This is a genomic window from Alteromonas sp. ABH4_457, from assembly GCF_056160625.1.
The window spans coordinates 172,781-403,466 of sequence record NZ_JBSWXN010000005.1; the positions used below are offsets into that span (position 1 = coordinate 172,781).

The 230,686-nt window shown below is 48.8% G+C and carries 203 protein-coding genes, 5 tRNA genes, 1 other RNA gene, 1 pseudogene and 2 riboswitches (2 of these 212 cut by a window edge); of the genes and pseudogenes, 159 read left to right on the forward strand and 51 right to left on the reverse strand.

Annotated elements, in window-relative coordinates:
- The 9 genes from bamA to tilS all read left to right on the forward strand — a co-directional run.
- On the forward strand, window positions 1-2,348 hold the 3' portion of the coding sequence (gene bamA, locus ACXAGR_RS13540; protein WP_474844608.1) for an outer membrane protein assembly factor BamA. Its footprint begins 130 nt before the window's first position; only the last 2,348 of its 2,478 coding nucleotides appear in the window; the start codon falls outside the window, past its left edge; the stop codon is at window positions 2,346-2,348.
- A 48-nt stretch (window positions 2,349-2,396) separates the two neighbouring features.
- On the forward strand, window positions 2,397-2,912 hold the full coding sequence (locus tag ACXAGR_RS13545) for an OmpH/Skp family outer membrane protein (protein WP_119500493.1): 516 nt from the start codon (window positions 2,397-2,399) through the stop codon (window positions 2,910-2,912).
- Between the two features lie 186 nt (window positions 2,913-3,098).
- On the forward strand, window positions 3,099-3,548 hold the full coding sequence (fabZ, locus tag ACXAGR_RS13550; RefSeq protein ID WP_303574431.1) for a 3-hydroxyacyl-ACP dehydratase FabZ: 450 nt from the start codon (window positions 3,099-3,101) through the stop codon (window positions 3,546-3,548).
- Between the two features lies 1 nt (window position 3,549).
- On the forward strand, window positions 3,550-4,320 hold the full coding sequence (gene lpxA, locus ACXAGR_RS13555) for an acyl-ACP--UDP-N-acetylglucosamine O-acyltransferase (RefSeq protein WP_474844609.1): 771 nt from the start codon (window positions 3,550-3,552) through the stop codon (window positions 4,318-4,320).
- The gene (lpxB, locus tag ACXAGR_RS13560; RefSeq protein ID WP_474844610.1) at window positions 4,321-5,475 is read left to right on the forward strand and encodes a lipid-A-disaccharide synthase; all 1,155 of its coding nucleotides are present in this window, start codon (window positions 4,321-4,323) and stop codon (window positions 5,473-5,475) included.
- Window positions 5,468-6,043, forward strand: coding sequence for a ribonuclease HII (gene rnhB, locus ACXAGR_RS13565; RefSeq protein ID WP_474844611.1), 576 nt, complete (start codon window positions 5,468-5,470; stop codon window positions 6,041-6,043). The genes lpxB and rnhB overlap by 8 nt, the downstream gene beginning before the upstream one ends.
- Before the next feature lie 11 nt (window positions 6,044-6,054).
- Window positions 6,055-9,537, forward strand: a complete 3,483-nt coding sequence (dnaE, locus tag ACXAGR_RS13570; RefSeq protein WP_474844612.1) for a DNA polymerase III subunit alpha — start codon at window positions 6,055-6,057, stop codon at window positions 9,535-9,537.
- Between the two features lie 33 nt (window positions 9,538-9,570).
- Complete coding sequence (gene accA, locus ACXAGR_RS13575) at window positions 9,571-10,527, forward strand: acetyl-CoA carboxylase carboxyl transferase subunit alpha (RefSeq protein WP_119500499.1); 957 nt, start codon at window positions 9,571-9,573, stop codon at window positions 10,525-10,527.
- 16 nt (window positions 10,528-10,543) lie between these two features.
- Window positions 10,544-11,896: a tRNA lysidine(34) synthetase TilS gene (tilS, locus tag ACXAGR_RS13580; RefSeq protein ID WP_474844613.1), complete on the forward strand. Its 1,353-nt coding sequence runs from the start codon at window positions 10,544-10,546 to the stop codon at window positions 11,894-11,896.
- 62 nt (window positions 11,897-11,958) lie between these two features.
- On the opposite strand, the gene ACXAGR_RS13585 is transcribed toward tilS, so the two are convergent.
- Window positions 11,959-12,864: a GGDEF domain-containing protein gene (locus ACXAGR_RS13585; RefSeq protein WP_474844614.1), complete on the reverse strand. Its 906-nt coding sequence runs from the start codon at window positions 12,862-12,864 to the stop codon at window positions 11,959-11,961.
- Window positions 12,865-13,038: 174 nt separating this feature from the next.
- Here ACXAGR_RS13585 and ACXAGR_RS13590 point away from each other — a divergent pair, with 174 nt between their 5' ends.
- Entirely contained in the window at window positions 13,039-14,976 is a 1,938-nt protein-coding gene (locus ACXAGR_RS13590; RefSeq protein ID WP_474844844.1) for a cation:proton antiporter domain-containing protein, read from the forward strand.
- 8 nt (window positions 14,977-14,984) lie between these two features.
- Here the strand turns inward: ACXAGR_RS13590 and ACXAGR_RS13595 are convergent, their stop codons facing one another.
- Window positions 14,985-15,218 (reverse strand): hypothetical protein, encoded by a 234-nt coding sequence (locus ACXAGR_RS13595; RefSeq protein WP_119500502.1) that lies wholly within the window; start codon window positions 15,216-15,218, stop codon window positions 14,985-14,987.
- A 295-nt stretch (window positions 15,219-15,513) separates the two neighbouring features.
- Here ACXAGR_RS13595 and tadA point away from each other — a divergent pair, with 295 nt between their 5' ends.
- Window positions 15,514-16,050: a tRNA adenosine(34) deaminase TadA gene (gene tadA / locus ACXAGR_RS13600; protein ID WP_474844615.1), complete on the forward strand. Its 537-nt coding sequence runs from the start codon at window positions 15,514-15,516 to the stop codon at window positions 16,048-16,050.
- Between the two features lie 275 nt (window positions 16,051-16,325).
- On the opposite strand, the gene ACXAGR_RS13605 is transcribed toward tadA, so the two are convergent.
- On the reverse strand, window positions 16,326-17,279 hold the full coding sequence (locus tag ACXAGR_RS13605; RefSeq protein ID WP_474844616.1) for a membrane-bound lytic murein transglycosylase MltF: 954 nt from the start codon (window positions 17,277-17,279) through the stop codon (window positions 16,326-16,328).
- A gap of 214 nt (window positions 17,280-17,493) precedes the next feature.
- Here ACXAGR_RS13605 and purL point away from each other — a divergent pair, with 214 nt between their 5' ends.
- Window positions 17,494-21,390, forward strand: coding sequence for a phosphoribosylformylglycinamidine synthase (purL, locus tag ACXAGR_RS13610; RefSeq protein WP_474850998.1), 3,897 nt, complete (start codon window positions 17,494-17,496; stop codon window positions 21,388-21,390).
- A 1,018-nt stretch (window positions 21,391-22,408) separates the two neighbouring features.
- Here purL and smrA read toward each other — a convergent pair.
- The 3 genes from smrA to ACXAGR_RS13625 form a co-directional block, all read right to left on the reverse strand.
- Window positions 22,409-22,996, reverse strand: a complete 588-nt coding sequence (gene smrA / locus ACXAGR_RS13615; RefSeq protein WP_474844618.1) for a DNA endonuclease SmrA — start codon at window positions 22,994-22,996, stop codon at window positions 22,409-22,411.
- Between the two features lie 39 nt (window positions 22,997-23,035).
- A tRNA-Arg gene (locus tag ACXAGR_RS13620) sits at window positions 23,036-23,110 on the reverse strand.
- An 85-nt stretch (window positions 23,111-23,195) separates the two neighbouring features.
- The gene (locus ACXAGR_RS13625) at window positions 23,196-24,371 is read right to left on the reverse strand and encodes a flagellar assembly protein T N-terminal domain-containing protein (RefSeq protein ID WP_474851000.1); all 1,176 of its coding nucleotides are present in this window, start codon (window positions 24,369-24,371) and stop codon (window positions 23,196-23,198) included.
- 234 nt (window positions 24,372-24,605) lie between these two features.
- Between ACXAGR_RS13625 and ACXAGR_RS13630 the strand changes: the two genes are divergently transcribed.
- On the forward strand, window positions 24,606-25,082 hold the full coding sequence (locus ACXAGR_RS13630; protein ID WP_119500508.1) for an LPP20 family lipoprotein: 477 nt from the start codon (window positions 24,606-24,608) through the stop codon (window positions 25,080-25,082).
- 78 nt (window positions 25,083-25,160) lie between these two features.
- Here the strand turns inward: ACXAGR_RS13630 and flgN are convergent, their stop codons facing one another.
- From flgN to flgA, 3 genes are all read right to left on the reverse strand, one after another.
- On the reverse strand, window positions 25,161-25,592 hold the full coding sequence (flgN, locus tag ACXAGR_RS13635; protein ID WP_474851002.1) for a flagellar export chaperone FlgN: 432 nt from the start codon (window positions 25,590-25,592) through the stop codon (window positions 25,161-25,163).
- A 10-nt stretch (window positions 25,593-25,602) separates the two neighbouring features.
- Window positions 25,603-25,938, reverse strand: coding sequence for a flagellar biosynthesis anti-sigma factor FlgM (flgM, locus tag ACXAGR_RS13640; protein ID WP_119500510.1), 336 nt, complete (start codon window positions 25,936-25,938; stop codon window positions 25,603-25,605).
- A 93-nt stretch (window positions 25,939-26,031) separates the two neighbouring features.
- Window positions 26,032-26,766 (reverse strand): flagellar basal body P-ring formation chaperone FlgA, encoded by a 735-nt coding sequence (gene flgA, locus ACXAGR_RS13645; RefSeq protein WP_474851004.1) that lies wholly within the window; start codon window positions 26,764-26,766, stop codon window positions 26,032-26,034.
- A gap of 165 nt (window positions 26,767-26,931) precedes the next feature.
- On the opposite strand from flgA, the gene ACXAGR_RS13650 reads away from it, so the two are divergent.
- From ACXAGR_RS13650 to flgL, 13 genes are all read left to right on the forward strand, one after another.
- Window positions 26,932-27,852 (forward strand): chemotaxis protein CheV, encoded by a 921-nt coding sequence (locus ACXAGR_RS13650; RefSeq protein WP_474844621.1) that lies wholly within the window; start codon window positions 26,932-26,934, stop codon window positions 27,850-27,852.
- Between the two features lie 19 nt (window positions 27,853-27,871).
- Window positions 27,872-28,705 carry a CheR family methyltransferase gene (locus ACXAGR_RS13655; protein ID WP_474851006.1) on the forward strand — a complete coding sequence of 278 codons (834 nt, stop codon included), beginning with the start codon at window positions 27,872-27,874 and terminating at the stop codon, window positions 28,703-28,705.
- Window positions 28,706-28,847: 142 nt separating this feature from the next.
- On the forward strand, window positions 28,848-29,255 hold the full coding sequence (gene flgB, locus ACXAGR_RS13660) for a flagellar basal body rod protein FlgB (RefSeq protein WP_119500514.1): 408 nt from the start codon (window positions 28,848-28,850) through the stop codon (window positions 29,253-29,255).
- A complete protein-coding gene (gene flgC, locus ACXAGR_RS13665) occupies window positions 29,255-29,677 on the forward strand; it encodes a flagellar basal body rod protein FlgC (RefSeq protein ID WP_474851008.1) in 423 nt (140 codons plus the stop codon). Before flgB ends, flgC begins: the two co-directional genes overlap by 1 nt.
- A gap of 24 nt (window positions 29,678-29,701) precedes the next feature.
- Window positions 29,702-30,391, forward strand: a complete 690-nt coding sequence (locus ACXAGR_RS13670) for a flagellar hook assembly protein FlgD (protein ID WP_474851009.1) — start codon at window positions 29,702-29,704, stop codon at window positions 30,389-30,391.
- Window positions 30,392-30,405: 14 nt separating this feature from the next.
- On the forward strand, window positions 30,406-31,791 hold the full coding sequence (gene flgE / locus ACXAGR_RS13675) for a flagellar hook protein FlgE (RefSeq protein WP_474844623.1): 1,386 nt from the start codon (window positions 30,406-30,408) through the stop codon (window positions 31,789-31,791).
- A gap of 228 nt (window positions 31,792-32,019) precedes the next feature.
- Window positions 32,020-32,763, forward strand: a complete 744-nt coding sequence (gene flgF / locus ACXAGR_RS13680; RefSeq protein ID WP_474844624.1) for a flagellar basal-body rod protein FlgF — start codon at window positions 32,020-32,022, stop codon at window positions 32,761-32,763.
- Window positions 32,764-32,810: 47 nt separating this feature from the next.
- Window positions 32,811-33,599: a flagellar basal-body rod protein FlgG gene (flgG, locus tag ACXAGR_RS13685; protein WP_119500519.1), complete on the forward strand. Its 789-nt coding sequence runs from the start codon at window positions 32,811-32,813 to the stop codon at window positions 33,597-33,599.
- Window positions 33,600-33,610: 11 nt separating this feature from the next.
- The gene (gene flgH, locus ACXAGR_RS13690) at window positions 33,611-34,291 is read left to right on the forward strand and encodes a flagellar basal body L-ring protein FlgH (protein WP_474844625.1); all 681 of its coding nucleotides are present in this window, start codon (window positions 33,611-33,613) and stop codon (window positions 34,289-34,291) included.
- Between the two features lie 9 nt (window positions 34,292-34,300).
- A complete protein-coding gene (locus tag ACXAGR_RS13695; RefSeq protein ID WP_474844626.1) occupies window positions 34,301-35,413 on the forward strand; it encodes a flagellar basal body P-ring protein FlgI in 1,113 nt (370 codons plus the stop codon).
- Window positions 35,413-36,366, forward strand: a complete 954-nt coding sequence (gene flgJ, locus ACXAGR_RS13700) for a flagellar assembly peptidoglycan hydrolase FlgJ (protein WP_474851011.1) — start codon at window positions 35,413-35,415, stop codon at window positions 36,364-36,366. The genes ACXAGR_RS13695 and flgJ overlap by 1 nt, the downstream gene beginning before the upstream one ends.
- A gap of 49 nt (window positions 36,367-36,415) precedes the next feature.
- A complete protein-coding gene (flgK, locus tag ACXAGR_RS13705; RefSeq protein WP_474851013.1) occupies window positions 36,416-38,533 on the forward strand; it encodes a flagellar hook-associated protein FlgK in 2,118 nt (705 codons plus the stop codon).
- Between the two features lie 8 nt (window positions 38,534-38,541).
- Window positions 38,542-39,768, forward strand: coding sequence for a flagellar hook-associated protein FlgL (flgL, locus tag ACXAGR_RS13710; protein ID WP_474851014.1), 1,227 nt, complete (start codon window positions 38,542-38,544; stop codon window positions 39,766-39,768).
- On the opposite strand, the gene ACXAGR_RS13715 is transcribed toward flgL, so the two are convergent.
- A complete protein-coding gene (locus ACXAGR_RS13715; protein ID WP_474851015.1) occupies window positions 39,736-40,719 on the reverse strand; it encodes a hypothetical protein in 984 nt (327 codons plus the stop codon). The genes flgL and ACXAGR_RS13715 overlap by 33 nt on opposite strands.
- 226 nt (window positions 40,720-40,945) lie before the next feature.
- On the opposite strand from ACXAGR_RS13715, the gene ACXAGR_RS13720 reads away from it, so the two are divergent.
- The 30 genes from ACXAGR_RS13720 to ACXAGR_RS13865 all read left to right on the forward strand — a co-directional run bounded on the left by ACXAGR_RS13720 (window position 40,946) and on the right by ACXAGR_RS13865 (window position 71,396).
- Window positions 40,946-41,785 carry a flagellin N-terminal helical domain-containing protein gene (locus ACXAGR_RS13720; RefSeq protein ID WP_474844631.1) on the forward strand — a complete coding sequence of 280 codons (840 nt, stop codon included), beginning with the start codon at window positions 40,946-40,948 and terminating at the stop codon, window positions 41,783-41,785.
- Between the two features lie 754 nt (window positions 41,786-42,539).
- Window positions 42,540-43,373 (forward strand): flagellin N-terminal helical domain-containing protein, encoded by an 834-nt coding sequence (locus ACXAGR_RS13725; RefSeq protein ID WP_474844632.1) that lies wholly within the window; start codon window positions 42,540-42,542, stop codon window positions 43,371-43,373.
- 794 nt (window positions 43,374-44,167) lie between these two features.
- The gene (locus tag ACXAGR_RS13730; protein ID WP_474851016.1) at window positions 44,168-44,992 is read left to right on the forward strand and encodes a flagellin N-terminal helical domain-containing protein; all 825 of its coding nucleotides are present in this window, start codon (window positions 44,168-44,170) and stop codon (window positions 44,990-44,992) included.
- 82 nt (window positions 44,993-45,074) lie between these two features.
- Window positions 45,075-45,518, forward strand: a complete 444-nt coding sequence (locus tag ACXAGR_RS13735) for a flagellar protein FlaG (protein ID WP_474844633.1) — start codon at window positions 45,075-45,077, stop codon at window positions 45,516-45,518.
- A 13-nt stretch (window positions 45,519-45,531) separates the two neighbouring features.
- Entirely contained in the window at window positions 45,532-46,974 is a 1,443-nt protein-coding gene (gene fliD / locus ACXAGR_RS13740; RefSeq protein WP_474851017.1) for a flagellar filament capping protein FliD, read from the forward strand.
- Window positions 46,975-46,990: 16 nt separating this feature from the next.
- Window positions 46,991-47,419: a flagellar export chaperone FliS gene (gene fliS / locus ACXAGR_RS13745; protein WP_119500530.1), complete on the forward strand. Its 429-nt coding sequence runs from the start codon at window positions 46,991-46,993 to the stop codon at window positions 47,417-47,419.
- Window positions 47,416-47,727 (forward strand): hypothetical protein, encoded by a 312-nt coding sequence (locus tag ACXAGR_RS13750; protein ID WP_474851018.1) that lies wholly within the window; start codon window positions 47,416-47,418, stop codon window positions 47,725-47,727. Before fliS ends, ACXAGR_RS13750 begins: the two co-directional genes overlap by 4 nt.
- A gap of 68 nt (window positions 47,728-47,795) precedes the next feature.
- A complete protein-coding gene (gene pseB, locus ACXAGR_RS13755; protein ID WP_474851019.1) occupies window positions 47,796-48,794 on the forward strand; it encodes a UDP-N-acetylglucosamine 4,6-dehydratase (inverting) in 999 nt (332 codons plus the stop codon).
- Window positions 48,791-49,936 carry a UDP-4-amino-4,6-dideoxy-N-acetyl-beta-L-altrosamine transaminase gene (gene pseC, locus ACXAGR_RS13760; protein WP_474851020.1) on the forward strand — a complete coding sequence of 382 codons (1,146 nt, stop codon included), beginning with the start codon at window positions 48,791-48,793 and terminating at the stop codon, window positions 49,934-49,936. Before pseB ends, pseC begins: the two co-directional genes overlap by 4 nt.
- Window positions 49,933-50,625 carry a pseudaminic acid cytidylyltransferase gene (gene pseF, locus ACXAGR_RS13765; protein ID WP_474851021.1) on the forward strand — a complete coding sequence of 231 codons (693 nt, stop codon included), beginning with the start codon at window positions 49,933-49,935 and terminating at the stop codon, window positions 50,623-50,625. Before pseC ends, pseF begins: the two co-directional genes overlap by 4 nt.
- Window positions 50,626-50,629: 4 nt before the next feature.
- Window positions 50,630-51,601, forward strand: a complete 972-nt coding sequence (locus ACXAGR_RS13770) for a glycosyltransferase family 9 protein (RefSeq protein WP_474851022.1) — start codon at window positions 50,630-50,632, stop codon at window positions 51,599-51,601.
- Window positions 51,594-52,649, forward strand: coding sequence for a pseudaminic acid synthase (gene pseI, locus ACXAGR_RS13775; RefSeq protein WP_474851023.1), 1,056 nt, complete (start codon window positions 51,594-51,596; stop codon window positions 52,647-52,649). The genes ACXAGR_RS13770 and pseI overlap by 8 nt, the downstream gene beginning before the upstream one ends.
- 24 nt (window positions 52,650-52,673) lie before the next feature.
- Window positions 52,674-53,702, forward strand: a complete 1,029-nt coding sequence (gene pseG, locus ACXAGR_RS13780) for a UDP-2,4-diacetamido-2,4,6-trideoxy-beta-L-altropyranose hydrolase (RefSeq protein WP_474851024.1) — start codon at window positions 52,674-52,676, stop codon at window positions 53,700-53,702.
- A complete protein-coding gene (locus ACXAGR_RS13785; protein ID WP_474844641.1) occupies window positions 53,699-54,274 on the forward strand; it encodes a GNAT family N-acetyltransferase in 576 nt (191 codons plus the stop codon). The genes pseG and ACXAGR_RS13785 overlap by 4 nt, the downstream gene beginning before the upstream one ends.
- 18 nt (window positions 54,275-54,292) lie before the next feature.
- A complete protein-coding gene (locus ACXAGR_RS13790) occupies window positions 54,293-54,532 on the forward strand; it encodes an acyl carrier protein (protein WP_474844642.1) in 240 nt (79 codons plus the stop codon).
- A complete protein-coding gene (locus ACXAGR_RS13795; RefSeq protein WP_474851025.1) occupies window positions 54,516-55,283 on the forward strand; it encodes an SDR family NAD(P)-dependent oxidoreductase in 768 nt (255 codons plus the stop codon). The genes ACXAGR_RS13790 and ACXAGR_RS13795 overlap by 17 nt, the downstream gene beginning before the upstream one ends.
- The gene (locus ACXAGR_RS13800) at window positions 55,280-56,647 is read left to right on the forward strand and encodes an AMP-binding protein (RefSeq protein WP_474851026.1); all 1,368 of its coding nucleotides are present in this window, start codon (window positions 55,280-55,282) and stop codon (window positions 56,645-56,647) included. Before ACXAGR_RS13795 ends, ACXAGR_RS13800 begins: the two co-directional genes overlap by 4 nt.
- A gap of 1 nt (window position 56,648) precedes the next feature.
- Window positions 56,649-57,758, forward strand: a complete 1,110-nt coding sequence (locus ACXAGR_RS13805) for a LuxE/PaaK family acyltransferase (protein ID WP_474851027.1) — start codon at window positions 56,649-56,651, stop codon at window positions 57,756-57,758.
- Window positions 57,755-58,948, forward strand: a complete 1,194-nt coding sequence (locus ACXAGR_RS13810) for an acyl-CoA reductase (RefSeq protein ID WP_474851028.1) — start codon at window positions 57,755-57,757, stop codon at window positions 58,946-58,948. The genes ACXAGR_RS13805 and ACXAGR_RS13810 overlap by 4 nt, the downstream gene beginning before the upstream one ends.
- Entirely contained in the window at window positions 58,945-59,898 is a 954-nt protein-coding gene (locus ACXAGR_RS13815; protein ID WP_474851029.1) for a glycosyltransferase family 2 protein, read from the forward strand. The genes ACXAGR_RS13810 and ACXAGR_RS13815 overlap by 4 nt, the downstream gene beginning before the upstream one ends.
- On the forward strand, window positions 59,895-61,217 hold the full coding sequence (locus ACXAGR_RS13820; protein WP_474851030.1) for a glycosyltransferase family 2 protein: 1,323 nt from the start codon (window positions 59,895-59,897) through the stop codon (window positions 61,215-61,217). The genes ACXAGR_RS13815 and ACXAGR_RS13820 overlap by 4 nt, the downstream gene beginning before the upstream one ends.
- Complete coding sequence (locus ACXAGR_RS13825; RefSeq protein WP_474851031.1) at window positions 61,214-63,562, forward strand: HAD-IA family hydrolase; 2,349 nt, start codon at window positions 61,214-61,216, stop codon at window positions 63,560-63,562. Before ACXAGR_RS13820 ends, ACXAGR_RS13825 begins: the two co-directional genes overlap by 4 nt.
- The gene (locus ACXAGR_RS13830) at window positions 63,559-64,863 is read left to right on the forward strand and encodes a glycosyltransferase family 2 protein (protein WP_474851032.1); all 1,305 of its coding nucleotides are present in this window, start codon (window positions 63,559-63,561) and stop codon (window positions 64,861-64,863) included. Before ACXAGR_RS13825 ends, ACXAGR_RS13830 begins: the two co-directional genes overlap by 4 nt.
- Before the next feature lie 18 nt (window positions 64,864-64,881).
- Window positions 64,882-66,207, forward strand: coding sequence for a glycosyltransferase family 2 protein (locus tag ACXAGR_RS13835; RefSeq protein WP_474851033.1), 1,326 nt, complete (start codon window positions 64,882-64,884; stop codon window positions 66,205-66,207).
- Between the two features lie 163 nt (window positions 66,208-66,370).
- On the forward strand, window positions 66,371-66,730 hold the full coding sequence (locus ACXAGR_RS13840; RefSeq protein WP_474851034.1) for a RapZ C-terminal domain-containing protein: 360 nt from the start codon (window positions 66,371-66,373) through the stop codon (window positions 66,728-66,730).
- Window positions 66,720-67,511 carry a glycosyltransferase family 2 protein gene (locus ACXAGR_RS13845; protein WP_474851035.1) on the forward strand — a complete coding sequence of 264 codons (792 nt, stop codon included), beginning with the start codon at window positions 66,720-66,722 and terminating at the stop codon, window positions 67,509-67,511. Before ACXAGR_RS13840 ends, ACXAGR_RS13845 begins: the two co-directional genes overlap by 11 nt.
- Before the next feature lie 48 nt (window positions 67,512-67,559).
- Window positions 67,560-68,639, forward strand: a complete 1,080-nt coding sequence (locus tag ACXAGR_RS13850) for a hypothetical protein (protein WP_474851036.1) — start codon at window positions 67,560-67,562, stop codon at window positions 68,637-68,639.
- On the forward strand, window positions 68,639-69,568 hold the full coding sequence (locus ACXAGR_RS13855; protein ID WP_474851037.1) for a class I SAM-dependent methyltransferase: 930 nt from the start codon (window positions 68,639-68,641) through the stop codon (window positions 69,566-69,568). The genes ACXAGR_RS13850 and ACXAGR_RS13855 overlap by 1 nt, the downstream gene beginning before the upstream one ends.
- A complete protein-coding gene (locus ACXAGR_RS13860) occupies window positions 69,553-70,515 on the forward strand; it encodes a radical SAM/SPASM domain-containing protein (RefSeq protein ID WP_474851038.1) in 963 nt (320 codons plus the stop codon). The genes ACXAGR_RS13855 and ACXAGR_RS13860 overlap by 16 nt, the downstream gene beginning before the upstream one ends.
- A 98-nt stretch (window positions 70,516-70,613) precedes the next feature.
- Window positions 70,614-71,396 carry a class I SAM-dependent methyltransferase gene (locus ACXAGR_RS13865; RefSeq protein ID WP_474851039.1) on the forward strand — a complete coding sequence of 261 codons (783 nt, stop codon included), beginning with the start codon at window positions 70,614-70,616 and terminating at the stop codon, window positions 71,394-71,396.
- 118 nt (window positions 71,397-71,514) lie between these two features.
- Here the strand turns inward: ACXAGR_RS13865 and ACXAGR_RS13870 are convergent, their stop codons facing one another.
- On the reverse strand, window positions 71,515-75,027 hold the full coding sequence (locus tag ACXAGR_RS13870; protein ID WP_474851040.1) for a motility associated factor glycosyltransferase family protein: 3,513 nt from the start codon (window positions 75,025-75,027) through the stop codon (window positions 71,515-71,517).
- Window positions 75,028-75,288: 261 nt separating this feature from the next.
- Between ACXAGR_RS13870 and ACXAGR_RS13875 the strand changes: the two genes are divergently transcribed.
- The 19 genes from ACXAGR_RS13875 (at window position 75,289) to flhB (ending at window position 93,993) form a co-directional block, all read left to right on the forward strand.
- Window positions 75,289-76,092: a flagellin N-terminal helical domain-containing protein gene (locus ACXAGR_RS13875; protein ID WP_119500559.1), complete on the forward strand. Its 804-nt coding sequence runs from the start codon at window positions 75,289-75,291 to the stop codon at window positions 76,090-76,092.
- Window positions 76,093-76,246: 154 nt separating this feature from the next.
- Entirely contained in the window at window positions 76,247-77,731 is a 1,485-nt protein-coding gene (locus ACXAGR_RS13880; RefSeq protein ID WP_474844659.1) for a sigma-54 dependent transcriptional regulator, read from the forward strand.
- Window positions 77,732-77,848: 117 nt separating this feature from the next.
- Window positions 77,849-78,985 (forward strand): sensor histidine kinase, encoded by a 1,137-nt coding sequence (locus ACXAGR_RS13885; protein WP_474851041.1) that lies wholly within the window; start codon window positions 77,849-77,851, stop codon window positions 78,983-78,985.
- Window positions 78,982-80,328 carry a sigma-54-dependent transcriptional regulator gene (locus ACXAGR_RS13890; protein WP_119500562.1) on the forward strand — a complete coding sequence of 449 codons (1,347 nt, stop codon included), beginning with the start codon at window positions 78,982-78,984 and terminating at the stop codon, window positions 80,326-80,328. The genes ACXAGR_RS13885 and ACXAGR_RS13890 overlap by 4 nt, the downstream gene beginning before the upstream one ends.
- A gap of 236 nt (window positions 80,329-80,564) precedes the next feature.
- Window positions 80,565-80,900 carry a flagellar hook-basal body complex protein FliE gene (gene fliE, locus ACXAGR_RS13895; protein ID WP_119500563.1) on the forward strand — a complete coding sequence of 112 codons (336 nt, stop codon included), beginning with the start codon at window positions 80,565-80,567 and terminating at the stop codon, window positions 80,898-80,900.
- 14 nt (window positions 80,901-80,914) lie between these two features.
- Window positions 80,915-82,618: a flagellar basal-body MS-ring/collar protein FliF gene (gene fliF / locus ACXAGR_RS13900; RefSeq protein WP_474851042.1), complete on the forward strand. Its 1,704-nt coding sequence runs from the start codon at window positions 80,915-80,917 to the stop codon at window positions 82,616-82,618.
- 11 nt (window positions 82,619-82,629) lie between these two features.
- Window positions 82,630-83,667, forward strand: coding sequence for a flagellar motor switch protein FliG (fliG, locus tag ACXAGR_RS13905; protein ID WP_119500565.1), 1,038 nt, complete (start codon window positions 82,630-82,632; stop codon window positions 83,665-83,667).
- A gap of 34 nt (window positions 83,668-83,701) precedes the next feature.
- Window positions 83,702-84,484: a flagellar assembly protein FliH gene (gene fliH / locus ACXAGR_RS13910; protein WP_474851043.1), complete on the forward strand. Its 783-nt coding sequence runs from the start codon at window positions 83,702-83,704 to the stop codon at window positions 84,482-84,484.
- Window positions 84,477-85,811, forward strand: a complete 1,335-nt coding sequence (fliI, locus tag ACXAGR_RS13915) for a flagellar protein export ATPase FliI (protein ID WP_474851044.1) — start codon at window positions 84,477-84,479, stop codon at window positions 85,809-85,811. Before fliH ends, fliI begins: the two co-directional genes overlap by 8 nt.
- Window positions 85,812-85,816: 5 nt before the next feature.
- A complete protein-coding gene (gene fliJ / locus ACXAGR_RS13920; RefSeq protein WP_303574370.1) occupies window positions 85,817-86,266 on the forward strand; it encodes a flagellar export protein FliJ in 450 nt (149 codons plus the stop codon).
- A 182-nt stretch (window positions 86,267-86,448) separates the two neighbouring features.
- Window positions 86,449-88,434 carry a flagellar hook-length control protein FliK gene (locus tag ACXAGR_RS13925; RefSeq protein ID WP_474851045.1) on the forward strand — a complete coding sequence of 662 codons (1,986 nt, stop codon included), beginning with the start codon at window positions 86,449-86,451 and terminating at the stop codon, window positions 88,432-88,434.
- A gap of 85 nt (window positions 88,435-88,519) precedes the next feature.
- Window positions 88,520-89,077 carry a flagellar basal body-associated protein FliL gene (gene fliL, locus ACXAGR_RS13930; protein ID WP_474844665.1) on the forward strand — a complete coding sequence of 186 codons (558 nt, stop codon included), beginning with the start codon at window positions 88,520-88,522 and terminating at the stop codon, window positions 89,075-89,077.
- A 12-nt stretch (window positions 89,078-89,089) separates the two neighbouring features.
- Entirely contained in the window at window positions 89,090-90,148 is a 1,059-nt protein-coding gene (gene fliM, locus ACXAGR_RS13935) for a flagellar motor switch protein FliM (RefSeq protein ID WP_474844666.1), read from the forward strand.
- A gap of 27 nt (window positions 90,149-90,175) precedes the next feature.
- Complete coding sequence (gene fliN / locus ACXAGR_RS13940) at window positions 90,176-90,583, forward strand: flagellar motor switch protein FliN (RefSeq protein WP_119500572.1); 408 nt, start codon at window positions 90,176-90,178, stop codon at window positions 90,581-90,583.
- Between the two features lie 28 nt (window positions 90,584-90,611).
- Window positions 90,612-91,031: a flagellar biosynthetic protein FliO gene (fliO, locus tag ACXAGR_RS13945; RefSeq protein ID WP_474844845.1), complete on the forward strand. Its 420-nt coding sequence runs from the start codon at window positions 90,612-90,614 to the stop codon at window positions 91,029-91,031.
- Entirely contained in the window at window positions 91,018-91,785 is a 768-nt protein-coding gene (fliP, locus tag ACXAGR_RS13950; protein ID WP_303574368.1) for a flagellar type III secretion system pore protein FliP, read from the forward strand. Before fliO ends, fliP begins: the two co-directional genes overlap by 14 nt.
- A gap of 10 nt (window positions 91,786-91,795) precedes the next feature.
- Window positions 91,796-92,065: a flagellar biosynthesis protein FliQ gene (gene fliQ, locus ACXAGR_RS13955; RefSeq protein WP_119500574.1), complete on the forward strand. Its 270-nt coding sequence runs from the start codon at window positions 91,796-91,798 to the stop codon at window positions 92,063-92,065.
- Window positions 92,066-92,077: 12 nt separating this feature from the next.
- Entirely contained in the window at window positions 92,078-92,860 is a 783-nt protein-coding gene (gene fliR / locus ACXAGR_RS13960) for a flagellar biosynthetic protein FliR (RefSeq protein WP_474851046.1), read from the forward strand.
- An 8-nt stretch (window positions 92,861-92,868) separates the two neighbouring features.
- On the forward strand, window positions 92,869-93,993 hold the full coding sequence (gene flhB / locus ACXAGR_RS13965; RefSeq protein ID WP_474851047.1) for a flagellar biosynthesis protein FlhB: 1,125 nt from the start codon (window positions 92,869-92,871) through the stop codon (window positions 93,991-93,993).
- Window positions 93,994-94,006: 13 nt separating this feature from the next.
- Here the strand turns inward: flhB and ACXAGR_RS13970 are convergent, their stop codons facing one another.
- On the reverse strand, window positions 94,007-95,824 hold the full coding sequence (locus ACXAGR_RS13970) for a sensor domain-containing diguanylate cyclase (protein WP_474851048.1): 1,818 nt from the start codon (window positions 95,822-95,824) through the stop codon (window positions 94,007-94,009).
- 238 nt (window positions 95,825-96,062) lie between these two features.
- Here ACXAGR_RS13970 and flhA point away from each other — a divergent pair, with 238 nt between their 5' ends.
- The 16 genes from flhA (at window position 96,063) to ACXAGR_RS14050 (ending at window position 113,828) form a co-directional block, all read left to right on the forward strand.
- Window positions 96,063-98,165, forward strand: coding sequence for a flagellar biosynthesis protein FlhA (gene flhA / locus ACXAGR_RS13975; protein WP_119500578.1), 2,103 nt, complete (start codon window positions 96,063-96,065; stop codon window positions 98,163-98,165).
- A gap of 29 nt (window positions 98,166-98,194) precedes the next feature.
- Window positions 98,195-99,640: a flagellar biosynthesis protein FlhF gene (flhF, locus tag ACXAGR_RS13980; RefSeq protein WP_474851049.1), complete on the forward strand. Its 1,446-nt coding sequence runs from the start codon at window positions 98,195-98,197 to the stop codon at window positions 99,638-99,640.
- Window positions 99,637-100,503, forward strand: a complete 867-nt coding sequence (locus tag ACXAGR_RS13985) for a MinD/ParA family protein (protein WP_119500580.1) — start codon at window positions 99,637-99,639, stop codon at window positions 100,501-100,503. The genes flhF and ACXAGR_RS13985 overlap by 4 nt, the downstream gene beginning before the upstream one ends.
- Window positions 100,500-101,228 carry an RNA polymerase sigma factor FliA gene (locus ACXAGR_RS13990; RefSeq protein ID WP_119500581.1) on the forward strand — a complete coding sequence of 243 codons (729 nt, stop codon included), beginning with the start codon at window positions 100,500-100,502 and terminating at the stop codon, window positions 101,226-101,228. Before ACXAGR_RS13985 ends, ACXAGR_RS13990 begins: the two co-directional genes overlap by 4 nt.
- 47 nt (window positions 101,229-101,275) lie before the next feature.
- Window positions 101,276-101,659: a chemotaxis response regulator CheY gene (gene cheY / locus ACXAGR_RS13995; RefSeq protein ID WP_119500582.1), complete on the forward strand. Its 384-nt coding sequence runs from the start codon at window positions 101,276-101,278 to the stop codon at window positions 101,657-101,659.
- A gap of 34 nt (window positions 101,660-101,693) precedes the next feature.
- Complete coding sequence (locus ACXAGR_RS14000) at window positions 101,694-102,440, forward strand: protein phosphatase CheZ (protein WP_474851050.1); 747 nt, start codon at window positions 101,694-101,696, stop codon at window positions 102,438-102,440.
- 12 nt (window positions 102,441-102,452) lie between these two features.
- The gene (locus tag ACXAGR_RS14005) at window positions 102,453-104,738 is read left to right on the forward strand and encodes a chemotaxis protein CheA (protein ID WP_474851051.1); all 2,286 of its coding nucleotides are present in this window, start codon (window positions 102,453-102,455) and stop codon (window positions 104,736-104,738) included.
- A 25-nt stretch (window positions 104,739-104,763) separates the two neighbouring features.
- On the forward strand, window positions 104,764-105,912 hold the full coding sequence (locus tag ACXAGR_RS14010; protein WP_474844673.1) for a protein-glutamate methylesterase/protein-glutamine glutaminase: 1,149 nt from the start codon (window positions 104,764-104,766) through the stop codon (window positions 105,910-105,912).
- 22 nt (window positions 105,913-105,934) lie between these two features.
- The gene (locus ACXAGR_RS14015; protein ID WP_119500586.1) at window positions 105,935-106,699 is read left to right on the forward strand and encodes a ParA family protein; all 765 of its coding nucleotides are present in this window, start codon (window positions 105,935-105,937) and stop codon (window positions 106,697-106,699) included.
- 7 nt (window positions 106,700-106,706) lie between these two features.
- The gene (locus tag ACXAGR_RS14020) at window positions 106,707-107,438 is read left to right on the forward strand and encodes a chemotaxis protein CheW (protein WP_349585124.1); all 732 of its coding nucleotides are present in this window, start codon (window positions 106,707-106,709) and stop codon (window positions 107,436-107,438) included.
- 17 nt (window positions 107,439-107,455) lie between these two features.
- Window positions 107,456-107,944, forward strand: a complete 489-nt coding sequence (locus tag ACXAGR_RS14025) for a chemotaxis protein CheW (RefSeq protein ID WP_474844674.1) — start codon at window positions 107,456-107,458, stop codon at window positions 107,942-107,944.
- Between the two features lie 87 nt (window positions 107,945-108,031).
- Window positions 108,032-108,451, forward strand: a complete 420-nt coding sequence (locus tag ACXAGR_RS14030) for a DUF2802 domain-containing protein (protein ID WP_474851052.1) — start codon at window positions 108,032-108,034, stop codon at window positions 108,449-108,451.
- Between the two features lie 130 nt (window positions 108,452-108,581).
- A complete protein-coding gene (gene metA, locus ACXAGR_RS14035; protein ID WP_474844676.1) occupies window positions 108,582-109,520 on the forward strand; it encodes a homoserine O-succinyltransferase MetA in 939 nt (312 codons plus the stop codon).
- Window positions 109,521-109,523: 3 nt separating this feature from the next.
- The gene (locus ACXAGR_RS14040) at window positions 109,524-110,579 is read left to right on the forward strand and encodes a homocysteine S-methyltransferase family protein (RefSeq protein ID WP_474851053.1); all 1,056 of its coding nucleotides are present in this window, start codon (window positions 109,524-109,526) and stop codon (window positions 110,577-110,579) included.
- 9 nt (window positions 110,580-110,588) lie between these two features.
- The gene (gene metH / locus ACXAGR_RS14045) at window positions 110,589-113,213 is read left to right on the forward strand and encodes a methionine synthase (RefSeq protein WP_474851054.1); all 2,625 of its coding nucleotides are present in this window, start codon (window positions 110,589-110,591) and stop codon (window positions 113,211-113,213) included.
- A 24-nt stretch (window positions 113,214-113,237) separates the two neighbouring features.
- Window positions 113,238-113,828, forward strand: a complete 591-nt coding sequence (locus ACXAGR_RS14050) for a DUF938 domain-containing protein (protein WP_474851055.1) — start codon at window positions 113,238-113,240, stop codon at window positions 113,826-113,828.
- Between the two features lie 50 nt (window positions 113,829-113,878).
- Here ACXAGR_RS14050 and ACXAGR_RS14055 read toward each other — a convergent pair whose 3' ends face one another.
- The gene (locus ACXAGR_RS14055; protein ID WP_474851056.1) at window positions 113,879-114,334 is read right to left on the reverse strand and encodes a hypothetical protein; all 456 of its coding nucleotides are present in this window, start codon (window positions 114,332-114,334) and stop codon (window positions 113,879-113,881) included.
- 192 nt (window positions 114,335-114,526) lie between these two features.
- Here ACXAGR_RS14055 and ACXAGR_RS14060 point away from each other — a divergent pair, with 192 nt between their 5' ends.
- Window positions 114,527-114,892, forward strand: coding sequence for a hypothetical protein (locus ACXAGR_RS14060; RefSeq protein WP_474844680.1), 366 nt, complete (start codon window positions 114,527-114,529; stop codon window positions 114,890-114,892).
- A 43-nt stretch (window positions 114,893-114,935) separates the two neighbouring features.
- On the opposite strand, the gene ACXAGR_RS14065 is transcribed toward ACXAGR_RS14060, so the two are convergent.
- A complete protein-coding gene (locus ACXAGR_RS14065) occupies window positions 114,936-115,826 on the reverse strand; it encodes a LysR family transcriptional regulator (RefSeq protein ID WP_474844681.1) in 891 nt (296 codons plus the stop codon).
- Between the two features lie 110 nt (window positions 115,827-115,936).
- Entirely contained in the window at window positions 115,937-116,890 is a 954-nt protein-coding gene (locus tag ACXAGR_RS14070; RefSeq protein ID WP_119500596.1) for a hydrogen peroxide-inducible genes activator, read from the reverse strand.
- A gap of 149 nt (window positions 116,891-117,039) precedes the next feature.
- On the opposite strand from ACXAGR_RS14070, the gene ACXAGR_RS14075 reads away from it, so the two are divergent.
- From ACXAGR_RS14075 to ACXAGR_RS14090, 4 genes are all read left to right on the forward strand, one after another.
- The gene (locus ACXAGR_RS14075; RefSeq protein WP_303574352.1) at window positions 117,040-117,687 is read left to right on the forward strand and encodes a carbonic anhydrase; all 648 of its coding nucleotides are present in this window, start codon (window positions 117,040-117,042) and stop codon (window positions 117,685-117,687) included.
- 9 nt (window positions 117,688-117,696) lie between these two features.
- Window positions 117,697-119,238, forward strand: coding sequence for a SulP family inorganic anion transporter (locus tag ACXAGR_RS14080; protein ID WP_474851057.1), 1,542 nt, complete (start codon window positions 117,697-117,699; stop codon window positions 119,236-119,238).
- A 240-nt stretch (window positions 119,239-119,478) separates the two neighbouring features.
- On the forward strand, window positions 119,479-120,138 hold the full coding sequence (locus tag ACXAGR_RS14085; protein ID WP_474844683.1) for a carbonic anhydrase: 660 nt from the start codon (window positions 119,479-119,481) through the stop codon (window positions 120,136-120,138).
- Window positions 120,139-120,141: 3 nt separating this feature from the next.
- Complete coding sequence (locus ACXAGR_RS14090; protein ID WP_474851058.1) at window positions 120,142-121,785, forward strand: SulP family inorganic anion transporter; 1,644 nt, start codon at window positions 120,142-120,144, stop codon at window positions 121,783-121,785.
- Between the two features lie 108 nt (window positions 121,786-121,893).
- On the opposite strand, the gene ACXAGR_RS14095 is transcribed toward ACXAGR_RS14090, so the two are convergent.
- The 4 genes from ACXAGR_RS14095 to ACXAGR_RS14110 all read right to left on the reverse strand — a co-directional run bounded on the left by ACXAGR_RS14095 (window position 121,894) and on the right by ACXAGR_RS14110 (window position 129,715).
- A complete protein-coding gene (locus ACXAGR_RS14095) occupies window positions 121,894-124,602 on the reverse strand; it encodes a TonB-dependent receptor (protein ID WP_474851059.1) in 2,709 nt (902 codons plus the stop codon).
- A gap of 233 nt (window positions 124,603-124,835) precedes the next feature.
- Window positions 124,836-126,200: a glycoside hydrolase family 28 protein gene (locus ACXAGR_RS14100; RefSeq protein WP_474851060.1), complete on the reverse strand. Its 1,365-nt coding sequence runs from the start codon at window positions 126,198-126,200 to the stop codon at window positions 124,836-124,838.
- Between the two features lie 223 nt (window positions 126,201-126,423).
- Window positions 126,424-128,502 (reverse strand): M13 family metallopeptidase, encoded by a 2,079-nt coding sequence (locus tag ACXAGR_RS14105; RefSeq protein WP_474844687.1) that lies wholly within the window; start codon window positions 128,500-128,502, stop codon window positions 126,424-126,426.
- Window positions 128,492-129,715: a GNAT family N-acetyltransferase gene (locus ACXAGR_RS14110; RefSeq protein ID WP_474844688.1), complete on the reverse strand. Its 1,224-nt coding sequence runs from the start codon at window positions 129,713-129,715 to the stop codon at window positions 128,492-128,494. The genes ACXAGR_RS14105 and ACXAGR_RS14110 overlap by 11 nt, the downstream gene beginning before the upstream one ends.
- A 129-nt stretch (window positions 129,716-129,844) precedes the next feature.
- Between ACXAGR_RS14110 and ACXAGR_RS14115 the strand changes: the two genes are divergently transcribed.
- The 9 genes from ACXAGR_RS14115 to ACXAGR_RS14155 all read left to right on the forward strand — a co-directional run bounded on the left by ACXAGR_RS14115 (window position 129,845) and on the right by ACXAGR_RS14155 (window position 137,353).
- On the forward strand, window positions 129,845-130,294 hold the full coding sequence (locus ACXAGR_RS14115) for a regulatory protein RecX (protein ID WP_119500603.1): 450 nt from the start codon (window positions 129,845-129,847) through the stop codon (window positions 130,292-130,294).
- Between the two features lie 179 nt (window positions 130,295-130,473).
- On the forward strand, window positions 130,474-133,071 hold the full coding sequence (gene alaS / locus ACXAGR_RS14120; protein WP_474851061.1) for an alanine--tRNA ligase: 2,598 nt from the start codon (window positions 130,474-130,476) through the stop codon (window positions 133,069-133,071).
- A gap of 136 nt (window positions 133,072-133,207) precedes the next feature.
- Window positions 133,208-133,405 (forward strand): carbon storage regulator CsrA, encoded by a 198-nt coding sequence (gene csrA / locus ACXAGR_RS14125; RefSeq protein ID WP_119500605.1) that lies wholly within the window; start codon window positions 133,208-133,210, stop codon window positions 133,403-133,405.
- Between the two features lie 162 nt (window positions 133,406-133,567).
- Window positions 133,568-133,658: transfer RNA gene (locus ACXAGR_RS14130), tRNA-Ser, on the forward strand.
- Window positions 133,659-133,700: 42 nt separating this feature from the next.
- Window positions 133,701-133,777 (forward strand) — tRNA-Arg (locus tag ACXAGR_RS14135).
- 49 nt (window positions 133,778-133,826) lie between these two features.
- Window positions 133,827-133,903: transfer RNA gene (locus ACXAGR_RS14140), tRNA-Arg, on the forward strand.
- 253 nt (window positions 133,904-134,156) lie between these two features.
- A complete protein-coding gene (locus tag ACXAGR_RS14145) occupies window positions 134,157-134,417 on the forward strand; it encodes an OadG family protein (protein ID WP_474851062.1) in 261 nt (86 codons plus the stop codon).
- An 18-nt stretch (window positions 134,418-134,435) separates the two neighbouring features.
- Window positions 134,436-136,223, forward strand: a complete 1,788-nt coding sequence (gene oadA, locus ACXAGR_RS14150) for a sodium-extruding oxaloacetate decarboxylase subunit alpha (protein ID WP_474851063.1) — start codon at window positions 134,436-134,438, stop codon at window positions 136,221-136,223.
- Window positions 136,223-137,353, forward strand: a complete 1,131-nt coding sequence (locus ACXAGR_RS14155; RefSeq protein WP_119500617.1) for a sodium ion-translocating decarboxylase subunit beta — start codon at window positions 136,223-136,225, stop codon at window positions 137,351-137,353. The genes oadA and ACXAGR_RS14155 overlap by 1 nt, the downstream gene beginning before the upstream one ends.
- 26 nt (window positions 137,354-137,379) lie before the next feature.
- Here ACXAGR_RS14155 and ACXAGR_RS14160 read toward each other — a convergent pair whose 3' ends face one another.
- The 6 genes from ACXAGR_RS14160 to pspF are packed head-to-tail and all read right to left on the reverse strand — an operon-like array spanning window position 137,380 to window position 143,835.
- Window positions 137,380-138,186: an ATP-binding cassette domain-containing protein gene (locus ACXAGR_RS14160; protein WP_474844692.1), complete on the reverse strand. Its 807-nt coding sequence runs from the start codon at window positions 138,184-138,186 to the stop codon at window positions 137,380-137,382.
- Window positions 138,183-139,178 carry a peptide ABC transporter ATP-binding protein gene (locus tag ACXAGR_RS14165; RefSeq protein WP_474851064.1) on the reverse strand — a complete coding sequence of 332 codons (996 nt, stop codon included), beginning with the start codon at window positions 139,176-139,178 and terminating at the stop codon, window positions 138,183-138,185. The genes ACXAGR_RS14160 and ACXAGR_RS14165 overlap by 4 nt, the downstream gene beginning before the upstream one ends.
- Entirely contained in the window at window positions 139,178-140,071 is an 894-nt protein-coding gene (locus tag ACXAGR_RS14170) for an ABC transporter permease subunit (protein ID WP_119500620.1), read from the reverse strand. Before ACXAGR_RS14170 ends, ACXAGR_RS14165 begins: the two co-directional genes overlap by 1 nt.
- Window positions 140,058-141,089 carry an ABC transporter permease gene (locus ACXAGR_RS14175; protein ID WP_119500621.1) on the reverse strand — a complete coding sequence of 344 codons (1,032 nt, stop codon included), beginning with the start codon at window positions 141,087-141,089 and terminating at the stop codon, window positions 140,058-140,060. The genes ACXAGR_RS14170 and ACXAGR_RS14175 overlap by 14 nt, the downstream gene beginning before the upstream one ends.
- Window positions 141,086-142,720 (reverse strand): ABC transporter substrate-binding protein, encoded by a 1,635-nt coding sequence (locus tag ACXAGR_RS14180; RefSeq protein ID WP_474844693.1) that lies wholly within the window; start codon window positions 142,718-142,720, stop codon window positions 141,086-141,088. The genes ACXAGR_RS14175 and ACXAGR_RS14180 overlap by 4 nt, the downstream gene beginning before the upstream one ends.
- 2 nt (window positions 142,721-142,722) lie before the next feature.
- A complete protein-coding gene (gene pspF, locus ACXAGR_RS14185; protein ID WP_474844694.1) occupies window positions 142,723-143,835 on the reverse strand; it encodes a phage shock protein operon transcriptional activator in 1,113 nt (370 codons plus the stop codon).
- A gap of 227 nt (window positions 143,836-144,062) precedes the next feature.
- On the opposite strand from pspF, the gene pspA reads away from it, so the two are divergent.
- The 9 genes from pspA (at window position 144,063) to maiA (ending at window position 152,322) form a co-directional block, all read left to right on the forward strand.
- Window positions 144,063-144,734 (forward strand): phage shock protein PspA, encoded by a 672-nt coding sequence (gene pspA / locus ACXAGR_RS14190; protein ID WP_474851065.1) that lies wholly within the window; start codon window positions 144,063-144,065, stop codon window positions 144,732-144,734.
- Window positions 144,735-144,822: 88 nt separating this feature from the next.
- A complete protein-coding gene (gene pspB / locus ACXAGR_RS14195) occupies window positions 144,823-145,062 on the forward strand; it encodes an envelope stress response membrane protein PspB (protein WP_303575340.1) in 240 nt (79 codons plus the stop codon).
- Window positions 145,059-145,520 (forward strand): envelope stress response membrane protein PspC, encoded by a 462-nt coding sequence (gene pspC / locus ACXAGR_RS14200; RefSeq protein WP_474851066.1) that lies wholly within the window; start codon window positions 145,059-145,061, stop codon window positions 145,518-145,520. The genes pspB and pspC overlap by 4 nt, the downstream gene beginning before the upstream one ends.
- A 221-nt stretch (window positions 145,521-145,741) precedes the next feature.
- Window positions 145,742-146,542, forward strand: coding sequence for a phenylalanine 4-monooxygenase (gene phhA, locus ACXAGR_RS14205; RefSeq protein WP_474851067.1), 801 nt, complete (start codon window positions 145,742-145,744; stop codon window positions 146,540-146,542).
- A 77-nt stretch (window positions 146,543-146,619) separates the two neighbouring features.
- Window positions 146,620-148,176: a transcriptional regulator TyrR gene (gene tyrR / locus ACXAGR_RS14210; protein ID WP_474844698.1), complete on the forward strand. Its 1,557-nt coding sequence runs from the start codon at window positions 146,620-146,622 to the stop codon at window positions 148,174-148,176.
- Between the two features lie 204 nt (window positions 148,177-148,380).
- Window positions 148,381-149,487 carry a 4-hydroxyphenylpyruvate dioxygenase gene (hppD, locus tag ACXAGR_RS14215; RefSeq protein ID WP_474851068.1) on the forward strand — a complete coding sequence of 369 codons (1,107 nt, stop codon included), beginning with the start codon at window positions 148,381-148,383 and terminating at the stop codon, window positions 149,485-149,487.
- Window positions 149,480-150,628 (forward strand): homogentisate 1,2-dioxygenase, encoded by a 1,149-nt coding sequence (locus ACXAGR_RS14220; protein WP_474851069.1) that lies wholly within the window; start codon window positions 149,480-149,482, stop codon window positions 150,626-150,628. Before hppD ends, ACXAGR_RS14220 begins: the two co-directional genes overlap by 8 nt.
- The gene (locus tag ACXAGR_RS14225) at window positions 150,625-151,635 is read left to right on the forward strand and encodes a fumarylacetoacetate hydrolase family protein (protein WP_474844701.1); all 1,011 of its coding nucleotides are present in this window, start codon (window positions 150,625-150,627) and stop codon (window positions 151,633-151,635) included. The genes ACXAGR_RS14220 and ACXAGR_RS14225 overlap by 4 nt, the downstream gene beginning before the upstream one ends.
- 30 nt (window positions 151,636-151,665) lie before the next feature.
- A complete protein-coding gene (gene maiA, locus ACXAGR_RS14230) occupies window positions 151,666-152,322 on the forward strand; it encodes a maleylacetoacetate isomerase (protein ID WP_474844702.1) in 657 nt (218 codons plus the stop codon).
- A gap of 71 nt (window positions 152,323-152,393) precedes the next feature.
- On the opposite strand, the gene ACXAGR_RS14235 is transcribed toward maiA, so the two are convergent.
- Window positions 152,394-152,861 carry an Lrp/AsnC family transcriptional regulator gene (locus ACXAGR_RS14235; RefSeq protein WP_119500633.1) on the reverse strand — a complete coding sequence of 156 codons (468 nt, stop codon included), beginning with the start codon at window positions 152,859-152,861 and terminating at the stop codon, window positions 152,394-152,396.
- 196 nt (window positions 152,862-153,057) lie between these two features.
- Between ACXAGR_RS14235 and ACXAGR_RS14240 the strand changes: the two genes are divergently transcribed.
- Together ACXAGR_RS14240 and ffs are read left to right on the forward strand one after the other, a co-directional pair.
- Entirely contained in the window at window positions 153,058-154,113 is a 1,056-nt protein-coding gene (locus ACXAGR_RS14240) for a Glu/Leu/Phe/Val dehydrogenase dimerization domain-containing protein (protein ID WP_474851070.1), read from the forward strand.
- A 95-nt stretch (window positions 154,114-154,208) separates the two neighbouring features.
- Window positions 154,209-154,305, forward strand: an RNA gene (gene ffs / locus ACXAGR_RS14245) — signal recognition particle sRNA small type.
- Between the two features lie 14 nt (window positions 154,306-154,319).
- Here the strand turns inward: ffs and ACXAGR_RS14250 are convergent.
- The gene (locus tag ACXAGR_RS14250) at window positions 154,320-154,598 is read right to left on the reverse strand and encodes a late competence development ComFB family protein (RefSeq protein ID WP_119500635.1); all 279 of its coding nucleotides are present in this window, start codon (window positions 154,596-154,598) and stop codon (window positions 154,320-154,322) included.
- A 241-nt stretch (window positions 154,599-154,839) separates the two neighbouring features.
- On the opposite strand from ACXAGR_RS14250, the gene ACXAGR_RS14255 reads away from it, so the two are divergent.
- The 3 genes from ACXAGR_RS14255 (at window position 154,840) to ACXAGR_RS14265 (ending at window position 161,104) form a co-directional block, all read left to right on the forward strand.
- A complete protein-coding gene (locus ACXAGR_RS14255) occupies window positions 154,840-155,928 on the forward strand; it encodes a tryptophan 2,3-dioxygenase family protein (RefSeq protein ID WP_474844704.1) in 1,089 nt (362 codons plus the stop codon).
- A 423-nt stretch (window positions 155,929-156,351) separates the two neighbouring features.
- Entirely contained in the window at window positions 156,352-159,186 is a 2,835-nt protein-coding gene (locus ACXAGR_RS14260) for a TonB-dependent receptor domain-containing protein (protein ID WP_474844705.1), read from the forward strand.
- Between the two features lie 184 nt (window positions 159,187-159,370).
- Window positions 159,371-161,104 carry a putative 2OG-Fe(II) oxygenase gene (locus ACXAGR_RS14265; protein ID WP_474851071.1) on the forward strand — a complete coding sequence of 578 codons (1,734 nt, stop codon included), beginning with the start codon at window positions 159,371-159,373 and terminating at the stop codon, window positions 161,102-161,104.
- On the opposite strand, the gene ACXAGR_RS14270 is transcribed toward ACXAGR_RS14265, so the two are convergent.
- Window positions 161,101-162,741 carry a tetratricopeptide repeat-containing sulfotransferase family protein gene (locus ACXAGR_RS14270; RefSeq protein WP_474851072.1) on the reverse strand — a complete coding sequence of 547 codons (1,641 nt, stop codon included), beginning with the start codon at window positions 162,739-162,741 and terminating at the stop codon, window positions 161,101-161,103. The two genes, ACXAGR_RS14265 and ACXAGR_RS14270, sit on opposite strands and share 4 nt — an antisense overlap.
- Window positions 162,742-163,415: 674 nt before the next feature.
- Here ACXAGR_RS14270 and ACXAGR_RS14275 point away from each other — a divergent pair.
- From ACXAGR_RS14275 to ACXAGR_RS14300, 6 genes are read left to right on the forward strand one after another with little or no spacing between them, the layout of a single operon-like run.
- Window positions 163,416-164,180 carry a DUF3450 domain-containing protein gene (locus ACXAGR_RS14275; RefSeq protein ID WP_119503338.1) on the forward strand — a complete coding sequence of 255 codons (765 nt, stop codon included), beginning with the start codon at window positions 163,416-163,418 and terminating at the stop codon, window positions 164,178-164,180.
- 6 nt (window positions 164,181-164,186) lie between these two features.
- Window positions 164,187-165,545: a MotA/TolQ/ExbB proton channel family protein gene (locus ACXAGR_RS14280; protein WP_474844708.1), complete on the forward strand. Its 1,359-nt coding sequence runs from the start codon at window positions 164,187-164,189 to the stop codon at window positions 165,543-165,545.
- A gap of 1 nt (window position 165,546) precedes the next feature.
- Window positions 165,547-166,071 (forward strand): MotA/TolQ/ExbB proton channel family protein, encoded by a 525-nt coding sequence (locus tag ACXAGR_RS14285; protein WP_119500641.1) that lies wholly within the window; start codon window positions 165,547-165,549, stop codon window positions 166,069-166,071.
- A gap of 11 nt (window positions 166,072-166,082) precedes the next feature.
- A complete protein-coding gene (locus ACXAGR_RS14290; protein ID WP_119500642.1) occupies window positions 166,083-166,481 on the forward strand; it encodes an ExbD/TolR family protein in 399 nt (132 codons plus the stop codon).
- A 1-nt stretch (window position 166,482) separates the two neighbouring features.
- The gene (locus tag ACXAGR_RS14295) at window positions 166,483-167,094 is read left to right on the forward strand and encodes an energy transducer TonB (RefSeq protein ID WP_119500643.1); all 612 of its coding nucleotides are present in this window, start codon (window positions 166,483-166,485) and stop codon (window positions 167,092-167,094) included.
- 2 nt (window positions 167,095-167,096) lie between these two features.
- Entirely contained in the window at window positions 167,097-168,395 is a 1,299-nt protein-coding gene (locus ACXAGR_RS14300) for a tetratricopeptide repeat protein (RefSeq protein ID WP_474844709.1), read from the forward strand.
- A 92-nt stretch (window positions 168,396-168,487) separates the two neighbouring features.
- Here the strand turns inward: ACXAGR_RS14300 and ACXAGR_RS14305 are convergent, their stop codons facing one another.
- Window positions 168,488-170,521: a GNAT family N-acetyltransferase gene (locus ACXAGR_RS14305; RefSeq protein WP_474851073.1), complete on the reverse strand. Its 2,034-nt coding sequence runs from the start codon at window positions 170,519-170,521 to the stop codon at window positions 168,488-168,490.
- A gap of 60 nt (window positions 170,522-170,581) precedes the next feature.
- Between ACXAGR_RS14305 and ACXAGR_RS14310 the strand changes: the two genes are divergently transcribed.
- On the forward strand, window positions 170,582-171,001 hold the full coding sequence (locus ACXAGR_RS14310) for an acyl-CoA thioesterase (RefSeq protein ID WP_119500645.1): 420 nt from the start codon (window positions 170,582-170,584) through the stop codon (window positions 170,999-171,001).
- Between the two features lie 59 nt (window positions 171,002-171,060).
- Here ACXAGR_RS14310 and ACXAGR_RS14315 read toward each other — a convergent pair whose 3' ends face one another.
- Window positions 171,061-172,845: a helix-turn-helix domain-containing protein gene (locus tag ACXAGR_RS14315; RefSeq protein ID WP_474851074.1), complete on the reverse strand. Its 1,785-nt coding sequence runs from the start codon at window positions 172,843-172,845 to the stop codon at window positions 171,061-171,063.
- A 187-nt stretch (window positions 172,846-173,032) separates the two neighbouring features.
- Window positions 173,033-173,114: riboswitch (cyclic di-GMP riboswitch) on the forward strand.
- Between the two features lie 45 nt (window positions 173,115-173,159).
- On the opposite strand from ACXAGR_RS14315, the gene ACXAGR_RS14320 reads away from it, so the two are divergent.
- The 11 genes from ACXAGR_RS14320 to argS all read left to right on the forward strand — a co-directional run bounded on the left by ACXAGR_RS14320 (window position 173,160) and on the right by argS (window position 182,937).
- Window positions 173,160-173,840, forward strand: a complete 681-nt coding sequence (locus ACXAGR_RS14320; RefSeq protein ID WP_474851075.1) for a hypothetical protein — start codon at window positions 173,160-173,162, stop codon at window positions 173,838-173,840.
- A gap of 123 nt (window positions 173,841-173,963) precedes the next feature.
- Window positions 173,964-174,066, forward strand: a riboswitch (TPP riboswitch).
- 57 nt (window positions 174,067-174,123) lie between these two features.
- Window positions 174,124-176,178 (forward strand): TonB-dependent receptor, encoded by a 2,055-nt coding sequence (locus tag ACXAGR_RS14325; RefSeq protein ID WP_474851076.1) that lies wholly within the window; start codon window positions 174,124-174,126, stop codon window positions 176,176-176,178.
- A 9-nt stretch (window positions 176,179-176,187) separates the two neighbouring features.
- Window positions 176,188-176,457 carry a hypothetical protein gene (locus ACXAGR_RS14330; protein WP_119500648.1) on the forward strand — a complete coding sequence of 90 codons (270 nt, stop codon included), beginning with the start codon at window positions 176,188-176,190 and terminating at the stop codon, window positions 176,455-176,457.
- Entirely contained in the window at window positions 176,450-177,070 is a 621-nt protein-coding gene (gene pnuC / locus ACXAGR_RS14335; RefSeq protein ID WP_474851077.1) for a nicotinamide riboside transporter PnuC, read from the forward strand. Before ACXAGR_RS14330 ends, pnuC begins: the two co-directional genes overlap by 8 nt.
- Window positions 177,048-177,875, forward strand: a complete 828-nt coding sequence (locus tag ACXAGR_RS14340; RefSeq protein ID WP_474851078.1) for a phosphotransferase — start codon at window positions 177,048-177,050, stop codon at window positions 177,873-177,875. The genes pnuC and ACXAGR_RS14340 overlap by 23 nt, the downstream gene beginning before the upstream one ends.
- A 124-nt stretch (window positions 177,876-177,999) precedes the next feature.
- Window positions 178,000-178,076: transfer RNA gene (locus ACXAGR_RS14345), tRNA-Trp, on the forward strand.
- A 62-nt stretch (window positions 178,077-178,138) separates the two neighbouring features.
- Complete coding sequence (locus ACXAGR_RS14350) at window positions 178,139-178,642, forward strand: hypothetical protein (protein WP_474851079.1); 504 nt, start codon at window positions 178,139-178,141, stop codon at window positions 178,640-178,642.
- Window positions 178,643-178,645: 3 nt separating this feature from the next.
- Entirely contained in the window at window positions 178,646-179,098 is a 453-nt protein-coding gene (gene rimI / locus ACXAGR_RS14355) for a ribosomal protein S18-alanine N-acetyltransferase (protein WP_474851168.1), read from the forward strand.
- 140 nt (window positions 179,099-179,238) lie between these two features.
- Entirely contained in the window at window positions 179,239-179,412 is a 174-nt protein-coding gene (locus tag ACXAGR_RS14360; protein ID WP_474851080.1) for a hypothetical protein, read from the forward strand.
- 186 nt (window positions 179,413-179,598) lie between these two features.
- A complete protein-coding gene (gene prfC, locus ACXAGR_RS14365; RefSeq protein WP_474844718.1) occupies window positions 179,599-181,182 on the forward strand; it encodes a peptide chain release factor 3 in 1,584 nt (527 codons plus the stop codon).
- A gap of 24 nt (window positions 181,183-181,206) precedes the next feature.
- Complete coding sequence (gene argS, locus ACXAGR_RS14370; protein ID WP_474851081.1) at window positions 181,207-182,937, forward strand: arginine--tRNA ligase; 1,731 nt, start codon at window positions 181,207-181,209, stop codon at window positions 182,935-182,937.
- An 89-nt stretch (window positions 182,938-183,026) separates the two neighbouring features.
- On the opposite strand, the gene ACXAGR_RS14375 is transcribed toward argS, so the two are convergent.
- Window positions 183,027-183,914: a LysR family transcriptional regulator gene (locus ACXAGR_RS14375; protein ID WP_474844720.1), complete on the reverse strand. Its 888-nt coding sequence runs from the start codon at window positions 183,912-183,914 to the stop codon at window positions 183,027-183,029.
- Between the two features lie 134 nt (window positions 183,915-184,048).
- Here ACXAGR_RS14375 and ACXAGR_RS14380 point away from each other — a divergent pair, with 134 nt between their 5' ends.
- The 4 genes from ACXAGR_RS14380 to ACXAGR_RS14395 all read left to right on the forward strand — a co-directional run bounded on the left by ACXAGR_RS14380 (window position 184,049) and on the right by ACXAGR_RS14395 (window position 188,652).
- Window positions 184,049-184,804 carry an SDR family NAD(P)-dependent oxidoreductase gene (locus ACXAGR_RS14380; RefSeq protein ID WP_474851082.1) on the forward strand — a complete coding sequence of 252 codons (756 nt, stop codon included), beginning with the start codon at window positions 184,049-184,051 and terminating at the stop codon, window positions 184,802-184,804.
- A 199-nt stretch (window positions 184,805-185,003) separates the two neighbouring features.
- Window positions 185,004-186,102 (forward strand): peptide chain release factor 2 gene (prfB, locus tag ACXAGR_RS14385; protein ID WP_303575307.1). Its coding sequence is split into 2 segments (ribosomal slippage): window positions 185,004-185,078 and window positions 185,080-186,102, totalling 1,098 coding nucleotides; the frame shifts between segments, so codons are not numbered across the junction.
- Window positions 186,103-186,126: 24 nt separating this feature from the next.
- Window positions 186,127-187,668: a lysine--tRNA ligase gene (gene lysS, locus ACXAGR_RS14390; protein WP_474851083.1), complete on the forward strand. Its 1,542-nt coding sequence runs from the start codon at window positions 186,127-186,129 to the stop codon at window positions 187,666-187,668.
- A 141-nt stretch (window positions 187,669-187,809) separates the two neighbouring features.
- A complete protein-coding gene (locus tag ACXAGR_RS14395; protein WP_303575305.1) occupies window positions 187,810-188,652 on the forward strand; it encodes a formate/nitrite transporter family protein in 843 nt (280 codons plus the stop codon).
- On the opposite strand, the gene ACXAGR_RS14400 is transcribed toward ACXAGR_RS14395, so the two are convergent.
- From ACXAGR_RS14400 to ACXAGR_RS14410, 3 genes are read right to left on the reverse strand one after another with little or no spacing between them, the layout of a single operon-like run.
- Window positions 188,649-189,569, reverse strand: a complete 921-nt coding sequence (locus tag ACXAGR_RS14400; RefSeq protein WP_474851084.1) for a ketopantoate reductase family protein — start codon at window positions 189,567-189,569, stop codon at window positions 188,649-188,651. The two genes, ACXAGR_RS14395 and ACXAGR_RS14400, sit on opposite strands and share 4 nt — an antisense overlap.
- Window positions 189,569-190,279 carry a TIGR01621 family pseudouridine synthase gene (locus tag ACXAGR_RS14405; protein ID WP_474851085.1) on the reverse strand — a complete coding sequence of 237 codons (711 nt, stop codon included), beginning with the start codon at window positions 190,277-190,279 and terminating at the stop codon, window positions 189,569-189,571. Before ACXAGR_RS14405 ends, ACXAGR_RS14400 begins: the two co-directional genes overlap by 1 nt.
- Window positions 190,272-190,916, reverse strand: a complete 645-nt coding sequence (locus ACXAGR_RS14410) for an Hpt domain-containing protein (protein WP_474851086.1) — start codon at window positions 190,914-190,916, stop codon at window positions 190,272-190,274. The genes ACXAGR_RS14405 and ACXAGR_RS14410 overlap by 8 nt, the downstream gene beginning before the upstream one ends.
- Before the next feature lie 200 nt (window positions 190,917-191,116).
- Here ACXAGR_RS14410 and ACXAGR_RS14415 point away from each other — a divergent pair, with 200 nt between their 5' ends.
- The 4 genes from ACXAGR_RS14415 (at window position 191,117) to ACXAGR_RS14430 (ending at window position 196,876) form a co-directional block, all read left to right on the forward strand.
- A complete protein-coding gene (locus tag ACXAGR_RS14415; RefSeq protein ID WP_474851169.1) occupies window positions 191,117-193,948 on the forward strand; it encodes a M16 family metallopeptidase in 2,832 nt (943 codons plus the stop codon).
- Window positions 193,949-194,014: 66 nt separating this feature from the next.
- A complete protein-coding gene (gene gshA, locus ACXAGR_RS14420; RefSeq protein ID WP_474851087.1) occupies window positions 194,015-195,613 on the forward strand; it encodes a glutamate--cysteine ligase in 1,599 nt (532 codons plus the stop codon).
- A gap of 160 nt (window positions 195,614-195,773) precedes the next feature.
- A complete protein-coding gene (locus tag ACXAGR_RS14425) occupies window positions 195,774-196,367 on the forward strand; it encodes a transglycosylase SLT domain-containing protein (protein ID WP_181013666.1) in 594 nt (197 codons plus the stop codon).
- A gap of 395 nt (window positions 196,368-196,762) precedes the next feature.
- Window positions 196,763-196,876: a DUF3149 domain-containing protein gene (locus ACXAGR_RS14430; RefSeq protein ID WP_442858453.1), complete on the forward strand. Its 114-nt coding sequence runs from the start codon at window positions 196,763-196,765 to the stop codon at window positions 196,874-196,876.
- Between the two features lie 4 nt (window positions 196,877-196,880).
- Here the strand turns inward: ACXAGR_RS14430 and smrB are convergent, their stop codons facing one another.
- Entirely contained in the window at window positions 196,881-197,447 is a 567-nt protein-coding gene (gene smrB, locus ACXAGR_RS14435; protein WP_474851088.1) for an endonuclease SmrB, read from the reverse strand.
- A 124-nt stretch (window positions 197,448-197,571) separates the two neighbouring features.
- Here smrB and prmB point away from each other — a divergent pair, with 124 nt between their 5' ends.
- The 4 genes from prmB to ACXAGR_RS14455 all read left to right on the forward strand — a co-directional run bounded on the left by prmB (window position 197,572) and on the right by ACXAGR_RS14455 (window position 202,340).
- Entirely contained in the window at window positions 197,572-198,510 is a 939-nt protein-coding gene (prmB, locus tag ACXAGR_RS14440) for a 50S ribosomal protein L3 N(5)-glutamine methyltransferase (protein WP_474851089.1), read from the forward strand.
- A gap of 5 nt (window positions 198,511-198,515) precedes the next feature.
- A complete protein-coding gene (gene aroC, locus ACXAGR_RS14445) occupies window positions 198,516-199,619 on the forward strand; it encodes a chorismate synthase (RefSeq protein WP_474851090.1) in 1,104 nt (367 codons plus the stop codon).
- Between the two features lie 39 nt (window positions 199,620-199,658).
- A complete protein-coding gene (locus tag ACXAGR_RS14450) occupies window positions 199,659-200,834 on the forward strand; it encodes an MFS transporter (protein WP_474851091.1) in 1,176 nt (391 codons plus the stop codon).
- A 171-nt stretch (window positions 200,835-201,005) separates the two neighbouring features.
- Complete coding sequence (locus ACXAGR_RS14455; RefSeq protein WP_474851092.1) at window positions 201,006-202,340, forward strand: serine hydrolase domain-containing protein; 1,335 nt, start codon at window positions 201,006-201,008, stop codon at window positions 202,338-202,340.
- Window positions 202,341-202,406: 66 nt separating this feature from the next.
- Here ACXAGR_RS14455 and ACXAGR_RS14460 read toward each other — a convergent pair whose 3' ends face one another.
- From ACXAGR_RS14460 to sodB, 4 genes are all read right to left on the reverse strand, one after another.
- Window positions 202,407-203,927: a SpoVR family protein gene (locus ACXAGR_RS14460; RefSeq protein WP_303575295.1), complete on the reverse strand. Its 1,521-nt coding sequence runs from the start codon at window positions 203,925-203,927 to the stop codon at window positions 202,407-202,409.
- 1 nt (window position 203,928) lies between these two features.
- On the reverse strand, window positions 203,929-205,218 hold the full coding sequence (locus ACXAGR_RS14465) for a YeaH/YhbH family protein (RefSeq protein WP_474851093.1): 1,290 nt from the start codon (window positions 205,216-205,218) through the stop codon (window positions 203,929-203,931).
- Between the two features lie 60 nt (window positions 205,219-205,278).
- The gene (locus tag ACXAGR_RS14470) at window positions 205,279-207,201 is read right to left on the reverse strand and encodes a PrkA family serine protein kinase (RefSeq protein WP_119500670.1); all 1,923 of its coding nucleotides are present in this window, start codon (window positions 207,199-207,201) and stop codon (window positions 205,279-205,281) included.
- Window positions 207,202-207,435: 234 nt separating this feature from the next.
- The gene (gene sodB, locus ACXAGR_RS14475) at window positions 207,436-208,020 is read right to left on the reverse strand and encodes a superoxide dismutase [Fe] (protein WP_119500671.1); all 585 of its coding nucleotides are present in this window, start codon (window positions 208,018-208,020) and stop codon (window positions 207,436-207,438) included.
- 341 nt (window positions 208,021-208,361) lie between these two features.
- Here sodB and ACXAGR_RS14480 point away from each other — a divergent pair, with 341 nt between their 5' ends.
- The 5 genes from ACXAGR_RS14480 (at window position 208,362) to ACXAGR_RS14500 (ending at window position 216,761) form a co-directional block, all read left to right on the forward strand.
- Entirely contained in the window at window positions 208,362-208,712 is a 351-nt protein-coding gene (locus tag ACXAGR_RS14480) for a Grx4 family monothiol glutaredoxin (RefSeq protein WP_119500672.1), read from the forward strand.
- A gap of 386 nt (window positions 208,713-209,098) precedes the next feature.
- Entirely contained in the window at window positions 209,099-211,669 is a 2,571-nt protein-coding gene (locus tag ACXAGR_RS14485) for a TonB-dependent receptor plug domain-containing protein (RefSeq protein ID WP_474851094.1), read from the forward strand.
- 144 nt (window positions 211,670-211,813) lie between these two features.
- The gene (locus ACXAGR_RS14490) at window positions 211,814-212,371 is read left to right on the forward strand and encodes an RNA polymerase sigma factor (protein WP_474844733.1); all 558 of its coding nucleotides are present in this window, start codon (window positions 211,814-211,816) and stop codon (window positions 212,369-212,371) included.
- A 3-nt stretch (window positions 212,372-212,374) separates the two neighbouring features.
- Entirely contained in the window at window positions 212,375-213,442 is a 1,068-nt protein-coding gene (locus ACXAGR_RS14495) for a FecR family protein (protein WP_119500675.1), read from the forward strand.
- A 424-nt stretch (window positions 213,443-213,866) separates the two neighbouring features.
- On the forward strand, window positions 213,867-216,761 hold the full coding sequence (locus tag ACXAGR_RS14500; RefSeq protein WP_474851095.1) for a TonB-dependent receptor plug domain-containing protein: 2,895 nt from the start codon (window positions 213,867-213,869) through the stop codon (window positions 216,759-216,761).
- A gap of 45 nt (window positions 216,762-216,806) precedes the next feature.
- Here ACXAGR_RS14500 and ACXAGR_RS14505 read toward each other — a convergent pair whose 3' ends face one another.
- Window positions 216,807-217,001: a (2Fe-2S)-binding protein gene (locus ACXAGR_RS14505; protein WP_119500676.1), complete on the reverse strand. Its 195-nt coding sequence runs from the start codon at window positions 216,999-217,001 to the stop codon at window positions 216,807-216,809.
- Between the two features lie 224 nt (window positions 217,002-217,225).
- Here ACXAGR_RS14505 and ACXAGR_RS14510 point away from each other — a divergent pair, with 224 nt between their 5' ends.
- Complete coding sequence (locus tag ACXAGR_RS14510; protein WP_474851096.1) at window positions 217,226-217,831, forward strand: peroxiredoxin; 606 nt, start codon at window positions 217,226-217,228, stop codon at window positions 217,829-217,831.
- A gap of 80 nt (window positions 217,832-217,911) precedes the next feature.
- Here ACXAGR_RS14510 and ACXAGR_RS14515 read toward each other — a convergent pair whose 3' ends face one another.
- Both ACXAGR_RS14515 and rnt read right to left on the reverse strand, forming a co-directional pair.
- Window positions 217,912-219,234 (reverse strand): sugar porter family MFS transporter, encoded by a 1,323-nt coding sequence (locus ACXAGR_RS14515; protein ID WP_474851097.1) that lies wholly within the window; start codon window positions 219,232-219,234, stop codon window positions 217,912-217,914.
- A 106-nt stretch (window positions 219,235-219,340) separates the two neighbouring features.
- On the reverse strand, window positions 219,341-219,976 hold the full coding sequence (gene rnt / locus ACXAGR_RS14520) for a ribonuclease T (protein ID WP_119500679.1): 636 nt from the start codon (window positions 219,974-219,976) through the stop codon (window positions 219,341-219,343).
- 190 nt (window positions 219,977-220,166) lie between these two features.
- On the opposite strand from rnt, the gene ACXAGR_RS14525 reads away from it, so the two are divergent.
- The gene (locus tag ACXAGR_RS14525) at window positions 220,167-221,030 is read left to right on the forward strand and encodes a flagellar protein MotY (RefSeq protein WP_119503346.1); all 864 of its coding nucleotides are present in this window, start codon (window positions 220,167-220,169) and stop codon (window positions 221,028-221,030) included.
- 8 nt (window positions 221,031-221,038) lie between these two features.
- Here ACXAGR_RS14525 and glpQ read toward each other — a convergent pair whose 3' ends face one another.
- Window positions 221,039-222,052 carry a glycerophosphodiester phosphodiesterase gene (gene glpQ, locus ACXAGR_RS14530; RefSeq protein ID WP_474851170.1) on the reverse strand — a complete coding sequence of 338 codons (1,014 nt, stop codon included), beginning with the start codon at window positions 222,050-222,052 and terminating at the stop codon, window positions 221,039-221,041.
- 205 nt (window positions 222,053-222,257) lie between these two features.
- The gene (locus tag ACXAGR_RS14535; RefSeq protein WP_474844739.1) at window positions 222,258-222,617 is read right to left on the reverse strand and encodes a hypothetical protein; all 360 of its coding nucleotides are present in this window, start codon (window positions 222,615-222,617) and stop codon (window positions 222,258-222,260) included.
- Window positions 222,618-222,934: 317 nt separating this feature from the next.
- Here ACXAGR_RS14535 and ACXAGR_RS14540 point away from each other — a divergent pair, with 317 nt between their 5' ends.
- Window positions 222,935-223,375 (forward strand): aspartyl protease family protein, encoded by a 441-nt coding sequence (locus tag ACXAGR_RS14540; protein ID WP_474851098.1) that lies wholly within the window; start codon window positions 222,935-222,937, stop codon window positions 223,373-223,375.
- Window positions 223,376-223,379: 4 nt separating this feature from the next.
- Here ACXAGR_RS14540 and ACXAGR_RS14545 read toward each other — a convergent pair.
- Together ACXAGR_RS14545 and ACXAGR_RS14550 are read right to left on the reverse strand one after the other, a co-directional pair.
- Window positions 223,380-223,621 (reverse strand): annotated as a pseudogene (locus ACXAGR_RS14545) (endonuclease III); the annotation flags it as partial.
- A 19-nt stretch (window positions 223,622-223,640) separates the two neighbouring features.
- Window positions 223,641-224,567, reverse strand: a complete 927-nt coding sequence (locus ACXAGR_RS14550; RefSeq protein WP_474851099.1) for a LysR family transcriptional regulator — start codon at window positions 224,565-224,567, stop codon at window positions 223,641-223,643.
- A 112-nt stretch (window positions 224,568-224,679) separates the two neighbouring features.
- Between ACXAGR_RS14550 and ACXAGR_RS14555 the strand changes: the two genes are divergently transcribed.
- Together ACXAGR_RS14555 and ACXAGR_RS14560 are read left to right on the forward strand one after the other, a co-directional pair.
- A complete protein-coding gene (locus tag ACXAGR_RS14555; protein WP_474851100.1) occupies window positions 224,680-225,666 on the forward strand; it encodes a zinc-dependent alcohol dehydrogenase family protein in 987 nt (328 codons plus the stop codon).
- Window positions 225,667-225,677: 11 nt separating this feature from the next.
- Entirely contained in the window at window positions 225,678-226,481 is an 804-nt protein-coding gene (locus tag ACXAGR_RS14560; RefSeq protein WP_474851101.1) for an SDR family NAD(P)-dependent oxidoreductase, read from the forward strand.
- Window positions 226,482-226,483: 2 nt separating this feature from the next.
- On the opposite strand, the gene nth is transcribed toward ACXAGR_RS14560, so the two are convergent.
- The 5 genes in view from nth to rsxC are tightly spaced (at most 8 nt apart) and all read right to left on the reverse strand, a layout consistent with a single transcriptional unit that may run on beyond the window.
- A complete protein-coding gene (nth, locus tag ACXAGR_RS14565; protein ID WP_474844744.1) occupies window positions 226,484-227,116 on the reverse strand; it encodes an endonuclease III in 633 nt (210 codons plus the stop codon).
- A gap of 8 nt (window positions 227,117-227,124) precedes the next feature.
- On the reverse strand, window positions 227,125-227,817 hold the full coding sequence (locus ACXAGR_RS14570; RefSeq protein ID WP_119500684.1) for an electron transport complex subunit E: 693 nt from the start codon (window positions 227,815-227,817) through the stop codon (window positions 227,125-227,127).
- Window positions 227,814-228,464 (reverse strand): electron transport complex subunit RsxG, encoded by a 651-nt coding sequence (gene rsxG / locus ACXAGR_RS14575; RefSeq protein ID WP_474851102.1) that lies wholly within the window; start codon window positions 228,462-228,464, stop codon window positions 227,814-227,816. The genes ACXAGR_RS14570 and rsxG overlap by 4 nt, the downstream gene beginning before the upstream one ends.
- On the reverse strand, window positions 228,461-229,534 hold the full coding sequence (rsxD, locus tag ACXAGR_RS14580) for an electron transport complex subunit RsxD (protein ID WP_474851103.1): 1,074 nt from the start codon (window positions 229,532-229,534) through the stop codon (window positions 228,461-228,463). Before rsxD ends, rsxG begins: the two co-directional genes overlap by 4 nt.
- A protein-coding gene (gene rsxC, locus ACXAGR_RS14585) for an electron transport complex subunit RsxC (RefSeq protein WP_474851171.1) crosses the window boundary here: on the reverse strand, window positions 229,535-230,686 show its 3' portion. Its footprint extends 1,104 nt past the window's final position; 1,152 of the gene's 2,256 nt are visible here — the last part of the coding sequence; the start codon falls outside the window, past its right edge; its stop codon occupies window positions 229,535-229,537.

The window sequence follows — 230,686 nt, forward strand, 5'->3', positions numbered from 1 at the left end:
GTGCGGCACTGACCTATCTGCCTGTTCAGGTAGGCGACCGCCTTAACAGCTTCCGCATCACCCAGGCTATTCGCTCTCTTTATTCTTCTACTCACTTTGAGCGGGTAGAGGTATTACGCGACGGTAATACCCTTATCGTGAAAGTGTCAGAGCGTCCTACTATCAGTAACATTATCTTTGAAGGTAACGATGACATCAAAGACGAGCAGTTACAGGAGAGTCTGGATGGTAACGGGATCCGTGTGGGAGAGCCGCTGGATAAAACCGTGCTGACGTCAATTGAAAATGGCCTCAAAGACTTCTTCTACAGCATTGGTAAATACAATGCTGATGTGTCTGCTATTGTGACACCGTTGCCCCGTAATCGTGTTGATTTGAAACTGCTGTTCGAAGAAGGCGATGCCGCAGAAATCCAGCAAATTAATATCGTCGGTAACTCAGTATTTACTGATGAAGAACTGATGCAGGACCTTGAACTGCAGTTCGACACACCCTGGTGGGATTTTCTGTCTGAAACCCGCTACCAGCAGCAAACCCTGCAAGGGGATATGGAAACATTAAGAAGCCACTATATGGACCGTGGTTACCTGCGTTTCAATATTGATTCTACGCAAGTTTCCATGACGCCGGAAAAAGACGGCATCTACGTTGCGATGAATGTTACCGAAGGAGAGCAATACACCATCTCTGATGTGGAGCTTGTCGGTGATTTGCTGGGTAACGAAGAGTATATCGAGCGGGTGCTGCCGTTGACTGTTGGCGAGCTTTACAGTCAGGCTGAAGTTACCTATACCGAAGAATTTATCAGTAAATACCTGGGCCGTTTTGGTTACGCTTATCCGACAGTGACCACGGTGCCGGAAATCAACGACGAAGATAAAACAGTTAAACTGACCCTGTCAGTCGATCCGGGTAAGCGTATCTATGTGCGTCGTATAAACTTCGAAGGTAACTCTGTTACGTCTGATAATGTATTACGTCATAACGTTAACCAGATGGAAGGCACGTGGCTGTCGAATTCACTGCTGGAAAGCTCAAAAGCACAGCTTTCCCGTCTGACTTACATGGAAGAAGTTGAGTTCGAAACTAACCGTCTGCCAGGTATTGATGATCAGGTTGATGTGGACTTCTCAGTGAAGGAACAACCTTCAGGCTCGTTTAACGCCGGTATCGGTTACGGTGACAGAACGAAACTGAGTCTGAATGCCGGTATTCAACAAAATAACTTCCTCGGTACAGGTAAGCAGGTGGGTCTGAACATCAGTACGGTATCGTATCAGCGTTCAGCTCAAATTACCTATAACGACCCCTATTTCACGATCGACGGTATCAGTCTGGGTGGTAGCATCGGTTACAGCGAGTTCGACGGCTCTGACTTTAACGTTATCCAGTACAACTCTAAGCGCTGGTCAGTGGGGGCTAACGTTGGTTATCCAATCAACGAAGTTAACCGTATTAACTTCGGTATTACTTACTCCAGTGTGGAGTTATATAACACCGGTTACTACGAGCAGACTGAGCAGTTTTATAACCAGTTCCGTGATTCCGCCGATCCGGAAGCACCTATTAACTATGACAGCTTCCAGGCCAGTGTGGCATGGAGCCGCAGTACACTGAACCGTGGTCTGTTCCCTACAGCCGGTTCATCACAACGTGCGAGTTTCAGTATTACTACGCCGAACTCTGACGTGAATTACTTTAAAACTGTATTCGATACCAAGTTCTATTTCCCGCTGTCACGTAATCAGCGCTGGTCAGTGCTGGCTCGTCTGCGTTTAGGTTATGGTAACGGCTACGGCGACATTAACGGTAATGAGCAGATCCTGCCGTTTACGGAAAACTTCACGGCCGGTGGTGCAGATACGCTGCGTGGCTTTGAAAATAACACCGTAGGCCCCCGTGGTGTGATCAGACGTAATTATAATACGGTGACCGGTCCTGACGGAGAGGTGTATCCGGGCGATGCAGCTGATGATAGTATTCAGATCTCCAGCCGGAGCCTGGGTGGTAACGCCATGGCATTGGGTGGCATCGAGTTAATCGTTCCGACACCATTTGTGGATGTGGAATACGATAATTCAGTACGTACCAGTGTGTTCCTCGACGTAGGTAACGTGTGGGATACTGAATTCGACTACGATAAGTACAAAAACTTAGACCAGATCAACTCATCATACGGTAAGTTGTTGGACTATTCCGACTGGACACAGTATCGTAGTTCCGCCGGTATTTCTGTACAATGGATTTCACCGATGGGACCCATGGTATTCAGCTTCTCGCGTGCTATTCAGGAACGCGATGGTGATGATGCCAAGTTCTTTACGTTTAATATCGGTCAAACATTCTAATACTAATCCGGCAGTGAACCGGGCTTAAATTTTAAAAAGGAGTTCCTTTTGAAACAGTTGGCAAGACAATTCGTAGCAACCCTGATGTTAGGTAGTGCGCTGGTAAGTGCCTCTGCAATGGCTGAACAAAAAATTGGCGTTGTGGATGTACAGGGCGTATTCCAGGCGATGCCACAGGCCGCTGAAATCTCTAATAACATTCAGGTCGAATTCAAAGCGCAAATCGACGAAGTTAACCAGCTTCAGAAAGATGGTCAGTTCTATGCTGAGCGTCTGCAGCGTGATGCCGCTACGATGAGTGAAGATGAGAAAAAAGAACTGCAACAGAAAATTCTGAGTGTTCGTGAGCAACTGGCAGAAAAAGGTCAGCCTCTGCAACAGAACATCCAGCGTCGCAGCAACGAAGAGCGCAACAAATTGTTGGGCTTGATCAAGCAGGCGATCGACTCAGTAGCTGCGAAAGAAAAATACGACCTGGTACTGAATGCCGGTGCTGTAGCATTCGCAGACGACCAGCATGATCTGTCTGAGCAAGTGCTGGAACAGGTTAAAAAAATTAAGTAATGTCCGGCCGGTTACCGGCTGAAGATTACCGGGCCTGAGCCCGCAAGCAGACTAACGTCGTGAGGCGTTGGTCTGATTTGTTTTTAGCGCATATGCGCGTATGGTTGCCGCCATTTAAAATTACAATACGGCAAACAGTCTGCTATAAGCCTATGACAGACTGGTTTTGGCATTAGGAGAGCTTTTTTGGCCAATTCACTCAACACTATTGATATTCAGGAAATCCTGGATTTATTGCCTCACCGGTATCCGTTCTTGCTTGTTGATCGCGTAACTGATTACGTGGAAGGCGAGTCTATCAAGGCATATAAAAACATCACCATGAATGAACCCTGCTTTACAGGGCACTTCCCCGGCCGTCCAATTTTCCCGGGCGTTCTTATCCTGGAAGCAATGGCACAGGCTGCCGGCGTGCTTGGATTCAAAACCATGGGTAAGTCAGATAAGCTATACTTGTATGCCGGCATTGACTGCGCGCGCTTCAAGCGTCCTGTTACGCCTGGTGACAGACTGGAATTTGATGTATGTCTGGTCAAAGAGCGCAGAGGGATTTGGAAGTTTAAGGGTACCGCCAGCGTTGATGGTGAAGAAGCTTGCAGTGCCGAATTCATGTGTGCAATGAGAGAGATGGTTTAACGTGATTCATTCTACTGCCGTGATATCTGAAAAGGCGACACTGGGAAATAATGTTTCCGTAGGTCCTTTCTGTTATATCGGTGACGATGTGGTTATCGGTGACGATTGTGTACTTGAGTCTCATGTGGTCATCAAAGGCCCGACGACTGTGGGTAAGCGCAACCGCTTCTTTCAGTTTTGTTCTGTAGGTGAAGAATGCCAGGACAAAAAGTACGCCGGAGAAGAAACCCGTCTGGAAATCGGTGATGACAATGTTTTCCGTGAAACCTGTACAGTGCATCGCGGCACTATTCAGGATGAAGGGGTGACAAAAATTGGCTCCCGCAACCTGTTTATGATCAATGCCCACGTGGCTCACGATGTGATCATCGGGGACGATTGTATTCTTGCGAACAATGTTTCACTGGCAGGGCATGTTGAACTGGGTAATTTTGTTATTTTTGGTGGTGGTGCCGCTATTCACCAGTTTGGCAAAGTAGGTAGTCATGCCTTCGTTGGCGCCGGCGCGATAGTCTTGCGTGATGTACCGCCGTTTGTCATGGTTAACGGGCAGAAGCACGTCGCTGCGGGCATTAACTCTGAAGGCTTACGCCGCCGTGGATTTACATCCGGTCAAATTATGGCAATAAAGCGGGCTTACCGTGCCATCTACCGTGACAACAATACCATCGCTGAAGCTGTGGCTAAGCTGTCTGATGTAGCCCAAAGCGATGAAAATATCCGCTTACTGGTGTCTTTCCTTGAAAATGCTGAGCGGGGTATCATCCGCTAAATGCCCGCATCAACATTGCGAATTGGCGTTGTGGCAGGTGAGCCGTCAGGAGACGTGCTTGCCGCCGGTATGATAGCCGAACTGAAAAAGCGTTACCCCGATGCCATTATCGAAGGCATCGGTGGTGATCACATGAAAGCCGCCGGCTTTCACTCACTCTTCGATATGGAAACACTTTCTGTCATGGGACTGGTGGAAGTGTTGTCTCATCTTCCTGCTATTCTCAAACTGAAGAAGCAACTGCTGGCGCATTTTGAAGCCAATCCGCCGGATGTATTCATTGGTGTGGATGCACCTGACTTTAATCTTCGTGTGGAAAAAGCCCTGAAAGCCAGGGGGATTAAAACTGTTCATTATGTCAGTCCTACCGTGTGGGCATGGCGTGAAAAACGCATTCATAAAATTAAAGCCGCCACAAATCACGTGCTGGGTTTGTTTCCTTTCGAACAGCAGGTTTACGATAAGTACCATGTTCCCTACACGTTTGTCGGTCATACACTGGCTGATGCCGTGCCATTAGAACCAGATCAGTCTGCCGCCCGTGAGACACTGGGCCTGAGCAGCTCCGGTCCTGTGCTGGCCGTATTGCCCGGCAGCCGTGGCGGTGAGTTAAAAGCACTGTTACCTGTTTTTACTGCCACCATGGAGAAAATGAAAACCCTGCTGCCAGGCATCCGTTTTGTCATTCCTGCTGCTAATCAGTATCGTTTTAATGGCATTCAGGCTTATCTGAAAGAGCATTGCAGTGCCTGGCTCAGTGACAGCGACTACAAGCTGGTGAAAGGGCAGGCCAGAGACGCCATGATTGCCAGCGATGTCATTTTGCTGGCATCAGGTACGGCAACCCTGGAAGCCATGCTTTGCAAGCGCCCCATGGTGACTTGCTATAAGTTGTCACCGCTGACCTATAAAATAATGCAGCGACTCTACAAAGCGCCGTTCTTCTCCCTGCCTAATTTACTGGCCAATGAAGCGTTAATTCCTGAATTACTGCAGGACGACGTGAATCCTGACACGCTTTGCGATTACTTATTGCCCCTTTTCACGCAGGATACGACTGAACTGGTAAGCCGGTTTACCGGTTTGCACCAGTCCCTAAAACTGGATGCTGATAAAATGGCAGCAGATGCGATTGCAGAGGTTATCAATGGTTGAATATATTGCCGGTGTTGATGAAGTGGGACGCGGACCGCTGGTGGGGGATGTAGTGACCGCTGCGGTTATTCTTGACCCTGCAAAACCCATTGCCGGACTCAACGATTCAAAGAAATTATCCGAAAAAAAACGTATCGCTTTATCAGAAGAGATTAAGCAAAAAGCCCTCTGCTGGGCAATCGGGCGGGCAACGCCACAGGAAATCGATACGCTGAACATTCTGCACGCAACCATGCTGGCCATGAAGCGTGCCGTTGAGGGATTGTCAGTACAGCCGGATTTCGTGCGGGTAGACGGAAATCGTCTGCCGGACTGGCAGTATGCAGCAGAAGCGATCGTGAAAGGGGATGGACTGCATGCAGAAATCTCTGCAGCCTCGATTCTTGCTAAAGTTGAACGTGACAATGATATGATTGCATTGCATGCCCTTCATCCGCAGTACAACTTCGCCGGCCACAAAGGTTATCCGACGAAAGCCCATTTTGAAGCATTAGAAGCATATGGTGTCCTGCCGTGTTATCGTATGAGCTTTAAGCCCGTACAGGCGCGTCTGGCAGCACAAAAATAAGAGAAACTCACATGTCTTCGCCGTTTATTCATCTTCGCGTTCACAGCGACTTTTCAATGATGGATGGGTTAAACAAGGTTAAACCCATCCTCGCGCAGGTTGAAGCCTTTAACATGCCTGCGGTGGCTATTACAGACCAGATGAACATGTGTGGTCTGGTTAAATTCTATTCTGAAGCCCATAACCGCGGCATCAAACCCATTATCGGCACCGACTTCTGGGTGCAGAACGATGTTCTGAATGAGGAACCTTTCCGCCTCACTTTGCTGGCCATGAACAACGAGGGCTATAAAAATATTACCCTGTTGATTTCAAAAGGCTACCTGCGCGGTGCGGTGCACCATAAAACGGTGATAGAGCAGGCCTGGCTGGCAGAACATGCTGAAGGCGTGATTGTACTTTCCGGAGCATTGCACGGCGACGTCGGTATTGCTCTGACCAAGAACAACCAGAAAATGCTGGCTGATTCCCTTGAGTTTTATCAGCAGCATTTTGCCGACCGTTTCTACCTTGAGCTTATCCGCACCGGCCGTCCCGGTGAAGAAGACTATCTTCATCAGGCTGTGGCTGTGGCAGAAGAATACGGTTTGCCGGTGGTGGCTACGAATGAAGTGTGTTTCATTGAACAGGCGGGATTCGAGGCCCATGAAATCCGCGTAGCCATTCACGACGGTTACACACTGGAAGATCCCCGTCGCCCTAAACGCTACAGCCAACAGCAATATCTGCGTAGCAGCGATGAAATGGTTGAGCTGTTCAGTGATATTCCGGAAGCTATCGAAAATACAGTAGAAATTGCTACACGTTGTAATGTCACTGTAAGGCTTGGTGAATACTTCCTGCCTCAGTTCCCTACCGGTGGTATGACAACGGAAGATTTTCTGGTTAAAAAATCGGAAGAGGGACTGGAAGAGCGTCTTGAATTCCTGTTCCCTGATGAAACCGTCAGAGCAGAAAAGCGTCCTGAATACGACGACCGTCTGAAAATAGAACTCGACGTAATTAACCAGATGGGGTTCCCGGGTTACTTCCTTATCGTTATGGAGTTTATCCAGTGGAGTAAGGACAACGGGATTCCGGTGGGACCGGGCCGTGGTTCCGGTGCAGGCTCATTAGTGGCTTATGCGCTGAAAATTACCGATCTGGATCCGCTGGAATTTGACCTGCTTTTCGAACGGTTCCTGAACCCCGAACGTGTATCTATGCCTGATTTCGACGTCGACTTCTGTATGGACCGGCGGGATGAGGTTATTGACCACGTGGCCGAGCTTTACGGCCGTCAGGCGGTATCACAAATTATCACCTTCGGTACGATGGCTGCTAAGGCTGTTGTGCGTGATGTGGGCCGTGTGCTTGGTCATCCCTACGGTTTCGTTGACCGGATTTCCAAGCTGATCCCGTCCGATCCCGGTATGACTCTTGGCAAAGCCTTTGAGGTCGAGCCCCGTTTACCGGAACTTTATAACGACGATGAGGAAGTCAAAGACCTTATCGACATGGCCCGCATTCTGGAAGGTGTTACCCGTAATGCCGGTAAACACGCCGGTGGTGTGGTTATTGCGCCTACTACTATCACCGACTTTGCTCCGCTTTACTGTGATGACGAAGGGAAAAACCCGGTCACCCAGTTCGATAAAAACGACGTTGAAACGGCAGGTCTGGTTAAATTTGACTTCCTCGGTCTGCGTACACTGACCATTATCCAGTGGGCACTGGACATGATCAAAGAAGGTCAGGGAGTGGATGTCGATATCAGTGCCATCCCGCTGGAAGATAAAAAGAGTTTCCGCTCACTGCAGGCGGCAGAAACCACGGCAGTATTCCAGCTTGAATCCCGCGGGATGAAAGAGCTGATCAAGCGCCTGAAACCAGACTGTTTCGAAGATATTATCGCACTGGTGGCCCTGTTCCGTCCGGGCCCGCTGCAATCAGGCATGGTAGACAACTTTATTGACCGTAAGCACGGTCGTGAAGAAATCTCTTATCCGGATGCTGATTATCAGCATGAGTGTCTGAAAGAAATTCTTGAGCCCACCTACGGTATCATCCTGTATCAGGAACAGGTTATGCAGATTGCCCAGGAAATGTCCGGGTACAGTCTGGGTGGCGCTGACTTGCTTCGCCGTGCGATGGGTAAGAAAAAACCTGAAGAAATGGCGAAGCAGCGCTCAACCTTCGAGGATGGCGCAAGAGACAACAACATCGACGGCGAGCTGGCGATGAAAATTTTCGATCTGGTAGAAAAATTTGCCGGATACGGATTTAACAAATCGCACTCTGCGGCCTATGCACTGGTGTCATACCAGACGCTGTGGCTGAAAGTACATTACCCTGCTGAATTTATGGCGGCGGTAATGTCGGCGGACATGGACAACACCGATAAGATAGTAACGCTGGTAGATGAAGTCGACCGTATGGGGATGACCATTTTGCCGCCGGATTTGAATGTTGGCCGGTATAAGTTTACGGTTGATGAGCATGGCCGCATTGTTTACGGTATCGGTGCTATTAAAGGGGTCGGTGAAGGCCCCATTGAAGCCATTATTGAAGCCCGGGAACAACAAGGTAATTTTACTGATTTGTTTGATTTCTGTGCTAAAGTTGACCTCAAACGGGTGAACAAGCGGGTGTTGGAAAAGCTGGTCCTCGCCGGCGCCATGGACAATCTTGGTCCGCAGGACGGCAAGGGTCCGCACCGTGCATCGATTATGGCCTCTTTACCTGAAGCTATTGCAGCAGCTGATCAACATGCAAAAGCGGAATCCTACGGACAGTCTGACATGTTCGGTTTGCTGACTACAGAGCCGGATGACGTAAAGCAAGCCTTTGCGGATGTGCCGTACTGGCCGGAAAAAGTCTGGCTTGATGGTGAAAAAGACACCCTGGGCTTGTATCTGACAGGGCATCCTATTAATCAGTATGCTGACGAAATTAAGCATTACTCTGATGGTCGTCTGGTTGATTTAAAACCGACCGGAAAAGATCAGATGTCTACCGCCGTTGGTCTGGTGCTGGGCGTCAGGGTAATGACAAACAAGAAGGGGCGTCGCTGGGCCATTGTGACTCTCGACGACAAGAGCGCGCGCATGGATGTACGTTTTTTCCCCGATATGTACGAAAAATATGAGAGTATTCTCGAAACTGACCGTATCCTGTTAATAAAAGGACAGGTCAGCTTTGATGATTTCTCCGGTGGCAATACAATCTCTGCCCGTGATGCAATGGATATTGTTCAGGCCAGAGAACAGAACGCAAAAGCACTGATGTTGGAACTCGACACCGTGCAAATTGATGAAAACAGAATTTCGTCGCTACAGGCAATTCTTCAAACGTACCGGGGCGGCAGTTGTCCGGTACAAATGCGTGTAGTACACCCGGATGCGGAAGCAGTGCTGGCCTGTGGCGCACAATGGTATGTGACGCCGGAAGACCAGCTGTTGCACGAATTAAAACAGTGTCTGGGTGAGCAGTCAGTCGCCATGTGTTATCACTGACAGGCGTGAAAGGTAGTATAGATAGGACACAGAATGAGTATACAGTTTTTGGAATTTGAACAGCCGATCGCTGAACTAGAAGCAAAAATCGAAGAGCTTCGGCTGGTTAATCAGGGCGGTGAATTTGACGTTGGTATTGAAGAAGAAATCACAAAACTTCGTACTAAAAGTTCGGATTTAACACGCAAGATTTTCTCAGATCTGGGCGCCTGGCAGATTTCCCAGCTTGCCCGTCACCCCATGCGTCCCTACACGCTGGATTATGTTGGCCGCATCTTCACTGAGTTTGATGAACTGGCCGGTGATCGTGCTTACGCTGACGACAAAGCGATTGTTGGTGGTCTGGCAAAAATTGATGATCAGCCAATTATGCTGATTGGTCATCAGAAAGGGCGTGATACGCACGAAAAAATTAAGCGTAACTTTGGTATGCCAAAACCTGAAGGTTACCGTAAAGCTCTGCGTCTGATGAAAATGGCTGAGCGTTTCAATTTGCCTATCGTTACACTTATCGACACACCGGGAGCATATCCGGGCGTTGGCGCGGAAGAACGTGGACAGAGTGAAGCTATTGCCCGCAACCTGTTTGAAATGGCTCAGCTTCGTGTGCCGATCATCTGTACCGTTATCGGTGAAGGTGGTTCCGGTGGTGCACTGGCAATTGGTGTTGGCGACCGCGTTAACATGCTGCAATATTCTACCTATTCCGTTATTTCTCCGGAAGGTTGTGCATCTATTCTGTGGAAGAGCGCAGATAAAGCGCCCCTGGCTGCAGAAGCGATGGGTGTAAGTGCACCGCAAATCAAAGAACTGGGTTTAATCAACAGTATTGTTGAAGAGCCTTTAGGTGGCGCACACCGTGACCATGACGGCATGGCTGCAAACCTGAAAGCGACCATCAAACAGCAATTGAACCAGTTGAAAACACTGGATGTTGAAAACCTGATGGAAGAGCGTTACCAGAGACTGATGTCTTTCGGTTACTGCTGATCCGGAGCGGGTAACGATGGCTGGTGAAATGGATGTCAAGCCGCTGTGTTCTGACATCATCTGCACAACGGCCAGGTTGCTCGATACTGTCACCCCGTCGCCCAACTGCCTTGTGGTAGGTTTCAGTGGCGGGGTAGACTCCGGTTTATTACTCCACGCACTCTCTTCATATTCTTCTTTGCCCGTTCACGGGGTGTATATCCATCACGGTCTGAGTCCCAACGCAGACACGTGGCAAAACCACTGCGAAACCTTTTGTCACCAGCGCAATGTTATCTTTTCTGCGTTATCCGTTAACGTGACGGTTCAGTCCCGCACCAGCCTTGAGGCAAGTGCCAGAGATGCCCGTTATGATGCATTACTGCGCTATTGCCGGCAGCACAACGGTGCGCTGGTTTTAGGCCAGCATCAGGACGACCAGCTCGAAACCATATTACTGGCGATAAAGCGGGGAAGCGGGCCGGCAGGTCTGGCTGGCATGCCGGGGCTGCATTACCGGCTAGTTAGTGAGAGCGAGTCACCCGTTGCTATTCTGCGGCCTCTGCTTAATTTTCGCCGTGAAGACATTGAGGCTGCGGCGGATTCACTGGCAATGCCGCGGGTTGAAGATGAGTCCAATCAGGACGACCGCTTTGACCGTAATTTTCTTCGCAACCGTGTTCTGCCGGATATGCACAGGCGCTGGCCCGGCTTTGCAAAAGCCGCTTCACGCTCCTGTGAACTGTTACAGGAACAAAATGCATTGCTGGCAGAAGTGACCGCGGAACGGCTTAAAGACGCTGAGACCGGTAACGGTGGACTGAGTGTTCCTGCTTTGCTGCTGCAAAGCACAGGCTGGCAGAGGGCGATTATCCGTCACTGGCTTACCGGACGGGGTGTGACCTTGCCTTCTAAAGCTCAGATGGACGAGATCCTTGCTATGTTACATGCCAGAGACGATGCCATACCATGCGTTAAAGGCGGCACTGGCGTGATCCGCCGCTACAACAGCGAACTGCTGGTTACTGCGGATAGCGGGAACTGCACGGTCGATATAATGCAGGAAAGCGGGGATCCGCAACAGGTAGATAAAGAGCAGTGGCAGCAAGTCCCGGGGTTGCCGGTAACATTTAAAATCTCCGGCCCGGGTGACTGGCAGCGGGTGCCGGCGGTGAGTCTGGATAAAATTTATGTGAGCCGGAACCCCACAGGGAAAACAGCGCGGAAATGGTTTAAGCAGTGGAAGATACCGCCCTGGGAAAGAGAACGCATTCCTGTTTTACTATGCAATGGTGAAGCGGCAGCTTTGCTGCTTACCGACAGAGTGGTCTGGCTGGCGGCCGGCAATCAGGATCTCAACAGGATAATGTACAAAAGTAGCGGTGAATAAGATGGCAGTCTTCTGGTAAAGAGGCAAGGTTTTGCCTCTTCGTTTAAAAGCCTGCGGGGAGATTATGCCGCAAGATAAGCATTCTTTCCGGCGGCTTTGACCTGGTATAACGCGTGATCAGCTCGCTCAAATAACGACTGCATGTTGTCTCCCTGACGGTAGACCGCACCGCCGATACTGCAGGAAACTCCGTGACCTTTGAGTAACGTGTTCTTTTCGATTCGTTTGTTGATTCGGTCAGCAATGACTTTCAGCGACTCTTTTTGTTTGCAGTCCAGCAGACAACAAAACTCATCACCCCCGATGCGGAATGCTTCATCTTCATTACGCAGCACAGACGAAATCTCCGCAGCCACAGCTTGCAATACCTTGTCACCTTCCTGGTGCCCATAGGTGTCATTCACTGTCTTAAAGTTATCTAAATCTATGACCAGTAATCCGAATTTTTCATCATGACGATCCGCTCTGCTTGTCAGACGGCCACAGGACTCATCAAATGCGTTGCGGTTACCTAATGTGGTCAGTGCATCTTTTGTCGCCATTTTTTTCAGTCGTTCGAACTCCAGAGCATTGGCGAACTGATGGCTGAACAGCACATGTAACTCAGCCACACACTGACGCTCTTCCCGTGATGGCATGCTGGCAAACACATAGCGGATGTATTCTGGCGCGGATGTGCTGTGACGGTTGTTCATAGGCAGCATCAGGGTGTTTGAGTCATTGTCTTCCGGCTTAATGCGGCCATAACTCAGGTGACGTGACGCATCGCTCAGGTTAAGGTGAACGAGTGCAACATGTTGTCTGAGTTGATGAAAGTAAAGAGAACCCAGTGCAGAAATATCGATGGTTGACAGGATCTGCCCCAGGAAGCTGTTTTTCTGATCGGCGGTTAACCGCGGGCCGGATGAGGCCATAGGATAAAAGCTGTCAGGGTATACGTGTTCATAAACAGAAGTTGAGAATTCCAAAACAGTACTCCTCGGGAACATGGGTTATACTTAGAGTCAATTGTTTACTTTTACGTCAGAAAATCGTCATCTAAGCGTATCTGACTGAAGTCTTGCAAGTGGTGTGCCTGCTTGTAGTGCCGGATTAAAGGAGTTGCCGTGGTAGCAAGTGGATTTGGACAAATCGTAGTGTTAATGGCGCTGTCAGTAGTCAGTGTAGCAGTATTCCGCAAGCTTCATTTGCCACCGATTCTGGCCTACCTTTTTGCCGGACTGCTTACCGGCCCGGAACTGCTGGCGTTGTTCCCTCATCCGGAAGACATGCACCTGCTGGCAGAAATCGGGATTGTATTTCTGTTATTTTCTCTGGGGCTCGAGTTTTCACTGCCCAAGCTTATGTCCATGCGCTCACTGGTTTTCGGTGTCGGATTAGGGCAAATGGTCGTTACTACGGGTGTGTTCTCAGCAATCGCACACTTTCTCGGATTTGCCTGGGGGCCGGCAGTTATCATCGGCGGCATGCTGGCACTGAGCTCCACTGCTATCGTCATTAAGCAGCTTACTGAAGCCGGAGCACTTAATCATCGTCGTACAGAAATGGCCATCAGTATTCTGCTGTTTCAGGATCTGGCAGTGGTGCCATTCCTTATTGCTATTCCATTAATGTCATCTGAACAAAATATCAGTCTCGCCACCGCGTTAATTCAGGCTCTCATAAAAGGTGTACTGGTCGTGATCCTGCTTCTGTCTGCCGGCAAGTGGGTTTTACCCTGGATATTCCGGGAGGTGGCGAAAACCAGAACTGATGAGTTGTTCGTGCTCACCACGATTCTTGTGGCTATTCTCGCCGGCGGGCTGACCTATATTTTCGGTTTGTCCATGGCGCTGGGGGCTTTTCTTGCCGGGATGATGCTGGGAGAAAGCCAGTATAAGTACCAGCTGGAAGCGGACATCCGGCCATTCAGAGATATTCTGATGGGCCTGTTTTTCGTCACTGTCGGCATGCAACTGAATCTGCACGTACTTTACCAGGATGGTTTGTGGATATTCAGTGGGGTGGCGGTATTAATGGTACTTAAGGTGTTGGTATTGCGCCTGGTTGCAAGGTTACTGAATTCTGATGCGGTGGATGCCTGGGCTACCGGCATCAAATTGTGTCAGATTGGTGAGTTCAGTTTTGTCATTGCTGCACTGGCTACCGCAGAAGGAGTCATCGACAGCAGAACATCTTCTATTATCATCAGTATGGGGGTGATCAGCATGGCACTGACACCGCTGCTGGTAACCCGCAGTGTGGCCTGGGCGCAGAAACTCGAACCTGCGTCAGCGGTCAACGTTGAGCCTGACAGTGCCATTCCTGAAGCTTCAGCTTTGCAGAACCATATTGTCATCGCCGGATTTGGCAGGGTGGGGCAGTCTGTTGCCCGTTTGCTTAAACTGGAGAACATTGCCTTTATCACCATTGATGCAGACCCGGTAAGGGTGCACGAAAGCCGCAACGCCGGCGAACCGATTTTATTTGGTGATGCCAGCCAGAAGGACATTCTTGAAAATGCCGGTGTTGGCCGGGCCAGTTTACTGCTGGTCACTTTTGATCAGCCTGAGAAAGCTAAGCAGGTCATTAACGCAGCAAGGCAAATCTCGCCGGACATCAACTTAATGGTACGCACAAAACGGGACTATCAGCTGGATGCTTTGTATAAAGCCGGTGCCAGTCAGGTTGTACCTGAAATACAGGAAGGCAGTCTGATGCTGATTTCCCAGGTGCTGCATTACGCCGGCGTACCCATGTCGCGGATCCTGCGACGGGTGAGGGAGGAGCGTCAGGGGCGGTACGATCACCTGCACGGCTTTTATCCGGGGGAAACCACTGAAATCAGCTACGGCACAGAAGATAAACTGGAATTTGTACATGCTGTTGTACTGAATAACGATGCAGCCTGTTTAGGTCAGTCGTTGTCAGACATCGATTTTCAAAGAATGCGGGTAAGACTGCAGGGGCTGAGAAGGAATGGCAACGAAATTGCGCAACCGGATGGCAATGAGGTGTTGCAAGCCGGTGATGTGCTAATCATCGCCGGCAAGCCGAGAAGAGTAGAGCGGGCAGAACGTCGTTTTATGGACGGTGCCTGACAAAGCCGTTATGCGACTTTACCGCTCTCCAGATCTTTAAATTGCTTTTTCAGATCGTAATTTTCTTCGGTGACGATTTTTTCCAGTACTTCAACGCGTTCCCGTAGTGCCGCGATTTCGGCTTCCATGGCTTTATCACTACGGATATCTTTTTTCGATTTACTCTTGTCTTTCGCTGCAGTGACGATAGAGACCAGTGCCCAGGCACAGATTGCAACAATGACAACGGCGGTTGTATTCATTTTGTTCCCTCAACAAAGTAAAATTTTAGTGTAACGGCTTACGGGCATTTTGTCGTTAATTCAGCCTGTTTTATAACCTTTTTGTACAATTTAAATCGTAACATTGTGTTTTTCAACAGTCTGAATTTTTGCATACAGACCCGCTTTAACCGTGCTTTTGCTGTATTATAATTAAGAGTACGCAAGATCGTGACCAGTTTGGTAAATCATTATATTTCAATTGGTTATGATTTTTACTATACCGTGTACTGTATTCCTTTAGTCGAAATAACCAAAAGTTTGGTCAAAATAACCAATGAGTAATGAAGAATTATTCAGTGATGAACACTGGATGCAGCAGGCGTTGCTTCGTGCTGATAAAGCTGAAGCAATTAACGAAGTACCGGTGGGCGCGATAGTCGTTGCAGACGGAAAGATCATCGGAGAAGGCTGGAATTCTCCGGTTAGAGACCATGATCCCGCCGCTCATGCGGAAATGCTGGCTGTACGTGCAGCCGCCAGCCATATAGAAAATTACCGGGTTACCGGTGCAACCCTTTACGTCACTCTTGAGCCCTGTGCTATGTGTGCCGGAATGCTGGTGCACGCACGGATCGCCAGAGTGGTATTCGGTGCCAGTGATTTAAAAACCGGTGCTGCGGGATCAGTGATGCAATTGTTGCAACATCCGGAGCTTAATCACCAGTGTGATATCACCGGAGGGGTGCTGGCTGACATTTGCGGAGAAAAATTGTCTGCATTTTTCCGGCGTCGCCGGGCTGAAATCAAGGCTGCCAAGTTATTGGCCAGAGCGACCCGGGCAGAAGAGTGCGGGGGAAAGGGAAAGGCGTAGTCCGGAACTGCTACTGGCAGGCTGACTCCGGACTTTTCGCGAACATTTCATGAGTCATAAAATGACGGCGGCGTTGAAGGACCCGTTGATGGGCACGTTTAATCATTAATTTTCTGCGGTTATTACTTTTCAAAATTTTCTTTGCCTTTATTGCTTTTTGTCTTCTCATAAACCCTCCTCATCCTTAAATGTGTAAGGAGAACGTATTCAGGGTGGCATTGTTCTTATGCCTCATGCCGTTCTACCGGTATAACATGAAGGCTTTATGACAATTTTCAATCTTTTTCAGACAGTGTTTCCAACGTTGTTGCGTACTGCTGAATATTTTCTGTAAATCTCACGGTATCTGCACCGTCTGCGTAGCCATAATCAAGGTGACGGTAAACGTCCTTAACGGCCAGCAATGGATAGCGCTGTTTCACGTCCAGCCAGCGATCATTATTGCCGCCCTGGCGGGATGTCAGTTCCCGGCAATCCTCAAGATGTGTCAGCCCCGTGCGCCACGCTGCAAGGGTCATCATCATCCTCTCCGCAGTCGGGATCCGTGACGGGATTTTCTCATGCAGTATAAGCAGTTGCTCTACTGCGCCGGCGGTTTCACCGGCATCTTCCCACTGATTTAATTGCCAGGCGAAAGCTGCCAGCAAAGTCCACTTTGCATCGCTGTCATAAGCACTGAATTGCTCTTTGAGAGCAGTTATTTTTCCGGCAGCCGCAAGAATGAATGCCGGAATATCTGCCTCTTGCAGCGGAGCCGCCGGCGTCAGCCATTCATTCTGCATTTTGGCAACCACACGTTGTTGCCTGAGCGTCGCAAAGTAATCAAAGACTGCACTGCGAAGAGAGTCATCAAGGCGGGCAGAGAATGCCCAGGCGGTGCCGGCATACGCCGGTCCGGTAATCATATCTGCTGACAATGCCTGCGCGCCGGCATCACTGCTCACAATCAAATCGATATCTGAGCCGGCCAGAGCAGCGTTCAGACTGTGGTCGTCGTAATAGGGGATAAGTGCCAGTTCAACGCCAAGGTAATCAGCGAATCCGGCGATCAGTGTGTAGTCAAACCCGCGGGGACCCTGCGGGCCATATTCATAACGTGAAGGTGCATACTCAATGCCTGCTGTCAGCTTACCGGCTTCCTTAACAGAACGAAGGTGATTGGGTAATTCAGGTTCGCTGCAGGCGGCAACGGTCAGAACTAACATCAAACCGGTAACGGAACGTAACATTACTGTCAGGGGGACAGACAGGAGAAAAGACATCTTACTCGACACGGTTAGTGGTATTACCTTTGGTTGAAAATCGAAAAAAAACTAAACTTGTTTTGAATGTAGGTTATCAAGTGGGCGGAATTCCTCTATAATCCGCGCCGAAATCCCCGTGCATCCAAGAGATAGCGTTTGAGCTGTCAGACGCTGTTTCCAAACAATCAGGTAAAACGATATGTTGGTCCTAAGAGGCGCTCCCGCACTGTCTGAATTCAGACAAACTAAACTTATTGAAAGGCTGGGTCAATCCGGTATTACTGTGAATGGCATTTACGCTGAGTTTGTTCACCTTGTGGACACAACCGGCACGTTAACTGACGATGCCCGTCAGGTTCTCGACAAATTGCTGACTTACGGTCCGAAAACTCAGGCGAAAGCGCCTCAGGGAGAGTGCTTTTTTGTCACTCCCCGTCCCGGCACCATTTCTCCGTGGTCATCTAAAGCCACTAACATTGCACAAAACTGCGGCCTGACGGCTATCGACCGCATTGAGCGTGGTTGTGCGTATTATGTTGACGTAAATGGTGAGCTGACAGATGCCGATAAATCGCTGGTGGCAGCAGAACTGCATGATCGCATGACTGAATCAGTGTTTGCTGCGCCGGAAAGCGCATCAGTATTGTTTGAACATGCCGAAGGCCAGAGCTTTACCTCGGTGGACGTGCTGGGAAGCGGCAAACAGGCACTGGTTGATGCGAATATCAGTCTGGGTCTGGCTCTTGCCGACGATGAAATTGATTACCTGTTTGACAGCTTTACCCGTCTAGGCCGTAACCCTAACGATGTTGAGCTGTACATGTTCGCGCAGGCCAACTCTGAGCACTGCCGGCATAAGATTTTTAACGCCAGCTGGACTATTGATGGCGTAGAGCAGGACAAGTCCCTGTTCAAAATGATTAAAAACACCTTCGAAACCCACCCTGAATTTGTTCACTCTGCGTATAAAGATAACGCAGCTGTGATGGAAGGCTGGCAGGCGGGTCGTTTCTTCCCTGACCCGCAGTCGCATCAGTACGAATATCATCATGAAGATATCGACATTCTGATGAAGGTGGAAACCCACAACCACCCAACAGCCATATCGCCGTTCCCGGGTGCCGCTACCGGTTCTGGTGGTGAAATCCGTGACGAAGGTGCAACAGGCCGTGGTTCTAAGCCTAAAGCCGGTCTGGTTGGCTTTACCGTGTCTAACCTGCGCATTCCGGGTGCTGAGCAGCCATGGGAAATCAGCTATGGCAAACCACAGCGTATTGTCAGCGCGCTGGATATTATGATTGAAGGCCCGCTGGGTGGCGCGGCGTTTAACAACGAATTCGGTCGTCCTAACCTGTTAGGTTATTTCCGTACTTATGAGCAGGAAGTGTCCAGCTTCAACGGTGTGGAAGTGCGTGGTTACCATAAACCGATCATGCTGGCCGGTGGATTGGGTAACATCCGTAAATCCCATATCGAAAAAGGCGAAATCACCGTTGGCGCGAAACTTATCGTGCTGGGTGGCCCGGCAATGAATATCGGTCTCGGTGGCGGCGCGGCGTCTTCTATGGCGTCCGGTCAGTCTAACGAAGATCTGGATTTTGCTTCTGTACAGCGTGACAACCCTGAAATGGAGCGTCGCTGTCAGGAAGTTATTGATGCCTGCTGGCAGTTGGGTGACAGCAACCCGATCCAGTTTATCCACGATGTGGGTGCGGGCGGTCTGTCTAACGCATTGCCTGAACTGGTTAACGACGGTGGTCGTGGCGGTAAATTCGAACTGCGTGACGTGCTCGCCGACGAAGCGGGCATGACGCCACTGGAACTGTGGTGTAACGAATCGCAGGAACGTTATGTACTGTCTGTCGCCCCTGAGAACCTGGAAAAATTTGCGGCGATTTGTGCCCGTGAGCGTGCCCCGTTTGCGGTAGTGGGTGAGGCTACTGAAGAACAGCACTTGTCATTACACGATGCCGACTTCGATAACCAACCGATTGATATGCCACTGGATGTACTGTTAGGCAAGCCGCCTAAAATGCATCGTGATGTACAATCAGCAACGGTTGCGCCGGAAGCGCTGAAGCGTGAAGACATCACGCTGGCTGATGCGGCTCAGCGACTGCTGCGTCTGCCAACAGTCGCTGAAAAAACCTTCCTTATTACCATTGGTGACCGCTCAGTAACCGGTCTGGTCTCACGTGACCAGATGGTGGGGCCGTGGCAGGTACCGGTGGCTGACGTTGCAGTTACCGCCAGTGCGTTTGACACCTATCATGGTGAAGCCATGTCTATGGGTGAGCGTACGCCTGTAGCACTGCTGTCTCACGGAGCATCTGCCCGTCTGGCAGTGGGGGAAGCACTGACTAACATTGCTGCATCAAACATTGGTGATATCAAGCGTATCAAACTGTCTGCGAACTGGATGGCTGCTGCCGGTCACCCGGGCGAGGATGCGGGTCTTTACGAAGCCGTAAAAGCGGTAGGTGAAGAACTGTGTCCGGCGCTGGGCCTGACGATTCCGGTGGGCAAAGACTCCATGTCGATGAAAACGGCATGGCAGGACGACGATGGTGCTGACAAGGCAGTAACGTCTCCGTTGTCACTGGTGATCACGGCATTTGGTGCAGTAAAAGACATTCGTAAAACGCTAACGCCACAACTGCGTACAGATAAAGGCGCAACCCGCCTGATGCTGATTGACTTAGGCGCGGGTCAGAACCGTCTGGGTGCAAGCTGTCTGGCACAGGTGTATCAGCAACTGGCCGACAAACCGGCTGATGTGGACAACGCTGAAACCCTGCTTGGTTTCTACAACGCTGTACAGGCGATGGTAGAAAAAGAACTGGTTATCGCGTACCACGACCGTTCTGACGGCGGTCTGTTTACAACCGTTGCTGAAATGACCTTTGCCGGTAAGACCGGTGTAACCGTTTCTCTTGATGGTCTGGCTGACGATGACTTAGCGGTACTGTTTAACGAAGAATTAGGTGCGGTTATTCAGGTAGCAGAAAGCGATGTTGAAGCTGTGACAGCGATTGCTGAAGCTCACGGTCTGGGCGCGCTGTTACACGATATTGGTACGCTGAATGCGACAGACATGGTTGAGTTCAACCGTGGTGATGTTGCAGTACTGACCGACACCCGCGTGAACCTGCGTACCATGTGGGCAGAAACCACACATAACATGCAAAGCCTCCGTGATAACCCGAAATGTGCTGACGAAGAGCACGCTGCCAAGCAGGATGCGGCAGATCCGGGTCTGAGCGCGAAGCTGAGCTATAATGTTACTGAAGACGTTGCTGCGCCTTATATTGCTAAAGGTGTTAAGCCTGAAGTAGCGATTCTGCGTGAGCAGGGCGTTAACTCTCATCTGGAAATGGCAGCGGCATTTACCCGTGCTGGCTTTACCGCTATCGACGTGCACATGAGTGATGTACTGAGCGGCCGTGTGTCTCTGGACAACTTCAAAGGTCTGGCGGCTTGTGGTGGTTTCTCTTACGGTGACGTACTGGGTGCCGGTGAAGGCTGGGCGAAGTCGATTCTGTTCAATGCCCAAGCCCGTGACCAGTTTGCTGCTTTCTTTAACCGCAATGATACGTTCAGCTTGGGTGTATGTAACGGTTGTCAGATGCTGTCAAACCTGAAATCCTTGATCCCTGGCACAGAAAACTGGCCACACTTTGTGACTAACGTGTCTGAGCGCTTCGAAGCCCGTGTTGCCATGGTAGAAGTAACAGAGTCAAACTCTGTGCTGCTGCAGGGCATGAAAGGCTCAATGATGCCGATCGCGGTATCCCACGGTGAAGGTCAGGCTGAGTTTGCCTCTGCTGACGCACTGAGTGCGGTACAGAGCGCGAATCAGGTAGCCCTGCGTTACGTGAACAACTACGGTCAGGTAGCAGATACCTATCCTGCGAACCCGAACGGCTCTCCGGCGGGTATCACGGGTCTGACATCTGCTGATGGTCGGGCAACGATTATGATGCCTCACCCGGAACGTGTATTCCGTACTGTAGCGAACTCCTGGCGCCCGGACGACTGGCAGGAAGACGGCGCGTGGATGCGCATCTTCCGCAACGCCCGCGTTTTCGTCGGCTAGTAGTTTTCGATTTCGCTGACGAACGGAGACCGTTGCAAGTTAAAAACACGCCGTAAACCCATCCCTGGGGGCTCGGCAGCCGCTTCCCTGCGGCTGACGGTTTTTAACTTTTGCAACGGAATCCGTTCTGCGAAATCTTCAATCTCCAGCCTTTTCAGGTTTCAAATCCTGCCAAAACGGTTTTTAAAACGCAGCCCCTCTTTTTTTGTGCGAGCGCTGGTTAGTCAACCTGTTCAGCACTTGAGTCGCTTCCGCACTCGCTGGTTGCGGAAGCTGACATCTTCAGCCTTTTCAGTTTTCGAAACCGGCCGCACTCGCTGGTTGCGGAAGCTGACATCTTCAGCCTTTTCAGTTTTCGAAACCGGCCGCACTCGCTGTTTGCGGAAGCCGCATCTCCATACCCATTCCTGCTCAGTTACAAAGATTTACGGAAATTGATTAATTTTTACATTTTCCGGAACAATTTTAACCGGACGTGGTCTGCATATACTGAGCGCCAAAAATAAGTTGTTTCAGTGTCAAATTTTTGAACCGATCTCTTGTGATCTGTAAAACACTGTTTTACATTAGGCGTGTCAGGAAGACTTATAAAAGGTAGCAACGGAAGCGGGTTGTTTGGTTAGGATCGTTAGGGATCCGCAGTTAACGTTAGATAATAAGAGACGAATATGTATCGTTCTGGTAAGGGGTTCGGTTTAACCGGTGTCGCTGTCGCAGTCTTGTTTATGATTCTGACCGCTGTATTCAGTTCTTCCGCAAGTTCCGCAGAATTAAAAGTGAGCGAAAAGCGCTCGCAATCAATCTGATTGCTGTTTAGTCGCAGGGTCAGTTAACAGTGCTCTCTTCGCATTGCGGAGTGGGTTAGTACTGTCTTCAAAAACTTCTGGTGTAGTCAATTTCGTAAACTCAAAAATGATTTTCGGTGCAAACGCAACACCTGAAACACATCTCAAAACCGCCACATATATCATTTAACGGCCGGTCTTTAAACATAGATCACTATCGCAATTTTTCCACTTTATCTTTTTCTATTTTTTTCGCGGTTTATTAACTTTTGTTGCGGATGTTTTTTCAGCAATACATAAGTTGCGCCGAAACCGCCATGACCGGGTTGTGCGGTATGCCACGCGATGACGAAATCCAGTTCGGCGAGCCAGTGGTTTACGTAGCTTTTTTTCATTGCCGGAAGCGGTTTACTGTTTTCGCCTTTGCCATGCTGAACAAGCAGAGCGCGTGTGCCCCGTTCATGGGCGTTTTTGAGTTGCTTGTAAAGTAAGTCTCTGGATTCAGCGAGGGTCAGGTTTTTAAGGGATATACGCTGTTCAAGTTCATACTTACCCAGCCGTAAGTTCTTAAACACGCCGTCCTGAATGCCGGGTTGTTGAAAAGCAATGAAATCGTCGGGTTTGACGGGTTTCACGTTTTCCATACTGAGGGGATTGAATATGTCCGGATTATCTTTGGCCAGTGCGGCTCTTTTGGCCTTTTTCGCAAGGCTGTCCTGTGCGTCGTGATTGAATACTTTGTCGTCTGTAGTTATCCGTTGTACATCGCCCATCTCTTCCATGAAAGAACGTAAATCATCATCGTCGAACTGGTGGTGCATGGCTGACCTCGAACACAAAGAATATGTCGCTTAACGCTATGGCGTCCCTAGCTGGAATCGAACCAACATCTAAGCCTTAGGAGGGCCTTGTTTTATCCATTAAACTATAGGGACATCCGGTCCTGAACTGCCGGAGAACCGCTATTATAGCTATCCTGAATGGAAGTTGAACCCGCAATTCTCTGATTTACTGTGTTTTCTATCGTCTGGCTACAAAATCATTGGGCTGGATATTGGCAAGAATTCCTCCGTCAACCGCTTCAACCGTGGCGCTGTCAACGGATGCGCTGGTTACCCGCACTTTCACGGGATAAAGGTTATATTGCAAAAATGTCATGCCCTGCGGATCGCGCACCTGGCTGGTTTTATAGACGGTGAGTTCGTCACCGGGTTGAATACCATGGCTGCGGCCAATGGATACCTGCAAGACATCGCCTCTGACGGCCAGTACCCGGCCGGTAGCTGGCTGACAGGTGAGCATATCATCAATGTCTTCTACCACGCCGGTGAACAACCGGTTGACGGCTTTGCCGTATTCACTTTGCCAGAACCGGTAGCTGCTGACATCAATCTGTGAGAACTGATCGAATTCCCACACGGCTTCGGTAGCATAATTTTTCTGCATGAGTACGGCACCGTTCATACCGTCTACCAGAGAAACATCGAGGGAGAACTGACGCAATGCATCATCATCCTTCCAGAATGCCAGTGAAGAGTGGGCGGGACGCAACATACTCAAATCTGTGATGGTTGCTGCCAGAATGTATTGTGAGCGGCTCTGTCGGGCCAGGTCAGGTGCCTGAGCCAGCACATTAGCGCGGTTCCATCTGACAGTGTAGGGCACTATCTGAGCCAGTGAAGTTAATTCAGAGCGGGCTTTAAATAATTGCTGGAGGTGTCTCGGTGCCTGTTCGGACAAATCGTGGATTTGTCCGTCCTGTGCCTGCGTCCGGTGTTCGATAGGAAACCAGGTGGTGACCAGAGTCTTTTGAAAGTCAGCAGCACTGCATGAGGCGGTTTGCGGGAAAATGTCTGCCCGAATGGTTACTGTCACATAATCGCTGTGCCATTTCTCATCAATAAGCTCAAGGTTGTTCACTTCTCCGCTGGCACTGATTTGAAGCCTGTCTTCCTGCAACAGTCCGTTGGTCAGCATCTGAACACTTTGCACAGAAGCGCCGGCAAAAATCATTGCCTGTCTGATCGCCTCTTCGGTGGCCTTTGCTTTGGCGGCAATTTTATCTCCGCCCTGGATGAGTGCCTGTCCTCTGGCTTCATACCAGGCGGCAGAAGTTTGCCACGACAGTAATAAAAATAGCCCTGTAAGAAACAGTTTAATCCCCGCTGGCCGGAGCAAATTGTCAATTCGAGTCATCTTTATCACCGCAATCATATTTAAAATGAAGCAGAACCGCTGGCAAAGCAGCGTTTCCGGCTTTATGTGCAAAGACAAGAGCAAAAAACGTTCCTGAAATTGCGTCTGAAAAATGGCGCAGAACATCAGGGCACGGTTATTGCTGGAAACGGGTAACAGAAAAAATCTGCTGTGGATGCAGAACAATGGTGTTCAGCGACATTCAGCAAACTGATTAAGAACTACAGGTGGGTTATGCAATCTATTATCCTGCGATCAGCAAGAGCGACAGGCGTCAGTCTGGTATTACTGCTGGGTGGTTGCTCAGGGCTTATTGATAAGCATGTTGAGTGGGAAGTGGTGGAGCCGGAAAGTTACCCCGTGCTGACAGCGATAGGATATGCACCGGTTGCGCAGCAAATGGGTCAGACGGAAAATGACCGCTCCCTGATGGCAATGAAAGCATCAAAGCTGGATGCCTACCGCGAACTGGCTGAGCAGGTATACGGTCAGCGACTGAATGGTTCTCAGTCGGTGGCGAACATGGTGATGCAGGATTCACAATTAAAAGCATCTGTTGAAGGCGTGATCCGCGGCGCGAGGGTGATAAAAAGTTATCCGGTGGGCGAGGATACTTACGCTACTGAGTTAGAGCTGGACATGCGTAAGGTGTACGATATTTACCTGACAACCGCTAAGCCTAAAAGGATTAGAGACGTTACTTATTACTGAGCCGGTTTACTGGCTCCGGTCTTCTGCAAAAAGCAAAAAAGCCCGTTTTCACGGGCTTTTTGGTACTTGTCACTGTTATCAGGCGCTCACGCCTCTGCCTAGTCCGGAGCCTTTCGGCTTTCCGCTTTTATCGTAGGTCAGAGATTCTTTGGCGCGGACTTCCAGCATTAAATTACGCAGGTGGGTCAACCTGAGCTGACCCTGTTCAACGGCTTTTTGATTAACTGATGTACGGTACTGACACTCTTCGAGAAGCTTTTTGGCCTGGGCAATCAAGGCGGTAACATCGTCTGGCGCTGTTTTTTCCGCTGTAAGTGCAGTGTATTGCTTACTGATAGCAATATCACTTTGCTGAATGGTATCGAGGGTTTGCTCTTTATCCTTGAGCAGATTCATCAATGCCTCAGCATCCCGGGAGCTGATCAGGTGCAATTCCTGTTCAAGCAAAGTCGCCAGATGCGTTAAGTTTGCGATCTGTTGCTCCAGTGCCTGTTCCAGTGACTGCGACATAAATTACTCTCTACGATTTAATGCCAAAAACCTGCGCTTCTAACCGTGCGATTTTCTGCGCCAGGGAATCCGGGTCGATTTTATACTCACCACTTTGAATGGCTTTCTTCAGTTTGTCGACCTTTTCCTGATTGACCGGCGCCTCAGTGCCTTTCTTCTGTACCTGACTTAACTGCTGGGCAGACTGAGTCAGTGAGACAGAGTCCTGGCGCGGAGCCGTAGTCTGTGTATTTTTCGCCGCAGCTTCCTGTTGCTGCGCCGTTTGTGTCTGTGCCTGCTGATTATTCAGCTTTGCATTGTCAATGGGCGCCTTAGGGGTTCCATTGTTAACATTGTTGATTGCCATAAATTTTTTCCACTACCAATAACACCTCATACACGTTATCGGCCTGAACTGGCGCATCTTTAACCTTTTTTCAGTGTTTTTTACTGTTTGAGGCTATAAATTCACAACCACTGTTTGCGTGCTGGCAACTTCAGCGATAAGCGTCTTTTTCGACGATGCGTTAACTACCTGAATACTATCGCCTATTACCCCGTCCTGTCTAGCGATGCCGGCCGTTTTCACCTGCATTCCCGCGGCCTGAGCACGGATGGTGATGCGATCACCTTTACAGACAAAGCATAGCATATTTGCCTGTACAGGCTGGCCGTCACGGACCCGTCTTTTCATTCTCGCGCCGATAAGCTCCTTTTGCGACATATAACTGGTGTGCCGTAACTGGTTAATGTCTACTTCAGCCAGCTTCAGGTTTGCTGATGTCAGCACTGTGCCAGGACTGATAAGACCGGAGGTCACCACCACCGTGCGGGTCCGCGCAACCCGTGCGTTGGTAAACAGATACCAGTCATTGTTGCCGCAACTCACTCTTACTGAAATATAGGACTGGGTGAGGGCGCTGCTGTCTGCGTGATACTGAAAAGGCGTATGGCAGGCTGGGATCTGAATGCGGTCATCAACTGGCACAATACTTACCTGAATATTATCGTCGCCGTGAGCGTCCCCAATAGCGCTTAACAGATAAGCCTGAGCTTCCTGCTGAATTTTTTCCCGCATCTGCGCTGAAGATTGGGCAAATGCCGGAATACTGGCTATGTTTAGCATCATCAGCAACATAACCATCAGCGGCCTGCTTAAAGATTTCTGCAATAATTTCGATAACTTTTTCTGCATGATGACTTTTTTCGTGTTCAGTTCATTGTATTTTGACTATGATTAAAAGCAGAACCCTTAGATTCGTAATGGTTAAAGTGTCACTTTTTTGGCGATTCTGTTTTTAAACATTAAGTGATATGGTGAAACGCAATGTTCGTGCCCAATTTAAATTAGAGGTGATGTATGTCAGGCATTCTTGATTCCGTTAACCAGCGCACGCAGTTAGTGGGGCAGAATAGGCTGGAGCTACTGTTGTTCAGACTCAACGGCCGTCAGCGCTTTGGTATTAACGTGTTCAAAGTGCGGGAGGTACTGCAGTGCCCGCCATTGACAGCAATGCCTAAATTGAATTCACTGGTACGGGGAATTGCGCATATCCGCGGGCAAACCATTTCTGTCATCGACCTGAGCATGGCAACAGGCGGCAGACGGATTGAAAACCTCGAAACAGCGTTTATCGTTATTGCAGAGTACAACCGCTCAGTACAGGGCTTTCTGGTTGGCGCGGTTGAACGCATTATCAATACGAACTGGGATGCCATTATGCCACCGCCGCAGGGGACGGGTCGCGCCAGTTATCTTACTGCCGTTACGGAAGTGGATAAAGAGCTGGTGGAAATTCTGGACGTAGAAAAAATTCTTAACGAAATTTCTCCCCTCAAAGCCGAGGTTAGTAAAGATGTTATCGCCGGGCTGGATACCACTGCTCAGGAAGATAAGATTATATTCATTGCCGATGACTCTTCAGTTGCCCGCAGTCAGGTGAAAAAAGCGCTGACGGCACTGGGACTGAAAATGGAGCTGGCTAAGAATGGCCTGGAAGCATTGAACCGTCTCAAAGAGATTGCTGCTGAAACCGGCGACGTTACAGATAAAGTGGGCGTACTGGTTTCCGATATAGAAATGCCGGAAATGGACGGATACACACTGACGGCTGAAATTAAAAACACCCCCGAATTGCAGAAATTAAAAGTGGTTCTTCACACGTCATTAAGCGGGGTATTCAATCAGGCGATGGTGCAAAAAGTCGGTGCCGATGATTTCATTGCAAAATTCCATCCTGATGAACTTGCTACTGCTGTAGGTAAATGGTTGTCTAATTGATTGACGAGGCCAGGGAAGCTTGAAAAATAAAGAAGTGTCTGCCGACAGTTACCGTCAATTCGGAACTTTTCTGCAGCAACAGTGTGGCATTTCATTAGGCGACAACAAGCAATATCTTGTCCGTAGCCGCTTGTCGTCTTTGATGTACGAATACGACTACGACAGCCTGGACGGACTGATTGCAGCTGTGGTACGGGGTGGAAACCGTAATTTGTTGCAATCCGTTCTGGATGCCATGACCACCAATGAAACTCTCTGGTTTCGTGATAATTATCCCTACGAGTTACTTATTAATAATATCTTGCCGCAGTACGCCAGTGAAAATCGCCGGTTGCGGATCTGGAGTGCTGCCTGTTCCTCAGGACAGGAGCCGTACTCCATCGCTATGTCAGTACTGGAATTTCAGCGGCAAAAACCCGGCGCTTTAAGAGCAGGTGTGGAAATTACCGGCACAGATTTGTCGTCGGCCATGCTGGAGAAGTGTAACAAAGGTGTGTATGACGAACTTTCTCTGGCCCGCGGGTTATCGGCAGAACGCCGTCAACGCTATTTCTCTCCCAACAGTGAGGGGATGGTTCAGGTCAATGAGGAAGTACGCAGAATGGTTTCTTTTAAAAGCCTGAATCTGCTGCACAGTTATACGGCCCTGGGTCGCTTTGACATCGTATTTTGCCGTAATGTACTGATCTATTTTCCGGCAGATGTGAAACAAAAGATACTGCAACAAATTGCCGCCCAGATGCAGCCCGGGGGGATTTTGTTCCTCGGCGCTTCCGAATCTATTGGTGAAGCCGGATCTCACTTTACCATGGTGAAGTGCCATCCCGGCCTTTACTATCAAAGAAATAAATAATCTCCTGACGCCCCGCCCGGGGCGTCAAAAAATACTTGGCACTTCATTTGCAAAGTTTTCAACAATAAGAAAACGACGATTCATACTCTGAGTCTCTTTTTAATTCGATGTTGTTGAAATCTTTGCCTGTGGAGTGTTTTACATGGCCATCAACCTAGACAATCTGACCGGTTTCCATAAAAAAGCGCTGGATATCAGAGAGCAGAAGATGGAAGTGATTGCCGGTAATCTGGCAAACGCAAACACCCCCGGCTACAAAGCCCGCGATATAGACTTTAAGCAAGCCATGGAAAGCGCCCGCAGTGAACAGCGCCAGGGTTCTTTGCAACGCACTCATGAAAATCATATTGGTGGCGGTCTCAATATCAACAGCTTCGACATCGATTATCGAATCCCAAATCAGCCCGACACCGGGGACGGCAACACCGTTGAAGTGCAGGCTGAAAGAAATGCCTTTCTGGATAACGGAATGAGATACCAGGCAACCCTGCAATTTCTCGAAGGAAAACTGAAAGGTATGAAGAAGGCCTTAAGTGGAGGGCAAAGTTAATGAGCCTGTTTAATGTCATGTCCATTTCCGGTACCGGTATGGAAGCAGAAAGTGTTCGTCTGAACACCACCGCCAGTAACATTGCTAATGCTAACAGTGTCAGCAGCAGTTACGAAGAAACCTACAAGGCACGCTACCCGGTTTTTGCCGCAGAACTTGCCAGAGCATCTGATGAACAGAGCAAAGGCGTGGGTGTTGAGGTTAAAGGTATAGTGGAAAGCGATGCACCTCTGCAAATTGAGTATGCACCGAATAACCCCATGGCTGATGAAAACGGTTATATCTACAAGCCCAACGTCAACATTGTCGAAGAAATGGCAAATATGATGTCTGCTTCGAAAGGCTATGAAACAAACGTTCAGGTTGCTGACACAACCAAACGTATTTTCCGTCAGGTACTGCAGCTTGGTCGCGGTCAGTAATAGCGCTGAGCAGAGGGTATTTTCGTGAGTACTATTTCAAATACGACCGGCTTAAATTCAGAGCTCTACTGGCAGGAAGAAGGTGTAGCTGTTGCCGATGGCAGCGAACAGCGCCTGACCCAGGAAGACTTCTTCTCACTGCTTACCGAGCAGCTGGCGAATCAGGATCCAACCAAACCGGTGGATAACGATCAGATGGTTGCCCAGATGACATCTTTTACGATGGCAGACGGGATCTCCCAGTTGAATGAAAAGTTCGAATCCTTTGCCGCGTCTATGACCTCCAACCAGGCATTGCAGGCTTCCAGTCTGATTGGTCAGCAGGTGCTGGTAGAAGGTAATGTAGGCTATATGGCAGAAGAAGGTGCCGGCTTCAGTGGCGTACTGGTTAACGAACAGACCGTTCAGGATCTGAAGATCACCATCGAGAATCAATATGGTGAAATTGTTAAGACCATTGATGCGGGAACGCAGGCGGCAGGAAATATCCAGTTTAACTGGGACGGAACAGACACAAACGGCAATCCTATGCCGGCCGGAGAATATGTGGTTAATGCTAACGGCACCGTCGACAATGAAGGAACATCTGTTCCTACTGCTATTAACCGGCAGGTAGGCAGTGTCAGCATGACTGGCAGCAGTCAGGGCATTATTTTGAATTTGGCGGGTGATGTGAGTATCAATCTCAGCGACGTCATCCAGATAGGCAGTTAACAGGAGAAAGAGTTATGTCTTTTAATATTGCACTTAGTGGCGTTGCAGCCGCGCAGAAAGATCTCGACGTAACCGCCAATAACATCGCGAACGTCAACACGGTGGGCTTTAAAGAGTCCCGCGCAGAATTTGGTGATGTCTATGCATCGTCATTGCTGGCAGGCGGTAAAACAAAAGTCGGTGACGGTGTTTTGACACAAGATGTGGCACAGCAGTTTTCTCAGGGTAGTTTACAGTTTACTAATACTTCTCTGGATCTTGCGATCACAGGTAACGGCTTCTTTGCCACGGTGCCTGAAATCACATCACGGGACTTCTCATTTACCCGTGCCGGACAGTTCAAGCTGGATGAAGATAACTTCGTGGTTAACAGTAACGGTGACAACTTATTAGGGTTTCCCGTAAATACAGATGGCACAAGTTCATCTGTAGCATTAAGTACTACTATCCCCGTACGCATTCCTGACTCATCCGGTTCGCCGCAACAAACAAGCGAAGTGGATATCCGGATGAACCTGCCGGCAGGGGATCAGGCACTAGACCCTACATTATTTAATCCGGACGATCCGCTGACTTATAACGCGGCCACATCAGTCACCGTTTACGATTCACTGGGTGACAGCCATGTAATGACTTACTATTTCATCAAAGACCCGGCGGCTACAACCACTAATGACTGGTATGTTGCTACTGCCATTGATGACAATCTCGTCGATCTGGTGAACTCTGACGGGACTAACTCAGACCCGGCAACGGCGACTAACGTGGTGGGTACTGCAAGTGGTTCAGCAGTCACCGTGGCGAAAATGTCTTTCAGTCAGGGCGGTGATTTTGTGGGCATTGAATCGCCGGATGGTGTGGCTCAGACTAACCTGAAGATTCAAACAGAAGCCTTAGGTGGAACTATTTTGTCAAACGGTTCTGATCCGTCACAACAAATTGCAATAGACTTTAACCTTGATCCGACGGGAGCAACCACCAACGAACCGACGCAGTTTGCGTCAGCGTTTGAGGTTACTTCACTGGAACAGGATGGTTTACCGGTTGGCCGTTTAACGGGTATTGATATTGGTGCCGACGGTCTGGTTCGGGCAACCTTTTCGAACGGTACTTCTGAGCCTATTGTAAGGGTTGCGCTGGTGCGCTTTTCAAATGAGCAGGGCCTGACCCAGCAAAGCAGCACCCAGTGGAAAGAATCAATCGCTTCCGGTGAGGCACTGGCAGGTGAAGCCACAACCGGTACCTACGGTGAAATTAACTCATCAGCTCTGGAGCAGGCGAACGTTAATCTGACTACCGAACTGATTGACCTGATTATCGCTCAGCGTAATTTCCAGGCAAACTCACGGGCGCTGGAGGTCAATAACCAGCTGAACCAGACAATTCTGAATATCCGTTAATACGTCAGTGGTATGACATTCAGGCAGGCCGGTTTTCCGGCCTGTTTTATTTCCGCAGCGGGGCGTTCACTCACATTCTGCACGCTGAAATTTACCCTCCGCCCGTGTTGTCAGGCCAGGAAACTTTGTCAGCAGACCGTCAAACTTTCCCATCTTTACGTCAATTTACTTTTGGCATTTGAATTGCAGTTGTCACTGTAAGGTTCATTAAAACGTCAAAAGTCAGTCATGGATAAATTACTCTATATTGCTGCAAGCGGTGCCAAGCAAGACCTGCTGGCTACCGGAGTGCGCGCCAATAATCTGGCTAATGCGCAAACCACAGGTTTCCGTGCACAGCTTGAACAGGCCAGAGCTATGCCGGCATACGGCGAAGGGTTGCCGACCCGCGTATTTTCCATGACTGAAAGCCCGTCTAATAACTATGAGTCCGGTGCAATGGTGCAGACCAACCGCGACCTGGATGTTGCTATTCAGGGAGACGGCTGGTTTTCCGTTCAGGGCGCCGACGGACAGGAAGCTTACAGCCGTGACGGCAGCTTTCAGCTTGGTGCTGACGGTATGCTCACAGACATGCATGGCAACATTGTGATGGGTGACAACGGGCCAATCTATCTGCCTGTGCCTCTGGATAATCTGAATATTGCAATGGACGGCACCATTTCCACCCGTCCTGTTGGCGCACCGGAAAATGTGTCGGAAGAGGTGGGCCGGTTAAAGTTGGTTAACCCTGATTTGAATAACCTTGAAAAAGGGTATGACGGTCTGTTCAGAACCAAAGACGGCGCGGCAGTCGATGCCGACGCAAATGTCATGGTCAGAACAGGCATGCTGGAAAGTTCCAATGTGAATGCGGTTGATGAGATGGTCAATATGATCAGCCTGCAGCGCCATTATGAGATGCAGGTCAAGCTGATGAAACAGGCTGACGAGCTATCTACACGTGGTAATCAATTGCTTCGCATAATTTAATTTTTAACTAACGACCACATGCTGTTGCCGGTGGTCAGGAGGTCGATATGCATCCTGCGTTATGGATTAGTAAAACTGGGCTAGACGCCGCACAAACCGACGTTGCCGTGGTATCCAATAACCTGGCAAACGCCTCAACCGTAGGCTTCAAGAAAGATCGCGCGATCTTTGAAGATCTGCTGTATCAGAATATCAACCAGCCGGGCGGACGTTCGTCGGCCGATACTGAGTTGCCTTCAGGCCTGATGCTGGGCTCCGGTTCAAAAGTGGTCGCTACGCAAAAAGCTCATACTCAGGGCAATATGCTGACTACCGAAAATGCACTGGATATGTCTATTCAGGGCCGCGGATATTTTGAAATTCTGCAGCCTGACGGCACTATTGCTTATACCCGTAATGGTCAGTTTACATTAAACGATCAGGGCCAGATTGTGACCTCAGGTGCCGGTTTCCTGTTACAGCCGGAAATTGCAGTACCTGAAGATGCCCAGCAAATTACTATTTCTCAGGATGGTGAGATTTCTGCCTCCGTACGTGGTCAGGCTGAACCTCAGGTGCTGGGCCAGCTGAACGTGTCTGATTTTGTAAACCCCACCGGCTTACAACCTACCGGACAAAACCTGTTTGTGGAAACCGCATCCAGTGGAGCGCCGATTCAGGGCGTGCCGGGTTTGCAGGGGTTGGGTACGATTTCTCAGGGCACGCTGGAAACCTCCAACGTAAACGTCACGGAAGAACTGGTAAACCTGATTGAAAGTCAGCGTTTATATGAGATGAACTCAAAAGTAATTTCTTCTGTTGACCAGATGCTTGGTCAGGTGATTCAGCAGCTTTAACAGGTGATGTCATGCGAATTTTTGGCTTTATCGCAATCAGTGTAATGCTGGCGGGATGTAACAGTACCCCGCAGCCACCGGTCCAGGCGAATGATCCTGCGTTTGCTCCGGTGATCCCCGATATTCCCCGGGAACAGATCACTGAGGACGGGGCGCTGTTCCGCCCGTACATGGCAAACAGTTTGTATTCTGATGTGACCGCACGCCGGGTGGGCGACATCATTACCGTTACGCTGAGTGAAAATACCGCGGCGTCCAAAACGGCTGATACCACAACAGCGAAAAGCACCGGCGTGGATGTGCAACCAATAACCGGCCTGGGTGGCGATACCATTAATCTTGGAAGCCAGTCCATTCAGTTCGGACTGAATTCGTCGAATGATTTTACCGGTAATGCTCAGGCGAACCAGAGCAACAGCCTGTCAGGTGCTATCTCGGTTACCGTGGTTGATGTGATGCCAAACCAGAATCTGGTGATCCGGGGAGAAAAATGGCTGACGCTGAATCAGGGGGATGAATATATCCGTCTGACCGGCATTATCCGTCCTGCGGACATCAGTCCTGAGAACGAAATTGTGTCGACAAAGATTGCCAATGCCCGCATTCAGTACAGTGGTACAGGCAGCTTTGCACGGGCACAGGAAAAGGGCTGGCTTACCCGCTTTTTCTCTTCCGACGTGTGGCCTTTCTAGGAGCAACTTATGACAATTTTAAGATTTCTCCTTGTAACTGCTGTGATATTTACAGCGCCTCTTGCTGATGCACAACGTATTAAAGACGTGGCCAGTATTCAGGGTGTGCGAAGCAACCAGCTGGTGGGTTACGGACTGGTTGTGGGTTTGCCTGGGACCGGTGAACAAAGTCCGTTTACTGAACAGAGCTTCCGCACCATGCTCAGCAACTTCGGTATCAGTCTGGACCCGAATACCAAGCCAAAAATTAAGAACGTGGCAGCAGTTGCCGTACATGCTGAACTGCCGCCGTTCATCAAGCCCGGTCAGTCTATCGATGTGACTGTGTCGTCTGTTGGCGAAGCAAGCAGCCTGCAAGGCGGCACATTGTTGCAAACCTTCTTAAAAGGGGTTGACGGAAAAGTGTACGCCGTTGCTCAGGGCAGCCTGGTAGTAAGTGGTTTCGGTGCCCAGGGCGGAGACGGATCACGCATAGTGGTGAATACACCTACTGTTGGCCGCATCCCGAACGGTGCGTTTGTTGAGCAGACTGTTCCTTCCGGTTTTGCCAACGGCGACACCTTAACACTGAATCTGCACTATCCGGATTTTTCTACTGCAAAGCGGCTTGCCGATACCATTAATGAACGTCTTGGTGCGCAACCGGATCAGGGCTATACCATTGCCACACCTATTGATGCTGCATCTGTCCGTGTTACCGCCCCCCGTGATGTGGGTCAGCGGGTAGGTTTTCTGGCGACGGTGGAGAATTTTGATTTCGAACCTGCTGACGCTCCGGCGCGGGTGGTTATTAACAGCCGTACCGGCACCATTGTTATCGGCCAGGATGTAGTACTGCTGCCTGCAGCTATCACCCACGGCGGATTAACGGTGACGATTGCCGAGAACCAACAGGTGTCTCAGCCGAATGCCCTTGCAGACGGTAACACCGTAGTGACGACCCAGTCTATTGTGGATGTGGATCTGGCAGACAGCCGTATGTTCAAGTTTGAGCCCGGCGTAACACTTGACCAGCTCGTACGTGCCGTGAACGAAGTGGGTGCCGCCCCGGGCGATTTGATGGCAATCCTTGAAGCCCTGCGTCAGGCCGGTGCGCTTCGTGGTGAACTGGTGATTATCTGATGAATCTGCAGAACACTTCCCAAAGCCAGTTAGAAATGGCCCGTAATGCCAGTGATATCAGCGGGCTTAATAACCTGCGTGAAGCCATGGCAAGTGGTAACGGTGAAGTGTTGCAGGAAGCGGCACAGCAGTTTGAAGCGATTTTTGTGCAAATGATGCTGAAGTCGATGCGCAAGGCCCAGGATGCCCTTGCTGATGAGGACAGCCCGTTTAACTCTGAACAGGTTAAGTTCTACCGTGATATGCACGATCAACAACTGGCCGTGGACTTATCCAGTAATGGCGGGCTCGGCCTGGCTGATTTAATTGTGAAGCAACTTGGTCAGCAGGACCCTGACTACCGTCCGGCAAGTACCCTGCGCTCCGACGGCAACCTGTCGTCAATCAATCGTGAAAGGGCAGAGGCAGTAAGCCGTGCTCAGGCAACCATGCTGAACTCCGCGTCTGCCGGTTCACAATCCGCCTACAAGGCCGCAATGTTCAGTGACCAGCAGGACTTTGTAGAAACCCTCTATCCGTACGCAGAAAAAGCCGCAGAAGCACTGGGTACGGATGCCAGAGCCATTATCGCCCAGGCTGCCGTTGAGACCGGCTGGGGCCAGTATGTTATTCACGATAAGCACGGCAACAGCACGCACAATTTGTTTGGTATCAAAGCCAACAACCAGTGGCAGGGTGAGCAGGCTGTAGTTGATACCCTGGAATTCAGTAATGGTGTACCCGAACGGCGCAAAGCAGCCTTTCGTCAGTATGATTCTCTGGAATCCGGACTGGCCGATTACGTTGATTTTATCCGTACTCAACCCCGTTATCAGCAGGCTGTGGCAAACGGTGCAGATGCATCGCAATACTTTAATGAATTACAACAGGCCGGTTACGCCACCGATCCGCAATACGCCAGTAAAGTGATGGCTGTTTACCGCAGTGATGCAGTACAGGGATATCAGCCATGAATACCGGACCTGCTCAACCTTATGATGTTCTGTTACGGAGTGTCACATCATGATCCGCACCGACCTTTTTAATATCGCCAACAGCGGGGTAAGTGCCAGCACTCAATTGCTGAATACAACGTCGAATAACATAGCTAACGTAAACACGGAAGGCTACGTCCGCGAGCGCACGGTATTTGAAAGTACAATTTTAGGTGGTGTGGGTAAAGGCACAACGGAACGGGTTATCAGCATTTTTGCGCAAAACCAGTTACGCCGTGATATTACCTCTGTCGGTGAGCTGGAAACTTTCGTGGAGAAAACTAACTCGCTGGATAACCTGCTGGCCAGTGAAGCCAACTCCATTGCTGACGGTCTGAGTCAGTTTTTTGCTGCCATACAAACAGCGTCTGATGATCCGACTAACCTTGCTTCACGGGAAGCGGTGCTGGGTAAGGCTTCCGGATTGTTGTCCCGCATGAGCACGTTATCTGACTTCATGGAAGCGAAAGAAGAAGAGCTGAACCTGGAATTCACCAGCCAGATTGAACGGGCGAACAGTTTGATTGCCAGTATCGGTGAATTAAATACCGCCGTTCTGACAGCCAGAGGTGGCAGTGGTGAAGAACCCGGAGCATTGCTCAACGAACGTGACAAGGCGATCAACGAACTGGCTGAACTGATGTCAGTGGAAGTGCGTGAAAACCAGTATGGCTCAGTGGTGGTGAATTTATCATCCGGAGAGTCGCTGGTACTGGAAGATGGCAGTTTTAATCTGTTCGAGCTGGGCAATGATGCTGATCTGACTTTCAAAGAGCTGCAACTCACTACCAATTTCGCTAATAAGCAGAATACTGCTATCAACGTGAATGAAAAAGATCTTGGCGGTTCGCTGGGTGGCTTATTCCGTTTTCGCGATGAAATTCTCGGACCGGCACAACGGGATATTGGTCAGATGGCGCTGGCGATGGCTGATGCAGTGAACCAGCAAAACCGTCTTGGTATGGATTTAGACTTGCAGCTTGGCGGTGATATTTTTTCCATGCCGGAGTTTACCGGTTTACCGTTCAGCGGAACACCGGATAACTTACCAGTACGGGCACAGGTAACGGCAGGGCAGGGTAATCAGCTTACCGACGCAGATTATAAAATTACCGTTGATGCGGTAAACGGCGCGGGTTTGCCCACTTCAGTGACGGTTGAGCTGTTAAATGGTGACGGTACGCCGAAGAAAGACGCTTCCGGCGCTGATGTGGTATTTGCCGGGATCTCAGTCGGAACCGGTTTCAACGAATTGCCGGGTGGCATTGAGGTCGAGTTTCAGGCTGCTGCGGGCTACAGCGTTGATAATGAATTTTTGATCCAGCCATCAAAATATGCGGCATCCGATCTCACGCTGGCAACGGACCGGCCGGAAGATCTCGCCTTTGCAGCTCCACTGCGGGCAGAAGCCAGCTTATCTAACCTTGGTGATGCCACGGTCAGTAAAGTGTCCATAAGTAATACTACAGTTGATGCTGCTTTAGGTGCTGAGGCGTCAGCCTTTGACGGCGCCGGCGGTATACACAGTGCGGCAGCCGCACCGGGTGGTACTGTCGGTGCACCGGCGCAAATCGTATTTACCTCTGCCAGTGATTTTCAGGTGCTGGACGATGCAGGTAACGTCATAACCAATGTATCCGGTGTGACCAGTTTCGACAATTTGCTGGCACAGGCGGAAGCGAATGGCTCAGGGCCGGCATGGCCGGCCGCGTTCAGTGCGCTGGATGATTATCCCGGTTACGATGTCAGCCTGAGCGGCATTCCTGTTGCGGGAGATTCTTTTAATCTGACCTATAATACTGACGGGATTGCTGACAATACTAACGCCGAAGAAATGGCGGCGTTACAGCGTGAAAGCCTGGTACAATTAAGCAGTGACAGTTCGAATAAACAGCGTACTTTTCATGATGCTTATTCGTCGCTGGTTGGACGGGTTGGTGAGAAATCTGCTACGGCACAAATTTCTCTGGATGCCGCTGAGGCGATGAAAGTGCAGTCGGAAAACTGGTTTGATTCCACATCCGGCGTGAGTCTCGACGAAGAAGCGGCAAATCTGGTTCGCTATCAGCAATCCTACGCTGCGGCAGCCCGCATTCTCACCACGGCTCAGGAGTTGTTCGATACGATTTTATCGGCAGCGAGGTAATGTAGCTTATGCGTATTTCAACTAATCAGATTTACGATCAAAATATCCGCGCCATCATGGATAACCAGAAAGGCCTGGCAGATACTCAGGAAGCGCTGGCGACGGGGAAAAAACTGAATCGTCCCAGTGACGATCCTGTGGGAGCTGCAAAGGTTATCCGTATCACCGAACAACTGGATAAGCTTACCCAGTATCAGCGTAATAACGACTTGCTGACCAATGCCCTGGAACAACAGGAAGCAGTACTGACCAATATTAATGATTCGCTGAACCGTGCCCGGACTCTTGTCGTGCAGGCGGGCTCCGGTATCATGACCGACGAAGATAAACGGGCAATCGGCGTGGAACTGGAACAAATCCGTAATGAGGTGTTCGATTTGATGAACACGCAGGATGCTGCCGGCAATTATATTTTCGCCGGCTATCAGTCGCAGCAGCAGGCTTTTACCTTCAATCCCGCTGCCACCGGTAATGCTATTTTCTATACCGGCGATTCGGGCGCGACATCAGTGAAGCTTTCAGACAGTGTCACGGTGCAGCGCAGTACGTCCGGACAGGAAGTGTTTGAAAATGTGCTCAGTCGTTTTGATTTCACCGTAACCGGTTCTTCCGGCGCCACCGTGCAAACGGCGAAGGTGGGAGAGCAGGGCACGTTTGATCAGTTTTACGAAAAAAATTATGACCCGGTGACAGCGGCAAATAATAATTACCAACTGACAGTACTGGGTACCGGACAGGTGCAATTGACGAATACCGGTACCGGTGCCGTGGAAGGTACAGTAGATTTCACGTCCGGAGAGCCGTTTACCATTAAAGGGATGGCATTTACCCTTGACGGAACGACCGGAGACACGGTGAATTTCTCTCTGGATACGCCGGTGAAAAAAAACGTTGCGGAAACGCTGAATGATATCGCCAATCAGCTGATTAATGATTCGTTAAGCGGCGATGCGTTAACTGATGCCCTTGGCGACGCGCTGGTGGGTCTGGACAACGGCATGGAACGTATTAATCTCGAGCGTTCTTCGCTGGGAGGCCGGATGAACGTGGCGGAATCAATATATGAAACTAATCTGGATTTGGAAATCACCGCAAAAGATGCCCGTGCACAGATTGAAGAAACTGATTATGCAGAAGCGTCAGCTGAGTTTGCTAAACAGGAAGCTGCGCTGAGCGCAGCCCTGGCAACATTCCCGAAAGTTTCAAACCTTTCCCTGTTTAATTATATCTCTTAACTTATTCACGCCTGAAACCCGTGCGAAATACACGCGGGTTTCATCGTCGGTATGGCCTGAGTAATAGCTGACAAACAGTGTGTCATCCTGAATCACAAGGCCGGGATAGCTGTTATCTCCACCGGACGGTAAAGTGAGGCAGGGCACCAGTGAAGCCTTCGCCAAATCCAGCAACCAGATTTGTGTGACCAGTTCTTTGCCCGTCCACTGTCTTCCGGCTACCAGTGCATATCCCTCCGTCAACATTACCATGGCAGGTCCGCCAATATAGGTTTTTAAATCCCGCCAGTACCAGCGGTTATACGGTGGTTTGCTTGTGCCTAACTGCGCGGTAAAACTGTCTGCATCGCGTCTGACCAGTGCGGTAATCACACCGTCACTGCTTATGTGCATGTCACTTTCATTAGGGTAGCCCAACTTATCTCTTGCCAGAGACATCGCCGGGATCGGATGACGCTGCATATTTTTGCCGGGATGACCGGTAAATAACGTCAGTTGCTGAGGGCCGCCATGGTAAGCAAGACCCAGCGCTTTGTTGTTTTGCCATGTAATCCGCCATAACCACCAGTGTTGTTCACCAAAGAAACGGGGAGAGGACCAGCTTTTTCCGGAGCCGGAAAACCAGCTCACCATCTGAAAACGGTTTCCCCGTGTCGCCTGAGTCACCGGACGGGCAAATGCAATTAACCATAATCGCCCGTTATCATCGCGGGAAAGTTTAGGATCCCGCAAATCGTAACCCGGTAATGACAATCTCTGCCTGTTTGTCACCTGTCCGTCACCGGTCACCGACGTCACTTCAATCCTGCCATCGTCACTGACATGGGTCAGTGCCTGGCGGTAACAGCAAAGAAATGTTTCACCATTTGCTATCAGCCCGGTAAAGGCGGAATGGGCATACGGGCTGGATATGCGGCAAAGACGATCAATTTTTAAAATTTTTTCGGGCATAGAAAATAGTTATAAAACCAAAGTGTTAACTGAGTATAGGCGGCAAATGTCTGCCGCTCTACGGCAATTTTTGTATTTTTTTATTAAAGGGAAATCCCCCCATGTCGATAACACTACTGAGAGAGCCAGTTCATCAATTACCCCTCAGGTTTTGGTGACTACTAATTTGTAATCGCCGGTTGTTCCGGCAGCCAGCCCTGCTGGACTGAGAGTGTAGGAGAGACTTATGTCTTTGTACGTTAATACAAATGCGTCTGCATTAAACGCACAGCGTCAATTATTTGATGTTGGTAATTCCCTGAGCACCTCTTTTGAGCGTCTGTCATCTGGTTTCCGGATTAACAGTGCAAAAGACGATGCCGCTGGTCTGCAAATCACAGACCGTATGACTACCCAAATTCAGGGCCTGAACCAGGCCGTCCGTAATGCCAATGACGCGATTTCTCTGTCACAGACAGCAGAAGGTGCGTTAGATGAGACTACAACTGCGCTTCAGCGTATCCGCCAGCTTGCGGTTCAGTCTCAGAACGGTATCAACAGTTCTGCTGACCGTCTGGCGCTGCAAAAAGAAGTGTCTGCACTGAAAACAGAGATCACCCGTATTTCTACGGACTCTCAGTTCAACGGTGTTGATATCTTAACCGGTGGTTTCTCAGCGCAGTTCCTGGTTGGTGCAAATGCCGGTCAGACTATCTCTGTAAACCTTTCTGCTGCCAATCTGGCGGGTATTGACGGCTTCAGTGCCGGTGGCCTGGGCATGAGCGATGCTACAGTTGCTACAGTTGCCGGCGCATCAAGCGTGCTGGACGCCGTAGACAGCGCAATCTCTGCGATTGGTGGTGTACGTGCCGACTTAGGTGCGTTGCAAAACCGTTTCCAGTCTACTATCCGTAACCTGAGCAGCATTTCAGAAAACGTATCGGCAGCACGTTCACGCATCCGTGATACTGACTTCGCTTCAGAAACCGCTGACCTGACCCGTAACCAGATTATCCAGCAGGCAAGTACTACAGTATTGTCACAGGCTAATCAGCGTCCTCAGGCAGCCTTACAGTTACTGGGTTAATCACCCGTATAGCTGAAAACGCATGGGAATGAAGCCGGGAGGTAGTGACTCGTAAGGCCCTTTGCGTGAGAATACGCTCATTCTCTCCTAACGAAGAGCGGTTGGCCGGACAATTTGTCCGGCCATTTTTTTCCTTAAAAATCAATCATCCTCAAAAAATCATATCTCTTTTCTCTGCTTTTTTTAAAAAAAGGCTAAAGGAAATTTCGTCCCCGTACGATACATAAAGCAAAGGGGCACGGAACAAAAATAATAATCATCCGGCTACCTTCAGAAAAACAATAAAGTGACACGAATAAAAACAATATTTGTCACCGCCGGGAAAGAATAAAAGCAATATATCCGGCAACAAAAATCGTTAGGAGATGACAGGTAAGCGGCAATATTTTGACAAGCCCGCTTACTCCGGCAAAACAACCGAACATTGCCGGCTATCATCAGACCAGACAATTTTCCTCAAAAAATAAGAAGAATAAAGGTCAGGGAAAGTTTGGTTTAATAGTGATAGTGAGTGCTTACTAGTTGATGGGGCCGACCGGCAGGAATGAAGCCAGGAGGTAGTGAGAGGTATGAGGTCTGGAACAACATACCTGCCTGTCAGCAGAGCGTGACGCTCAACTCCCGGGAGTGACCCGGAAGTGTCAGAGAATTATCACTGACATAGCTTATCTAGCATACGCTGTGCCAGATTTTAAAAAACCGTGTTGATAAAAAAGATAAATACAACACTTACTTAAATTGTTAGGAGAGACCCATGAGTCTGTATGTAAACACCAACGTGTCATCTTTGAATGCACAACGACAATTGTTTAACACTGGAAATTCACTGACAACTGCGTTCGAACGCTTGTCTTCCGGTTTCCGTATCAACAGTGCCCGCGACGATGCTGCAGGTCTGCAAATCTCTGACCGTATGACGTCACAAATCATGGGTCTTGATCAGGCAGTTCGTAACGCAAACGACGGTATTTCACTTGCTCAAACCGCTGAAGGTGCGATGCAGGAAATTACCAACGCACTACAGCGTATTCGTGTACTGGCTATTCAATCCCAGAACGGTATTAACAGTTCTGCGGACCGGCTGGCACTGCAAAAAGAAGTATCTGCGCTTAAGTTTGAAATTTCCCGTATCGCACAAACTACCCAGTTTGCCGGTGTGGATATTTTGACGGGCGGTTTTTCTTCAGCCTTCCTGGTAGGGGCGAACGCCGGGCAAACAATTGGTGTGAATATTTCTCGTGCCGGTGGTTATGGCTTCTCGGGACTGACCAATGGTAATAGCCAGCTTAACGTGCTTACTGAGTCTAACGCTTCGGTGACTTTGACAGCGGTGGATGCGGCTATCTCCAATATTGATGCTAAACGGGCAGATCTCGGTGCGATACAGAACCGTTTTCAGTCAACTATCCGCAACCTGAGCAACATCTCGGAAAACGTATCAGCGGCAAGATCCCGCATACGTGATACAGATTTTGCCACCGAAACGGCAGAGCTTACCCGCAATCAGATCCTGCAACAGGCAAGTACAACTATACTGTCACAGGCAAACCAGCGTCCGCAGGCAGCGTTATCTCTGCTCGGAGGTTAATAATAAATAGAGCGCTATACCCTGCGTAATTATAAAGGGTAAAAAATGGGGGGTAGGAAATGAGAGGCCAGCCCATGAAAAACGGCCCCCGGGTGGGGGCCGTAGCAAGAAAACGCCGGCTAACAGGACTGAGAGGTAGAAGTGTTGGTTGAGAGGCCAGTTAATTCTACTAATTTTCCTGCCAGCCGACTGGAAACATTTTAAAAGTTTGCTCTATCTCCTAACGTGAGCAAATTGGCCGGAACATCTGTTCCGGCCTTTTTTATATGATGTACCGGAACACCGTAATTTGCTTCTCTGTTTAAGAGCGAAACTTTTCATCAAACGTCGATGATGAATACTCCGGCATTATTTTCATACCAGAAATCTTCATTCTAATCTAAGCATTTCCTGTGCCAACTAATTGTCAAATTGTTGGCGTTCGCATCAGTAATGTATTTTCTCAGATACACAAGTTGTGCCAGTTATACTTTTCTATTTTGCACATTTTCGCCCGTTCGCAAACTAAATATCTTTATCAATACTACTCTAAAACTACTTTTTAGCTGTTTTTAATCATATAAAATCGATATGAATCAATGACTTGAGGTTATTTTAAATTTTTTTCGAAAAAAAGCTAAAGATCCTCAAGAAGTCGCCGATACCTATAGCTGAGGGGTAATTTAATTACTTTGATGCGATTCACCGAATGTGTTCGCTAAGAGGGGATTCAATGGGAGTAGTGACCCGGAGAATCTGAACAGGAAGGATTTGATTGTAGCATTGTATGCAACGGATCCCCAGGAGGTATTCAAATGTCTTTATACGTAAATACAAATGCTTCTGCTCTCAACGCACAGCGTCAGTTGTTCGATGTAGGCAATAAGCTAAGCACATCTTTTGAAAGACTGTCGTCAGGTTTCCGCATTAACAGTGCTGCTGATGACGCAGCAGGTCTGCAAATTTCAGATCGTCTGACTACGCAGGTTCAGGGCTTAAACCAGGCCGTGCGTAACGCAAACGATGCTATCTCATTAACGCAGACTACTGAAGGTGCGTTAGCAGAGGTAACAACCAGTTTACAGCGTATCCGTCAGCTTGCTGTTCAGTCACAAAACGGTATTAACAGCTCAGCTGATCGCGCGGCGCTGCAAAAAGAAGTAGCGGCACTGCAAACTGAAATTTCCCGTATTTCTACCGACACTCAGTTTGGTGGTGTTGACCTGCTGAAAGGCGGTTATTCTGCCGCGTTCCTGGTAGGTGCAAATGCTGGTCAGACTATCAGTGTTAACCTGTCACGCAGTGGCGGTTACGGTGCTTCCGGTCTGGGCGTTGGTACATTGTCAATTGCTACTGTAGACGGTGCAACATCCGCTTTAACGGCCATTGATAACGCCATTTCTACTATCGGTGCTGCACGGGCAGACCTGGGTGCATTGCAAAACCGCTTCCAGTCTACTATTCGTAACCTGAGCAGTATTTCTGAAAACCTGTCAACTGCACGTTCACGTATCCGTGATACTGACTTTGCGTCTGAAACTGCAGAACTGACCCGTAATCAGATCATCCAGCAGGCGTCTGTTTCTGTGCTGAGTCAGGCTAATCAGCGTCCACAAACAGCTCTGTCTCTGCTAGGATAATAGTAGAGAGCCGTACTTGAAAGGCTAGGGGGAAACAGGGAGTTCTGTTTCCCGTCCGGGCCGTTTGAGAATGGAGGTAAACGTGGAAATTGCAAATTTACAAGTTGGCCAAAATTTTGCTGCTTCAAACCTTACAGAAGTGCAGTCTCAACGTGTGCAAACACCTGCCCCTGCAAACCAGGATGCGTCAGCAACTGAGAAGCAACAGGAAGAGCGTAATTCTTCCCGAAATGCTCAAGGTGTGACCGATGCTGCCGATATAGTAAGCAGAGAGGGTCAGGCTCAGCAAGACATCGAAGTTGCTGCGCGTGAGGTAGAAGCATTCCTACAGGTTCAGAATCGAAACCTGGCATTTTCCGTTGACGAAAATACTAATCGTTCAGTGGTTACTGTTAAAGATTCTGAGTCTGGTGATGTCATCCGGCAGATCCCGTCCGATGAAGTGTTAAAGCTCGCGGAACGGATTAAAACCTTGCAGGAAGATGTTGGCAGCAGTGTAGGAGTGCTGGTAAACAACAAAGTTTAAATGAGGTAAGCAAATGACTATTCAATCGTTAGGTGTTGGTTCCGGACTTGCGCTTGACGATCTGGTCACGCAACTGCTTGAGGCCGAAAGGACGCCGAAAGAAGAGCGCCTGAATGAGCGTGAAGATCGTATTGAAGCTGAAATTTCTGGTCTCGGGCAGGTTAAATCCTTGTTGTCCGATTTTAAGGACGCAGTCGATAAACTGCGCAGCGATAACGACATCAATGGTCGTGAGCCTACTATTACCAATCCTGAAGAAGATGTAGAGATCCTCTCTGCAGATGCATCAAATTCTGCCCTGCGGGGCAGCTATGAAATTGCCGTAGAGCAGCTGGCAACGGGCAGCCGTATTGTCACTGATGACGGTAATTTCTCTTCTTCTTCCGATGCTGTACTGAGCTCCGGTTCAGGTTCCCTGACGTTTAATGTAGGGGCATCCGGCGATTCCTTTACTATCAACGTGTCTGCCGGTATGACTCTGGCGCAGCTGCGGGAAGCCATTAACAACAGTGAAGATAACTTTGGTGTGAATGCTAATATTATCGACACGGGCACATCGGCCGGCCCTAAGCTGGTTTTCACATCTGATGTGACCGGAGACGGTAATGATCTGGAAATTGTCAACGACACCGGTGCGGCAGAACTTAACCGCGTGGCAACAAGCAGCTCAACTTCTGCCGGTTTAATCTCTACGTCTAATATTACGTCTGCGACCAATGCACGGGCTACCATTGACGGTATCGTGGTAGAGAGCAGTACCAACGAATTTGAAAACACGATCCAGAACGTTTCTTTTGAAGCGGAGCGCGTGTCGCCAAAGTCCGCTGATGGCCTGAGCTTTCAGACATCAACATTAGAAATTGGTTACGACCGTGACGGCCTGGATAAAAAGATCCGTGATTTTGTCGACACCTATAACGGCGTCATCAAAGAGTTGCAGAACCTTACCCGTTACGGTGAATCTGAACTGGAAGACGATGGTGATCTTGCCGGCGACTCGCTGATGCGGGGCATCATGACCGGACTGGGTTCGATTGTCGGCGGCAGTGTTTCATCCTCTGCGCTTGGAGGTTTATTCCAGTTGGGTGTAGAGCTTAATTCCGATGGTGAGCTGGAAATCGGTGACACAGATTTCGGTCTGGGTTCCGGTAATGAGCGCCTTGAAGATGCACTTGAAGATAATTTTGACGAAATAGCCAAATTATTTACTGATGAAAACGAAGGTATTGCCGTTAAACTCTATGAGTTCACTGATCAATACACTTCATACAGTGGATTAATCAGTTTAAGAGAGCGTGCAGCGAAGGATGACCGTGATCAGCTTTATGATGATCGTGAGCGTCTGGAATTAAGAATGGCAAACTACGAACAAATATTGCGGGATAAATATCTGGCCCTCGACCAGACCGTTTCGCAATTGAATTCGACAGGCTCTGCACTGCTGGCATCTCTGTGATAAGTGAGGAATTATAATGGCACTGACAGGCATAAACGCATACCGCAAGGGTAACCTGAAACAAGATATCGCAAATGCTGATCCCCATAAGTTGACGCTTATGTTGATGCAAGGCGCACTGGACCGGTTAGCGTTTGCAAAAGGCGCAATGGAGCGTAAAGAATTTGCCGCTAAATCTGAGTTTCTTTCCCGCGTGACGGCTATTCTGATGAATCTTCGTGACACACTGGATTTGGATGTGGGCGGAGAAGTCGCAGAAAACATGTACTCACTTTATGAGTATATGATTGAGAGAACCGGGGAAGCTCACGTACGGAATGACTTGCAGATCCTGGATGAAGTGATTAGCCTGTTAACTCCCATTCGTGATGCCTGGGTACAGATTCCTCAAGCCGCTAAAGAGGAAGCGTACGAAGCACAGCGTCAAAAACGACAGGCCGTGTGAATATACAATTAAATCATGAGTTTACTCCTCAGGCGCTGGCAGACATTAATGCTGAAATCCTGCAGTGCCTGACGGACGATGACGAAGAAGCCCGCTACAGCACTTTGCTGACTTTGATGACCAGGCGTGACACGGTTATTCAATCCCACCTTAAAAATTCAGACCCTGAAACGGCAAGATCTTTTGCAGAACAGGAAGTTACCGTCAATAATATGTTAAAAGAAATGGCGCAGACTTTGCTAAAATCAGCTAAAGACGATGTCAGCCAATTTCTGAGAAGCCAGAAGGCGGTAAAAAAATACCGTTAAGTCTGGCTGTATGATGCGCTGAATCTTGACTTGCAGCCTTAGGGCTCACGCTTTGTGGGAACACGAATATGTTCAATGATAAAAATATTTTGATTACCGGTGGTACAGGCTCTTTTGGGAAAAAGTTTGTCAGTCACTTACTCAAAAATTACTCACCCCGAAAAATCATCATTTATTCCCGCGATGAATTGAAACAGTTTGAAATGCAGCAGCGCTTCAATGACAGCTGCATGCGTTACTTCATTGGTGATGTCAGAGATAAAGAACGTCTGATCACTGCCATGAAAGATGTGGATTACGTGGTCCATGCGGCAGCACTGAAGCAGGTACCGGCGGCAGAATACAATCCTAATGAGTGTATAAAGACCAATATCAACGGTGCGCAAAATGTCATCGATGCCTGTATCGTCAATAAGGTTTCCTGGGTCATTGCGTTATCCACCGATAAGGCCGCTAATCCTGTTAACCTGTATGGCGCAACGAAACTGGCTTCGGATAAACTCTTCGTGGCAGCCAATAATATCTCCGGAGCCAACGGTGCAAGGTTCTCGGTAGTACGTTACGGCAACGTAGTCGGCTCCCGCGGCTCGGTAGTTCCCTTTTATCGTCAGTTACTCAGTGAAGGGCGGGACAAGTTGCCGGTGACTCATCCGGAAATGACCCGTTTCTGGATCACTCTGGATGAAGGGGTGGAATTCGTAATTAAAAACTTCTCCCGCATGCAGGGAGGAGAAATCTTCGTTCCTAAAATACCCTCAATCCGTATCGTCGATCTGGTGGAAGCCATGAGCGGTAAACGGGAATACGAAACCATCGGTATACGCCCTGGTGAAAAGCTTCATGAGGTTATGGTGCCTGAAGAAATGGCACATCATTCTATTGAGTTCGATGACCACTTTGTTATCGCGCCGGCCATTACCTTCTTCGATAAGAATGTGGATTACTTCAAAAATCGCACTGGTGAGCGTGGCAAAGCCGCAGAAGAAAAGTTTGAATATCATTCCGGCAAAAATCCACATTTTCTGTCAGTGAAAGAGCTTCGTGAACTGGATAAGCTCACATCATGATCCCTTACGGTAAACACACAATTGCTAAAGAAGATGTGGATGCCGTGGTACAGGTGCTGGAAAATGAGTTCCTGACCCAGGGCAAGCAGGTACCGGCCTTTGAGCAGGCCTTGTGTGACTATACCAGGGCAAAATATGCAGTCGCCTGTAACAGCGGCACGTCAGGACTTCATATTGCTTGTCTGGCCGCCGGCGTGGGAGCCGGAGATTTAGTATGGACAGTCCCGAACTCCTTTGCGGCTTCTGCCAATGCGGCGTTGTATTGCGGGGCTGCTGTGGATTTTGTCGACATTGACCCTGTCACCCGTAATTTAAGTGTGGATGCCCTTACCGTTAAACTGGAAAAAGCGTCTGCTGCCGGTAACTTGCCTGACGTGCTTATTGCTGTGCATTTTTCGGGTAGTAGCTGTGACATGAAAGCGATTGCTGATTTATGTCGCCCGCTGAATATTACGATCATTGAAGACGCTGCCCACGCGCTGGGAGGTAAAGATGACGGGGGAAACCGTGTCGGCTCCTGTGTTTACTCCGACATGGTCGTGACCAGTTTTCATCCGGTGAAATCAGTGACCACAGCAGAAGGCGGCGCGGTGTTGACGGGTTCCCAGCTACTGGCGGATAAACTTCGTTTGTATGCCAGTCACGGCATTACTAAAGATCCGGCAACCATACCGGCCGGGCATGACGACGAACCCTGGTTCTACGCGCAAATACATTTAGGCTTTAACTACCGGCTGAGTGACTTACACGCGGCTTTAGGTGTGGCACAAATGAGCAGACTGGACAGTTTTGTCGCAGAAAGACGCACCAGAGCAGCCAGATATCATGAGGCACTGGCGTCATTGCCCGTAAAACGTCCGTTGTTTGATAACAACAGTGCGTGGCATCTTTATATGATTGAAGTGGAACCGGCGCAGCGCACAGCCATTTTTAATACCCTGAGAGCCGCTGGTATCGGCGTAAATGTTCATTACATCCCTATACATCTTCATCCTTATTATCAGGCTTTGGGGTTTGGCGAAGGTGACTTTCCTGTCAGTGAACAATATTACCGGGGTGCACTGACGTTGCCCTTATATCCTTTACTCACAGAGAGCGAGCAGCAAAAGGTGATTGACTGTCTGAAAGAGGCATTACTGTGAACATTGCCATTATTCCGGCACGGGGCGGCAGCAAACGGATAAAAGGTAAAAATATCCGGAATTTTGCCGGCAAACCGCTCATTGCTTATTCTATTGAAGCGGCGCTGAAAGCCGCTGTTTTCGATGATATTGTCGTATCCACCGACAGCGAAGAAATTGCCGCTATCGCTGAAAAGTACGGTGCCAGTTATGTTATCCAACGCCCGGCGTCGCTGGCTGATGATTTCACCGGCACTGCGCCGGTAGTATGTCATGCTATTGATTCTTATCAGGACGATAAGGGGCAGGTAGACAACGTATGTTGTATCTATGCCACAGCGCCTTTTCTAAGTGCCACATACCTGAAAGAAGGGTTGTCACGGTTGAACGACAATCCTGACATGCACTTTGCTTTTTCAGTCACAACGTTTCCATTCCCAATCCAACGGGCAATCCGGTTACATGGCAAAGGCGTGCTTCCTTTCGATGCCAGCAAAATGGCCACCCGTTCTCAGGATTTGACCGAAAGTTTTCACGATGCCGGCCAGTTCTATTGGGGGAAAGCTTCTGCCTGGCTGACAGATAAGCCTATGTTTGCGCCTACCAGTATTCCCGTGATCCTGCCCCGCCATCTGGTACAGGATATTGATACACCGGAGGACTGGGAAAGGGCTGAACTCATGTACCGCGCGTATATAAAGACAGAATAAATTTATGCAGGAAAAAATACTCATAATCAGAATGCTGGGACTTGGCGATGTCACCTGTGTGGGGATCCCGGCTATCCGCTACGTAAAAACAAAATTCCCCGGAGCCAGTATTCACGCACTGACTTATGCCGCCGGTGAGGAGTTACTGAAGCTGGCAGAACCGGACATTACCGTTCACGCGCTGAAACAGGGAGAGTGGCCGGAAAACATCGTAGATGCCATGCAAACGTTTCTCGGGCTGGCTGAACAGATCCTGGCTGAAGAATATACTCAGATCATCAATCTCGACACGTGGTTTATGCCGTGTTTCCTCGCCCGCTTCTTAAAAGATGCCGGTGAACCAGTGGTTGGTAATACCATGAGTATCAGTGTGGCTGAACTCGTTGATAAATTTCAGAAGCAAACTCTGTCGCCGGATTACGTTAATTTACCCGCTCAGTATATGCAAAGCAGCTGGATGAGCATGGCACAATGGCATACAACCTGGTGGGAGTACGGGCAGGTACCTGAGCGGGGGTATCCTGAATTTTATCTCAGACGTTGTTGCGGATTCAGCACTATCGACATGGACATGACCATTGATGTGGAAGCCGACAGTCATCTGGCCGGTCTCAACCAGCCTGTGGTTGCCATGGCGACCGGCGCAAGAACTGCGGAGCGGAATTACCCGCACGGAGAGGCGCTCAAAGCGCTTCTCGAAGCACAGGGCGTTCATGTCTGGACCGGATTTGACGGGCGTTGTTCTATGCGCCAGACGTTATCCCAACTTAAAGCAAGTCAGTTACTGATAACCGTACCTTCTGCGCCGCAGTGGCTGGCAACAGCCACCGGTACGCCGTCTCTGGTTATCAGCGGCAATGTCGATCCCAGAACGCTGATGCCCGAGTATGCCACTGACATGTCAGATGTGGCTGTTGAACCTGAGCAGATCGCACAGGGCGTGATGAATATCTTAGAGGGGAATGCCGGTGCATGATGTAAAAATTGGTGACCGTTTAATCGGCCCGGATGAACCTCCGTTTATTATTGCAGAACTGAGCGGCAACCACAGTCAGGACTTTGAGCTGGCCTGTGCGATGGTGGATGCAGCAGCTGAAGCCGGTGCCCATGCTATTAAATTACAAACCTACACCGCCGATTCCATGACGCTGGATGTTGCTACCGACGATTTCGTGATTTCAGAAAAAGACAGTTTGTGGCATGGCGAATCTTTGCACGCGTTATATCAAAAAGCGGCAACGCCTTATGAGTGGCACAAGCCGCTGTTTGACCGGGCAAAGGCGTTGGGTATGCTCGCTTTCAGCTCTCCCTTCGATGGTGAAGCTGTGGATTTCCTCGACAGTCTCGACGTGCCGTGTTTTAAAATTGCGTCGTTCGAGCTGACTGATTTACCCCTTATCGCCAGGGCCGCAAGTAAAGGGAAGCCCCTGATCATGTCTACGGGCATGGCAAGCCTTGCTGAAATTGAGCAGGCCGTTCACTGTGCCCGCCGCAACGGGTGTGACAATATCGTGCTGCTGAAGTGCACCAGCACCTATCCGGCAGACCCCGGCAATACTAATCTGAACACTATTCCCAATATGCGCAGCGCTTTTCACTGTCAGGTGGGATTGAGTGATCACACCGGCGGTATCGGTGTGGCAGTGGCTTCCGTCGCGCTGGGCACCACTGTTATTGAAAAACATTTCGTGCTGGATCGTAGCGCCGGTGGTGTGGATGCGGCTTTTTCACTGGAGCCTGCAGAGCTCAAAATGCTGGTAACAGAATCTGAGCGTGCCTGGCAAGGCATGGGGCAGGTTCGTTACGGAGGTAGTCAGGCTGAGGAAGCGGCAAAACAATACCGCCGCTCAATTTATATAAGCGCAGATGTGAATATTGGTGACACGCTGGATGAGTCTAACCTGAAAATCGTCCGGCCGGCTTTTGGCCTTGCGCCAAAGCACTGGCAGGAAGTCCTCGGCAGTAAAGCCCGTACCGCGTTGAAAAAAGGCACCGCGCTCAAGTGGGAACATCTGGAGAAATGAGAGCCCTGAAGTGAGAACGTTTAAGTGAGACCTATAGTATTCAGAGTCAGTGTGTCGCCCGCGATTGGAATGGGACATCTGATGCGTTCGCTGGCACTGGCTCAGGCGGCCGGAAGCTACGACATTCCCTGCCATTTTTTTACAGATAAGGGCGGCAGGGCGCTGGCTATAGCAAGAAACGACTGGATTTATCCGGTGACGGAAGTGCCCTGTGGCAGTGATGATGAAGAAAGTCGCTGGCTGACAGAACAGGCCCAGCGCATGAATGCCTCAGTTGTTGTGATTGACGGCTACGATATACCGGCAGATTCATTGAGCGGACTGTGCGGGGCAGGGATCCCTGTGGTGGTCATGGATGACGGGCAACTTAGTCAGGTCGCGCAGGCCTCGCTGGTGGTAAACAGCACCACTTCGTCACTAGATGCGCAATATCTGGAAATTAACCCGGCAGTAAAAATTTGTTCCGGACCTGATTACCGTTTGATGAGACGTGAATTTCAACGGGGCGATAACCCGCCACAGGACAAGCGCTTTGGCATCGCCGTTTGTATCGGCGGCAGCGATCCGAAAGGGCTGACCGTCCCGTTAATTAATGCGTTGTCTGATGTACTTAATGATGTGCCGGTGCGGGTAATTACCGGTGCGGCGTTTAATAATATCAGTGCACTGAATGAGGCAATAAAGGCGAGTCCGCTGGCGATTCAGCATATACATAATTGTCAGGATATGGCCGATGTGTGGCGGCACAGTAAGCTTGCTGTCAGTGCCGCCGGAGGCAGTCAGTTTGAACTGGGCGTCTGCGAAACACCTTCAGTACTGCTGATGGTGGCAGAAAACCAGAGAACGGCGACTGAGCAGGCTCAGCAGGAAGGCTGGTGTACCACCTTTGATTGTACCGGCGATGTGCCTGTCGACGAGATTGCCCGCACAGTGCATGCACTCTGGCAGCAACCCGGTAAGCTGGAAGCCATGCAGCAGGCAGTAAAAGGTAAGTATCATGCTGACGGTGCGTTTAATGTCCTTAATGCTATCGCAGAGGTCATTCAGCCATGAGGCAGGAGTCAACTGTTAAGGCACCACGTATTGAAGCCTGGCAGGTTACCTTAAGGCCGTTGGAAGAGGGCGATCTGGATAAATTAAGGCAGTGGCGGAACAGCGACTACGTGCGTGAGAAGATGGTGTCTACATCACTCATCACTGCGGAGCAACAAGCTGCATGGTTTCAAAAAATCAGTCACGACCCGTCTCAGATGCACTGGATTATCGAATACAAAGGGCGGCCTGTTGGCTCAACCAATGTGAAAGTGCCGGTCATCGGAGAGACAGTAGTCTCCGCCCGGGTATTAGAGCCCGGTTTATATATTGGTGAACCTGATTATCAGGGCAACATTCTGGCTTTCGCTCCCACTCTGGCGATGTATGATTATTGTTTTTCCCATTTCAATGTGACCGAATTTTCGGCGGCGGTGAAACCGGATAACGACGCCGCACTGAAATATAACCGTCAGTTGGGCTATGAAATCAGCGGTCAGGACGATTTTGTGCGCTTGCGCTTGCAAAAAGAGGCCTATGAGCGGCAAACTGTAACACTGAAATCTTTCTTGTCGCGTCCGCGCAAGTCTTAGTCAATAAAGAGGTTTTTTGTGGATAATCAGCAAAAGCTCGTACAGTCATTTGTTCAGGCTCTGGGGATCAGTACAGAGATGGTCACGGATGAACTGACCTACAACACTATTAAAGAGTGGGATTCTACTGCACACATGATCCTGATCTCCGAGCTGGAAAACACCTTTGATGTCATGCTCGATACCGACGACATTATTGATATGAGTTCCGTGGGCAAAGCGAAAGAGATCCTGACAAAGTATGACGTCCAATTCTGAATCTATCCTGCTTAAAGGTGGCTCGGTACTGATAACAGGGGCTACCGGTGATATTGGCCGTGCCATTGTTAATGAGTGCGTGCAGGCCGGTGCCGCAGTATTTGCTGCCGGGCGCAATGAAGCTAAACTGGCTGCGCTGGTAAATCAGTATGAATCACGGGTGATCCCGCTGAACTATGACGTGACTGACGAAAAAGCTGTTAAAGACGCCTTCCGTCAAATTCAGAAACAACAGAATCAAAGTGATATCGGTCCGTTAACCGGCCTGGTTAATAATGCCGGCATTATGGAAGAAGCCGCTTTTACCGTAAGCGGTATGGACGCGTTAAAGTCACAGCTGAATGTGAACTTCCTTGCCCCTTATCAGCATATGCAACTGGCCAGCCGCTTAATGGCACGCCACCGTCATGGCAGTATTGTGAACATTGTTTCTCAGATTGGCGAAATGGGGGCTACAGGCATGAGTGCCTACGGTGCCAGTAAAGCTGCGCTGAGCGGAGCAACCAAGTCGCTGGCGAAAGAACTGGCGGCAGTGGGGATCCGTGTGAATGCGGTATCTCCGGGCTTCATTGATACAGGGCTTACCGCGCATTATGAAGAGGATGCCAGGGCTAAAGTTGAAGCCAGAATTACCATGAAAAGGGCTGGCCGTGCCGGTGATGTGGCGCGGGCTGTTGTATTTTTACTGTCCCGTCAGTCGGCTTATACGACGGGTCATACCTTGCCCGTGGACGGGTTATTTTATCCGTGAGCGTTGTGTTCCCTGAGGATGTGTTTGCCTGCAACAGTGAAAAGGCGGCACTGATCACAGACGAAGGGATCTGCCCTTACGCTGAGCTGCAAAGGCATATTGCAGAGTGGCAGGAAAAACTCAGTAGCACCGTGGAGCGACCGTTAGTGGCACTGGCCATGTGCGGTAATGTTGATTCTGTAAGTTGCTACCTGGCCTGTCTGAAATCGGGCTTTCCTGTGGTGCTGTTTCACCCTGGTTTGTCCGCAGCGGGACAACAGGCATTAATCACCAGGCTCACCCCCAATTTGCTGGTGGCAGACAACAGCCTGACCGTAAAACACCAGCGATGCATACCTGTAGCCGGGGAACTGGCACTGTTGCTTACCACATCGGGTTCAACCGGCGGTGGAAAGTTTGTTGCTTTATCCCGTGAAAACCTTGCTGCGAATACGGCCTCTATCTGTTCTTATCTTCCTGTTACATCAGAAGATAAAACCCTGCTTACCATGCCACTCTCTTATTCCTACGGGTTGTCGGTACTAAATACCCATCTGGCAAAAGGGGCGACAGTCAGGTTGACTTCACTTACGCCAATGGACCGTGCATTCTGGACGTTGCTTAAAGATGAAGCGGTGACGTCACTGTCCGGCGTACCGTCTTTTTATGAAATGCTGCTGCGCTTACGGTTTGACCGCCAATTATTGCCGGAACTTACTTATTTCACTCAGGCTGGTGGCAAGCTCAAAGAAGCCGGGGTTAAAACCCTCGCTGAATATGCCGATAAATATAACAAGCAATGTTTCATCATGTACGGACAAACAGAGGCGACCGCGAGAATGGCATATCTCGAACCACATACCGTATTGAGCAAACCTTCAGCAGCAGGTAAAGCGATACCGGGCGGCAAATTGTCACTTTGTGATGAATATGGCCGGCTTATCAGTGAGCCCGGCGTAACGGGGGAACTGCTGTATGAAGGAAAAAATGTCATGCTGGGGTATGTGTCTGATCATACCGATCTGGCAGCGTTTTCTCCTTCCGCTGTGTTACATACCGGTGATTTAGCCTTTTTCGATGAAGACGGCGACTACACCATAACAGGCCGCTTAAAACGCATTATTAAACTGGCCGGTGAACGGGTGAATCTGGACGGACTGGAAGCGTTATTTGCAGAGCAGGGGCTGGAAGTTAAAGTGGCCGGTGAGGACAATTTTCTTGTCATAGCATGCCGGGAAAGTGATGTGTCAAAAGCTGAAAGTCGCCTTAAATCTCTGGTATCCGCGCCGCCTGCCTACTTAACGGTACGGGCATTTTCAGACTGGCCATTGCTGGGTAACGGAAAAACAGATTATCAGGCTATTTTGAAAGCAGGAAGGGATTAGCATGATAACGGCTGATTCCGCGCTTTTTCCAAAGTCTTATGAAGACGCGTATAACCTGCTGCTCAGCGAACCCGTGTATGGCCTGCCTCAGGCAGAGAAAAGTCGCTTATTGTGTCATGTCACGTCATTGCTGCATCAGCATCATCTGACACATTGTGATGCATATCATCAGCTTTTCGCGTCGTCTGCGGAGACTTTCCATGAATACAGCGACTTACCCTATCTGGCTGTGCGGCTTTTCAAACTGATGCATCTAAGCAGCGTGGCACCCCAAAATGTGTTTAAAACCTTGCAGTCATCCGGAACGACCGGTCAGGTGACGGCGAAAGTGACTCTGGATAAACAAACCAGTGCCAGGCAATCCAAAGCGCTGGTCACCATCATGCAGCAATTTATTGGTAAACAGCGTTTGCCTATGCTGATCATTGATTCGCCGGATGTGCTGAAAAGCCCTCATCTCTCAGCCCGGGGAGCCGGCGTCGGCGGCATGGCTTTTTTTGGCCGCGGACATACCTATGCACTGAACACCGATATGTCGCTGAATCATCAGGCGGTAAAGGAATTTGCAGATAAGTATGCCGGACAACCGGTGCTGGTGTTCGGCTTTACCTTTATGGTGTGGTTACACTTCGTGGAAGCGCTTAAAGCAGACGGTATTGCGCTTAATTTATCTGACGGGATCCTTATTCACAGTGGCGGATGGAAAAAGCTTAAGGACAAACAGGTTAGTAACCTCCAGTTTAAAGATACCGTGCGCGCAGTAACCGGCATCACAAAAGTGCATAACTTTTACGGTATGGCAGAGCAGGTAGGCAGTGTATTTGTGGAATGTGAAGAAGGCCACTTACATGCACCTTCTCTGGCAGAAGTGGTGATCCGCGATCCCCGTACGCTGGCAATCTGCGGCCCTGACGAACCCGGTATTATTCAGGTTATATCGGCGTTGCCTCACAGTTATCCCGGCTACAGTTTACTAACTGAAGATCGTGGCAGAATTATGGGGGAAGACGATTGTGCCTGCGGGCGTAAAGGACGTTATTTCGAAGTCACGGGACGGTTGCCGAAAGCAGAATTGCGGGGTTGCAGTGATACTGCCGGAGGTGCTGTGTGATTAGAGATTTAATCCGGCTGGAGCCAGTCTCCGCTGATGCGTTGCCGGCAATCAGTGCACAAAATCTTGCTGTCAGTGCCGCTGACGTGCTGGTATTTACTACTGCGTTGTCGCGCCAGCTCATGACATCACCAGACTGCCGCCAGTATCCTGAACTCATAGCGCTGGGTCACTGGCTCAGACAAGGTAATCTGAATGCGCTGACAGCCAATATAGCAAAGCAAAGTTACCGTCCGCTGGGACTGGTGGTGCATTACACACCGGCGAATGTGGACACCATGTTTATCTACAGCTGGATTTGCGCCTTGTTGATGGGCAACAGAAATCTGGTACGGGTATCAGGCAGAGACAGCGATGTGCAAACGGTTCTGCTGGAAAAGTTACGATACTTGCTGTTGCTGCCGGAACATGCTGCCCTCCATGCCGGCAATCAGTTTATCCATTTTGAGCGGGATGACCCTGCCGGCCCGGCAGTGAGCATGCTGGCGGATGCCAGAGTGTTATGGGGCGGAGACGACAGCGTGAGGCAAATACGCGGGTTATCCTGTAAGCCAAGATGCCGGGACATCAGTTTTGCCGATAGATTCTCAGCAGCACTGATAAACGTGGATGCATTAAAAAGTGACGGTGCGCAAAGTGCTGATGAAAAGGCAGAAGCCATGGCATCAGCATTGTGGCGTGAATGCGATATGTTTCAGCAACAGGCCTGTTCTTCTCCCCGCATTCTGTTCTGGACGGGAGAAAAGCAAAACTGGAACACATTGACCCGCGCCCTGTCGGGTATAGCGGTTCAGCATGCCCCTTCAATGGTGCAGCGCAACGAGCAGCTGGTGCTTGCCCAGTGGTGTATTGCTGATGGTGCGGCAAGTACAGCAGAGCAATGCGGTGATCTGTCTCTTGTACATATTAATCACTGGCACCATGTCTTGCTGGAACGCCATCAGGGGCATAGTACGCTGTTCTGTATTCATATTGATGATGTACAGGCGATTGCCGGTTACGACCACGCAGGCTGGCAGACTTTGTCTTACGCCGGCTTTGAAAAAGAAGCACTTTTTAAGATTATCCGCGCGTTGCCGATACAGGGAATAGACAGGGTAGTACCTCTGGGGAATGCACTTGCTTTTTCTCCGGACTGGGACGGATATGATTTGTTTAGCCAGTTAGGCAGAAAAGTGGTGTTTGAATGAAACTGTCAGTCATTGTACCGGCTTATAATCTTGAGCGTTATATCGGGGAGTGCCTGCGTTCAGTGCTGGATCAGCATGTCGATTTCGATTATGAAGTGGTGGTGTGTGACGATGCATCCTCTGATAACACCCGCGAAGAAATTGAAGCGCTGCGTCAGGAGTTCAGTCACTTAAAAGCTATCTTTAAAACGCAGAATGCGGGACTGGCTGAAAATATGAAAACTCTGCTTGGTGAAGCAGGAGGTAAGTACATTGCTTATCTGGATGGCGATGATGTTGCCTTACCGGGTAAATTGCAAAAGCAGGTGGACTATCTCGACAATCACCCTGAATGCCAGATGGTGTTTCATGAGTCTGATATGTTCGATTCGCAAACTAATGAAACCATTCGCCTGTACAGCCAGACTTTCTACAACTGGCAGCACATACCACCACAGTCAGACATCACTCACCTTATCCGCTACGGCACCTACATGCAGGCCAGCAGTGTGATGTTCCGCCGGCATAACCATCTTGCCTGCACCATTGCGACAGACTGCCGCATTATTCTGGATTATCCATTTTATATCTTAAACGCCGGTTTCTTGAATGCCCGCATCAACTACATGCCGGATGTACTGGGGCGTTACCGTATTCATCCTGACAGCTTCGGCGCGCAAACGCAGCGTAGCACAGAGCGCCGTGAGCAAAGCCTGCGGGATATCTGTCTTGCTTGTGAACAGGCTGCACAATTTGGTGTAGAGCCGGACATTATTCTACAGGGTATTGCCCATCATCAGTTTGCCGCTGCTCTGTACTTTCTGTTCCGTGGTAACGATGAGAAATTTGTTGAGTGGATAGAAAAGTCGTCTGCAACAGGCCACTTCTTCGATGATCGTCACCGGTTTGCGTTTGGCAACCGGGCAAACCCGTCAAAAGTGAAAGCTTTTATTCGTCAGGGGAGTGCATGATGACAGTCTCCCTGACGGCAGTAGTTTGCAACTTCAATAAAAAAGATTACCTGAAAGGCTGCCTCGATTCTCTGTTGGCCACACAATCTGATTCACTGAGTATCAATGTGATCGTGGTGGATAATGCCTCCACCGACGGCAGTCAGCAGCTGATTGAAAGCGAGTACGGCAAACAGGTGACGCTTATTGCAAAAGCAGAAAACACCGGCGGAGCAGGGGGCTTTGCCACCGGCATGCGTGCAGCAGTGGAAACCGGGTGCGATTATGTGGCCTTGCTGGACAACGATATTCTTCTCGACACCGACACCTTGCCCAAACTGGTCGCGTACTTACAGGCCCATTCAGAGGTAGGCGTTGCCGGTGCCAAGATCTGTACCATGGATGATCCTGATATTCTGCAGGAGCTCGGTGCATTTATTGACCGGGAAAACTATGGTGTGAAAACACCGTTAAAAGGCCACAAAGATGATAACTCGCTACCTGATGTTGTGATCTGCGACTATGTACCTGCCTGTTGTCTGGTCACACGTACAGAGATAATCCGCGAAGCGGGCGTGTTCGATGAAGCCCATTTTATCTACTGGGACGATATGGACTGGTGTACCCGGGTGAAGCAGGCCGGTTTTGAAGTCCACGCTATTGCCAGTGCCCGTGTTCAGCATAAGATGGGAGCACTTCACGCCACCAATACATTCAGTAATTATTACTTTGAGCGAAACCGGCTGAGGTATTTTGCGAAGTATCTGACCAAAGAGTCTTTTGATTCATTTATCGCTGTAAGGCTAAGTGAGCTCCCCAGACAAGCATTCTGGGCCAGTCGCAAAGGACAGTCTTCACAATCGCTCAGCAGTAATCTGTCTGTCTATGATTTTGCAATGGGGCAGTGGTACGCTCAGCCACAGAATATTCTGGCTAAGTCTGAGTATTGCTGGCGGGATGCCATTGGTGAGGACTGGATCAGGCTGGTGGTGTGTGATGAACCTGACAATTATACTGCAGTGACAGGACAAATCCTTCAGGTCTGGCCTCAGGCCAGAATTATCAGCTGTGCCCAATATGCCGGTTCAGAAGCCGGACAGGATGCTATCCATGTCGTCAGTCATATTCTGGACGTGACAGAAGTGCCTGCAGGCAGATATATCGTTGATCGTTTTTTTAATGTTTGTCAGGTGCAGGAAGTAACTGCAATTCAGCATGCTTATCATACGTACCAGCAGCTGTTTGCACAGGTACACGGGCCTGTAATCCGCAGGCAATTAGAAGATGGCTATGTGGCGTTCCATCGTACCGGCACTTCAGTCGCGGATACGTCGATATGAATATTTACCGGCACATTCTTCAGCGTGTCAGCGGCAGGCAAATAAAAACCGTTACATTCGATATATTCGATACCCTGATTTTCAGGCACGTCTCAGATCCCCTTCAGATTTTCAGTCTCATAGATAGCAGCATTTTTGCCGGACACAGGGTGCCTGCTCCGGATTATCCCTCGTTACGTGTCCACGCTGAAGCACTGGCCAGACAGCTACACAATGAACGTGAAGACATACAGTTTGAGCAAATTTTTTCCGCTATGCCCTTTTCTCCTGTATTACGCAGTGCACTGGCGTTGGCTGAGCGTGAGGCGGAAACGCAGATAAGTGTGGTTAACACAGCGCTTGTTGATGTGATCAGGCAACTTAAAGAGCAGGGGGTTCAGGTTGCACTCATTTCCGATATGTACTTTTCTGCCGCACAAATCCGTGAGATTTTTTTCAGGGGGAATGAAGATCTTTGTCAGTTACCGCTTTTCGTATCCTCTGAAACAGGCGTTACCAAGCAAAGCGGTAAATTGTTTTTACACGTAAAAGAAGTACTGAAAGCCAGCCCGGAAAGCTGGTTGCATGCAGGTGATAATAAAGCCTCAGATGTGGACGCAGCCCTGGCGGCCGGACTCGACGCTCTGCATTTTTCACCGGCTATCGATGTGCACTTTATTACCCGGATGGAAATGGCCCTGTCTCCGGAGCCCGGCGTCTCTGGCGCTGCACGTACGTTGAGTTGTCTTGAACAACCGGCACACAGCGAAAAAGGGGGAGCAGAGTATATTGCACGTGACTTAGGCAGCTTCGTGTGGGGCCCGGTAATGCAGGCTTTTGCCGGCTGGCTACGAGCACAATGTGAAGCTGCAAACATCAGGCATATTCTCTGTGTCATGCGGGAGGGAGCGTTTTTTACCCCACTGCTGCGAAAGTATTTTGCACTTCAGGGGGAAGACTGCATTACGGTGGAATCACTGTATGTGTCCCGCCTGTCAGCATTCTGGGCTGGAATTAATACTGAAAAAGCAGACTGGCTGGAACAGGCTGTGGATACGCTAATACATTACAATGGATACACGCTGCAGAACTTTGCTGATGATTTTTATCTCAGTTCTGACGGATTCGGCAGTCTCAGTCCATCTGTTTGCTTGCGCAGCGCCGGAAACATGATGGTGGACGGGCGGACATTACGACAGGTCTTGTTGGAAAAAGCACACAAAAACAGTGCAAGAATACAGCAAAAAGTTGCTACCCAGAAATCTCTTTTTTTGCGTTATACGCGTGATGTTTTAAGGGCGGATTTCGGCGATTGTGCCGTAGTGGATTTTGGAGATGGCGGGACTATTCAGCATTCTTTGGAGTCCATTTTTGGCAGCCCTGCCAAAGCCAATTTTTTGTTTTTTGCCACGGACAGAATTTACCGTTTCCTCAACCACACCACATACAGTGTTTTTCTGCCTCCCGGCGGACTATATGACCGTATTGCTGAACGTCTGGCACGGTCGCCGGAATGTATTGAAGCTTTGTTACTCGGGAGTGAAGGCTCCACACTGAGTTACGTCGATGATGACAGAAAAGTCAGACCGGTCACGGGCAGGGCGTTGCCAGAGAACAGTGCTTTTTGCGATGCATTTCTTGAAGGTTGCCTGACTTATATGGATATGGCTCATAAGATGGAGCTTCCTCCACTCCCGGCCTCGCAGGCTGCAACGCTGGTGAAGCGTTATCTCATGATGCCCAGTGAAGACGAAGCAACGTTGTTTGCACAACTGAAGCATCAGGATAATTTTGGCAGTGAAAACGAATTCTATGTGATTGATGAAGAGCAGAAAAAAAAGCTGAAAGCTGACTCTGCCAGACAACAGGCTGTCGCTCAGGTAACCAGCGGCGGGGCATGGCAGAAGGGTGAACTTCACTGGCCAGCCGGTGTACTGGCAACAGAGGATAATAATACGGTTCCCCGGTTTATGGGGCTGTTAAAAAATGATAAGCAGCAGGCAATTAATTTTCTGATCAACAGAATGGCGTCTCTGGGATGGCAGAATATTGGCGTGTACGGTGCCGGTGAATTCTTTGTTGCTCTGGCTCCCTCGTTAAGAGCAGCCGGGATCGCTGTAAGCCATTTGATTGATCGCAAAGCCGGGCTGGGAAAACACTATCAGGTGGCGGGCTATACAGTTGTCAGCGCGGGAGCGGCGCTTGAGCAGGGTTGCCGGCGAATCGTAATTGCCTCTCAGGCATTTCAGCAGGAAATAAAAGAAACCATTATGCTGGAAGCCCAAAAGCAAGAATGCTGCGGTATAGAAATTATCGCGCCGGATGATGAACAGTTGAAAATTAATCCGACAGGTAAGTCACTGTGAAAATTGAACATTTAGTTTCTGTCATAATTTATTGTAATCAAAATGATGCTTGCCTGAACCGGGCACTTAAATCCGTAATGGAGCAAACTTATCGTCACGTTGAAGTCATAGTGGCCGGTATTTTTCACCAGCCGCAATCAGCTGACATGGACAGTTCTGCTTTGCCGGTTACATTTATTCATCAAACATATCAGAATGCGGGTGAAGCCCTGAATGCCGGTCTGAAAGCTGCGGGGGGCTCCCTGATTAAGTTTATTAACGCCGAAGATGAGTTACTTCCTGATTGTTTGCTTGATCAAGTATACGATATGGATTCCGGTGTGTTCAGCTATATCGGGTATCGTGAGGCAGATGAAAGTAATGAGGGAGATGCAGACGTTATCAGTGCCTTCGGGAATCCTTTGCATGATGCGTTGATGGTGTCCCCCGGCCCGCTTCAGTGCTTTCTTTTTTCCGCCAGAGATTTGCTTTCTGTAGACGGCTTTGATGAATCTTGTAGTGATGACTTCGCTATGGGTACCTATGACTTATTATTGCGGCTGTTAATAAAAGGAACTTGTTTAGCTGCGTGTCATAAAGCCGGTGTTATTCTGCGTCCCGGAAAGCTCGCTGACGCACAAACGGAGGCGGTCAGGTTGTCCGTCTGGACGCAAAACGTACAAATGCTGCTTAATCGTGCTGAAATGAGTCAGGAAACGCTGCACGCGATATTCACCGGGTTTTGCCAGTTGAAAAGGATTTCACAAGATACAACCGCGGGTCAGTTTTCTGAATGCGGGTTATTGTTGGCTAATTATGTAAACTCGAATCCTCACCATTTTGCCGGTTTTCGATTTACCCCCGTGATTCGTGAGCTCGCCGTCTCTGAGGGAAATGATACATTGATCAATGCCCTGTCAGAATGTAACAGGGAATTGCTTGCTTATTCCGGTTTCTGGGAACCCCAGGAGATTATTGATTACCGGTCCAGCCTTCTGAGCGCCAGCGCAGATTTCAGGGACGATTATCTGACAGCTCTGTTCGTATTACTGAATGAAAACCAGGGTAAGAAAATAGCTGTTTACGGAGCAGGAGAACTTGGGCAACGACTCATTTCAATAATAGAAAGTGCCGGATTCAATGTCGCGACCATCTTTGACAGAAATTGGGATAAAATTAAGCTGATAGGGGGAATCCCTGTGCAGAACCCCGAAGATATCTCTATGTCTGATGTCCAGATTGTGATCATCGCTTCTGTCGCCTATCGCCGGGAAATCAGTGATTTCCTGCGTATGCAATTTCCATTTGTTATTTCTTTTTGAACATCAACGGACTGCATAATGCCGGATAACTACAATTATTCACCTTTGGTCACAATAGTCATTCCCTGTTACCAGCAGCAAGCTTTCCTGAGCAGGGCATTGCGATCTTTAAAAGAACAAACATTCAGTCACCTCGAAGTGATTGTAATCGATGATGGGAGTGAGCCTGCCATTCACATCCCTTCCGAGTTCAATAATGTGACATTGATCAGACAGGAAAATGCAGGATTATCTGCTGCCAGAAATACTGGCCTTGAGGTAGCCAGAGGCGATTTCATTAAGTTTCTTGATGCCGATGATGCTTTAACCCCCCGATGTATTGAATTACAGGTAGCCTCATTGCGAAACAAAGCGGATACGATCAGCTGTATTGCATTTGTGGAGGTAAATGAAGTTTCAGGGAGGTCTAATCAAATTTACCCTGCCTTCCGCGATCCGCTGTCAGCCATCTCTCTGATTAATTTTGGTCCGCCTCATATCTATCTTTACAAGACAGAACACGTCAGGGAAACCGGAGGCTTCGCTGTTTCCGAACGTGTACGGGGAGGACACGAAGATTACGATCTGGTTTTCAGACTTATCGTCGGGGGAAAAGACATCTGCACAGTGCATGATACCGGTGCTGTATACTATAAACGTCCCGGAAGTATGTCATCAAAACAGCGTAATATGAATCGCACGCGGGCACTTGTCTGGCTTTATAACGCTTCAACGGCTATTCGCGCGAACCTGATTTTAACTGAAGAGCAGTTACTCAGTTTTCTTGTAGGCATGGTTCTCGTTCTGCAAAACACCGAAGGTGATATCAGAAAAGATTTTACGCCGGTACTGCACTTTTTTAATGAAAAGCTCGCAAAAACAAGATTTAAAATCAGCAATAAAGAAATGAATGCTTTAAAGCATCTTCTTGGCAGTGAGCCTGAAACCCGCGTTTTTAGCTCTCAAATTAAAACAATTTCTGATGCGGGAGAGGAGACAGAAGCTTCAAAAATGCATCTGTCGGACCCCCGTTTTTACCTTAAAGACAGGGAAATTACGTTTCCGGATAACTATCTCATCCGGGTGTTGGTACAGGCAAAGAAATATAATCATCGTTTTGCGCTTTTCGGTATCACAGACTCAGGGCGCAGCTTACTTGAAATGCTAAAGGCTGCCGGGATATTTCCTGCGCTTGTTACAGATTTCGGATGGCAGCGTTTTTCGTCTGTGGAAGACCTGAAAGTTGAAGCACCTGCAAGTCTCGCAGCAAGCACCGTGGAGTTGGTGGTAATTTCACCGGATTCAGACAGAGCCTCCATACTGCCGGTTCTTTCGGAGATCTGCCCGGACATTGAAATTATTTAAAAAATTGTCCGGTAAGTCATTGGTCCGGCGATATGAATCATCAAAAGTAAAGTTATGATGGGTACCGGCCGATAACACTTATACACAGCCTGATCTGAAATGACAGACAGGTATAATTGCCTGAAGATTAAATCGCTGAGTGAACATAGGTTCGAGGGGCCATATGCAAAAAATTACACTTATTAGTTTTGGGTTTAAATATGGTATCCCAAACTCGAATTATTATTTTGACGTCAGTTTCGCCAAAAATCCTGCCCGTGAAAGTCGCTGGAATTTATTCGATAAGCCAGATGATGAAATGGTGGACTATGTACTGAGTCAGCCGGCTGTAAATGACTTTATCTCGGCACTTCTTCCTATGCTAAACGTTATCGTAACCCTCGATGATGATGCCCGTGTAGCGCTTGGCTGTAATGCCGGACGTCACCGTTCTGCCATAATTGTAGAGCACGTAGCCGCGCGCCTGCGGGCCGCAGGAAAAGATGTGGAAGTGATTCACAGGGAGTGGAAAAATGAGCAGTAGTCCCAGCGTTGCAATTATTATTGTTTCACGGAACAGGAAGGACCTGGTTACCCGCAGTGTAGAGCACTTCAGAAGCGACAGTTTTGCCAATAAAGATATTCTGGTAGTTGAGTGTGGTACGGAAGTATCAAACCTCAGTGAGTTTAATACCATTTGCTATACCGATGACGACTTCAAAGGTAAGTGTTTCGGCCACAATGTGGGCCTGAACTATCTGAACATGCAGAAAACCTATGATTACTATCTTTTCTGCATGAATGACGTGTTCGTCGAAGACAAAACGGATTTTATTCAGGAAATGATTGATGTTATGCAGGAGAATCCGCGCCTCGCCATGATGTCACCTGCCGAACACGGCGCGCAGTACCCGGGGGCGATTCCTCAGGATAAAGGACTCCGGCCGGTTACCACATCAGATTACCTGATGCTGTTCATTCGCGGCGAAGTCGTGAGTAAGTACGGCTTTTTAAATCACACCTTTAAATATTGCTGGGGAGCTATTCATGAATATACTTACCAGCTTTATTCCGATGGCTGGTTCGCCGCATATTATGATTTCTTAACCTATCATCATCTTGGGGGGACGACCTACGGTAACAAGTCCACCAAGACTATCCCACGTGAAGAATATATCGCTAATGCAAAGCGTTTTGCTGCGGAGTATTTTGTGGAGCATTACGGTGAAGACTGGGATGAAAAGTTCTGGGAAACAGCATCCCGTGAGCATGACATTGAACACAACACTTACGCTGCGCACAGAAAATACTGGGAGCGTGGCTGAAGCCGTGAGTTGCATGCCGGCAAATAACAGATATAGGCAGTTCTGAACATGAAACCAATGATCCTGGCGACAGGAACACAAAGCGGTGGTACAACGCTGGTCTCGGCAGCTTTCTTAAAACATCCTGAGCTGGATGGCATACTCGATATGGCGTCAGACCGCATCGAAGTTAACCTGTCAGCGGTGACCACGCCGGTAACCTGGGTGAAAATGACGACTATTGCCTTTCGCTGGCAGGAGGTGGCCAGTGTTTATGAAATGCATGGTTATAAGCCTTATCCGCTGATGGTCGTCAGGAACCCGTTTGATGTATGGGTGTCGCTGAAGAAAAAATGGTACGGCCTGAACGGACTGACCGCTGAAGATCCTCCTCTTTTTTTACGGATGCAGCGCTTTCTTGAAGACTGGAAGCTGTTTATGGACTCTGGCTATCCGGTGATTCAGTTTGAGGCATTTATTGAGTCACCTGAAGCGCAACTTCGTGCAGTGATGGAGTCCTTGCCTGTAACATTTGATAAAGCTATGTTGAACCCGAATACGGACTTAAATTCCATATCTTATGTGGCAGAATCGAACGCCTCGTTCATTGAGTCTCTTAATTCGGGGGCATCAGATAAGGTGGCTTTTAAACAGGCGTTGATCACGGGGCGTGAAGCTGAATGGATAACACAGCATTTCAGTGAATATAACGCTTGCTACGGTTATGAGAATAATCACAAAGTCATCGGTGAAGAAATTAACGAGCTGAGACCATTTCCTTTCGACAACCGGCGTTTTCTGGGTTTCGGTTCAATAGCATTAACCCGTAAGACATCGCCGAAATATCCGCAAATGCTGGCGCTGGCGAGAAAGCACGCCGGTGAGGGTAAGCAAATTGTTATCTACGGGGCATGCGAGTTTGGCGAATATCTGGCAGCTCTGCTGGCTGAAAATCATGTACGTGTCGATAAATTTTTCGATTCCTTTGCGGAGCCCGGAAAACTTATCGGAAATTATAAAGTAGCCGCCAGAGATTCCGGCGACTACTTTATTATAGTGGCCAGCTTGAATCACTGTCTTGATATTAAAAATACACTAATCCGCGAAGGGACCTGCGACGACAATGTGTACATTTTCGGAGAGGGGTAATGGGGGCTTTAACGCGTTATGTCAGTACAGACTTTTCAGACAAGGTTATCGTTTCTTCCAGCGATGACGCTCTGCAGCTGGCAAAGCAAATTCTCGTCGAAAATGGCTTAGAAAATCGCCCGGAAGTTGAGCTTGTTCATTTCGATAAACTTATGCAAAGAGGTATTTGCCCTGCACTGATAATTGTGTTTGAGTCAGACTTACAGGCAGCACTGGCTACCAGTAAAAAACTCAAAGACTATAAAGATAAGGGAATTCCTGTGGTCTTTGGAAACGCCAGAGATGTTTTCTTTACCAAACCAGACGTAAGCCGCAGGGGTATTTCATATGCCGGCATGTTTCAGTTATGTGATGACTATATAAACGGAATTAAGCAACTGGACAAGAGCAATCTGGCATACGGTGAGTTTGGGGTATTTGATGGCAGAACCTGTACATTAGCCTGGCAAGTTTTTAGTCAGACTTTGCAACATTTTTACGCTTTTGATTCATTCAAAGGCATCCTGGGGAAAGCCCCGGGCGAAGATTATTTTTATCAAACCGGTGATTACTACGCTAATAAAGAGACCTTTTTGCTGAATTTTACTGTGGCAGGCGGGCAGGAGAGTCGTCTTTCACTTGTTGAATGTGACTTTGATAACTCTCTTGAAACGCCGGACAAACATGAAGCAGTGAAACATCAATTCGGAGTTATTCACATTGACTGCGATGTTTATCCTGCCGCTCTGCATGCGCTTGAATTTGCGACCCCCCATCTGGCAGATAATTTCATTTTACTTCTGGATGACTATGACTCTATGTGGGGTGACAGCTCTAAAGGAGAAAAGCGCGCCCTGAATGAATGGATGTGCAAGCACCCTGAGTGGGAGGTTTCAGAGTTCAGAAGTTATTCCGCGACCGGCAGATCATTTTTATGTCACAAGAAATAACGCTACTGAAACAGTCGCCTGTGGTGGCGCCGGACCAGCGCCTTATCGTTGGACTGGAGTTTACAAATGCGTGTAATTTCAGATGTCCTATATGCCCGCAATCATATCGTTACTCAAAGCAACCTCAGCCAGCAGGAGCCACGTATGACAGAGCAATTGGCAACATATCTTCTGCGGTCTTTTCCAGAATTGCGGACGAATGTGAGCGGGTTGCCAAAGTGGTTGAACTCAACTTCTTTGGTGAGCAGACGTTACATCCAAAGTACCACGACTTTCTGGAAATATTGGCCAGACGTAAAAGTTATCAACTGGTAACGAATACTAATATGTCGCTGATGGATGAAAAAACCATGCGTACATGGATTAAGGCCGGAATGAATCAGGTCAGGCTGAGTATCGATGCTATTGATGACGACGTATTTGACATTGCACGCCCTGGCAGAGTCAAAGACTTACAGGGAAATAGTATAAAAAAGAACAGGTTGGAAGCAATTCACGAGAAGATGAAATTGTGGTTCTCGATGCCTGATCATTCACCTACCAGATTAGTCTTCGTGGAGAGTCAGTACAACAAGGGGCAGTCCGACCGGTTCATGAATTATTGGCAACCCTACCTTGGGGTACGGGACGAAATTATTGTGAAGCCCGTTTTGTCTTACGGCGGTAAAATTGCCGATCCGTCCATTACCAGCGGAACGTGTAATGTATGGGATATAAAGTTTTGTCAGTTAGACTGGCAAGGTAATGTGTCACCTTGCAATCTGGATGTAAATATGGATTTGCATCTAGGCAATATCATGGAAAATTCTTTGTATGATATCTACTATTCGGATTTTGCCGGCAAACTACAAAAGAAAACCGGCTGCGGAAAAGACATTACGCCCTGCAAAACTTGTACGGACAGTAATTTCTGGGACGGTATCATCAGAGTGAAAAGTAAGCACTGATTGCTGTTTTAGCAGTAAAAATGCAAAGCTGTATGTCTGTGAGGTAACCCCGGGCATTGGCTTCAAACGATTAACAGAGACTGAATTAAGGTCAGGGTATGACAGATTCCCATATAGAAAAACTATTTTCAGCATTTAAACAAACTGCGACACTGACCTTTCCGCAAAGGAAAGGTGCTTCTGATGAGAATAATCCATTTGAAGCGTACTATTACCGTGAAGACGCGGAGAAAGTTAAATTAGACAAGTGGCCTCACTATTTGGAAATTTACGAAGAAGTGTTCGCAAAATTCCGAAATAAAGAGAAGGTCAGGATCCTCGAAATCGGTGTGCATCATGGTGGCTCGCTTCACATGCTTAAACAGAGCTTTCCGGATGCTTATATTGTTGGTGTCGATATCAAACCTGAGTGTAAAGCATGTGAAGTCCCTAAAGATGATATTTATGTGGAAATAGGTGATCAGGGGGCTGTCAGCTTTCTTGAAGATGTTGTATCCAAACATGGCCAGTTTGATATTGTTATTGATGACGGTAGCCATATAGCCTCACATCAAAAAATTTCCTTCCTGTATCTGTTTTTGAATGGCCTTTCTGACAACGGGGTTTATCTCGTTGAGGATGTGTTTGTGAACTACATGAAAGCGTTCAATGATACTAATCCCAACTTTATGGAAATGGCCTACGATCTGGCAAGAGAGTTACAGTCACCTTATAAAGGAGAATTTGTTCCTGCAAGATTCCGCGTTGATAATGAAGATAAATATCAATCTTTGGATGTTTCAATAGCATACAAGAATATTCACTCGATAAGTTTCTTCGATAACATTGTCACGATTTCAAAAAAGGTGCGCGATGGCCTCCCATGTATGGAGTACCGCTAGCCCGGGCTGCAGAGAATTACCGCGAGTCCGGTGAAATGGTAAGGTAGGCATCTCAGGAAAATATAAACCCCGCTGTTGCGGGGTTTTGTTTTACAGAGAGAAGTTTTGCATTTACGTTTTAAGTGTTATCACCCAGCCACTTCTTTTGTCTCAGATAAACAGTTTCATCAATCATATAAAAAATGTCTTCTAACTGAATTGTTCTGTTCCTGATTACTCCCCGGTCGCCTTTTATATCGACAGCAATCTTATGATAGTCACCGGGATTTAAAGGTATGGCGAGATAGTTGCCGAAATCCAAAAACAAATCTGAACCTGAAAGTTGAGCAATTTGCTTTTCCATGCTTTTAATTGCTATTTCGTCAGGCTCTGCAACAAATCTGAGCTTTTCTACAAACAAACATGCGTGAGCAATTCCTTTGCGCATTAACGGCATTTGTCTGGCGTGAAACAGCGGAGCGAAAAAGGGAATTTCTCCCTTGAATAGCCGGTTTTCATCATCGATTGAGTCGTCATGTTCTGAGGGGTAATAATAAAAACTCGCGTCCGGGAATTTGTCTTTTAAAGCAGATCGCCAGCGGTCTATATCAGACCAGTTGCATGTACCTGTGAAAAGTAAGTCACTGTTTGAATCTGTACAAATCGCAATGGCTCTGGCGAAACTTACATCGTCCCAGGATTTATTAAACATAACGAGTTCTTTCTGCGCGGTTTCTTCAACGCAATTTTTATTTTCGAAAGTACCGTTGTAAATCTTTTCAAACATGCCATCCGACGTCGGGATATAAAACTCGCACAACCGGTTAAGCGTATATTTATTGCAATAACTCACTACCCGTAAGTGGCGGAAAGAAGATATCAAATCATAAGCATCAGGTGCTTCAAGGTAGTCATCAATCAGAATCTCCGACCACTTCTTCCAGCTTTCCAGTGCTGCAGGCAGGAGGGTTTCAGCTTCATCTGAGGCGATAACTTTTATCAAAAAGGCATTGGTGTAGTTCACAGTGCCGTGAAGCAGATAGAACAGCAGTGACTTGCCTTTGGAATAGGAATCAAAAATCAGCTTTCTTTGCGCATCAACCAATCTTTCCACTGCTGTGGAGGTAGCCTCCGTACTGTCTATTAATGACCGTAGTTTTTCTGCTTCGTTTCTGAAACTGCCTGTCTGATAGCGCTCATTATACGTTTCCGCAAATTGTGCAGTATTGCTGACGGGCCGGAAGGCCACAGTATCGATGAAGGTCAGGGAAGCTTCCCTGGCTTGCGGAGTTGATGTGGTTAATATTAAATCCGGAGCCAGTGGGGACGTACCGTTGATGAACGCACCATCGCTGGTGTTGTAACAGGTTGACCCCGGATATTTTGAGTAAACCTGTTCCAGTATTGTTCTGGACATCTTGAATTCGTATTTGGTAAAAACGAACGGACGGAAGTTTCCTCTGGTTTTAATTGCTGTGTTGTTGGCTTCACGATAATCGTAAATTTCATTACCGTCTTCGTCGTAGTAACCCGAGTCCTTGCTGTGATGATAGGTGTCGTCGGCGAACCCCAGGTCAATACCGAACAGATATAATTGAGTAAAGCCAAGTTCACAGAACAGGTTATTCACTAAGTTGGCTACGGTAGGGTAGGCAAATTTAAGTTCGGTATAATTCTCCCGTCCAAGCACTTCAAGGCTGGATACTGTTGAAGACTCCCCGTCTTTAAACGCAATCAGTGTTTTACCAAAAAGATCTGACGTATCAGGATGGATGCCGTTACAGGAGATCAGAGTGATTTTCTTTAAATAATCGAAGGCTCCCACTCTTGAGCACCAGTCGAATGTGGAGCGGTTTTGTTCTATTTCCGCGTGATAATCAGGCGTGATGCCGGCTTTTTCCAGTGGCATGAGCGCAGTGCCGCAAGAAATAACGATGGAAGAATCCCGCCACTCTTTTATTGCCTCAATACTGGCATCAAGAGAAGGGCCGTTACCCACAATGAATACCGGGACATCGGCAATGTCAGCCGGAACAGGCCGCAGTGCTTTCTTTGTAAGGATGGGCGAACCGCGCAAAATCATTTCTTTGGTATGCGAAATTCCGAATCTGGCATGGTCAAAATATTCGCCCATGCTGATGAGCAACTGGAGATGCTCACGCATGTTCGCTATCGCGTGAGACAGCGTGGGATTGAAGTAACTTTGATAGAAATATGTGTCGACCAGATTATAGGGGCCGACGGCATAGAACTGATGAGTTAAATCGTTGGACAGATTGCTGCCATCGTCACCTATATTGACATACAGCCTGCCTTCGATGGCTTCTGTCTGAACGAAAATTGCCTGCCAGTCGATGGCAAATAGTGAGGCGTAGAAGAAGTCGCGGTCAGGTTCACAAATAAATAGCTTATTCACAGAGTGGGACGCGAGCAATGCTTCAAGCTGATAACCAAAGCCAAGGCCAAAAAGAATCAGAGATTTTATCTCTTCAGGTAAATTACTCTTTGTCTCATGCAGTTTGTCCAGCAAGCCTTCTGTTTCTTCAACATACTGATAATGGAGGTAGTCGTTTAACTTACCTCCTGTGTATCCCATGATTAAACCATCCTTGTGGGGATATCTGGCAAAGTTTTGCTGATTAAGCTCACCTTCTGTGCGCGGATTCGATAAAAACAGCGTGTTATCTGTTTTATCGAGTAAGTTAATGTCACCGTTTTCGCATTTCACCGGAAACCAGTATGCCGGGGTAAATTCCTTAAATTCGTCAAAAATATCCGGAAAGTACTTCTTAAACGCCTTCAGGTTTTCAACAAACCGGGGGGCGGTATCATTTAACGCTTCGTGTGTGTCAGGGTCCAGATAAACGGTTGACCATACAGGCTTGAGTACATCACGGCGAATGTACTTTTCTACATTAAGGTTTTGTGCAGAAAGTACCGCCCAATCATCTTCGCTGAAAGCACGGAAAATAGCGTCGGAAACCGGCGTGCTGTAATGCTTATAGAGGTAGAAGTCGTTAATGTTTTCGTGCTGTTTGAGTTCAAGCAGGTCATCAACAATGGTGTTGCCGTTATTTTGTGGCATGAAAAAGAGCAGGGTATTTTTGTCCCGGGCTACAGAAAATATTCTGCTCCAGTCGCACATCATCAGTGATGCTTTGAAATACTGAATCTCCGGCTCATATATAATGAGGTGGCGAATTGAATATTCAGTTAATAAGTATTCAATATGTATTCCGCCGCCCAGCCCGAGACTAACCAGTGTGTCGATGGTGTCACCTTTCACCAGAGGGGCGTTTTCCAGCCGTGAAGATTTATCCGGAGACGGTGTTGATGTAAGAGAATACTTTTTGGCTGCATGGCTGGCCCAGCTGTCTACATGGGAGCACACTTCCTGTTCAGGATGCAAACCATAGAATGCCTGCCCTGCGCCGTAATCAATGATATTAAGTTCGCCAAATTTATTACAAAAAACGGATATGTTGCTGCTACGTTCATTTTCTACAAGAGAGGCGAGCTGAGGCATGTTGATCTTCAGCGTTTGCAGGCCTTTTTTGTATGTCTTGATCAATGTTTCTGCATTTTCGGCCTCGATAGATTTCTGGATCTCTTCATCAGCATGCAGGTGAATTCTTATATCGTTTATGATCATTGACGGGAACTTTAATCATCGGAAAACATAAATGTTATGCCGAACTCCCCGGCAGGGCAAGCCGGTGAAGTTAATTGATTTATAAGAATCTTCATTGCCGGATGAGGGCTGCCGGTTATCAATATCCGGTTAAGTAAACAGCCGGCAACACCTGTGAATTTTGGTTATGGAACTCCATACCTTGTAATTCATCCTCATAACCTTAAAGTTAACCATTGTGTTATCACAGATCTGCTATACTTCGTCAGAGAGGAGGCGTGTATGATCAATTTCAACAGCAATTCGTCATCGACAACATCATTACTTCAGCAGGTGCAGGAAAAACAAACCAGCCTGATGGAGAAACTGGCGTCGGGCAAACGCATTAACAGTGCTGCCGACGGTGCGGCTGCGCAGCAAATCATCGACCGTCTTACTTCTCAGGTAGAAGGCAACCGTCAGGCAATTAATAATGCCTATGACGGTATCTCGCTGGCGCAGGTTGCGGAAAGTGGCTTGTCCGGCATTAATGACGATGTTAACCGTATCCGCGAACTCACCTTGCAGGCCGGCAGCGGTGTACTGAATGATGCCGATCGTCAGGCGATACAGTCTGAAATTACCCAGTTGCAGGATAATATCTCGCAAACAATCGATCAGACGACCTTTGGCGGTAAGCCTCTGCTGAGTGCTGAAGGGGAAATTAATTTTCAGGTCGGGGCAAATCCTGATCAGTCCGTGGGCGTACGCACTTCTGATGTTGCCGGTAATCTGTCCGGTATTTTGAATATTGATATCACTTCCGGCGATTTGGATGCTGCGTTGCAGGCGGCTGATGAAGCCGTTGAGTCAGTGGGCGGATTCCGCGCAGATCTCGGTGCGACACAGAACGCACTGGCCAGTACGGCAAGAAACCTCAGTGAAGCTGATGTGAATGTGTCTGCAGCCCGCAGCCGTATTCAGGATCTGGACTATGCGCAGGCGGTATCAGAAAATATTTCTAACAGCGTACTGGGTCAGGCTGCTACTTCTGTGCAGGCACAGGCGAACCAACAGCAAGGACAGGTTCTGGCATTGTTAAACTAGAACGGGTGTGATTACGTTTTAATCAAAAAGGCAGGTTAAACCTGCTTTTTTTGCTTCAGGAACAAGAATCAGTGTTTGCGAACTGATCTTTTACCGCTACAATCATGCAGATGCGCTAAACTGTAAATAATAAAAATGCGTTCTCGGGGAATAGATGAAGGAAATTCTGCTCGTTAGCGATGACGGCGAACTCATTCAAAAATTAGAAACCGTTATCACGTTCATGGGGGAAGCTTGCTACGGGCAATCTTTTGCGGATAGCTACGGCTATCTGAATACCCATACCGTTGAAGCGGTCATGATTGATTACGCCAGAGCTGACCAGGTTCAAAACCTGGTGGCGCAGTTTCCCCACATCCCGTTTGTCGCTATTCAGGCGCAGGATGGCCTTATTGCACCGAATTGCAATCTGGTCAGCACCGCTACACTTCCTATTACTTACCCGGTACTGACTCAGGCAATTCATCGTTGCCAGGAATATACCCGTCACCGTCCGGGCCCGGTAAAAACCGCTGGCCTGAAAACCCGTCTTTTCCGTAGCCTTGTTGGTCGCAGCCAGCAAATTCAGACTGTACGTAAACTGGTAGAGCAGGTTGCCCCGACCGATGCCACCGTGCTGATTCTGGGTGAGTCCGGTACCGGTAAAGAGGTTATCGCCCGTAACGTTCACTTTATGTCTGAGCGTAAAGAAGGCCCGTTTATTCCGGTTAACTGTGGTGCCATACCCGGTGAACTGTTAGAAAGTGAATTATTCGGCCACGAGAAAGGCGCATTTACCGGTGCAATCAGTGCACGGAAAGGACGCTTTGAACTGGCAGAAGGCGGGACACTGTTTCTTGACGAAATAGGTGACATGCCGCTGCAAATGCAGGTTAAATTACTGCGGGTATTGCAGGAACGGACATTTGAGCGTGTTGGTGGTCATACACCGATAAAAGCCAATGTTCGTATTGTTGCTGCCACCCACCGTAACCTGGAAAACATGATTAAAGACGATAAGTTCCGTGAGGATCTCTATTATCGCCTGAACGTGTTTCCCATCGACAGTCCTGCACTTCGTGAACGCCGCGAAGACATCCCGTTATTGCTGCAGGAATTGATCAGCCGTATTCAGGGTGACGGCGTATCGGTGGTTAAATTCACCGAAATGGCTATTTCCTCTTTAATGGAACATGACTGGGCGGGTAATGTCCGTGAGCTGTCTAATCTGGTAGAGCGGCTGAGTATACTGTTCCCTAATCAAATCGTTGATATTCAGGACTTGCCGCCTAAGTATCAGTACGGCGAAATTCAGGCTTACGAGCCGGACTATCCGGAAGAGTTGCTGGAACGCGATGCATTCAATGAATTGTTCGCCGAGTCAGCTGCTTCAGAAGATTTACGTTCACCGGTTGAAGATTCGGCTTATGCTGTCCCCCGTGAAGAAGGCGCGGAGTCTTCCCAGCTACCGGAAGAGGGCGTAAATCTTAAAGAGTATCTGTCGGAGCTGGAAATTAATCTGATCATACAGGCTCTGGATCAGCAGGACTGGGTTGTTGCCCGCGCTGCTGATAAACTGGGTATGCGCAGAACCACTCTGGTTGAAAAGATGCGCAAGTATGAAATTCAGCGCGAGGAGTCGGTATCGTCAGATAATTGACTTTAACCTTCTTTACAAAACCTCTTTAACCTACTGTTTTAAATGTAAAATAATACTGGCACATCAAATGCATTAACCCAGTCAGGACGTAATGTCTGCTTTTTGACGAGGGTTATCATGACATACGATGGGCATAGCTACGCAGCCGCTGCCGGCGAAGCATCCGTACATTTATCTGACTATCATTACGCGCATTCTGCACAGGCGGAAAGCAGTAGTGATGATATTGATGTGCTTAAAAAGCAGGCCAGTCGTTTATCTCATTTATTGCAGGTCATGCCTGCCGGCGTTATCGTTATTGACGGGCAGGGGATTGTGCGTCAGGCGAACGGTCAGGCTAAGTCACTGTTAGGTGAACCCCTCGAGGGCCAGCTCTGGCGAACCATCATTGCCCGTTCATTTAAACCCCGTGCGGACGACGGCCATGAAGTGTCATTAATTGACGGCCGCCGGGTAAAGCTATCCATTACCCCTCTTGATAACGAGCCGGGCCAGCTTATTGTTCTGACCGATCTTACCGAAACCCGGCAATTGCAGGCCAGAGTCAGCCACATGCAGCGCTTATCAGCGCTGGGCAAAATGGTGGCGTCACTGGCGCATCAAATCCGCACGCCGCTTTCTGCTGCGATGTTGTACGCCGCTAATATGAAACGCAAAGGCCTCGGCGAAGCGGCCACAGCCGATTTTGCCGGTAAACTTACCGATCGTCTGAAAGAACTGGAGAGCCAGGTAAACGATATGCTGTTGTTTGCCAAATCCGGGGAAGATCAGGTCGTGTCTGTACTGACACCTGCACAACTTGAAGATGCCATTGTTCCTGTTGCAGAAACCATGACCCGTCAGGCCGGCGTGAATTTATCTGTCAGCGGTTTCAGCACTGACGCCACACTTACCGGCAATCTTATAGCCCTGCAGGGAGCGTTACTTAATCTTATACATAATGCCTGTCAGGTCAGTGAAGCAGGCGGGACGGTCTACGTCAATGCCGTTTGCAGCGGTGAACACATTGCGATTTCTGTGATTGATGAGGGGCCGGGGGTTCCGGCAGCTGTGCGACAGAAAATTTTTGAACCGTTTTTCACTACCAAAACACACGGCACGGGCCTGGGACTCGCGGTAGTGAAATCTGTTGTGAATGCACACAAAGGCCGGCTTGGTGTGACTAATTTAGAAGGACAGGGAGCATGCTTCACCGTGACGCTGCCTGTTACCCGAACCACTTTATCCCCTGAGAATACAGGAGACCTTGTATGAGCCACTCTACTATTTTGATTGTTGAAGACGACGCGGGGTTGCGTGAAGCATTAAATGACACGCTGAAATTGGCTGATTACCGGGTTATTGCTGCGGCTTCTGCAGAAAATGCACTGATTCAGCTGGCTGCGGAGAAAGTCGATCTGGTCGTCAGTGACATTCAGATGGGTGACATGAACGGTCTGACCCTGCTGAAGAATATTAAAGCCCGTTATCCCCAGTTACCGGTATTGCTGATGACGGCGTATGCCACCATTGATGATGCGGTTCAGGCCATGCGTGACGGAGCGACAGATTATCTGTCCAAGCCGTTTGCTCCTGAGGTACTGCTGAATCTGGTCAGCCGCTATGCGCCGGCACATAAAATTGAGTCCCGTACGCCCATTGCGGCAGATCCCGGCAGTCTCAGATTGCTGGAGTTGTCCCGCAAGGTTGCCGGTTCTGATGCCACGGTAATGGTACTGGGGCCAAGCGGTTCCGGTAAAGAAGTACTGTCTCGTTATATCCACGATCAGTCATCCCGCGCTGCAGAAGCGTTCGTGGCAATCAACTGCGCAGCCATTCCTGAAAATATGCTGGAAGCCACATTGTTTGGTTATGAAAAAGGTGCCTTTACCGGTGCGGTTCAGGCATGTCCCGGCAAATTTGAGCAGGCGCAGAACGGCACTATTCTGCTGGATGAAATTACCGAAATGGACCTGGCTCTGCAGGCGAAATTACTGCGTGTATTACAGGAAAAAGAGGTCGAGCGCCTGGGCGGACGCAAAACTATTGCACTGGATGTCCGGGTCATTGCCACCAGTAACCGTGATTTGCGTCAGGCTGTAGAGGCGGGGGAGTTCCGCGAAGATTTATATTATCGCCTGAATGTCTTTCCGGTAGTCTGGTTGCCGCTGGCGAAAAGGCCGGGTGATATTGTTCCGCTGGCCGAACACCTGATCCAGCGTCATACCGGCGGTCAGCGTGAAAGTACGCTGCGTTTGTCCGGTGCCGCCAGAAACAAGCTGGTTCAATATGACTGGCCGGGCAATGTGCGGGAACTGGAAAATGTTATCCAGCGCGCTTTAATCCTGTGTGACGGTGAAGTTATCGAATCCTCTGATCTGATGATTGATATGGCCGCTACACTGGCAAGCCACAGTATTCAGGCTGATGAAGTGGTAACCGACGACAGTAAGCTCGGTTCTGAGCTTCGTCATCAGGAACATCAGATAATCCTTGATACCCTGCAGTTGTGTAAAGGGAAACGTAAAGAAGTGGCTGAAAAGCTTGGTATCAGTCCCCGTACCCTGCGCTATAAACTGGCCAGAATGCGGGAAGAAGGTATCGACGTTCCTGCCTGATTAATATTACATCAATGTATTCATTGCAAGTGTGTGTTTCACACTAAAGCCTCTTGCCACGGCAGCCGCCGTGGCTTTTTTCGTTTTTCTCTCTTGCCTGTGTCATTAATTTGGCATTCTTTCTAACTTGCTGATTAAATTGAAAAATAAAAGTTGGTATTGCTTTTGCTGTTGTCTGTTTAAGAACCAGTGTCAGACAGCTTTCTGACGATAAGCAATATAATGAGGAGTGGGGTATGGACGTTAAAGCCAACAGTTTGTATCAGGAGATGCAATCAATGATCGGCCAGACTCGTCTGCAGGCTACAGAGATGCCCGAACAGGCACTCGAAGTAAAAAATGCCTCTGCCAGCGATTTTTCAGCCATGTTGAAACAGGCCGTTGAAGGTGTGAACAACATGCAGATGGAATCAAAATCAATGCAACAACGCTTTGAGATGGGCGACCCGTCATTAAGTCTTGCCGAAGTCATGCTGACCAAAGAAAAGGCAGGCATTGCCTTTGAAGCGACCGTACAGGTACGCAACAAGGTGCTGGAAGCTTATAAAACCATCATGAACATGCCGGTGTAGTGGAGTAGTACGTCATGGCCGAAGCAACAGGTACTAACCTGACAGTCAGCGACTCAACCGGCGAAACCGGCGGTTCAGACGCGGAGAATAAATCCGGATTCATGGACACGCTGGGCAGTGCCGACATGGTGCGCCAGATGGCACTGGTCGTTGTACTGGTGATTTGTGTGGCCATCGCCATTTTCATTTTATTGTGGGCACAGGAGCCGGATTTCCGGCCGCTGGCGAAAATGGAAACCGAAGAGCTTATCGAAACACTGGATTACCTGGATGCCAGTCAAATCGAATACAAGCTGGAAGGTAATACTATATATGTGCGCAGCGACGAGTTTCAGGATGTGCGCCTGGGAATGACCCGTCAGGGACTTACCCGTGCAGGAGATGCCGGCACCGATATCATCATGCAGGACATGGGATTCGGTGTATCGCAACGGGTTGAGTTGGAGCGTCTTAAACACGCCCGTGAACAACAGATTGCAGCTACAATCGAAGACATGGCAAGCATTCAGAAAGCCCGTGTTTTACTGGCTATGCCAAAAGAAAACGTGTTTGCCCGCCGGGAAAAGAAAGCCAGTGCTACTGTTGTGCTCACGGCAAAACGTGGCAAAGTGATTGCCGGTGAAGAAGTGGATGCGGTGGTGGATATCGTCGCTTCCGCTGTACAGGGCATGGAGCCGTCACGGGTTACCGTTACAGACAGCAATGGACGTCTGCTGAATTCCGGTTCGCAGGATTCCATGAGCGCACGGGCGCGGAAAGAATATGAAATCGAGCGTCAGCGTGAACAGGAATATCTGGAGAAAATTGACGCCATTCTGATCCCTGTTCTCGGAATTGGTAATTATACGGCGCAGGCTGATATTTCCATGGACTTTACGGCCATGGAGCAAACCCAGCGTACATACAATCCGGACCTTCCTGCTGTACGCAGTGAAATGACCGTAGAATCAAATTCCGTTGGCTCTATCGCCGGCGGTATCCCGGGCGCGCTGAGTAACCAGCCGCCGCTGGAGTCCAATATTCCTGAAAACGCCGTCGGACAGGATGGTCAGTCAGCGCCGGTTCCCGGACGCAGCAACCGCGAGTCCACGAAAAACTATGAGCTGGATACCACCATCAGCCATACCAAAAAGCAAACCGGTGTGATCAGACGTCTCAGCGTGTCTGTGGCGGTGGATCACGATCGTACCGTTGCTGAAGACGGCAGTGTCACTACCGCACCGAAAAGTCAGGAGCAACTGTTAAATATCCGCCGTCTGCTGCAGGGTGGTATAGGATTCGACGTCGCCCGCGGGGATTCTCTGGAAGTCGTCAGTGTACCGTTCACGCGGATGGATGCAGAAGGTGTTGAAGAAGTGCCTTTCTGGGAACGACCGGAAATCTTACCTATACTTAAACTGGTTGTGGGTGGGTTGATCATCATTGTATTGATTATCTTCGTGATAAGACCCATGTTACGTCGTCTTATCAATCCTGATGAATCGAAAGACACCGACGAGTTTGATGCAGATGAAAGTCTCGACCTGGGTGATGACACTATCAGCATGCTGAGTCAGGATTTCGACGAAGCACAGGTTGGCTTCGCGCCGGACGGCTCACTGATGCTGCCGGATCTGCATAAAGATGAAGATGTTCTTAAAGCCGTGCGCGCGCTGGTGGCCAATGAGCCGGAGCTGTCTGCACAGGTTGTTAAGGGCTGGTTGACACTGGATGATTAAGGTTCAACGTAATGCCTGATGAAATGGCTCAAAGCGAACAAAGTTACGATATCAGTAAATTAGAAGGGGTGGAGAAAGCTGCCATCCTGTTACTGAGCTTATCGGAAGAAGATGCCGCGCAAATTTTAAAACACCTGGAGCCGAAGCAAGTGCAGAAGCTCGGTGGTGAGATGGCAAAAATTGAAGACATGACACAGCCGAAAATTACGGCGGTGCATAAGCATTTCATCGAAGAAATTCAGAATTACAGTACCATCGGATTCCAGAGCCAGGACTTCGTTAAACGGGCGCTGACTGCGGCATTAGGTGAAGATAAAGCGGCAAACCTGATTGACCAAATCCTCATGGGCAGTGGTGCTAAAGGACTGGATTCTCTCAAATGGATGGACTCCAAACAGGTTGCCAGCATCATCCGGAACGAGCACCCCCAGATCCAGACCATTGTATTGTCTTACCTTGAGCCGGAGCAAAGTGCCGAGATTTTGTCTCAGTTCCCGGAAAAAGTGCGTCTCGATTTGTTAATGCGTATCGCCAATCTGGAAGAAGTGCAGCCGGCGGCACTGCAGGAGCTGAACGAGATCATGGAGAAACAGTTTGCCGGTCAGGCTGGTACTCAGGCAGCGAAAATGGGCGGCCTGAAGTCTGCTGCCGATATCATGAACTACCTCGATACCTCCATTGAAGGTCAGTTGATGGATGCAATCCGTGAACAGGATGAGGAAATGAGCCAGCAGATCCAGGATCTTATGTTCGTCTTCGATAACCTGATTGATGTGGATGAGAGAGGTATTCAGGCCATCCTTCGCGAGGTTAATCAGGATTCACTGCTCAAAGCGATTAAAGGTGCTGACGAAGAGCTTAAAAACAAAATCACCGGTAACATGTCCAAACGTGCTGCTGAAATGCTGCTGGATGATCTCGAAGCACTGGGGCCGGTTCGCTTGTCTGAAGTGGAAACTGCGCAAAAAGAAATTCTGTCTGTTGCCAGACGTCTGGCTGACTCCGGTGAAATTATGCTGGGCGGCGGCGGCGGTGAAGAATTCCTGTGATAAGTGCTTGTGCAGTTAACGGGTGCCAGATTGTATGAGTGATAATTCAACACCAGACGACGAATTTAACGAGGCTAAATCCTGGGATTTGCCGTTTTTGTCTGACGAAAAAACAACACAGGATTTACAACGCACCAATGCGCTGAATCGTCGCAGTGACTGGAAATATGAACCTCCGGAGCCGGAAGAAGAAGAGATCCTGCCTCCTACTGCCGAAGAAATTGAAGCCATCCGTCAGTCAGCCCATGATGAGGGCTACAACGAAGGCAAGCAAACCGGCTTTGAGGAAGGCAAAACGCAGGGGTATACCGAAGGCAAAGAGCAGGGCCATGGTGAAGGTCTGGAGGCCGGCAAAGCCGAAGGTCTCGAGGCTGCTCAGGCTGAAATAGATGCACTGGCAGCAAACTGGACATCACTGGCAGATAATCTCACTGCGCCGTTATCTCAGGTGAATGATGATACCCGTAAACAACTGGTCAGGCTGGCTGTATCACTGGCAAGGGCAGTGATCCGCACCGAAGTGAAAACCGGTGAAGACGCTATTTTGCAGGCGCTGGCAGAAGGATTAAAAGCCCTGCCGGTGAACGAAACCCGTTATCACATCACCATGCACCCCGACGACATACAGATGGTCACAGAGCATTACGGAAAAGACACGGTAGAGCAGAAAGGCTGGCAGTTTATTGAATCACCGGCAATGTCCCGTGGCGGCTGCGATATTACCACCCAACAGAATGCTGTTGATGTGTCTGTAGAACGCCGCTGCAAAGACATACTTAACAAATTCCTCCTCGACCGGGGGCTTTCAGATGACTAGTCCCTGGGGCAGTTATTTTGAAGATCTTGTCGACCAGATCCCTCAGCCTCCCGTGGTTGCCGCCGGAAAACTGGTTCGTGGTATTGGCCTCACCCTTGAAGCCGTCGGCTGTCAGCTGCCTGTTGGCAGTCAGTGTATGGTACAGACCATTGAAGGGGAAATTGAAGCTGAAGTCGTTGGTTTCGGCGACGATATCACCTATCTGATGCCCACTGAAGCGGTGCGCGGGATTGTACCCGGTTCGAGGGTGTTGCCGCTAAACCGTGAAAGTGGTCTGGCTGTGGGTATGGGTCTGCTTGGTCGTGTGGTCGACGGTAATGGTCAGCCTCTTGACGGATTAGGACCGGTAATAACTGACACCCGCGTACCTACTATCAAGCCGCCTATCAACCCGCTGACACGCCGGCCCATCTCTGAACCTATGGATGTGGGCGTACGCGCAATTAACGCATTGAACACAGTAGGCGTAGGCCAGCGGATGGGGCTGTTTGCCGGATCCGGTGTGGGTAAATCGGTGTTGCTGGGCATGATGACCCGTGGTTGTGAAGCTGATGTGGTGGTCGTGGGTCTTGTGGGAGAACGGGGCCGTGAGGTTAAAGAGTTTATCCACGATATCCTTACTGAAGAGGAACGTCAGCGCGCCGTGGTTGTGGCTGCACCGGCAGACACCTCACCGTTAATGCGCCTGAAAGGCTGTGAAACAGCCGTGACGATTGCTGAGTATTTCCGCGACCAGGGCATGAACGTATTGCTGCTGATTGATTCTCTGACCCGTTATGCCATGGCGCAACGGGAAATCGCCCTCGCCGTAGGCGAACCCCCGGCAACTAAAGGCTATCCGCCCTCTGTGTTTGCACGCTTACCGGCACTGGTTGAGCGTGCCGGTAATGGCAGTGCCGGTCAGGGCTCAATCACTGCTTTCTATACAGTTTTAACCGAAGGCGACGATTTACAGGATCCCATTGCCGATGCGGCCAGAGCTATTCTTGACGGTCACGTGGTGTTGTCTCGTACGCTGGCCGACAGTGGTCATTATCCGGCAATTGATATTGAAGCGTCTATCAGCCGGGTGATGCCCATGGTGACCAGTGACGAGCATTTACAGCAGGCGCGGCGTATCCGTCAGGTGTATTCCACGTACAAGCAAAACCGCGATCTTATTTCTATCGGAGCCTATGCGAAAGGCTCTGATCCCCGAATTGATCTCGCTATCCGTGCGGAACCGGCTATTAATGCATTCCTGCAGCAAGGTATGAAAAACGTTTTGCCCTATGATGAGTGTCTGCAGGGCATGTCGGCACTGGCCGGCGGATTAGGTAAAGGGTAAGGTCAATGAGTCAGCTGGCACTGGTTGCAAAATTCGAACTGGAAAAAGAGCAGAAAGCTGCGCAGCAGTTTCAGCTTGCTCAACAGCACGTTACTCAACAGCGTCAAAAACTCAGCAATTTGCAGCAGTACCGTCTTGATTATGTCCGTCAAATTCAGGCAACCGGTAAAGGTGGCGTGGCGGCGAAAGCTTACCATCAGCATTTGTCGTTTGTCGGTAAGCTGGATAAAGCCTGTCAGCAGCAAATGAATGTGATTTCTCAGGCATCACTGGTCGCTGAGCAGCGAAAACGGGCCTGGCTGGAGCAGCAAAAGCGCCGTAAAGCGGTGGATATGCTCATCGACAAAAAAGCACAGGAAGCACAGCGTATTGAAGCCCGCCGCGAACAGCAAATGCTTGATGAATATGCCTCTCAGAAATTCTACAGAAATCAATTAACTAAATCTCCATTCTAACTACCGGTGCCTCTGTTCAGGTATGAATAAGCCCGGCGGGGCCGTAATTAATTTCCTCTTTAAAGTCTGAAACCGGCGACCTGGAACAGGTTTTGCGTAGTTGTAAACGTGAAAGTAACTAGCCCGCAAATACCACTGTTTTTTGACAGAAATACGGGGTTTCCGGGAAGAGGATTAAGATTATGATGCAACAAGTTGCCACTCAGCGTTCAGAAATTGCCGCTTTGCCGATAGATATCGATACATCCGCCGGAGTATCGACGTCTGACGGACAGCAGCAGGCTTTTGCTGATGTGTTTAACCGCGCTGCCACACCGGCAGAGCAGGCAAGAAAATCTTCTTCTGCCAGTCAGCGTCCTGACAATACTACAGATGCCAAATCCGCTGACAGTAAACGCAGTGTCTCCTCCCGTGATTCACAAACAAGCCGTGAGCCCATGGAACGGAATAAAAACCATGTGGCAGACGAACACAAAGTGACTGGTTCTGCGCAAACTGCGGCGAAACAATCTGCGAAAGAAAAGGCAGACGTTGAGAAAAGTAATGCATCTGAAAACGGTGACGCAAATGCCGCTGTAGCAGCAGAGGCTGAGTCAGAAACAAACGTGGAAAGCACCGCCTCTGCAGATACGCAGAGTGCCACTGACGAATCCGGTGATGCCACAGACTGGCTGTCTTTTGTTGATGCCGTGCGGCGTCTGAACGAAGGTGAACTTAACACCGGTGCACAGGTAGAAGGTGATGTCACTCTGGCTACCAGTGTTGAAGCGTTGCCGGAGGAACTGCACCTTGACGCATTGATCAGCGGCGAAGAACTGTTAGCCGGTAACGGCAATGATGAGCTTGAAGCGTTGATCGCCAGCTTGAAAGAGGCGCAAAAAACGCAATCCGGAACGGGTGAAAGCAATGAAGTTGACGGCAGTGAGTCATTACAGGCCCTTGCTGATGCCCTCACCGAAGCCGCCAATGCGCTGATTGCCGCACAGGAAGAGGAAAGCGCTGCCGCCGGGGATGCAGAAATCTCAGATGAAGAGGCAATGAAGCTGGCTGCCGCCATGATTGCTGCTATGAATAAGGCGTCAGGCAAAGGTGTGAACAAAGCGGCCTCAGAGAATGCTGAAAATGCCGGACTGACTGAAAGTGAACTGGAAGCAGAAGCTGCCTTGCTGGTTTCTCTGATGAAAGCAGAAATGAGCGGCGAATCCGGTGCGGATAATCAACAAAGCGGGAAAGAACAGCAAACACTGAACAACAGTGCATCTGCGAATGCTGAAGCGGGTATTGTCGCACAAAGTGCAGCCGGCGAGTTTGCCAAAATGCTGGCGTCATCATCAGAAGAATCACAGACACTGGTGACAGACAACCTGGCTGATAAGGTGGTGGCTATGTTACCCGATAACGCCAGTGAAGGTCAGAAAGCAGAGGTAAAACAAGGCGTCATCGACGCTGTTAAGCAGTTTCAGGCTCAGTTGCAAAGCGGCAGTGAACAACAATCAGCGCTGGAAGCGATGATTGCCGGTGCCATAGAAGAAGCCGGGGTGGCGCCGGTGGAGAACCTTGAGGTCATGCTGCAAACTGAAATGAGACAACTCACTGCCATTACAGGGACCGCTTCGCAACTGGCGCAGGGCACCACAGTGACAGCTCTGGCATCACTTCATTCGGGCTCAGATACTACCGTAGCTGATATTCAGCAGGCCCGGACTGAACGGTCAGCCGCTCAACAGGTCGCTGATGCAGACAAGCCGGTGAATATTCATCAACCGGAAGGTCAGCAGCAACTGGCTGAGAAAGTACGCTGGATGGTCAATGCCAGAAATTCCATGGCGGAAATCCGCCTCGATCCGCCGGAATTGGGCAGCATGCAGGTGCGGGTGAATGTATCCGGTGACGCAGCGACGGTAAACTTTGTCGTACAGTCAGCGCAGGCCAGAGATGCTCTGGCTCAGGCCGAGCCACGGCTGCGTGAAATGCTGGCAGAGCAGGGAATTAATCTGGGTGAATCTTTTGTCAGTCAGCAACAACAAGGCGGCAACGGTGAAGGTGGTGAAGGCAGTCAGCAGGGGGGCGGAAATGGCCAGCTTGCACAGGAAGCCGGCGAAGACACACAAGTAACAGAACAATCGCTTACCCGCCAGGCACAGGGCGGAATTGATGACTATGCTTAACCATGAGCAGACATACGCAATGGTTATTGCCAATTGTCTGTAATTCACCATAATACTCGCCAAAATGGTTAACGGGGAAAGCGCAATGGCTGATGAAGAGTTACAAATCGAAGAAGAAGGTGGCGGCAAGAAAAGTAAGATGATGTTGATCATCATTATTGCTGTGGTATTGATTGGTGGCGGTGCCGGCGCTTATTTCTTTCTGTTTGCCGGTGGTGATGAGCCTGCAGCAGAAGCATTAGCTGAAGATGAAGAGGGCGCAGCCGCCGAAGGTGAAGGCGAAGCACCGGAAGCTGCTCCGGCATCAGGTTCAGCGGAAGTGGGAACAGCCTTGTATGTTGCTTTACCGCAACCCTTACTGTTCCATATTCCGGGCAGTGGCCGTGAGCGTACGGTACAGATTAAAATTCAGTTGCTGGTCAGGGGCACTGATAATGAAGAAACTGCGAAAGTGAATATTCCGCTTATCCAGGGGCGTTTATTGCAGGTATTCAGTAGCAGTAATGCCGATGATCTGGTCACAGAAGCAGGTAAAATCGAATTGCGGGAAAAAGCCCTTGAAGAAGTACAGTCGGCCATGAAGGAATATACAGGGTCAGAAGTGGTTGAACAGGTATTGTTCACAGGTTTCGTGATGCAATAACGGGTTATCACAGTGAGCGATTTATTATCACAAGACGAAATTGACGCGCTCTTACACGGTGTCGATGATGTCGAAGAAGAAGATGTATCGGACGCACCCTCCGACAGATCTGCGCTGGAATATGATTTCTCCTCGCAGGACCGGATTGTACGTGGCCGTATGCCAACGCTGGAAATTGTTAACGAGCGTTTTGCCCGGCATTTGCGGGTGAGCTTGTTTAACATGATGCGACGGTCTGCCGAAGTCTCTATTAACGGCATCCAGATGATCAAATTCGGCGAATACATTCACACGCTGTTTGTACCCACGAGTCTGAACATGGTGCGCTTCCGTCCGTTGAAAGGAACGGGGCTCATCACCATGGAAGCCCGGCTGGTGTTTATTCTGGTGGATAACTTCTTCGGTGGTGATGGCCGCTATCATGCGAAAATCGAAGGTCGCGAATTTACGCCTACTGAACGGCGTATTATTCAGATGTTGCTGAAAATTATTTTCGAAGATTACAAAGAAGCCTGGGCGCCGGTCATGGATGTCTCTTTTGAGTATCTGGATTCTGAAGTTAACCCGGCCATGGCTAACATTGTCAGCCCCACGGAAGTGGTGGTTATCAGTTCTTTCCACATAGAACTGGACGGCGGCGGTGGTGACTTCCACGTGTCGTTGCCCTATTCCATGCTGGAACCTATTCGTGAATTACTCGATGCCGGTGTGCAATCTGATAAAGAAGACACCGATTTACGCTGGAGTAAGGCACTGCGTGACGAAATCCTTGACGTAAAAGTGGCATTAACTACGCATATGCTGGATGTGGACGTGCCTCTGCGTCAAATTATGGAATTTAAAGCCGGGGATATCATTCCGGTGGAAATGCCGGAGCACATTACTGTGCTGATCGAAGATCTCCCCACGTTCCGGGCTAAGCTCGGACGCTCCAGAGATGCGCTGGCACTGAAGATTTCCGATAAGATCCCGCGTCCGACGTCGGTGAAATCGGAACTGCAATTATTAACCCGCGGCGGGCGCGTTATTGATAACGACGCTGAGCTGCAAGTACTTGAAGAAGATCTGTAGTGACGATCTTAGTAAGAGGGCAAAGTCATGAGTGATAATGACGGAATGGACGACTGGGCCGCAGCCATGGCCGAGCAGGCTGATGCTGAAGCGGGCGAAGGTGAAGGTGGCGATGACGTTCAGGTTGCTGAATTAGATGAGCTGACCGATGATGCGCCGATTACTCAGGAAGAGAAAAAGAAACTCGATACCATTTTAGATATTCCTGTGACCATTTCTATGGAAGTGGGACGCAGCCAGATAAGCATCCGTAACCTGCTACAATTGAACCAGGGTTCCGTGGTCGAGCTGGACAGGGTGGCCGGTGAACCACTGGATGTTCTGGTAAATGGCACGTTGATTGCTCATGGAGAGGTAGTAGTGGTCAACGATAAGTTTGGTATTCGGTTAACGGATGTTATCAGTCAAATCGAGAGAATCAAAAAGCTTCGCTAAAACGCTTTCTAAAACAGGGGGTTGCATTCTGCTGCCCCTGTTATTTAGCCATCAGGCCTGTGCTCAAAGCACCCAGTCAATAACTAATCCCACGTCTGTACTGTCAATTTTCCTGTCATTGCTGGTGGTTGTCGGCATTATATTTTCCCTCGCCTGGCTTATGCGCCGGTTTAATGTCACTCATGCTGCGAATGGGCAGATGAAAGTGGTTGCCAGCATGATGGCCGGTGCCAAAGAGCGCATTATGGTTATTCAGGTGGGTGACGAGCAGCATCTCATCGGCGTTACTGCTCACAACATCAATCATCTCAGTAAACTGGAAACGCCATTAGCACCTGCCGGAAACGGACAGGAGAATAACGGTGCCGATTTTCGTCAGAAGCTGGTTAAAGCTATGGCTGGCGCCATGAATCCGGCAGTGAAAGGAGAGGGCAATGATAAACAATAAATGGTTATGCCGTTTTCTGACACTCTGTCCGGTGTTATTTCTTCTGGCTCTGCCTGCCAGTGCCCAGCAGGGGATTTCTGCTGTCACTGTGACCACCAATGCGGACGGCACGCAGGATTATTCAATGACGTTGCAGGCATTGTTCATCATGTCTGCGCTGAGCCTTATTCCTGCGTTTATTATGATGATGACGTCTTTTACCCGCATTATCGTAGTATTATCCATTCTCCGTCAGGCCATCGGCCTGCAACAGTCTCCTTCCAATCAAATTCTTATCGGCGTGAGCCTGTTTCTGTCTATGTTTATCATGACGCCGGTGTTTGAAGAGGTAAACGAGCGCGCCCTGCAACCTTATCTGAACGAGGAAATGACCTCCCGCCAGGCGCTGGAAGAAGCAGCAGAACCCATGCGGGCGTTTATGTTGTCACAAACCCGGGTGAAAGATCTGGAAACCTTTGTCCGTATTGCCGGCGATGAAGACAAGTATGATGAACCTGCAGATGTGCCGCTGACCATTCTTATCCCGTCATTCGTGACCAGCGAGCTGAAAACCGCATTTCAAATCGGCTTCATGTTGTTTATTCCTTTCCTCATTATCGACCTGGTCGTGGCATCCATTCTTATGGCGATGGGTATGATGATGCTGTCGCCGATGATTGTTTCACTGCCCTTCAAATTAATGCTGTTTGTACTGGTGGATGGCTGGAATCTGATATTCGGCACCCTGGCAACCAGTTTCGGCATGGGCGTTTAGGAGACAACACATGACACCTGAAGTCTTTGTTCAGATTCTCCGTGAATCCATGTTTATGGTTATCCTGCTGGTGTCTGCGGTGATTGTGCCCAGCATGATTGTGGGTCTGATTGTGGCAGTATTTCAGGCGGCCACATCAATTAACGAACAGACAATGAGTTTCCTGCCCAGACTTATCGTGACCTTGCTGGCTCTGGCGTGGGGAGGTAACTGGCTGGTGGAGCAACTGATGGACTTTACCTTTCATATGGTCAATCAAATCCCTCAGGTCGTCGGGTAAAGGTTACGTTCCGTGAACGTGGATTTATCTACCATTAATCAGTTTCTGGCTGATATGTTGCTGCCGTTTATGCGCATCAGCGGCATGTTTACAGCCATGATTGGATTAAGTGCCAAATCTATCCCCCAGTCGGTGAGAGCCCTGCTGGCTATCTTTCTGACCCTGGTGATTATGCCGGTCGTTAAACCGGTACCCGTGGACGATTTGGTCGGCGTAGGATCTTTTCTGATGGTTATTCAGCAGTTGCTGATTGGAATCGCCATCGGGTTTATTTCTATGATGGTCCTGAACACCTTTGTTCTGGCAGGTCAGATCATCGCCATGCAAACCGGTCTGGGGTTCGCCTCCATTGTCGACCCGGTAAACGGAATTAACGTGCCGGCAGTCGGTCAGTTTTACCTGATCCTGGCGACGTTACTGTTCTGGACCGTTGACGGCCATCTTGCCATGATCCAGATGATTGTTATCAGCTTTGATGCATTTCCCATCGGCGAAGCCTGGTGGACAGCAGATCAGTTCCGCGATATCGCAGAATGGGGCGGCTGGATGTTTGTGTCTGCGATTACGTTATCGCTGGCGCCCATCGTTTCACTACTGATCGTGAATCTTGCGTTCGGGGTGATGACTAAAGCATCGCCACAGTTAAATATTTTCAGCATTGGTTTTTCCATTGCGCAAATCATGGGGTTAATCATTATCTGGATTACCCTCGATAACTTTACGTCCCACTTTGCCACCCAGTGGCAACGTGCTCAGCAATTCATGTGCGAGTTGCTGATGATCTGTCCCGTGTGAGGTAGACGATGGCTGACGAACAGGAAAAAACAGAAGACCCCACGGGGAAAAAACTCGACGACGCACGAAAAAAAGGCCAGCTGGCCCGGTCCAGAGAGTTATCTACGACACTGGTTCTGGTGGTCAGTGGCGTCATGTTTCTTGTCATGGGAGGCACCATCGCACAGGCTATTTTCGGCATGATGAAAAACATGTTCCAGCTTTCCCGCGACCAAACCTATGACGCAACTCACATGTTTGGAGCCTGGGTTTACGGTTTTTCTGCGGTGGCAGCGCCTGTTTTACTGTACATGGTCGTGGCGATGGCCGCCGGTATTTACGGCTCTATTGCGCTGGGCGGATACAATTTCACCTGGGAATCGGCGTCGCCGAAAATGAATAAGCTGAATCCGCTAAACGGCTTTAAGCGCATGTTCGGTATTAATGGCCTGGTGGAACTGCTCAAGTCCATTGCTAAGTTCTTTGTAATCGGTGCCATGGCGCTGGTGTCATTAACGTACTTTCAGGATGAAGCACTGCATCTTGACCTTGAGCTGTACCCGAATAATTTGTTCCACGCACTGAATATGCTCGAATGGGCGTTTTTCCTGCTGACACTGGGCATGATCCCCATCGCTATTTTTGATGTGCCGTACCAGCTGTACAAGCACAACAAAGAAATGAAAATGTCAAAGCAGGAGGTGAAAGACGAACGTAAAAATGCCGAGGGTGATCCTCAGGTGAAAGGACGTATACGTCGCCTGCAATATCAGGCAGCAGCCCGCCGGATGATGCAGGAAGTACCGAAAGCGGATGTGGTTGTGACTAACCCGACGCACTATTCCGTGGCGCTTAAATACGATGATAATGGCGGCAGAGCGCCTGTGGTGGTAGCAAAAGGGATTGATGAACTTGCCATGCACATCCGTAAAATTGCCGGTGCCCATGAAGTGCCTGTTGTGCCGTCACCCATGCTGGCAAGGGCTATTTATTATTCCACTGAAGTTGAGCACGAAATTCCCCACAAATTGTTCATGGCGGTGGCACAGGTACTGGCGTATGTGTATCAGTTGCGGGCATTTAAGGCGGGTAAAGGCAAACGGCCTAAACCACTTAAGAAAGACTTGCCGATCCCACCTGAACTCAGACGGTAAACCCGTCAGTACTTTAATCTACAGTAATGATGGCGTCGCGGCCTTTTTCTTTGGCCTGATATAATGCTTTGTCGATGGCTTCCAGTTCTGCGGCCATCGTATCCGGTCCGGTAACGTATCCTATCCCGCCGGATACCGTGAGCGGGCCCAATGCATAGGGAAGCGCATTACCTGCCGCTTTCAGGGCTGCTCTGAATTTGTCTGTAGCAGCTTTTGCCTCTGTAATATCCGCATCAGGAAATATGAGTAAAAATTCTTCACCGCCTATTCTGCCTGTAATATCGGTTTTTCTGAAATTGTCTCTGACCAGAGCACCAAAGGTACGTAATACTTCATCACCGGCAGCATGACCAAAATTATCATTTACCTGTTTGAATAAATCGATATCGAGAAGGGCGACAGCAAGCTTTTTGCCGCAGGCCCCGGCGATGTCAGCCTGTTCTTCCAGTAATTTAAAGGTATGCTGGCGGTTTAGCAGAGATGTCAGGCTGTCAGTCATCGCAATCTGTTCCAGTTTATGCTGATACCTGGCGCGCTTTTTCTGCAAAATAACCAGTGCCACGCACAGACTGAAAAGCAAAACGAGCGCCGATATCATAAAGAAGCCCCGCTGACGCTCTGTTTTAATCCGCAATTCCTGAGCTTTTGTCATCGCTTTGAGGGCGGCATTTTCCTGACTTTTCTTATCAACGTCGAAAAGAGTCTGCAGTTTGAAAAGCTTCTCAGCACTGATTTCATTCAGGCGTTTTACTTGTTTATTGCGTGCGTCTTCAAGAGTTTGATAAGCCTCGCTGTAGTTGCCTAACGCCGCCTGAATTCTTGATTCCAGTAACCGTGACTCAATCATTTCTTTGGGCGTAGCGGATGCGGAGATCGTTTCTGCGCGGGCCAGAGTATCCAGTGCGGTGCCGAAGTTGCCGGTATGATAATGGGCATTTGATAAGCCCCGTAAAATGTCCCCGTAATACTGTTCCGACGGCAGTACTTCCTGAATCGCTGTTAAGTGCTGGTAAATAGCCAGTGCCTCTGCAAAGGCTTTCTTTTTCATCAGCCTGTCAGCGTCAAGAAGTTGTAATTCAACCTGTGCGTTTTTGTCTGCCAGTTCACGGGCAATGGTCATCGCTTCGTCAAAGTAACGCTGCCCTGCAATTTCGTCGCCCGTTGAGAAGTAAGAAAGAGCAAGCTTGTGTAACAGGTTTTGCTGATTAACCCGGTTGTGCCTGGCGATGGCAAATTCCAGTGCCTCCTGCAAATAGGGAAGGGCATTGTCGTACTGTTCAGCCTGCTGAAATACCGATGCAATAAGACCGGCTATGTGAGCAGGCGGGATTTGAGTAGCGTTCTCCGATGCAATTCTGTGGGCAATGATCAGCTTTGTCAGCGCGGCCTCACGATTTTGTAATGATTGCTGAATTAATCCTTCTGTCATCAATGCACCTATGTACAGCTGGGTGACAGTCTGCTGCTGTGCCCACTCTCTGACGACAGCAACATAATGCAGCGCCAGTACCTGGCGCTCTGTTTTTTCGTAAAGTTGCGATTTTTGCAGCAGTAAACGGTGATAGAGCAACGGTTCGCCTATTTGATCTACGTTTTCAAGCCCCTGTTCCAGAAGAGACTCTGAGCGGCTGAAATCACCCAGTTTCATGTAAAAGTACGACAGCAGATATTGAATAGTGGCAGGCGTATATTCGGGCAGGACATCATCAAGCATCTCTTCCAGACCGAGCACGGTTTCCTGCGGGTGCTGATGAAAAGACTTAATGACGCGGATAACCGCATCGTCGGGCGCAGATACCTGTGCCGGTACCGCAAAGGTGCAATCAGACATAAATATCAGGCCTGTCGCGGCGACAACAGGAAAAAAATAATTCTTAAATGCAATACATCGCTGTTTTAACGGGTATTCCGGCACATGTTGCCCTGAGCATGTCTCATCCGGTTTAACTATAGTTCAAAAAACACCGGTGGGCGCACGTTGGCAAACATTTTCAAACTGGCACATTAGTTGAACTGAGACTGACAGACACGAAGTAAGCGTCAATTTTCTGTTAGCGAGAGCAAATTTTATGCAGCTATCCGGCTATCTGCAGCGGTTCGACAAAAATCAGATTCAAAATATCACCAGTGGTCTGGGGGCGCCTGTCGTTTTGCTGGCGATCATGGGCATGGTTATTTTGCCAATGCCGCCCTTTCTGCTCGATGTTCTTTTCAGTTTTAACATCGCCCTCAGTCTGGTCATTATTCTTGTGGCTGTATTCACCCAAAAGCCGGTGGATTTCGGTATATTCCCCCTGGTTTTGCTGATTGCTACGGTGTTGCGGCTGGCATTGAATGTTGCCTCGACGCGGGTCGTTTTGCTGTATGGTCATGAAGGCGGCGATGCTGCGGGGAAGGTAATCGAAGCCTTCGGAGCCGTGGTTATTGGTGGTAACTATGCGGTGGGTGTGGTGGTATTCGCCATCCTGCTCATTATCAACTTCAAAGTAGTGACAGCCGGTGCCGGCCGTATATCTGAAGTTAGCGCCAGATTTACACTTGATGCCATGCCCGGTAAGCAAATGGCCATTGATGCCGATTTGAATGCCGGCTATATCGATCAGGATGAAGCCCGCAAGCGCCGTGAAGAAATCACTGCAGAAGCAGACTTCTATGGTTCGATGGACGGTGCGTCAAAATTCGTTAAAGGTGACGCGGTAGCCGGTTTGTTCATCATGATGATTAACATCGTCGGTGGTTTATTTATCGGCATGATTCAGCATGACTTGTCCTTCGGAAATGCACTGGAAGTTTACACTATTCTGACCATCGGTGACGGTCTGGTTGCCCAGATCCCATCCCTGTTGTTGTCGGTGGCAACGGCAATTATCGTCACCCGCGAAAACGAAACTCAGGAAATGGGTAAGGAAATCCGGACACAGCTGGGTAATCAGCAGGCTCTGTATATTGCCGCAGCGGTGCTGTTTGTCATGGGTATTGTGCCCGGCATGCCCCACGTGGCCTTTCTGGGATTCTCTGCTATTGCTGCCGGTTATGCATACTGGCAGGGTGTGCAGGCGAAGAAAGCGGCAGAAAAACCGGCTGTGCCGGCCAAAATGGAAGGCGGTGCTGACCAGCCTGCTCCGGAAATTAAAGAGCTGGGTTGGGATGACGTACAGCAAGTTGACACTATCGGCCTTGAAGTAGGTTACCGGCTCATTCCGCTGGTGGACAAATCACAGGGCGGCGAATTGCTGACCCGCATAAAAGGTGTGCGGAAGAAGCTGTCTCAGGAACTGGGCTTTCTGGTTCCGCCGGTGCACATCCGCGATAACCTTGATCTCGACCCGAATGCTTACACGATTTCCATGCTGGGTGTGACCATCGGCGATGCGCAAATCAGTCATGATGAAGAGCTGGCGATTAACCCCGGGCAAGTGTTTGGTAAGCTGGAAGGACGGGCGACTAAAGACCCCGCTTTCGGACTGGATGCTGTGTGGATACGACCGAATCAGCGGGAGCATGCGCAAACCCTCGGTTACACAGTAGTGGATGCGGCCACCGTAGTAGCGACACACCTTAGTCAGTTACTCAGCAACAATGCTTACCAGTTGCTCGGTCATGAAGAAGTGCAGCAACTTCTCGATATGCTGGCGAAATCCAGTCCTAAACTGGTGGAAGGGCTGGTACCGGATATTCTGCAGCTGAGCACCGTAGTAAAAGTACTGCAAACCTTATTGTTCGAAGGGGTTCCCATCCGCGATATGCGTACTATCGTTCAGACCTTATCGGAATACGGACCCCGCAGTCAGGATCCGGATGTGCTGGTATCGGCAGTGCGTATTGCGCTGAAGCGTTTGATTGTGCAGGAAATCAGTCAGGGAGCGAAAGAAGTGCCCGTCATAACTCTGGCACCAGAGTTGGAACAGATGTTGCACCAGTCACTTCAGGCAGGAGGAGAAGACGGCGCCGGCATCGAACCGGGACTGGCAGACCGGCTCCAGCAATCCCTGCAACAGGCCGCACAACAACAAGAACTGAATGGCGAGCCTGCGGTACTGTTGACGTCAGGCATGTTAAGACCTGTGCTGTCACGCTTCCTGAAGTATTCGGTAGCTGGCCTGCATGTGTTGTCTTATCAGGAAATCCCTGATGACAAACAAATCAAAATTGTCAGCTCTGTGGGTCAATAATCTGACGCCGGGTGAGTGAAGAGGTTGAGATGAAAATCAGACGGTTTTTTGGCAAAGATATGCGGGAAGCATTAAGCCAGGTAAAAGCAGAATTGGGCAGTGACGCCGTAATCATGTCGAATCGCAAGGTGGCAGACGGTATTGAACTGGTCGCCGCTTACGATAAAGAGCCGGAAGCAAAAATAAAACTCAACACCCGCCATGACGCAGGTAAGCCTGCTGCACAGAAGGCGATGCCAAGCCTCAGCGAAATTATCGGTGACGACGGTCCGGATACCTTACGGGCGTTACTTGAAAAGCAGGTTGCAGAAAAAGCTGCGGCTGCCGGAAGTGACCGTCAGAACCCCGCAGTTTCTCCTGCACCACAAACATCGTCTGCCTTCGCCGGAGATACTCGTGGAGTCAATCCACAACCAGCTGCATCTCATGACGAAGAGGCGTTTTCATTTGCGGATGTATTTTCTGCAAAAGAACACAAGCCTGCGCCGGTATCTCAGATGAATCCCGACTTTAAAACGGCGGAAAGTCAGCAGTCTGCCGGTGCTCCGGCCAGTGAGCTGGATGCGATAAAAGAGGAACTGGCTTCTCTACGCAGCGTTCTACAATATCAGGTTGCAGACTTGATGGATGCTAAAAAGCAGCGTCAGCGTCCCGTGCACAGCTATCTGACCCAGTGTTTAACCGGTATGGGGCTGAGTGCTTCACTGGCTGAGCAACTGGTGCACTACACCCCGTCTCAATACACCGAGCGGGAAGCATGGATTTACCTTCTCAACCTTTTGGCTAATCGCCTTAATGTTTCCGGTAATGATATCCTGACCCAAACCGGTGTGGTTGCTCTTGTTGGTCCAACGGGAACAGGCAAAACCACGACTGTTGCTAAATTAGCAGCACGCTATGCGCAAAAATACGGTGCTGATCAGGTGGCTATGATCACTATCGATACCTACCGTATTGCCGCTTATGAACAGCTGGCAACGTATGGCAAAATTATTGGCTGTACCACAAGGAAGGCGCAAAGCAGTGAAGAATTAGCCGAACTTCTCTTCCAGTTACGCCATAAGCGTCTAATATTAATAGACACGGCTGGTTTCAGTCAGCGCGACAGTCGTTTAATTAAGCAACTTGGTCAATTTAATCACGGACAAATGCAACCTGTCCGTAAATACCTGGTTGCGCAGGCAAATACCCAATATCCTGCATTGCAACGCATCATTGAAGCGTATAATTCCGTTAAGCTTGACGGATGTATCTTCACGAAAGTTGATGAATGCTACAGTTTGGGTGAGGTTTTAAGTGTTGCTGTTGAACAGCAATTGCCAGTTAGTTATGTGACCGACGGGCAGCAGGTACCTGAAGATATTAAAGTTGCTGATGCAAAATCTCTCGTATCTGCCGCTGCAAAGCTTTATAAAAAGTACGGTTTGAATCATACTAAGCGTAATCATGAAGTTAATTCAGTTCAGGCAGTATGATCGAAGATCAAGCGAGTAGCTTACGAAAGATGAATCAATCACGCCTCATAAAGGTTATTGCCGTTACCGGCGGCAAAGGTGGTGTTGGTAAAACCAACATTACATTAAACACGGCGATTGCTATGGCTAAGCAAGGTAAGCGGGTCATGGTACTCGATGCCGATTTAGGATTAGCGAACGTTGACGTCATGCTGGGTCTGCGTGTTGAGAAGAACCTTTCTCACGTATTATCCGGTGAATGCACACTTGATGATGTTCTGGTAACCGGACCTCACGGTATTAAAATCGCTCCGGCGACTTCAGGTACTCAGGCAATGACTGAGTTATCGCCCACAGAACATGCCGGATTAATCCGTGCTTTCAGTGAGTTGCGGTCGCAGATTGACGTGCTGATTGTAGATACCGCTGCCGGTATTTCCGATATGGTATTGAGTTTCTCCCGTGCCTCGCAGGACATCATGGTCGTGGTTTGTGACGAACCGACTTCTCTGACCGATGCCTACGCATTGATTAAAATTTTAAACCGTGAGCACGGCGTGTTCCGTTTTAAAATTGTGGCAAACATGGTTAGGGACATCCGTGAAGGCCAGGAATTATTCAGCAAGTTATCAAAAGTGACAGGCAGATTCCTGGACGTGGCACTAGAATTGGTGGCAACTGTACCTTTCGACGAAAATATTCGTCGGGCAGTCAGAAAGCAAACCGCTATTGTGGATGCATTTCCCGGTTCTCCTGCGGCCGTCGCGATTAGTCAGTTAGCCACCAAAGCGCTTAACTGGCCGGTACCGGCTCAGCCGGGTGGTCACCTGGAATTTTTCATTGAACAACTGGTGACGAAGCAAGCAGTAGGAAGCCAACGTTGAATAGTAAAGCGGCAGCTTACCAGCAGCAGACCGACAAGTCGCAGCTGGTCGAGCGCCATGCATCCCTTGTAAAACGTATTGCCCATCACCTGATGGCGCGTTTGCCTGCCAGTGTGCTGGTGGATGACCTGATTCAGGCAGGGATGATCGGATTGCTGGAAGCAGCCAGAAATTTCGACGGCTCGAAAGGGGCCAGTTTCGAAACCTTCGCAGGCATCCGTATTCGTGGTGCTATGCTGGATGAAATCCGTAAGGGCGACTGGACACCCCGTTCAGTGCATAAAAATAGCCGTGCTATTACGGAAGCCATAACACAAGTTGAAAGAGAAACTGGCAGAGACGCGCGTGATACAGAAATTGCTGCTAAGCTAAATGTCAGTATTAATGATTATCATCAAATGCTTAACGAGGTGAATGCCGGTAAACTTGTCGGTATTGAAGACCTGGGTGTGTCAGAAGATGTAATCAGCACAGAACAGAATAAAGGTAATGATTCACCCCTCGAAGATTTAATGCAGGGGGCGTTTCAAAAGGCGTTGGCGCATGCCATCACAACATTACCTGAACGGGAAGCAATTGTACTGTCCCTGTACTATGATGAAGAACTGAATTTACGTGAAATCGGTGAAGTTCTTGAAGTCAGTGAGTCAAGGGTCAGCCAGATTCATAGCCAGGCCATGTTAAAACTAAAAGCCCGAATGCAATCATGGCAGGCAGAAGAATAAAACATACTAATATTAATAACGATTGATAATCCTCACCGGAGGCTATTTTGGACAAGAGTATGAAAATTCTTGTAGTAGACGACTTCTCTACTATGAGACGAATCATAAAGAACCTGCTTAAAGATCTTGGATTTTCCAATATTCAGGAAGCTGACGATGGAAGTACGGCCCTCCCCATGCTCCAGCAAGGCGACTTTGAATTTGTCGTGACCGACTGGAACATGCCAGGTATGCAGGGGATCGACCTGTTACGCGCTATTCGTGCAGACGACAAACTCAAGCACTTGCCAGTATTGATGGTGACAGCTGAAGCGAAAAAAGAGCAAATCGTTGCTGCAGCACAGGCAGGTGTAAACGGATATGTTGTGAAGCCTTTCACTGCCGCTACACTTAAGGAAAAACTCGACAAGATTTTTGAGCGTTTAGGTTGATCCAGCCGCTCCCGCCAGAGAAGAGGATTACTGGATGTCTCCTACTAAAAAAGTCCCTATTTCGCTCGAAGAAGCAAAACAGCTGGTAGCATATCTTGAGCAGGGCGATGACGATTCCGCCAACGCCCTGCTTGAAGCTGTATCTGCCAAAGAGTCTGTCGAACTTTTTGCTGAAGTTGGCAAACTCACCCGTCAACTTCATGACGCCCTCAACACCTTCCAGTTAGACGAGCGAATTGCTGGTCTGGCTAATGATGATATTCCTGATGCGCAAACGCGTCTCACCTACGTTATTGAAGAAACTGAAAAAGCGGCTAATACTACAATGGACGCTGTAGAGTCCTGTATGCCCATTGCTGAATCTTTATCAGACCGGATCACAACTCTTGAGCCTGAATGGCAAAAGCTTATGACCCGTCAGATTGAGCTCGGTGAATTCAAGAGTTTATGTATGGATATCGACGCCCTGTTTAAGGACATGTCGAAAGATTCTTCTAAACTTAACAGCCTTTTGACCGAAGTATTAATGGCACAGGGTTATCAGGATTTGACAGGCCAGGTTATTCGCAGAGTGATTGACCTGGTGAAAGAAGTCGAAGACAGCCTTGTGAACATGCTGACCGTGTTCGGTGAACGGGATGCACCTGTTAAAGCACAGAGCACCACGAACAAGCCGGACGCTGTTGAAGCGGAAGGGCCAATCATGAACGCTGAGAAGCGGGATGACGTAGTACAAGGCCAGGATGACGTGGATGATCTCCTGTCGAGCCTTGGTTTTTAGGGGAGCGAATGAATGTCGTTTGATGTTGATGAGGATATATTACAGGACTTTCTGGTCGAAGCCGGAGAAATCCTGGAACAATTACAGGAACAGTTAGTTGACCTGGAGAATAATCCGGAAGACGCTGACCTCCTCAACGCGATTTTCCGTGGATATCACACGGTAAAAGGTGGCGCAGGTTTCTTATCTCTGACTGAACTGGTTGAGATTTGTCACGGCGCAGAAAACGTCTTTGACGTAATGCGTAATGGCCAGCGTACACTGACGCCGGAATTAATGGATGTCATTCTGCAAGCGACAGACGTCGTAGTGGAAATGTTTGAGCGGGTAAAAGCCCGTGAACCACTCGAAGCCGCTGATTCAAATCTTGTTGATGTTCTGCATAAGTTGAGCAAGCCAGAAGCCCCCGGCGAAAATATTTTTGGCGGGGAAACGGCAGCACCAGCAGAAGAAGTGCCGGTAGCAGAAGAACCTGAGCTGATTTTTGAAGAGGTACCGGTTGCACCGGAAGCCGCCGCTGTTGCTGAGCCTGCCGGCGATAACAGCATTGAAGATATCAGCGAAGATGAATTTGAAGCGTTACTGGACCAGCTACATGGTTCCGGTGCGCCCGGCAGACCGTCAGCAGATGCACCTGCTAAGCCAGCTACACCTGCGCCCGCTCCGGCAGCAGCGGCTGGCGGAGATGGTGAAGATATCACCGATGATGAATTTGAGGCTCTGTTAGACGAGCTTCACGGTAAAGGACAGTTCGGTGGCGATGCTGCACCTGCCGCTACACCAGCGGCCGCAGCACCCGCAGCGAAACAGGCTGCAGCCGGTTCTGACGGTGACGAAATCACCGATGACGAATTTGAGGCTTTGCTTGACCAGTTACACGGTAAAGGTCAGGGACCCGGCATTGCCGGTGGTGTTGAAGTAGACACTCAGGCAACCAAAGCCGTCCAGGCTGCCAAAGCGGAACAGTCTAAACCTGCAGAGCCTGCCGAGTCGGCTCAACCTGCTAAAGCAGCGGCACCTGCCCCAGCCGCAAAATCGGCTCCGGCTGCGCCAGCCGCACCCGCTGCACCTTCAAAGCCCGCAGCGCCTGCTGCCAAAGCTGCACCTAAAAAAGAAGAAAAGGCCCCGCAGGCAGAAACTACTGTTCGGGTAGACACCAAACGCCTTGACCAGATTATGAATATGGTCGGTGAGTTGGTGCTGGTTCGTAACCGCTTGTTAAGCCTTGGTATTAATACCAATGACGAAGATATGTCGAAGGCTATCGCGAACCTGGATGTGGTGACCGGTGATCTTCAGGGCGCGGTAATGAAAACCCGCATGCAGCCCATTAAGAAAGTCTTCGGTCGTTTCCCCAGGGTTGTCCGCGACCTTGCCCGTAGCCTGAAAAAAGAAATTACCCTTGAGCTTGAAGGGGAAGAAACGGATCTGGATAAGAACCTGGTTGAGGCGCTGGCCGATCCCCTGGTTCACCTGGTGCGTAACTCCGTCGACCATGGTATCGAAATGCCGGATGACCGTGCTAATGCGGGTAAACCGCGCATGGGTACAGTGAAACTGGCTGCATCACAGGAAGGCGATCATATCCTGCTTACTATCACCGATGATGGTAAAGGAATGGATCCGGAAAAGCTGAAAGAAATCGCTATCAGTCGTGGTGTGCTTGATGCTGATGCGGCCGCCCGTATGTCCGACGTGGAAGCATTTAATTTGATATTCGCGCCGGGCTTTTCAACCAAGACAGAGATCAGTGATATCTCCGGTCGTGGTGTGGGCATGGACGTGGTTAAAACCAAAATCAACCAGTTGAATGGTACCGTAAACATTGATTCTCATCTGGGCAAAGGTACCCGGTTAGAAATCAAAGTACCGTTAACGCTCGCAATCCTGCCAACTCTGATGATTGTTGTCGGTCAGCAAACCTTTGCATTGCCATTGGGCGCTGTTAACGAAATTATCAACATGGACATCAAGAAAACCAATACGGTAGATGGTCAGTTGACGATGATTGTCCGCTCTAAGGCTATCCCGTTATTCTTCCTTGGTGAATGGCTTATCCGCGGCCCGAAAAATATCGAGAAAGAAAAAGGTCATGTTGTTGTAGTACAAATTGGTACGCAGCAGGTGGGCTTCGTGGTGGATGCACTGATTGGTCAGGAAGAAGTGGTGATCAAGCCACTGGATGCCTTATTACAAGGTACACCGGGTATGGCTGGTGCAACCATTACGTCGGATGGCGGAATCGCATTAATCCTTGATATCCCGAGTCTGCTTAAGCGATATGCGCGCAGGTCATAGTCGCTATTAAAGGAACATCATTACTATGGCTTTTAAAGTCCTTGTTGTGGACGATTCGACGTTTTATCGTCGTCGTGTACGCGAAATTCTGGATGAGGACAGAGAACTCGAGGTTGTTGGCGAAGCCAAAAACGGTGAAGAAGCGCTGGATATGCTGATTAAGTTGTCACCCGACGTAGTGACAATGGATGTGGAAATGCCGGTTATGGACGGTATTTCCGCTGTAAAAGCGATCATGCAGAAACGCCCTGTACCTATTCTCATGTTTTCGTCTCTAACACATGCCGGCGCGCAGGCAACTCTGGATGCGCTTGAGGCCGGTGCGCTGGATTTTCTGCCGAAAAAATTTGAGGAGATTTCTAAAGAGCGTAAAGAAGCTGTTGGCTTACTACGGACCAAGGTACGTTTACTGGCGCGACGGGGAGTTGGCATACGCCGCCCTGTTATCTCCAGAAAAGAACCTGTGGCAAAGCCCGCTCCTCCAATGCCTGCCAATGCCCCCAAGTCGACGTTTTTTAAAAGCTCGTCTATTCTCACCGGACGTACTGAAACTGCATCCCAGCCTACTGTTTCTAAAGTCAAGGCATCAGGAAAGCGGTATAAATGTCTGGCCATCGGGGCTTCTACAGGTGGTCCTGTGGCATTGCAAAAAGTGTTGTCAGGGCTGCCGGCTAACTTTCCTTATCCGATTTTATTGGTTCAGCATATGCCAGGCACGTTTACTAATGCGTTTGCCCAGCGGCTGAATAATAATTGCGAGATTTCGGTAAAAGAAGCTGAGCACGGGGATATTCTTAAACCCGGTTGTGCTTATCTTGCGCCCGGGGGCAAGCAAATGGTGGTGGAGTCTATATCACTGCCAAATATTGTTATCCGTGATGCCCATGAACATGAGAAAGATACCTACAAACCCAGTGTGGATATTACACTTAACAGTCTGGTGGATATTTACGGCGGCGATGTACTGAGTATTATTCTGACGGGCATGGGATCTGATGGACGTGAAGGCTGTGAAGCACTTCACCTTAAAGGCGCCAAAGTGTGGGCGCAGGATCAGGACACCTGTGTGGTATACGGTATGCCACAAGCGGTAGCGAAAGCGAACATCGCAGAAAAGAGCATAGCCATTGATAATATCGCTTCGTGCATACTCACGGAAATGATGCAGAAATAGTTCAGTCAGCAGGAGTTGAAGGTTGAAAATATGGACGATTGCTAACCAGAAAGGCGGGGTAGGGAAGACCACTACCACCGTGACGCTAGGCGGCATTCTGGCGCAACAGGGAAAGCGCGTTCTGCTTATTGATACCGACCCTCATGCATCGCTGAGTTATTATTTTGGTATGGATGCCGAGGAGCTAAATGCTTCTGTTTACGATATTTTTATTAATCATGAACAGATTACTGCCGATAGAGTGCTTGACTGTTTATGTCCGACAAAATTAGACAGTCTGTATATTTTGCCTGCCTCAATGGCACTTGCCACGCTGGACAGGCAAATGGGTATGCAAAACGGTATGGGGCTTATTCTCAAAAAAGCACTGGATACTGTACGCAACGAATTTGACTACGTATTGCTGGATTGTCCGCCGGTTCTGGGCGTGTTGATGGTTAATGCGCTGGCTGCATGCCATAAAGTCATTGTGCCCGTGCAGACCGAATTTCTGGCATTAAAGGGCCTTGACCGGATGATCCATACACTTGAGATTATGGGTCGTTCGTTAAGAAAAGAATTTGATACATTGATAGTGCCGACTATGTTTGACCGCCGGACTAATGCGGCCATCCAGGCACTACAAAAACTGAACGAAGATTACGGTGATAAGGTTTGGCACGGGATGATTCCTGTAGATACCCGCTTCCGTGATGCCAGCCAGGCGCAGTCGCCTGCGTCTGTTGTCTATCCGAAAGCACGGGGCGTTTACGCCTACACCAAATTGTTAGATGAACTGGAGCAGTGAGTCACCTATGAGTAAAAGTACGCCCTTCGCCCGCGAAGATGTGATGCAGGCGTATCTCGACAGCTTGTTACAAAGTCCGGAAGATCCGGCTGAAGTAACGGCTAACACTGCCCGTTTGCTGGAACAGGCCACGGCGGACATTATCGCCAAAGAACCTGTGGTTGCTCCTGTGGCTGAGCCGGTCATAGCGCCGCCAGTCACTGATGATGTTACGGAGACGGCCGTTGAACAACTGAGCGGGGCAGTACCTCCGCCGGTCAAAACCACGCCTGTGAAAGACATGCTGGAAAATCGTTTTCAGGCATTGTTTTTTGAAGTGGCGGGGTTAACGCTGGCTGTACCGCTTATCACTTTAGGTGGCATTCACCGGATTGAAAAAGTGGGTGGGCTGATAGGAAAACCCAAATGGTTCAAGGGCGTAATGCTTCATCGTGATCAAAAAATAAACGTTGTCGATACTGCAATGTGGGTTATGCCAGAAAAATACGACCAAAATCTCGCAGAAACGCTAAACTATCAGTATCTTATTATGTTAGGGGACAGTTTGTGGGGCTTAGCCAGCGACAAACTGGTCAACACCGTTACATTGACCAGGGACGAGGTAAAATGGCGTGAGTCAGGAGGCAAGCGTCCATGGTTAGCGGGCATGGTAAAAGAAAAAATGTGTGCGTTAATAGACGTATATCAGTTAATCGCAATGCTAAATAGCGGCTTAGGCAGTAACGACCAGACGCCATAGCCCGGGGAGCCAGGTTCATGAATGACAAGAGCACAACGAATAACGCGCCGGATAACGATCAGGTGCTTCAGTGGGTTACCTATCGTTTAGGTGACGAAACTTACGGTATTAACGTAATGCAGGTTCAGGAAGTCTTACGCTATACCGAAATTGCGCCTGTTCCCGGTGCACCGGATTATGTGTTAGGCATTATCAATCTGCGTGGTAATGTTGTGACGGTTATTGATACCCGCGCCCGCTTTGGCCTTATGCCAACCGATATGACCGACAACACACGGATTGTAATTATTGAATCCGATGAGCAGGTTGTCGGCATCCTGGTAGACAGCGTTGCCGAAGTGGTTTATCTGAAATCATCTGAAATTGACAGTGCGCCTAACGTGGGTACTGAAGAGAGCGCCAAGTTCATTCAGGGCGTGAGCAACCGTGATGGTGAATTGCTGATTCTTGTAGATCTTAATAAGCTTCTCAGTGATGACGAGTGGGATGAACTGAGCAGTCTGTAATGTCATGCAGCGCCTGCTAATCCGGCGGGCGCTTGTCAATGCCTGTATATTCGTTGCGCTGTTATCAAAGGGAGAAAGCACATCAATATGGACGTGCCGGCACTATCTTTACTCGCTGTTGCTACAGGGTTACTCGCCGTCATTGCTGTTATATGGATGTATTTTTTCTTCAACCGTCAGTTTAAACAACTCGACGATACTGTCCGCTATCAAAAAGAACACATCGATACCCTGCAACTGGAAATTAATGACCTGGAAAACCAGAACGGTGAAATGCAAACCCGTTCGATGGTACAGGGCAAACACATGCGGGAGCTGGCAGATCAATGCACACAACTCGAAAACCAGCTACGTGAAGTAAAAAGTCAGGACCCGTCCATGCGCTTATACACCCGCGCCGCTGAGCTGGTCAAAGCCGGTGCTGACGTCGAAGAGGTAATGCAAGCCTGCGACCTGCCCCGGGCTGAAGCTGAGCTGCTTATCAGCATGCATCGTCAGCGCAACTAACGGTAAGTGCTCTCTTCTACCAGGGTTAGATAAATGCATTGAGCCGTTTAGACGTCCAGCCGTAAAGATGTTGACATCTATCGGGATTCAGCCACAATAACGTTATTATCCGTTAATTGTTGGAGCTGCCATGCCTATTTGTATTCCCGAACAACTTCCCGCGCAGGATGTGTTGTCAGGTGAGAATATCTTCACAATGGACAGCACCCGCGCAGCGACACAGGATATCCGCCCCATGGAAGTGGGGATCCTGAATCTCATGCCCAATAAAATTGAAACGGAAGTGCAAATCTTACGTTTGCTGTCTAACACACCTCTGCAGGTGAACGTGAACCTGATCCGTGTAGACAAATTAGCGCCAAAGCACACGCCGCAATCTCACATGGACGCCTTCTACCACGACTTTTCTGAAATTGCTGATAAGAAATACGACGGTTTAATCGTGACAGGTGCACCGCTGGCTCACTTGCCTTATGAGGAAGTAAAATACTGGGATCAGATGACAGAAATTTTGGAGTGGGCGCAACGTAATGTGCAGTCCACACTCTATCTGTGCTGGGCGGCTCATGCAGCTATGTATCATTTTTACGGCGTGCAGAGAAAACTCAGGGAAACCAAACTTTCTGGTGTGTTTGAGCATAAAGTGCTCGACCCTTATAACGAGTTGCTGAGAGGTTTCGATCCGGTTTTTTATGCGCCTCATTCCCGTTTCGGGTATATTGACTCCGGTGAATATAACAGTGTTGAAGGTTTGAAGGTCATTACGGAATCTGATGAGGCGGGTGCATACACCATCGCATCTGAAGATAAGCGTATGGTGTTTGTTACCGGGCATCCTGAATACGATCCGGAAACTTTGCATGACGAGTATTTCCGTGATTTACAGGCGGATACCCATCCGGCAGTGCCGGCTAACTACTTTACAGACGATGACCCCGCAAAAGCGCCTTTGGTTCGCTGGCGCTCCCATGGTAGTCTGCTGTTCAATAACTGGCTGAACTACTATGTTTATCAGACAACACCTTATGATTTGAGTCAGCTGGCTGAGAAACCCCGGCCAAAGAGGTAATAAGTGACATCAGGTACAAAACAACAACTTCTGGATGCAGCGGCAAAGCGCGTTTTGATTCTGGACGGTGCCATGGGTACTATGATTCAGGAGCACAAACTGGAAGAAGCCGATTATCGTGGTGAGGCATTTGCTAACTGGCATTGCGATGTAAAAGGCAATAACGATTTGCTGGCGATTACTCAGCCGGACATTATTTATAATATCCATTGTGCTTATCTTGAAGCCGGTGCAGATATCATTGAAACCAATACGTTCAATGCTACCACCATCGCCATGGCTGACTACGACATGGAAGCGCAGTCGAAAGACATTAACCTTGCTGCTGCTAAGCTGGCCCGTAAAGCCTGTGATGAGTTTACTGCAAAAACACCGGATAAGCCCCGGTATGTGGCAGGGGTCCTCGGTCCCACAAATCGCACAGCATCGATATCACCAGATGTTAACGACCCCGGCAAGCGGAATGTAACCTTTGATGAGCTGGTAGAAGCCTACATCGAGTCCACAGAAGCGCTGTTAGATGGTGGTTCAGATATCATCTTAATAGAAACTATCTTTGATACCCTGAATGCCAAAGCGGCAGTATTCGCGGTAGAAACCGTATTTGAGAAACGTGGTGAGCGCGCACCGGTGATGGTATCAGGTACCATTACCGATGCATCGGGCAGAACCTTGTCAGGACAAACTGCTGAAGCCTTTTACTATTCCATGCGTCATGTATCGCCGGTTTCCATGGGCCTCAACTGTGCACTGGGTCCGGATTTACTTCGTCAGTACGTTGAAGAAATCAGTAATATTTCTGAATGCCTGGTCTCGGCTCACCCCAATGCCGGTTTACCCAATGAGTTTGGTGAATATGATTTGGGCGCAGAAGAAATGGCAGCACACATTAAAGAATGGGCAGAGTCCGGTCTGGTGAATGTGGTAGGTGGTTGTTGCGGCAGTACACCTGAACATATCCGTGCCATGGCAGAAGCGGTAAAAGACGTGACACCACGTACCGTGCCGGTTTTTGAACCTAAAATGCGCCTTTCCGGGCTAGAACCTTTTGTTCACTAAGGTGTTATTGTGACAGCAGAGTTTTCAACCTTTATTAATGTCGGTGAACGGACAAACGTTACCGGATCGGCCGTATTCAAACGCTTAATTTTAAATGCTGAGTACGAGAAGGCCCTCGATGTAGCCCGCCAGCAGGTGGAAAACGGTGCGCAGGTAATAGACATCAACATGGACGAAGCCATGTTAGATTCTGTTGAGGCCATGCGTACGTTTTTGAACCTCATTGCTTCAGAGCCTGATATTTGCCGTGTTCCGATTATGATTGACTCTTCAAAGTGGGAAGTCATTGAAACCGGACTCAAGTGCGTTCAGGGAAAGGCGATTGTGAACTCAATCAGCCTGAAAGAGGGAAAAGAGCAGTTTGTTCATCAGGCTAAACTGATCAAGCGCTACGGTGCCGCAACGGTGGTCATGGCGTTTGATGAAACCGGCCAGGCCGATACCAAAGCGCGCAAAATTGAGATTTGTCAGCGCAGCTATAAGGTGCTCACCGAAGAAGTCGGATTCCCGCCGGAAGATATCGTTTTCGACCCGAATATTTTTGCTGTCGCGACGGGCATTGAAGAACATAACAATTATGCGGTGGACTTTATCGAGGCCACCCGTGTAATCCGTCAGACTTGTCCTTACGCACATATCAGCGGTGGACTATCAAATATTTCATTCTCGTTCCGGGGCAATAACCCGGTACGTGAAGCCATGCACTCGGTGTTTTTGTATCACGCTATCCGCGCGGGTATGGATATGGGCATTGTGAATGCCGGTCAGCTGGAAGTGTATGATCAGATCCCAGAAGAACTCCGTGAAGCAGTGGAAGATGTGATCCTGAACCGTCGGGAAGACGGCACGGAGCGTCTGCTGGACATCGCACCCAAATATCAGGGGGATGGCAAAGCCGCGGCGGCAGAAGATCTCACCTGGCGTGAGCAGCCGGTGAACAAGCGGCTTGAACATGCGCTGGTCAAAGGTATCACCGATTACATCATAGAAGATACTGAAGAAGCCCGGCTGGCGGCTGAACGTCCCCTTCATGTGATTGAAGGGCCGTTAATGGACGGCATGAACGTGGTCGGCGACCTGTTCGGTGAAGGTAAAATGTTCCTTCCTCAGGTGGTGAAGTCTGCCCGGGTGATGAAAAAAGCGGTTGCTCACCTGCAACCGTTTATCGAAGCAGAAAAGGACGGCAAGTCATCGAGTAACGGTAAAATCCTGATGGCCACCGTTAAAGGCGACGTGCACGATATCGGCAAGAACATCGTCGGCGTAGTACTGCAATGTAACAATTTCGAAGTAGTAGATTTGGGCGTCATGGTGCCCTGCGCTACGATTTTGCAGGTGGCCAAAGACGAAAACGTGGATATGATCGGGTTATCCGGTCTTATAACCCCGTCGCTGGACGAAATGGTACACGTGGCTAAAGAAATGGAGCGCCTGGGGTTAGATTTACCACTGCTTATAGGCGGTGCGACGACATCCAAAGCCCATACTGCGGTGAAAATTGAGCAAAACTACAGCCATCCGGTCGCTTATGTACCTAATGCAAGCCGCGCCGTGGGTGTGTGCCAGAAGCTGATTAACCCTGAGTCCCGCAAAGTCTTTGAAAAAGAGCTGTCAGACGAATATGGAAAAGTACGGGCCCAGCATGCCCGGAAACAACCCCGCAGTAAGCCGGTTACGCTGGCAGAAGCACGGGCAAATGCGTATAAGCCGGATTTTTCTGTTCTGCCTGTAAAGCCCAAAACGCCGGGCGTAACACCTGTGTCCGTCGATTTGGCGACATTAAGAGATTATATCGACTGGACACCGTTCTTTTTGACCTGGTCACTGGCCGGTAAATTCCCCCGCATTCTTGATGATGAAGTGGTGGGAGAGCAGGCGAAAGAACTGTATGCCGATGCCAATAAAATGCTGGATAAAGTCATTGCTGATGGCAGTCTGCAGGCAAAAGGAGTAATTGGTTTATTCCCTGCTAACCGGGTTGGCGACGACATTGAAATTTATCGGGATGATAACCGCGATGCCGTGCTGGGCGTGTCCCGTCACTTGCGTCAGCAAACGTTAAAAGACAAGTTTGCGAATTATTGTCTGGCAGACTTCGTTGCTGAGAAGCAAAGTGGTATTGCTGACTACATCGGTGCGTTCGCTGTTACCGGCGGGATCGGTGAAGATGAACTCGCTGAGTCCTACAATAAAGCCGGAGACGATTACAACGCTATCATGGTGAAAGCTGTGGCTGACCGTTTGGCAGAAGCGTTTGCCGAATATCTGCACGAGCAGGTGAGAAAAGACTACTGGGGCTTTGCGCCTGATGAGCATTTCGACAACGATGCGCTCATCCGCGAGAAGTATCAGGGGATCCGTCCTGCGCCCGGTTATGCAGCCTGTCCTGAACACACTGAGAAGCAGCTAATTTGGGATTTGCTCGATGCCGAAGCGCATACCACCATGAAGCTGACAGAAAGTTACGCTATGTGGCCGGGAGCAGCAGTATCAGGCTGGTATTTCTCGCACCCTGAATCCAAATATTTCGCTGTGGCAAAAATCCAGCGTGATCAGCTTGAAGATTACGCACAGCGCAAAGGCTGGAGCACAGAAGAAGCTGAAAAATGGTTAGCGCCGAATCTGGATGATTAACCCGCCTGACAGCCGGAGTCCCTTATGACTGATGAACTGCCTTTCTCACAGGCATGCGAAAATAACAAAGGGCCCATTTCTGCCATTTTGGAAGTGGCCCTGAGTCAATGTAAGCGTGTGCTTGAGGTGGGTAGTGGCACTGGACAGCATGCGGTGCACTTTGCACCCTTGTTACCTCACCTGATATGGCAGACCAGCGATCAGCCCCGGTATCACGAAGGGGTACTGAAATGGATAGCTGCGTACCCGTCTGAAAATCTGTTACCTCCGCTTAACCTGACCGTGGGCAAAGACAGGTTGCCTTTTTCTGAATATGACGGTGTTTATTCAGCGAATACTGCTCATATTATGCAGAAAGCCGAAATTAAAATGATGATGCAGAGCCTGTCTGAATCACTGCCGCAAGGTGCAGTATTTTGCCAGTATGGCCCGTTTACCGACAACGGTGCATTCAGCAGCGAGAGTAACAGAGAGTTTCATCAGCATCTGATAGCCAGTGGCTATGGCGGTTACCGGGATATACAGGAATTGCAGGCATGGGCGCCGGCACTCACGCTGGAGAACATCCATGAAATGCCGGCCAATAATTTGTTATTGCAGTGGGTAAAAAACTGAACGCCGGTACTGCTTAAAATTATTGAAAAACGGTGCTCCGGCACCGTTTTTTATGTCGTCAAATCAATTCTTTTTTCTACAATAACAGGCACACCGTTACGCACTGCAGAAATGCGCACTCTTACCCGTTTATCGTCGCCGCTGCCATTGCGATACTGAATTTGCTTGTCTTCTTTCAGGCGGGTGAGATAAAGACTGTCTCTTCCCATTATTCTTACGCCTTTGCCGGCAATAATGTCAGCTTTCACATTATGATAATCAGGGTGGACTTCATAGCTCAGTAACAGGTTGGCGCGGTTAAAGGCATCATTAGACACTGACAGCGAAACCTGGATAGGGGCCTGTACCGGCGGACTGAAATGCTGCAACATGACCGGATGCAACGCAGGCTTCAGCGGCGGAAACTGAGGAATATTATTTTCCGTCGGCTCATGGAACTGACAGCTTATCGCATCGGCCGCCATTAAGCTGAGAATGGCTGTCAGACAGTAAATTTTTTTGTTCATAGTGAGGGCTCTGATTAAGTAATAAAGGCGTATGTGCGCCGGTCCTGAGCCTGAAAATGCAAAGCATGAACCCGTTGTCAGTGGCAAACTGCTTTGGTTCTGCAAAAGAATTAATTTATTATATTTCTACTGTATAACCTTAAACCAGCAAAGCCGGAGGGTAAAGTGCTACCGGTTAAGCTTTATCGATGAATGATTAACATCCGACGTATATTCAGCCGTTTCAGAGCGCAACCCGTAGCGGCGGTGGTGGTGGCAGGAACTGACTATCCGTCATACCAGCTGGCGACCAGAATTCAGCAAAATCCTGCGTTTCATCTGGCTTATTTTATGAATGAAGAGCCCTGGCATCACCGCACCTTTATACTGGGTGTTGAACTGCGTTACGCCAGTGAGCTGCTTTCTCTGGTGAAAAAACACGATATAAAAGCCGTGTTTTGTGCCTGCGAAGATGATTATCACAGTTGGCTTTCAGATATGGGAACGGCGTTGACCCAACATCATTGTCAGGTATTGCTGTGCCGCCCGGGTGAAACGCCGCAACTGCCAGCCGTTTAAAGCGTATCTGTCAGTTTCTTTTTAATTGGCATGCTGCCCCTGCTCAGGGCGTACCTAACGCTCTGGCGAGTCCGATAAAGGCTCTGATAAACGGTGCATCAGCATCACTCTTTCTGAACCCCATGTGCAGTGACTTGGCGATACCGTTTTTTCCCGGCCTGACAGTTGTAAGGTTTAAGCTGCCGTCCTGCTCTTCAATCAGCCATTTAGGCAGTGCACCGATGCCCCGGCCGGCACTGATCATTTGCAACATGATTTCAGTGGTTTCAATGGTTTTGTGCTTTTTCACTGTACAGCCCGCAGGCGTCAGAAAGTGTGAAAAGATGTCCAGTCTGGAAGGCTCTACCGGATAGGTCAGTAAGGTTTCTTCTGCCAGCGCTTGTGGCGGTACCCATTCACTGGCTGCCAGTCTGTGGTCGCGGCTCATTACCAGCACCTGCTCATAGCCGAATACCGGCTCGTATTGCAGAGAGGGCAGGTGAAGAGGGTCAGGTGTTAAAAGCAGATCAATATCATAGCCGTGCAGCGCCTGCAGGCCGCCAAACGTAAACTTTTGACGTACGTCTACATCTACCCCCGGATAATCCGCCAGAAACGGTTTGACGACCTTCAGGAGCCATTGATAGCAGGGATGGCATTCCATTCCGATGCGCAGCACGCCTTGTTTACCCGAGGCGATCTGACGCAGCTGCTCTTCTGTGTGCTCAAACTGGGGTAACAGCCGGTGGGCAAGATTAAGTACTGCATTGCCCGCATCTGTCAGTCGCAGTCGTCTGCCATCTTTTTCCCATAGCGGCGCACCGCTGTGCTGTTCCAGCTTTTTCATACTATGACTCAGTGCAGACTGGGTCAGATGCAGATGTCCGGCGGCTTCTGTGAGCGTACCGTAGTCATGAATGGCAGCAATAATTTTGAGGTGTTGACGATCTAACATAGCGGGAATGAGCAAATTTCACTGGTTTTGCTAAATGTATCACTTTAATTCATAGATTGTGAAAGGCAGCGGTGAAGCTGCCACAATATCCGGCTAATGGTTTACCTTGCTCAGGACGGGGAAATATCAGTGACAGACACCGCTGTGGCCAGCCGGTCGCTGATCACACTTCGCATCAGACTCGCCAGTTCTCTGAACGTAGCGCGGGCAGGGGAGGTGTTCCGCCATGCCAGCATGTGCTGACGTACTACCGGCATATCAGCGAGTTCACACACATGAAGGGCTTCCGGGTTATGCAACTCAGAATGAACATAGAGTCCGGGCATAAAAGCCATTCCCATGCCCATAACCACCATCTGCCGCAAGGTATCAAGGCTCGTCCCCTCATAGTCGCGGTCCACATTCGCGCCCAGTTGAGTACAAATTTCCTGTACCTGATAGTGAAAGTGATGCCGGTCTTCCAGTGCCATAATTTTCTGGCCCCTAATTTCTTCCGGTTCAATAAATTGCCTGCCGGACATCGGGTGGTCCGCAGGCAATACAAATTTCAGCGGTTCTATAAACAAAGGCTGAACCTGAATTTGCGAGTCACGGTTCGACATGGGAGACAAAGTGATGTCAAATTCTCCGGTCAGCAGGCCTTGCAGCAACTGTTTGGGTGCTGCTTCGCGGACATAGAATTTCAGCCCGGGACGCAGACGATGAATGTCCGGCAAAATATGGGGCAGCAGGTAAGGGCCCAGCGTCGGCGGGATCCCCAACCGGTAGGTTGTGGATTCGCCCTGGGCAAGTGATCGTGCCATCTCACCGAACTGCATCGTCGACTGAAGCACAGCTTCTGCGTATTCAAGTAACGACTTCCCCTGTGCTGATAACAGCGTGCCTGATCGGGAACGTTCGAATAAAATCAGACCCAATGTGTTTTCCAGCGCACTGATCTGGCTGGTTAAAGTGGGCTGACTGATCCCTAAAATATTTGCCGCCCTGCGAAAATTGAGGTGTTTTGCGACGGTGACGAAGTACCTGATCTGGTTCAACGATGGGGTTTTGCCGTTGAATAACATGGTGTAATCCTGCTAACTCGATTAAAATCCGCTGTCTCTGATAGCTCGTGTCTATCTCCATTTACTCTATAATTCTATAAAGCTATCAGTCAATCTTAATAGTATCTGAATGTAGCAGTATTTTATTCAATTTAATTTAGGAGTATTAAATGGACCACGTAATCTCTGGCGTAGCTAAATTCCAGCGTGATGTTTATCCTGAGAAAAAGGAAACTTTCCAAAAATTAGCTAACGGTCAGAATCCGGAAGTGTTGTTCATCACTTGTGCCGATTCCCGTATCGATCCTAACCTGGTTACCCAGACAGACCCGGGTGAACTGTTTATCTGCCGTAATGCCGGCAACATTGTACCTCCACACAGCAATCAAACCGGTGGCATGACTGCTTCTATCGAATTTGCTGTTGCTGCCCTGGGCGTAACGCACATTGTTGTATGCGGTCACACAGACTGTGGCGCAATGAAAGGTGCACTGGCGCCTGAGAAACTGGACAGTCTGCCACATGTTAAAGAATGGCTGGGTCACTGCCGTTGTGCCACTGAAGTTGTGAAAGAAAAGCACGGCGAACTGACTGCCGATCAGCTTGGCGAAGTAACCAAAGAAAACGTGTTACAGCAGTTACAACACTTACGTACTCACCCTGCTGTTGCTGCGAAGCTGGCTACGAAAGCCGTTCAGCTTCACGGTTGGGTTTACGATATTGAAACCGGCATGATCCATTGTTATGACCCGAAAACGGAAACGTTCAAGGAAATGGAACAGGCCTATGCTGAGCGCACTCTGGTAGCAGGCGCATAAGGATAGCCTATGAAACTTGATTTATCGTTCAAAGAAATTAAAAGCGACTTACCTGCCAGTATTGTCGTTTTCTTTGTCGCGCTGCCGTTATGTCTTGGTATCGCCCTGGCATCCGGCGCACCGTTATTTTCCGGCGTAATCGCCGGAATTATCGGTGGTATTATCGTCGGTCTGGCCAGTGGTTCACGCCTTGGTGTGAGTGGTCCGGCGGCGGGTCTTGCTGTTATTGTTTTTGATGCCATCGGTACCCTTGGAAGCTGGGAGTTATTCCTTTGTGCTGTGGTTCTGGCGGGGGTGTTCCAGCTAATTCTGGGCTTCATGCGTGCCGGATTTGTCGCGTACTTTTTCCCGACGTCAGTTATCACAGGCATGCTTGCCGGTATCGGTTTGCTTATCGTGCTTAAACAATTGCCATACCTGTTCGGCTGGCACTCTGATTTTCTGGGCGAAGAAGCTTTTAATCAGGTTAACGGTGAGAATACGTTCTCTGCTATTGAGCACGCGGTTTCCATGATGTCTCCGGCTGCTATTGCCATTTCGGCAGTGTCTCTTGCGCTGCTGGTGATTTGGGATAAGTACCTTACAAAGGCACATAAAATCTTCCAGCTGATTCAGGGACCGATTGTCGTTGTGTTACTGGGTATCGTAGCTTCAATCATGCTGGCTCAGGCAGGTATGCCTTTGCAGGCTGATCAACTGGTAAGTTTACCGGTTATCGACAGCTTCGAGGCGTTCAAGGCAGAAATGGCGTTTCCGGCCTTTTCAGAGATGCTGAACATTGATGTTTTCACCATTGCGCTGGTTATGGCGGCGGTTGCCAGCATCGAGACACTGCTTTGTGTTGAAGCGACTGACAAACTGGACCCGAAGAAAAATACCACACCCACAAACCGCGAACTGAAAGCGCAGGGTATCGGTAACATCGTGTCTGGTCTGGTTGGTGGTCTGCCAATCACTCAGGTAATTGTACGCAGTTCTGCGAACATTGCGTTTGGTGGTAAAACGAAAGTTTCAGCCATTCTACACGGTGTGTTTCTGTTGATTGCTGTATTTGCCGCTGCGTCTATGCTGAATCAGATCCCGCTGGCTTCTCTGGCAGCTATTCTGATTACTGTAGGTTATAAGCTGGCTAAGCCTGCTATGTTCAAAGTAATGTACAAAACGGGTTGGGAGCAGTTCCTGCCGTTTATCATTACTATTGGCGTAATGTTGTTCACAGACTTGCTGACCGGTGTTGTTGTTGGTCTGGGTGTGAGTGTTTTCTTTACGCTTAAACACAGCTACCGCAACTCGTACCAGTTCACTGAAACAGTGAACGAAGACGAAGGTGGCAGCAAAACGCACCACATTGTTATGGCCGAAGAAGTGTCTTTCTTCAACAAACCAAGCATTCTGAAAAAGCTTAACTCTATTCCCGGCAATTCAAAAGTTGTACTGGATTTCTCCAAGAGTAAATCTGTAGCCTTTGATGTGAAAGAGCTGGTGAAAGACTACCTTAATCAGGCTGACAGTAAAAATATCAAAGTTGAAACGATTCAGTTTCAGCAATAGGTAACTTACCTTTCCCAACCTGCCGGTACTTTCGTACCGGCCTTTAAAAAGGGGCGGCAATTTGGCCCCTTTGCTTTACCTCCGCTAACTGCGATATCGTTCATCTGACTGCATTTTTGATACTTATCTCATGTTGATAGTTTTTATCTATCGCGAGATACGGTGTTTTTCTATGAAGCTATCAGTTAAAACTTTCTTTAGAAAATAATGATAACAATATGTTAATATGAGGTAATTATCATGGATCATGTCATTTCCGGCGTTGCCAAGTTTCAAAAAGAAGTCTTTCCGAAAAACAAAGAAGTTTTTCAGAAACTGGCAAACGGCCAAAATCCTGAAGTCCTGTTCATCACCTGCGCTGATTCGAGAATCGACCCCAACCTCGTGACTCAAACCGGCCCGGGTGACCTCTTCATTTGCCGTAACGCGGGCAACATTGTACCGCCGCATTCAAATCATACCGGTGGTATGACAGCGTCAATTGAGTTTGCCGTAGCGGCTCTGGGCGTAAGCCATATCATCATTTGCGGACACTCAGACTGCGGTGCAATGAAAGGCGCACTGGCACCTGAAAAGTTAGACGCCCTGCCGCATGTAAAAGACTGGTTGAGTCACTGTCGTTGTGCCACAGAAGTGGTGAAAGAAAAACACGGAAAGCTGACAGCTGATCACCTTGATGAAGTCACTAAAGAAAACGTGTTACAGCAAATACAGCACATCAGAACCCATCCTGCCGTTGCAGCTAAAATTGCTACAAAGCAGGTGCAGTTGCATGGCTGGGTGTACGACATAGAGTCAGGCAATGTACTTTGCTACGACGAAAAAGCTGAAGAATTCAGACTGTTACAAGAGGTTTACGGCGGTAAGCCTTTCGGTAAAAAAGACAGCAAGGGGGAATAACCCATGAAAGGCTTATTTAATAATGTACGTGGTGATCTTACCGGCGGGTTAACGGCCGGTATTGTTGCTCTACCTCTCGCGCTGGCGTTAGGTGTTGCGTCGGGCGTAGGCCCGATGGCGGGTTTATACGGCGCGATTGCCGTTGGCTTCTTTGCAGCTTTGCTGGGTGGTACACCTTCGCAAATTTCCGGTCCGACAGGTCCGATGGTTGTGGTTCTGGCTGGTCTGTTTGCATCTCTGTCGGGAGACTTAGGCCTCATATTTACCGCTGTTATGCTTGCCGGTTTGTTGCAAATCATAATGGGCTTCACCGGGGTTGGTCAGTATATCCGGCTTGTGCCTTACCCGGTCATTTCCGGTTTTATGTCAGGCATCGGTGCGATCATCATCATCCTGCAACTGGGCCGGTTAATGGGCCATGAGCCTCCGGGCGGTACAATGGGCGCATTAATCTATCTGCCTACGGCTCTTGCTGATATCGATTTTGTGACCCTGGGTCTGGGATTGGGCACGCTTATTATTGCCTATAAGTGGCCTGCCAAACTTGGCAAAATTGTACCCGGCGCGCTGGCTGCCCTTATCATCGGCACACTGGTGAGTTTGTCTCTGGAAACCCCGGTATTAGGTGACATTCCTACAGGATTGCCTGAGTTGCACATGCCGGTATTCGACCAGTCTAAGGCGTTGCTGGTGTTTGAAGCTGCTTTCATTCTGGCGATTCTGGGTGCTATCGATTCATTACTGACTTCCCTGGTTGCTGATAACATGACCCGTACCCGTCACGACAGTAATAAAGAACTGATCGGGCAGGGTGTGGGTAACACGGTTGCCGGTTTGATTGGCGGTATTGCCGGTGCCGGTGCAACCATGCGTACTGTGGTGAATATCCGTAGCGGTGGTAAAGATCGTTTATCAGGTATGGTCCACGCGCTTGTGTTACTGGCTATTGTGCTGGGTCTGAGTCCTCTTGCGGCTAAGATCCCTCATGCTGTTCTGGCTGGCATTCTGGTGAAGGTAGGTCTTGATATTATCGACTGGAGTTACCTGAAGCGTGCCCATACCGGACCTCGCTGGGACTTCGCGCTGATGCTGCTGGTACTGGGCCTGACTGTATTTGTCGATTTGATTACGGCAGTAGGTGTGGGTGTTGTTCTGGCTGCACTGGCCTATGTTAAGCAGGTTGCACAACTGCAGTTAGATGAAGTGAAGAAAATCCCTGACACACTTCAGGATCCGGAAGAAGATGCGCTGCTCAAGCAGACGAAAGGCAAGGTGCAGATCTTCAGTTTCGGCGGTCCTCTGAGCTTTGGTGCAGCAGCAGACTTAGGGCACCATGTCCGCGAAAAAGTCAGTCGTGGTTCAAGTGCTCTGATCCTCGATTTCAGTCGTGTACCTGCCATGGATGTTTCCGCTGCCATGGCCGTTGAGACCATTACTTCTGATGCTAAGGCCGCTGGCCGTCAGGTACTGATGTGCGGTGCTGTTGAAGCGGTTAACACAGTACTGAATAACATCAATGCGCATCAAAGTGGTGTGACAGTATGTGCAACACGTAAAGAGGCACTGGCGAAAGCTGTTGAAATGGTGAATCAGCCGGGAAAGGCTGAGGGTAGCGGTTCAGCTACCCAACATCTTGCCAGCGTGTAACTGAATTAAATAACGTTCAGTAAGACTGAAAAAGGCTTCCCCGTGGGAAGCCTTTTTAGTTGGTGTCGTAGTCAGACCGTGCCGGATATTTATCCGGCACGGCTGCAATTACATGGTGTATCTGGCCCCCAGGAAAATCTGAGTGCCTGTATGGTTGTATTCACGGATAAGATTTTGTGAGCCGTCACCGGTGGTAAACAAACGCTCATATTCATCAGTGAGGTTAATCCCTTCGATGGTAAACGTGAGGTTCTCGTTATAATTGTAATAGGCAGACAAATCAACGTATGTCGGGCCGGTAGTGGCTTCTTCCGCATTACCGTTACTGCCGCTGTAGTCCGTAATGTAGTCATCACGTTTGTTCAGCGACAGGCGGATACCGTAATCTTCCCGCTCATAGTAGAGGGTTGCATTATAGGTATTTTTTGACAGACCGGTAATTTCACCTGCTGACACACGGGTATAGTTCATCACCGTGCCTAAACCGTCAAACGGAGCCGGCAGAAAACGGAAAGGCTGCTGATAAATAATCTCAAAACCATTTACTGTAGTGCCTTCACCGTTCACTGGTGAGGTATGTGTATACGGCACAGTTCGCGGGTCAAGGGCCAGTGCAGGATCGTACTGCGGATCCGAATCAATAAATGGCAGATATACCGCATCAACCAGACGCTCTTCCGTTGCTGAGGTAATAAACGTTTCTATATCTTTATAGAAATAGTTAGCTGCCAGTAAAGACTCTTCCGCAAAGTACCATTCAAGCCCCAAATCAACGTTGTTAGACGTGAATGGATCCAGATACGGGTTACCGGAACTGACAGTACCGTTTACGTAAGAAAATGAAGGATTACCCGGGTTCAGTGAACTGAGGCTCGGACGGGTCATAGTGCGTGATAAACCCAGACGGGCAATGACATCTTCAGTCACCGACAAAGACAGGTTCATCGATGGCAGGAAATTGTCATAGTCGTTCTCAACCGTGACTTCATCCAACTGAATGTAGCCCGAGGCCGTGGACGTGGTTTTCACATAACGCATACCGAAGTTAGTGCGTAAGCTCATGTCAGCGATATCGTACTCAGAATTAAACTCAAGGTAACCACCCAGCGTTTCTTCGCCAACTTCCCAGCTTTGCTCTGTGCGGGGAGTCCAGGTTTTATCCAGCAGCTGAGACTCGATGGCACCAAAGTCAGCCACAATAAAGCGATTCAGTTCTCCGTCAAATCCGTTACCAAAGTCGTCGTAAGGGATGAGTTCTGCAAATCCTACCGCCGAGTCCTGATCAGGGAAGCCGTTAATTTGCTCTTCACTGTAGGCGACGGTACGGTCGTTCCAGGCCATACCCATTTTGATTTCTACACTGTCATTGGTATAGATAAAGTCGACTTTCGCGGTGTCGTTCTTGCGTTCAACGTCAGTGGCCCGTAGCCGGCCATCAGATAAATCGTACAGGCTGGCGTCGGTGATATCGTAACCGTAATCCATCACCGGAACATTGGCATTGCCACTGAAATCAAAACTGAACGTATGGGGTGTCAGGTTCGTCATGTTATAGCGGTACTGTTCAGAACGGGCGTCTGATTTAGCGGTACCGGCCATAGCATTCATTTTCAGTTCATCAGATAAATAGAATTCACCACTCAGCACATACTGGCTGAAGTCGGTTTCTGATAACTGCTGACGACTCTCTACCCGGGATGTCATATTGTCAAAGGTACCGGCAACAACCTGCTTACCGCTTTCATCCACTGTCAGTGACACCGGTGTGATATCGCTGAATGTGCTGCGGAACATTTCAAAGTTGTTGTACATGGTACGCTGGTTCTCCAGCGTGGAATGCAGGGTATCGAAAGTGATTGTACCTGCGTCTCCGACTGCAAATTGCAATGAACCGGTTATGCCCAGACGGTCCTGATTGTTACCGAAGAAATCATAGCGGGGCAGGCGGGGTGTCCATAAACAGTTTGCCGGGTCGACAGCTTCGCCGTCAGCTTCACAGGGACCGGTATTGATTGTGCCGTTGATGATTGTGTTACTGGTGTCGGTATAAATACCACCACCGTCCCTTACCGGCGTGGTCCAACGGACGGTGCCGAACCCTTCCTGGCGGACGGTACGCTGTGATTTGGCAACGGAAAACAGCGCGCCGATGGTGTCGTCAGCAAAGGTGTTGCTGATCATAAAGACCATACGCGGATCGATTTCTTCCGTAACATCGTTATATCCGGCCTGACCTGACGCAGCTACGTGAAAGCCCGGATTAGAGAAAGGTTTCGCGGAATACAGGTCGACAGTACCTGCAATACCGCCTTCTTCCGTAGATGCTGACGAGGTTTTCTGAATGTCTACCCGGTTAAATAACTCCGAAGCAAAGACGTTGAAGTCAAAAGCACGTCCACCGTTTACACCACCACCGGAATCGGTTCCGTCGGTACTGGACGGGACTTCCATTCCATTTAACGTGGTACGGGTGAAGTCGGGACCTAAGCCACGCAGCGTAATCTGGCGACCTTCACCCCCTTCGCGGGAAATTGCCACACCCGGTACCCGTTGCAATGACTCTGCAATGTTCAGGTCCGGAAATTTACCAATGTCTTCACTGAGTATGGTTTCTTTTGAAGTCACAGCACTGCGTTTTTCAAACAATGCACGGTTCAGCGCGCCACGAAAGCCGCTGACTTCAATGATTTCATAATCTTCTGCTGTGGTATCTTCAGTTTGTACTTCCTGTGCAAATGCCAGGGAAGGAGTAGAACAGCTCAGCGCAACAATCATCGCGCTGAATACAGGGTTTTTACGGAAACGGTTTTTATTCATGGTGTTCCTCTGCTCAGTTCGTCCTGCATTGTTGTAGGGTGCTTAACAGCCGCACGAAATCAACAATGGGTGTCGTAGGGTATGACAGCCATGTTCACACATATTTATAAATGAAAATGTATGTGTGAATTGGGCAGTGTTAAATTTGCCACCGGTGGCAAATTAAGCGTAACGTTACAGACTTGTTAATGATATTGTCAATAAAAATGTGATCGCGATTACAAAATAGTTAACTAATCTTTCACCGCTTCCGCATCCTTCAACGCAGAGAATTTACCGTTCCAGAACTGGTTGCCAATCTGCACATTCTCAAAGTGAATATTTTTTGCATTTTCCAGGATCAGCGGGATGTCAGCCTTTTTGATACGGATATTCCGGAAGGTCACGTCGTGAACAGGGGCTGCATCCGGAGCATGGATTTCAAGCACAGTACCCACATTCTCTACGGTCATATCTTCAATGATGATGTCAGTGTAAGTTGCCGGAAAATTACCGTGCAGATTGCTCGGGTAATTGAGCTGGAACCAGAAAAGATGTTTAAACGAGGCGACTTTACTTCCGCGGATCCGTATCATTTCAACACGTCCGCCACGATCTAAGTTGCTTTTGAAACGGTAAGCCGAATCTCCTTCGTGGAGGGTATTATTCTCAAAGAATACCCGTTTGATGCCACCGGACATTTCCGACCCCAGACCAATGCCGTCTTCGCCACCAAGATCATTATTTCTTACAACAATATCAGTACTGGGAATACCTATGTTACGGCCATCCGCATCGCGGCCGGACTTAATTACAATACCGTCATCACCGGTGCGGAAATGGTTGTTTTCTGCCAGTACAAACTGGCTGGATTCAATGTCCAGTCCGTCGTTATTGTACAGGTGGCTGTCTACTTTCACCCTGCGAACCGTTGCGTGAGAGGTGTATACCAGATGATTAACCCAGAAGGGGGAATTTTTGGCCGTGTAGTCTTCCAGCAGAACACGTTTGGCATGGAAAAACTGGATAAGCGGGGGGCGAAGAAAATGCCCTTCACCGAATTGCCTTTGTTGCACAGGCACACTGTCAAAACCCATTCTTCTCAGCGCATGCATGTCAGTATTTTGCTTTTCGTACCAGTTGATAAAAGCAGAGTTTGCATTGCCGTCTATTGTGCCTTCACCCGTGATAGCCACATCTTCCACATTGGCAGCGTAAATCATTGGTGAGTAAGTAAATACTTCCGTTCCTTCCCAGCGTGTTTTCACAACCGGGAGAAATTCAGAGGGCGTAGCTGAAAAGAGAAGTGTGGCGTCTTTCCCGAGATGCAGATTGATTTTACTTTTCAGGTGTAAAGGCCCGTTAACATGCCAGATACCTTCCGGAATATGAACAATACCACCACCGGCAGCCGCAGCTTTGTTGATAGTTTGCTGAATGGTTTGTCTGGCAGCCTTTCTGATTGAAGGTGAGTCTTCGACAACAAACTGTTTATCCGGAATGTCCGGCAAGCGTATTTGCTGCAAAATTCCGGTCGCAATTCGCCAGTCTTGCTCAGTAGAAGCACGGGTTGATAGCGGGATCAGAAAACACAGGATCAGGGTAAGGCGGAATATCATGAAAGCTCCGGTATTCCCGAAAGAGTCGTGTTACAACTGCGGGAAATTAATTGATTTACAATATTTACAATGAGTTAATAATGCTACCGGTGGCATTTGGTGTCAAAGTATTTAATAAATATTGGTTTCTCAGGTGTGAGGAAGTAGTAAGGAAAATAGTTTGTTGGAGGGCATTAGGAGATTATTTTGCTCCCCCGTGCGGAGGAGCATGTTTGTCAGCGTGTTACCAGATCTGAACGCGGTCTTCCGGTGCAAGATACAAGGCATCGCCGGGCTGGACGTCGAAAGCTTTATACCAGATATCCAGATTACGTGGCGCCTGTGTACGGTATCGGGCCGGAGAGTGCGGATCAGAGCGGAGCTGGTTAATCAGGCTTTGCTCAGTGCGTTTCTCACGCCATACCTGTGCCCAGGCGAGGAAGAAGCGTTGATCGCCGGTGAAGCCGTCGATGACAGGGGCTTCTTTGCCATTCAGGCTCAGCTTGTAGGCTTCATAGGCCATTGACAAACCACCCACATCACCAATGTTCTCACCCATGGTCAGACGACCATTTACATGGTTGCCGGGGATTGGTTCATACTGATCATACTGAGCACCCAACTGGTCAACTTTGGCAGTAAAAGAAGCCAGATCTTCTTCAGTCCACCAGTTGCGCTGAATACCTTTGGCGTCTGACTTGGCACCCTGATCGTCGAAACCGTGTCCCATTTCGTGTCCGATAACAGCGCCGATAGCACCATAGTTCACAGCAGGGTCTGCATTCGGATCGAAGAAAGGAGGTTGAAGAATGGCAGCAGGGAATACAATCTCATTAAATGACGGATTGTAATATGCGTTGACCGTTTGCGGTGTCATGCCCCAGCGTTCGCGGTCAGTCGGCTTAAGTTCTGCTTCCACATCTTTAGCGTTAAAGAATTTGCGGAGGTTACGAATGTTTTGCACCAGCTTATCTGAAGATATCTCCAGACCACTTAAATCTACCCATTCGTCCGGATAGCCGATTTTAGGATGGAAAGCTGCCAGTTTTTCTTTCGCTTCTTTTTTCGTTTCTTCACCCATCCAGTCCAGGTTGTCAATGCGCTTGCCCAGCGCTGCGCGAAGGTTTTCAACCAGCTCAGACATTTGCTCTTTCGAAGACTGGGGGAAGTAACGGTCGACATAAATCTTGCCCAGCGCGAAACCCAGAGACTGCGTACCGGACATTTGTGCAACAGCGCGTTTCCAGCGGGCTTCCGGTTCTTCCTGACCATTCAGCTTTTTGTTATAGAACTCAAAAGATGTCTGATAAATCTCTTCCGGCAGCAGAGAGGCATTTTCACTCAGAGTATGGAATGTCAGATACGCCTTCCACACAGCAAGATCCGTTTCGTTGATGATGGTAATGACATCTTTAACGGGTTGCGGGGTAGTGATGTTCAGTTCAGGTACTTTTAAGCCACTTTGTGCGAAAAAGGTATCCCAGTTAAAACCCGGATACGCATCGGAAAGAGACGCTCTTTCAATCTGGTTTAATGTCAGATCACGGTCCCGGCGTTTTTCCCGCGGCCATTGAGCATGAGCAATACGGGTTTCCAGGTCCATAATTTGTTGTGCCTGCTGTGCAGCGTCCTGAACACCGGCAAACGATAGCATTTTTTCGATATGAGACAGGTATGCTTCACGAATATCAACAAAGCGTTCCTGATCACTTAAGTAATAGTCCCGGTCAGGCAGACCCAGGCCGCCAACACTGACACTGACCTGATACTCGTTGGGATCAAGACGGTTGTACCACATGCTGCCCAGCAGAGGCGTTGCTGTGCCGTACAACCAGGCATTCCCGAACACCTCTGTCAGTGCCTGACGGTTATCGATGGCCTGAATTTTCGACAATACATCCGAAACAGGCTCAATACCTTTCGCATTTATGCCTTCCACATCCATATAAGCGGTGTAGAAATCTTTTACCATCTGTTCTTCAGCATTCAGATCTTGCCTGGTCATCAGGTCGTCGATGATGGCTTTAACCTGTTCTTCGCTGCGATCCCGCAGGGCATTAAATGCACCAAAGCGGGTTTTATCTGCCGGAAGTTCATAATTTTTATACCAGGTGCCACTGGCGTAGGAAAAAAAGTCGTCGCCGGGTTTTACGGCTTTGTCCATGGCTGTCAGGTCGATGCCGAAGCTGCCCAGTTCCGCACTGCCTTTTTGTACGGCAGACTGTGACTCTGATGATGAGGCTGTGGTGTTTTGTTCCGGCTTGCTACAACCGGTTAAACTTAAGGCCGCTGCAATGGTGGCAGCGAGTAATTTATACTTCATTGTCGTTTCTCTTTTTTGTTGTTGCAGCGTCCGGAGTGACCACTGCTGTACTTGTTGTTTTTAGTGTTGTTTGCATCGCTTCATTGAAAGGTAACACAGTGGCTGCCTGTTGAAAGTAACAGGCAATCTGTGGCGTTTCCTGCTGTAAAAATTGTTCTACAGCATGGTGGAAATCTGCATCATACAATTTGTGAAGAGATACACACCAGGTGGGCTCAAAGCCACGTAAAATCTTATGTTCGCCCTGCGTGCCGGGGTTGAATAAAGGTATGCCACGCTCAACAGCAAAAGCAATGCCCTGATTGTAACAAGTTTCGAAATGCAGGCCGTCGACCTCTTTCATCGCACCCCAGTAGCGCCCGTAAAGCCCGTTATCGTCATAGAAAAACAGTGCACTGGCTACAGGTTCCTGTTCTTGTGCGGCGACGACCAGCAAAACATTCGATGCCATAGAGCTGAAGATCTGGCGAAAAAAAGCCGGAGTCAGATATCCCGTGTGGCCGGAGCGTTTTAAATAAGTTTGCTGATAGCAGCGGATGAAAAATTCAATGTGTTCAGAGGTGAGGGCATCACCGGTAATTCTTGTCAGCGAAACACCGGTCTGTTCAAGTTTCTCCCGTGACTTACGCAGGGCTTTACGCTTTCTCGATGTCAGTGCGGCGGTAAAGTCACTGAACGTCTGATAGCCATAGTTGTACCACTGGAACTGCACGGAATAACGGCGGGCAAAGCCTTGTTCATACCAGCTTTTGCTGTTGTGGTATGGAGAAAAAAGAATATGGGAAGAAGAGCATCCTTGTTCTGATAATGCCTTCAGAGCAGGCACCGCTACTTGGAGAATGTCCCTTTCTTCATACTCAGGGGATATCAGAAGTCTAATGCCGGTGACCGGTGTAAAAGGCACTGCACTTATCCACTTAGGATAATAACTCAGCCCGTGCTGATCGTAAGCATGTGCCCAGCCGTGGTCAAAAACATATTCCCCGTAACTGTCTTCTTTCAGATACCCCGGCATCACCGCAACGAGTTTATCACCGTCGCAGACTCTCAAATGATGAGGTTGCCAGCCTGTTTCAGGACCCACGCAGTGACATGCTTCCATGGCAGCAAGAAACGGATATTGCAGAAAAGGACCTGCATCCCGTGCAAGTGCCTGCCACTGTGATGAATCAATGTCTTTAATCGATGAGATAAAGGATGTGGTATATTTCATTTTTACTTTCGCAGTAAACACGTTTTTAATTCACTGCTGTATCGTGGTTAGTCACTGCATTGTACTGCGACGAACTCTTCCATGAATGCCGGTACGTTTACATTAGAGCTAAATTAAACATTCTTCAACATGACAGACCCTGACCGCAAAATCATTATCGACGCGATTACGCGCATGCTGGCACGACGAGAGCACAGCCATGTGGAGGTACTGACAAAACTGACACAGAAAGGTTTCGACGCCGGTTTGTCGTCGGCTATTTTGCAGGAATTCACCGACGCTGATATTCAAAGTAATGCCAGATACGCCGAAATGCGCGTTCGCGCCTGCGCATCGAAAGGTCAGGGGCCGGCCAGAATAAAGCGTGAGCTGGCGCAGCATAAACTCGATGACGCTACCATCGCATCTGCGATGAGCGAAGCCGATATTGACTGGTTTGAATTAGCCCTGAAGGTAAAAGAGAAGAAATTTGGCGAAGGGCAGGAGCGGGACTTCAAAGCCAGACAAAAGCAAATGCAGTTTCTCAATTACCGGGGCTTTACTCAGGAACACATCCAATACGCCGTAAATGGTGACTAAATTAACCGCGAATGCCTTAACAACGGCGCGTGTTCCATGATATGTTTGCGCCCTGCGGGCCGTATGCCCGATCTAGTGACTTGTGCACCACAATTCCCAGCATCTGACGAGCCATTTTATCAGAGTAAATTTGTGCTCCCGATGTTCACCGTTAACAAGAGTAGGAAGTTAGGATTTCAATGACATTATCAACTGCTGACATACGCCAAAAGTTTATCGATTACTTTAAAAGTCACGGCCACCAGGCAGTGGCGAGTTCCTCATTGGTACCTGCAGATGATCCTACGCTCCTGTTCACCAACGCGGGGATGAACCAGTTCAAAGACGTTTTCCTTGGCGCAGAAAAGCGCAGCTACTCCCGTGCAGTGTCTTCACAACGTTGTGTGCGTGCCGGTGGTAAGCACAATGACCTGGAGAACGTTGGCTATACTGCCCGTCATCACACCTTTTTCGAAATGCTGGGTAACTTTAGTTTTGGCGATTACTTCAAAAAAGACGCCATTTCCTTTGCCTGGAATTTCCTGACTGTTGAGCTTGGATTACCAAAAGAGAAACTGCTGGTAACCGTTTATTCAGAAGACGATGAAGCCTTTGATTTGTGGGAGAATCACATTGGCGTACCGGCAGAAAAAATCATCCGGATTAACACGTCAGATAACTTCTGGTCGATGGGTGATACCGGTCCCTGCGGTCCCTGTTCTGAAATTTTCTATGATCACGGTGAACACATCTGGGGTGGCCCTCCGGGAACGCCTGAAGAAGACGGTGACCGGTTTATTGAAATCTGGAACCTGGTTTTCATGCAGTTCAATAAGCAGGCAGACGGTACCATGGAACCACTGCCTAAGCCTTCTATCGATACCGGTATGGGTCTTGAGCGTATTTCTGCCATTCTTCAGAATGTGCACAGCAACTATGAAATTGACCTGTTCCAGAACCTGATTAAAGCGACTGCTGACATTACCGGGGCTAAAGACCTGGAAGACAAGTCTTTACGTGTTGTGGCTGACCACATCCGTTCATGCGGCTTCCTGGTATGTGACGGCGTAATGCCGGGCAACGAAGGTCGCGGCTATGTACTGCGCCGTATCATCCGTCGTGCTGTACGTCACGGCTATCAACTTGGTGCGAAAGACATTTTCTTCTACAAACTGGTAGCGGCCCTGGTGAAGGAAATGGGCGAGTTTTACCCTGAACTGGCTGACCAGCAACCTGTTATTGAGAAAGTATTGCGGGTTGAAGAAGAGCAATTCAGTAAGACTCTTGAACGGGGCATGAACATGCTCAATGACACGTTATCTTCACTGGAAGGCGATACGATTCCCGGTGAAGTGGTGTTCAAACTGTATGACACTTACGGATTCCCGGTTGATCTAACCAACGATGTTGCCCGCGAACACGATGTGAAAATTGACGAAGCCGGTTTTGAAAAAGCTATGGAAGCTCAGCGTGCCCGTGCTCAGAAAGCCAGTAACTTCGGTGCCAATTATAACGACCTGCTGAAAGTTGAACATGAAACAGCATTCACCGGTTATACCGATGTGGAAGGCGAGGCAAACGTTGTCGAACTTATTTATGACAATCAATTTTGTGAATCTCTCACCGACGGGCAGGAAGGTGTTGTGGTATTAGACCAGACGCCCTTTTATGCCGAATCCGGAGGTCAGGCCGGCGACCGTGGTGTGCTTAAAGTGGCTAACGGTGAATTTATTGTTACTGATACCCAGAAAATGGGTAATGCATTCGCGCATAAAGGTAAGGTTGTCGGTGAAATACGTAAAGGCGAAAAAGCGGCTGCGGCTATCGACAACAGCAATCGTGAAGCCGTGAAGCAAAATCACAGTGCGACGCACTTGCTGCATGCTGCGCTGAGAGAAATCTTAGGTGATCATGTCACTCAGAAAGGCTCTCTGGTAGAAGCACAGCGCCTGCGTTTTGACTTCTCCCATTTTGAAGGCGTGACGGCAGAGCAGTTACTGACAATTGAAAACCGGGTAAATGAAGAAATTCGCGCTAACCATGCGCTGCAAACTGAATTAATGGAACTGGATGAAGCCAAAGCCTCTGGTGCGATGGCATTGTTCGGTGAGAAGTACGATGAGAAAGTACGCGTTGTCACAATGGGTCCGTTCTCTGTTGAACTTTGCGGTGGTACTCACGTCAAACGTACAGGTGATATAGGTTTATTTAAGATTGTGTCAGAAAGTGGTATCGCATCAGGCGTTCGTCGCATAGAGGCGATAACCGGCGCAACTGCAGTTGAGTTTGTTCAACAACAACAAATTCAATTACAGACCGCAGCCGGATTGCTGAAAACTGACGTATCAGGACTGGTTGACCGTATCGGTGTACTGCAAACGCAAACGAAAGAGCTTGAGAAAGCATTATCAGCGGCGAAGCAAAAACTGGCTTCTCAACAAGGCGCTGACATGCTGGGTCAGGCTATCGAAATTAACGGTGTGAAAGTGTTAATTTCTGAACTGGAAGGCGTTGAGTCGAAAGCGTTGCGTGGAATGATGGACGATCTTAAAAACCGAATCGGCGAAGGGATCGTAGTACTAGGTATGGCTGATGGTGCGAAAGTCAGTTTGATAGTTGGTGTGACCAAACAGCTTACCGGCAAAGTGAAAGCAGGCGAATTAGTAAACTTTATTGCCTCACAGGTTGGCGGAAAAGGTGGTGGCAGACCAGACATGGCGCAAGCCGGTGGTAGTCAGCCAGAAAATTTGGCAAGTGCATTGGCTTCGGTTAACGCATATTTGTCAGATAAGCTATAATCCAGATTGTAAGGTAATCAGTGAGTTTTTGGAGTGACACAAAAACACGGAATCACTGTCGTTACCGTCGGGTCGTGCCGGCGAGTGACATAAGGTTAAAGGATATTTTCATTTGTAAAGGATCAGGAGCAAGCGAATGCTTATTTTGACTCGTCGTGTAGGTGAAACCCTGATGGTCGGTGATGATGTAACGGTTACCGTATTAGGCGTTAAAGGAAATCAGGTACGAATTGGTGTGAATGCGCCGAAAGAAGTATCAGTGCATCGTGAAGAGATTTACATGCGTATACAGGCTGAGAAAGGCGGGCAGCCGGGTAACAGTGTTACCGAATAATCCCGATAGAAAAAGGCCGGTTGAACCGGCCTTTTTTGACTCTGAGGTATGACAGAGCGGGCTTTTTATCCGATTTGTTTAAAATGGCAGCATACGATTCATTTTATTGAAAAAAGGGTTTGACTCCCTCACGAGTATCAGTAAAATGCGCACCACTGTTACGGAGAGGTGGGTGAGTGGCTGAAACCAGTTCCCTGCTAAGGAACCATACCTATTACTGGTATCGAGGGTTCGAATCCCTCCCTCTCCGCCATTGTTCAAGGTTGGACGTGGTGGCCAACAATAAGTTTAATGCGCGTGTGTAGCTCAGCTGGATAGAGTACCTGGCTACGAACCAGGCGGTCGGAGGTTCGAATCCTTCCACACGCGCCATCTTATAAAAGCACCACCTTTTACGGTAAAACGTAAAAGTACAGTTAAAGCGTGTGTAGCTCAGCTGGATAGAGTACCTGGCTACGAACCAGGCGGTCGGAGGTTCGAATCCTTCCACACGCGCCATACCGGAAAGCCCACCATCAGGTGGGCTTTTTTCGTTTTAACCTTCCTCTTTGACTTTTCTACCTTGCGATTGCTTAAATATCGCCCACACTGAATGCATAGCACATGTGCAGGTTTGTCCGGTGTTCTGTCTGATTTTCATCGCAAAATGTTGCTTTTGTTGGTGAATATAAGGCCGAAGTCGCATTGTTTCTGCATGTTTAACATGTTACTTATTCTTAATACTCACATCACAATATAAACAGGTTCTGACATGGCATCGGATTCGTTAGTTAGTTTGCTTGGTGAAGCTGCCACATTAATGTTAACCGGCATGGTATTTGTGTTCGCTTTTCTGGCACTGCTCATCGCAGGTGTTAAAGCCATTGCCTGGTACTGCCGGCGTTATCCAGGCAATGAAGACGTCGCTGCACCGGTAAGAACGCCATCAGCACCTGCTCAGTCAGCCGTAGGCGGGCAAACCATAGCTGCCATCACAGCAGCCATTCATCAGCACAGAAACAATCAAAAATAGCATTAAAGAGGATTTTTTATGTCTAAGCCACTGGCACTGACAGAACTTGTATTGCGTGATGCACACCAGTCTTTACTGGCTACCCGCATGCGCCTGGAAGACATGTTACCCATTGCAGGCGAGCTCGATAATGCAGGTTTCTGGTCTGTTGAATCCTGGGGAGGGGCAACGTTTGATGCCTGTATCCGTTATCTGGGGGAGGATCCGTGGGAGCGTATCCGGGCGCTGAAAAAAGCCATGCCGAAAACGCGGCAACAAATGTTGCTGCGTGGGCAGAACTTATTAGGATACCGCCACTATGCTGATGATGTGGTTACCCGGTTTGTTGAACGTGCCCATGAAAACGGTGTAGATGTTTTTCGCATATTTGATGCGATGAACGATGTTCGTAATCTGCAAACGGCAGTTAAGGCTGCTATTGATTGTGGCGCGCATGCTCAGGGTACCATGTCCTATACCATCAGCCCTATGCACACCATCGACGGCTGGCTGGATATGGCTAAAAAATTAGAAGACATGGGTGTGCACTCCATTTGTATCAAAGACATGGCCGGTTTACTTAAACCTTACGAGTGTGAAACGCTGGTTACCCGCCTGAAAGAAACCGTGCAGGTACCTATCGCCATGCAGTGTCACGCCACAACCGGCCTGAGTACTGCAACCTATCAGAAGGCCATCGATGCCGGCATTGATATGCTGGATACCGCTATATCTTCAATGAGTATGACATACGGTCACAGCGCCACAGAGACTATCGTGTCGGCTCTGGAAGGCACAGAAAGAGACACTGGCTTGTCGCTTGAGGGGTTAGAAGACATTGCCGCTTACTTCCGCGACGTGAGAAAGAAATACGCCAGTTTTGAAGGCAGCCTCAAAGGTGTGGATGCCCGTATATTGCTGGCGCAAGTACCCGGCGGCATGTTGACGAATATGGAAAGCCAACTGAAAGAGCAGGGCGCAGAAGATAAGTTTGACGAAGTATTGAAAGAAATTCCCCGTGTGCGTGAAGATTTGGGGTTCATTCCTCTGGTCACACCCACCTCGCAGATTGTGGGCACACAGGCGGTGCTGAATGTGCTTACCGGTGAGCGCTATAAAAGTATTTCCAAAGAAACGGCGGGTGTACTGAAAGGCGAATATGGCGCAACTGCTGCGCCGGTGAATGCTGAATTGCAGGCCCATGTGCTTGATGGTGGTGAGCCGGTTACCTGCCGTCCGGCTGATTTGATCAAGCCGGAAATGGAAAGCCTGACTGACGACCTCGCATCATTGGCCAAAGAAAAAGGCTTCCTGTTGGCGGAAGAGCAAGTTGACGACGTACTCACTTACGCCTTGTTCCCGCAAATCGGTCTGAAGTTCCTGCAAAACCGCGGCAACCCGGATGCCTTTGAACCTGCGCCGGGCAAGGAGCCGGAAGTGGCTACAGCACCTGTTGCTGCTCCAAACGCCGCGGGACAGCCCTCAAGTTACGATGTGAAAGTAGACGGCAAAGTGTATCACGTGGAAGTGGCTGAATCCGGCACGCTGACCAGTGTTACACCGGCCGAAACAGCGCGCGCACCGGCTCAAAGCAGCACAGCCGCACCGGCTGGCGGACAGGCAATCAATGCTCCGTTATCCGGCAATGTGTTCAAAGTTTTAGTATCTGAAGGTGATGCTGTGTCCAACGGGGATGTGGTTATTATTCTTGAAGCGATGAAAATGGAAACCGAAATTCGTTCCGCTTTTGACGGAACAGCTGGCCGTATTCTGGTGAAAGAGGGTGACAGTGTTGCCAGTGGTCAGGCGCTGATAGAGTTAAACTGATGGAAAAATTATCAATTTTATGGGACAGCACTGCGCTGGCGCATTTTCAGGGCGGGCAACTGGTGATGATGGCAGTGGGTTTACTGCTTTTATATCTGGCCATCGTAAAAAAATTCGAGCCGTTATTGCTGCTACCCATCGGTTTCGGCGCGCTGTTAACCAATATTCCGCTGGCTGGCTTCAGTGAACCGGGTGGCCTTTTATATTACATCTATGAAGTGGGTATTCATTCCGGCGTGTTCCCGTTACTGATTTTCATGGGTGTGGGAGCGATGACGGACTTTGGCGCACTGATCGCAAACCCCAGAATGTTGCTGCTGGGCGCGGCGGCTCAATTTGGTATTTTTGCCACATTGTTCGGTGCTATTGCCCTAAATTTTATTCCCGGTTTTGACTTCACATTAAAAGATGCCAGTGCTATTGCCATCATCGGTGGTGCTGACGGACCCACGGCAATCTTTCTGGCTTCCCGTCTTGCCCCTGATTTGCTGGGGGCAATTGCTGTCGCCGCCTATTCTTACATGGCACTGGTTCCTATTATCCAGCCTCCTATTATGAAGGCACTGACCAGTGAAGATGAGCGGAAAATTGAAATGGCGCAGTTACGCCATGTGTCGCAAAAAGAGAAAATCATATTTCCTCTGGCGGTACTCATTCTGACCATTTTATTCCTGCCTTCTGCAACACCACTGGTGGGCATGTTCTGTTTCGGTAACCTCATGCGGGAATGCGGCGTGGTAGACCGGCTGTCAAAAACGGCGCAGAATGAACTTATCAATATTGTGACCATTTTTCTCGGCCTGGCTGTGGGGTCTAAATTATCTGCCGATAAATTTTTAACGGTGGAAACGTTAGGGATCCTCGGCTTAGGTGCGATAGCTTTCGCTATCGGTACTGCCGCCGGCGTATTGATGGCAAAACTCATGAATAAAATGAGCGGTGGCGGAATCAACCCGCTTATCGGCGCTGCCGGGGTGAGTGCTGTACCCATGGCGGCGAGAGTGGTCAATAAAGTGGGTCTGCAGAGTAACCCGCATAATTTCCTGTTAATGCATGCCATGGGGCCCAATGTGGCCGGTGTACTGGGGTCTGCCGTCGCAGCGGGTATTCTGCTGGCGCTGGTGGGTTAACTATCTTTCCGGGCAACGTTGACCACTCAGGTCAACGTTTGCTGGGGCACCAGTGACTGATATGCAAGGATCAGCTTTTTAGTCATATCATGTTGCGGCCAGCGGAAAATTGTTTCCGTTTTGCCGGTTTCAACAATCTGCCCGTTTTCCATCACGATGATCCGGTCGGCAATGTGTCTCACAATGCCTAAGTTGTGTGAGATAAAAATAAACGACAACCCCAGCTCTTTTTGCAGGTTCAGGATCAGGTTTACCGTCTGCGAGCGTACTGAAGGGTCCAGTGCGGCAAAGGGTTCGTCTGCGACCAGAATCTTTGGCTGTAATACCATGGCTCTGGCGATGGCTACACGCTGCTGCTGACCATCAGACAACATGTGGCGGTAAAAGTAGTAGTGATCACGCAGCAGTCCCACTTTAACCAGAATATCTTCGATGACTTTCTTGCGTTCTGTTTCATCCAGTTCAGTGTTCAGCGATAATGGCTCATCAAGAATACGGCCTACAGGAATACCGGGGTTCATGGCTTCGTTGCTGTGCTGGAAAATCATGCGGATATCGTTGCTGGCGTTATAACTCTTAGTCGATTTCTTTTTGGCTGCGTTATACATTACGTTGCTGAGGAATATCTCGCCTTCATCGGCAGGCACTGCACCCACCAGCAGCTTGGCCAGCAGGGATTTTCCGGCGCGGTTTTCACCGATAATGGCAATGGTCTCGCCGCGCTTCACACTCAGTTCTATAGGCCCTAAGGCAAACACTTCCGGCTTTTTCAGCCAGCGTTTCTTATCACTGTGGCGGAATGTCAGGCCGCTGACATGCATGATCTCACTCATAACTTCTCCATGTGCAGTGGGAAGTGACAACTGTAAGTGTGGTCATGGATACGACGCACGCCGGGCGTACTGACACAAGCGCGCTGGGCGCGGGGGCAGCGCGGGCCCAGCCGGCAGCCAATGGGAACGTGCTGCAATGAAGGAATGGTGCCGTCCAGTGCCGGCAGCACTGACTTAGGCGGTAAGTCATTCCTGAAACTCGGCGCACTGTCCAGCAGAGCTTTGGTGTACGGGTGAAGCGGCCGTTTACGGATATGTTTCATCTTGCCGGATTCAACAGTTTGTCCGCAGTACAGCACTGTCATGGTGTGAGACATACTGGCGATGGCAAGCAAATCGTGGCTGACAAACAATATGGATAAAGACTTTGTTTGATTCAGACGTGTCAGTAACTTCAGTACTTTGGTCTTCGTGGTCGTTTCCATGCCACGGGTGGGATCGTCAGCAATTAGCAGTCTGGGCTGTGAAATCAGCGCCATAGCAATCATGAACTTCTGACCAATGTCGGTAGGCACCTGGTGGGGATACGCATTCAGATAGTGCTTATGATTTTTAATCCCGACTTTGTGCACAGTACTGATAGCAGTTTTCCGGCGGTCCTGCTTACGTTGCCAGAACCATTTACCGTATACCAGTTCATCCGGGATGGCTTCCTCTAACTGCTCACCTAATGTGGTGGAGGGATCCATGGCTGATACCGGATCCTGAAATACCACGCCGATATCCCGGCGCATCAGTTCACGCCGCTCTTTTGCTGACATGGACAGCATATTTTTGCCGTTCCAGCTCATTCTGTCAGCGGTGATACGCCACTGCTGGGGAAGTGAACCGGAAATTGCCTGAACCATCAAACTCTTGCCTGAACCGGATTCGCCAACCAGCGCGCGGATTTCTCCGCTGTTAACGGTCAGGTTCACTTTATCTAACGCTTTAACACGGGTATTCCCGTTGTCTATCTCAAGCGTCATATTCTTTATATCGAGCATGGGCATTAGTGTGTCAGCCTCCGTCGAAGTGCAGAGCGCAGTCCGTCACCGACAATGTTCACCGCCAGTACCATCAAAAATATCGTCAGGCCGGGAAGGCCCACATTCCAGGGCGCGATATAAGCCACATCCAGTCCGTCTGCCAGAATTACGCCCAGCTCGGGAAGGGGCGGCTGTGCACCGAGATTCAGAAAACCCAGTGCGGAAATGTCGATGACAGCAATGGATAAGGCGAGTGAACCCTGTACCACCAGCATTTCAATCATATTCGGCAGCACCGAGTGAAAAAATAACTGCAAAGGCCGGGCGCCATCCAGCCTGGACGCCAGAATGTATTCTTTTTTCATTTCACTGCGCACATAAGAGCGGGTGTGATGGATAAACTGAGGGATAAGTGCCAGCGTAATTGCCCACATACTGTTAACGAGACCAGTACCCAGAATGGCCACGATAATAATGGCTATCAGCAGAGTAGGGATGGCCATCAGTGCATCCAGAGTATGATTTATCACACTGGAGCGAACACCGCTGGTCATGCCGGCGATGGTGCCGATTGTTACACCTGCCAGCATAGCGATAAGCACCAGCATCAGGCTGGAACCGAAGGTAACACGGCAGCCGTACATAATGCGTGAAAATACATCTCTGCCCAGTGCATCAGTACCGAACAGGTGAGAGATGGTACCGTTCGGTTCCCAGCTCGGCGGCACCAGCAGGGCATCGATGTTTTGTTGTAACGGGTCGTAAGGCGCTACCAGCGGCGCAAACAGAGACACGAAAAAAAACAGTCCGAGCACGATGAAGCCGGCAAAGGCCACATGACTGCTGCGGAACTCTTCCCAGGTGCGCTGCCAGGGAGAGGGCTGCGATTCTTCCTGATATAAACTAAACCGTGCCACGTTCGTACTTTTCCCTGCTTGGATCGATAAAGCGGTTAAACAAATCAATCATAATTGTAAAACTGATCACCACTGTAGCTACTGCCAGCATACCAACACGCAGTGCCGGATAATCGCGCTGGTAAATGGCTTGGATCAGCCAGTTGCCAATACCCGGCCAGGAAAACAAGGTTTCAACAATCATGGCATTGGTGATGAGCGTCGTAATCTGGATCGCCATCAGTGGCAGAATGGGGAGTAAAGCGTTTCTCAGTATATGGCGGAAAAAGATTTGCCGCTTGGAAAGTCCGCGGGATTCAGCCGCTGCAATGTACGGGCTTTTCAGCACGTCGATCACTGAACGCCTTGTCAGCCGGACCATGGAGGCGGTGGAAACCAGCGCGATAGATACCGTGGGCAGGAGTAGGTGGATGAGTGCATCGCTGAGTGCCAGGCCGCTGTCCACACTGTCAGCAATGATGATGTCGATGAGGATAAAGCCGGTCTGCGGAGGCACATCAAATAGCAGGCTCACACGCCCTGATAACGGTACCACACCAAGATTCAGACTGAAAAACAAGATGAAAACCAGTGCTATCCAGAATACCGGAAATGAGTAACTGACCATACTGGCTGAGTTAATCAGGTAATCCCGTTTGGTGTAACTGCGTAACCCCGCGTAACAGCCAAGAGGCACACCTACAAAAATGGCGATAAAAAGCGCATAGGCACTGAGCTCTATTGTGGCGGGCATGGCGATACCGATTTCCTGCCTTAACGGCAGACCGGATATAAAACTGTACCCCCAGTTCCCCTGAAGCAGTTGCTGAACATAATAGATAAATTGAAACAGATAGGGTTTATCGAGCTGAAACTGGCGGATGAGTGCAGCACGCTGCGCCTCATTTTGCGGCGTGATTCCTGTCAGATTCACCAGTACGTCGCCGGGAAACAAATAAGCAAGGGCGAAGGACAATGCCGCCAGCACGAGCATAGTGGTTATAAACAGGGTCGCATAGCGGATCAGAATTTGTATCACAGGGATTTCGTCACTCCGGCAAAACGTACACCACCGTACGGATTAATACTCATGCCCTTCAGATTTTTACGGTAAGCCTGATACCGGTATGCATGAGCAATAGGCACGATGGGTAATTCATCATACAGCAAGCGGTTCACTTCTTCATAGATTGCTTTGCGCCGCTCCATATTTTGCGTTTGCAGGGCTTCATTAATCAGTGAATCGTATCGTTCGTTACACCACATTGCGCGATTGGTGCCGGACGGGATCGCGCCGCAACTGAGCAAAGGCCGGTAAAAGTTGTCCGGATCACCGTTGTCTGCGGACCAGCCAATCAGCACGCTATCGTGTAAGCCTTCCCGCAGATGGCGGCGAAACGTGGTCCAGTCATAAGTGACAATATTCACCTGAATATCCACCGCTGACAAATATCGCTGGATCAGCTCAGCCATTTTGGTGGCATTCGGGTTGTAAGCGCGCTCCACCGGCATTGCCCAAATTGTCATGGTAAAGCCCGGTTCAATACCGGCTTCAGTGAGTAATTTTTTCGCCAGTACCGGATTGTAAGCGGTGTCTTCGGCATCACTCTGGAAAGCCCAGCTGGCTGTAGGAAGCAGGGTTTTTGCCCGTGTGGCACTGTCAAAGTACACAGCTTCAAGGAGGGTATTTTTGTCGATAGCCAGTGCCAGCGCTTTACGCACGTCCGGATTGTCGAATGGAGGCCGGTTGGTATTGAACGCCCAGAAACCGATGTTCAGACCGGGTTTTTCAGATAACTCAAGCTCTTCACGGTTACGGATTACCTCCAATTCTGTCTGGGCAGGGAAGGCGATAGCATCACACTCTCCGGTGATCAGTTTGGCAAGCCTGATTGAGCTCTTCGGCGTGATGTCGTAAATCAGGTGTTCCGTGTTTGTCTGGCCCTCCGGCAGCGACTGTTCACCCCAGTAATGTTCGTTGCGCAGAAAACGGATATAGTGGTCTTTGCGGTAGCTTTCAAATTTAAACGGGCCTGTACCAACAGGGTAATAGTCAATTCTCTCCGGCGTGCCACGGCTCAACAGAAAATCAGCATATTCGGCTGATAAAATAACGGAAAAGTCTGTCGCCAGGTTCGCCAGGAAAGAGCTGTCACGCTGTTTTAAGGTGATCTCAATCCGGTAGCCATTGATGCGCTTCACATCTTCAATATTGGCAGCGATGCCGAGACTTTCGAAATAAGGGTAGCGTCCACCGGACACGCTGTGATAAGGATTAGCCTCCAGCCGCCAGCGGTTAATGCTGAAAATGACGTCGTCGGCGTTAAAGCTCCGGGTCGGGGTAAAGTAAGGCGTGGTGTGAAATTCCACATCTTTATTTAACTGAAATGTATAGGTAAGTCCGTCATCAGATACCAGCCAGCTGCTGGCCAGGTTTGGCACAATCTGACCGGTTTCAGGATCGAAATCCATCAGCCGGTCGTAAACCTGGTGGGCGGTGGCATCGGCGGTGGTGCTTGAAGTATCGGTTTGCGGGTTGAAATTCACCGGATTACTTTCAGAACAGTAGATGATACCTGACTGGTAAAAAGCAACCTGCTCTGATTTATCGCAGGCCTGAAGCCCTGTTAGTGCGACCAGTATAGTTGCCCACCGAAAACCCCGTCGCACCGTTATGCCTCCACAGATTCCGCTGAAGAATCCAGTAAATTGTATTTCTTTAAATAGCCTCTGAGCTGATGATAAGTCAGACTCAACTTTTCTGCAGTCTTTTTCTGATTAAACTGACTGTCTTCAAGTGCTTGCCTGATCATATCAATTTCAAATTGCTGGGAGCGCTCCTTCAGATCCAACGGATAAACCGGAGCTTGCGGAGCCTCGGGCACCGGCGTAAATACAGCGTCGTTGGGAGGCGGGGGTAAATCAGGCTGAATGCCGTTGATTTCAGATGCCGGCTGGGGAGCGGTAATTCTGTCCTGAGTCTTAATGCGACCTTTTGGTCTGAAGGGGGATTCAAACGGGTCAAGAATGATTTCGTGGACAGGCAGGTGAGGGTTATTGCAGCGGTACACGGCTCTTTCCACCACGTTTTTGAGCTCACGGATGTTACCCGGCCAGTGATAATCGAGTAAGGTGCGGCGGGCCTTCTCTGTAAAGCCACTGAATAATTCCATATCCAGTTCCCTCGCCATATTAATGGCAAAGTTTTCAGCCAGTAACAGAATATCATCTTTCCGTTCTCTCAACGGTGGAATGGTAATAACGTCAAATGCCAGTCTGTCGAGTAAATCGGCGCGGAATTCGCCGCTTTCCGCCAGCGCGGGTAAATCTTCGTTAGTTGCTGCTATCAGGCGAACATCTGTTTTGAGTGTTTTAGTACCGCCCACACGTTCAAATTCACCGTACTCAATGACCCGGAGTAATTTTTCCTGAATCAGACCTGAGGTGTTCGCTAACTCATCCAGAAACAGGGTGCCGTTGTTGGCGACTTCAAAGCGGCCCTCACGGCGTTTGGCTGCACCGGTAAATGCTCCCGCTTCATAACCGAAGAGTTCACTTTCGAGCAGATTTTCATTCAGCGCGGCACAATTCAGCTTGATGTAATTTTGATCCCAGCGCTGAGACAGAAAGTGCAGACGGGCGGCAATAAGCTCTTTACCCGTCCCCCGTTCTCCGATAACCAGCACCGGCTTGTTAAGTGGTGCGATTTGGGAAATTTGTTCCAGTGTTTCCAGAAAGCTGTTGGCCTGACCCAGCAAGTTATCCTGTTGGCGAAATCTACTCATTTAGTCCCTCAATTGTTAGTCATTTAGACCAATAATTAGTGTAGATGAAAAACTTCGCAGAATCGAACATTAATTTAATTCAGAAAAAATGAATAAATTCAGTGAATTAAAAAGACTTAGCTAGTTGGCAAGCATATTGAATAGCTTAAGACAGAGATGCGTATTAACTACGAGCATTAAAATCCATGCACTTTTGCATGATTCCATACGAGCTGGAGGTAATGAATATGGGTATCTTCTCGCGTTTCACCGACATAGTGAACTCAAATATTAATGCATTGCTGGATAAAGCTGAAGATCCGGAAAAAATGGTTCGTCTGATTATTCAGGAAATGGAAGACACACTGGTTGAGGTGCGTTCAGCATCTGCGAAAACCATCGCCAGTAAAAAGGAAATTACTGCACAAATCAGTAAGTACGAAGCCGATGCACAGGACTGGCAGGCCAAAGCGGAACTGGCTTTAAGTAAGGACAGAGAAGATCTGGCACGTGCCGCGTTGCAGGAACGTAAGAAAGCTGCAGAAGCTGCCATTGCTCTGGGTAAAGAGCTGGCGGTAGTGGAAGAGCAGATTTCGAAACTGCAGGATGAGGTTGGACAGTTACAGGACAAGCTGGCCGATGCAAAAGCCCGTCAGAAAGCGATTATCATGCGCCAGAAAACGGCGAGTTCACGTTTAGAAGTGAAACGTACTTTGGATAGCAGTAAAGTAGATGCTGCTATGGGCCGGTTTGAGCAATATGAGCGTAAAATCGACGACCTGGAGTCTCAGGTAGAAGCGTACGACTTAGGTAAGAAAACGCTGAATGATGAATTTGCCGAGCTGGAAGCCGGCGATAAAATTGACGAAGAATTAGCGGCGTTAAAAGCTAAAATAAAAGAAAATAAAAGCGCAGAATAATGCGCACCCGGTGCCGGTTTCCTTGCTCACAGGAAGCCGGACAATCGGCTTTGTGGGCAGTTCTCACTAGAAATCGGAGGTTATGGTTATGGACGAGGGAATACTGGCATTGCTATTGGTACCCTTATTTTTGTTTTTGATATTTGTCGCACCCATCTGGCTTATTCTGCACTATCGCAGTAAAAAGCAAGTCAGTCAGGGGTTAAGCGCAGAAGAGTTCGCAACGATCAATGAACTCGCGGAAAAGGCTGAAAAAATGTCTGACCGCATCAAAACATTGGAAGCCATTCTTGATAGTGAAGCGCCTCAGTGGAGAGACAGAGCATGAACCGTCAACTCTATCGTGATACCGAAAATGCCAGAATTGCAGGGGTATGCAGTGGTATAGCAGATTATTTCGGGTTGGAAAGATGGCTTGTCAGAATTCTGGTTGTGTCCGCTTTTTTCCTGCTGGCCGGTACCTTCGTGTTCATCGGCTACATTGCCTGCTGGTTTATTCTGGAACCGAAACCTGCCAATGTTTCTGCTCAACAGGATGATCCGTTAAGCCGGCTTAAAGGGCATCAGGGTAAAGGCTGGACAAACAGCAGTACCGGCGCACAGCAGCACGAGCAATCCGGCAAGGTGTCGGTAAAGACGAAAGTCTGGCAGGCCGGTGAGCCACCGAAGCAGGCAGTGCATGATATCGCCTCGAGGTTCAAAGAATCAGAATTGCGTCTGCGCAAAATGGAAAAATATGTAACCTCCAGAGAGTTTCAGTTAAACCGTGAAATCAGCCAGCTCTGAATAAAATGACGGCAGAAGCAGACCGGTAGTTAAAGAACTCAAATGAGGGCCGGTGACACATCAGTGTCACCGGCCTTTTTATTTACTTTCAATAATTCAGTGGCTTATATTGATTTGTAAAATTAATGTTACATCGGAGGTCTCAGGCTGAATCAGCCTGAGACTTCCACAGTGTCATAAATTCCTTAGACTAAAATGAGTAACAGCAATTAAGGTTTTTTATGGCGAAGTCATCTGCTTATCAGTCCAGACAACCGGACGAAAACGGTGTGATCTCCTGGTCCGGAGAAGAAAACAAGATTTGGTCTGAGCTTTATCAACGTCAGGATTCGTTATTACAGGGCAGAGCCTGTAAACAGTATATGCACGGGCTGGCACTACTGGAGCTGCCAGCGCACCGCATACCACAATTAGGTGAGATTGACCGGATCCTGCAAGCAACAACAGGCTGGCAAACCGTGCCGGTACCGGCACTCATCAACTTCTCATCCTTTTTCTCGCTACTGGCAAATAAGCAATTTCCGGTGGCAACATTTATCAGAAGTAGGGAAGAATTCGATTATCTGCAGGAACCGGACATTTTTCACGAGGTCTTCGGCCATTGCCCGCTGTTAACCAATCCTTCTTTTGCGCATTTTACCCATACCTACGGCAAGCTGGGTCTGGATGCGTCGAAAGAAGAGCGTATCTATCTGGCCCGCCTGTACTGGTTTACCGTTGAATTTGGCCTGGTCAATACCCCCGTTGGGCAGCGTATTTATGGCGGCGGTATTTTGTCATCGCCGGGTGAAACCCTTTATGCGCTGGAAAGCGATGCCCCTGTGAAAGTGCCGATGAATGCGCTGGATGCCCTGCGTACACCTTACCGCATCGATATTATGCAGCCGCTGTATTATGAGTTGTCCGATTTCGATGATCTTTTTACTCTGGCAGAAAGCGACATCATGCATTTAGTGCGTCAGGCCATGCGGCTTGGCCTCTATGACCCCCTGTTTGAACCTGCGCCCAGACGGGTGAGTTAAACAAATTTAAGCGTTCCAATGTTAGTATTTTGTGATATCCTGTAAATATATATTTACAACAAAAATGACAGAATACTATGCGCTTAGAAATCAGTTGTCAGGACCGTCTTGGGATCACTCAGGACATCCTGGATATCCTGGTGGCTCATGAAATCGATTTGCGGGGCATCGAAATCGATGAAGCGGGCAAAATTTTCCTCAATTTCCCTAATCTTGAATTCGAAGATTTTCAGCATCTCATGCCAAAAATCCGGAGGATCAATGGTATTGATGACGTAAAAACCACGCCGTATATGCCCGGCGAGCGGGAGCGGAATCAGCTTTCGGCCATTTTGCGTACTTTACCTGACCCGGTATTTTCCATCGACAACCGCTGTCGTGTACTTATGTGCAATGAAGCGGTGATCAGTGGTCTTGAATTACCGTTTTCCGATATTGAGTCCACAGAAATCAGTGAGCTGGTTAAAGGGTTTAACTTTAACCGCTGGATGGAGAGCAAGGACAATGCGGCCACTTCAGTGAAGGTGAAGTTTATCCAGCAGGATTATCTGGCGGATATTTTGCCGGTGATAGTGCCGGATGGTCAGAACAGTGCCATCTTTGCCGGTGCGGTGGTGATCCTGAAATCAGAAATGCGCCTGGGTCAGCAATTTACGGCTTTTCATCAAACTGAAACGGATTCTTTCGATCACTTCATCATCCGGTCACCGGCTATGGCAAAGGTTGTTAACGATGCCAAACAAATTGCCGATCTCGATGCGCCGGTACTGATCTTCGGCGAAACCGGAACTGGAAAGGAAATGATTGCTAAAGCCTGTCACCAGGCAAGCCGGAGAAACAAAGGTGAGTTCCTTGTACTGAATTGCGCTTCGTTACCTGACAGTGTCGCAGAATCTGAGTTATTCGGTTATGCAGCCGGTGCATATAATCAACCGGAGGGTAAAGCAGGCTTACTAGAGCTGGCAGAAGGCGGTACAATTTTGCTGGATGAAATCGCTGATATGTCTCCGCAATTGCAGGCTAAATTGCTTCGCGTACTGGAGCACAACGAATTCAGACGCGTTGGTGATGATAAACCCGTAGCGGTAAACGTACGTTTCATTTGCACTACCGGCCGGGATCTCGGGCAGATGGTGGAAGAGGGCGTGTTCCGCAAAGATTTATACTATCGCCTGAATGTACTGAGCCTGGTCATGCCGTCATTAAAGGAACGCAGACCGGACATATTGCCACTGGCCGAGGCGTTCATTTTGCAACACAGCAGTAAACTGGGACGCCGGCCGGCCAAGCTGAGCAAATCCTGTGTGGATTTCCTGCAGCAGTACCCCTGGCCGGGAAATGTCAGGCAGTTACAGAACGCCTTATTCCGTGCGCTGTCGTTGCTCGATGGCAATGAAATTTCAAAAGAAGATATTCAGTTGCCTTCCTGTGCACCCAGTGTCACGTACATCGATGAAAACTTTGACGGCACGCTGGATGAAGAGGTGAAGAAATTTGAGCGGGATCTGCTGAAACGTTTGTATCCATCCTACCCGAGTACCCGTCAGCTGGCGAAAAAATTAGGCCTGAGCCATACAGCCATTGCCAACAAGTTGCGTGAATATGGCATTAATAAAGGTACTGTAAAGTTATAGATACGCTCTGTACTGCCCGCTTTACAAAAATCCCGGGGCAGGGGGCTTCACAGGCGGGCATTTTAATGGTGTCCGCCTGTTGTTCAGTTTTATTTACGGCTTTCCTCCGTCAGACCTTCAATGCTATCCGCAGGCCCTGTCTTTTCTGATTGTTAAATTTGGTGTTTATTGATCACATAACTTTTACAAGTGTGAGGAAACACCATGTCACAAGTCGATTACTCTTATAACCCGCTGGGCTCAGACGGTTTCGAATTCGTTGAATATACCGCTGCTGATGAGAAAGGTATTGCGGCCCTTAAAGACCTTTTTTCATCGCTGGGTTTTGCTGAGGTAGCCAGCCACCGTTCCAAGCGTGTGTGGTTGTATCGTCAGGGGGATATCAATTTCATTGTGAATGCTGAACCGGCATCACAGGCAGAAGAATTTGCCAAATTGCGTGGCCCCAGTGTTTGCGGCATGGCGTTCCGTGTTAAAGATGCAGGAATTGCAATGAAGCACGCACTGGCAAACGGCGCGAAGCAATTCGTGGGCAATCTGGGACCCATGGAACTGAATATTCCTGCCGTTTATGGTATCGGCGAGAGCACGCTTTACTTTGTTGACCGTTACGGTGATGACAGCATTTACGACGTAGATTTCACCTTTTATGACGACTGGCAGGCAAGAATGGAAAAAGCCGGAGCCGGCCTGAGTTTTGTCGATCATCTCACTCACAATGTCCGCCGGGGTAACATGGCGTTGTGGGCCAATTTCTACGAGAACATCGGCAACTTCCGCGAGATCCGTTACTTTGATATAGAAGGCAAACTCACCGGCCTGGTGAGCAAAGCGATGACGTCTCCCTGCGGTAAAATTCGTATTCCTATTAATGAATCGTCTGACGATAAATCACAGATTGAAGAGTTTATCCGTGAATATAACGGCGAAGGTATTCAGCACATCGCGTTAGCCACTGATGACATCTATCAGACCGTCAGAGATTTGAAAGCCAGAGGAATGCGCTTTATGGACACGCCGGATACCTACTATGAAGGTGTGGATGCCCGTGTGCAGGGGCATGGTGAAGATTTGAATATGCTTAAAGCATTGCGCATTTTAATCGATGGTGCACCAATGAAAGATGGCATCCTGCTGCAAATCTTTACCGATACAGTCATTGGCCCTGTATTTTTTGAAATTATCCAGCGTAAAGGTAACGAAGGTTTCGGTGAGGGGAATTTCAAAGCGTTATTCGAGTCCATAGAACTCGACCAGATCCGCCGTGGCGTTTTAGATGGCCAGGCGCAGGACGAGAAAGAAAATGCGTAATTGGATCCGGTTTCCGGCTGCGCAGGGGACGCACTCGAAGCAGGCCCACGCCGATTTTCCGGAAGAGGGCATTTATGAACGTGAAATTGGTCGCAGTGGCTTTTTTGGCCCTGCGAGTCATTTACATCATAAACATGCGCCGACCGGTTGGATTGACTGGGAGGGGGATTTACGACCCCGCGCCTTCGACCTGAATAAGTTGCCCCGTGATGCAGAGCACGGGCCTTTTTCCGCTCCTCTGATCCTCGGCAATGCTCATTGTAAATACCGCTTATGGCATTGCCATACTGCCATGCCGCGCCTGGCCCGTAATGCTGACGGTGACGACTTATTGTTCATTCATGAAGGTGAAGGAGAACTGTTTTGTGATTACGGACATCTGCCGGTAACCGCCGGTGATTATGTGCTTATTCCCCGCTCCACGCTATGGCGGCTGGAGCCGGCAAAGCCCATGACCATGTTAATGATTGAAGCGACTAACGAAGCGTATCAGTTGCCGGATAAAGGCATGCTGGGAGGTCAGGCGATTTTCGACCCCGCCGTGCTGGAAATACCGCAAATCAATGACAGGTTTATCGGCCAGCAAGACGAGAATAACTGGCAGGTAGAGGTGAAACGGGGCAACAAGGTGTCGGTGATCACTTATCCCTTTAATCCTCTCGATGCCATTGGCTGGCACGGTGAAGTGTGTGTGGTCAAGCTGAACTGGCGGGATATCAGACCTTTAATGAGTCACCGTTATCACTTACCACCGTCAGCCCATACCACTTTTGTAGCTCCGCGTTTTGTTGTCTGTACGTTTGTTCCACGGCCAATAGAAAGTGACCCCGGCGCTTTAAAGGTGCCGTTTTATCACAATAACGACGATTATGATGAAGTACTGTTCTATCACGAAGGCGACTTTTTCAGCCGTGACAACATTGAAAAAGGCATGGTGACTTTTCATCCGGCGGGGTTCACTCACGGCCCCCATCCAAAAGCCTTTGCCGCCGGTCGTGCCCATAAAAAGACATTTACTGATGAAGTCGCTGTGATGCTGGATACCCGTGACGCACTTGAGATGGGGGATGTCGCACTGGCGACAGAAAATCCGGAGTATGTGAATAGTTGGAAGACACCGGTGAAGGAGAATGAACAATGAAATTTGCGACCTATAAAAATGGCAGCCGTGACGGGCAACTGATGCTGGTTTCACGGGATTTGACCCGTACTGCTGCGGTACATGATATTGCGCTGACATTGCAACACGCTCTGGACAACTGGGCGCAGGTTGCCGGCGCATTGCAGTCACGATATGAACAATTAAATGATGGATTAATTGAAAGTGAGGCGTTCAAAGAAGAGCGCTGTGAGTCGCCTCTGCCACGTGCTTATCAGTGGGCTGACGGCAGTGCCTATGTGAATCATGTGGAACTGGTGCGTAAAGCCCGCGGTGCAGAGATGCCAGAGAGCTTCTGGACAGATCCGCTGATGTATCAGGGCGGGTCTGATGACTTCACCGGCCCCCGGGATGACGTTATTTTACCCAGTGATGACTGGGGTATTGATTTCGAAGGGGAGGTGGCGGTTGTCACCGACGATGTGCCAATGGCATGTTGTGAAACTGTCGCGGCTGAACGCATCAGGTTGATTATGCTGGTGAATGATGTGTCACTCAGGGGGCTCATTCCCGGTGAACTGGCTAAGGGATTCGGATTCTTTCAGTCTAAGCCTGCCAGCAGTTTTTCTCCGGTGGCGGTAACACCTGACGAACTGGGTAGTGCATGGAACCAGGCACAGGTTTGCCTGCCATTACGCTCAACCTATAACGGCGAGTTATTCGGCATGCCCCATGCGGGCACCGACATGACATTTAACTTCGCGCAACTGGTTGCGCATGCCGCGAAATCGCGTAATCTGGGAGCAGGAGCTATTATTGGCTCAGGTACCGTATCGAATAAACAGGGTACGGACCATGGCAGCGCTGTAAAAGAAGGTGGTGTGGGTTATTCCTGTATTGCCGAAATCAGGATGATTGAAACCATCCGTGACGGCAAGCCATCCACTCCCTTTATGCAGTTTGGCGACAGGATCCGCATAGAGATGCTGGATGAGCAGGGACACAGTATCTTCGGCGCGATCGAACAACAGATTAAACCACTCAGCTAACAAGAAGTGGCAAGCAAAAAAGGGCGAAACATGAGTCTGAAACTTTACGGTTACTGGCGTTCTTCGGCAACCTACCGGGTGCGCATTGCAATGAACCTGAAGGGGTTGGATTACGAATATGTACCGGTTCACCTGGTAAAAGAAGGCGGTGAACAAACTCATGAGGTGTTTAAGCGTCTGAATCCGGCGCAACTGGTACCTGCACTGGTGGATGACGATGAAGATTTCGTACTCAATCAGTCTCTCAGCATCATCGAATATCTGGATGAAAAGTACCCTGATACTTGCCGTCTGATCCCCGAGCACGCGCTTGAAAGAGCACGGGTTCGCGGACTGGCCCACGATATCGCCATGGAGATGCAGCCGTTAGGAAACTTACGGGTGCTAAATGCATTGCGGGATGATTTCAATGCGGAAGATGAAGACATTGCCGCATGGGTGCGCAAGTGGTCAGAAAAAGGATTTCAGGCGATTGAACGTCGTTTGCAAACACAAGCCGGAAAGTACTGCTTTGATTTTAATGTCACCATGGCTGATGTTTGCCTGGTGCCACAGGTATACATTGCTAAGCGGTTTAAACTGGACATGACACCGTTTCCGCTCATTTCCAAAATTGTTGATAACTGTCTGGCGCTGAATGCGTTTGAAAAAGCGAGACCAGAGAATCAGCCGGACTGTCCTGAATAACCATGACATAAAAACAAAAAGCCCGTTGATACTGCCATGTATTAACGGGCTTTTTCGTGTGTGATGACCGGTTACTGACTTTTTATTGGTAACTCTGTGGTGTTCTTCACCTGCTTCAATGCAAAAGTGGAGCTTAAGTGATCGACCAGTGGCAGATGGGTCAGCTTGGTTTTCAAAAGATATTCATACTCTTCAATGCTTTCAACAACCACTTTAAGAAGATAATCCTTCTCTCCGCTGGTGGTATGACATTCTACGATTTCATCGATTGACTGTACCGCCGCTTCGAAATCGGTGAGTGAATCTCCGTCGTGGTTTTTCAACGTCACGAATATGAAAACCGATACGCCGAGATTCAGTTTTTTGCTGTTCAGCAGCGTCACTTTTCGAAGAATAATTCCTTCTGATTCCATGCGTTTAACACGGCGCCAGCACGGCGTATGTGACAATCCGACCTTTTGACTCAAGTCGGCCATGGAGACAGTGGCATCCTGTTGAAGCACGCGAAGAATTTCGCGGTCAAATTTATCTAATTTCATTAATCAGGCATCTCGTCAGGTGTATGATAATTATTATAACACTCACATAATACTAGGATATATATCCTAGTCTATAGTTCTTGTGAATAACCATATTTCCTCTTGTAAACATAGCTTGAAATTAATGCAAAATCTGTCCTCGTGATGTTCGGATAAGATAGCCGGGTTATCAGTCACGATCAGAAGAAGAAAATCCATGTCAGTTTTTGAACATCCAGAGTTTGACAGTCACGAACATGTGGCATTTTTCCACGATGAAGCTTCGGGCTTAAAAGCGATTATTGCAGTGCATAATACGAATCTCGGTCCGGCATTAGGCGGTTGCAGAATGTGGCCGTATATCAACAGTCATGAAGCGCTGACAGATGTTCTCAGGCTTTCAAAAGGCATGACCTACAAGTCTGCTATGGCCAACCTGAAGCTGGGGGGCGGGAAGTCGGTGATTATCGGCGATCCCCGTAAGCACAAGTCTGAAGAAATGATGCTGGCTATGGGAAGATTTGTAGATTCTCTGGGCGGCAAGTATTTCACTGCTGAAGATTCCGGCATTGCAGTGACTGATTTGAAAACCATGGCAACACAGTCGGAATACATCACCGGTGTAAGTGCTAAGTATCATTACAATAATGAGCAGCCTGACGGCAATCCTGCTCCTTCAACAGCCTATGGTGTCTTCACCGGCTTGAAAGCAACAGTCGAACACGCGCTGAAAACAGATCTGAAAGGGGTGCGGGTGGCCATTCAGGGTGTTGGTCACGTGGGTTACCGTCTGGCGCAACATCTTCATGCCAACGGCGCTGAATTGTTCGTCACCGATATTTTCCCGGATGGTATAGAACGGGCTGTCTCTGAATTAGGTGCGACGGCGGTTAAGCCGGAAGAACTATACGGACTGGACGTGGATGTGATTGCCCCCTGTGCGCTCGGCGCATCCATTAATGATGAAACGGTGCCTGAGATAAAGGCCAAGGTGATTGCCGGTGCTGCGAACAATCAGCTTGCCAGAGAATCTATGGGGGAAGTTCTGCGCCAGAAGGGAATTGTTTATGCACCTGACTATGTGATTAATGCCGGTGGTGTGATTGATATTTATCACCAGCGCATGGAGTCATCCAGTAAAGCTATGCGTGAGCATATTGAGCAGATTGGCCTGACGCTGAAAGAAATCTATCAACGTGCTGATTCTGATGAAAAAGCCACCAATATTGTGGCAAATGTTATCGCTGAAGAACGATTTAATCACAAGGCTTGAAACTTCGTCTTCAAATCGTCATAATGCGCCGCTCCTGAAGACAGCCGTCACGGCATAGTATCTGTTTTCAGGAGCACGCAAAGTTCAATGGTGGGCCCTGGTCCTCTCGCAATGATACTCTGTGAACCCGGTCAGGCCCGGAAGGGAGCAGCCGCAGCAGACGACTCATGTGCCGGGATGTGGCTGGGGCCCGCCACCCAATCTCCTCACTCGTCTGTTCGTTTCGATTTTGCCTGGTCCAGATATTTTATCGCCTTGTCCACGGCGTGTTCCACATTCATTTCCATTTGTTGTCTTTCACTCTGAGGAAGATAAAACGCCATGTCAACTTCAAAGCGGATATACCGTGGCGGTACCTGATTCAGCGCAAGGCAGCAAATATCTGCCAGATAGTCTGATGATTTAGTTTTATCAAGCTCCAGTTCGCTAAGCCGCTGCAAAACAAGGTGCTCATAATAGTTATGGATATCATCATCTAACTTCATAATTTTTCCTTTTTACCGGTAATTACTAAACTTACCCATGTTGCCATGCTTACCTTAACAGGGTGTAAACCTGTTCTGCCAGCACAATAATGCCCTGAGTCTGGCGCACAGTTCCCTCTACTGTTTATAGTTTGTTTCGTGTAAATGTCGAGAATTATCCGCCACATCAGCATGTTTAGTGGTGCGGCAATCAGTTTGATGTTCACGACAGTCGAAATCTCCTTACCAATAAGGCAGGAATATGAAAAGGAATACCACGCCGGTTTATTACGGCGATTATCTGCAACTGGATAAAATTTTAGGCGCACAGGGCCTGCAAAGTGAAAAGTATGGTGCTGCGGCCCACGATGAAATGTTATTCATCATCGTCCATCAGGTTTATGAGCTGTGGTTTAAACAGGTGCTGCATGAATTGAATGCGGTCATTGATACCTTTTCTCAGGACAAAGTAAAAGATGAACAACTTATCGAAGTGGTTCACCGTCTGCACCGCATTATTCAAATTCAGCAACTGATGAATGACCAGATCTCAGTAATGGAGACCATGACGCCACAAGATTTCATGTCTTTCCGTGATTACCTCGTGCCTGCTTCGGGTTTTCAGAGTATTCAGTTCAAACGTCTGGAAATATCTCTTGGATTAAAGAGAGAGTTCAGAATCGACTTCGATAAACAGAGCTTTTATAACCGTCTGACAGATCAGGATCGTGCGTTGCTTGAAGCGCTGGAGTCAAAGGACAGTCTGTTTGAACTGATTGACCGCTGGCTAAGCAGGCTACCGCTGCTCAAAAAAGATGAATTCACCTTCTGGCAGCATTATCAGGAAACTGCAGAAGCACTGTTACTTCAAGACAAAGCCACTATCGAATCGACAGCACCCGATGAAGCATCACGGCGTCAGGAATTACATGACTGGCAAACAACAAGAGATAATTTCGCCGCGCTGTTCGACAATAAAAAATATAATGCACTAAGAGAGAAAGGGACATTCAGACTCAGCCATGACGGCATGCTGGCTGCCTTGTTCATCAAGCAATATTCTCAGGAACCTATATTTAATCTTCCGTTCCAGGTGATTACCGCATTAACGGAAATTGATGAGAAGCTGACGATATGGCGATACCGCCATGCAATGATGGTTCAGCGTATGATTGGCAGCAAAATAGGAACCGGAGGTTCGTCCGGACACCATTATCTCAAGCGGACTACGGAGTCGAATCGCATTTTTACTGATTTTTTCAACATGGCATCTTTCTTATTACCTAAGGCTTCACTCCCTCCATTGCCGGAAAATATCCGTAAGTACTGTGGCTTTTATTTAAGCGAATAGCATTGATTCGTATTACCTGCGCACTTGCTTCATTTTTTGTATAGATAAATTTACAGTATGATCAAATATGTCGTATTAAGTTATCAAAATGTTACTTGATCGTGACTTATGTTTAACGCTGTAATGAAGAATATTTCCAAATTTTGCTTTTATAAGGATGAGTGTTTTACGTACTTGTATTTTTTAGTGTTTTTATCTCATTAAGTGCGGCTTTATTGTCCTTAAAGATGATTGATTTCCTAATAATGTAAAAATTCAAAAAAAATTTGAACTTTTGGAACTGACCCCCGCAAAGTAAGTTGACCGTCTGATAAGTATGTGGTTATTATCATCGCTGAGGTGTTATACCTTTTAATAATAAGTCGTGAAAAAACGATTTAATAACACACACACTAATTATTTAGTGGTCCAGGGAGACAATACATGTTTGAAAATACAAGACTGGCGAAGTCAGTAAAGCTTGCTTGTGCCTTCGGCGCAGTAACTGCTGCCTCAATGACCAGCAATGGCGCATTCGCGCAAGAGGAAGCCACGGCAGATGGTGAAAAAGTTGAGAAGATCCAGGTAACTGGTTCTCGTATTCGTCGTACAGACATCGAATCTTCCAGCCCGGTTCAAATTACATCAGACGTTGAAATCAAACTGTCTGGTTTTACCCGTGTTGAAGACCTTCTGAACAGCCTGCCTCAAATCGAAGCTGGTCAAACAGCTTTCCAGGCTAACGGCGCTTCAGGTACGGCAACTGTCGACCTTCGTGGCCTTGGCCCGAGCCGTACTCTGGTATTGGTTAACGGTCGTCGCCTGCAGCCGGGCGGTGTTTACTCTCAGTCTGCTGACATTAACCAAATCCCTGCCGGTCTGGTTAAGCGTGTTGAAGTACTGACTGGTGGTGCATCAACCACTTACGGTGCTGATGCGGTAGCAGGTGTTGTTAACTTTGTAATGGACACTGACTTCGAAGGTTTCGAGTTCACTGCCGGCGCTCAGGGCTACCAGCACGATAACGACAATGCTTACATGCAAGGTCTGATGGATCAGCGTGATTTCGAGTACCCTTCAGGCAGCTCTGGCATTGACGGTACTTCTTTCAACTATGATCTGGCGATCGGTGGTAGCTTCGACGGTGGTAAAGGCCATGCTGTTGCTTATGCAACTTACCGTCGTGATAATGAATTACGTCAGGAAGCCCGTGATTACTCTTCATGTGCTCTGAACGCTGCAGGTACTGCATGTGGTGGTTCCGGTAACGCTGAAGTACCAAACTTCTACCTTGGTGGCGTAGCTGACGGTGCGTTTGACTGGGATAACTACGGTTACTACACCCTGGACACTAACAGTGATTTCATTGATTCAGTGGGTAACGTGTATAACTATGCGCCTATCAACCACTTCATGCGTCCGGATGAGCGTTACAGCATCGGTGCTTTCGTAAACTATGAAGTTAACGAGCACTTTAACCCGTACATGGAAACCATGTTCATGCGTGACGTAACACGTGCGCAGATCGCCGAATCCGGTACTTTCTTCGCTGAAACTTATCTGCTGGACTACGACAGTGAGTTGTTGAACGATTCTCAGCGTGCCTTCCTGACATCTGAGCTGGGTATTACCAGTGGTCAACAGTTTGCGACTTACATCGGTAAGCGTAACACTGAAGGTGGTCCACGTTCTTCTAACCTTGAGCACAACTCTTTACGTATGGTTGTGGGTACTCGTGGTGCGATCAACGACATGTGGGAATATGATGTATCTGCACAGTACGGTACTACCGGTTCTTCTGCTGCTTACATCAACGACTTCTACCTGGAAAACATCGCTGCAGCACTGTCTCCGGACTGTGATGGCGACTGTATCCCTTACGAAGTATTTACTTATCAGGGCATCACTTCAGAAGCTGCAAGCACCTTAACCGGTACTGCAATCCTGAATGGTGAAACTGCTGAAACTATCGTGAACGGTTACGTAAGCGGTGAGTTCGATTACACATTACCTACTGCTGACGCGCCAATCGCGGCTGTATTCGGTGCTGAGTACCGTAAAGAAGAGTTCTCACGTACTTCTGACACTGTATTCGCAACCGGCGCACTGGCTGGTCAGGGCGGTCCTACGCCTAGCATCTACGGTTCTTACAGCGTTAAAGAGCTGTTCACAGAATTAAGTGTACCTGTTCTTGAGTCACTGACTTTAGACTTGGGTTACCGTTACTCTGATTACAGCACTTCAGGCGGTACGGATACGTACAAAATCGCCGGTGAATTCCAGGTTAGTGATGACTGGATGATCCGTGCTAACTATAACCGTGCGGTTCGTGCACCTAACGTTGCAAACCTGTTTACTCCTCAGGAGCTGGGTCTGTGGTCTGGTGTTGATCCATGTGCCGGTGCAACGCCTGAATACAGTGAAGCACAATGTGCTCTGACTGGTGTTACAGCTGCGCAGTACGGTAACGTTGTTGCCAGCCCTGCAAGCCAGTACAACAACTACACTGGTGGTAACCCTAACCTTGACCCTGAAGTTGCTGATACTTACGGTTTAGGTGTGGTTGCAAACCCAATCGAAAACCTGAACTTCTCTGTTGATTACTGGTTAATCGAAATGGAAGACGTTATCGGTACAGTTGGCTCTGAACTGACAGTTCGTCAGTGTGCCCTGACTGGCAGCGCTACTTTCTGTGATAACGTTGTTCGTTCTGGTTCAGGTTCTCTGTGGTTAGGTACTGAAGGTTATGTTGCTGCTACTAACATCAACCTTGCCGGCCGTACCTGGGAAGGTATCGACTTAGACGCGAACTATGAGCTGGAAGTGGGTGAAGGTACAATCACTGCCCGTATGGTAGGTACTTACTTCATGACTAAGGAATACGATACAATTCCTGGCGTTACTGAAGCATATGACTGTTCCGGTGAAATCAGCACAGACTGTTTTGCTCAGCCTGAATGGCGTCACACTCTGACAGTTAGCTACACCACCGGTGACTTCTGGTCTTTACAGGCTAAATGGCGTTACTACGGCGAAGTTAACTATGACGGCGCAACAGATACTCTGCTTGCAGACGGCATTTCTGCACAAAGCTACCTTGATCTGAAAGGTACTTTTGATGTGAATGACCACGTTGGCGTACTGATTGGTGTGAACAACGTTCTGGATAAAGAGCCGCCTCTGGTTGGTGGTAGCTTGTCTTCTAACGGTAACGCAGTTGCTGGTTTCTACGACACACTGGGTCGTTTCCTGCACGCTAGCGTAACTGTTCGCTACTAAGATAAAATTTAACTTTGTAAAAGCCCCGACTTAGTCGGGGCTTTTTTGTTTTTATATCGTTAAAAAAGTGTTACTGGTCGCAATTGACTTGCTTAAAGTACTTGATTTGTGTGTCCCGCTGTTACAAAAATAGAGAGGTTGAAGAATCCGGAAAATAAAATAATAAATATAAGCAGGTAGTTACGTGGAAACACTCAATCACGGTCTGAAGGAAATTCAGCTGCTGATGCAACAGCAGCACTACGACAAAGCGCTTCATGCTATAAATGAACTCGAGCGGGCATTCGGGCCATCAACTGATACAACATTGTTTCGCGCCAGAATATGTTTATACACCCACAGGTATGCTGACGCAGAGAAAAGCTACCTTACAATCGGGGTCCCGGCGCTCATTAAATGTAATGAGATCTATAACTTTCTTTTTGTTCTGAAAAAGCTAAAAAAAATACACACAGCTATCAATCAGTACCAGCAGTATAATCTCTCGGATGTGACTCTGAATATGGCATTACTGTATTGCCAGTTGCTGCATGAAGCAGGCATGGCAGAGCTTCTGTTGAATCATCTGAGAAGTGCTTCAGCTAAATTTCAACATGATGAACAGTTTTTGATTACCAGTGCTTTCTATCATCGCCTGGCTAATCACCCGTCTCCTTCTTTTGAAGCGTTAGAAGCAAAATCAGGGACTTCAGAACATTACTTTCTGGAACTCGCACACGGTCACCTCCATCAACAACAGAACGCAAAAGCAACAGAGGTTTTGCATCAGGGATTGAAAGTTCATCCTCAAAGTATTGCCCTGCACAAGATGCTGGCAGAGACATTACGCACCATAGACCCTGACGGGAATATTTTTGAGGTACTGGATGCGCACATTGCCCGTCTTAATCAAAGTAGTGTGCAGGTACTACCGCTGGCGTTTCTTAAAGCAGAAATACTCATTACCATTAAATCATTCAGTGAAGCCGGTAAATATCTGGCCTCTCTGAGCCAGCGCTATCCCTCGCAACTCAGGCTGACATATTTGAAATCTGTGGTTGCTTGCCGGCTGGAGAAATATGCTGAAGCCGAGCAATTACTGGATATTTGTATCAATGGCAGCGGTCCTGACAAGCGACTCTTTATTGATAAGTCTTTTTATCTCATGCGAAGAGGGGATTTTCCCGCTGCAGAGTCGTTTTTGATGAAGGCAGCCAATATTGCGCCATTTGATCAGGAAGTATTGGGGTACCTCAGTGTTTGCTGGCAGCAGAATAAAGCACAACACCGCAACTGGCTGGTCAATCAACATGAGTTTGTGAAGTGCATACCGGTTAAAAGCGATTTCGAACAACTTGTACAATCAGAGGATGCCTGGCATCAACTCACCGGGTTTCTTAAACAGTTACACAGCAATCAGTATGACCCTCTGGATCAGAGTGTTAATGGCGGTTCACAAACAACCGGCAATTTGTTCTCGTTAACCGATCCCCTCATCTTCAATCTCAGACAGGTGCTCGAAAGAGCTGTTGAGCAGTATCTCAAAAACTTGCCAAATGATCCCAACCATCCGTTTCTAAAACGAAAAGGCTCCGGCTTTTGTTGTTCGGGAAGCTGGTCAGTAAGATTACGGGGTGAAGGCTTTCATACCAACCATGTCCATCCGGTAGGCTGGCTTTCAGGTTGCCTGTATGTCGATGTGCCATCGTCATTATTAAATAGCCATACTATGGAACAAAAAGCGGGCTGGATAAAATTCGGTGTCTCAGACATTGTGCCGGATGTTGCGCCTGATGCCTCGTACCCGCCGGTGCCGGGCAATCTGATGTTGTTTCCGGCGTATTTCTGGCACGGCACTAATCCGTTTAAGGTCGACGTTGCAGAGCAGGGGGCTTCACGGTTAACCGTGATTTTTGATATAGAGCCGGTTTACGGTTAGTTGCCGAATAGTTCGCTGTAATGGTTCCAGCGTCCGACGGACCGGTTATGAAGGGGCTGACGGACCTGTTCCATAGAAGCTGTGGTAATAATCCCGTTATCATCTGACCCGCTGTTGCGGGCAGCGGGATCAAGACCAAGCCATTTGAGCACGGTATTAACGGTGTCCGCTTGATTTGCAACCAGGTCTTCGTAAGACACAGTCAATATGTCCTCTTCATAGTGTGTTTGCCAGTAAGACAGTAATGACTGTTGACGGTCGAGGTAGTCCAGCGCAGTTTCTGTCGTCAATGAATAAGACATGGCGGGACCAAAACGGTTAAACAATAAAGATGTCGCAATGTCTTTATGATTGCGGCCGGTACATATAAACCGCGCACGGGGAAAGAGGGTTTTAATAAATCCGATTTTTTCAATATTGTCCGGTCGTTTATCAAGCACCATAGCATCACCGGTTGTACGTAAAGCATCGAGCCGCTTAAGGTAGGTTCGTCTGATCCGGTCAATAGATTCAGATGTAATTTCAGCAGCAGGTGGAAATCCTCCGCATATTAGGGGAGCGAATTTGAAGAAATGATCAATCTCTCCACCTGAACAGAGAAGAGGGTGAGCTGACAGTTGTTTTTCAAGAAGCGTTGAGCCACTCCTGAAAGGGCCGCAAATAAACACAGGCGATACATCATCTGGTTCCGAGACAGGGTTTTGCTGGACCTTGCAATAGGTTTTGTGCCAGGCCTCTATGCCGGACAACCGTTTCCGGTGACAATCCTTTATAGACTGAATATTCAAATGTAACTGAGCCAGGTCGGCATTGTTAGCCTGTACTATTAACCGGGAGGCTGTGTCGTAATCATTTCTGCTGTCGAACCAGCGGGCAACTGCATAAACAAGATCAACGTCATCGTTATCTTTAAATGCGCGCGGAGAAACAAAATGGGAAGATACCTGATTGGCAAGCCGGGCAATATCCGCAGACTGATGATCGCCCGGAAATTCAACTAATCTTGCAAGGGCACGCTTTTTATATTCCTGAGATGAAAGCAACGACTCAAACGTGCGTTTTGCCGCAGGATAGTCTCCGGTTTTCTGTAAAAATCCGCCGTAGTCAAACAACCCCGTTTTGTAACTGGGGGACAAAGACAGCGCCTCACGGTAATGGTTCAGCGCCGTTAGTTTATCAAGATAATGGTCTGTATAGATAACCGCGAGCTTAAGATGCACTTCTTCCGGTTGCTCAATATTTTTTTCAAGACACAGTTTGTAGAAGCGAATGGCTTTCCCGTAGTCCCCGCAGCCTTCTGCATACCAGGCAATATTAAACAAAATATTATGGTTATCGGGATGGCGTTGATTAAAAGTTTCCAGTACTTCAACTGCCTTAAATACCTCGTTATTGAAAGCATAGGTTTCAGCCAGTTTTTCACTCCACAGGGGATTGTCACTTTCGCGCTCTGATTGTTGTTCATAGAAATGTATTGAAAAAACGGAGCCCGGTTGTACTTGTGCCAGTTCAAAATAAAAGGAAACCCTTTCACGTTCTGTCAGAGAGTGCTCCTCATCTACCATACGCCTTGCTTCATCAAATTGTTGCTTATCAAGCAATTGACGGAAACTGGAAACAAGTACAGCTATATTCATCGGGTTCTCTTTTGCTGAAGCGCACTCTCAGCGAATGCGGGTAAATGCATTGAGCAGGGTAACATTTTTCCACGGGAATCCGAATTGGTAAACCTGCTATTTATGTGCGGTGAGTGGTTGATAATTGGCCATGAATAACCGAACTTTGCTTGTAGCTTATTTGTAACACTTGAGAAAAAATGCCGGAGTTAAAGCAAAAAAACTGCTCTAAACGGCCTCTTTCTCCGGAAAAGTAAGAAAACAGAGCAAAGTTACAATAACTGAATAACGTTTTATTAACGTTAAATCCTGAAACGCTTTAAACACGGGTATTTTGATCGGGGGGGCTGCATTAAGGAAAAAGCGATATCCGACAACATTTATCGCAATTTTACGCCTTTTTATCTATAAAGGAGGGCAAAATATGCCGGTTTTCACAAGTTATTCTGGTAAGACCATTGCAAAATTGGTTATTCAGTAATCGTTCAGTCATTTTAAAATGCGGTGTTAAGACTGTGTTACTTGACTCATTCTATTAATCCGTGTGAGTATTAGAGTTCGTAGTGTTGGCGTTTTACGACAATCACTACCTTCCTTAAAAACATTGATAAAGTTTTTACGCCCCTGGCTCGAACATAATTTTATGTATCGCGCGAGGATTCAAATAAGAAATTTGGTTGGGAACTATGTCCAAGATGAGCAAGAGAACTCTTATTGCTTCTACTGTGATCGGTGCTTTCGCACTAACTGGTAGTGCAGCTGTCTCTGCAGTGGAGCTATCCGATCTTCAAAAAGAAGACGCGAAGATTCAGGCTGCTGCAGCGAAATCTCAAGAAAAAATCAACACGCTGTTCGAACAGTCTCAAGAACTACTTGTTGAATACCGTCAAGTTGTAGATCAAACAGAAAACCTGAAAATCTACAATGACTACATCGCTAGCCTGGTTGCTGACCAGCAACGTGGTATCGATTCTTTGCAACGTCAAATCGACAGCATTGAAGCAACTAAGCAGGGCATTGTTCCTCTTATGTTCCGCATGATCGATAGTCTTGAAAAATTCATCGAGTTGGATACGCCTATCCACCTGGAAGAGCGTCGCGAACGTGTTCAACGTCTTCGTGACCTGATGGCTAACTCTAACGTAACGGTTTCTGAGCAGTTCCGTCAGGTAATTGAAGCCTATCTGGTAGAAGTTGAGTACGGTACGAAGATGTCTTCTTACCAGGGTACTATTGAAGCTGATGGCGCAGAACAGACTGTTGATTTCTTCAACTTGGGTCGTACTGCACTGCTGGCTCTGTCTCTTGACCAGACACATGCCTGGGTATGGAACAACGATGCCCGTTCATGGGAAAAATTAGGTGACGAATACCTGGCCTCTACTGTTAATGCAGTAAAAATGGCTCAGGGAACTATTCCACCTGATCTGATCAAGTTACCAATCAAAGCAGCGGAGTAAGCGTTAATGAAACCAGTATTCAAATCTCTTGTAGCCGCTGCAACATTAGCAGTGGTAGCTTCCGGTGCGCAGGCACAAGAAGCAGTGAGCCTGCAGGATCTACTGGAGCAGGTTAAGCAAAACCGTGTCTCTGAATCTCGCATTAACAAGCAGCGTGAAGCAGAATTCCAATCTGCACGTGCTGATAAGCAAGCATTGCTGAAAAAAGCCCAATCTGACCTGACTGCAGAGCAGAATCGTGGTGACCGTTTAGCACAACAATTCTCTGACAACGAAACTACGTTGAACGACAAAGCTGCTGAGCTGGACCAGGCAACTGGTACACTGGGCGAAATGTTCGGTGTTGTTCGTCAGGCTTCTTCTGAAGCATTCGGACGTATTTCTACGTCTATCGTAAGTGCACAGTATCCTGGCCGTGACGATTTCCTGGCAGAAATGTCAGAAGAATCTAAAGGTCTGCCAAACATCAGTGAACTGGAAGATCTGTGGTTTGCTCTTCAAACTGAAATGACTCAGTCTGGCGAAGTTGTTCGTTTCAACACTGAAGTTGTGAGCCTTGAAGGTGGTTCTTCTGAGCAGGAAGTTGTTCGTGTTGGTGCATTCAACCTGATCAGTGATCAAGGTTACCTGGCTTACGATGCAGAAAACGAAGTTGTTCAGCCTCTGGGTCGTCAACCTGACGGTTACCTGGTAGCGTCTGCAAAAGACTTGGTTAACGCTACTTCTGGCCTTGTAGCTTTCAATGCTGACCCTTCTCAAGGTGCAATCCTTGGTCTGTTGAAGCAAAAAGCGACAATGTCTGAGCGCTACCATGCAGGTGGTGTTGTAGGTTATGTAATCACTGGTATGTTGGTTATCGGTCTGTTAATCGGCGTATTCAAGATGATTCAGCTGGGTGCAGTTGGTGCGAAAATTAAATCGCAACAGAAAAACCCTGGCAATCCTTCTACCAGCAACCCTCTGGGTCGTATCCTGACAGTTTATAAAGAAAACAAAACTGTTGATGCAGAAAGCCTTGAACTGAAACTGGACGAAGCAATTCTGAAAGAATTACCGACTATCGAAAGCGGTATCAACGTAATCAAGATTTTCGCTGCAATCGCACCTCTGCTGGGTCTGTTAGGTACAGTACTTGGTATGATCGCGACGTTCCAGACGATTACATTGTTCGGTACTGGTGACCCTCGTATGATGGCAGGTAGTATCTCGATGGCACTTGTAACTACTGCTCAGGGTATTATCGCGGCTCTGCCTCTGATCCTTACTCACAGCATTGTAGCTTCACGCAGCAAGTCTATCGTTCACATCCTGGACGAGCAAACAGCGGGTATCATCGCTGCTCACTCAGAGTCGGAGAAGGCGTAATATGATTTACCTGATTGGATTATGGGAATCTGTCAGGGATTTTATCGCTACCGGTGGTGACGTACTTTATTTCGTCGCCCTCGCGCTCTTTCTCATGTGGGTACTTATGATTGAGCGCTACTGGTATATGACTTCAGTGTTTCCAAAGGTGAAGAAAGACATCATCGCCAAATGGGACGCTCGTAGTGATACTACCTCTTGGTATGCGCATAGAATCCGTGACGCATGGATTTCTCAGGCGTCAGATGATCTGGACGCCAGGATGCTAATCATTCGCACGTTAGTGGCAATGTGTCCACTAATCGGTCTGCTGGGTACAGTTACCGGTATGATTACAGTATTTGAGACTATGGCAACGCAGGGAACCAGTAATGCACGTTTGATGGCATCTGGTATCTCAATGGCAACAATCCCGACAATGGCGGGTATGGTTGCGGCATTGTCCGGACTATTCATTAGTTCTCGTCTCGAAGCTAAAGCGAAGATGGCAAAAGAAGGCTTAGTTGATAGCCTGCCACATCACTAGAGAGAACGATTATGGCTCGAAAAGTCAGAACCGAAGAGGAAGATGCAGCAATTGATATGACGCCGATGCTCGACATCGTGTTCATCATGCTTATCTTCTTCATCGTTACTACTGTTTTCGTTAAAGAAGCAGGCATTGAAGTTAACAAGCCTGAGGCGAGCCAAGCGTTTCTTCACAAAAATGCCAACATTTTCATCGCTGTAACTGAAGATGGAACTGTATGGTTAGATAAACGTGAAGTCGCTGTGGACACCGTAAGGGCTAATTTAGAGCGATTACTTACAGAGCAGCCAACGGATTATGTATTTATCCAGGCTGACGTCAAAGCCAAGCATGGTATCGTAGTCAAGGTTATGGACCAGGTTAAAGCCGCAGGCATTGACCGTATATCGGTAGCGGCAAGGGGTTAAGATGGTAAGGATAATCGTTTCTATATTATTAGGTGCGTTAGTTGCCTTTGGTCTGTTTGTTGTTATGGCAAAGCTCATTGAGAACTCTGCCAGACCTGCAGACGAGGTACCGGAAGCACCAGTTATTGATATCGTGATGCAGGAGCCGGATGATGAGACGCAAACGCGAACGCGTAAGCCACCTCCGCCTCCGCCGCCACCTCAGCAGCCACCTAAAGTTCAACCTGTTGAACCGGAAGCTGCTGAACCAAACACAGATGGTTTCAGTCTGGCAATTCCGTCAGTTGATACCGGTGGTGTTGGTGTAGATATTGGCGGTGTTGGTGCGATGCAACGCGATGGTGATGCTACACCAATCGTGCGTATCGATCCTAAGTACCCACCTGATGCTGCCCGTGATGGTCGTGAAGGTTGGGTAAAACTGCAGTTCACTATTAATGAACAGGGTGGTGTTGATGACATCAGTGTTATCGATGCAGATCCCAAGCGTATCTTCGACCGTGAAGCGCGTCGCGCGCTGAGCAAGTGGAAGTACAAGCCAAAAATTGTTGACGGTAAAGCGGTTAAGCAAGAAGGCATGTTCGTTCAACTGGACTTTAAACTGGAGCAATGATCATGAAACTACGTACATTTAAAATGTCCGCCGTTGCTTTGGTCATGGGTATTGGTGCTGCGATTGCAGCGCCAATGGCCGCAGCGCAAACAGCGCCTGCAGCGGCTAAACCTTCTGGCCCTGTACTGTGTCCTGGCTATGTCAAGGGTAAAACTACTCTTGTTGGCGAGCGTACCGGTAAGAAAGTTCAGGCTGCTTTTGAAGCCTACAATGAAGACCGTGTTCAGGAAGCTATCGATATCCTTAAAGAAGTAGATCCAAGTGACGACTTCGATAAGGCATACGTAAACCGCTTCCTGGGTAACCTGATTGCGTCTCAGGAAGGTAAGGGTGCAGAAGCATTCGGTTACCTTCAGTCAGCGGTACAAACTAAAGTACTGAATGACCTTGAGCACGCAGGCACGCTGAAGTTACTTGGTGACTTAAGCATGCAGGAACAAAAGTTCGACGACGCTGTTAAGTACTATGACAAGTGGATGGACTTTACCTGTAAAGAAGATGCACAGGTTTACACACGTAAAGCACAAGCATTGTATGAGCAGAAGAAGTTTAGCCAGGTTGCAGCAACTGCTGACAAAGCTATCAAACTGAATTCTGAAGCTGGCAAGCCAGACAAGAACCCTTATCTATTGAAACTTTCTGCTTTCTTTGAAGACAAAAAGTATCCTGAAACGGTAAGCGTTGCTGAAGTGCTTGTTAACATGTTCCCTGAGAATCCAACTTACTGGGTTCAACTGGGTAGCTTCTATATGATGGTTGAGCGTTTTGATAAAGCTGTACAAACTCTGGATATCGCTTACACGGCGGGTTATCTTGAGAAAGACAGTCAAATCAAACAGCTTGCTTCCCTGTATGCAAATGCGGGTAATCCACATAAGTCTGCTGAACTACTGTCTAAGTATGTTAAGAGCGGCCTGCTGAAGAAAGATGCGGAGATGTATGCAAACATCGCTAACTCTTATCACCAGGCGAAGGACTATAAAGATGCGGCCAGTTATTACGGCAAAGCTGCAGAAGCAGATAGCGATCCTGAATATTATCGTAAGCAGGGTACTTTGTTACTCGTAGCTGAAGATTATAAAGGTGCTATCAAAGCTCTTAACAATGCTCTGGAACGTGGTGCTGAAGATCCCGCTAAGATTCACTTCTCATTAATGGAAGCGAACTTCTATATCGGTAACTACAAAGCAGCTTACGATCACATTCAGATTGCTAAGAAAGATAAGTCTTTACGCAGAAATGCGATGGCGTGGGAACCTTATATTAAAGATAAGGCTAAAAACCGCGGCATTAAGATTTAATGCTTAATTAGAATTAAAAAACCCTGCATCAGCAGGGTTTTTTGTTTCAGTACTTCTAATTTTATCTTTTGTATCCGGCCCGGATCCTGATTTCACACCTGACCACCGTCTTGCACCGACGACAGTAGTTTTTCACACCGGTGTCTCAGATCATTAACCATCTCTTTCCTACCTTGCAGGCCCGTGCGGTCCGCTAACTGTTTCAAAGAGTCACCTGCAGATAATCTGCGAAGTATTGCAGCTAATTCGATATCAGTGCCGGAATGGGCTTTATCAGCCAGTTGGGTTAAATAATTCAGCGAGGAATATAAATGGTCGATACTCCGGCTGCCTTCAACGAACTGGCGGATCCTTAATAAATGGCGACTACGCAGTAGCGGGGGGATCTCATCGTTTTCTTCCAGTGCCAAAAGCTGGTCAATAGCTTCTTCTGCCCTCTTAGAGACCGGATTGACGACCAGAGCACTGATCAATCCTGATGCTTTGTCCGGTTTATTGCCCCGTTTTACAATGGTAAAACCATTAGTTACCCAGAATCTCAGTAACTGGTCATCAGCGCCAAACGATGAGGTGATCAAATCAGCACCTTCAGTCTGGCAGGTGAAAACAATTTGCTTGAGTAATTTTGACCCGAGACCTTTTGACTGCCAGCCAGGACTCACCGCAATGCGGTTAATCCGCCTTATTTTCATGGATGCAAAATTAACATCAGTGCTCATTAAAGCCAGACTCTGTGCCGTCAGATGACCCTTTACACGACGTTTTCCTTCTGCAATATGCTCCGTGAGGGCTACCGGCGCAATGCTGCCTTCATGCTCTACTACTGCGGCAGCAATAATCTTGCCTTTCACAGTAAGAAGGTGGAAGTTGTTTTGAGGAGAGTCTGTCAGTCTTAACATGTCATCGGGACTACTCTGGTAATGCGCAGCCGTAAGCATTTCCAGAACCTGACGGAGTGTTGATGGCTCCATGTCTCTTGCCGGCAGGACAAGGTGCTCCAGTGAAACAGGTTCCCGCGGGTCGCCCGGTTCTTTACGGCACAGTGGTTGTCTGAATGTCAGGTTCGATACCAGAGCTTCCAGTTGGTCGCCACCGCGCCATCGTACAGGCTCTGACAGCTTTCTCACCGGAATATTTTGAGGCTGGAGAAACTTGGTTCTGAATCCTTGTCCACTGCCTTCATAACCGTCTGTGGTAGAGCTTAAGATAACAAACGCATGTGTTGATAATAAGCGCTGTAGCAGCGGCAGTGGCAGCGCTGCTGCTTCGTCTATGACGAGAACGTCAATGTTATTTTCGGATAACAGCGGGTTGTCCGTAGCCATCCACTGCGCTCTGTTTCCGCTTTCGCATTCTAAGGACGCGAGTAATCCTGAGACAGAGGCTTGCGAATACGCTGTAACAGCTACATTTAACCCCAATTTCAGAAAGTGGGCGATAATTTTACCGGATAAAAAAGACTTTCCTCTGCCTCTGGCTGCCTCAATACAAACACACTTGTAAGTGCTGTAGTCATCCTGCGTGATCTTGTCAAACACCTTCTGCTGGGTAGCGGTCAGTGTGTCAGACTCTGAAATGCGGGAAACTTCCACAGCCTGCGGGGAGGGCAAGTACACGCTGTCACAGCTGATCATGCCCGTCTCCGGAGTGTCTGTTAATGGGCGCAGAATCTTATCGATATACACACTATTATTCAGCGTTTGTCCGTAGCTTAAAAAATAGGGGCGGGTAACCGACTGATGAGTGTGCCAGCTATCTGATGGCGGTGTCAGGAGTATTAGTGTTCCGGATACTTTTACTGTGCCGGCCAGAGCCGTCAGCACAGATGGCCTGAATTGCTCTGAGAAGTCGATGATGACTATGTCATACTCACTGCCTAAACACTGCCGGTATAAATTGAGTGGCGTGATCTTCGTTATCGTGGATTTTGCTGTATCAACAGGCCTGACGTTAAGTTCGCCGGCAATGCAAACAGAAATACCTTCAGGCAGTGATGAGAGTATGCCTTCTACTGTGGTAGCATGGTGATGCTTATCGCCATGGATCACCAGTCTTTGCCGGTGATAATCGCTGGTATTACAAAACAGAGGTGCTGTAAGCCAGTCAGTCACAGTTGTCTGAGCCATTTGATATCATTTCACGTATAATCCAGCCGCTATTTTATCTATTGTTTACGAGGAATTCGAATGCGCTTTTTATCCCGCCGGCTTGTCATGCCCAATGATCTTAATTACGCCAATGCTTTATTTGGTGGCCGGGCGATGGAATGGATTGATGAGGAAGCAGCAATTTTCGCTATTTGTCAGCTGGAAACAAACTGTCTGGTCACTAAGCATATTGGTGAAATTACGTTTGAATCCCCGGCGTTACAGGGCGATATCGTTGAGTTTGGTCTGGAAACTAAATCGGTGGGGCGTACGTCGATTACGGTAACATGTCTGGTGAGAAATAAAGCGACCAAGAAAACCATATGTCTCGCTGATGATATTGTTTTTGTAACTCTCGATCCGGATTCCCGTACTCCGACGCCCCATGGTAAAACGATGGAGATATTGAAAGCACAAACAGAGGCTGAAATCCGCAGCCTGAATCTGAATGCAGAATAAACGGTTAAAGCCACCTGCTCACAAGTTCTGATGCGGGTAAGCGGCACTGATCATTGATCTCAGGCCGCTGAAACCCGCCACCTCGTCACGATCTCTTCCAGCATCTCACTTTGCACCTTAGTCAGCGTATCCTGACTGTATTCAGGTGTTTCCTGTGAATTCAGCAGATTGAATGCGATGGTATGACACAGTGTGATCTGGCCCGTAAGGCTGTCAGAATTTCCATTTTCGTCGTTGCTGCACAGTTTCCACAATTGCTGATTCACTGCACTGTTAAAACCCCATCTCAGTAACATTAACGATGTGGCACCATACAGGCAAACGCCGTATTCATCATTGATACGGTTAAGGAAAACGTCAAATGAAGCGCTTTCATCCCAGTGAGTGACTGCGCCGTCTGAAAACAGACATTCGTCGTGAAAAATTAGAAACAGGGATAACGTGCCAAACAGTAAAAGCTGTTTGACCTGCTCAGTTTGGTCCTCGTTTAAGCGGTTAAAACCGAACAGGCGCTGAAAGATAGTCAGGCTCAGCAGCATCGCATCGGTGAGCAGGTTAACTTTATCAAACCGGCATTGAGAGGTTAGCAACTGCTGCGCTGCGAAAATTACGGCAAGATTCCGGATATTGCCGAGCCCGAGATTCCGGCCGATTGCCTGTTCAAGATTTTTGGGTACAGAGCCATAAACCGCTCTGCTGGCCTTGCTCATAACGTGGGCCTGAAAAATCGGATCTTTTTCAATCAGTGAGACCACATCTGCCAGCGTCATTGTTTCGCAGTCCATATTCAGCAGAGACTGAATTGAATTGGGCAGGGGAGGCAGGTTCTCCACCACATTAATGAGATTACCGTTACCTTTTTGAAAACGCAGGCGGTTGCCAAGCTGGCGTAGCTGTCCTGCACTGATCCCGGCATGTTCCTTAAAACTGCGCTCAAAGGATCGGCGGTCAGAGAAGCCAAGGCGGGCGGCGGTGTCTTCCGTTTTTTCGCCACTGAGTAACCGGTGACATGACTGGTCATGAATGTACTCTTTGAGTAATGCGCTGAAGGAAATGGACTCTTGCCTTAACTGGCGACGAAAAGCGGACTCCGTCTGACCGAGTTGCGTCGCTACCCATTCCGAACGGATCCGTGCCGGGCTCGGGGCTTTGAGAAATGCTTCTTTAACCTGCTGTTTTAATGGCAAGTCATTGCTGGTGTCGAGGTTTCCCGCCAGCATTTTTTTAATCGACTGAGAATAGTAAAACGACGCCTGTGTACACCACTTATTATCAAAAAACAGGCTTACAACGACTCCCTCATGTCTGATATCACCGCTGCTGACCGGCCTTAATAAGCTGACCGGTTGTTCGCCTGATGGCGGTAAGGTGACCGTGGTGAAGTCGAATTTTCTGCCGGCGAGGTGACGGCACAAAGCGAGGAGGAAATAACAGCGGAATTCGGTAAGAACAGGATGTGATGATGGCTGAAACCGGAGACAGGTTTCATTTCCGTCAGTTTTTACGGTCAATGCTGCACTGTTGCCCAGAATATAGTGGTAGTGTTTCCCCAATACATGGAGTGCGTCATCAATATGCTTACTGGCCGTGAGATACACCACCAGATTACTCATTTTGTTGAAATCAAGATAGCCAATCAGGGAGCGGCCAATTGTCTCATATTCACTGGCAGGACAAAGAGAGTGAAGAATAGACGCCAGTCCGTCATCGTCCATTTTCTCATTTTCTATTTGTGTGACGCTTTCGAGCATCGTTGTGTCATATTCGTTATCAAGTCCGTTATCCCTTCTCAGACTCAATAAAGCGCGGATGACTGCCGACCAGAAAAAACCGTGATACTGCACGTTTGCTCCCAATACCGGATCCCTTTAGTCAAGGATATAAGAATTACCTGTGCCTTGACAGAAAAAGGGTGAATTTTGTGTTGGTACAAATTTGTACCGGATTTCGTTCAGAAGTGTCCTGTTTTACTTGCGGGCCTCTCCCTATCATTACAACCGTCGACTCATTGGTGGAAACGTCACTTCCACAGAGTAGATTCGCCAAACCTGTCGTGAGGCAGGGACGGAAAGCCACGGGTCTTATACCGCCATAAGACAGCCGGGTTGCAGTGAAGTTGTTTAACTATTTTCAGGCACACACTGCTCAAGGAACATAAATGAAATTTAGCATCAAAACTGCAGCCCTGCTAACCGGCTTCTGTGCGGCATTCACGGCTAACGCCAACATTATCAGCAGCTACGATATTGACTTCGCTGCCCAGACTTTGACTGCACACCAACAAAGTGGCTCGTCTAACTACGGAACCTGGACAAATAATGGCAGCGTACTGAACCTGCGTGAAAACAGCTGGTTCACACTAAACCTGGATGATGCTTTCGGGATCCAGAGCCTGGATTTAGACAATTCTGCTTCAGATATTTTGTTGTCATTTGAATTTCGTATGACCCCGGGCAACAACAATACTAATGCAAACCCTTACTCTGAGATTGGCGGGATCTGGCTGGCAGATTTCTCTGCCGGTGAACAGAATAACGATGCCAGCCGCACGTTTGCTCTGGGTGGCACACAGAATTTCGGTCTGGATGACTTTACTTATACCAGCGAACCAGCCTGGGAGACCTTCTCTATTACTCTGGATGATTACATGTCAGGACTTATTACCGACATCGTATTCATTAACGATTGTGATGCAGCCAGTGGTTGCGGAGATATGAAGGTTCGCTTCCGGAATGCCTCTATTACAGAAGTCAGTGAGCCAACCGCCATGTCACTGATCCTTCTGGGAATAGGGTTTATGGGATGGCGCACAAGACGCCAGAATCAGAAGGTCGCCTGACCTTCATTGCCCGCCACGTCACATCGCGGGCTTTTTTATTGCTTTTTCGGGGCTGCCGGCAACTTGACTAAGTCACTGAAGTTGTTAGACTGCCCTCGCTTAATTTGCGGACTCCGTAATAAGCATTAGGCCAAGGGGTGCCGTCTTTACGGCTGAGATCCATTCCATGGGAACCCTTAAACCTGATCCGGATAATACCGGCGTAGGGATGGTGATAAAAGCAATCTGAAAACCTCAATACCTGCCGTAAAGCCGGATCTTTTTGATGATTAAAGAGATCCTAATGAAAAAAAACGCAATCCTTCTCGCACTACTTGCACTGCCTGCTTTTGCTGATGACACAGCAGACATCGAACGTATTACCGTCAGCGGTGATTTCCGCACAGCGACTCTCGATCAACTCAGTGCCAGCGCTTCTGTGTTATCAGGCAACCGCCTGGACAGCCGTCAGGCTACCTATATCGACAATGTATTAAGTATTGCGCCGAATGTTAATTTTGCGGCCGGCGCATCCCGCGGACGTTTTATTCAGATCCGGGGGATTGGTGAGCGCAGCCAGTTTGCTGAACCGATTAATCCTTCAGTCAGTTTCCTGGTCGACGATTTTGATTTCTCCGGTCTTGCTGCAGCAGGTGTACTTTTTGATACACAGCAGGTAGAAGTTTACCGGGGACCGCAGGCGACAGTCTTCGGAACCGGTGCCATGGCTGGTGCGGTTAAGATTGTCAGCAATGCCCCCTCAGAAGAGAGTGACAGTCATTTTGAATTGTCTGTGGGAAACACATCTTTCTTCCGCGCTGAAGGTGCCCATGGCGGACAAGCGTCTGATTCTCTGGCCTGGCGTGCAGCATTTGTGCACAACAGCAGTGACGGTTTTATTGAAAATGACTTTTTGGGTGCCGACGATACCAACGGGATTCATGAGAATGCAGTAAGGCTGGGAACACTGTGGGATGTGACTGACAAAACATCCGTTGCGGTGGATTTCCGCTGGTACGATATCAATAACGGTTACGATGCTTTCTCACTGGATAACAACCGTCACACCTTGTCGGATGAACCCGGGTTTGATGAGCAGGAAACTAAAGCGGTCAGTGCACATATCAATCATGAAACTGCCGGAGGTTTGCTGGAAATCATTGCGACTATGGCCGGTCATGATATCGCTTACGGCTACGACGAAGACTGGACCTACACCGGTTTCCACCCCTGGGGCTATACGTCCTTTGATGCATATTACCGGGATGTTTCCCAACAATCTGCCGAGGTGCGTTTTACTTCTGCAGAAGATAAAAAAATCTTCAATGACACCACGACCTGGGTTATCGGCGGCCGCATCAATCAGAGTGAACAGGATTTACTGCGTCAGTATACTTATGCTGACGGCGACTTTATCAGTACTTTCGAACCGCAGACAACAGCGGTTTACGGTCAGCTTGATACACAGCTGACTCCGTCTTTATTGCTGACGTCCGCGCTGCGTGTTGAAAATTATGCCTATGATTATGCTGATAATGCGCAGGTTGTGTACGACGATGACACGACCATGACCGGCGGCAAACTGGCACTGACCTGGGATATGGGAGGGGACTACCTGTATGCCAGCGTATCCAGAGGCTACAAAGGTGCCGGCATTAACTATGATGAGCAGGTTAGCCGCGAGCGCCGCTTCTTTGATGCGGAATACAACTGGAACTATGAGGCAGGCTACAAAGGCAAATTGTTTGTTCCTGAATTGACAGCCCGCGCAGCAGTTTTCTTCATGGAAAGGGAAGATACCCAAATCAGCGATTTTGATGTTCAGGAACGTGAAGACGGTTCTGCCGCCTTTATCGATATTACGGCGAATGCCGATGTGGGCACAAATAAAGGGGCAGAACTGGAGCTTTCCTGGCAGGCAACGTCGTCCTGGACAGTGCAGGCCAGCGCCGGTTACCTAAGTGCCACCTTTGAAGGTTACGAGACTGCCGACGGTGAATATGTCAGTAAGCAGCGTCAGGCTCAGGCACCTAAATATACAGCGAACCTGTTCAGTGAGTTGTGGCTGACTGATTCTCTGGTATGGCGCGCTGATATGGACTTTAAAGACGAATACCGCTTCTCTGATGGCCATGATGAAACAGCACCGGCCACAACGTTGTACAACACAGATATCACCTGGGTAAAAGGCATGTTGCGCACCACACTGTGGGTGAAGAACGTGTTTGATAAAACCTGGTACACCCGCGGTTTCGGTGGATTCAGTAACGATCCCCGTGATTACTATGAGTTTGCTGAACCTTATTATCAGTTAGGTGACGGCAGACAGTTCGGCGTCACAGCCCGTTTTCAATTTTAAGGAATCTCTATGCAGGTCATGGTTGAGTTATCTCTGTATCCTCTGGTGAATGAATACATTCCACCCATAAAGTCGTTCATTGACAGACTGAACAGTTACGACACCCTTGATGTGACGACCTGTTCTACCAGTACACAGGTCACCGGCGAGTATGCCGACGTTATGGCGGTACTGGGGAAAGAAATGCAGCGCACCCATGAAGAAGTCGGGCAGGCCATTTTTGTGGCCAAATTTCTGAACTTCGATGTGATGCAGGCCCGTAAGGATCAGGATGACTGATTTCATCCCGCATTTCTTTGAACAGATAGCCGCGACATCACTGGCCGAGTGGGTTGCTGTGGTGCTGGCGCTGGCCTATGTCTGGCTGGCTGCCAGGCAAAACCGCTGGTGCTGGCTTTGTGCATTTATCAGCACGGCTATTTATACCTGGCTCTTCTGGCAGGTCACACTGCCGTTTCAGGCCATCCTGAATCTGTATTACATGGTGATGGCAGGATACGGGTATTATCAGTGGAATCGTCAGGCTGCCGGCGACGACCGGGTGCATTCCTGGCCATGGTATACCCATGCCATGCTGGTGCCGGGACTGCTCCTGATTGCCTGGAGCTTATCCCTCTGGGCACAGGGGCAGTTCAACAGCGAACACCTGCTGCTTGATGCAAGCATTCAGGTGGTCAGTGTGGTGACTACCGTGATGGTGGCCCATAAGGTTTTACAGAACTGGTTGTACTGGATAGTGATCAATCTGGCTTCAGCTTATCTTTACGCACAAAGCGGCCTGATGTTGTCAGCGTGTCTGTTTCTGGGATATGTCGGATTTGCCGTATTTGGTTATGCACAATGGCTGAAACAATGGAAGATGCAGGAACATGACGCCCGCGCTTATCGTTAAAGCGTTAGCCGAGCCGTTGAAGCTTAGCGGTAATGCCACATGTGAATCACGGCAGGGCGGGGATGTGAACCGCCTGTTCAATATCACTGACGGCGAGCGTGAGTTCGCTGTTAAGTGGTCTGCCGGTGAGAGTTTTACCGGCGTAAACAAACATGCTCAGTTTACGCTTCAGCGCAGCCTGTTCCGTCAGGGCATTGCGCCTGAACCTGTGTGGCTGAGTCCTGACTGCACGCTGTGGGCAGAACGCTGGGTCACCACCGATGTGGAACCAGCGAACAACGCAAACAGTGAAGACAGTATCATTCTGCTCGCCGTTGCGTTACACACCATTCACTGCACAGCTATTGACGCGTCACCTCTGTGTCTTGAGTCCAGGCTGATGCGCTATTTTGAAAGTGCAGATCTTGAGAGCAGTCATCCCCTGGCTGAAGCATTGCGAAACGTGATTGATTCCGGTGATGCACAGCAACCGCCTGCTGAACAGGCGGTGCTTTGCCACAACGATCTGTCTTTGCCGCACATTGTGAAAACCGGAGCCGGTGGCGCTAAACCTGTTATCGTTGACTGGGAATATGCTGCCAGCGGCAATCGTTATTTTGATGTGGCATCCTGTGCTGCGATTAATCAGTTAAATGACGAAGCCGCTTTGCGCTTGTATAAACACTACGCCGCTTTAAGCGGGGCCGCTGAAGAGAAGGTCATCTTTGCCTGTGAACAGCAGCGCCGAGTGGTAAATGTCACTGCTGCCCTCTGGCAGGCAGCACTGGAAACCACTAACCGGCAGAAGGGGAGTGAACCGGAGTAACAGCCATACTGTGCGCTTTTTGTGCGTATTGTGCGAATGCCAGGCAAAGGCACTGGTTTTGCTGTTTTTTTGCCATAAAAAGGCTTTACCTTTGTTAACGCATACGTATAATGCACAGCGCGCTAGGGGTGTAGTTCGAATTGGTAGAACAGCGGTCTCCAAAACCGATGGTTGGGGGTTCGAGTCCCTCCACCCCTGCCACTTTTCCTCTGAGTAAGTTATAGTGTTCCTACTTTCTTCCACTCAAAAGTAAATCCATTTTCATGACGTCCGGTTTAAATCCATATCAAATTGCTGTTCTTCAGGAAATGGGTATCTGTGTATGGCAATCTCAGGCTGTATCACAGACTCAGGCAACATCTGCTGCCGGTAACAGTCACACTGCTGAACTAACGCCTTCCGGCGCTGCCGTTCCATCTCAGTCTTCTGGTCAACCCGCCGCAAATGGTCAGGCCCGCATTGCGCAGCTTCGTTCCATGCTGGGAAATAAACCGGATAAAAAACCATCTGCCCCGGAAAAAGTGCAGGACAATGAAGCAAAACCGGCATCACCGGTGGTTGAAACCATTGATCCCCGCAGCTTCGGAACTGCCGGACAAGACATCTTGCAGGCGTTGTCTTTGTTTCACGATGCAAAGTCTGTTCGCTGGCAATATGGTTCAGAGTTGTCCCTGAAAAATAATATTCTTTCATTACCTTATAAAACTGCGCCATCAGACGCTGCGGAAAAGCGCCGTCTGTGGCAGATCATTTGTGCCGGTCAGTAAGTGATGCCGTCGTTCACACTCCAGCCACTTTCTGACGCCCTGATCAATGACGCCCATGCTATTCATCAGCAGGCCACTTATAATCCCTGGTCCTTATCTACCTTTGCGGACTGTCTTACACCGCCCTATGCGGGTTTGGCAGCACTGAACAGTGAGCTTAAGCTCTCCGGTTACGCAGTGATATTACTGGTTGCCGGCGAAGCCACGTTAATGGACATTGCAGTTGCTGTTTCTGACCGGGGGCAGGGTGCCGGAAAACAGTTATTAGACGGTGTGATTGCATGGTGCCGGCAACAACAGGCTGAGTCACTGTGGCTCGAGGTAAGAGCCGGAAACCACAAAGCAATTTCACTGTACGAAAAAGCCGGTTTTGAAGACATTGAAGTGCGTAAAAATTATTACCCTTGTGATGGCGGTAAAGAAGACGCGCGGATAATGCGTATGTTGCTTGCTTAGGGCGTCAGCGATTATACCCGGCGGTTGTATCCTACAGAGTAAACCATCTCCCGGTCAGAAAAATAATCTGAAATCTCATCCAAAATCCTCTCTTCACGTATAATTAACAAAAGTGTGTTTTGTTCAATTAGCAGGTGAATATGATGGCTGACAGTAATAAAAAAGCCCGTGAACATGAACGGGAAATCACGCTGGCGGAAGAAGATTTTCGTCATGATGAAGAATTCGACTCCGTCGCAGGGGAAGAGGATCCAGGGGCCGCGTTAGAAGAGCTGGTAGAATACGATAAATCCACACCGGAGAAGAAAAAGTAAGGCCTCCGGCGTACAAACTTTCTGCCTGCCGGTGCAAATGCGCCGGCGGATTTCCCCCGCAGAGAAAAGGGCGGCAATTTTTCTCAATTCTGGTATCATGCGCGCCAATTTTTGAAATTCAAGGTGGCGCCGCCCGCAAGCTCTGAACCCGCGTCTACCCTCACACAGTGACAGATCAGAATATCCATGAGTAACCTAACCAGCGAAATCAGCAAACGCCGTACGTTTGCGATTATCAGTCACCCCGATGCGGGTAAAACCACCATTACTGAAAAGGTCCTTTTGTTCGGACAAGCTTTGCAAAAAGCCGGTACCGTGAAAGGGAAGAAGTCCGGTCAGCATGCCAAATCTGACTGGATGGAAATGGAAAAAGAGCGGGGGATCTCGGTCACGACCTCGGTCATGCAGTTCCCTTACCGTGAAAATCTGGTGAACCTGCTGGATACGCCGGGACACGAAGACTTCTCTGAAGATACCTACCGCACACTGACTGCCGTTGACTCCTGTCTGATGGTTATCGATGCCGCAAAAGGTGTTGAGGATCGTACCCGTAAGCTGATGGAAGTTACCCGCCTGCGCGATACGCCTATTATTACCTTCATGAACAAGCTTGACCGCGATATCCGCGACCCGTTGGAGTTGCTTGATGAAGTTGAAAACGAGCTGAAAATCCTGTGCGCGCCAGTGACCTGGCCAATAGGCTGCGGTAAAGAATTCAAAGGTGTTTATCACCTGCACCGTGATGAAGTGATTTTGTATAAATCCGGTCTGGGTCACATGATTCAGGATGTACGCATTATTAAAGGTCTGGATAATCCGGAACTTGAAACAGCTATTGGCAGCGGTTTGCTGGAAACATTGAAAGACGAACTGGAGCTGGTTCAGGGGGCGTCTAACGAGTTTGATCAGGAACTGTTCCTTGAAGGGGAACTGACACCGGTATTTTTTGGTACTGCACTGGGTAACTTTGGTGTTGACCATATGCTGGATGGTCTGGTTGAGTGGGCGCCTGCGCCGCAGGGACGCCAGACAGAAGACGGTGAAATCAGTGCTGATGCGCCTGAGTTCAGTGGTTTCGTGTTTAAGATCCAGGCGAATATGGATCCTAAACACCGCGACCGTATTGCCTTCTGCCGCATTGTTTCCGGAAAATACGAGAAGGGCATGAAAATGCGTCATTCACGTATTAATAAAGACGTCCGTATTTCTGACGCGCTGACCTTCCTGGCCGGTGACCGGGAACTTCTGGAAGAAGCCTATGCCGGCGATATTATTGGTTTGCACAATCACGGGACTATCCGCATCGGTGATACGTTCACGTCCGGCAATAATTTCCGCTTTACCGGTATTCCTAACTTTGCGCCAGAACTGTTTAAGCGTATCCGCCTGAAAGATCCGCTGAAGCAAAAACAATTGCTTAAGGGACTGATACAGTTATCTGAAGAAGGGGCTGTGCAGGTTTTCCGTCCTCTGATCAACAATGACCTGATCGTCGGTGCGGTAGGTGTACTGCAGTTTGATGTGGTTGTGGCCCGCTTAAAAGCGGAATATAACGTAGATGCAATCTACGAACATATCAGTGTGAGTACAGCCCGCTGGGTATACAGTAAAGATGCGAAAAAGCTGGATGAGTTCCGCCGTAAAGCTGAACAAAACCTGGCGCTGGATGGCGGTGACAACCTGGCCTACATTGCACCCACTATGGTGAATCTGCAACTGGCTAAAGAGCGTTACCCCGATATCGAATTCAAAGAAACCCGCGAACATTAAGAACAGACAGAAGACGAAGAAACGATGAACATACATGCTTTATTAGTCAGCCGTTTTAGCGAAGCACTGGAAAAATTAGGTGCTGAAAATGCGCCGGTGCCTGTGGCACGCAGTTCGCGGCCTGAGTTTGGTGAATATCAGTTCAACGGTGCGATGGCACTGGCGAAGCAGTTAAGACAAAAGCCCCGTGATATTGCGGAGAAAATTGTTGAGCTTGTTAACCTGGATGACGTTGCCAGCAAGCTGGAAGTGGCAGGCCCCGGTTTTATTAATGTGCATCTCAGCGATTCGTGGCTTGCGAATCAGTGTGAACTGGCACTGCATGATCCCCGCATGGGCGTGGCAAAAGACAGCCAGCAGACCATTGTGGTGGATTACTCTTCCCCGAACCTTGCTAAAGAAATGCACGTGGGCCACCTGCGTACCACTATCATCGGTGACGCTGTTGTAAAAGTGCTGGAGTTCCTTGGTCATAAGGTTATCCGCCAGAACCACATGGGGGACTGGGGGACACAGTTCGGCATGTTGCTGGCACACCTGTCAGACAAGCTGGAAAGTGAGGTTGCGGAAACCGCACTGTCTGATCTGGAAGACTTTTACCGTGAAGCGAAAGTACGCTTCGACGAAGAAGAGGGCTTTGCAGACCGTGCCCGTGAATACGTGGTGAAATTACAGGGGGGCGACGAGCAGTGCCTTACGCTGTGGAAACAGTTCATTGATGTATCCGTTCAGCACAGCGAAGAAGTGTATGACAAACTGAATGTCAGTCTGACCCGTGACGATATTATGGGTGAGTCTGCCTATAATGATGATCTGGCGAATGTCATCCGTGACCTGAAAGAAAAAGGCATTGCGGTAGAAGATCAGGGTGCAGAGGTTGTGTTTATTCCTGAACTGGCGGACAAAGAAGGGAATCCGGCGGTGTACATTGTGCAAAAATCCGGTGGCGGCTACCTGTATTCCACTACCGACCTTGCAGCTATGCGCTACCGCAGCGGCAAATTGAACGCTGACCGTACCCTTATTCTTACCGACGCCCGCCAGGCGCTGCACTTTAAGCAAACTGAAATTGTGGGCCGTAAGGCCGGTTTCATGAAAGCAGAACAGACTTACGAGCATTGTCCTTTCGGTATGATGCTTGGCAGTGACGGCAAGCCATTTAAAACCCGTACCGGTGGCACGGTGAAACTGGTTGAGTTACTTGACGAAGCGGTAGAGCGCGCCGGCAAACTCATCAGCGAGCGGGACAATGACCTGTCAGAAGCTGAGCTGGCTGAAGTGGCCCGTAAAGTGGGTATTGGTGCGGTTAAGTACGCTGACTTAAGTAAAAACCGTACCACGGATTACGTGTTTAACTGGGACACCATGCTGAGTTTTGAAGGTAATACCGCGCCTTATCTGCAATATGCGTTTACCCGCGTTAAGAGTATTTTCCGTAAATCCGGTATTGCGATGGCAGATCTGAAAGGTGCAATGACCTTTACCGAAAAGCAGGAGCATGCACTTGCTGTGCTGTTACTGCAATTTGAAGAAGTGATTGGTCTGGTATCCCGTGAAGCAACGCCTCACGTGCTGTGTACTTACCTGTACGATGTGGCAAGCGCATTCATGAGTTTCTACGAAGCCTGCCCGATCCTGAAAGACGGTATTGATGAAGCGGTGCGTAACAGCCGGCTTGAACTCGCTGCGCTGGTGGCCAATACACTGGAACAGGGTCTGAGCCTGCTGGGTATCGAAACACTGGAAAAAATGTAAGTTTATCAGGCAGTACTGATATCAGAGAAACCGGCAGTCGCTTGTGGCGTCTGCCGGTTTTTTGTTTCCGGTCAAATTTGTACGCCGGATCAGGCAAATTGCTCTGTGAGCCAGTTTATGAAAGTGCTGATTCGTTTAGGCATATGGCGTCTTGATGTGTAAACCACGGAAAGTGGCAGGGGCGGGCAGGTAAAATCATCCAGAATTGTTACAAGCTCGCCACTGGCAAGGTAATGCTTAACCCCGTGATGAGGCACCTGAATGATTCCCAGTCCCGCCAGACAAGAGGTCAGGTAGGCGTCTGTAGTGGCTACCGATACCCGGCTTGTCATCGCTACCTGATAGTTATGCCCGTTGTGAAAATAATCAAAGGAATCTGCAGCGGGGCGCATATCCGGTGAGTAGCCCACCACGAAATGATTGCTCAGATCAGCCGGTGAAGCAGGGTGTCCATATGCTTTCAGGTAAGCGGGGCTGACACAATTCACCATCGCAAAATTACCCAGCGGGCGGGCGATGAGTTCGCTGTCTTTAAGCGTACCTGCCCTGATCACACAATCCACGCTTTCCTTCACCGGATCGATGCGATAGTCCGCGCCGAGCAGGCGGATGCGGGTTTTCGGGTGCAGGCGGAACCACTCAGCCAGTTTCGGTGCGACGACGGAGGCATATAACCGGCCCGGCATATCTACCACAATGTCTCCGGTCAGCTGGCCGGCATCGTCCTGTAACTGGCTCTCTACTGCATCGAGATCGGCCAGAATACGCTGACACTCAGGAAGGTATTGTCTGCCGGATTCTGTCAGCGTGACCTGGCGGGTACTGCGGTGAAACAGGCGGGTTTGCAAACGGGTTTCCAGTTTTGTCACTGAGGATGACACCGCGGATTTAGGCACATCCATCTGGCTGGCTGCCTGAGAAAAACTACCGGTTTCAGCCACGGCAAGAAAACGGCGCATACATTCTACAGTGTCCATCACACTTCTCATTGTTCATTTTATGTGAACAGTGTGTCTTTATTTGCCCTGTTTATCAATATAGTGCGGGACGATACTCTGAACCTGTCATTAATTTCCGCCTTAAATCAGGCGGACACAGTAAGGAAATAACTATGAGTGATACCGCACTGATCACCGGTGGCAGTCGTGGCCTTGGTCGCAGCACAGTACTGGCTCTGGCAAACAAAGGGGTGAACAGCATTTTCACGTTTGTTCACGACGAGAACGCTGCAAAGGATGTGGTTGCTGAAGCAGAAAAGCGGGGCGTAAAGGCCGTGGCGCTGCAGTTTGATGCAACGAAATTCAGCGATTATTCTTTATTTATCAGTACCGTGCGTACTTGCCTGCAGCAACACTTCGGGGGCGGCAAGCTGAAGTATCTGGTAAATAACGCCGGCACAGGACTGCATAAAGCATTCAGCGAAACCAGTATGGAAGAGTTCGATGCCCTGTCAGATTTGCATTTGAAAGCACCGTACTTTCTGACGCAGGCACTGCTCAGTGATATTGAAGATAACGGACATATTCTGAATATCTCATCGGGTCTGGCCCGGTTCAGCCTGCCCGGCTCAAGTGCTTATGCAGTGATGAAAGGTGGTGTGGAAGTACTGACGCGGTACCTGGCAAAAGAGTTGGGCAGCCGGGGGATCAGCGTAAACACCATCGCACCGGGTGCCATTGCCACAGATTTCGCTGGCGGTACGGTAAGAGACAACCCGGACGTGAACCAGTTTGTCAGCAGTGTAACGGCTAAGGGCAGAGTAGGGGAAGCTTCCGATATCGGCCCGGCAATCGCCAAAATACTCAGTGATGATTGCGCATGGATGACCGGTCAGCGCGTGGAAATTTCCGGCGGCATGTTTTTGTAAAATCATCAGATTTGTTTGTTTTTATACCGTCCGGTAAAGGCTACATAGCAGTTGCCGGACACATCCCTTCGCCGTAACCGGTCATAACCACTGAAAATCTGGTGAAATTCGCCTGATTCCCGGTGCGCCTACTATCAAAATCCCGCCAGATTCGGTACTATCCGCCGTCCTGTTTTTTAATTTATCTCCTGGCGAAATCATGTTTGAAGTAAATCCTGTCAAAAATGCCATAGCAGATATCCGGGTGCGCTCTGAAGCACTTAGGGGGTATCTTTGACTTCGATACGAAGTCTGAACGTTTAGAAGAAGTTAACCGTGAGCTTGAAAGCCCGGACGTCTGGAATGAGCCTGAGCGCGCACAAGCCTTAGGGAAAGAAAAAGTAGCCCTGGAGCAGGTGGTTGAAACCATTCAGAAGCTCGAACAGGGTGCTGAAGACGTTGAAGGCCTTCTGGAACTGGCCATCGAAGCGGAAGATGAAGAAACCTTCGAAGAAGCGAAATCTGAACTGGATTCCCTTGTTGAAGTGTTGGAAGTCCTCGAATTCCGCCGTATGTTCGCAGGCCCTAACGATGCCTGCGATGCGTATATCGATTTGCAGGCGGGCTCCGGTGGTACGGAAGCTCAGGACTGGGCCAATATGCTTCTGCGTATGTATTTGCGCTGGGGTGAAGCACACGGCTTCAAAACAGAAATTATCGAACTGTCAGAAGGCGAAGTGGCGGGTATTAAGAGTGCCACAATCCGCTTTGAAGGCGAGTATGCGTTTGGCTGGCTGAGAACGGAAACCGGCGTACACCGCCTGGTACGTAAGTCACCGTTTGACTCCGGGAACCGCCGTCACACGTCGTTCTCTTCTGCGTTCGTTTATCCTGAAATTGATGACAATATTGAAATCGATATCGATCCGTCTGATTTACGTATTGATACTTACCGCGCCTCCGGTGCAGGTGGTCAGCACGTTAACAGAACGGACTCGGCGGTTCGTATTACCCACGAACCCACGGGCATCGTAGTGCAGTGTCAGAATGACCGCTCACAGCACAAGAATAAAGATCAGGCAATGAAGCAACTGAAAGCCAAACTTTATGAGTTTGAGCTGCAGAAGCAGAATGCTGAGAAGCAGGCGTTGGAAGATAACAAGTCTGATATCGGCTGGGGCAGCCAGATCCGCTCTTATGTGCTGGACGATTCCCGTATTAAAGATTTACGTACAGGTGTAGAAACCCGTAATACGCAAGCCGTCCTCGACGGTGATTTAGATAAATTCCTGCAAGCCAGTTTGAAATCTGGCCTGTAAATTACACTTAAAAGTGAACAGGTTATGACCGACCAACAACTCGACGAAAATAAACTCATTGCCGAGCGCCGGGCTAAATTGAGCGCGATTCGGGAAAACTGCCATGCAAATGGTTTCCCTAATGACTTCCGCCGCGAAAACTACGCTGAAGAACTGCAGGTGCAGTTCGGTGAAGTGGAAAAAGAAGCACTGGCGGAACAGGGCAATAAGGTTTCCGTTGCCGGCCGTATTATGGCCAAGCGCGGTCCGTTTCTGCTGCTGCAGGATATGACCGGTCGTATTCAGGCTTACGCCGACAAAGAAACACAAAAAGAAATTAAAGCGAAATTCGGTAGTCTGGATATCGGTGACATCATCGGTGTAGCCGGCGACCTGCACAAGTCAGGTAAAGGTGACCTGTACGTGAACATGGAAAACTGGCAACTGCTGACCAAATCACTGCGTCCGCTGCCAGAGAAATTCCATGGTCTGAGCGATCAGGAAACCAAATACCGTCAGCGTTATGTGGATCTGATCACCAGTGAACATACCCGCCGCAACTTCAAAATCCGCAGTGCCCTGATTAACGGCATCCGTCAGTACCTGACCGAGCGTGATTTTATGGAAGTGGAAACGCCTATGCTGCAGGTCATTCCGGGCGGTGCAACGGCCAAGCCTTTCGTGACTCACCACAATGCGCTGGACATCGACATGTACCTGCGTATCGCACCGGAGCTGTACCTGAAGCGTCTGGTTGTGGGTGGCTTCGAGCGGGTATTCGAAATCAACCGTAACTTCCGTAATGAAGGTTTGTCGACCCGTCACAATCCTGAGTTCACCATGCTGGAGTTCTACATGGCGTACTCTGATTACAATGACCTGATGAACCTGACTGAAGACATGCTGCGCAAGCTGGCTCAGGACATTCTTGGCACGACAGAACTGGTTAATACTACCCGTGACAGCGAAGGCGAAGTGACGTCTGAAACCCGCTATGATTTCGGTAAGCCTTTCGATCGTCTGAGCATGGGCGAAGCTATCCTGAAATATTGGCCAGAAGCCAACGAGGCGGCTATCCGCGACCCGGAAGCGCACCTTGATGAAATGAAAGCCATGGCGAAACAGCTGCACATTAAAGAGCCTGAAGTAGACGGGATCTGGGGTGCAGGTAAGTACCTTTGTGAAATCTTTGAAGCGACAGCTGAAGAGAAACTCATCCAGCCTACCTTCATCACTAAGTATCCGTGGGAAGTGTCTCCGCTGGCCCGTCGTAACGACGATAACCCGTTCATCACTGACCGCTTCGAGTTCTTCGTAGGCGGCCGTGAACTGGCTAACGGTTTCAGCGAGCTTAACGATCCTGAAGATCAGGAAGCCCGTTTCCGTAAGCAGGTTGAAGAAAAAGATGCCGGCGATGATGAAGCCATGCACTTCGATGAAGATTACATCCGTGCGCTGGAATATGGTTTGCCGCCAACAGCGGGTCAGGGGATCGGTATCGACCGTCTGGCGATGCTGTTCACTGACAGCCCGACAATCAAAGACGTTATCCTGTTCCCGCACATGAAGCCGGAAGTACAGGAATAAATTTCTCTGCAGTTTGCTAAAAAAACGGTATGCGCGAAAGCCCATACCGTTTTTTTATGTCTTTGATTCAATCGCTTTACTCCGGCCCGTCGTATCACTCGTAACAACACGTATTTAAGAACACTTTTGCAGGAGCCGGATATGACAGGGAAAGAGAAACACGAAGACGAGCGTCATGTTGACTCGCCGCTTACGAAGGAAGAAGAGCAGGATGTGCGTGATCACCAGAGTCTGAGTTCAGTTTCTCTGTATGCGGTAATTCACCGGGAGGGGCTTGAAGAGCTTGAGCGGCCGGGTATGTCGCTGTGGTGGTCCGGTGTGGCTGCCGGCATTGGCATATCAACCTCAGTACTTGCAGAGGGCATTCTGCATACGGTGTTTGAAGGTTCAGACTACCAGTTTGCGCTGGAGAACTTCGGGTATACCGTCGGTTTTGTTCTTGTGATCATGGGCCGTCTGCAACTGTTTACTGAAAATACTCTCACTGTCATTTTACCGCTGCTTAACCATCGCTCTCTTGCCATGCTTGGCTGCACCGCAAGGTTGTGGGCTATCGTGTTTGCCGCCAACATGGCGGGTACATTACTGGCCGCGACGTTAATGTATCAGTTACATACCGTGCCGGCGGAATACATTGAGGGGATGAACGCTATTTCAAGACATTATGTGGAGCTGGAATTCGGGCAGGCCTTTTCCTACGGGGTCATTTCAGGTTTCATTATTGCCGGTATTGTCTGGATGAAACCGTCGGTGCAGAGTGCGGCTTTCTTCGTCATCGTTATGTTTACTTATCTCATTGCTATGGGGAATTTCACCCACGTGATTGCCGGGTCTACGGAATTGTTCCTGCTTGCGATGCAGGGGGAAGTCACACTGTACCAACTCTGCTCGCTGATTTTTGCTACGCTGCTGGGGAATATTGCCGGCGGGACAGGGTTATTTGCCATGCTGGCTCACGGGCAGGTCGCCCACGAAATCGATTAAGCCGGAAAGCGGTCTGTCAGTGCATCAAACAAAGACTGATGAGCGGGAACCGGAATGTGATGCGCTGCAGCTTTCTGTAACAGGTATCCGGTAATCGCGCCGGTTTCCAGCGGGCGGCCGTGAGCAGCGTCCTGATGCATACTGGAGTAGTTAGCCGCTGTGGCCCCGGCAACCCGTAATACACGGTTTTTCACAACATCTGCACTTTCCTTGTAACCGCAAGCCTGCATGACCAGGCTGGTTTCGCGACATAACGATGAAATCACTGCGTCATATGCCGGCTCCAGAAGTTGCCCGTTGCGGATGTTATGCAGTGCCGTGAGCGGATTAATCACCAGATTGACAGACAACTTCTGCCAGAGAGCCAGGGCAATATTGTCGCAGCGTGTTACCGGCGGAAATGCCTGCTCAAGGATATGAAACACTTTTTCATCCGCACTGTCATTCCTGTTTTGTCCTGCTGCCGGGCCTGCCAGCGTTTCACCAAAACCGGTATGGCTCACAGCGTTCTGCTGACGCAGAGCGCCGTGGCTGGTGGTTGCCTGATAAAGTCTCACAGAAGGCAAAACAGAACGAAAGATCTCATCTCCCCCCATACCGTTTTGCAGCAGCAAGGCCGGCGTATTATTCGTGAAAAGGTGAGACCACTGTGTCAACGCTTCTTTCAGTTGATAAACCTTCACAGGAATAACAATCAGATCGAACAGGATATCCACCGGGCTGTCCGGAGTAATGATGGCGTCAGGCAAGGAAACCGTACTGTCATTTTGCAATGTCACCGTCTTTACGGTGGCCTGTTGTGCAACAGAACGGGGCTGTCTCACTGCACGGGTGACATCAAAACAGGCTTCCAGTGCCTTTGCAGCAAAGAGTGAACCTACAGCGCCGTTACCAATAACACAGAGCCTGACTGACATTACCGGTTCTTTATTTCCGGCAGGGTGAAAGATGGCCAGGGCAATGACCGGTTGTCCGGTTGTTCCGCAAGCCAGCCGGAAAATGCCTCAGAGACAAAGCGCGAGCCTTCCTCAGGCGTACAGGTGATGCTGAAATCCTCGCCGTTATAGCAAAAGTGTAATTGCCACGCGTGCAGATATACCCGGTCAGCCTCTTTGCCGCCATATAACGTGTCACCCAGAATAGGCGCACCCAGACTTTTCATGGCAACACGAATCTGATGGGTTTTCCCGGTAAGCGGTTTAACCAGCGCAATACGTCCGGTTTCAGCCCGGTGATAACTGAAGAACTGGGTGACAGCAGGGTTGTCGCGGGTTTTCATCAGCACATGCTGTCCACGGCGCCGGTTTTTCATATCACCGGCTATGGTGCCCTGTTTCTTCGCCGGTTTTCCCGAAAGGATGGCCAGATAATATTTCTGTATGTCACGACCGGCAAACAGTCCGCTTAACTGTGCGGCTGCAGAAGCATTACGGGCGATCAACAGACAGCCCGAAGTCACAGTATCGAGACGGTGACATAAGTAAAGCTGCTGTTCACCGGTGAGTGCCCGGACAGCATGTATCACGCCCAGCGCATCATCGTGCATAGGCAAGCCGACAGGTTTATGAATGACATAGAAGTCGGGATGTTCAAAACACATCCCGACAGAGGTTGCGGGGCTATCCACGGATCAGGTTCAGTGCGGTATCGTAATCAAGTTCGTCAATGGCATCGCGCAGGGTTTGTTGTAATGCCGGATCCGGCGTGGTAGCAGCCAGCCAGCTGTCCAGCTGATCCTGTGCAATAAATTCACTTTGTTCCAGCGCCTGAATAAAGGCCGCAGGCGCCTGACCGGTTTGCGGAGCAGAAGCCGGGGATTCAGCGGTACCGGTGGTGGCTACAGCAGGCTCACTGTCCTGTTGACCGGCTGCCGGCGCATTCATAGCGGCTTCTGCCGCTTGCAGGTCGTCAAGCAAAGTCGGGTTAGCCTGTAATGTTGCAATAGCGTCCAGGGTAACAACCATTGTTTGCTTGAGGGCAGGGAGGGAAGCCGGCACCGTTTCCTGCGCTTTCAGCTCGTTCTCTGTTTCTTTACAGGCCAGGTGAAGTTGGTTTATCCCCAGATTGCTCGACACCCCTTTGATGGTATGAATATACACTCTGGCTTCCTGCCAGTCACAGTTATCGAGTAAAGTTTGAAGTTTATCTGAGGCGTGCTGGTATTCGTCGGCAAACTTTTGCAAAAGTCGCAGAAACAGCGTTTTATTCCCACTTAACTGAGAAAGGCCAAATTCGAGATTGATTATCTTTTCGGCAGAATCCATACAGTCTCTCCAGGTGTTTACACCAGTGTATTTCATTAATAAATAAATTGATACAAAGGGGTTAAGGAGACCTGGGCTTTCTGAGCCAAATTCTGGTAGTCTCAGTAACAATCTGTATTCTGTTCCGGCACGACGGGGCAGACCTGTTTAAGACGGATTGTCTTAACAGTGACGAACTTACAATGAAAAAAGGAAGCCTGATGGCGTTATCTCTGGCCACAAAAGTTTTAGTGTGTGCGAGCGTTGCAGTGTCATTAAGCGGATGTCAGTCTCAGAAGCCTGCTGAGCAGACAACCGTTGCGGTGCAGGAGCAGCAAGTCCATATCCCCTACGAAAAATATATGCTGGATAACGGCCTCACCGTTATTTTGCATGAGGACCATTCCGATCCACTGGTACACGTGGATGTGACGTATCACGTAGGCAGTGCGCGGGAAGATGTCGGTAAATCCGGCTTTGCCCATTTCTTCGAACATATGATGTTCCAGGGCTCAGAGCATGTTGCTGATGAAGAACACTTCCGGATCATCACTGAAGCCGGCGGAACCCTGAACGGAACCACCAATACAGACCGGACCAACTACTTTGAAAGTGTACCGGCTAATCAGCTTGAAAAAGTACTGTGGCTTGAAGCCGACCGCATGGGCTTTTTGCTGCCGGCGGTAAATCAGACGAAGTTTGAGAACCAGCGCGATACCGTGAAAAATGAGCGGGCGCAGCGGGTGGATAATCAACCCTACGGATTGCGTTCTGAGAAAAATGGCGAGGCCCTGTATCCGGCAGGCCATCCCTATTCCTGGTCTACCATCGGTTATGTGGAAGATCTCGACCGTGTTGATGTAAACGATCTGAAAGCCTTCTTTAAGCGCTGGTATGGCCCCAACAATGCCGTGTTGACCATTGGTGGCGACATAGATGTTGCGCAGACCAGAGCGTGGGTGGAAAAATATTTTGGCCCGGTGCCCCGTGGTCCTGAGGTGGCAGATCCTGAACCTCAGCCGGTAACCCTGACGGAAGACCGGTACGTGACGGTAGAAGACAAAGTGCATCTGCCTTTACTGCAAATTACGTTTCCAACGGTTTACGCCAGACACCCTGATGAAGCGCCCCTTGATGTACTCGCTGACATTCTCGGCGGCGGTAAAGCATCGCTGTTCTATAAAAACCTGGTGAAAGAAGGCGTCGCGGTTCAGGCGGGTGTTTCTCACCCCTGTCGTGAACTGGCCTGCGAGTTTCAGTTACTGGCACTGGCGAACCCGCAGAAGGTAGAAAAGCTTGCTACGCTGAACACGCTGGTTGATGAAACACTGACAGAGTTTGAAACCCGCGGCGTTAATGAAGATGATCTTCAGCGCACCAAAGCCGGAATTGAAGCATCAACCATTTTCGGTCTGCAAAGTGTATCGGGCAAAGTCAGTGCTCTGTCCGGCGGGGAAACCTTTTACGGTCAACCTGACCTGGTTCAGGCCGATCTTGACCGTTACCGTAACGTGACAGCAGAAGATGTTATGCGGGTTTACCGTCAGTACATCAAAGGCAAGCATGCTGTGACCGTGTCTGTGGTACCTAAAGGGAATCCGGAAATGGCGGCTGCCCCGCAAAACTTCACGCTTCCGCCCCGTGATATTCCCGGAGCTGATGAGTCCGCCGGTGACGTGGTGACGGCGGAAATTAAAGATTCGTTTGACCGGACAGTGGTACCGGAAGCGGGTCCTGCGCCGACGGTGCATGTGCCTGAGTTCTGGAAAACCAAGCTTGCGCCGGGTATCGATATGCTTGGTGTAACCAGCGCAGAAACGCCAACGGTGACACTGACGCTGAATCTGGAAGGCGGCATGCTGCTCGACCCGCAGGATAAGGCCGGTCTGGCTTATCTCACGGCTGCGATGATGAATGAATCAACGGAGAATTACTCCAACGAAGCGTTATCAAATGAACTGGCGAAACTGGGCAGTTCGGTGAGCTTCAGCGCGTCAGGCCGTTACACCCAGGTGTCAGTATCGTCGCTGACAAAGAATCTGGATGAAACCATGGCACTGGTGCAGGAAAAGCTGTTTCATCCTGCATTCAATGAAGAGGATTTCAACCGGCTGAAAGCCCGCATGGCACAGAGTCTGCAGCAAAGTATGCGTAATCCGGATTACCTGGCAAACCGTGCAAAAGAAAAAGTGCTGTACGGAGAAGAAAACCGGGTAAGCCTGCCGGCCTCCGGTACCCTTGAAACGCTGGCTAATATCGAACTGGCTGACATTAAAGACTTCTACAGCAAGTACTACACGCCGTCCCATGCCACCATTGTGGCAGTCAGTGATTTAACGCAGATCCAGATGGCTTCTGCTTTATCTTTCCTGTCAACATGGCAGCCTGCGGACTACACCATTCCTGTGTTCAGCGATTTTCCTGAGTATGATAAAACACAGATCTTCGTTGTAGATAATCCTCAGGCCGTACAGTCGGTGGTATATCTGGTGAAACGGGCCCTGACCTTCGATGCAACCGGCGATTACTTTTTAGCACGATTGATGAATTTCCCGCTGGGCGGAGCATTTAACAGCCGTATTAACCTTAATTTGCGGGAAGATAAGGGATACACCTACGGCGCGTCCACGTCTTTCATTGGCGGTAAAACCTTAGGCTGGTTTGAAGCCCATGCAAATGTGACGGCGGCGAATACCGCTGACTCCATCAAAGAAATGATGAAAGAAATTAAGCTGTACAGAGAGCAGGGCATGACGGAAGAAGAACTCCGCTTCATGCAGAACGCCTTTACGCTCAGTGATGCGCTGGAATACGAAACGCCGAACAGCAAGGTAGCATTTCTGCGTCAACTGCTGGCCTACGATCTGGCAGACGATTACCGTGAAACCCAGACCAGCCTTATCAGGAATATGACAACAGACAGGTTGAATGCTGTGGCACAGCGGGAATTGAATTTGGATGAGATGCAAATTATTGTGGTAGGAGATGCTGAGGCACTGGCGACACAGCTTGCTACACTGGATTTGCCCGTTGTCCCGCTGTCACTGAATTAATTTTTATTGAAATTTGAGGGTTACGCCCCACATCGTGGTGCTGACCCTCCTCTATGGATGAATACATTGACCTCATCAGAGCCAACTTTCTCCCGTCGCCTTGCGGCGATGAACGCGACTGCGTTTTCAAGTGCACTAAAAGACATTAAACATGGCGTCGAACGTGAAGGCCTCCGTATACGGTCCAATGGCCGGCTGGCGGAAACAGCCCATCCTCAGGCTCTGGGTTCGGCACTGACCCACGAGTGTATCACTACCGACTTTTCTGAAGCCTTGCTGGAATTTATTACACCGCCGGTGGCAGACAGTCAGGTAACAGAAACCCAGCTAAGGGACATACACAAATTCGCCAGCGAAAATATGAACGGCGAAATGTTGTGGCCCATGAGCATGCCGTGTTTCATTGATGATGAAAATAAAATTCAGCTGGCTTATTACGGTGAATCTAACGTTGCACAAATGAAGCGCGTGTACCGTATGGGACTTAAAAATCGCTATGGCAGTATGATGCAGGCGATTTCCGGTGTGCATTTTAACTTTTCATTGCCGGATACATTCTGGCAGGCGTGGGCAGAACTCAACGGTGTAGAATACTCTCAGGATCAGGTTTCTGCTGATTATTTCTCGCTGATCCGTAATTACCGTCGTTTCTGCTGGTTATTGCCGTATCTGTACGGGGCATCGCCGGCGCTGTGTCAGTCCTTCCTGAAAGGGAAGCCGACGACGCTGAATTTTGAAAAAGTGGGTAAAGGTACGGTTTATCTACCTTATGCGACCTCTTTGCGTATGAGCGATCTGGGTTACACCAACTCAGAGCAGTCAGCTTTACAAATTTGCTATAACCACATCGATACCTATGTGGAAAAGCTTCGTAGTGCCATGTACACGCCGTCTTCACGGTTCGGCCAGTTTGCCGCCGGTGAGGGCGGGCATTTTCAGCAGTTATCTAAGAATATTCTGCAGATTGAAAATGAACTGTATTCTCCCATTCGTCCCAAGCAGCCCACGCGTTCCATGGAAAAACCTACCGATGCCCTTGTGCGCCGCGGTGTTAACTATGTGGAAGTGCGGGTACTGGATGTGAATCCTTTCTCGCCTGTGGGCATTGACAAAGGCCAGATGGATTTCCTCGATGTCTTCATGCTTTCTTGCCTGCTGACAGACAGCCCTGAAATGACGGCAGAGGAGCTCACCGTTTGCAGGGAGAATATGGATAAAGTGGTTCTGGAAGGACGTAATCCTGACCTGATGCTGGAAAACAAAGACGGCAGTGTTGCCTTCCGCGAATGGTGTGAAGGGCTGTTTGCTGTATTTGAGCAAACGGCAAAAGTGCTTGATAACGCCAACGGAACATCGGCTTACAGCGATGCTGTCAAAGCTGAGTGGCAAAAAGTACTTAATGCTGATGAAACGCCATCCGGTAAAATTCTGGCAACGTTGCTTGAAAATGATATGGATAACGGCGTACTGGGGCTTAATCTGGCTAAGCAGTACGCGGAAGCCTTTAAAGGCTATGAATATCTGCACTATGATTTGAAAGCATTTGAAAAAATGGCCGCTGATTCACTGGCTGCGCAGCACGCTGTTGAGGCGACGGATGAAGTACCTTTTGCAGATTTTATTGCCGGTTATTTCGCAGAACCGATGGCTACACGGGACAGCTGAAGCCTGAATTGACCTTGCCGGGGATAAAAAAATGCCTGGCAAGGGGGCCAGGCATAAGAATGTTCCAGGGAAACACACACATTTATTACCAGAACACTTATTAAGACAGCGGGCAGTGAGAAAGTTCAACAATTCACAACGATTTTTTGCAGGTGCCGGAATTGTACTACTTTTAAGTGGTATCACCGGTTGTGCCACGTCGCCTCCTCAGGACACCAGTAACATTTGCGAAATCTTTTACGAAAAAGAAGACTGGTATGATGCGGCCGCTGATGCCCGCGATAAATGGGGCGTGCCAATCCATGTTCCTATGGCAATCATGTATCAGGAAAGCTCATTCCGGCATGATGCACTGCCACCAAAAGATTATGTATTTTTTGGTCTTATTCCATGGGGGCGGGTCAGTTCCGCTTACGGATATTCTCAGGCTAAAACGGTTACCTGGTCTGACTATGTCAACGAAACCGGCAACAGCTGGGCGGACCGGGATGATTTTGATGACGCCATGGATTTCATGGGCTGGTTTATTTCCAAATCATATAAAATTAATGGTGTATCAAAGTGGGACGGCTATGCCCAGTACCTGAATTACCATGAAGGGTGGGGCGGGTATAAACGCCGTACCTACAACAGTAAGCCCTGGCTGAAAAAGGTGGCCGGAACGGTTAAAGCACGCTCATTGCGTTATGCTACCCAGTTAAAAACCTGCGAAGAAGACTTGCAGAAAAGCTGGTTTTGGAAACTGTTCACATAATGATGATGTGACTGCGTAAGGGGCTGGCATTCTTGGTGTGAAAGTACCGGACGCGGCAGTTTTTTCAATACGAAGGACTCAATACGAAGGTTACCGGGAGAGAAAAGAAGTAGGCAGGCGCACCACACACCTGCCTACAATCGACGCTAAGCCAAGACCGTTAATCACCCAACGTCGAACAGGCAGGATCAATATAGTGTAAATGATAATGATTTGCAATATCGTTTTGTGAATTTATTCATTTTTTTTTAAAAAAACCTTTTTGATCTGCATCACGGGTCTTATTTGCATCGACTGTTCCCATTGATTCAGATCACAGATTTACCTGTCGCAGCCATGCACACTAGCACTGTAAAAAGTTATCAATGTTAGGGAGTAATCTGATGTGGCTAACCATGCTTAAAGACCCTGTAGTATGGGGTTCACTTCTGGGTATTTTTATCGTTGTTTTGATGATGTGTTATTACACGTGGCTGTTTATGCACAACAGCGCGGGACCGGATAAATAGTTTGTTATTGTTTACTGAGGCCCGGATCAACGGTTTCGATAAGCACCAGTAACGCGCCTTGCCCGCCATACTCCAGGGGAGCCTGGTGAAACGCTTTGACATGGGGGTGTTGAACCAGGTAGTGAGGCAAGGCGTTTTTTAGTACGCCGGAACCGATGCCATGCACAATGGCAACACAGTCAATAAGCTCCTTGCGCGCGGTGTAAATGAGTGCGGATAATTCCAGCTTCACGTTTTCGCGGTTCAGACCGTGTAAATCCAGTACCAGCTCAGGATAGAAATCCCCCCGCCGTAATCGCTTCAAACTGTGTGTCGGTTCATTTTCGCGGCAATACCGCATGGGGCCCTGATGGGGCAGGCTGGCCTGATAGACATCTGAAAAGGCAAAACTGGCATCCAGCAGCTTTTGCTGACGGCTGTCCGGGCGGGTGGCGGAATGCAGGCGCTTCGCCGGCACATGACGGCGTTTATGCACAATTTTGTCCTGTGAGAGCGGCTTTATACCACTTACCGCTTCCCGGAATAATGACATGTCATTGTCGTCGTCTTCCGGTTTCCACTGATCAGCCAACCATTTTCTCCTGTCTGTTTTAACCTGTGTTCATCTGCACGTCTGTTATCGCGCAATTTGTGTTGGGTGTCATTGCGAGTTTCGGTATGATACCAGCTTTATTTCTGGCGATGTACCACACTCCATGACCGATAAGATTTATTTAGACGAAGCCATCCGTGAACTGCACACCATGCTGGACATGGTGAGATGGTCTGTGAGCCGTTTTAACGATGCACACCTGTACTACGGGCATGGCACTGATAACAGCTGGGATGAAGCTGTTAGCCTGGTAATGCATGCTCTGCATTTGCCACAGGATATTACATCGCAAACCGGTGACGGCTTATTTTCAGCCCGTCTTACCACTTCAGAAAAAGAGAAAGTTGCAGATTTAGTCTTAAAGCGGGTACAAACACGCATGCCGTTGCCGTATATTACCGGTGAGGCATGGTTCTGCGACATGCCTTTTTACGTTGACGAAAGAGTGTTGATCCCCCGTTCACCGTTTGCCGAATTGATCAAAGACCGCTTTTCCGCTTATCTGTCATCTGAGCCGGCCAGTATTCTGGACATGTGTACAGGTGGGGGTTGTATTGCTATTGCGCTGGCCCATACATTTCCTGAAGCTCAGGTGGATGCTGTGGATATTTCCCACGACGCCCTGGAAGTGGCAGATTTCAATATTCAGGAACATCAGTTGGGCGACCGTGTTTTCCCCATTCATTCAGACTTATTTACCAGTCTGGAAGGGCAGCGGTACGACTTAATCGTGTCGAACCCGCCTTATGTCGATGAAGAAGACATGAATGATTTGCCGGACGAATATCAGCATGAGCCTGAATTAGCCCTTGCGGCAGGAGAAGATGGTCTGGATCTGGTTGAGCAGATGCTGAAGCAGGCACCGGTGTATTTAAAAGAAAATGGCTGGATGCTGGTGGAAGTCGGCAACAGTCAGGTGCATATGGCTGAACGTTTTGCCGGGTTAAACGTGGAATGGGTAGCACTTCAACACGGCGGACACGGTATTTTTGCCGTCTCCCGTGCGTCTTTGGTTTCATATCTTAACGGGAAGGAAAGTTAATACAGATGTCTGGTAATAGCTTTGGAAAATTATTCACTGTCACCACATTCGGTGAAAGCCACGGGATTGCAATAGGTGGCGTGGTTGATGGCTGTCCTCCGGGACTGGAAATCTCAGAAGCCGATCTGCAGATTGATTTAGATCGCAGAAAACCCGGCACTTCCCGTTACACCACCGCCCGCCGGGAAGGTGATGAGGTACAAATTTTATCGGGTGTGTTTGAAGGTAAAACCACCGGTACCAGCATTGGCCTGTTGATCCAGAATACCGATCAGCGCAGTGGTGACTATTCCAATATCAAAGACCGTTTCCGTCCCGGTCATGCGGATTACACCTATCATCAAAAATACGGCACGCGGGACTACCGTGGTGGTGGCCGCTCTTCTGCCCGTGAAACAGCTATTCGTGTTGCGGCAGGCGGTATTGCCAAGAAATTCCTGAAAGAGAGCTGCGGCATCGAAATTCATGGCTATCTTTCCCAGCTTGGACCGGTAAAAGTGGAGACCGTTGATCACAGCGTGACAAACACCAATCCGTTTTTCTGTCCTGACGAAAGTAAGCTGGACGAATTAGACCAGTACATGCGTGACCTGAAAAAATCAGGCGACTCTATCGGTGCGAAAGTCTCGGTAGTGGCGACGGGAATGCCTGTAGGGTTAGGCGAGCCGGTTTTCGACCGTCTCGATGCTGACATTGCCAGTGCCATGATGGGCATCAACGCGGTGAAAGGCGTTGAGATTGGCGATGGTTTCGGTGTGATAGAACAAAAGGGCAGTGAGCACCGCGATACACTGACACCGGATGGCTTCAGCAGCAACCACGCCGGTGGTGTGCTGGGTGGCATTTCCAGTGGCCAGGATCTGGTTGTGCACATGGCGCTTAAGCCAACGTCCAGTATTTCAGTGCCCGGTAAAACCATTGATGTGGACGGCAACGAAATCGATATCGTGACGAAAGGTCGTCATGACCCGTGCGTAGGTATCCGTGCTGTACCTATTGCTGAAGCAATGCTGGCGATTGTGTTAATGGATCACGTGCTGCGCCACCGCGCACAGAATGCCGGTATCACGTCCGGCACCCCTGTCATTCCGGGCAACTCTGCGAAATAAGCGCCTCTCTTTGAACAATTCTAATCTGTGGTGCGTGTTATGAATGCTCATTCGCGCACCAATATCATTCTGCTTGCGGTTACCTACTGGTTGTATTTTGGTCAGCTTGGTGTACTCACGCCTTATTTAGGCATTTTTCTTGATGGCCGCGGGTTTACCTCGTCAGACATCGGTGAATTGTGGGCAGTGATTACCTTATCCCGTATTGTCGGTCCGTCTCTGTGGGCCAGTGTGGCGGACAAAACCGGTAAAGCGGTAAATGTTGTCCGCCTCGGCTGCCTGTTGTCTGTGGTGTGTTTTACATCTGTATTCTGGTTTAGCAGTTTCTGGGGACTCACGCTGGCTTTCGGGTTAATGATGATGTTCTGGACGGCGGTGTTGCCTCAACTTGAGGTGATCACCATTCAGTCAGTAAAACCCACCCGGATAAGTTATGGCCAGGTTCGTCTGTGGGGCAGTATCGGTTTTATAGTACTTACTGTGTCCACAGGAAAAGCGCTGGATATCTTTTCCTCAGAGGCGCCGGTGTATGCCAGTTTATTTGTGCTGACCGGGTTGTTTCTGACTTCTCTGTTTATTCGTCAGCCGGACAAAGTGCCGTCTAAGGATGAAGAAACCGGTACGCTGTGGCAAATTGCCCGCAACAGAACCTTTTTGTTATTTCTGGCCTCCGCCGCTTTATTGCAGGTAAGTTTTGGGGCTTATTACGGATTCTTCGCTCTGTACATGCGTGATCTCGATTACAGCGGTCAGCAAACCGGTATGCTCATCGCCATTGGCGTTGTGGCTGAAATCGGTATTTTCCTGATCGCCCGCAGACTGATTGCCAGAGTGGGTGTGTGGCAATTGTTATTGTGGTGTATGGTGTTAACAGCAGGCAGATGGTACGCGCTGGCGGCGTGGGCAGAGCACGGCGTGGTTGTGGTGATCAGTCAGCTTATTCATGCGCTCAGCTTTGGCCTGGCGCATGTTACTGCTATGCACTTCATCACGCATTTTTTCCCATCACGTTTCCAGAGTCGCGGTCAGGCCCTGTACGTCAGTATTGCTTTCGGTATGGGCGGAGCGCTGGGCAACTATGTGGCCGGTCAGCTGTGGGACCAGGGAGTTAATGCTTATCAAACCTTTGCCTTTGCTGCCGGTGCGGCATTCCTGGGCGCTGTTTGTCTGCTGTTCTGCCATCGTCCGACAATTAATACACAGGGCGCATCCTAGCGTCCCTGTGCTTTTTTGCTACTTTCCCCGTGGATGACAATTTGTTGCATTTAAAATAGCCATACACGTTGAAATACGTCTGCAAATCCGTCAGTGTAGATTGCACTTGGCGGTGAATTCTGTGTCATTCTGACTTTTATCATCGCCGTATTTTCTGGCAAGGGAGTGCATATGAAAAGGTTTTTTGTTTTACTGCTGGCTTTCGCTGCGTGGGGCGTTTGTGCACAGGATTTTGACAGTGCAAAACTGGACAAATACTTCGCGTTACTGGAAAAAGAAGACAAGGCGATGTTGAATGTGGCGATTGTTGATGGCGGTGAGCCCGTTTATCAACGCGCCATTGGTTTTGCTGATGTCGCCTCTGGCCGTAAAGCCGGAAGTGACACGCAGTATCGCGTGGGCTCGATCACCAAAGTGTTTACCGCAGTGATGATTTTTCAATTAATTGAAGAAGAAAAACTGAGCCTTGATACACCCCTCTCCACGTTCTTTCCTGATATTAAAAATGCCGGTGCTATCACTATCGGCATGTTGCTGAGTCATCGCAGCGGCCTGCACAATTTCACAAATTTACCGGCATACCGCACATACATGACATCTCCCCGAAGTAAGGCAGATATGTTGTCTGTATTTGAAGCGCTGGACGTTGATTTCCCGCCGGGTACAGACACCCGTTATTCTAATACTGGTTATGTTTTGCTGGGATACATCATAGAAGAGCTCGGGAGCGACAGTTATGCCAGCCAGCTGCAAAGCCGTATTGTCAAAAAGGCGGGACTAAAGCGGACGGCCTTCGGTGGCGCCATTGACGTTGAGCAGGATCAGGCTAATTCGTATTATTATGACGGTGGCTGGCAGCCGGCTACCGAAACAAACATGAGTGTGCCCCATGGAGCCGGTGCAGTTATTTCCACGCCCACAGACGTAGCGACGTTCCTGACGGCATTGTTTGAAGGCAAATTAGTATCATCGTCATCACTGGCTATGATGAAGAGGGTGCAGAAAGGGGTGGGCCACGGCTTGTTTCCGTTTCCTTTCTTTGAAAGAACCTTGTGGGGCCACAATGGCAGCATTGACGGCTTTGCCTCTCAGTCCGGCTATTTTGAGATGGGGAACGTAGCGTTTGCCTTAACTGCAAACGGCGTGAATTACACCCTGAATGAGATCAGTGTTGCGGTGCTGAGTATTTACTTCGGACTCCCATATGAGTTACCGGATTTTTCAAAAGAACCTGTGACCCTAAGTGAATCGCAACTGTTCACTTACGAGGGCACATACAGCTCGGATGCTATTCCTCTTAAAATCACGCTGACGGTTAAAGACGGGATATTAATGGCGCAAGCCACAGGCCAGAATGCCTTTCCGCTGACAGCGTTTTCACCAACGGAGTTTCAGTTTGAGCCTGCCGGTATTGTGATGATGTTCAAATCATCCGGTAAAGAAAATGAGAGGCCCGCCTTTGACTTATTGCAGGGCGGCGGGAAATATCCATTCGTCAGAGAGTAAGGTTCGCCGGGTATCTGCAGATTAAGCGCAGCAGGCAGACTTTCATCAGCCTGCTGCAGGCGCATATCAGGCGGCGTTAGCGGGGCGGGTGCAGCTGGCAATCACCTCAGCGCCTTCCGGTCCGTCCTGTTCTAAAAAAACATCAAATTTCCACAGACGGAATAGGTGCCGCATGACTTCCTCTTTCGATTCTGCCAGCGGAATACCCCGTTGCGGAATGTACCGCAGCGTCAGGGAGCGGTCGCCCCGGACATCTACGTTGTATACCTGAATATTGGGTTCCAGGTTACTCAGGTTGTACTGGGCGGACAATTTTTCACGGATCTTTAAATATCCCTGCTCATCGTGAATGGCGCTGACACTGACAAAATTATCACGTGCATCATCTTCAATGGCGAACAGCTTAAAGTCCCGTATGAGCTTGGGAGATAAAAACTGACTGATGAAACTCTCATCTTTGAAGTTATGCATGGCAAAATGCACCGTTTCAAGCCAGTCTTTTCCGGCAACATCCGGTAAGTAGTATTTATCCTCCGCCGTGGGGTTCTGGCACACTCGTTTGATGTCCATGAACATATTGAAACCCAGGGCATAAGGGTTAATACCGGAATAGTAAGGGCTGTTATATTCAGGCTGCATTACCACGCCGCTGTGGCTGTGCAGAAATTCCATCATAAAGCGGTCAGTGACCAGTCCTTCATCGTACATCTGATTCAGAATATGATAGTGCCAGAAGCAAGCCCAGCCTTCGTTCATTACCTGAGTTTGTTTTTGCGGATAAAAATACTGGGAGACTTTACGCACAATTCTCACCAGTTCCCGCTGCCAGGGCTCAAGCAGGGGGGCATTTTTCTCTATAAAATAAAGCAGGTTTTCCTGAGGTTCTGACGGAAAACGCTGTTGTTTCGGTTTTTCACTGGCGTGGGCGTCGGGCAGGGTACGCCACAGTTCATTTACCTGAGATTGCAGATATTTCTCCCGCTGCTCCTGTCTGGCCTGTTCTTCCTGCATGGATATTTTTTGCGGGCGTTTGTACCTGTCTACACCGTAATTCATCAGGGCGTGGCAGGAGTCCAGAATACTCTCTACTTCATCGGTGCCATAGCGTTGCTCGCATTTGGCGATGTAGTTTTTGGCAAACACCAGATAATCGATAATAGAACTGGCATCCGTCCACGTCTGGAACAGATAGTTGCCTTTAAAAAAGGAATTATGACCGTAACAGGCATGGGCCATGACCAGTGCCTGCATGGTGATGGTATTTTCTTCCATCAAATACGCAATGCAAGGGTCGGAATTGATAACAATTTCATAGGCCAGTCCCATCTGGCCGCGACGATAATTTTGCTCGGTTTGAATGAATTTTTTGCCAAAAGACCAGTGCGCATAATTAATGGGCATACCAATGCTGGCATAGGCATCCATCATTTGCTCAGCAGTAATGACCTCAATTTGATTCGGGTAAGTATCCAGTTTGAAATTTTTGGCGATACGATCGATATGGCTTTCGTACTGCTCAAGCATATCGAAAGTCCAGTCCGGACCGTCACTCAAAGGGGTCTTAGCCCGCTTCGTCGTTTTTGCCATACTATCCTCCCGGGGCTGCTTCCTGTTCCGACTTTTTAAAGAGTTCGCGGAATACAGGGAAAATATCGCTGACACTCTGAATGTGTTTGCAGACAAAGTTATCGCAACTGTTCTCGACCTGCTGGTATTCCCGCCACAGGCTCTGATGTTGCCGTTCTGTTATTTCGATATAAGCAAAATAGCGGGTTGCCGGTAGCAACTCCTTCATGAGTATTTGTTTGCATTGCGGCGAATCATCGGCCCAGTTATCACCATCCGATGCCTGTGCAGCATAGATATTCCAGTCGCTCTCTGTATACCGCTCTTTGATGATTTCATCCATAAGCTTCAGCGCGCTGGACACAATGGTACCGCCGGTTTCCTGTGAGTAGAAAAACTCCTGTTCGTCGACTTCTTTGGCCTGAGTGTGATGACGGATGTACACCACTTCAACGTTCTCATAGGTGCGGGTAAGAAACAGGTACAGCAAAATGTAAAACCGTTTTGCCATGTCCTTGGTTGCCTGATCCATTGAGCCGGACACATCCATCAGGCAAAACATTACCGCCTTGCTGGTGGGCACCGGGCGGCGGTCATAGTTTTTGAAGCGTAAATCAAACGTATCAATAAATGGCACTCTGGCAATTTTTTGTTTCAACGCTGTTATTTCTTTTTCAAGCTCCATGATAGCCAGCGCATTATCATGCTTGTCAGCTTTCAGGGCCTCAAGTTGTGCTGCCTTCTCGCGGAGTTTTTTCCGGTCACTGCCGGTCAGCGCGATTCGTCTTGCAACTGACCCTTTCAGCGAACGGACAATGTCGAGGTTACTGGGAACGCCATCAGTCTGATAGCCGGCACGGTAGGTTTCGTACTGTACCACCTTATCAAACTGATTCTTTTTGAGGTTGGGAAGGGCGAGATCGTCAAATAACAAATCAAGGTATTCATCTTTGGAAATTGAGAATACAAATTCGTCCTGGCCTTCGCCACTGTCACTGGCATCACCTTCGCCCTGTCCTTGTCCGCCGCCCCCGCCGGGAGGACGTTCAATTTTGTCCCCGGCCGTGAACTGATCGTTGCCGGGGTGAACGATGGTGCGCTGGCCGCCCTGGCCGGTATGAAATACCGGCTCTTTGATGTCACGTGCGGGAATACTGATCTGCTCGCCGGTCTCCAAATCGGTGACTGAACGCTGGCCGACCGCATCGGATACCGCCCGCTTTATTTGCTGCTTGTAGCGGCGTAAAAAGCGTTGACGGTTTACCGTGCTCTTTCCCTTACTGTTTAACCTTCGGTCGATAAAATGCGCCATAGATACCTACTATTTGGTTGCAACAACAATGCGTGAGTCTGGTTTGCCTGAAGCGACAAATCAGGACGCTTTGCGTACCCGCAGATACCATTCGCACAGCAATCTGACTTGTTTGGAGGTATAACCTTTCTCCACCATACGGTTAACGAAGTCATCATGTTTTTTCTTATCTTCAGTGGAGCCTTTAGTGTTAAAAGAAATCACTGGCAATAAGTCTTCTGTGTTGGAGAACATTTTCTTCTCAATCACAGTGCGTAGTTTTTCATAGCTCGTCCATGCAGGATTTTTGCCCCCGTTATTAGCACGGGCCCGCAACACAAAGTTCACGATTTCGTTGCGGAAATCCTTAGGGTTACTGATACCCGCCGGCTTTTCTGTTTTCTCCAGTTCGGCATTCAGTGAGCTGCGGTCAAACAGTTGACCGGTTTCCGGATCGCGGTATTCCTGATCCTGAATCCAGAAGTCAGCATAAGTGACATATCGGTCAAACAGGTTCTGGCCGTATTCAGAATAAGACTCCAGATAGGCTGTCTGAATTTCTTTGCCGATGAATTCCACATAGCGGGGAATAAGGTAGCCCTTCAGATATTCGCGGTATCTGTCCGCCGTATCCTGAGGGAACTGCTCACGCTCAATTTGCCGCTCAAGCACATAGAAAAGGTGTACCGGGTTTGCCGCCACTTCCTGATGGTCGAAATTGAACACCCGTGACAAAATCTTAAAGGCGAAACGGGTGGAAAGCCCTTCCATACCTTCATCAACGCCGGCGTAATCACGGTATTCCTGATAAGACTTGGCTTTCGGATCGGTGTCTTTGAGGCTTTCACCATCGTAAACCCGCATTTTAGAGTAGACACTGGAGTTTTCAGGCTCTTTAAGACGGGACAATACTGTGAACTGCGCCAGACATTCCAGCGTGTCAGGAGCACAGGGCGCACCGCTGAGCTCACTGCTGTCGAGCAGCTTGCGGTATATCCGCATCTCTTCTGATACCCGTAAACAGTAGGGCACTTTTACAATATATACGCGGTCGAGAAATGCCTCGTTGTTCTTGTTATTGCGGAAAGATTGCCACTCGGATTCATTGGAGTGAGCCAGGATCAGGCCGTCAAAGGGCAGGGCAGAAAACCCTTCTGTCGGGTTATAGTTGCCTTCTTGTGTGGCCGTCAGTAGCGGGTGCAGCACCTTAATTGGCGCTTTAAACATTTCCACAAATTCCATCAGGCCCTGATTGGCCTTACACAAAGAACCGGAATAGCTGTAAGCATCCGGATCGTTCTGAGCGAATTGTTCCAGGCGGCGGATATCCACCTTGCCCACCAGTGATGAAATATCCTGATTGTTTTCGTCTCCGGGTTCCGTTTTAGCAATACCCACCTGGTCGAGCACAGACGGATAAACCCGTACTACTTTGAATTTAGAAATGTCGCCACCGAATTCATGCAGCCGTTTGCGGGCCCATGGTGACATAATAGTTTTAAGGTAGCGTTTTGGAATACCGTATTCTTTCTCCAGAATATTGCCATCTTCGGCAAGGTCGAACAGTGAAAACGGATGGTCGTTGGTCGGTGAGCCTTTCAGCATGTAAATCGGTACTTTTTGCATCAGCTCTTTAAGCCGCTCTGCAAGAGAGGATTTACCGCCCCCGACGGGACCAAGCAGATATAAGATTTGTTTCTTTTCTTCCAGGCCCTGAGCAGCATGCTTAAGATAAGAGACAATTTGCTCTATCGCTTCTTCCATACCGTAAAACTCATGGAAGGCCGGATAGCGTGCAATGACCCTGTTCGAAAAAATGCGGCTGAGTGCCGGGTCAGTAGAGGTGTCGACCATTTCAGGCTCGCCTATTGCCTGTAACAACCTTTCTGCGGAGTTCGCATAGGCTGTCGGGTCGCTTTTACAGATATCCAGAAATTCCTGGATGGTGAATTCTTCTTGTTGGCGCTCTTCGTAACGTTGCTGGTAATGCTCGAAAATACCCATAGATTTCCCCAAAAAACGGATTCCCGTCTTTACAGCTTAGTCCTCTTTGGCAACTTTAAAAGGAAATTTTCAGGATATTTGGTAATAAACGCTCAATAATTAGTCTAATAAAAGAATGAACCTTTTCGAATAGATTTTGTCTTTAATGCCAGTCAGTTGACGTTAAATTTGTGTAACAAAAAACCCGCAAGCGATTGCGGGTTTTTTTATTTGGATTCAGCTTTCGCTCAGCAATTACTTCGCGAAGTTTTCGTTCGCGAATTCCCAGTTAACCAGTTTCCAGAAGTTTTCCAGATACTTAGGGCGGGCATTGCGGTAGTCGATGTAGTAAGCGTGTTCCCACAGGTCAACTGTCAGTAGTGGCGTTACACCTTCTTCAGTGATAGGCGTACCTGCGTTGCTGGTGTTTACGATGTCCAGAGAGCCATCAGCAGTTTTCACTAACCAGGTCCAGCTCGAACCGAAGTTATTTACTGCTTTATCGTCGAATGCAGCCTGGAAGTCTTCAAATGAGCCCCATTTTGCTTTAATCGCTTCAGCAACAGAACCAGTGGCTTCACCGCCACCATTTGGGCTCAGGCAGTGCCAGTAGAACGTGTGGTTCCAGATTTGAGCTGCGTTGTTGAAAACACCGCCTTCTGAAGTTTTGATGATTTCTTCTAAATCTTTGCTTTCCAGGTCTGTGCCTTCCACTAAACCGTTCAGTTTAGTTACGTAGGTGGCGTGGTGCTTACCGTAGTGGTATTCCAGCGTCTCTGCTGAAATGTGCGGTTCAAGTGCATTTTTTTCGTACGGCAGTGGTGGTAGTTCAAACGCCATTTGAATTCTCCATTCTTTTCAATGTATTAACGTCGATATTCCCACTTTGTTCACAACATGGGCGCGGGAAAACGACAACGGTCAAAGCTGTATACAGATATAAGGGCAGATTTTGATAACTCAATGACAAATTTATGCATTTTTAGTGGTGCAATGCAAAAAAATCATCATCTGATTTGCCAAAAATAGTGATACTCACTGTTAAGGTTAACAGGCCATTTCAGATCACATTAATGAAAAGATAGTCATGCTATGACAGAAAAACCGCTTTCAGCCCTTGAATCCGGCGTTAAGATACCCATAATGCACTGAACGTATCTCCCACCACCAGAGAGGATCGGATGGAAAACAGTACCGAATCAACCGTAGACAGAATTAAGCAGCAAATTGGCGAAAACCCAATTCTTTTATACATGAAGGGTTCTCCTAAACTGCCTAGTTGTGGTTTTTCTGCACAAGCCGTACAGGCGCTGATGTCATGTGGTGAACCATTTGCATATGTGGATATTCTGCAAAATCCGGATATCCGTGCGGAATTACCTAAATACGCTAACTGGCCAACTTTCCCACAATTATGGGTAGATGGCGAACTGGTTGGCGGTTGTGACATCATTATCGAAATGTTCCAGCAAAATGAATTGCAACCTTTGATCAAAGACACTGCTGCAAAGTATAAAACTGAAGAAGAATAATCCGGTTTTCAGAGTCTGAAAAAAGTTAAAAAAATACCCGGCATTTGCCGGGTTTTTTGTGTCAGAAAAACACAATACGGTCGAAAGGGAGATAACCAAAAATTGTATATAAATTATCCGGATCGGGCTGGTTTTCACTGCGCTTAAACCCCGCCAATATTGTAATAGACAGGTCAGAAAACAAAATCCTCCATCACTTTAAAAAATATTTTTAATTTGGCTAAAAAGGTTTGTTTTCTATGGGTTTGCGGTCTATAAGTTCCCCAACTAACGCGGTAAAAGTTAGTGTGTGTATTATTAAAAATATAAAAATTCCGGCTAAATTGACACGTCATTTTCAGTGCTGATTCAGCCGGGGGAAAAATCGCAAAATCCAGGAAACCACTATGAAAACGTCAATGTCAAAACTGACAAAAAATGTGCGTACTGCACTGGCAGCTTCTGCTGCTGTAAGTATGCTGGCCTCTGTGAATGCTTATGCGCAGGAAAGTGAAGAAGCTGCAGCGAAAGATGTTGAAAAAATCGCTGTTGTCGGTACCCGTGCCGCTCCCCGTTCAGTCGGCGACTCTCCTGTTCCGGTAGATATCATCTCCAGTGATGAGTTCCAGAATCAGGGCGCAACTGACATGGTATCGATGATGCAAACCGTCGTACCTTCTTTCAACGTAAATGACCAGCCTATCAACGATGCGTCAACACTGGTTCGTCCGGCTAACCTGCGTGGTATGGCTTCAGACCACACTCTGGTGCTGGTAAACGGCAAGCGTCGTCACCGCTCTGCAGTTATCACCTTCCTGGGTGGTGGTTTGTCTGACGGTGCACAGGGTCCTGACATTTCTGTTATTCCTTCATCTGCTCTGAAACAGGTAGAAGTTCTGCGTGACGGTGCTGCAGCACAGTACGGTTCTGATGCGATTGCCGGTGTTGTTAACTTCGTACTCAAAGACGCTGATGAAGGTGGCATGTTTGAAGCCCGTTACGGTTCATACTATGAAGGTGACGGTGACATGATGCAGGTTTCCGGTAATATCGGTTTACCATTAAGCGAGAAGGGTTTTATTAACCTGTCTGCTGAATACCGTACATCTGATCCAACGTCACGCAGTGTACAGCGTGACGATGCGGCTGCACTGATTGCTGCCGGTAACACCTTTGTTGCTGACCCTGCTCAAATCTGGGGTAGCCCTGAAATCAAAGACGACATCAAAGTTTTCGCAAACTTAGGTCTGGAACTGAGCGACAATGCCGAAGCCTATATGTTCGGTAACTACGCAGAACGTGAAGTAGAAGGTGGTTTCTACTACCGTAATCCGCATAACCGTGGTGGTGTTAACGACGGTGGTACAGATGCTGACGGCAACCAGTTACTGCTGGTTGGTGATCTGACCGGCGATATGTCCGGTAACTGCCCGACAGACATTCTGGTGGGTGACAATGTATTACAGAACCCGCGTTACATTGAAGAAGTCGCAAACAATCCTGATTGTTTTGCGTTCAACGAAATGTTCCCGGGCGGTTTCACGCCGCGCTTCGGTGGTACCGTTCAGGATATGTCACTGGTATTCGGTACCCGTGGTGAACTGGCTAACGAAATCGGTTATGACGTCAGCTTAAACCTGGGTCAGAATGAAATTGATTTTGCCATTTCAAATACCATTAACCCGTCTATGGGTCCGGAAACACCAACTTCATTTAAGCCGGGTACCTATGTACAGTCTGAACAGACTCTGGATATTGACCTGACTAAGCCAATCGAAGTGGGTCTGAATGATCCGCTGTACCTTGCCGGTGGTTTCCAGTACCGTCATGAAAGCTACGAAGCGAAAGCCGGTGACATTGCGTCTTACACTATCGGCCCGCTGGCTTCTCAGGGCTTCGGTATCGGTTCAAACGGTTTCCCGGGTCTGTCTAACAAGAGTCAGGGTGAAGCGTCACGTAACAACATCGCATTCTACCTGGATGCGGAATTATATCTGACTGACGACTTCCTGGTTGCAGCGGCAGTGCGTTACGAAGACTTCTCTGACTTCGGTAATACCACGAAAGGTAAACTGTCTGCCCGTTATCAGGTGACTGACAGCATTGCATTCCGTGGTGCGTACTCAACAGGCTTTAAAGCACCAACGATTGGGCAGAGCACAGTACGTAACGTAACCACAGCATTCGGTTCAAGCGGCCAGCTGGAAGATCAGGCTACATTGCCTCCTACCGATCCTATCTCTGTTCAGAAAGGCGGTACGCCGCTGACGCCTGAAGAGTCTGTATCTATGAGCTTCGGTGTGGTTGCTGAGTTTGATAACGGTCTGTTCCTGACTGCTGACTACTACAACATTGAAGTGACTGACCGTATCAGTACAACATCTGCTATCGCACTGACAGAAGAAGACATTGCTGCGCTGTTGGCGCAAGGTGTTTCTGACGCATCAAGCTTCTCCGCGGTTAAGTTCTTCACCAACGACTTCGATACCACTACTGAAGGTCTTGACGTTGTTGCTAACTACAGCCAGGACATGTTCGGCGGCGAAACTAAGTACTCTCTGGCATACAACTGGACTTCAACTACTGTAGACCAGGCGTCTGAGAACATCACACCAGAGCGTGTGCGTATGCTTGAAGACAACCTGCCGGCAACCCGCTGGAGCTTCACTGCTAACCACACCAATGGTGACTGGCGCGTACTGGGTCGTGTGAACTACTACGGTAGCATCTTTGAAGATCACCTGGATTCAGGCTTACCAATCGATAACATCGGTTCTGAGCTGTCTCTGGATGTTGAAGTGGGTTACAGCGTAAGCGAAAACCTGCAACTGGTTGTCGGTGCGAAGAATGCGCTGGATGAATATCCGGACCGCAATACGCAGTATGACAATGAGATTGCCGGTGCAGCTTATCCGGTTACCTCTCCGCTGGGTATCAACGGTGGCTTCTACTACGTTCGCGGTATTTATACCTTCTAAGCGTAGCAAAGGGTTACAAAAAGGGGGCAGCTGCCCCCTTTGTTCCCAACTTAAGTATAAAAAATAATGCATGACTTCATGAGCAAAAAACTGGCATCATAGAGCGACTTGTAACGGTTTAGCTACACTGCCTGTAAAGAGATTATGTCCAACAAATCGACTATCGCCGCCACTTTCATAAAATACCGCACAAAGATGATGCGGGCGGTGAGTGCTATTGTCAGTTCGGATGATATTGAAGACATCGTGCAGGAAGCCTTTATTAAAAGTTATGAGGCTGAATTAAAACAGGAAATCCGCTATGAGCGGACCTACATGCTGAAAACGGCCAGAAATCTCGCGCTTAATCACGTGAACAGTGCGGCGAGCCAGTTAAACCAGCCGGTAGATGATATGGATATGCTTCCTCACGATTTAGTGGGTTACAGCCTTGAGAAGCATGTCGAAAGTAAAGAGCGCTTTATTCATTTTTGCAGAGCAACAGAGTCCTTGTCGCCTGAAGTGAAGCGGGTGTTTTTATTAAAGAAAGTCTATGGCATGAGCCAGCGGGATATTGCAGATCTGACGGGCCTGAGTGAAAGTACCGTCGAAAAACATGTAGCTAAGGGGCTGTTGCAATGTTCACGTTTTCTGGCAGCCAGTGCCGGTACCGGTGGTAAAGGTACAACAGGGCAGACAAGATCAGGACAAACAAGTAGTTAAGCCATGAGTAATGTGAGCAAATTCACCAGTAAGGATGACATACACGAGGAAGCTTGCCTTTGGGTAAGCCGTATCGATCGTGGCTTAACCAGCGAAGAAACAGACACGCTCAGGGACTGGCTGAATGCCAGTCAGAGCCACCGCCGTATTTTATTTGACGTGGCGCGTGTCTGGGATGATTTAAGTGTACTGAATGAATTAAAAGGCATGTTCCCCCTGCGACCGCAGATTAAAGGGGAAACGGGCAAAGCCAGAAAAGTACTTCGCCAGGCACGCTGGAGCGTAGCGGCCGGTTTTCTGCTTATGGCAGCAGCAGCTGCCATGATGGTTGATTCTTACTGGCTGGGTCAGAATGACACCGGCTATCATCTGGCGCAACGCATCGGAACGGCCATTGGCGAACAGAAAACACTGACCTTAAATGATGGCTCAGTGGTGCACATGAACACTAATTCGGCCATTCAGATTAACTTTGACGGCGAGCGCCGCCTTATTGATTTAATTAAGGGCGAAGCACACTTCACAGTGGCTCACGACGCTTCCAGACCATTTACCGTAACAGCCGGCATAAATACGGTAACAGCCATTGGTACCGCTTTTAATATGCAGTATACAAACAACGAAGCATTTGAGTTGGTGGTGACAGAAGGTAAAGTGCTGGTGCAGGACAAACAAAATTCTGTGAGCCGGGAAGAAATTGCTGAAATGATTCAGAAAGGCAATGCATTTGGCAATCTGAAACTGCTTACTGCCGGCGAAAAAGCGAACGTTGACGGCGAACTTAGCGACCTTAAAAATCTCGATACAGATGCAATGGAACAGGACCTGGCCTGGCAACAGGGTATGATCGTGTTTAAAGGCGAGGCGCTGGAAGATGCTTTACGTGAAATTGAACGCTACACCGCTGTTGATTTTACCATTGAAGGTGAAGCGCTGAAGCAGAAACGGGTTGCCGGATATTTTAAAGTGGGCGACATCAGTGGCTTGTTGTCGGCGTTAAAGAACAGCTTCCACATTGAACATAAACGTGTTGACGCGATGACCATTCAGTTGTCTGAACAACAGGGATAACACAATGTATACTGCCCGCTAAGACGGGCAGTGTTGTAGTTAACGCTTTGACTGTCATATGAATATTCCGGAGAAATAATACCGGGTCCGCCGTTTAACCCTATATTTCCGCTTTATACTCTTTATTCCCACTTTTCCTGCTGTTTCCATATTGTGTAAAAGCACAGAATTCTGTAGCGTTGCGTATAAAGGAAGTGATCCGGTAAGGCGGGAAAATATTTAACTGAGCGGTTTGATGTTTTCGCGGTTATTATTGTACAGGGTTCTGGTTTTACTATTATTAACGAATAGAAGAAAAGTAGTTGTGTTGCTAAACGTCCTGTTTACTCACAAAAATAACAATAAAACGGGCTGAAAACGGACTTCCCGGTATGGGTGGCGGTTTTCTTTTTACAACACAGATATTGTCGACTGTCAGATTCTCATGCGCAAAACACTTCTTCGCTTATCGCTAATCCGCGTGTTGACTGCTGCAAGCTTTTGCGCAGCCAGTTATACCGCGCCTGTGTTTGCGCAGCAAAAAATCGACTTCGATATTCCTCCTCAAAGTGCTGACGCTGCTCTCACTGAATTTGCCAAACAGGCAAATACCACATTACTTTTTCCCTACGAACTGGCAGAGAAAGTCCGCGCCAATGGTCTTACCGGCTCGTTTACTTTGCAGGAAGGGTTATTGCAGCTGCTTCGCGGCACTGCGCTTGCCGTACAGATTGACGCAACCGGCATGTTAACGGTGAAAGCGGTCAACGAGCTGAAAACACCGCCACCGCGTCCGCCACGCCCCAGAGTCAATGACGATATTGGTTTTTCTATTGAACGGATTGCTATTGTGGGCACTCGCAGCGCACCCCGTTCAGTTGTGGAGTCACCGGTACCTTTAGACATTATTGCCGGAGATGCACTGCAGGCGCAGGGCAGCACAGATGTATTAACCATGCTGGCCGGCGTGGTGCCGTCGCTGAATGTTAACGACCAGCCCATTAACGATGCCGCCAGTCTGGTTCGCCCGGCAAACCTGCGGGGAATGGCGGCTGATCACACGCTGGTATTGTTGAATGGCAAACGCAGACACCGTTCTGCAGTGATCACATTTTTAGGTGGCGGACTGTCAGACGGCGCTCAGGGACCGGATATTTCAGTGCTGCCGGCAGGCGCCATGCGTCAGGTGGAAGTACTGCGCGACGGCGCTGCTGCGCAATATGGCTCTGATGCGATCGCCGGTGTTATCAACTTTGTACTGGATAACCGCCGTGAGGGCGGGTATATCGCCGGCAAAACCGGGCAGTATTACGAAGGTGACGGAGAAAGCGTGCAGTTGCAGGCGAATACAGGTCTGGCACTGGGTGACGGTTTTTTTAATATTACGGCAGAATATCAGCAGCAGAATGCGACCAGCCGGTCTGTGCAGCGCTCTGATGCACTGGCACTGACCGAAGCCGGTAATCCCTATGTTACTGACCCCTCGCAAATCTGGGGCGCGCTGGATGTAGGCAGTGATATGAAACTGGCTTTTAATGCCGGTTTGCCTTTGGATGATCACACTGAATTGTATTTTTTCGGCACCGCGGCACGGCGTGCGGTAGATGGCGGCTTTTATTACCGTCATCCGCATACCCGGCTGGGGGTGTTCAGTGATCCGGAGTCGTCAGAGGATAAACTGTTAGTTGCCGATAAAGACGGCATAGGACAGGGAATAGCCTGTCCGGATATCTTCATTTCCGGCGCAAATGTGCTGGACAATCCTGCTTATCAGCTGATTGCAGATAACACTACACCTACAGGGGCAAACTGTTTTGCATTTAATGAATGGTTCCCCGGTGGTTTTACTCCCCGCTTCGGCGGTGTGATCAAAGACGGCTCTTTATTCGCAGGGATTCGGGGCGAACTGAACAAGCACTGGCTATTTGATCTCACTGGCAGTGTCGGATACTCCAATGTGCGTTTTCGTCTGGAAAACACCGTTAACCCATCCCTGGGCGATGCGTCTCCTTTATCCTTTTCCCCCGGCGCAGTAAGCCAGGTCGAGCGGACGGTAAATCTTGATTTTTCCCGCTTCTATGATGGCTGGACATCCAAACCGGCCAGCGTGGCTGTCGGGTTCGAATGGCGTCGGGAAACCTACGGACAAATCGCCGGCGATGAAGCATCGTGGGTGGAAGGGCCCTTTGCCAACGACGCTTCCCGCAACGATTCCGCCGGCTTCAGTGTGGGTTCCAATGGCTTTCCCGGCTATCAGCCTATGTCTGCGGGCCACTGGAGTCGTCATAACTGGGCCATGTATGCCGATCTGGAGTTACACCTGACTGAAGATTTGCAGGTAGCAACGGCGCTGCGCGGAGAACATTTTTCAGATTTCGGCTCAACACTGGATGGCAAGATTAACCTCCGGTATGTCCTCAACGATGTGATTTCTTTTCGCAGCTCGCTGAGTACCGGTTTTAAAGCGCCTACGGTAGGGCAGAGCAACGTCATTAATATTACCACTGCCTATGCCTCTTCCGGTCTGGAAGATCAGGCAACCCTGCCGCCTACCCATCCTGTTTCCGTGCAACTGGGAGCAGAACCACTGACGCCGGAAGAGTCTGTGAACGGCAGTGTGGGCTTTGTTGCTTTTTGGGATGAAGATTTTTACCTCACGATGGACTATTTCAATATCCGCCTGCAGGACAGAATTAGCACAACGTCTGCCATCCCTCTCACTGACAGTGATATCGACCTGCTGTTAAGTCAGGGCAACCGTGAAGCGGATAATTTTAATGCGATAAAGTTTTTTGCCAATGATTTCGATACCGAAACACAGGGTATAGATGTAGTAGTGAATTATCGTTTTGACGTCGCCGGTATTACCCATGCGCTTACTACCTCGATGAACTGGACTGACACCAAAGTGAAGCGGTTATCGGCATTCCCGCAACGAAACCGTGACGGTGAAGTGGTGCTGGTACCCAGTCTTACCCCGCAGCGGGTCAGAATGCTGGAAGATAACCTGCCAGCTGTCCGGGTAACCAGCACGTTAAAACAGCACTGGCAGGCCTGGTCACTGTTGTGGCGCCTGAAATATTATGGTGGTTTTTATGAGGATCATGTAGACGCCGCAGCAGACATGGACATTAACAGTGGCAGTATGATTACGCTGGATACAGAACTGAGCTGGCATTATTCAGAAAATCTGACCTTCGCGTTAGGCGCATCTAATCTGTTTAATACGTATCCGGACCGGAATCCATACAGTGAGGTCGTCGGCGCGTTGTATCCGCCTACAGCGCCGTCCGGCATCAATGGTGGTTTTTATTATCTGCAGTCGCGATACGACTTTTAAGAAAGAAAGGGAAGAATAAACGTCAGAGAAGTGTGACTATGAGGATCAACACACTTCTTTGAAAAGAGATTCATCGACTATAGTCGAATCGATAATTTGCTGGGCCATCTGAATGCATTTTCCACACTGGTTTCCCAGTTCCAAATGCTGACGCAGTTCACGGATGTTACCCACACCGTCCTGTTCCACTGCATTCATGATGTCTTTATCCGTCACGCCGTAACACATACAAACGAACATACAACAAACCTTATTAACTTCAACGTGAATGATAATAGTTGTTATTTGTATAATTAGCAATACTTCTGCAACAATCTTTCGATTAATCTTTAGTCTACATTAAGAAAACAAAGGGATTTATTTTTGATTTAGGCCTGAAAAACCTTGGCTTTCAGATAACTGCACCTATATTGGTTATGCCTGCGGGCAAACAGATAATATTTAAAAGATTAATGGAGCGAACAATGAGCGTACTGGTAGGCCGTCCGGCCCCTGACTTTACTGCAGCAGCTGTTTTAGGAAGTGGTGAAATTGTAGATTCTTTCACGTTAAGTGAAGCTATCAAAGGTAAGAAAGCCGTTGTGTTCTTTTACCCTCTGGACTTCACTTTCGTGTGTCCTTCTGAGCTGATCGCATTTGATAAGCGTTATGAAGAATTCCAGAAGCGCGGCGTGGAAGTGATCGGTGTTTCTATCGATTCTCAGTTCTCACACAATGCGTGGAGAAACACACCGGTAAATCAGGGCGGTATTGGTCCGGTTAAGTACACTCTGGTTGCTGACGTTAAGCACGAAATTTGTCAGGCCTACGATGTGGAACATCCTGAAGCGGGTGTTGCTTTCCGTGGTTCATTCCTGATTGATGCTGAAGGTAACGTACGTCACCAGGTCGTTAACGATCTGCCTCTGGGCCGTAACATCGATGAAATGCTGCGTATGGTTGACGCGCTGACGTTCAACGAAGAGCATGGTGAAGTATGTCCTGCTGGCTGGACTGAAGGTAAATCGGGTATGGATGCATCTCCTGCCGGAGTTGCTAAATACCTGTCTGAAGAAGCAGACAAGCTGTAAGCAAAGCCTGAAATACCTGAAAACGCCGCCCGGAGCACTGCTCCTGCGGCGTTTTTTTATTTCTGTAGTGGCGTTATGATTTAACGCTGTGAGCGGGAAAGCGCATCTCCCAAATCTTCCAGCGTCTTTCCCCGTGTTTCGGGGAAAAAGGTAATCACACAAATAAGCTGGCAGGCCATCATAACGGTAAAGAACGCAAACAGAGCGGATGCTGAAAACTGGCTCAGCAACCAGGGCATCAGCAGGGCAATCAACGCTGCAAACACCCAGTGAGTGCTGCTGCCCAGGGCCTGACCTTTGGCGCGGACACTGTTAGGAAAGATCTCCGAAATAAACACCCAAATCACAGCACCCTGGCCCATGGCATGAGAAGCAATGAATAAAAATATCAGACCCACCACGAGTATTCCCTGCCATTGCAACCAGAACGCGCAGGTGAGCAGACTCAGAGACACCAGATAGCCCAGTGAACCGGCAAAAAGCAATTGTCGTCTGCCCATTTTATCGATCAGTGCCAGTCCGGCGAGGGTAAATATGAGATTAACAAGACCTATACCGGCGCTGGATAACAAAGCCGAAGAAGCATCCAGGCCGGCCAGTGAGAATATTCTGGGTGCAAAGTAGATAACAAAATTAATGCCTGACAACTGATTAAACATCGCTACCAGAAAAGCCAGCAACACCGGTAAACGGTAGGCAGCATTGAACAGTGACGGGCTGCGATGATTCTGAACATCCCGCTTTACAGCAGCCAGCACAGCATCCGGGTCAGTTTCACCGGCGCGGAGCAAAATATCCCTGCTCTGTTTTTCATCATTCCGGTGCAGGAGCAGCCAGCGCGGGCTTTCCGGTACATTAAGTACTAGTAACAGATAAATCATTGCCGGAATGGCTTCTATACCCAGCATCCATCGCCAGTCAAGGCTGAACCAGGCGGAGAGTATAAAATTTGAAAGAAAGGCGATGAGAATACCAAACACAATCTGGAACTGATAGGTGGCTACCATACGGCCCCGTTTCTGCGCCGGTGCAATTTCAGCAATGTAGGCGGGCACCGCAATGGAAGACACGCCGACCCCAAACCCGCCAATAAAGCGCATAATGCTGAAAAACACAGGATCGGTTGCCAGTGCGGAGCCAATGGCTGACACCACATACAAAATACCAATGCCAACAAGTACTGGTTTGCGTCCAAATTTATCGCAGGGAATATTGGCGGTAAGGGCGCCGGCAACGGTACCCCACAGGGCAGAAGACATGACCAGCAATCCGTGAGTCAGATCTGAGGTTTGCCATAAAGCCTGAATAGGCTGATCAGCGCCGGAAATAACAGCGGTATCAAATCCGAAAAGAAAACCGGCGAAGGCGACGGTCAGGGTCCAGAGGACAACGGGGTGTTTCATAACGTACACGACTTAAACGATTCAGTTATTCTCAGTGTACGTTACAATTTGTTAACAAGAAAGAGGCGACGTCAAATAGAAACCGGATAGTTGTTCCTGTGACCGGTCATTCCGCTGGCGCGACTGGCCAGCCACCTAAATGTTTGTAGCGGTTCACAATGTAGCAAAACAGTTCTGCTGTCCGCTCTGCATCGTAAAGGGCACTGTGTGCTTCACTCTGATCAAACGCAATCCCGGCTTCACGGCATGCCTTTACCAGTACTGTCTGACCGACGGCTAACCCTGCCAGTGTCGTTGTGTCGAAAGACACAAACGGGTGAAACGGAGTGCGCTTAATGTTACTGCGGGCAATCGCGGCATTTACAAAGCTCTGATCAAAGGTGGCATTATGGGCCACAATCACTGAGCGTTGACAGTCTGCATCTTTCTGCAGTTTGCGGATTTGCTTACATACGTCTTTCATGACATCGGCTTCATCCAGTGCGCCCCTTAGCGGACAATGAGGATCAATGCCATTAAACTCCAGTGCAGCCGGCTCCAGGTTCGCGCCCTCGAAGGGATTGACATGGTGATGCACGGTTTTGTCGGGGTGCAAATCACCTTGTTCATCCATACGCAAAGTGACAGCAGCGATTTCCAGCAGTGCATCAGTTGTAGCATTAAAACCGGCAGTTTCCACATCAATAATGACAGGAAAATAACCACGGAAACGGTGCTTTAACAAATTCGCGTTTTCAGACATAGATCGAAGAAGCCTCTGAATAAACAAGTGCATGGGCAGAGCAAAAATGGATTATCGCAAGATACGCCGTATGTATCTACCTTTGTTACCTGTGAGGGAAGGGGATTATACTGACCATTGTGCTAAACTTTTTGCGCAGGGCGGCGATAAAGAAAGAGCCACCTCTTTTCTCTTAGTTTCAGGGCATATTATGTTTCGACAGGCTTTATTGTGTTTTTTGCTGATAAGTGCACCGGGTTACGGCGCAATGCGCCAGTATTCTGCGACTGTGGAATCCTCTGACTGGCAATTGAAAGATGAAAGCCGTCTGCAGTGCACTTTATCTCATGCGGTACCCGGTTACGGCGATGCCGAGTTCTCCAGCGTAGCGTCGAAGCAACTGAATATGGAATTCGAGCTGGACATGCAACTGCTGCCGAAGAAATTTGGCGTGGCCGCCGTTTATTCAGTCCCTCCTTCATGGATGCCCGGCGCAGCACCTAAAAACATTGCTGATATGACCCTGCGAACCCAGTACAACGGCGACCTGCCTGAGCAAGCTGCCTGGACAATGCTCAGTGAACTGGAAAAGGGCTACTGGCCGACTATCTACTATCAGGACTGGTACAACGAATACGACAAAGTGGCTGTTGCCTTGAATGCCAGCAACTTCACACCGGTATACCGCAACTTCGTGAAGTGCGTGTCACAACTGTTGCCCTACAGTTTTGATGATATTGCCTACACCGTGCTGTCTTACGAGAAAAACAGTGTGGATTTAACCAAATACTCAGAAAAGCGTCTGAACATGATTGGGGAATATCTGAAAGAAGACAGCGGACTGGAATTGGTGTTACTGGACGGTTATACCGACAGCTATGGCGGACGCTGGAGCAACGAGCAGTTATCTGTCCGCCGTGCTAATCAGGTGAAAGAGTATTTTACAGCCATGGGTGTGGATGCCTCCCGTATCGAAGTCACTGGCCACGGCGAGAAGCGTCACATCTCGCCAAATGACAACAGTGACGCCCGTGCGCTCAACCGCCGCGTTGTAGTGCGGTTATCCAGGGGGTAGACGTCTGGTTATTTTCCGCTGTGTTGTAAAAAGCTTTTTACCGGCGGGACCTGATCGGTAAAAACACCATCAACCGCCAACGGTCCGGTTAGCAGTCCGAGGATCTGTTCTGCTGTCTTACCTGTTGGCAGTGCATCAATTCTGAATGTATAAGGGTGAATAATCAGCCCTTCTTTTTTCGCCGTTGCCAGCCAGGAAGCAGGGACAACCTTACCTTGCTGTATTGCCTTCATGTCCAGTAACTGTGGTAACCAGGGACCAATGCCATCAGCATATTTTGCAATATCATGCATGCCCTGTTCAGTCAGAAGTGCCTGGTAATCAGTGGGAGACTCACCCCAGCTGTTGTCAGCCAGCAACAAAACTATCTTGCCTTTAAAACCCAGCTCGTCGCGCAGACGCTTAACTTCAGCAAAATCAAAACACTGCACATAAATATTGGCATTCCCGCCATTGAGGTCATAGCGCGCCAGTGTATCAAGCAGAAGTTGGCTGATATCTGTGCCTTCTTTTTTATGCCAGGCTGGCGACTTGATTTCAGTATAAAAGCCAATGTTGCTGTTAAATTCGCGGTTTAATTCACTGATGAGTTCTATATGTTCATCTAACGTAGCAATGGTAAACAGCGCTTTATTGCCATGATAGCGCTTGGCAAACACTTGTTTTCCAGCGGTATCCGCCCGCTCTTTTACTTGAAGAGTGCGCAATTCCGCTAACGTGAAATCCAGCGCATACCAACGGCCATCGTCACGGGCGCGGTCAGGAAACTTCGCGGCCACATTGGTTACTGTATCCAGATGAATATCATGAAGTACAACCAGTTCACCATCTTTAGTGGCTACCACATCCTGTTCGATGTAATCCGGTTGCTGGGCAAACGCCAGTGTTGCAGCTTCCAGTGTATGCTCGGGAAGATAGCCGGATGCACCTCTGTGAGCAATGATATCGAATGCAGCAGCACTGGTACTCAAACACAGTGTAGAAAAGGTGAAAGAGAGCAAAGTGTTTTTTAACACAAACAGATCCTTTATTGGTGAACGACACAGGTAACGACAGCAAAAGAAAAGCATACAGGATGTTTTTGCCGGAACCAAAACCTCTATTCTGGCGGGGAAAGAAGACATTCGTGTGACGTAGATCTGTAAAAGCGGAAGGTACTGAAAAAATGGTCAACGAGGAAAGGGAACAGGACGGCCTAGTCAATTCTACGCCGCCCTGACATTATGTTCAGAAGCGCTTAAACGGGGGACGAGTGCCCTGTTTTCCGCTTTGTTGTTCCGTTTCCAGCAGTTCAAACTGAGCGACATCGTATACAGGCATCGTTGTTGTGATGCGGCGGTAGGGAGGTTTACCCCGCATGATGACCTCTTTCACTTCCACATACTCTTTAGGTTCGCCACCTGCCAACTCAAGTTGAGCCACGTCATGTACCGGCAGGCTGACTATTTTGCGTTTAAACGGTGGTTTACCGGCATAATCCACAACCTGGATATCAACCATTTCATTATTTCGTGTTTCGCCGGCAGCCGCTCCGGTAAACAGGGCCGGTAAAACACATAAGCTCAGCAGAGAGAGGGTTCTTTTCATAACAGTGTCCTTTTGTTTGCATCAAAATGGTGCTTTATTCCATTGTATGGCTGAATAAAAATGAAACAATACTATCTGGAGATAGTTTTAATCTATCAGCTGTAGGGTTTAGAGAATGCTTAGCTATCAAATGTGGACGATTTCACTACTTTTTTTCTTTTCATGCTTTTTGGTGGTGCAATTTGGCTGGTTGTGCACTTATTTGGTTTGTTGGATGGGCACTGAGAGGAACAGGGTAATGAAATATCAGTAACTTACCGGAATGGCGTTTAAGTTGCTGTAACTGTACAGGTATCGTCAGCAGGGCCGGAACAGTTATGAAGAGCATCATTTTATGGGTAGCAGGAATGCTGCTTTCAACTGCCGTAGTTGCCAGTGAACAGGCGGTGCCACTTGACCAGAGTGCAGGCGGTACCCTGTACCTTGAAGCGACGCTTGAATCGGCAGTCACAGCTTCATTTCTTCTCGACACCGGCTCCGGCTTGCTGACCTTAAATAAAGCAACTTTTGAGGCGTTAACCAAAGGCCGGAAGCTGAAAAAATCGGGTAAATCGGCAGCCAGACTGGCGAACGGTAAAATTCTCACTGTGTCGCAGTATCAGCTCAGTTCAATCCGTATCGGGCAGGCTTGCGAACTGGGTCCGGTAGAAGTTGCCGTGATGCCGGGAGGAAACAATATTCTGGGTATCAACACACTGCTCAAAGCGGCACCGATGACCATCACGGCTGAGTCTGTCACCCTTTCCGGTTGCCGCTAGTAAATCAGACTTCTGTTTTTTCCTTAAAATCACACAGATCTTCAATAATACAGGAACCGCAACGTGGTTTGTGGGCGATGCAGGTATATCGGCCGTGCAGTGGTGAACGTCGACCTTAAATTCAGCAGGTACGACTTTTAACAGCTTTTCTTCCACTCTGTCCACGTTCTTGCCCATGGCATATTTAGTGCGGTTTGATACCCGAAATATGTGTGTGTCTACAGCGATAGTGGGCCAGCTAAAGGATAATTAAAGTAGGTATTGATTAAACAGAGTGTGGCTGGGGGTGCTGTTTAAGCTTTTCATCCCAATACGGTTCACTATTAAAGTAACTCGAAAAGTAATCAATAAACGCTCTGACTTTAGGTGCTAATTGTCTGGAGCTTGGGTAAACCGCCCAAATAGCGGTTTCAGAAATCAATGGGTATTCGGATAATACTTCTACTAACTCACCATTAATTAATTGTTGATAGGCACTCCAGGTTGAATTGACAGTTATACCTATGCCATACGAGCAAGCGTCACGTATTGCTTCCCCGTTGTCGGTACTAAAGTTGCCGGTGACTTTAATATTTAGCGTTTCATTGCCACCCTTAAATGCCCAATGATCTAAATTTAAGAGGGTTATACAGTTATGATCTCTCAGTTCCATGGGTGAGGCAGGAGAACCATATTTAGATATGTACTCAGGGGACGCACATAAAATCCGTCTATCGTTTACTAGTTTTTTGGCTATTAGTGTTGAGTCTTTTAATTGCGAATTTCGGATGGCAATATCAAAACCGCCTTCTACTAAATCAACTATGGTATCGGACAGTTTTAAATCTATTTTTAGATTAGGGTATTCATTCATAAAGCCTTTCATCGCAGGCAATATATGCATGCGACCAAATGAAGCTGGAGCAGCAACACGCAACGTTCCACTTGGCTTTAAGTTCCCAACCCCCACCGATGCTTCAGCCGCTTCCACGCTAGCAATTACGTCTTCAGCATGATGAAGAAATGCGACGCCATCTTCAGTTAAAGATATCTTTCTTGTTGTTCTATGAAAAAGCCTTACGCCCAAACTTTCTTCCAGCTTTCTAATATGGCTACTCGCCACAGCGGCAGATAAGCCAAGTTCAGCGCCTGCAGAGCTTATGTTGTTTGTAGTGGCTACTCTAACAAATAGCTTTAGATACTCAATATTCATTATAAACTTTTTGTTGAAAGTGATTATTTATTTTGGGTAATTATCAATATCTCCTTTGAAGATTATACTCGTTTTAGCTTAAACATGAACTGAGCGTAACCGGAGAGTCAAAATGAGAGCAATGGTAGTTAACAAATTTGGTGGACCAGAGGTATTTGAACTTAAACATGTCGGCAAACCAGAAGTGAAACCGATGCATGTTTTGGTGAATATAAAAGCCACAAGTGTGAATACCGTGGACACAATGATCCGTCAAATGGGCAGCGAGTTACCTTTGTCCCCTTCAGCGCCTGCTATTTTGGGAATGGATTTCGCCGGAATAGTAGAAGAAGTGGGCGATGGCGTGACAGATTTCAAAATAGGAGATGAAGTGTATGGGTGTGCTGGTGGGCTTGCTGATCTGCCCGGGACATTAGCAGAATATATCGCTGCGGATTTTCGACTTATAGCTAAGAAGCCAGGGAATTTATCCATGGAACAAGCTGCCGCACTGCCATTAGTGGGTATTACTGCTTATGAAGGGCTAACCCGTGCGGGTGTTAAACAAGGCCAAAAAGTGCTGGTGCATGGTGGCTCAGGAGGTGTTGGTCACGTAGCGCTTCAACTTGCAAAATATTTTGGCGCTGAGGTTTATTCAACAGGAGGGGGAGATGCGCAGCTAGCTCTTATCAGTAAGTTAGGTGCCACTGCTATAAATTACAAAACAGAAGACGTGGCCGAATATGTAGAAAAATATACTAAAGGAATTGGCTTTGATGTTGTATTTGACTCGGTTGGTGGTGAAAACATGCTGAACTCGTTTGAGGCGACTGCTTTAAACGGACACGTTGCCACAACTGTTGCAATGCTTGACTTAGATTTATCGTTAGCTCATTTCAAAGGTTTGTCTTTGCATGTGGTATTTATGCTGATACCCATGCTCCACAATGTAAATCGGGAAGATCACTCTGACATACTTACGGAGCTAGCCCAAATTGTTGAAGCGGGAGAGCTTGAAGTTGTTCTGGACAGTCAATCATTTTCACTAAATGAAGCGGGAAAAGCACATGAACGATTATCTAGTGGAAAAGCCATTGGCAAAGTTGTGATAAGCGTGTGAAGAGGGATGAAATGAAAACCATATTAATCACAGGTGCGACTGATGGCATTGGTTTAGAAACCGCGCAGATATTGGCTGGTTTAGGACACAACCTGGTTATTCACGGACGAAATGCAGACAAGCTGAAAAAGACTCACAAATTGCTGTTAGAGATTGCTCCAAATATTGAAATAGATACTTATAAGGCTGACCTCTCGGACCTTTATCAAGTGGGGCAGTTAGTGGACAATATAAAAAAATGTCATCAATCGCTAGATATTATTATCAACAATGCAGGCGTATTCAAGACGGATAAGCCTGTTAGCGGTGTCGGGGTGGATGTAAGGTTTGTCGTTAATACGATTAGCCCTTTCATCATCACCAAAGGGTTACTGTCAGTGCTAAAAGATAATGGGAGGATTATTAATTTGTCATCTGCTGCACAAGCGCCGGTCAACCTCGAAGCTATGCGCGGGAGTTTGACGATTGCAGACGACTTTCAGGCTTATGCTCAAAGTAAATTGGCCATTACTATATGGTCACAAGAGTTAGCCCGGGAACTAAAGACAGACCAGGTTGTATTAGCGGTTAACCCCGGTTCATTATTGGCTAGTAAAATGGTTAAAGAAGGTTTTGGTTTGGCAGGAAACGATATCGGGATCGGTGCTGAAATATTAGTTAAAGCATCGCTCTCTGATAAGTTTGCAGAAAGCTCCGGCCGGTATTTCGATAACGATTCTAAAACGTTTTCGGTGCCTCACGTTGATGCTGCAAATTCAGAGAAGAATAAAGCGTTAATGACAATTTTGGAAAGCTTCTACACCCAATTTGGATAAAACTACCCGGTCTTATCCTTAAACTCACACAAGTCTTCAATAATACAGGAACCGCAGCGGGGTTTGCGGGCGATACAGGTATAACGGCCGTGCAGGATCAGCCAGTGGTGAACGTCGACCTTAAATTCAGCAGGCACGACTTTTAACAGCTTTTCTTCCACTCTGTCCACGTTCTTGCCCATGGCAAACTTAGTGCGGTTTGATACCCGAAATATGTGAGTGTCTACCGCAATCGTGGGCCAGCCGAATGCTGTATTCAGTACTACATTCGCCGTTTTACGGCCAACGCCCGGCAAAGCTTCCAGCGCCTCCCGGCTTTCCGGTACCTCGCCATTGTGCTTTTCAACAATGATCTTACTGAGTTTGTGCACGTTTTCGGCTTTGGCATTGTAAAGACCAATAGTCTTGATGTATTCCTTTAAGCCATCTACGCCCAAATCTGCGATAGCCTGCGGCGTATTGGCCACGGGAAACAGTTTGGCCGTCGCCTTATTCACACCCACATCGGTGGCCTGTGCTGATAAGGTCACTGCGACCAGCAATTCAAAGGGTGTAGTGAAGTTCAATTCAGTAGTGGGATGAGGATTAGCATCTCTCAGCCGGGTCAGAATTTCCTTTCTTTTCGTATTATTCATAGCAACACTTAACTTTCAGCAGTTACCCTGATTCGGGTGACGGTTTTGGCTTCCGGAACCTTTTTGGCAGCCATCCGCGCGTCGATAACATTTTTAAGAGCAATGAGCAGACCCATGCCAATGAACGCGCCCGGCGGCAAAATAGCGAGCAGGAAAGGCTGGTCTGTATCAAATAAAGTAATGGTCCAGTTGGTCGCTATGCTGCCAAAAAGACGATCAGCTCCGCTTAGCAGGGTACCGGAACCTAAGGCTTCGCGCATGGCGCCTAGTAACATCAGCACAGCAGTAAACCCTGCACCCATCATCAGGCCGTCAAGGGCTGCCGGCAGGACCGGATTCTTCGAGGCAAAGGCTTCAGCCCGGCCAATGATGGCGCAATTTGTCACAATTAACGGAATAAAAATGCCCAGTGTTAAATAGAGTTCGTAAGTAAAGGCGTTCATCAGTAGCTGAACAACGGTTACAAAACCTGCAATCACCATCACGAACACCGGGATCCGGATTTCGTTCCTGACAATATTACGTACCAGACTCACGGTAATATTTGAACCAACCAGCACCAGTGTGGTTGCCAGCCCCAGGCCAAGCCCGTTAATAACTGTTGCGGTGACCGCAAGAAGGGGGCACAAACCCAGAAGCTGAACCAGTGCAGGATTATTTTTCCATAAACCTTCGATGGTCAGATTTTTCCACTCACTCATTCTGAACCTCCGGGTTGCTTAGCCATGCAATTAACTGGCAGGGCAAATAAAGACTCACGGTTTGCTTCCACATACAACAGGGCCCGTTTTACTGCACCTGTAACGGCACGGGGAGTAATCGTTGCGCCGGTAAACTGGTCAAATTTGCCACCGTCTTTTTTTACCTGCCATTTGTTCAGCGCCGAATTATCAAAGGACTCACCGCTGAAAGACGTTATCCAGTCACTGACTGACAATTCGATTTTGTCACCCAGTCCGGGAGTTTCCTGGTGTCTCACAGTCCGCACGCCGGTTACCGTCATGTCGTTAGTGACACCGATAACAATGGCAATATCCCCACTGTAACCGTCCGGTGCCACAGCTTCAATAGCAAGGGCGGCGGACTCTCCGTTTAACCGTGCACGGTAAACGTGGCGTAAAGTGCCCGGCTTACCAAGCAGCGGATCAGAGACGGCGGTGCAATCTGCATACAGTTCATTATCATAAACCGATTGGGGTACCACTTCGTTCAGCAAAGACATCAATTTTTGCTGTTCCTGCTCTGCAATGCGTGACTCAGTGCCGAAAAAGGTAGTGGCAATTAAACCAGTGGTCACAATGGCAAAAGCGCCCAGCATGACGCCATTTTTCACAATACTGTTCATCATGCTTTACCCCGCGGATGGCCGTAGGTGCGCGGACGGGTGTAATAATCGATTAGCGGCACAGCCATGTTCATAATAATGACCGCAAAGGCGACCGCATCAGGATACCCGCCAAACGTACGGATAATCACAATCCAGAATCCGATGAGCGCGCCAAATACTATCCGTCCTCGTGCTGTGGTGGAGGCAGAAACAGGATCAGTGGCAATGAAAAACGCACCGAATAACACGCTGCCGTTGATAAGGTGAAAGACCGGTGACGCGTAGATATCCTGATTGAGCAGATGAAGAAATAAGGCGCACAGGGCGACGCTGGCGATCATGCTGCCCGGAATGTGCCAGCTGATAACCTTCAGACGCCACAACGCCAGCCCGCCAAGGGCCCAGGCTGTGCTTACCCATGACCAGCCAGCGGCACCGCTGGCAAAAAGGCCGCCATTGTAAATTGGCGATGCCAGTAACTCAGAATAGGTTGAAGAACGGGTCAGGCCAGTTTTCACCTGATCCAATGGCGTCGCGGATGTCATGCCGTCAGCCACATCCCTGATTTGAGTGACATCCAGTCCGGTTTGCGTATAACTGGTAAAAATCAGGCTCAATGTATCTGTAAAGGATAATGCTGCCGCTCTTACGCCTTCCGGTGGCAGCCACTGAGTCATTGCCGCAGGGAAAGACACCAGCAGCACGACATAAGCCACCATCGCCGGATTAAACAGGTTGTAGCCCAAACCGCCGTAAAGCTGTTTCACGATTGCTATGGCGAAAAAAGTGCCGGTGACGGTCATCCACCAGGGCAGAGTAGGGGGGATACTGACTGCCAGCAGGCAGGCTGTGAGTACCGCACTGTAATCAGACAGATTGCGCTTAACCTGTTTATTGCGCAGAGACAAAATCGCGGCTTCCGTTGCCAGTGCTGTCGCAACAGCAAGGAACGCCTGAATGACGACGCCCCAGCCAAAGAATACAACCTGACAAGCAATGCCCGGCAACATGGCGTATAGCACCAGGCGCATTACCTGACTGGTATCACGCTTTGTGCGTAAGTGAGGGGAACTGGCAAGATTTAGTTTCATTTAGTCATTATTCCCGTTGTCTCTGGCGGCTTTTTTCGCTTTTGCTTTTGCAACCGCAGCAGCAATACGGGCTTTCTTTTCATCCGCGGGGTCTGCTTTTTTTTGTGTTGTGTCTGAATCAGCCTGTGCATCTGTTTGCTTGCCAGCGTCGGGTTTATCAGTCGTTTCCTGAGCCCCTGTTCCGGTTTTTGCATCCTGTTCCGGTGCGCCATCATTGTCTTTTGCCGCCTTTTTTGCTTTTGCTTTGGCAACAGCGGCTGCAATACGCGCTTTTCTGGCTTCTTCAGCAGACGGTGCTGCCGGGGAGGATTGGGTTGCTTCAGGTTCTTTTTGTGCCGGTTCTGGCTGAGCCGGTTCTGGCTGAGCCGGTTCTGTTTGTACCGGCGGTTTTTCGCTGTTGTCGTCTGCAGACTGTTGCGCTTCTCTGGCCGCCTTTTTGGCTTTCGCTCTGGCTATGGCTGCTGCCACTGCGGCTTTCTTATTGTCAGTTTCGCCTTCCGGTGCAGGAGCGGCGTCAGCGGAATCAGCAGGAGGCGTTGCATTCTGAGCTGCTTTCTTAGCTTTCGCCCGGGCGATGGCTGCTGCCACTGCAGCCTTTTTATCATTTGCAGCAGGAGCTTCTTCCTGTGAAGCCGGCGCCGTTTCCGGTTGTGTTTCTGCTTTTTGTGCTGCCGCTTTGCGGGCTTTGGCACGTGCCAGAGCGGCCGCTACTTTATCTTTGGGGGCTGCATCGCTGCTTTGAGAGGCCGGAGCGTCAGTTGCCGGTTGTGCGGCAGCTGCCAGCCTTGCTTCTTTGGCTTTACGATGCTTCGCTTCCCGCTCTTCTTTTTCCCGTTCAAGGCGGGCTTTGCGGGCTTCGAAACGTTCTTTGGCTTTGTCTGCTTTAGCTTTTTCGTCAAGCTCCAGGCGAATGTCAGCTTTGGCTTTACGGTAATAATGAACCAGCGGTATTTCACTGGGGCATACATAAGCGCAGGCACCGCATTCGATACAATCAAACAGATTATATTCCTGTGCCTTATCGTATTCTTTCGCTTTACTGTGCCAGTACAACTGCTGCGGAAGCAATGTTGCCGGACAGGCATCAGCACAGGCACTGCAACGGATACAGGCGCGTTCGTCGTCACCGTTTGTGAGTTCACCTGTAGCCGG

Bases quoted from the DNA above. Each gene is read 5' to 3' on its own strand.
- ACXAGR_RS13595 (WP_119500502.1), bottom strand. From the start codon at position 15,218: ATGAATACAACCGCCGTTGTCATTGTTGCAATCTGTGCCTGGGCACTG.
- ACXAGR_RS13875 (WP_119500559.1), top strand. From the start codon at position 75,289: ATGATCAATTTCAACAGCAATTCGTCATCGACAACATCATTACTTCAG.
- ACXAGR_RS14020 (WP_349585124.1), top strand. From the start codon at position 106,707: ATGAGTAAAAGTACGCCCTTCGCCCGCGAAGATGTGATGCAGGCGTAT.
- flgJ (WP_474851011.1), top strand. From the start codon at position 35,413: ATGAATCTGCAGAACACTTCCCAAAGCCAGTTAGAAATGGCCCGTAAT.
- ACXAGR_RS14455 (WP_474851092.1), top strand. From the start codon at position 201,006: ATGAAAAGGTTTTTTGTTTTACTGCTGGCTTTCGCTGCGTGGGGCGTT.
- ACXAGR_RS14235 (WP_119500633.1), bottom strand. From the start codon at position 152,861: ATGAAATTAGATAAATTTGACCGCGAAATTCTTCGCGTGCTTCAACAG.
- ACXAGR_RS14240 (WP_474851070.1), top strand. From the start codon at position 153,058: ATGTCAGTTTTTGAACATCCAGAGTTTGACAGTCACGAACATGTGGCA.
- ACXAGR_RS14010 (WP_474844673.1), top strand. From the start codon at position 104,764: ATGGCTTTTAAAGTCCTTGTTGTGGACGATTCGACGTTTTATCGTCGT.
- ACXAGR_RS14250 (WP_119500635.1), bottom strand. From the start codon at position 154,598: ATGAAGTTAGATGATGATATCCATAACTATTATGAGCACCTTGTTTTG.
- flgB (WP_119500514.1), top strand. From the start codon at position 28,848: ATGGCCATCAACCTAGACAATCTGACCGGTTTCCATAAAAAAGCGCTG.
- rnt (WP_119500679.1), bottom strand. From the start codon at position 219,976: ATGTCTGAAAACGCGAATTTGTTAAAGCACCGTTTCCGTGGTTATTTT.
- ACXAGR_RS13770 (WP_474851022.1), top strand. From the start codon at position 50,630: ATGCAGGAAAAAATACTCATAATCAGAATGCTGGGACTTGGCGATGTC.
- pspF (WP_474844694.1), bottom strand. From the start codon at position 143,835: ATGAGTAGATTTCGCCAACAGGATAACTTGCTGGGTCAGGCCAACAGC.
- smrA (WP_474844618.1), bottom strand. From the start codon at position 22,996: ATGCACCACCAGTTCGACGATGATGATTTACGTTCTTTCATGGAAGAG.
- prmB (WP_474851089.1), top strand. From the start codon at position 197,572: ATGACCGATAAGATTTATTTAGACGAAGCCATCCGTGAACTGCACACC.
- flhA (WP_119500578.1), top strand. From the start codon at position 96,063: ATGCAGCTATCCGGCTATCTGCAGCGGTTCGACAAAAATCAGATTCAA.
- dnaE (WP_474844612.1), top strand. From the start codon at position 6,055: ATGTCTTCGCCGTTTATTCATCTTCGCGTTCACAGCGACTTTTCAATG.
- ACXAGR_RS14220 (WP_474851069.1), top strand. From the start codon at position 149,480: ATGCGTAATTGGATCCGGTTTCCGGCTGCGCAGGGGACGCACTCGAAG.
- ACXAGR_RS14280 (WP_474844708.1), top strand. From the start codon at position 164,187: ATGAAACCAGTATTCAAATCTCTTGTAGCCGCTGCAACATTAGCAGTG.
- lysS (WP_474851083.1), top strand. From the start codon at position 186,127: ATGACCGACCAACAACTCGACGAAAATAAACTCATTGCCGAGCGCCGG.
- ACXAGR_RS14380 (WP_474851082.1), top strand. From the start codon at position 184,049: ATGAGTGATACCGCACTGATCACCGGTGGCAGTCGTGGCCTTGGTCGC.
- ACXAGR_RS14415 (WP_474851169.1), top strand. From the start codon at position 191,117: ATGGCGTTATCTCTGGCCACAAAAGTTTTAGTGTGTGCGAGCGTTGCA.
- ACXAGR_RS13970 (WP_474851048.1), bottom strand. From the start codon at position 95,824: ATGTCTGATTGCACCTTTGCGGTACCGGCACAGGTATCTGCGCCCGAC.
- ACXAGR_RS14090 (WP_474851058.1), top strand. From the start codon at position 120,142: ATGAAAGGCTTATTTAATAATGTACGTGGTGATCTTACCGGCGGGTTA.
- ACXAGR_RS14525 (WP_119503346.1), top strand. From the start codon at position 220,167: ATGTTTCGACAGGCTTTATTGTGTTTTTTGCTGATAAGTGCACCGGGT.
- purL (WP_474850998.1), top strand. From the start codon at position 17,494: ATGTTGGTCCTAAGAGGCGCTCCCGCACTGTCTGAATTCAGACAAACT.
- ACXAGR_RS14110 (WP_474844688.1), bottom strand. From the start codon at position 129,715: ATGAAATATACCACATCCTTTATCTCATCGATTAAAGACATTGATTCA.
- phhA (WP_474851067.1), top strand. From the start codon at position 145,742: ATGGCGAAGTCATCTGCTTATCAGTCCAGACAACCGGACGAAAACGGT.
- ACXAGR_RS13795 (WP_474851025.1), top strand. From the start codon at position 54,516: ATGACGTCCAATTCTGAATCTATCCTGCTTAAAGGTGGCTCGGTACTG.
- ACXAGR_RS14055 (WP_474851056.1), bottom strand. From the start codon at position 114,334: ATGAACAAAAAAATTTACTGTCTGACAGCCATTCTCAGCTTAATGGCG.
- csrA (WP_119500605.1), top strand. From the start codon at position 133,208: ATGCTTATTTTGACTCGTCGTGTAGGTGAAACCCTGATGGTCGGTGAT.
- metA (WP_474844676.1), top strand. From the start codon at position 108,582: ATGCCTATTTGTATTCCCGAACAACTTCCCGCGCAGGATGTGTTGTCA.
- flhB (WP_474851047.1), top strand. From the start codon at position 92,869: ATGGCTGACGAACAGGAAAAAACAGAAGACCCCACGGGGAAAAAACTC.
- ACXAGR_RS13845 (WP_474851035.1), top strand. From the start codon at position 66,720: ATGAGCAGTAGTCCCAGCGTTGCAATTATTATTGTTTCACGGAACAGG.
- ACXAGR_RS13880 (WP_474844659.1), top strand. From the start codon at position 76,247: ATGAAGGAAATTCTGCTCGTTAGCGATGACGGCGAACTCATTCAAAAA.
- ACXAGR_RS14285 (WP_119500641.1), top strand. From the start codon at position 165,547: ATGATTTACCTGATTGGATTATGGGAATCTGTCAGGGATTTTATCGCT.
- flhF (WP_474851049.1), top strand. From the start codon at position 98,195: ATGAAAATCAGACGGTTTTTTGGCAAAGATATGCGGGAAGCATTAAGC.
- flgM (WP_119500510.1), bottom strand. From the start codon at position 25,938: ATGGCAATCAACAATGTTAACAATGGAACCCCTAAGGCGCCCATTGAC.
- flgC (WP_474851008.1), top strand. From the start codon at position 29,255: ATGAGCCTGTTTAATGTCATGTCCATTTCCGGTACCGGTATGGAAGCA.
- ACXAGR_RS13805 (WP_474851027.1), top strand. From the start codon at position 56,649: ATGATAACGGCTGATTCCGCGCTTTTTCCAAAGTCTTATGAAGACGCG.
- fliF (WP_474851042.1), top strand. From the start codon at position 80,915: ATGGCCGAAGCAACAGGTACTAACCTGACAGTCAGCGACTCAACCGGC.
- pspA (WP_474851065.1), top strand. From the start codon at position 144,063: ATGGGTATCTTCTCGCGTTTCACCGACATAGTGAACTCAAATATTAAT.
- ACXAGR_RS14500 (WP_474851095.1), top strand. From the start codon at position 213,867: ATGCGCAAAACACTTCTTCGCTTATCGCTAATCCGCGTGTTGACTGCT.
- ACXAGR_RS13815 (WP_474851029.1), top strand. From the start codon at position 58,945: ATGAAACTGTCAGTCATTGTACCGGCTTATAATCTTGAGCGTTATATC.
- ACXAGR_RS13885 (WP_474851041.1), top strand. From the start codon at position 77,849: ATGACATACGATGGGCATAGCTACGCAGCCGCTGCCGGCGAAGCATCC.
- ACXAGR_RS14105 (WP_474844687.1), bottom strand. From the start codon at position 128,502: ATGAAGTATAAATTACTCGCTGCCACCATTGCAGCGGCCTTAAGTTTA.
- ACXAGR_RS13985 (WP_119500580.1), top strand. From the start codon at position 99,637: ATGATCGAAGATCAAGCGAGTAGCTTACGAAAGATGAATCAATCACGC.
- pspB (WP_303575340.1), top strand. From the start codon at position 144,823: ATGGACGAGGGAATACTGGCATTGCTATTGGTACCCTTATTTTTGTTT.
- tilS (WP_474844613.1), top strand. From the start codon at position 10,544: ATGGCTGGTGAAATGGATGTCAAGCCGCTGTGTTCTGACATCATCTGC.
- ACXAGR_RS14510 (WP_474851096.1), top strand. From the start codon at position 217,226: ATGAGCGTACTGGTAGGCCGTCCGGCCCCTGACTTTACTGCAGCAGCT.
- ACXAGR_RS14515 (WP_474851097.1), bottom strand. From the start codon at position 219,234: ATGAAACACCCCGTTGTCCTCTGGACCCTGACCGTCGCCTTCGCCGGT.
- ACXAGR_RS13725 (WP_474844632.1), top strand. From the start codon at position 42,540: ATGAGTCTGTATGTAAACACCAACGTGTCATCTTTGAATGCACAACGA.
- ACXAGR_RS13865 (WP_474851039.1), top strand. From the start codon at position 70,614: ATGACAGATTCCCATATAGAAAAACTATTTTCAGCATTTAAACAAACT.
- fliE (WP_119500563.1), top strand. From the start codon at position 80,565: ATGGACGTTAAAGCCAACAGTTTGTATCAGGAGATGCAATCAATGATC.
- ACXAGR_RS14340 (WP_474851078.1), top strand. From the start codon at position 177,048: ATGACGCCCGCGCTTATCGTTAAAGCGTTAGCCGAGCCGTTGAAGCTT.
- fliQ (WP_119500574.1), top strand. From the start codon at position 91,796: ATGACACCTGAAGTCTTTGTTCAGATTCTCCGTGAATCCATGTTTATG.
- ACXAGR_RS14270 (WP_474851072.1), bottom strand. From the start codon at position 162,741: ATGAATATAGCTGTACTTGTTTCCAGTTTCCGTCAATTGCTTGATAAG.
- ACXAGR_RS14080 (WP_474851057.1), top strand. From the start codon at position 117,697: ATGAAACTTGATTTATCGTTCAAAGAAATTAAAAGCGACTTACCTGCC.
- ACXAGR_RS14540 (WP_474851098.1), top strand. From the start codon at position 222,935: ATGAAGAGCATCATTTTATGGGTAGCAGGAATGCTGCTTTCAACTGCC.
- flgF (WP_474844624.1), top strand. From the start codon at position 32,020: ATGGATAAATTACTCTATATTGCTGCAAGCGGTGCCAAGCAAGACCTG.
- fliP (WP_303574368.1), top strand. From the start codon at position 91,018: ATGATAAACAATAAATGGTTATGCCGTTTTCTGACACTCTGTCCGGTG.
- ACXAGR_RS13625 (WP_474851000.1), bottom strand. From the start codon at position 24,371: ATGACTCGAATTGACAATTTGCTCCGGCCAGCGGGGATTAAACTGTTT.
- rsxG (WP_474851102.1), bottom strand. From the start codon at position 228,464: ATGATGAACAGTATTGTGAAAAATGGCGTCATGCTGGGCGCTTTTGCC.
- pseC (WP_474851020.1), top strand. From the start codon at position 48,791: ATGATCCCTTACGGTAAACACACAATTGCTAAAGAAGATGTGGATGCC.
- ACXAGR_RS14480 (WP_119500672.1), top strand. From the start codon at position 208,362: ATGGAAAACAGTACCGAATCAACCGTAGACAGAATTAAGCAGCAAATT.
- ACXAGR_RS13835 (WP_474851033.1), top strand. From the start codon at position 64,882: ATGCCGGATAACTACAATTATTCACCTTTGGTCACAATAGTCATTCCC.
- ACXAGR_RS14460 (WP_303575295.1), bottom strand. From the start codon at position 203,927: ATGGCAAAAACGACGAAGCGGGCTAAGACCCCTTTGAGTGACGGTCCG.
- ACXAGR_RS14165 (WP_474851064.1), bottom strand. From the start codon at position 139,178: ATGCCCATGCTCGATATAAAGAATATGACGCTTGAGATAGACAACGGG.
- fliI (WP_474851044.1), top strand. From the start codon at position 84,477: ATGACTAGTCCCTGGGGCAGTTATTTTGAAGATCTTGTCGACCAGATC.
- ACXAGR_RS14030 (WP_474851052.1), top strand. From the start codon at position 108,032: ATGGACGTGCCGGCACTATCTTTACTCGCTGTTGCTACAGGGTTACTC.
- sodB (WP_119500671.1), bottom strand. From the start codon at position 208,020: ATGGCGTTTGAACTACCACCACTGCCGTACGAAAAAAATGCACTTGAA.
- ACXAGR_RS13715 (WP_474851015.1), bottom strand. From the start codon at position 40,719: ATGCCCGAAAAAATTTTAAAAATTGATCGTCTTTGCCGCATATCCAGC.
- ACXAGR_RS14225 (WP_474844701.1), top strand. From the start codon at position 150,625: ATGAAATTTGCGACCTATAAAAATGGCAGCCGTGACGGGCAACTGATG.
- ACXAGR_RS14005 (WP_474851051.1), top strand. From the start codon at position 102,453: ATGTCGTTTGATGTTGATGAGGATATATTACAGGACTTTCTGGTCGAA.
- ACXAGR_RS13855 (WP_474851037.1), top strand. From the start codon at position 68,639: ATGGGGGCTTTAACGCGTTATGTCAGTACAGACTTTTCAGACAAGGTT.
- rnhB (WP_474844611.1), top strand. From the start codon at position 5,468: ATGGTTGAATATATTGCCGGTGTTGATGAAGTGGGACGCGGACCGCTG.
- ACXAGR_RS13840 (WP_474851034.1), top strand. From the start codon at position 66,371: ATGCAAAAAATTACACTTATTAGTTTTGGGTTTAAATATGGTATCCCA.
- ACXAGR_RS14470 (WP_119500670.1), bottom strand. From the start codon at position 207,201: ATGGGTATTTTCGAGCATTACCAGCAACGTTACGAAGAGCGCCAACAA.
- accA (WP_119500499.1), top strand. From the start codon at position 9,571: ATGAGTATACAGTTTTTGGAATTTGAACAGCCGATCGCTGAACTAGAA.
- pnuC (WP_474851077.1), top strand. From the start codon at position 176,450: ATGACTGATTTCATCCCGCATTTCTTTGAACAGATAGCCGCGACATCA.
- ACXAGR_RS14400 (WP_474851084.1), bottom strand. From the start codon at position 189,569: ATGTCAGTCAGGCTCTGTGTTATTGGTAACGGCGCTGTAGGTTCACTC.
- ACXAGR_RS14555 (WP_474851100.1), top strand. From the start codon at position 224,680: ATGAGAGCAATGGTAGTTAACAAATTTGGTGGACCAGAGGTATTTGAA.
- ACXAGR_RS14350 (WP_474851079.1), top strand. From the start codon at position 178,139: ATGACGTCCGGTTTAAATCCATATCAAATTGCTGTTCTTCAGGAAATG.
- oadA (WP_474851063.1), top strand. From the start codon at position 134,436: ATGTCTAAGCCACTGGCACTGACAGAACTTGTATTGCGTGATGCACAC.
- pseB (WP_474851019.1), top strand. From the start codon at position 47,796: ATGTTCAATGATAAAAATATTTTGATTACCGGTGGTACAGGCTCTTTT.
- fliD (WP_474851017.1), top strand. From the start codon at position 45,532: ATGACTATTCAATCGTTAGGTGTTGGTTCCGGACTTGCGCTTGACGAT.
- ACXAGR_RS14570 (WP_119500684.1), bottom strand. From the start codon at position 227,817: ATGAGTGAGTGGAAAAATCTGACCATCGAAGGTTTATGGAAAAATAAT.
- ACXAGR_RS14485 (WP_474851094.1), top strand. From the start codon at position 209,099: ATGAAAACGTCAATGTCAAAACTGACAAAAAATGTGCGTACTGCACTG.
- ACXAGR_RS14050 (WP_474851055.1), top strand. From the start codon at position 113,238: ATGACTGATGAACTGCCTTTCTCACAGGCATGCGAAAATAACAAAGGG.
- fliS (WP_119500530.1), top strand. From the start codon at position 46,991: ATGGCACTGACAGGCATAAACGCATACCGCAAGGGTAACCTGAAACAA.
- ACXAGR_RS14310 (WP_119500645.1), top strand. From the start codon at position 170,582: ATGCGCTTTTTATCCCGCCGGCTTGTCATGCCCAATGATCTTAATTAC.
- ACXAGR_RS14550 (WP_474851099.1), bottom strand. From the start codon at position 224,567: ATGAATATTGAGTATCTAAAGCTATTTGTTAGAGTAGCCACTACAAAC.
- ACXAGR_RS14100 (WP_474851060.1), bottom strand. From the start codon at position 126,200: ATGATATTCCGCCTTACCCTGATCCTGTGTTTTCTGATCCCGCTATCA.
- ACXAGR_RS13820 (WP_474851030.1), top strand. From the start codon at position 59,895: ATGATGACAGTCTCCCTGACGGCAGTAGTTTGCAACTTCAATAAAAAA.
- ACXAGR_RS13605 (WP_474844616.1), bottom strand. From the start codon at position 17,279: ATGTTACGTTCCGTTACCGGTTTGATGTTAGTTCTGACCGTTGCCGCC.
- ACXAGR_RS13890 (WP_119500562.1), top strand. From the start codon at position 78,982: ATGAGCCACTCTACTATTTTGATTGTTGAAGACGACGCGGGGTTGCGT.
- lpxB (WP_474844610.1), top strand. From the start codon at position 4,321: ATGCCCGCATCAACATTGCGAATTGGCGTTGTGGCAGGTGAGCCGTCA.
- ACXAGR_RS13870 (WP_474851040.1), bottom strand. From the start codon at position 75,027: ATGATCATAAACGATATAAGAATTCACCTGCATGCTGATGAAGAGATC.
- flgH (WP_474844625.1), top strand. From the start codon at position 33,611: ATGCGAATTTTTGGCTTTATCGCAATCAGTGTAATGCTGGCGGGATGT.
- rimI (WP_474851168.1), top strand. From the start codon at position 178,646: ATGCCGTCGTTCACACTCCAGCCACTTTCTGACGCCCTGATCAATGAC.
- hppD (WP_474851068.1), top strand. From the start codon at position 148,381: ATGTCACAAGTCGATTACTCTTATAACCCGCTGGGCTCAGACGGTTTC.
- flgE (WP_474844623.1), top strand. From the start codon at position 30,406: ATGTCTTTTAATATTGCACTTAGTGGCGTTGCAGCCGCGCAGAAAGAT.
- ACXAGR_RS14275 (WP_119503338.1), top strand. From the start codon at position 163,416: ATGAGCAAGAGAACTCTTATTGCTTCTACTGTGATCGGTGCTTTCGCA.
- ACXAGR_RS14115 (WP_119500603.1), top strand. From the start codon at position 129,845: ATGACAGACCCTGACCGCAAAATCATTATCGACGCGATTACGCGCATG.
- ACXAGR_RS14410 (WP_474851086.1), bottom strand. From the start codon at position 190,916: ATGGATTCTGCCGAAAAGATAATCAATCTCGAATTTGGCCTTTCTCAG.
- ACXAGR_RS14255 (WP_474844704.1), top strand. From the start codon at position 154,840: ATGAAAAGGAATACCACGCCGGTTTATTACGGCGATTATCTGCAACTG.
- fliL (WP_474844665.1), top strand. From the start codon at position 88,520: ATGGCTGATGAAGAGTTACAAATCGAAGAAGAAGGTGGCGGCAAGAAA.
- ACXAGR_RS13630 (WP_119500508.1), top strand. From the start codon at position 24,606: ATGCAATCTATTATCCTGCGATCAGCAAGAGCGACAGGCGTCAGTCTG.
- ACXAGR_RS14075 (WP_303574352.1), top strand. From the start codon at position 117,040: ATGGACCACGTAATCTCTGGCGTAGCTAAATTCCAGCGTGATGTTTAT.
- rsxD (WP_474851103.1), bottom strand. From the start codon at position 229,534: ATGAAACTAAATCTTGCCAGTTCCCCTCACTTACGCACAAAGCGTGAT.
- ACXAGR_RS14025 (WP_474844674.1), top strand. From the start codon at position 107,456: ATGAATGACAAGAGCACAACGAATAACGCGCCGGATAACGATCAGGTG.
- ACXAGR_RS14070 (WP_119500596.1), bottom strand. From the start codon at position 116,890: ATGTTATTCAACGGCAAAACCCCATCGTTGAACCAGATCAGGTACTTC.
- ACXAGR_RS13590 (WP_474844844.1), top strand. From the start codon at position 13,039: ATGGCGCTGTCAGTAGTCAGTGTAGCAGTATTCCGCAAGCTTCATTTG.
- flgN (WP_474851002.1), bottom strand. From the start codon at position 25,592: ATGTCGCAGTCACTGGAACAGGCACTGGAGCAACAGATCGCAAACTTA.
- ACXAGR_RS14535 (WP_474844739.1), bottom strand. From the start codon at position 222,617: ATGAAAAGAACCCTCTCTCTGCTGAGCTTATGTGTTTTACCGGCCCTG.
- ACXAGR_RS14305 (WP_474851073.1), bottom strand. From the start codon at position 170,521: ATGGCTCAGACAACTGTGACTGACTGGCTTACAGCACCTCTGTTTTGT.
- ACXAGR_RS14465 (WP_474851093.1), bottom strand. From the start codon at position 205,218: ATGGCGCATTTTATCGACCGAAGGTTAAACAGTAAGGGAAAGAGCACG.
- ACXAGR_RS14375 (WP_474844720.1), bottom strand. From the start codon at position 183,914: ATGGACACTGTAGAATGTATGCGCCGTTTTCTTGCCGTGGCTGAAACC.
- ACXAGR_RS13925 (WP_474851045.1), top strand. From the start codon at position 86,449: ATGATGCAACAAGTTGCCACTCAGCGTTCAGAAATTGCCGCTTTGCCG.
- aroC (WP_474851090.1), top strand. From the start codon at position 198,516: ATGTCTGGTAATAGCTTTGGAAAATTATTCACTGTCACCACATTCGGT.
- pspC (WP_474851066.1), top strand. From the start codon at position 145,059: ATGAACCGTCAACTCTATCGTGATACCGAAAATGCCAGAATTGCAGGG.
- argS (WP_474851081.1), top strand. From the start codon at position 181,207: ATGAACATACATGCTTTATTAGTCAGCCGTTTTAGCGAAGCACTGGAA.
- flgA (WP_474851004.1), bottom strand. From the start codon at position 26,766: ATGCAGAAAAAGTTATCGAAATTATTGCAGAAATCTTTAAGCAGGCCG.
- fliN (WP_119500572.1), top strand. From the start codon at position 90,176: ATGAGTGATAATGACGGAATGGACGACTGGGCCGCAGCCATGGCCGAG.
- ACXAGR_RS14505 (WP_119500676.1), bottom strand. From the start codon at position 217,001: ATGTTCGTTTGTATGTGTTACGGCGTGACGGATAAAGACATCATGAAT.
- tadA (WP_474844615.1), top strand. From the start codon at position 15,514: ATGAGTAATGAAGAATTATTCAGTGATGAACACTGGATGCAGCAGGCG.
- flgK (WP_474851013.1), top strand. From the start codon at position 36,416: ATGATCCGCACCGACCTTTTTAATATCGCCAACAGCGGGGTAAGTGCC.
- ACXAGR_RS14060 (WP_474844680.1), top strand. From the start codon at position 114,527: ATGATTAACATCCGACGTATATTCAGCCGTTTCAGAGCGCAACCCGTA.
- nth (WP_474844744.1), bottom strand. From the start codon at position 227,116: ATGAATAATACGAAAAGAAAGGAAATTCTGACCCGGCTGAGAGATGCT.
- ACXAGR_RS13695 (WP_474844626.1), top strand. From the start codon at position 34,301: ATGACAATTTTAAGATTTCTCCTTGTAACTGCTGTGATATTTACAGCG.
- ACXAGR_RS13730 (WP_474851016.1), top strand. From the start codon at position 44,168: ATGTCTTTATACGTAAATACAAATGCTTCTGCTCTCAACGCACAGCGT.
- fliJ (WP_303574370.1), top strand. From the start codon at position 85,817: ATGAGTCAGCTGGCACTGGTTGCAAAATTCGAACTGGAAAAAGAGCAG.
- ACXAGR_RS14330 (WP_119500648.1), top strand. From the start codon at position 176,188: ATGCAGGTCATGGTTGAGTTATCTCTGTATCCTCTGGTGAATGAATAC.
- ACXAGR_RS14095 (WP_474851059.1), bottom strand. From the start codon at position 124,602: ATGAATAAAAACCGTTTCCGTAAAAACCCTGTATTCAGCGCGATGATT.
- ACXAGR_RS14160 (WP_474844692.1), bottom strand. From the start codon at position 138,186: ATGAGTGAGATCATGCATGTCAGCGGCCTGACATTCCGCCACAGTGAT.
- alaS (WP_474851061.1), top strand. From the start codon at position 130,474: ATGACATTATCAACTGCTGACATACGCCAAAAGTTTATCGATTACTTT.
- ACXAGR_RS14085 (WP_474844683.1), top strand. From the start codon at position 119,479: ATGGATCATGTCATTTCCGGCGTTGCCAAGTTTCAAAAAGAAGTCTTT.
- ACXAGR_RS14490 (WP_474844733.1), top strand. From the start codon at position 211,814: ATGTCCAACAAATCGACTATCGCCGCCACTTTCATAAAATACCGCACA.
- ACXAGR_RS13650 (WP_474844621.1), top strand. From the start codon at position 26,932: ATGTCAGGCATTCTTGATTCCGTTAACCAGCGCACGCAGTTAGTGGGG.
- ACXAGR_RS14450 (WP_474851091.1), top strand. From the start codon at position 199,659: ATGAATGCTCATTCGCGCACCAATATCATTCTGCTTGCGGTTACCTAC.
- ACXAGR_RS13785 (WP_474844641.1), top strand. From the start codon at position 53,699: ATGAGGCAGGAGTCAACTGTTAAGGCACCACGTATTGAAGCCTGGCAG.
- flgG (WP_119500519.1), top strand. From the start codon at position 32,811: ATGCATCCTGCGTTATGGATTAGTAAAACTGGGCTAGACGCCGCACAA.
- ACXAGR_RS14360 (WP_474851080.1), top strand. From the start codon at position 179,239: ATGATGGCTGACAGTAATAAAAAAGCCCGTGAACATGAACGGGAAATC.
- maiA (WP_474844702.1), top strand. From the start codon at position 151,666: ATGAGTCTGAAACTTTACGGTTACTGGCGTTCTTCGGCAACCTACCGG.
- ACXAGR_RS13720 (WP_474844631.1), top strand. From the start codon at position 40,946: ATGTCTTTGTACGTTAATACAAATGCGTCTGCATTAAACGCACAGCGT.
- ACXAGR_RS14300 (WP_474844709.1), top strand. From the start codon at position 167,097: ATGAAACTACGTACATTTAAAATGTCCGCCGTTGCTTTGGTCATGGGT.
- ACXAGR_RS14395 (WP_303575305.1), top strand. From the start codon at position 187,810: ATGACAGGGAAAGAGAAACACGAAGACGAGCGTCATGTTGACTCGCCG.
- ACXAGR_RS14560 (WP_474851101.1), top strand. From the start codon at position 225,678: ATGAAAACCATATTAATCACAGGTGCGACTGATGGCATTGGTTTAGAA.
- ACXAGR_RS13860 (WP_474851038.1), top strand. From the start codon at position 69,553: ATGTCACAAGAAATAACGCTACTGAAACAGTCGCCTGTGGTGGCGCCG.
- ACXAGR_RS14145 (WP_474851062.1), top strand. From the start codon at position 134,157: ATGGCATCGGATTCGTTAGTTAGTTTGCTTGGTGAAGCTGCCACATTA.
- flgL (WP_474851014.1), top strand. From the start codon at position 38,542: ATGCGTATTTCAACTAATCAGATTTACGATCAAAATATCCGCGCCATC.
- ACXAGR_RS13850 (WP_474851036.1), top strand. From the start codon at position 67,560: ATGAAACCAATGATCCTGGCGACAGGAACACAAAGCGGTGGTACAACG.
- ACXAGR_RS14295 (WP_119500643.1), top strand. From the start codon at position 166,483: ATGGTAAGGATAATCGTTTCTATATTATTAGGTGCGTTAGTTGCCTTT.
- ACXAGR_RS14430 (WP_442858453.1), top strand. From the start codon at position 196,763: ATGCTTAAAGACCCTGTAGTATGGGGTTCACTTCTGGGTATTTTTATC.
- ACXAGR_RS14495 (WP_119500675.1), top strand. From the start codon at position 212,375: ATGAGTAATGTGAGCAAATTCACCAGTAAGGATGACATACACGAGGAA.
- fliH (WP_474851043.1), top strand. From the start codon at position 83,702: ATGAGTGATAATTCAACACCAGACGACGAATTTAACGAGGCTAAATCC.
- ACXAGR_RS14155 (WP_119500617.1), top strand. From the start codon at position 136,223: ATGGAAAAATTATCAATTTTATGGGACAGCACTGCGCTGGCGCATTTT.
- fliG (WP_119500565.1), top strand. From the start codon at position 82,630: ATGCCTGATGAAATGGCTCAAAGCGAACAAAGTTACGATATCAGTAAA.
- ACXAGR_RS14260 (WP_474844705.1), top strand. From the start codon at position 156,352: ATGTTTGAAAATACAAGACTGGCGAAGTCAGTAAAGCTTGCTTGTGCC.
- tyrR (WP_474844698.1), top strand. From the start codon at position 146,620: ATGCGCTTAGAAATCAGTTGTCAGGACCGTCTTGGGATCACTCAGGAC.
- ACXAGR_RS14000 (WP_474851050.1), top strand. From the start codon at position 101,694: ATGTCTCCTACTAAAAAAGTCCCTATTTCGCTCGAAGAAGCAAAACAG.
- ACXAGR_RS14320 (WP_474851075.1), top strand. From the start codon at position 173,160: ATGAAATTTAGCATCAAAACTGCAGCCCTGCTAACCGGCTTCTGTGCG.
- prfC (WP_474844718.1), top strand. From the start codon at position 179,599: ATGAGTAACCTAACCAGCGAAATCAGCAAACGCCGTACGTTTGCGATT.
- ACXAGR_RS14325 (WP_474851076.1), top strand. From the start codon at position 174,124: ATGAAAAAAAACGCAATCCTTCTCGCACTACTTGCACTGCCTGCTTTT.
- ACXAGR_RS13825 (WP_474851031.1), top strand. From the start codon at position 61,214: ATGAATATTTACCGGCACATTCTTCAGCGTGTCAGCGGCAGGCAAATA.
- ACXAGR_RS14065 (WP_474844681.1), bottom strand. From the start codon at position 115,826: ATGTTAGATCGTCAACACCTCAAAATTATTGCTGCCATTCATGACTAC.
- ACXAGR_RS14290 (WP_119500642.1), top strand. From the start codon at position 166,083: ATGGCTCGAAAAGTCAGAACCGAAGAGGAAGATGCAGCAATTGATATG.